The sequence below is a fragment of the Neisseria sicca genome (assembly GCF_003044565.1).
Taxonomy (GTDB): domain Bacteria; phylum Pseudomonadota; class Gammaproteobacteria; order Burkholderiales; family Neisseriaceae; genus Neisseria; species Neisseria sicca_A.
Window position 1 is genome coordinate 285,422 of the sequence record NZ_POXG01000002.1, and the last position, 213,159, is coordinate 498,580.

Annotated in this window: 196 protein-coding genes, 3 tRNA genes, 5 pseudogenes and 1 riboswitch (1 of these 205 running past the window's edge); of the genes and pseudogenes, 102 read left to right on the forward strand and 102 right to left on the reverse strand. The window is 50.5% G+C overall.

Annotation, left to right across the window (positions count from 1 at the left end; all coding sequences use genetic code 11):
- The 4 genes from DBZ16_RS05970 to nadA all read right to left on the reverse strand — a co-directional run.
- A protein-coding gene (locus DBZ16_RS05970; protein ID WP_107813308.1) for a DUF4209 domain-containing protein crosses the window boundary here: on the reverse strand, positions 1–1,514 show its 5' portion. Its footprint begins 277 nt before the window's first position; 1,514 of the gene's 1,791 nt are visible here — the first part of the coding sequence; the start codon lies at positions 1,512–1,514; its stop codon lies beyond the left edge, outside the window.
- 140 nt (positions 1,515–1,654) lie between these two features.
- On the reverse strand, positions 1,655–3,199 hold the full coding sequence (gene nadB, locus DBZ16_RS05975) for an L-aspartate oxidase (RefSeq protein ID WP_107813309.1): 1,545 nt from the start codon (positions 3,197–3,199) through the stop codon (positions 1,655–1,657).
- Positions 3,200–3,247: 48 nt separating this feature from the next.
- Entirely contained in the window at positions 3,248–3,577 is a 330-nt protein-coding gene (locus tag DBZ16_RS05980; protein ID WP_065424033.1) for a DMT family transporter, read from the reverse strand.
- A gap of 156 nt (positions 3,578–3,733) precedes the next feature.
- Entirely contained in the window at positions 3,734–4,846 is a 1,113-nt protein-coding gene (gene nadA / locus DBZ16_RS05985) for a quinolinate synthase NadA (protein ID WP_107813310.1), read from the reverse strand.
- A 202-nt stretch (positions 4,847–5,048) separates the two neighbouring features.
- Between nadA and DBZ16_RS05995 the strand changes: the two genes are divergently transcribed.
- Together DBZ16_RS05995 and nadC are read left to right on the forward strand one after the other, a co-directional pair.
- Positions 5,049–5,987, forward strand: coding sequence for an NUDIX hydrolase (locus DBZ16_RS05995; protein WP_107813311.1), 939 nt, complete (start codon positions 5,049–5,051; stop codon positions 5,985–5,987).
- A gap of 228 nt (positions 5,988–6,215) precedes the next feature.
- A complete protein-coding gene (gene nadC, locus DBZ16_RS06000) occupies positions 6,216–7,097 on the forward strand; it encodes a carboxylating nicotinate-nucleotide diphosphorylase (protein ID WP_107813312.1) in 882 nt (293 codons plus the stop codon).
- Positions 7,098–7,419: 322 nt separating this feature from the next.
- Here the strand turns inward: nadC and mtgA are convergent, their stop codons facing one another.
- Together mtgA and aroE are read right to left on the reverse strand one after the other, a co-directional pair.
- Positions 7,420–8,121 (reverse strand): monofunctional biosynthetic peptidoglycan transglycosylase, encoded by a 702-nt coding sequence (gene mtgA, locus DBZ16_RS06005; protein ID WP_003756572.1) that lies wholly within the window; start codon positions 8,119–8,121, stop codon positions 7,420–7,422.
- A 1-nt stretch (position 8,122) separates the two neighbouring features.
- Positions 8,123–8,932 carry a shikimate dehydrogenase gene (aroE, locus tag DBZ16_RS06010; protein ID WP_107813313.1) on the reverse strand — a complete coding sequence of 270 codons (810 nt, stop codon included), beginning with the start codon at positions 8,930–8,932 and terminating at the stop codon, positions 8,123–8,125.
- A gap of 244 nt (positions 8,933–9,176) precedes the next feature.
- On the opposite strand from aroE, the gene glnA reads away from it, so the two are divergent.
- A complete protein-coding gene (glnA, locus tag DBZ16_RS06015) occupies positions 9,177–10,595 on the forward strand; it encodes a type I glutamate--ammonia ligase (protein ID WP_107813314.1) in 1,419 nt (472 codons plus the stop codon).
- A gap of 91 nt (positions 10,596–10,686) precedes the next feature.
- On the opposite strand, the gene DBZ16_RS06020 is transcribed toward glnA, so the two are convergent.
- Together DBZ16_RS06020 and DBZ16_RS06025 are read right to left on the reverse strand one after the other, a co-directional pair.
- The gene (locus tag DBZ16_RS06020; RefSeq protein ID WP_205836779.1) at positions 10,687–12,111 is read right to left on the reverse strand and encodes a surface lipoprotein assembly modifier; all 1,425 of its coding nucleotides are present in this window, start codon (positions 12,109–12,111) and stop codon (positions 10,687–10,689) included.
- Between the two features lie 518 nt (positions 12,112–12,629).
- A complete protein-coding gene (locus tag DBZ16_RS06025; protein WP_107813315.1) occupies positions 12,630–13,001 on the reverse strand; it encodes a hypothetical protein in 372 nt (123 codons plus the stop codon).
- A 253-nt stretch (positions 13,002–13,254) separates the two neighbouring features.
- On the opposite strand from DBZ16_RS06025, the gene lspA reads away from it, so the two are divergent.
- Both lspA and ispH read left to right on the forward strand, forming a co-directional pair.
- Complete coding sequence (lspA, locus tag DBZ16_RS06030; RefSeq protein ID WP_107813316.1) at positions 13,255–13,773, forward strand: signal peptidase II; 519 nt, start codon at positions 13,255–13,257, stop codon at positions 13,771–13,773.
- A gap of 26 nt (positions 13,774–13,799) precedes the next feature.
- Positions 13,800–14,768: a 4-hydroxy-3-methylbut-2-enyl diphosphate reductase gene (gene ispH / locus DBZ16_RS06035; protein WP_003741106.1), complete on the forward strand. Its 969-nt coding sequence runs from the start codon at positions 13,800–13,802 to the stop codon at positions 14,766–14,768.
- A gap of 92 nt (positions 14,769–14,860) precedes the next feature.
- On the opposite strand, the gene fabG is transcribed toward ispH, so the two are convergent.
- The 8 genes from fabG to DBZ16_RS06080 all read right to left on the reverse strand — a co-directional run bounded on the left by fabG (position 14,861) and on the right by DBZ16_RS06080 (position 27,747).
- Positions 14,861–15,607 carry a 3-oxoacyl-ACP reductase FabG gene (fabG, locus tag DBZ16_RS06040; protein ID WP_003684588.1) on the reverse strand — a complete coding sequence of 249 codons (747 nt, stop codon included), beginning with the start codon at positions 15,605–15,607 and terminating at the stop codon, positions 14,861–14,863.
- 128 nt (positions 15,608–15,735) lie between these two features.
- Complete coding sequence (locus DBZ16_RS06045; protein ID WP_107813317.1) at positions 15,736–16,803, reverse strand: hypothetical protein; 1,068 nt, start codon at positions 16,801–16,803, stop codon at positions 15,736–15,738.
- Between the two features lie 318 nt (positions 16,804–17,121).
- Positions 17,122–18,186 (reverse strand): hypothetical protein, encoded by a 1,065-nt coding sequence (locus DBZ16_RS06050; RefSeq protein ID WP_107813318.1) that lies wholly within the window; start codon positions 18,184–18,186, stop codon positions 17,122–17,124.
- Between the two features lie 93 nt (positions 18,187–18,279).
- The gene (locus DBZ16_RS06055) at positions 18,280–19,284 is read right to left on the reverse strand and encodes a hypothetical protein (protein ID WP_107813319.1); all 1,005 of its coding nucleotides are present in this window, start codon (positions 19,282–19,284) and stop codon (positions 18,280–18,282) included.
- 83 nt (positions 19,285–19,367) lie between these two features.
- Positions 19,368–23,087, reverse strand: a complete 3,720-nt coding sequence (locus DBZ16_RS06060) for a glycosyltransferase (protein WP_107813320.1) — start codon at positions 23,085–23,087, stop codon at positions 19,368–19,370.
- A gap of 112 nt (positions 23,088–23,199) precedes the next feature.
- On the reverse strand, positions 23,200–25,053 hold the full coding sequence (gene msbA / locus DBZ16_RS06065) for a lipid A export permease/ATP-binding protein MsbA (RefSeq protein ID WP_107813321.1): 1,854 nt from the start codon (positions 25,051–25,053) through the stop codon (positions 23,200–23,202).
- A gap of 458 nt (positions 25,054–25,511) precedes the next feature.
- Positions 25,512–26,438, reverse strand: a complete 927-nt coding sequence (gene fabD, locus DBZ16_RS06075) for an ACP S-malonyltransferase (RefSeq protein WP_107813322.1) — start codon at positions 26,436–26,438, stop codon at positions 25,512–25,514.
- Between the two features lie 19 nt (positions 26,439–26,457).
- On the reverse strand, positions 26,458–27,747 hold the full coding sequence (locus DBZ16_RS06080; RefSeq protein ID WP_107813323.1) for a DUF1294 domain-containing protein: 1,290 nt from the start codon (positions 27,745–27,747) through the stop codon (positions 26,458–26,460).
- 530 nt (positions 27,748–28,277) lie between these two features.
- Between DBZ16_RS06080 and DBZ16_RS14895 the strand changes: the two genes are divergently transcribed.
- The gene (locus tag DBZ16_RS14895; RefSeq protein ID WP_159070306.1) at positions 28,278–29,009 is read left to right on the forward strand and encodes a factor H binding protein domain-containing protein; all 732 of its coding nucleotides are present in this window, start codon (positions 28,278–28,280) and stop codon (positions 29,007–29,009) included.
- Between the two features lie 436 nt (positions 29,010–29,445).
- On the opposite strand, the gene DBZ16_RS06095 is transcribed toward DBZ16_RS14895, so the two are convergent.
- The gene (locus tag DBZ16_RS06095) at positions 29,446–30,408 is read right to left on the reverse strand and encodes a beta-ketoacyl-ACP synthase III (protein WP_107813325.1); all 963 of its coding nucleotides are present in this window, start codon (positions 30,406–30,408) and stop codon (positions 29,446–29,448) included.
- Between the two features lie 200 nt (positions 30,409–30,608).
- Positions 30,609–31,334, reverse strand: a complete 726-nt coding sequence (locus DBZ16_RS06100; RefSeq protein ID WP_070654810.1) for a 16S rRNA (uracil(1498)-N(3))-methyltransferase — start codon at positions 31,332–31,334, stop codon at positions 30,609–30,611.
- Positions 31,335–31,410: 76 nt separating this feature from the next.
- Here DBZ16_RS06100 and DBZ16_RS06105 point away from each other — a divergent pair, with 76 nt between their 5' ends.
- Positions 31,411–32,205 (forward strand): inositol monophosphatase family protein, encoded by a 795-nt coding sequence (locus tag DBZ16_RS06105; RefSeq protein WP_029609862.1) that lies wholly within the window; start codon positions 31,411–31,413, stop codon positions 32,203–32,205.
- Between the two features lie 96 nt (positions 32,206–32,301).
- Positions 32,302–32,640 (forward strand): annotated as a pseudogene (locus DBZ16_RS06110) (DUF705 domain-containing protein); the annotation flags it as partial.
- Between the two features lie 591 nt (positions 32,641–33,231).
- Here DBZ16_RS06110 and DBZ16_RS06115 read toward each other — a convergent pair.
- Positions 33,232–34,113, reverse strand: coding sequence for a chorismate mutase (locus DBZ16_RS06115; RefSeq protein WP_107813327.1), 882 nt, complete (start codon positions 34,111–34,113; stop codon positions 33,232–33,234).
- 241 nt (positions 34,114–34,354) lie between these two features.
- Here DBZ16_RS06115 and DBZ16_RS06120 point away from each other — a divergent pair, with 241 nt between their 5' ends.
- The 3 genes from DBZ16_RS06120 to DBZ16_RS06130 all read left to right on the forward strand — a co-directional run bounded on the left by DBZ16_RS06120 (position 34,355) and on the right by DBZ16_RS06130 (position 40,017).
- Positions 34,355–36,481, forward strand: a complete 2,127-nt coding sequence (locus tag DBZ16_RS06120) for an AsmA family protein (protein WP_107813328.1) — start codon at positions 34,355–34,357, stop codon at positions 36,479–36,481.
- A 568-nt stretch (positions 36,482–37,049) separates the two neighbouring features.
- The gene (locus tag DBZ16_RS06125) at positions 37,050–39,263 is read left to right on the forward strand and encodes a TonB-dependent siderophore receptor (protein WP_107813329.1); all 2,214 of its coding nucleotides are present in this window, start codon (positions 37,050–37,052) and stop codon (positions 39,261–39,263) included.
- Positions 39,264–39,456: 193 nt separating this feature from the next.
- Positions 39,457–40,017, forward strand: a complete 561-nt coding sequence (locus DBZ16_RS06130; RefSeq protein ID WP_240600251.1) for a TonB-dependent receptor plug domain-containing protein — start codon at positions 39,457–39,459, stop codon at positions 40,015–40,017.
- On the opposite strand, the gene DBZ16_RS14905 is transcribed toward DBZ16_RS06130, so the two are convergent.
- Entirely contained in the window at positions 39,972–40,481 is a 510-nt protein-coding gene (locus DBZ16_RS14905; RefSeq protein WP_159070307.1) for a hypothetical protein, read from the reverse strand. The genes DBZ16_RS06130 and DBZ16_RS14905 overlap by 46 nt on opposite strands.
- 102 nt (positions 40,482–40,583) lie before the next feature.
- On the opposite strand from DBZ16_RS14905, the gene DBZ16_RS06135 reads away from it, so the two are divergent.
- Positions 40,584–41,618, forward strand: coding sequence for a TonB-dependent siderophore receptor (locus DBZ16_RS06135; RefSeq protein WP_240600254.1), 1,035 nt, complete (start codon positions 40,584–40,586; stop codon positions 41,616–41,618).
- Here DBZ16_RS06135 and DBZ16_RS16505 read toward each other — a convergent pair.
- A complete protein-coding gene (locus DBZ16_RS16505) occupies positions 41,602–41,724 on the reverse strand; it encodes a hypothetical protein (protein WP_276308301.1) in 123 nt (40 codons plus the stop codon). The genes DBZ16_RS06135 and DBZ16_RS16505 overlap by 17 nt on opposite strands.
- A complete protein-coding gene (locus DBZ16_RS16510) occupies positions 41,721–41,855 on the reverse strand; it encodes a hypothetical protein (protein ID WP_276308302.1) in 135 nt (44 codons plus the stop codon). Before DBZ16_RS16510 ends, DBZ16_RS16505 begins: the two co-directional genes overlap by 4 nt.
- On the opposite strand from DBZ16_RS16510, the gene DBZ16_RS06140 reads away from it, so the two are divergent.
- Positions 41,854–43,587 (forward strand): ABC transporter ATP-binding protein/permease, encoded by a 1,734-nt coding sequence (locus DBZ16_RS06140; RefSeq protein WP_107813330.1) that lies wholly within the window; start codon positions 41,854–41,856, stop codon positions 43,585–43,587. The two genes, DBZ16_RS16510 and DBZ16_RS06140, sit on opposite strands and share 2 nt — an antisense overlap.
- A gap of 329 nt (positions 43,588–43,916) precedes the next feature.
- Here the strand turns inward: DBZ16_RS06140 and DBZ16_RS06145 are convergent, their stop codons facing one another.
- Positions 43,917–44,867, reverse strand: coding sequence for a CysB family HTH-type transcriptional regulator (locus DBZ16_RS06145; protein ID WP_107813331.1), 951 nt, complete (start codon positions 44,865–44,867; stop codon positions 43,917–43,919).
- A gap of 441 nt (positions 44,868–45,308) precedes the next feature.
- On the opposite strand from DBZ16_RS06145, the gene DBZ16_RS06155 reads away from it, so the two are divergent.
- Positions 45,309–46,070 carry an OmpA family protein gene (locus DBZ16_RS06155; RefSeq protein ID WP_070512409.1) on the forward strand — a complete coding sequence of 254 codons (762 nt, stop codon included), beginning with the start codon at positions 45,309–45,311 and terminating at the stop codon, positions 46,068–46,070.
- Positions 46,071–46,426: 356 nt separating this feature from the next.
- Here the strand turns inward: DBZ16_RS06155 and DBZ16_RS16350 are convergent, their stop codons facing one another.
- Positions 46,427–47,284, reverse strand: a complete 858-nt coding sequence (locus tag DBZ16_RS16350; protein ID WP_240600256.1) for a transferrin-binding protein-like solute binding protein — start codon at positions 47,282–47,284, stop codon at positions 46,427–46,429.
- A 304-nt stretch (positions 47,285–47,588) separates the two neighbouring features.
- Between DBZ16_RS16350 and pyrE the strand changes: the two genes are divergently transcribed.
- The 3 genes from pyrE to argA all read left to right on the forward strand — a co-directional run bounded on the left by pyrE (position 47,589) and on the right by argA (position 50,128).
- On the forward strand, positions 47,589–48,230 hold the full coding sequence (pyrE, locus tag DBZ16_RS06165) for an orotate phosphoribosyltransferase (protein ID WP_003741470.1): 642 nt from the start codon (positions 47,589–47,591) through the stop codon (positions 48,228–48,230).
- A 111-nt stretch (positions 48,231–48,341) separates the two neighbouring features.
- Complete coding sequence (locus tag DBZ16_RS06170; protein WP_107813332.1) at positions 48,342–48,824, forward strand: MJ0042-type zinc finger domain-containing protein; 483 nt, start codon at positions 48,342–48,344, stop codon at positions 48,822–48,824.
- Positions 48,821–50,128, forward strand: coding sequence for an amino-acid N-acetyltransferase (gene argA / locus DBZ16_RS06175; protein ID WP_107813333.1), 1,308 nt, complete (start codon positions 48,821–48,823; stop codon positions 50,126–50,128). The genes DBZ16_RS06170 and argA overlap by 4 nt, the downstream gene beginning before the upstream one ends.
- Positions 50,129–50,336: 208 nt before the next feature.
- Here argA and DBZ16_RS06180 read toward each other — a convergent pair whose 3' ends face one another.
- From DBZ16_RS06180 to DBZ16_RS06190, 3 genes are all read right to left on the reverse strand, one after another.
- Positions 50,337–50,960, reverse strand: a complete 624-nt coding sequence (locus DBZ16_RS06180; RefSeq protein WP_107813334.1) for a TIGR01621 family pseudouridine synthase — start codon at positions 50,958–50,960, stop codon at positions 50,337–50,339.
- Positions 50,961–50,970: 10 nt separating this feature from the next.
- Positions 50,971–51,543, reverse strand: coding sequence for a TMEM165/GDT1 family protein (locus tag DBZ16_RS06185; RefSeq protein WP_107813335.1), 573 nt, complete (start codon positions 51,541–51,543; stop codon positions 50,971–50,973).
- Between the two features lie 490 nt (positions 51,544–52,033).
- The gene (locus DBZ16_RS06190) at positions 52,034–52,687 is read right to left on the reverse strand and encodes a hypothetical protein (protein ID WP_167390267.1); all 654 of its coding nucleotides are present in this window, start codon (positions 52,685–52,687) and stop codon (positions 52,034–52,036) included.
- A 402-nt stretch (positions 52,688–53,089) separates the two neighbouring features.
- Between DBZ16_RS06190 and DBZ16_RS06195 the strand changes: the two genes are divergently transcribed.
- The 7 genes from DBZ16_RS06195 (at position 53,090) to DBZ16_RS06230 (ending at position 61,549) form a co-directional block, all read left to right on the forward strand.
- Positions 53,090–54,517 (forward strand): alanine/glycine:cation symporter family protein, encoded by a 1,428-nt coding sequence (locus DBZ16_RS06195; RefSeq protein ID WP_107813337.1) that lies wholly within the window; start codon positions 53,090–53,092, stop codon positions 54,515–54,517.
- A 234-nt stretch (positions 54,518–54,751) separates the two neighbouring features.
- Positions 54,752–55,894 (forward strand): FUSC family protein, encoded by a 1,143-nt coding sequence (locus DBZ16_RS06200; protein WP_107813338.1) that lies wholly within the window; start codon positions 54,752–54,754, stop codon positions 55,892–55,894.
- Between the two features lie 225 nt (positions 55,895–56,119).
- Positions 56,120–56,788 (forward strand): DNA alkylation repair protein, encoded by a 669-nt coding sequence (locus DBZ16_RS06205; protein ID WP_107813339.1) that lies wholly within the window; start codon positions 56,120–56,122, stop codon positions 56,786–56,788.
- Between the two features lie 268 nt (positions 56,789–57,056).
- On the forward strand, positions 57,057–57,473 hold the full coding sequence (locus DBZ16_RS06215; RefSeq protein ID WP_240600258.1) for a hypothetical protein: 417 nt from the start codon (positions 57,057–57,059) through the stop codon (positions 57,471–57,473).
- Positions 57,474–57,619: 146 nt separating this feature from the next.
- Positions 57,620–60,187 carry a DUF4132 domain-containing protein gene (locus tag DBZ16_RS06220; RefSeq protein WP_107813342.1) on the forward strand — a complete coding sequence of 856 codons (2,568 nt, stop codon included), beginning with the start codon at positions 57,620–57,622 and terminating at the stop codon, positions 60,185–60,187.
- Between the two features lie 280 nt (positions 60,188–60,467).
- Positions 60,468–61,031: a hypothetical protein gene (locus DBZ16_RS06225; protein ID WP_107813343.1), complete on the forward strand. Its 564-nt coding sequence runs from the start codon at positions 60,468–60,470 to the stop codon at positions 61,029–61,031.
- A gap of 77 nt (positions 61,032–61,108) precedes the next feature.
- Positions 61,109–61,549 (forward strand): hypothetical protein, encoded by a 441-nt coding sequence (locus DBZ16_RS06230; protein ID WP_240600261.1) that lies wholly within the window; start codon positions 61,109–61,111, stop codon positions 61,547–61,549.
- Positions 61,550–61,641: 92 nt separating this feature from the next.
- On the opposite strand, the gene DBZ16_RS06235 is transcribed toward DBZ16_RS06230, so the two are convergent.
- Positions 61,642–62,385, reverse strand: a complete 744-nt coding sequence (locus DBZ16_RS06235) for a PP2C family protein-serine/threonine phosphatase (protein WP_107813345.1) — start codon at positions 62,383–62,385, stop codon at positions 61,642–61,644.
- Positions 62,386–62,732: 347 nt separating this feature from the next.
- Positions 62,733–62,842, forward strand: a riboswitch (TPP riboswitch).
- Positions 62,843–62,948: 106 nt separating this feature from the next.
- On the opposite strand from DBZ16_RS06235, the gene DBZ16_RS06245 reads away from it, so the two are divergent.
- The 4 genes from DBZ16_RS06245 to thiE all read left to right on the forward strand — a co-directional run bounded on the left by DBZ16_RS06245 (position 62,949) and on the right by thiE (position 66,611).
- Positions 62,949–64,043 carry an FAD-dependent oxidoreductase gene (locus tag DBZ16_RS06245; RefSeq protein ID WP_107813346.1) on the forward strand — a complete coding sequence of 365 codons (1,095 nt, stop codon included), beginning with the start codon at positions 62,949–62,951 and terminating at the stop codon, positions 64,041–64,043.
- A gap of 141 nt (positions 64,044–64,184) precedes the next feature.
- Positions 64,185–65,255, forward strand: a complete 1,071-nt coding sequence (locus DBZ16_RS06250; protein ID WP_107813347.1) for a WG repeat-containing protein — start codon at positions 64,185–64,187, stop codon at positions 65,253–65,255.
- 73 nt (positions 65,256–65,328) lie between these two features.
- Positions 65,329–65,976: a nuclease-related domain-containing protein gene (locus DBZ16_RS06255; protein WP_107813348.1), complete on the forward strand. Its 648-nt coding sequence runs from the start codon at positions 65,329–65,331 to the stop codon at positions 65,974–65,976.
- 17 nt (positions 65,977–65,993) lie between these two features.
- The gene (gene thiE / locus DBZ16_RS06260; protein WP_107813349.1) at positions 65,994–66,611 is read left to right on the forward strand and encodes a thiamine phosphate synthase; all 618 of its coding nucleotides are present in this window, start codon (positions 65,994–65,996) and stop codon (positions 66,609–66,611) included.
- A gap of 116 nt (positions 66,612–66,727) precedes the next feature.
- Here the strand turns inward: thiE and DBZ16_RS06265 are convergent, their stop codons facing one another.
- Positions 66,728–67,747 (reverse strand): zinc-binding alcohol dehydrogenase family protein, encoded by a 1,020-nt coding sequence (locus DBZ16_RS06265; RefSeq protein WP_107813350.1) that lies wholly within the window; start codon positions 67,745–67,747, stop codon positions 66,728–66,730.
- A 104-nt stretch (positions 67,748–67,851) separates the two neighbouring features.
- Between DBZ16_RS06265 and DBZ16_RS06270 the strand changes: the two genes are divergently transcribed.
- From DBZ16_RS06270 to DBZ16_RS06280, 3 genes are all read left to right on the forward strand, one after another.
- The gene (locus DBZ16_RS06270) at positions 67,852–68,205 is read left to right on the forward strand and encodes a winged helix-turn-helix transcriptional regulator (protein ID WP_003684634.1); all 354 of its coding nucleotides are present in this window, start codon (positions 67,852–67,854) and stop codon (positions 68,203–68,205) included.
- A 30-nt stretch (positions 68,206–68,235) separates the two neighbouring features.
- On the forward strand, positions 68,236–68,430 hold the full coding sequence (gene thiS, locus DBZ16_RS06275) for a sulfur carrier protein ThiS (RefSeq protein ID WP_070454847.1): 195 nt from the start codon (positions 68,236–68,238) through the stop codon (positions 68,428–68,430).
- A gap of 163 nt (positions 68,431–68,593) precedes the next feature.
- Positions 68,594–69,382, forward strand: coding sequence for a thiazole synthase (locus DBZ16_RS06280; protein WP_107813351.1), 789 nt, complete (start codon positions 68,594–68,596; stop codon positions 69,380–69,382).
- A gap of 76 nt (positions 69,383–69,458) precedes the next feature.
- On the opposite strand, the gene DBZ16_RS06285 is transcribed toward DBZ16_RS06280, so the two are convergent.
- Positions 69,459–70,418 carry a bile acid:sodium symporter family protein gene (locus DBZ16_RS06285; RefSeq protein ID WP_107813352.1) on the reverse strand — a complete coding sequence of 320 codons (960 nt, stop codon included), beginning with the start codon at positions 70,416–70,418 and terminating at the stop codon, positions 69,459–69,461.
- Between the two features lie 201 nt (positions 70,419–70,619).
- Positions 70,620–71,213, reverse strand: a complete 594-nt coding sequence (gene rnhB / locus DBZ16_RS06290; RefSeq protein ID WP_107813353.1) for a ribonuclease HII — start codon at positions 71,211–71,213, stop codon at positions 70,620–70,622.
- Positions 71,214–71,464: 251 nt separating this feature from the next.
- Here rnhB and DBZ16_RS06295 point away from each other — a divergent pair, with 251 nt between their 5' ends.
- On the forward strand, positions 71,465–72,109 hold the full coding sequence (locus tag DBZ16_RS06295; RefSeq protein ID WP_107813354.1) for a hypothetical protein: 645 nt from the start codon (positions 71,465–71,467) through the stop codon (positions 72,107–72,109).
- A gap of 64 nt (positions 72,110–72,173) precedes the next feature.
- Positions 72,174–72,617 carry a pyridoxamine 5'-phosphate oxidase family protein gene (locus DBZ16_RS06300; protein WP_107813476.1) on the forward strand — a complete coding sequence of 148 codons (444 nt, stop codon included), beginning with the start codon at positions 72,174–72,176 and terminating at the stop codon, positions 72,615–72,617.
- A gap of 320 nt (positions 72,618–72,937) precedes the next feature.
- On the opposite strand, the gene DBZ16_RS06305 is transcribed toward DBZ16_RS06300, so the two are convergent.
- The 3 genes from DBZ16_RS06305 to DBZ16_RS06315 form a co-directional block, all read right to left on the reverse strand.
- The gene (locus DBZ16_RS06305) at positions 72,938–73,264 is read right to left on the reverse strand and encodes a rhodanese-like domain-containing protein (protein ID WP_107813355.1); all 327 of its coding nucleotides are present in this window, start codon (positions 73,262–73,264) and stop codon (positions 72,938–72,940) included.
- A 99-nt stretch (positions 73,265–73,363) separates the two neighbouring features.
- Entirely contained in the window at positions 73,364–74,020 is a 657-nt protein-coding gene (locus tag DBZ16_RS06310) for a protein-L-isoaspartate O-methyltransferase family protein (protein ID WP_107813356.1), read from the reverse strand.
- Between the two features lie 102 nt (positions 74,021–74,122).
- A complete protein-coding gene (locus DBZ16_RS06315; protein WP_107813357.1) occupies positions 74,123–74,626 on the reverse strand; it encodes a GAF domain-containing protein in 504 nt (167 codons plus the stop codon).
- A gap of 206 nt (positions 74,627–74,832) precedes the next feature.
- On the opposite strand from DBZ16_RS06315, the gene tpiA reads away from it, so the two are divergent.
- From tpiA to DBZ16_RS06335, 4 genes are all read left to right on the forward strand, one after another.
- Complete coding sequence (gene tpiA, locus DBZ16_RS06320) at positions 74,833–75,606, forward strand: triose-phosphate isomerase (protein ID WP_003742925.1); 774 nt, start codon at positions 74,833–74,835, stop codon at positions 75,604–75,606.
- A gap of 7 nt (positions 75,607–75,613) precedes the next feature.
- Entirely contained in the window at positions 75,614–75,976 is a 363-nt protein-coding gene (gene secG / locus DBZ16_RS06325) for a preprotein translocase subunit SecG (RefSeq protein ID WP_019270391.1), read from the forward strand.
- 14 nt (positions 75,977–75,990) lie between these two features.
- Positions 75,991–76,076, forward strand: a tRNA-Leu gene (locus DBZ16_RS06330).
- A gap of 739 nt (positions 76,077–76,815) precedes the next feature.
- The gene (locus DBZ16_RS06335) at positions 76,816–77,379 is read left to right on the forward strand and encodes a hypothetical protein (RefSeq protein WP_107813358.1); all 564 of its coding nucleotides are present in this window, start codon (positions 76,816–76,818) and stop codon (positions 77,377–77,379) included.
- A gap of 349 nt (positions 77,380–77,728) precedes the next feature.
- Here DBZ16_RS06335 and DBZ16_RS06340 read toward each other — a convergent pair whose 3' ends face one another.
- Complete coding sequence (locus tag DBZ16_RS06340; protein WP_107813359.1) at positions 77,729–78,118, reverse strand: hypothetical protein; 390 nt, start codon at positions 78,116–78,118, stop codon at positions 77,729–77,731.
- Positions 78,119–78,663: 545 nt separating this feature from the next.
- On the opposite strand from DBZ16_RS06340, the gene DBZ16_RS06350 reads away from it, so the two are divergent.
- The 9 genes from DBZ16_RS06350 (at position 78,664) to DBZ16_RS06410 (ending at position 89,754) form a co-directional block, all read left to right on the forward strand.
- Positions 78,664–79,563: a YoaK family protein gene (locus DBZ16_RS06350; RefSeq protein ID WP_107813360.1), complete on the forward strand. Its 900-nt coding sequence runs from the start codon at positions 78,664–78,666 to the stop codon at positions 79,561–79,563.
- 306 nt (positions 79,564–79,869) lie between these two features.
- Entirely contained in the window at positions 79,870–80,550 is a 681-nt protein-coding gene (locus DBZ16_RS06355; protein ID WP_107813361.1) for an OmpA family protein, read from the forward strand.
- Between the two features lie 516 nt (positions 80,551–81,066).
- Positions 81,067–83,271, forward strand: coding sequence for a TonB-dependent hemoglobin/transferrin/lactoferrin family receptor (locus DBZ16_RS06370; RefSeq protein ID WP_107813363.1), 2,205 nt, complete (start codon positions 81,067–81,069; stop codon positions 83,269–83,271).
- A gap of 331 nt (positions 83,272–83,602) precedes the next feature.
- A complete protein-coding gene (hutW, locus tag DBZ16_RS06380) occupies positions 83,603–85,423 on the forward strand; it encodes a heme anaerobic degradation radical SAM methyltransferase ChuW/HutW (protein ID WP_107813364.1) in 1,821 nt (606 codons plus the stop codon).
- A gap of 1,083 nt (positions 85,424–86,506) precedes the next feature.
- Positions 86,507–87,127, forward strand: a complete 621-nt coding sequence (locus DBZ16_RS06390; protein ID WP_107813366.1) for an NAD(P)H-binding protein — start codon at positions 86,507–86,509, stop codon at positions 87,125–87,127.
- Positions 87,128–87,300: 173 nt separating this feature from the next.
- The gene (gene rnhA, locus DBZ16_RS06395; protein WP_107813367.1) at positions 87,301–87,738 is read left to right on the forward strand and encodes a ribonuclease HI; all 438 of its coding nucleotides are present in this window, start codon (positions 87,301–87,303) and stop codon (positions 87,736–87,738) included.
- Positions 87,739–87,748: 10 nt separating this feature from the next.
- The gene (locus DBZ16_RS06400; RefSeq protein WP_107813368.1) at positions 87,749–88,063 is read left to right on the forward strand and encodes a hypothetical protein; all 315 of its coding nucleotides are present in this window, start codon (positions 87,749–87,751) and stop codon (positions 88,061–88,063) included.
- A complete protein-coding gene (locus DBZ16_RS06405; RefSeq protein ID WP_107813369.1) occupies positions 88,060–88,458 on the forward strand; it encodes an HIT family protein in 399 nt (132 codons plus the stop codon). The genes DBZ16_RS06400 and DBZ16_RS06405 overlap by 4 nt, the downstream gene beginning before the upstream one ends.
- A 102-nt stretch (positions 88,459–88,560) precedes the next feature.
- Positions 88,561–89,754, forward strand: coding sequence for an LD-carboxypeptidase (locus DBZ16_RS06410; RefSeq protein WP_107813370.1), 1,194 nt, complete (start codon positions 88,561–88,563; stop codon positions 89,752–89,754).
- Between the two features lie 453 nt (positions 89,755–90,207).
- Here the strand turns inward: DBZ16_RS06410 and porB are convergent, their stop codons facing one another.
- From porB to DBZ16_RS06435, 3 genes are all read right to left on the reverse strand, one after another.
- Positions 90,208–91,281, reverse strand: a complete 1,074-nt coding sequence (gene porB / locus DBZ16_RS06420; protein WP_107813371.1) for a trimeric porin PorB — start codon at positions 91,279–91,281, stop codon at positions 90,208–90,210.
- An 809-nt stretch (positions 91,282–92,090) separates the two neighbouring features.
- The gene (gene truA, locus DBZ16_RS06430) at positions 92,091–92,909 is read right to left on the reverse strand and encodes a tRNA pseudouridine(38-40) synthase TruA (RefSeq protein ID WP_107813477.1); all 819 of its coding nucleotides are present in this window, start codon (positions 92,907–92,909) and stop codon (positions 92,091–92,093) included.
- A gap of 83 nt (positions 92,910–92,992) precedes the next feature.
- On the reverse strand, positions 92,993–95,557 hold the full coding sequence (locus tag DBZ16_RS06435) for a FimV/HubP family polar landmark protein (protein ID WP_107813372.1): 2,565 nt from the start codon (positions 95,555–95,557) through the stop codon (positions 92,993–92,995).
- A 348-nt stretch (positions 95,558–95,905) separates the two neighbouring features.
- On the opposite strand from DBZ16_RS06435, the gene DBZ16_RS06440 reads away from it, so the two are divergent.
- Genes DBZ16_RS06440 through DBZ16_RS06460 form a run of 5 tightly spaced genes read left to right on the forward strand, consistent with a single transcriptional unit; the run spans position 95,906 to position 98,671 of the window.
- On the forward strand, positions 95,906–96,439 hold the full coding sequence (locus DBZ16_RS06440; RefSeq protein ID WP_003776270.1) for a septation protein A: 534 nt from the start codon (positions 95,906–95,908) through the stop codon (positions 96,437–96,439).
- Complete coding sequence (locus DBZ16_RS06445) at positions 96,439–96,729, forward strand: YciI family protein (protein WP_049230581.1); 291 nt, start codon at positions 96,439–96,441, stop codon at positions 96,727–96,729. Before DBZ16_RS06440 ends, DBZ16_RS06445 begins: the two co-directional genes overlap by 1 nt.
- The gene (locus tag DBZ16_RS06450; protein ID WP_107813373.1) at positions 96,729–96,998 is read left to right on the forward strand and encodes a BolA family protein; all 270 of its coding nucleotides are present in this window, start codon (positions 96,729–96,731) and stop codon (positions 96,996–96,998) included. The genes DBZ16_RS06445 and DBZ16_RS06450 overlap by 1 nt, the downstream gene beginning before the upstream one ends.
- A gap of 33 nt (positions 96,999–97,031) precedes the next feature.
- Positions 97,032–97,895 (forward strand): peptidylprolyl isomerase, encoded by an 864-nt coding sequence (locus DBZ16_RS06455; RefSeq protein ID WP_107813374.1) that lies wholly within the window; start codon positions 97,032–97,034, stop codon positions 97,893–97,895.
- 20 nt (positions 97,896–97,915) lie between these two features.
- Entirely contained in the window at positions 97,916–98,671 is a 756-nt protein-coding gene (locus DBZ16_RS06460) for a peptidyl-prolyl cis-trans isomerase (protein WP_107813375.1), read from the forward strand.
- A gap of 180 nt (positions 98,672–98,851) precedes the next feature.
- Here DBZ16_RS06460 and DBZ16_RS06465 read toward each other — a convergent pair whose 3' ends face one another.
- Entirely contained in the window at positions 98,852–100,009 is a 1,158-nt protein-coding gene (locus tag DBZ16_RS06465) for an NnrS family protein (RefSeq protein ID WP_107813376.1), read from the reverse strand.
- Between the two features lie 112 nt (positions 100,010–100,121).
- Positions 100,122–100,502 (reverse strand): hemerythrin domain-containing protein, encoded by a 381-nt coding sequence (locus tag DBZ16_RS06470; RefSeq protein ID WP_003759365.1) that lies wholly within the window; start codon positions 100,500–100,502, stop codon positions 100,122–100,124.
- Positions 100,503–100,673: 171 nt separating this feature from the next.
- Here DBZ16_RS06470 and DBZ16_RS06475 point away from each other — a divergent pair, with 171 nt between their 5' ends.
- The 4 genes from DBZ16_RS06475 to DBZ16_RS06490 all read left to right on the forward strand — a co-directional run bounded on the left by DBZ16_RS06475 (position 100,674) and on the right by DBZ16_RS06490 (position 103,785).
- Positions 100,674–101,138 carry an Rrf2 family transcriptional regulator gene (locus DBZ16_RS06475; RefSeq protein ID WP_070497376.1) on the forward strand — a complete coding sequence of 155 codons (465 nt, stop codon included), beginning with the start codon at positions 100,674–100,676 and terminating at the stop codon, positions 101,136–101,138.
- 512 nt (positions 101,139–101,650) lie between these two features.
- The gene (locus tag DBZ16_RS06480; RefSeq protein ID WP_107813377.1) at positions 101,651–102,625 is read left to right on the forward strand and encodes an energy transducer TonB; all 975 of its coding nucleotides are present in this window, start codon (positions 101,651–101,653) and stop codon (positions 102,623–102,625) included.
- Positions 102,626–102,684: 59 nt separating this feature from the next.
- On the forward strand, positions 102,685–103,344 hold the full coding sequence (locus DBZ16_RS06485; RefSeq protein ID WP_107813378.1) for a MotA/TolQ/ExbB proton channel family protein: 660 nt from the start codon (positions 102,685–102,687) through the stop codon (positions 103,342–103,344).
- A gap of 3 nt (positions 103,345–103,347) precedes the next feature.
- Positions 103,348–103,785, forward strand: coding sequence for an ExbD/TolR family protein (locus DBZ16_RS06490; RefSeq protein WP_107813379.1), 438 nt, complete (start codon positions 103,348–103,350; stop codon positions 103,783–103,785).
- A gap of 152 nt (positions 103,786–103,937) precedes the next feature.
- Here the strand turns inward: DBZ16_RS06490 and DBZ16_RS15780 are convergent.
- The 5 genes and pseudogenes from DBZ16_RS15780 to DBZ16_RS06510 all read right to left on the reverse strand — a co-directional run.
- Positions 103,938–104,048, reverse strand: a pseudogene (locus tag DBZ16_RS15780) (IS5/IS1182 family transposase); the annotation flags it as partial.
- Between the two features lie 404 nt (positions 104,049–104,452).
- Positions 104,453–105,238: a cytochrome c1 gene (locus tag DBZ16_RS06495; RefSeq protein ID WP_205836780.1), complete on the reverse strand. Its 786-nt coding sequence runs from the start codon at positions 105,236–105,238 to the stop codon at positions 104,453–104,455.
- A gap of 14 nt (positions 105,239–105,252) precedes the next feature.
- Positions 105,253–106,602 carry a cytochrome b gene (locus DBZ16_RS06500; RefSeq protein WP_107813381.1) on the reverse strand — a complete coding sequence of 450 codons (1,350 nt, stop codon included), beginning with the start codon at positions 106,600–106,602 and terminating at the stop codon, positions 105,253–105,255.
- A gap of 18 nt (positions 106,603–106,620) precedes the next feature.
- The gene (gene petA, locus DBZ16_RS06505; RefSeq protein WP_009310942.1) at positions 106,621–107,202 is read right to left on the reverse strand and encodes a ubiquinol-cytochrome c reductase iron-sulfur subunit; all 582 of its coding nucleotides are present in this window, start codon (positions 107,200–107,202) and stop codon (positions 106,621–106,623) included.
- Between the two features lie 122 nt (positions 107,203–107,324).
- On the reverse strand, positions 107,325–108,074 hold the full coding sequence (locus DBZ16_RS06510) for a Nif3-like dinuclear metal center hexameric protein (RefSeq protein WP_107813382.1): 750 nt from the start codon (positions 108,072–108,074) through the stop codon (positions 107,325–107,327).
- A gap of 231 nt (positions 108,075–108,305) precedes the next feature.
- Here DBZ16_RS06510 and DBZ16_RS06515 point away from each other — a divergent pair, with 231 nt between their 5' ends.
- Positions 108,306–109,244: a LysR family transcriptional regulator gene (locus DBZ16_RS06515; protein WP_107813383.1), complete on the forward strand. Its 939-nt coding sequence runs from the start codon at positions 108,306–108,308 to the stop codon at positions 109,242–109,244.
- 115 nt (positions 109,245–109,359) lie between these two features.
- Here the strand turns inward: DBZ16_RS06515 and DBZ16_RS06520 are convergent, their stop codons facing one another.
- Positions 109,360–110,919 carry a TerC family protein gene (locus DBZ16_RS06520; RefSeq protein ID WP_107813384.1) on the reverse strand — a complete coding sequence of 520 codons (1,560 nt, stop codon included), beginning with the start codon at positions 110,917–110,919 and terminating at the stop codon, positions 109,360–109,362.
- Positions 110,920–111,156: 237 nt separating this feature from the next.
- A complete protein-coding gene (locus DBZ16_RS06530; protein WP_107813386.1) occupies positions 111,157–111,978 on the reverse strand; it encodes a fimb protein in 822 nt (273 codons plus the stop codon).
- Between the two features lie 150 nt (positions 111,979–112,128).
- Between DBZ16_RS06530 and DBZ16_RS06535 the strand changes: the two genes are divergently transcribed.
- From DBZ16_RS06535 to mscL, 3 genes are all read left to right on the forward strand, one after another.
- Positions 112,129–113,568 carry an MFS transporter gene (locus DBZ16_RS06535; protein WP_107813387.1) on the forward strand — a complete coding sequence of 480 codons (1,440 nt, stop codon included), beginning with the start codon at positions 112,129–112,131 and terminating at the stop codon, positions 113,566–113,568.
- 284 nt (positions 113,569–113,852) lie between these two features.
- A complete protein-coding gene (gene fabI / locus DBZ16_RS06540; RefSeq protein WP_049225362.1) occupies positions 113,853–114,641 on the forward strand; it encodes an enoyl-ACP reductase FabI in 789 nt (262 codons plus the stop codon).
- Positions 114,642–114,925: 284 nt separating this feature from the next.
- Positions 114,926–115,366 carry a large conductance mechanosensitive channel protein MscL gene (gene mscL / locus DBZ16_RS06545; protein WP_003766815.1) on the forward strand — a complete coding sequence of 147 codons (441 nt, stop codon included), beginning with the start codon at positions 114,926–114,928 and terminating at the stop codon, positions 115,364–115,366.
- Positions 115,367–115,523: 157 nt separating this feature from the next.
- Here mscL and DBZ16_RS16710 read toward each other — a convergent pair.
- Positions 115,524–115,752 (reverse strand): annotated as a pseudogene (locus DBZ16_RS16710) (integrase core domain-containing protein); the annotation flags it as partial.
- A 142-nt stretch (positions 115,753–115,894) separates the two neighbouring features.
- Between DBZ16_RS16710 and DBZ16_RS06555 the strand changes: the two are divergent.
- Genes DBZ16_RS06555 through DBZ16_RS06570 form a run of 4 tightly spaced genes read left to right on the forward strand, consistent with a single transcriptional unit; the run spans position 115,895 to position 119,735 of the window.
- Positions 115,895–116,827 (forward strand): nucleotidyltransferase domain-containing protein, encoded by a 933-nt coding sequence (locus tag DBZ16_RS06555; RefSeq protein ID WP_107813388.1) that lies wholly within the window; start codon positions 115,895–115,897, stop codon positions 116,825–116,827.
- 1 nt (position 116,828) lies between these two features.
- Complete coding sequence (locus tag DBZ16_RS06560; protein ID WP_107813389.1) at positions 116,829–118,451, forward strand: ThiF family adenylyltransferase; 1,623 nt, start codon at positions 116,829–116,831, stop codon at positions 118,449–118,451.
- Positions 118,451–118,912 (forward strand): Mov34/MPN/PAD-1 family protein, encoded by a 462-nt coding sequence (locus tag DBZ16_RS06565; protein WP_107813390.1) that lies wholly within the window; start codon positions 118,451–118,453, stop codon positions 118,910–118,912. The genes DBZ16_RS06560 and DBZ16_RS06565 overlap by 1 nt, the downstream gene beginning before the upstream one ends.
- Complete coding sequence (locus DBZ16_RS06570) at positions 118,905–119,735, forward strand: DUF6602 domain-containing protein (RefSeq protein ID WP_107813391.1); 831 nt, start codon at positions 118,905–118,907, stop codon at positions 119,733–119,735. The genes DBZ16_RS06565 and DBZ16_RS06570 overlap by 8 nt, the downstream gene beginning before the upstream one ends.
- A gap of 114 nt (positions 119,736–119,849) precedes the next feature.
- Here DBZ16_RS06570 and DBZ16_RS06575 read toward each other — a convergent pair whose 3' ends face one another.
- The 12 genes from DBZ16_RS06575 to mraZ form a co-directional block, all read right to left on the reverse strand.
- The gene (locus DBZ16_RS06575) at positions 119,850–121,142 is read right to left on the reverse strand and encodes a valine--pyruvate transaminase (RefSeq protein WP_107813392.1); all 1,293 of its coding nucleotides are present in this window, start codon (positions 121,140–121,142) and stop codon (positions 119,850–119,852) included.
- A 215-nt stretch (positions 121,143–121,357) separates the two neighbouring features.
- Positions 121,358–122,440: a phospho-N-acetylmuramoyl-pentapeptide-transferase gene (gene mraY / locus DBZ16_RS06580; RefSeq protein WP_070492456.1), complete on the reverse strand. Its 1,083-nt coding sequence runs from the start codon at positions 122,438–122,440 to the stop codon at positions 121,358–121,360.
- A 194-nt stretch (positions 122,441–122,634) separates the two neighbouring features.
- Positions 122,635–122,823: a hypothetical protein gene (locus DBZ16_RS06590; protein ID WP_107813393.1), complete on the reverse strand. Its 189-nt coding sequence runs from the start codon at positions 122,821–122,823 to the stop codon at positions 122,635–122,637.
- 2 nt (positions 122,824–122,825) lie between these two features.
- Positions 122,826–124,193 (reverse strand): UDP-N-acetylmuramoyl-tripeptide--D-alanyl-D-alanine ligase, encoded by a 1,368-nt coding sequence (locus tag DBZ16_RS06595; RefSeq protein ID WP_107813394.1) that lies wholly within the window; start codon positions 124,191–124,193, stop codon positions 122,826–122,828.
- A 31-nt stretch (positions 124,194–124,224) separates the two neighbouring features.
- On the reverse strand, positions 124,225–125,238 hold the full coding sequence (locus DBZ16_RS06600) for a hypothetical protein (RefSeq protein ID WP_107813395.1): 1,014 nt from the start codon (positions 125,236–125,238) through the stop codon (positions 124,225–124,227).
- Between the two features lie 53 nt (positions 125,239–125,291).
- Positions 125,292–125,813, reverse strand: coding sequence for a M23 family metallopeptidase (locus DBZ16_RS06605; RefSeq protein WP_107813396.1), 522 nt, complete (start codon positions 125,811–125,813; stop codon positions 125,292–125,294).
- Between the two features lie 280 nt (positions 125,814–126,093).
- A complete protein-coding gene (locus DBZ16_RS06610) occupies positions 126,094–126,669 on the reverse strand; it encodes a hypothetical protein (protein WP_107813397.1) in 576 nt (191 codons plus the stop codon).
- An 83-nt stretch (positions 126,670–126,752) separates the two neighbouring features.
- Positions 126,753–128,231 carry a UDP-N-acetylmuramoyl-L-alanyl-D-glutamate--2,6-diaminopimelate ligase gene (locus DBZ16_RS06615; RefSeq protein ID WP_107813398.1) on the reverse strand — a complete coding sequence of 493 codons (1,479 nt, stop codon included), beginning with the start codon at positions 128,229–128,231 and terminating at the stop codon, positions 126,753–126,755.
- Between the two features lie 24 nt (positions 128,232–128,255).
- Complete coding sequence (locus tag DBZ16_RS06620; protein ID WP_107813399.1) at positions 128,256–130,004, reverse strand: peptidoglycan D,D-transpeptidase FtsI family protein; 1,749 nt, start codon at positions 130,002–130,004, stop codon at positions 128,256–128,258.
- A gap of 81 nt (positions 130,005–130,085) precedes the next feature.
- Entirely contained in the window at positions 130,086–130,349 is a 264-nt protein-coding gene (gene ftsL / locus DBZ16_RS06625) for a cell division protein FtsL (RefSeq protein WP_003761340.1), read from the reverse strand.
- A 55-nt stretch (positions 130,350–130,404) separates the two neighbouring features.
- Positions 130,405–131,358, reverse strand: coding sequence for a 16S rRNA (cytosine(1402)-N(4))-methyltransferase RsmH (gene rsmH, locus DBZ16_RS06630; RefSeq protein WP_107813400.1), 954 nt, complete (start codon positions 131,356–131,358; stop codon positions 130,405–130,407).
- On the reverse strand, positions 131,355–131,810 hold the full coding sequence (gene mraZ, locus DBZ16_RS06635; RefSeq protein ID WP_107813401.1) for a division/cell wall cluster transcriptional repressor MraZ: 456 nt from the start codon (positions 131,808–131,810) through the stop codon (positions 131,355–131,357). The genes rsmH and mraZ overlap by 4 nt, the downstream gene beginning before the upstream one ends.
- 351 nt (positions 131,811–132,161) lie before the next feature.
- On the opposite strand from mraZ, the gene DBZ16_RS06645 reads away from it, so the two are divergent.
- From DBZ16_RS06645 to DBZ16_RS06655, 3 genes are all read left to right on the forward strand, one after another.
- Positions 132,162–133,319 (forward strand): class I SAM-dependent methyltransferase, encoded by a 1,158-nt coding sequence (locus tag DBZ16_RS06645; RefSeq protein ID WP_107813403.1) that lies wholly within the window; start codon positions 132,162–132,164, stop codon positions 133,317–133,319.
- Between the two features lie 169 nt (positions 133,320–133,488).
- A tRNA-Met gene (locus DBZ16_RS06650) sits at positions 133,489–133,565 on the forward strand.
- Between the two features lie 6 nt (positions 133,566–133,571).
- A tRNA-Ala gene (locus DBZ16_RS06655) sits at positions 133,572–133,647 on the forward strand.
- Between the two features lie 281 nt (positions 133,648–133,928).
- Here the strand turns inward: DBZ16_RS06655 and aroB are convergent.
- The 7 genes from aroB to pilM all read right to left on the reverse strand — a co-directional run bounded on the left by aroB (position 133,929) and on the right by pilM (position 140,997).
- Entirely contained in the window at positions 133,929–135,008 is a 1,080-nt protein-coding gene (gene aroB, locus DBZ16_RS06660; RefSeq protein ID WP_107813404.1) for a 3-dehydroquinate synthase, read from the reverse strand.
- Between the two features lie 87 nt (positions 135,009–135,095).
- Positions 135,096–135,608 (reverse strand): shikimate kinase, encoded by a 513-nt coding sequence (locus DBZ16_RS06665; protein WP_346426864.1) that lies wholly within the window; start codon positions 135,606–135,608, stop codon positions 135,096–135,098.
- Positions 135,609–135,836: 228 nt separating this feature from the next.
- Positions 135,837–137,972, reverse strand: a complete 2,136-nt coding sequence (gene pilQ, locus DBZ16_RS06670; RefSeq protein WP_107813406.1) for a type IV pilus secretin PilQ — start codon at positions 137,970–137,972, stop codon at positions 135,837–135,839.
- A gap of 19 nt (positions 137,973–137,991) precedes the next feature.
- The gene (locus DBZ16_RS06675; protein ID WP_107813407.1) at positions 137,992–138,558 is read right to left on the reverse strand and encodes a pilus assembly protein PilP; all 567 of its coding nucleotides are present in this window, start codon (positions 138,556–138,558) and stop codon (positions 137,992–137,994) included.
- A gap of 17 nt (positions 138,559–138,575) precedes the next feature.
- Positions 138,576–139,268 carry a type 4a pilus biogenesis protein PilO gene (locus DBZ16_RS06680; protein ID WP_107813408.1) on the reverse strand — a complete coding sequence of 231 codons (693 nt, stop codon included), beginning with the start codon at positions 139,266–139,268 and terminating at the stop codon, positions 138,576–138,578.
- Entirely contained in the window at positions 139,269–139,886 is a 618-nt protein-coding gene (locus DBZ16_RS06685) for a PilN domain-containing protein (RefSeq protein ID WP_107813409.1), read from the reverse strand.
- Between the two features lies 1 nt (position 139,887).
- Positions 139,888–140,997, reverse strand: coding sequence for a type IV pilus assembly protein PilM (gene pilM, locus DBZ16_RS06690; RefSeq protein WP_107813410.1), 1,110 nt, complete (start codon positions 140,995–140,997; stop codon positions 139,888–139,890).
- A 150-nt stretch (positions 140,998–141,147) separates the two neighbouring features.
- Between pilM and DBZ16_RS06695 the strand changes: the two genes are divergently transcribed.
- Positions 141,148–143,556 (forward strand): penicillin-binding protein 1A, encoded by a 2,409-nt coding sequence (locus DBZ16_RS06695; protein WP_107813411.1) that lies wholly within the window; start codon positions 141,148–141,150, stop codon positions 143,554–143,556.
- Between the two features lie 567 nt (positions 143,557–144,123).
- On the opposite strand, the gene yihA is transcribed toward DBZ16_RS06695, so the two are convergent.
- A complete protein-coding gene (yihA, locus tag DBZ16_RS06705; protein ID WP_107813413.1) occupies positions 144,124–144,777 on the reverse strand; it encodes a ribosome biogenesis GTP-binding protein YihA/YsxC in 654 nt (217 codons plus the stop codon).
- 200 nt (positions 144,778–144,977) lie between these two features.
- On the opposite strand from yihA, the gene DBZ16_RS06710 reads away from it, so the two are divergent.
- The 7 genes from DBZ16_RS06710 to ribD all read left to right on the forward strand — a co-directional run bounded on the left by DBZ16_RS06710 (position 144,978) and on the right by ribD (position 152,619).
- Positions 144,978–145,604 (forward strand): c-type cytochrome, encoded by a 627-nt coding sequence (locus DBZ16_RS06710; protein WP_016687613.1) that lies wholly within the window; start codon positions 144,978–144,980, stop codon positions 145,602–145,604.
- A gap of 322 nt (positions 145,605–145,926) precedes the next feature.
- Complete coding sequence (locus DBZ16_RS06715) at positions 145,927–147,882, forward strand: cytochrome c biogenesis protein ResB (RefSeq protein WP_167390270.1); 1,956 nt, start codon at positions 145,927–145,929, stop codon at positions 147,880–147,882.
- Positions 147,872–149,059 carry a c-type cytochrome biogenesis protein CcsB gene (ccsB, locus tag DBZ16_RS06720; RefSeq protein WP_107813415.1) on the forward strand — a complete coding sequence of 396 codons (1,188 nt, stop codon included), beginning with the start codon at positions 147,872–147,874 and terminating at the stop codon, positions 149,057–149,059. Before DBZ16_RS06715 ends, ccsB begins: the two co-directional genes overlap by 11 nt.
- Before the next feature lie 383 nt (positions 149,060–149,442).
- Entirely contained in the window at positions 149,443–150,285 is an 843-nt protein-coding gene (locus DBZ16_RS06725; RefSeq protein WP_049229470.1) for a class II glutamine amidotransferase, read from the forward strand.
- A gap of 133 nt (positions 150,286–150,418) precedes the next feature.
- Positions 150,419–150,880 (forward strand): transcriptional regulator NrdR, encoded by a 462-nt coding sequence (gene nrdR, locus DBZ16_RS06730; RefSeq protein ID WP_016687167.1) that lies wholly within the window; start codon positions 150,419–150,421, stop codon positions 150,878–150,880.
- 40 nt (positions 150,881–150,920) lie between these two features.
- Entirely contained in the window at positions 150,921–151,451 is a 531-nt protein-coding gene (locus DBZ16_RS06735) for a hypothetical protein (protein WP_240600263.1), read from the forward strand.
- A gap of 70 nt (positions 151,452–151,521) precedes the next feature.
- Positions 151,522–152,619 carry a bifunctional diaminohydroxyphosphoribosylaminopyrimidine deaminase/5-amino-6-(5-phosphoribosylamino)uracil reductase RibD gene (ribD, locus tag DBZ16_RS06740; protein ID WP_107813417.1) on the forward strand — a complete coding sequence of 366 codons (1,098 nt, stop codon included), beginning with the start codon at positions 151,522–151,524 and terminating at the stop codon, positions 152,617–152,619.
- Positions 152,620–152,838: 219 nt separating this feature from the next.
- Here ribD and DBZ16_RS06745 read toward each other — a convergent pair whose 3' ends face one another.
- Complete coding sequence (locus tag DBZ16_RS06745; RefSeq protein WP_240600265.1) at positions 152,839–153,099, reverse strand: hypothetical protein; 261 nt, start codon at positions 153,097–153,099, stop codon at positions 152,839–152,841.
- Between the two features lie 27 nt (positions 153,100–153,126).
- Here DBZ16_RS06745 and DBZ16_RS06750 point away from each other — a divergent pair, with 27 nt between their 5' ends.
- The 17 genes from DBZ16_RS06750 to dtd all read left to right on the forward strand — a co-directional run bounded on the left by DBZ16_RS06750 (position 153,127) and on the right by dtd (position 174,129).
- Positions 153,127–154,434 carry a nucleotide sugar dehydrogenase gene (locus DBZ16_RS06750; protein ID WP_107813419.1) on the forward strand — a complete coding sequence of 436 codons (1,308 nt, stop codon included), beginning with the start codon at positions 153,127–153,129 and terminating at the stop codon, positions 154,432–154,434.
- A gap of 164 nt (positions 154,435–154,598) precedes the next feature.
- Positions 154,599–156,032, forward strand: a complete 1,434-nt coding sequence (locus DBZ16_RS06755; protein WP_107813420.1) for a lipopolysaccharide biosynthesis protein — start codon at positions 154,599–154,601, stop codon at positions 156,030–156,032.
- A 126-nt stretch (positions 156,033–156,158) separates the two neighbouring features.
- Positions 156,159–157,331, forward strand: coding sequence for a glycosyltransferase (locus DBZ16_RS06760; protein ID WP_107813421.1), 1,173 nt, complete (start codon positions 156,159–156,161; stop codon positions 157,329–157,331).
- A 15-nt stretch (positions 157,332–157,346) separates the two neighbouring features.
- Complete coding sequence (locus DBZ16_RS06765; RefSeq protein WP_107813422.1) at positions 157,347–158,624, forward strand: O-antigen ligase family protein; 1,278 nt, start codon at positions 157,347–157,349, stop codon at positions 158,622–158,624.
- A 13-nt stretch (positions 158,625–158,637) separates the two neighbouring features.
- On the forward strand, positions 158,638–159,711 hold the full coding sequence (locus tag DBZ16_RS06770) for a glycosyltransferase family 4 protein (RefSeq protein WP_107813423.1): 1,074 nt from the start codon (positions 158,638–158,640) through the stop codon (positions 159,709–159,711).
- 14 nt (positions 159,712–159,725) lie between these two features.
- Complete coding sequence (locus DBZ16_RS06775; protein ID WP_107813424.1) at positions 159,726–160,898, forward strand: glycosyltransferase; 1,173 nt, start codon at positions 159,726–159,728, stop codon at positions 160,896–160,898.
- The gene (locus tag DBZ16_RS06780; protein WP_107813425.1) at positions 160,891–161,508 is read left to right on the forward strand and encodes a sugar transferase; all 618 of its coding nucleotides are present in this window, start codon (positions 160,891–160,893) and stop codon (positions 161,506–161,508) included. Before DBZ16_RS06775 ends, DBZ16_RS06780 begins: the two co-directional genes overlap by 8 nt.
- Positions 161,495–162,469 carry an ATP-grasp domain-containing protein gene (locus DBZ16_RS06785; RefSeq protein WP_107813426.1) on the forward strand — a complete coding sequence of 325 codons (975 nt, stop codon included), beginning with the start codon at positions 161,495–161,497 and terminating at the stop codon, positions 162,467–162,469. Before DBZ16_RS06780 ends, DBZ16_RS06785 begins: the two co-directional genes overlap by 14 nt.
- The gene (locus tag DBZ16_RS06790) at positions 162,456–163,142 is read left to right on the forward strand and encodes an HAD family hydrolase (protein ID WP_107813427.1); all 687 of its coding nucleotides are present in this window, start codon (positions 162,456–162,458) and stop codon (positions 163,140–163,142) included. Before DBZ16_RS06785 ends, DBZ16_RS06790 begins: the two co-directional genes overlap by 14 nt.
- A gap of 48 nt (positions 163,143–163,190) precedes the next feature.
- Positions 163,191–163,973 carry a formyltransferase family protein gene (locus tag DBZ16_RS06795; RefSeq protein WP_016687195.1) on the forward strand — a complete coding sequence of 261 codons (783 nt, stop codon included), beginning with the start codon at positions 163,191–163,193 and terminating at the stop codon, positions 163,971–163,973.
- The gene (locus DBZ16_RS06800) at positions 163,966–165,141 is read left to right on the forward strand and encodes a DegT/DnrJ/EryC1/StrS family aminotransferase (RefSeq protein WP_107813428.1); all 1,176 of its coding nucleotides are present in this window, start codon (positions 163,966–163,968) and stop codon (positions 165,139–165,141) included. The genes DBZ16_RS06795 and DBZ16_RS06800 overlap by 8 nt, the downstream gene beginning before the upstream one ends.
- Positions 165,142–165,437: 296 nt before the next feature.
- Positions 165,438–167,330, forward strand: coding sequence for a polysaccharide biosynthesis protein (locus DBZ16_RS06805; RefSeq protein WP_107813429.1), 1,893 nt, complete (start codon positions 165,438–165,440; stop codon positions 167,328–167,330).
- Positions 167,331–167,417: 87 nt separating this feature from the next.
- Positions 167,418–168,551, forward strand: a complete 1,134-nt coding sequence (locus DBZ16_RS06810; RefSeq protein WP_107813430.1) for a polysaccharide export protein — start codon at positions 167,418–167,420, stop codon at positions 168,549–168,551.
- A 159-nt stretch (positions 168,552–168,710) separates the two neighbouring features.
- The gene (locus tag DBZ16_RS06815; RefSeq protein WP_070497275.1) at positions 168,711–169,157 is read left to right on the forward strand and encodes a protein tyrosine phosphatase; all 447 of its coding nucleotides are present in this window, start codon (positions 168,711–168,713) and stop codon (positions 169,155–169,157) included.
- Positions 169,158–169,207: 50 nt separating this feature from the next.
- The gene (locus tag DBZ16_RS06820) at positions 169,208–171,394 is read left to right on the forward strand and encodes a polysaccharide biosynthesis tyrosine autokinase (RefSeq protein ID WP_107813431.1); all 2,187 of its coding nucleotides are present in this window, start codon (positions 169,208–169,210) and stop codon (positions 171,392–171,394) included.
- A gap of 548 nt (positions 171,395–171,942) precedes the next feature.
- A complete protein-coding gene (locus tag DBZ16_RS06825) occupies positions 171,943–173,340 on the forward strand; it encodes a tetratricopeptide repeat protein (RefSeq protein ID WP_430914358.1) in 1,398 nt (465 codons plus the stop codon).
- Positions 173,341–173,667: 327 nt separating this feature from the next.
- Positions 173,668–174,129 carry a D-aminoacyl-tRNA deacylase gene (gene dtd, locus DBZ16_RS06835; RefSeq protein ID WP_107813433.1) on the forward strand — a complete coding sequence of 154 codons (462 nt, stop codon included), beginning with the start codon at positions 173,668–173,670 and terminating at the stop codon, positions 174,127–174,129.
- A gap of 90 nt (positions 174,130–174,219) precedes the next feature.
- Here dtd and DBZ16_RS06840 read toward each other — a convergent pair whose 3' ends face one another.
- From DBZ16_RS06840 to DBZ16_RS06955, 22 genes are all read right to left on the reverse strand, one after another.
- Positions 174,220–174,519 (reverse strand): DUF2818 family protein, encoded by a 300-nt coding sequence (locus tag DBZ16_RS06840; RefSeq protein WP_107813434.1) that lies wholly within the window; start codon positions 174,517–174,519, stop codon positions 174,220–174,222.
- A 128-nt stretch (positions 174,520–174,647) separates the two neighbouring features.
- Positions 174,648–176,090 (reverse strand): NADH-quinone oxidoreductase subunit NuoN, encoded by a 1,443-nt coding sequence (nuoN, locus tag DBZ16_RS06845; RefSeq protein WP_107813435.1) that lies wholly within the window; start codon positions 176,088–176,090, stop codon positions 174,648–174,650.
- A gap of 9 nt (positions 176,091–176,099) precedes the next feature.
- Entirely contained in the window at positions 176,100–177,596 is a 1,497-nt protein-coding gene (locus DBZ16_RS06850; protein ID WP_107813436.1) for an NADH-quinone oxidoreductase subunit M, read from the reverse strand.
- Positions 177,597–177,835: 239 nt separating this feature from the next.
- Entirely contained in the window at positions 177,836–178,156 is a 321-nt protein-coding gene (locus DBZ16_RS06855; protein WP_060974468.1) for a cupin, read from the reverse strand.
- Between the two features lie 53 nt (positions 178,157–178,209).
- Positions 178,210–178,515 (reverse strand): chorismate mutase, encoded by a 306-nt coding sequence (locus DBZ16_RS06860; protein WP_060974467.1) that lies wholly within the window; start codon positions 178,513–178,515, stop codon positions 178,210–178,212.
- Between the two features lie 217 nt (positions 178,516–178,732).
- Positions 178,733–180,757 (reverse strand): NADH-quinone oxidoreductase subunit L, encoded by a 2,025-nt coding sequence (gene nuoL / locus DBZ16_RS06870; RefSeq protein ID WP_107813437.1) that lies wholly within the window; start codon positions 180,755–180,757, stop codon positions 178,733–178,735.
- Positions 180,758–181,068: 311 nt separating this feature from the next.
- Positions 181,069–181,515, reverse strand: a complete 447-nt coding sequence (locus DBZ16_RS16355) for a hypothetical protein (RefSeq protein ID WP_240600268.1) — start codon at positions 181,513–181,515, stop codon at positions 181,069–181,071.
- A gap of 79 nt (positions 181,516–181,594) precedes the next feature.
- Complete coding sequence (gene nuoK, locus DBZ16_RS06880; protein WP_002215628.1) at positions 181,595–181,900, reverse strand: NADH-quinone oxidoreductase subunit NuoK; 306 nt, start codon at positions 181,898–181,900, stop codon at positions 181,595–181,597.
- Positions 181,897–182,568, reverse strand: a complete 672-nt coding sequence (locus DBZ16_RS06885) for an NADH-quinone oxidoreductase subunit J (RefSeq protein ID WP_107813438.1) — start codon at positions 182,566–182,568, stop codon at positions 181,897–181,899. Before DBZ16_RS06885 ends, nuoK begins: the two co-directional genes overlap by 4 nt.
- A gap of 11 nt (positions 182,569–182,579) precedes the next feature.
- Complete coding sequence (gene nuoI / locus DBZ16_RS06890; RefSeq protein ID WP_002216341.1) at positions 182,580–183,059, reverse strand: NADH-quinone oxidoreductase subunit NuoI; 480 nt, start codon at positions 183,057–183,059, stop codon at positions 182,580–182,582.
- A 58-nt stretch (positions 183,060–183,117) separates the two neighbouring features.
- Positions 183,118–183,456, reverse strand: coding sequence for a hypothetical protein (locus DBZ16_RS06895; protein WP_107813439.1), 339 nt, complete (start codon positions 183,454–183,456; stop codon positions 183,118–183,120).
- Between the two features lie 49 nt (positions 183,457–183,505).
- Positions 183,506–184,582: an NADH-quinone oxidoreductase subunit NuoH gene (gene nuoH, locus DBZ16_RS06900; protein ID WP_107813440.1), complete on the reverse strand. Its 1,077-nt coding sequence runs from the start codon at positions 184,580–184,582 to the stop codon at positions 183,506–183,508.
- Between the two features lie 2 nt (positions 184,583–184,584).
- A complete protein-coding gene (nuoG, locus tag DBZ16_RS06905) occupies positions 184,585–186,846 on the reverse strand; it encodes an NADH-quinone oxidoreductase subunit NuoG (RefSeq protein WP_107813441.1) in 2,262 nt (753 codons plus the stop codon).
- A 317-nt stretch (positions 186,847–187,163) separates the two neighbouring features.
- A complete protein-coding gene (locus tag DBZ16_RS06915; RefSeq protein ID WP_167390269.1) occupies positions 187,164–187,475 on the reverse strand; it encodes a GIY-YIG nuclease family protein in 312 nt (103 codons plus the stop codon).
- A gap of 211 nt (positions 187,476–187,686) precedes the next feature.
- On the reverse strand, positions 187,687–188,061 hold the full coding sequence (locus DBZ16_RS06920; RefSeq protein ID WP_107813443.1) for a hypothetical protein: 375 nt from the start codon (positions 188,059–188,061) through the stop codon (positions 187,687–187,689).
- Positions 188,061–189,362 carry an NADH-quinone oxidoreductase subunit NuoF gene (gene nuoF, locus DBZ16_RS06925; RefSeq protein ID WP_107813444.1) on the reverse strand — a complete coding sequence of 434 codons (1,302 nt, stop codon included), beginning with the start codon at positions 189,360–189,362 and terminating at the stop codon, positions 188,061–188,063. The genes DBZ16_RS06920 and nuoF overlap by 1 nt, the downstream gene beginning before the upstream one ends.
- A gap of 89 nt (positions 189,363–189,451) precedes the next feature.
- Positions 189,452–189,976, reverse strand: coding sequence for a DUF1643 domain-containing protein (locus tag DBZ16_RS06930; RefSeq protein ID WP_107813445.1), 525 nt, complete (start codon positions 189,974–189,976; stop codon positions 189,452–189,454).
- Between the two features lie 26 nt (positions 189,977–190,002).
- A complete protein-coding gene (gene nuoE / locus DBZ16_RS06935) occupies positions 190,003–190,476 on the reverse strand; it encodes an NADH-quinone oxidoreductase subunit NuoE (RefSeq protein ID WP_049328747.1) in 474 nt (157 codons plus the stop codon).
- Positions 190,476–191,732, reverse strand: a complete 1,257-nt coding sequence (gene nuoD / locus DBZ16_RS06940) for an NADH dehydrogenase (quinone) subunit D (RefSeq protein ID WP_107813446.1) — start codon at positions 191,730–191,732, stop codon at positions 190,476–190,478. Before nuoD ends, nuoE begins: the two co-directional genes overlap by 1 nt.
- Complete coding sequence (locus tag DBZ16_RS06945; RefSeq protein ID WP_107813447.1) at positions 191,722–192,315, reverse strand: NADH-quinone oxidoreductase subunit C; 594 nt, start codon at positions 192,313–192,315, stop codon at positions 191,722–191,724. The genes nuoD and DBZ16_RS06945 overlap by 11 nt, the downstream gene beginning before the upstream one ends.
- Before the next feature lie 13 nt (positions 192,316–192,328).
- On the reverse strand, positions 192,329–192,811 hold the full coding sequence (locus DBZ16_RS06950; RefSeq protein ID WP_003677002.1) for a NuoB/complex I 20 kDa subunit family protein: 483 nt from the start codon (positions 192,809–192,811) through the stop codon (positions 192,329–192,331).
- Positions 192,802–193,158, reverse strand: coding sequence for an NADH-quinone oxidoreductase subunit A (locus tag DBZ16_RS06955; RefSeq protein ID WP_003741940.1), 357 nt, complete (start codon positions 193,156–193,158; stop codon positions 192,802–192,804). Before DBZ16_RS06955 ends, DBZ16_RS06950 begins: the two co-directional genes overlap by 10 nt.
- Before the next feature lie 350 nt (positions 193,159–193,508).
- Here DBZ16_RS06955 and DBZ16_RS06960 point away from each other — a divergent pair, with 350 nt between their 5' ends.
- Complete coding sequence (locus DBZ16_RS06960) at positions 193,509–195,371, forward strand: ribonuclease catalytic domain-containing protein (RefSeq protein ID WP_107813448.1); 1,863 nt, start codon at positions 193,509–193,511, stop codon at positions 195,369–195,371.
- 79 nt (positions 195,372–195,450) lie between these two features.
- Here DBZ16_RS06960 and murJ read toward each other — a convergent pair whose 3' ends face one another.
- The 6 genes and pseudogenes from murJ to DBZ16_RS07000 form a co-directional block, all read right to left on the reverse strand.
- Entirely contained in the window at positions 195,451–196,992 is a 1,542-nt protein-coding gene (murJ, locus tag DBZ16_RS06965) for a murein biosynthesis integral membrane protein MurJ (protein ID WP_107813449.1), read from the reverse strand.
- Between the two features lie 99 nt (positions 196,993–197,091).
- Positions 197,092–197,203 (reverse strand): annotated as a pseudogene (locus DBZ16_RS16715) (IS5/IS1182 family transposase); the annotation flags it as partial.
- A gap of 135 nt (positions 197,204–197,338) precedes the next feature.
- Positions 197,339–198,058 carry a UMP kinase gene (gene pyrH / locus DBZ16_RS06980; protein ID WP_003712995.1) on the reverse strand — a complete coding sequence of 240 codons (720 nt, stop codon included), beginning with the start codon at positions 198,056–198,058 and terminating at the stop codon, positions 197,339–197,341.
- 310 nt (positions 198,059–198,368) lie between these two features.
- Positions 198,369–199,223, reverse strand: coding sequence for a translation elongation factor Ts (tsf, locus tag DBZ16_RS06985; protein WP_003741379.1), 855 nt, complete (start codon positions 199,221–199,223; stop codon positions 198,369–198,371).
- Between the two features lie 121 nt (positions 199,224–199,344).
- Positions 199,345–200,073 carry a 30S ribosomal protein S2 gene (gene rpsB / locus DBZ16_RS06995; RefSeq protein ID WP_002243114.1) on the reverse strand — a complete coding sequence of 243 codons (729 nt, stop codon included), beginning with the start codon at positions 200,071–200,073 and terminating at the stop codon, positions 199,345–199,347.
- A gap of 173 nt (positions 200,074–200,246) precedes the next feature.
- Positions 200,247–200,489, reverse strand: a complete 243-nt coding sequence (locus DBZ16_RS07000; RefSeq protein WP_107813451.1) for a hypothetical protein — start codon at positions 200,487–200,489, stop codon at positions 200,247–200,249.
- 77 nt (positions 200,490–200,566) lie between these two features.
- On the opposite strand from DBZ16_RS07000, the gene DBZ16_RS07005 reads away from it, so the two are divergent.
- The 4 genes from DBZ16_RS07005 to DBZ16_RS07025 all read left to right on the forward strand — a co-directional run bounded on the left by DBZ16_RS07005 (position 200,567) and on the right by DBZ16_RS07025 (position 204,192).
- On the forward strand, positions 200,567–201,157 hold the full coding sequence (locus DBZ16_RS07005) for a 5-formyltetrahydrofolate cyclo-ligase (protein ID WP_107813452.1): 591 nt from the start codon (positions 200,567–200,569) through the stop codon (positions 201,155–201,157).
- 89 nt (positions 201,158–201,246) lie between these two features.
- Complete coding sequence (locus tag DBZ16_RS07010) at positions 201,247–201,834, forward strand: GNAT family N-acetyltransferase (protein ID WP_107813480.1); 588 nt, start codon at positions 201,247–201,249, stop codon at positions 201,832–201,834.
- Between the two features lie 375 nt (positions 201,835–202,209).
- Positions 202,210–203,685, forward strand: coding sequence for a malate:quinone oxidoreductase (locus DBZ16_RS07020; protein ID WP_107813453.1), 1,476 nt, complete (start codon positions 202,210–202,212; stop codon positions 203,683–203,685).
- Positions 203,686–203,826: 141 nt separating this feature from the next.
- A complete protein-coding gene (locus DBZ16_RS07025; protein ID WP_159070310.1) occupies positions 203,827–204,192 on the forward strand; it encodes a hypothetical protein in 366 nt (121 codons plus the stop codon).
- A 152-nt stretch (positions 204,193–204,344) separates the two neighbouring features.
- Here the strand turns inward: DBZ16_RS07025 and argG are convergent, their stop codons facing one another.
- Entirely contained in the window at positions 204,345–205,688 is a 1,344-nt protein-coding gene (gene argG, locus DBZ16_RS07030) for an argininosuccinate synthase (RefSeq protein WP_003759392.1), read from the reverse strand.
- Positions 205,689–205,837: 149 nt separating this feature from the next.
- Positions 205,838–206,356, reverse strand: a complete 519-nt coding sequence (locus tag DBZ16_RS07035) for a hypothetical protein (RefSeq protein ID WP_107813455.1) — start codon at positions 206,354–206,356, stop codon at positions 205,838–205,840.
- Positions 206,357–206,424: 68 nt separating this feature from the next.
- Between DBZ16_RS07035 and DBZ16_RS07040 the strand changes: the two genes are divergently transcribed.
- Positions 206,425–207,237 carry a competence/damage-inducible protein A gene (locus tag DBZ16_RS07040; RefSeq protein WP_107813456.1) on the forward strand — a complete coding sequence of 271 codons (813 nt, stop codon included), beginning with the start codon at positions 206,425–206,427 and terminating at the stop codon, positions 207,235–207,237.
- Positions 207,238–207,310: 73 nt separating this feature from the next.
- Here DBZ16_RS07040 and DBZ16_RS15795 read toward each other — a convergent pair.
- Positions 207,311–207,421: pseudogene (locus DBZ16_RS15795) on the reverse strand (IS5/IS1182 family transposase); the annotation flags it as partial.
- A gap of 261 nt (positions 207,422–207,682) precedes the next feature.
- On the opposite strand from DBZ16_RS15795, the gene thiL reads away from it, so the two are divergent.
- The 3 genes from thiL to apaG all read left to right on the forward strand — a co-directional run bounded on the left by thiL (position 207,683) and on the right by apaG (position 209,585).
- On the forward strand, positions 207,683–208,639 hold the full coding sequence (gene thiL, locus DBZ16_RS07050) for a thiamine-phosphate kinase (protein WP_107813457.1): 957 nt from the start codon (positions 207,683–207,685) through the stop codon (positions 208,637–208,639).
- Complete coding sequence (locus tag DBZ16_RS07055; protein ID WP_003759387.1) at positions 208,632–209,120, forward strand: phosphatidylglycerophosphatase A family protein; 489 nt, start codon at positions 208,632–208,634, stop codon at positions 209,118–209,120. The genes thiL and DBZ16_RS07055 overlap by 8 nt, the downstream gene beginning before the upstream one ends.
- Before the next feature lie 96 nt (positions 209,121–209,216).
- A complete protein-coding gene (apaG, locus tag DBZ16_RS07060) occupies positions 209,217–209,585 on the forward strand; it encodes a Co2+/Mg2+ efflux protein ApaG (RefSeq protein WP_107813458.1) in 369 nt (122 codons plus the stop codon).
- 257 nt (positions 209,586–209,842) lie between these two features.
- Here apaG and ruvC read toward each other — a convergent pair whose 3' ends face one another.
- Entirely contained in the window at positions 209,843–210,385 is a 543-nt protein-coding gene (ruvC, locus tag DBZ16_RS07065; protein WP_107813459.1) for a crossover junction endodeoxyribonuclease RuvC, read from the reverse strand.
- 267 nt (positions 210,386–210,652) lie between these two features.
- Entirely contained in the window at positions 210,653–212,185 is a 1,533-nt protein-coding gene (locus DBZ16_RS07070; RefSeq protein WP_107813460.1) for a helicase HerA-like domain-containing protein, read from the reverse strand.
- A 130-nt stretch (positions 212,186–212,315) separates the two neighbouring features.
- Between DBZ16_RS07070 and DBZ16_RS14960 the strand changes: the two genes are divergently transcribed.
- A complete protein-coding gene (locus tag DBZ16_RS14960) occupies positions 212,316–212,489 on the forward strand; it encodes a hypothetical protein (RefSeq protein WP_159070311.1) in 174 nt (57 codons plus the stop codon).
- On the forward strand, positions 212,486–213,007 hold the full coding sequence (locus DBZ16_RS07075; RefSeq protein ID WP_107813461.1) for a thioredoxin family protein: 522 nt from the start codon (positions 212,486–212,488) through the stop codon (positions 213,005–213,007). Before DBZ16_RS14960 ends, DBZ16_RS07075 begins: the two co-directional genes overlap by 4 nt.
- The last annotated feature ends 152 nt before the right edge of the window (positions 213,008–213,159 follow it).

The following is a 213,159-nucleotide window of genomic DNA, read 5'->3' on the forward strand; positions in this document are numbered from 1 at the left end:
TTTAAACGCTGTCTAATCATATTCTCGACTTGTGGAGCTAATAAATGGATAGCACTTCTAAAATCCCATTCAAATCCTTGATACAAAGCATTAGCAACAAGAATTTCTCTTTTTTCAGGAACGATGGCTGACAGTTTACATAATTGAATCAGAAATTCTTTGGGAAATAAATGCTCTTTTTGAATTTGGTTTAAAGCTGGCAGAATACAACCTTCTACGGCCAAATGCATATGAATACCAAAATTCTTAATAGCTTTTTTTGGAATTACTTCATCCCTATTATTACCATCTAAAGCTAAAGGAGGAATAGAAGAAATTTTTCTTCCATCAGTTGAAACTGAAGTTGCACCAAAAAGTGAAGAAATAGGAAAATTATTAATATTATTTTCAGTACTTTTCCATATACTTTCAAAATTACAAGATGAAACACCAGAAAAATATAGAAGAGATTCAAAAGCGGTTTGTTTATCTTTCACATGAGTGATACTTTGCTCTTGTAACTCAGAAATATTTATTTGCTCAGTAGAAATCAATTGCAATTCATCTGTAATCAGAAGTCCAGATTGCGTAATTTTTTCTTGAACAGTATCTAGTTTTTGATCTATTTGCAGAGTACTTCTATATGAGTTTGGAATTTCTCTATATCTTTGAAAAGCTAGTTTATAAAAACTATTCGCAACCATAGCGCTTTCATTTTTTCGATAGTCTCCATGATTTTCTATAGCTTGCGACAACAATGCAAGACTTTTATAGCTATCCTCCGCATTACCCGATTTTTTGAACAGCTTAGCAGCTAACTCCAGATATTTTTCAACAATATGAAATTGTTGCTTGTGATTAAATTCTTTTTGTTTTTCTAACAACTTTTCTGCTAATTTATGGTTTCGTTCTTCATCTAAATCTGTATTATCAAAGATTTCAATTATTGTTAGCAGATGGAAATCCCAATTTGTTGAAGGATTTTCTATTTCTTCTAAAAGTTTTGATTTTATTTTTTCGATAAGAGAGTTATTTTTTGCTTGCTTAGCAAGCATTGCTGCCCTCTCCAAAAAAACATAAATATCAGGTTGCAAGAAATCTTTGAATACATCCATTGAAATATAATTTTCAATGGCAATCTCTGAGTGTTTTTTATTTTTCGGTTTTGAATAGGTCCATAAAATATCAGCGATTCTTGCTTTCAAGATAGGTGGTAAATCTTCATCAACAATACTCGATAGATATAAAATTTCTTCATCATTCAAATCTATCGGTAAAAAAGAGCGTTCATTTCCCCAAGTGATAACAGGTTGAAATGGATCATTTCTGCTTTCTAAATTAAGAATTGGTGAACAGATATTTGACAACAGGAATAGAGATTTTCTTAACTTAGTATTTGTTTCATTAGTGGCAATATTCTTCAAAATGCTATGTATTCTAAACAAAGAATTTTTTTCTTCGTTAGATAGCTCAGAAAATATCTCATCTATTTTTATACTAGTTTCCTTTTTTGATAAAAAATTTAATTCATCCATACTTTAATTCCTATAAACTATAAAACCAAATTACACCATACAACAGTATATTTAGCATCTAATTCTATTCTCCAAAATCAGCCTGATACCTTTCTTCATTTTTCACAGGAATATCCCAAATCCCCGCGCAGCCCTACCCTTCAGCCTGCCGCCTGCTTTTTCCAATCGACACGCTCTGCCAAATCGGTATTGAAATGCGCGCCGATGTTTTGCCGCCTTGCGTATGCGGCTTGGGCGACGGCGAGGCTGCATTCGAGCAGGTTGCGGTTTTCGTATTCGGACGCGGTGTGCGGCTCGGTTTGATTTTGTTTCCAAAGCCGCAGTTGGGCGATGGCGCGGCGCAGGCCGGTATCGTTGCGGAGGATGCCCAGATGGCGTTGGTTGAAGGCTTGCAGGGCGGGGCGACTGAATGTGTTTTGGAGGTCGCCTGAAAAGATGTCTGCTTCGGCGGAGGGGTTTTCAGACGACCTTTGGGACGGTGCGGTTTGGAATGCTTGTCCGTCCGCGATGGTTTGGGCGGCAAGTCTGGCGGTCACGACGCATTCGAGCAGGGAGTTGCTGGCGAGGCGGTTGGCTCCGTGCAACCCTGTGCAGGCGGTTTCGCCTAAGGCGTAGAGCTGCGGCAGGGAGGTTCTGCCGCTGGGGTCGGTTTGGATGCCGCCGCAGGTGTAGTGTTGCACAGGGCGGACGGGGATGGCTTGGCGCGTGATGTCCAAGCCGCATTGGGACAGGCAGTGCCGATGGATGGACGGAAAATGCTGACGGACGAACGCTGCGGGTTGATGGCTGATGTCGAGCGAGACGAAGTCTTGCGTTTGTTTGGCGATTTCGGCGGCGATGGCGCGGGCAACGATGTCGCGCGGCGCGAGTTCGGCACGGCGGTCGTAATGCGGCATAAACCGTTCGCCCGCTTGGTTGGTCAGGATGCCGCCTTCGCCGCGCACGGCTTCGGAAATCAGGAAGGTGCGGCCGTTTTCAGACGGCCTTGCCAAGCCTGTGGGGTGGAATTGGATAAATTCGAGGTTTTCGACTGCGCAGCCTGCGCGTATCGCCATGGCGATAGCGTCGCCCGTGCATTCGGGCGGCGTGGTGGTGGCGGCGTAGATCTGCCCCAAGCCGCCGCCTGCAAGTATGGTATGGCGGGCGCGGATGCGGTAGGTTTCTTGCGTTCGGCAGTCGAGGACGGTCAGTCCGCACGCTGCGCCTGATTCGGTTTGGATATCCAACGCCATCTGCCGCTCGCAAACGCGGATGTTCGGGCGGCGGCGTATTTGGACAATCAGGCTCTGCATGACGGCTTCGCCCGTGTAGTCGGCGACGTGGGCGATTCGGCGGCAGGTGTGTCCGCCTTCGCGCGTCAGGTGCAGGCCGTCATGACTCCGGTCGAACGCCACGCCCTGCGCCAGCAACCATTCGATTGCCGGTTTGCCCTGCGACAGGATAGTGCGGACGGCGGCCTCGTCGCACAAACCTGCGCCCGCTTCCAAGGTATCGGCAACGTGTCTTTCGATGTCGTCCTCTCCCGACCACGCCGCCGCAATCCCGCCTTGTGCATGACGGCTGGCGGTGTCGTCCAGCCGGTTTTTGCACAAAATGACGATGCGGAACGATTCAGGCAGCGACAGGGCGAGCGTCAGTGCCGCCAGCCCGTTTCCGGCAATCAATACGTCGCAATCGGTTTGCATGGTGTTGTCCTTGTTTGAGAGGTCGTCTGAAACGGTATAGTGGATTAATCAATGCCCCGACATATGCGACATGGTATTGAGCAGCACCACGCCCAGCAAAATCAAACCGATGCTGACAATCCCAATGAAATCAGCTTTCTCACCGAAAAACACCACGCTGACTAAAGCCGTTAAAACCAGTCCCACGCCTGCCCAAATGGCGTATGCTGTAGCCAGCGGCATGGTTTTCAGTGTCATAGACAAGGCCCAAAAACACACCGAAAAGCTGACTATCACGCCAATAGAAGGCCACAGTTTGCTAAACCCGCCACTCAGTTTGAGCATGGAAGAACCGCAGACTTCGCTTAAAATTGCTACAGTCAGAAAGAGCCAGTGCATTTGCATGTTTTTACCTGATAAATGAAAGAAAGTATAATTATATCAATGCAATAACATAAAAAACAGTCTTGTTTTTAAAGATTTTTTGTGCGCAAACCCCGTCTTGGGAAAGCAGGCGGGCGGTATTTTCAGGCTGCACCCATTACGAACGGCAAATCAGGCGGGCCCCATGCCGTTGAACACATCCCCGCGTTTGAGTCCTGCCGCGAAGTCGAGCATACGCTGCAAAGGCAGTTTGGCGGCTTCGCCCAGCTTCCTGTCCAACAGGATTTCGTTGTGTCCGCTTGTCAGGGCGTATTTGATGCCGCCCAGCGAATTCATCGCCATCCACGGGCAGAACGCGCAGCTTTTGCAGCTTCCGCCGTTGCCCGCCGTCGGCGCGGCGATAAATTCTTTGTCGGGCGCCTGCTTTTGCATTTCGTGCAGGATGCCCAAATCGGTCGCCACGATGAATTTTTTTTCGGGACGCGATACGGCGGCCTTCAGCAGTTTGCTGGTCGAGCCGACCACGTCGCCTAATTCGATGACGCTTTGCGGCGATTCGGGGTGAACCAGCACCGCCGCGTCGGGGTGCTTCGCCTTCAAGGCCGCCAGCTCCTGCCCTTTGAATTCGTTGTGGACGATGCACGAACCCTGCCACAGCAGCATATCCGCGCCCGTTTCGCGGCGGATGTAGTCGCCGAGGTGGCGGTCGGGCCCCCAAATCAGCTTCTCGCCGCGCGATTTCAAATACGACACGATTTCCAACGCCACCGAAGACGTTACCACCCAATCGGCACGCGCTTTCACGGCGGCGGAAGTGTTGGCGTACACCACCACCGTACGGTCGGGGTGTTGGTCGCAAAACGCTGAAAAAGCTTCTTCGGGACAACCCAAATCCAAAGAACATTCCGCTTCCAAATCAGGCATCAGCACCGTTTTTTCAGGGCAGAGGATTTTCGCGCTCTCGCCCATGAAGCGCACGCCAGCCACCACCAGCGTACCGGCTTCGTGTTCCGCACCGAAGCGCGCCATCTCCAGCGAATCGCCCACGCATCCGCCAGTCCCCAAAGCCAAATCCTGAATCAGCGGATCAACGTAATAATGCGCCACCAAGACCGCATTTTTCTCCTTCAGCAAAGCCTTGATTTCGTCTTTCAGACGGCCTGCCGTCTCGCGGTCGGGCGTATCGGCAACCTTCGCCCACGCCTGACGGATTTGGCAGGCGGAAGTCGGTGTCTGGATGAGGGGCATATCGTAATCGAACGAGCGGCGGGCGGCGGTTTGCATGATGTTTCCTTGTAGCTGGTTTTTGAGGCGGCATGAAGGTTTGCCGTCTGTTTTTCAAACTGTTTCTATATTATGCTCAACTTGAGTATAATATGCAAGGTCGTCTGAAAACAGGTTTGAGATACCGCAAAACCGACCCGCTTCGTTCCGACAAACCGCTTTGGTTTACAATAAAGCCTTTCCCACCCGCAGAAAGCCAAGCATGGACGCCTACCCCGAAGCCGAAGCCCCGCCGCAAAGCATCGTCGAGCTGGTTCCCGTATTGATTGCCGTTACCGACGGCGACCTGCGGGTGTTGACCGTCGCCCAAGGCACGCTCCTGCCCAACGGCCCGCTCTCCCCCCTGCGCAATTCCCTGCAGGCGGGCGTAAAGCTGTGGGTCGCCAAGCAGACTTCGCAGCCTATGGGCTATGTGGAACAGCTTTACACCTTTGTCGATACCCACCGCCGCAACGAACACGGCATGCCCGTCTTGTACGTCAGCTATTTGGGGCTGGTGCGCGAGGCAGCCGACAGCATCCTGCATCCTGACGCGAAATGGCAGGACTGCTACGGTTATTTCCCGTGGGAAGATTTGCGTACCGACGGCGGGCAGCGCGACGCCATTGTCAGCCGCCTGCGCATTTGGGCAAACTCGGCGGACACGGAGGAAGTGCGCCAAAAGCGGCTCAAGCGCATTCATTTGTGCTGGGGGGTCGAACCGGAAAACTGGTCGGAAGAATACGTTTTGCAACGCTATGAAATGCTGTATGAAAGCGGCCTGATAGCGGAAGCCGCCGAGCCGCAGGCAAACTTCGACTTCGCGCTCACGGGACAGCCCATGCGCCACGACCACCGCCGCGTACTGGCGACCGCCCTGTCCCGCCTGCGCGCCAAAATCAAATACCGCCCCGTGATTTTCGAACTGATGCCGCCTGAATTCACGCTGCTGCAACTGCAAAACAGCGTCGAAGCCATCAGCGGCAGATTGCTGCACAAGCAAAACTTCCGCCGCCAGATTCAGCAGCAAAACCTCATCGAGCCGTCGGATACCGGCGTATCGGGCAGCAAGGGCCGTCCCGCGCAGCTTTACCGCTTCCGCGACGACGTCCTGCCCGACAGGCTGATTTCGGACATCGGACTGCCGTTGGGCAGCCGTTAGCCCGTTTTCAGACGACCTATAGTGGATTAACAAAAATCAGGACAAGGCGACGAAGCCGCAGACAGTACAGATAGTACGGAACCGATTCACTTGGTGCTTCAGCACCTTAGAGAATCGTTCTCTTTGAGCTAAGGCGAGGCAACGCCGTACTGGTTTTTGTTAATCCACTAGAAAATGAAGTTTTGCCCCATCGGTGCAACATCAATCTTTTTCAACAAAGGAAACCCCATGTCGTCTGAAAACACCCTCTTCCCCCTGCCCGACACCCTGTTGCGCCCCATGGTGGAACAAGCCTTGAGCGAAGATTTGGGCAGGCGCGGCGACATTACGTCCGCCGCCGTCATCGCGCCCGACAAAACCGCCAAACTCTTCCTCGTCAGCCGCGAAAACGGCGTCATCGCCGGCATGGACTTGGCGCGCCTCGCCTTTCAGACGATGGATCCGTCCGTCCGCTTCCAAGCCGAAATCCACGACGGGCAAGCCGTCCGCGCAGGTCAGACGCTTGCCGCCGTCGAAGGCAACGCCCGCGCGCTGCTCGCCGCCGAACGCACCGCGCTCAACTACCTCACGCACTTGAGCGGCATCGCCACCGCCACCGCGCGTGCCGTTGCCGAAGTCGCCGAATACGGCACAGACATCGTGTGCAGCCGCAAAACCATCCCCCTGCTGCGCGTCCTGCAAAAATACGCCGTCAGGGCAGGCGGCGGCGTGAACCACCGCATGGGTTTGGACGACGCCGTGCTCATCAAAGATAACCACCTCGCCTATTGCGGCAGCATCGCCCAAGCCGTGCAGCAGGCAAAACAGGCGGTCGGACCGTTGACTTGTGTAGAAATCGAAGTGGACACGTTGACACAACTGGACGAAGCCATCGCAGCGGGCGCAGAACGGATTTTGCTGGACAACATGGACGACGAAACCCTGAAAGAAGCGGCAAACCGCTGCCACACTCAAACCGCCCACCCCCACACCGTCTATTGCGAAGCATCGGGCGGCATCGGCTTCGACCGACTAAAGCGCGTAGCTCAAACCGGCGTGGACGGCATCGCCCTCGGCTATCTGACCCACAGCAGCCGCTCGTTGGACATAGGTTTGGATTTCGTGGCGTAAATTTTGCCGAAGACAGCGGCGCAAAAAGAAAATCCATTCAAAAACGCCCGTTTCGTCATTCCCTCACAGGCGGGGTAAAGATGACGAAACGGGCGTTTTCTGGAGTGGATCAAACTTGCAATGATACAGCGTTGCCAACATCCTTATGGACTATATTATTTTTGACACACAACTTACCGATTGTCATCATTCCCGTCCTCGCGTAGGCGGGGGCGGGAATGACGGAAAAAGTATTCGGATAAGTGGTATATGTGATACGGCAAACAAGGTTACAGTTGCGCAAAGGTCGTCTGAAACCCCATCACCTGATTTTCAGACGACCTCAATCCATATCGCTTTCGGGCAGCTCCGCCGAACCCATGCGGCGCAGGATGATGTTGGTTTTGTTGCGCAGGCGTTTGCTTTTGGGGTTGTCGGCGTAAAATAGCGGTGCGGGGACGCGGGCGGCGAGTTTGGCGGCTTGCTGTTTAGTCAGGTTGGCAGCGGGTCTTTTGTAGAAATACTGGGACGCGGCTTCTGCGCCGAATACGCCGTAGTGCCATTCGATGGCGTTCAGATACAGCTCGAAAATACGATCTTTGTCGGTAACGGCTTCCATCATCGCGGTAATCGCGGCTTCTTCGCCTTTGCGGATATAGCTGCGGCTTTCGTTCAAAAACAGGTTTTTGGCAAGCTGTTGGCTGATGGTCGAGCCGCCTGCTTTGACTTCGCCGCTTTGTTTGTTGCGCTTGATGGCGTATTGGATGCCGCCCCAGTCGAAACCGCCGTGTTCGGCGAATTTGGCGTCTTCGGAGGCAATCAGGGCTTTTTTCAGATTGACCGAAATGCGGTCGTAAGGCACCCAGCGGTAATCGAGCGCGACATCTTTGCCTTCGCTTTGAAACTGCCGCATCCGCATCGCCATGAAGGCGGTTTTGTTCGGCGCGACGGCGCGGTAAGTGATGATGTTGCCGTACACATAAGCGTTGAAAAAGATAAATGCGCCCAAAGGCAGGGCAATCAGCCATTTGATGATGCGGAACATTTTATAACTCTCTCATATATTGGACGACGGGCAGGACATCGGGCGCGAAGCCGCACCAAAGCCGGTAGGAAGCTGCCGCCTGTCCGACCAGCATGCCCAATCCGTCGGCGGTTTGTTTTGCACCTGATTGGCGGGCGAACGCTAAAAACGGCTCTGCCGCTTCGCCGTAAACCATATCGTAAGCCAAGGTGCAATGTTCAAAGATTTTGGGCGATACGGCGGGAAGCTGTCCGCTTAAGCCGCCGGATGTGCCGTTGATGATGATGTCGAAGCCGCCTTCCAGTTCATCCAAAGGTATGGCTTCAATACCGAAATGCGCCGCCATTTCCGCCGCTTTGGCGTGGGTTCGGTTAGCGATAACGATGCGCGCGGGGCGGTATTCTTTCAAGACGGGAATCACGCCGCGCACCGCGCCGCCCGCGCCGAGCAGCAAGACGGTTTTGCCCGACATTTCCACACCCAGCCTCTTTGAAATATCGTCCGTCAGTCCGAGCCCGTCGGTATTGTCGCCGCGTATTTTACCGTTTTCCAGCAAAATCAGCGTATTGACCGCACCCGCTGCCAAAGCGCGTTCGGAATGTTCGTCCGACAAGGCAAACGCTTCCTGCTTGAACGGCACGGTAACATTCGCCCCGCGTCCGCCGTCGGCAAAAAACGCTTCAACCGCCTGCGCGAAACCGCCGATGTCAGCACAAATGCGTTCATATTCGATTTCAACGCCTTCCTGCAAGGCAAACTGCCGATGGATTTGCGGCGATTTGCTGTGTGCGACGGGGTTGCCGAAAACGGCATAACGGGGAACAGTGTTCATAAAAATCCTATCCGGCAGGACAAATGCAAAGACCGCCCATTATAACCGCCTTTGCCGCCTCACACCGCTGTTTTCCAATAAATCCAAATACGCATCGGATTGTTGACAATCAGGTCGTCTGAAACTATATTCCGCAAGTCAGAAATTTAACGGATTTGCGGTTTCAGACGACCTTCGGCGTGATAAAATGCAGCAGATTTTCCGCGAGATTCCGTATCCGTTACTTCCCATTTAGGAGCCGAAAATGTCTATCAAAGACGCAGTAAAACTGATTGAAGAAAGCGAAGCCCGCTTCGTAGATTTGCGCTTTACCGATACCAAAGGCAAGCAGCACCACTTCACCGTCCCCGCCCGCATCGTCCTCGACGACCCTGAAGAGTGGTTTGAAAACGGTCAGGCGTTTGACGGCTCGTCCATCGGCGGCTGGAAAGGCATTCAGGCATCCGACATGCAGTTGCGCCCCGACCCTGCGACTGCCTTCATCGACCCCTTCTACGACGACACCACCGTCGTCCTCACCTGCGACGTCATCGACCCTGCCGACGGTCAAGGCTACGACCGCGACCCGCGCTCCATCGCCCGCCGCGCCGAAGCCTACCTCAAATCCTCCGGCATCGGCGACACTGCCTACTTCGGCCCCGAACCTGAATTCTTCATCTTCGACGGCGTAGAGTTTGAAACCGATATGCACAAAACCCGTTACGAAATCACGTCCGAAAGCGGCGCATGGGCAAGCGGGCTGCACATGGACGGTCAAAACACCGGCCACCGCCCCGCCGTCAAAGGCGGCTACGCCCCCGTCGCCCCGATTGATGCCGGACAAGACCTGCGCTCCGCCATGGTGAACATTTTAGAAGAACTCGGCATCGAAGTCGAAGTCCACCACGCCGAAGTCGGCACCGGCAGCCAAATGGAAATCGGCACGCGTTTCGCCACCTTGGTCAAACGTGCCGACCAAACCCAAGACATGAAATACGTTATCCAAAACGTCGCCCACAATTTCGGCAAAACCGCCACCTTCATGCCCAAACCCATCATGGGCGACAACGGCAGCGGCATGCACGTCCACCAATCCATCTGGAAAGACGGTCAAAACCTGTTCGCAGGCGACGGCTACGCCGGCTTGAGCGACACCGCGCTCTACTACATCGGCGGCATCATCAAACACGCCAAAGCCCTGAACTCGATTACCAATCCGTCCACCAACTCCTACAAACGCCTCGTGCCGCACTTTGAAGCGCCGACCAAGCTCGCCTACTCTGCCAAAAACCGTTCCGCGTCCATCCGCATCCCGTCCGTGAACAGCAGCAAGGCACGCCGCATCGAAGCGCGTTTCCCCGACCCGACCGCCAACCCATACTTGGCGTTCGCCGCCCTGCTGATGGCGGGTTTGGACGGCATTCAAAACAAAATCCACCCGGGCGACCCAGCCGATAAAAACCTCTACGACCTGCCGCCGGAAGAAGACGCACTCGTCCCAACCGTCTGCGCCTCTTTGGAAGAAGCCCTCGCCGCCCTCAAAGCCGACCACGAATTCCTGCTGCGCGGCGGCGTGTTCAGCAAAGACTGGATTGACAGCTACATCGCCTTCAAAGAAGAAGACGTACGCCGCATCCGCATGGCGCCGCACCCGTTGGAATTTGAAATGTATTACAGCCTGTAATCCGCATTTCCTGTCGGACTAAATGAAAGGTCGTCTGAAAACCTTGAAACAAGGTTTTCAGACGACCTTTTTGATCGCTCAAAGCAAACCGTCAGAACGTTTTGCTGAATTCGACAAACATTCTGGTTTTGCCGTATTCGTAGTATTTGTCGTTGCTCCATGTTTTGTGGTGGGCGACGGTCAGGCGCGGGGTGATGCCTTTGAAGTGGAAAGCGCGGTGCCACACGGCGAGCGAAATATCCGCTTCTTTATCGCGGCGGTTTTCCTGACCGCTCAAAAGGCTGGGCGTTTGATAACGGCGTTGTGCCGCACTCAGCCGCAACATGGTGGACAGCCCTTTGCCCCATTCCTGCCCCCATGCGGTACGGAGGCTGTAACGGTCGAAGTTGTCCGATTTGTCTTCTTTATTGCGTTCCTGATAGATGTCGAAACCGCCGACCCAGTATTGGCGGGCGTTTCGGTAATAGACGACGGAATTGCTCAACAGGCGGTTGTTGTTGTCGGATTTGGCGCGGCGGGTGTTTTTCAGACGACCCATTTCAACGGCACTCAAGGTTTGCAGCTTAGGCTGCCACCAGCGGTTGATGTGCAGGCGCGCACCGCTGGAGTAGGTGTACGGGTCGTTGCCGTAGAAGCGGCGTTCGTGGAACGGGGTCAAGCCGATGTCGTTGCGCTGGTCGGCGTAGCCTGCGCCCACTGAGAAGCGGGTGGTCACGTCGTTATACTTAGTTCGTTCGGGGTAAATTTTGCCGTAGGTATCCGCTCCTGCCGTGGCGTACCAGCCTTTGGGCAGCGACCATTTTTTCTCTGCGCCGAGTTGGTAGTTGATGGCTGTGGCGTCGATAGGCTCGGGGAAAGTCCAGTTGCCGTATGTGCGGCGGCTGGGCGCTTGGTTGATGTTTTGTTCGCGGGTCACGCTCAATCCGGCGTTGAATTTCCACGAATCGCGCTCGCGCAATGCTTTGCGGTAGGATTCGATGCCTTTGACGAACGGCTCGGGCAGGTTGGCTTCTGTTTTTAGTTTGTCGAACTGGTCAGCGGCGGCTTCGTTTTGCTTGTCTTCAAACAAAGCGGTGGCAAGCTGCCAGCGGACGACGGGGGCATCGGGGGTTTCGGCGATAAATTGACGGTAATACCCGATGGCTTCTTTCATTTTGCCGTCGTTTTGGGCAACCAGTCCGCGTGCGTAGAGCGCCATGTTTTTATCGTGTCCCTGCCATTGTTCGTAAATCGGCAGGACGACTTTGATACCCGCGATGTTGCGCGAAACAACGGCGGAATACATGGCACGAGAAAGTAATTGGGGATTGTCGAGCAGGGTTTTGGCATCGACGTTGACGACTTTTTCAGACGACGTTTCGGCAGCAGGTTTGGCCGCTTCTGCTTCGACGGGGTCAGGTTCTGCCGTTTTGACCTGCAACTCGGGGGCAGGCTGGTTTTGAGGCTCGGACGGCACGTCGGCGGCTTCTGCTGCGGACACGGCGAGCAGGGAGAGGAGCAAGAGTGTTTTTTTCATGATCTTTGCAATGTGTGAACGTTGGTATTGTAGTGATTGCGTCAATATTTTTTATTTGAGATCGGACAACACCATTTATTCTCTTCGGTACTGTTTTGTCTCAATATTATGTTGAGCGCGGATTTTACCGTGTTTTACAGTAAAACAAAATATTGCGGGGGCAAATAAAACGATACGGTATGATTCGGTCTTGTCCTGATTCGGATTGAATTCGCCCTGCCCTGCTGCTTGAATGCCGTTTGTCCAATCCTATGTAAAGGTCGTCTGAAAAAGGTTTCAGACGACCTGTGTTTTCTTCTGAACGGTTTTCACGAATCAAACAGATGTTGTATCGTGGATTAACTTTAAATCAGGACAAGGCGACGAAGCCGCAGACAGTACAGATAGTACGGCAAGGCGAGGCAACGCCGTACTGGTTTAAAGTTAATCCACTATAAAAACCATAAAGATTATTAAAGCCCCATGCAAAAAGGTCGTCTGAAACCTCTTTTCAGACGACCTTTACGGTATGTGTCGATTTAGCGTTTGTCCAAGTCTAAATCTGCTTTGTATTCGATGCGGCCGTGTCCTTTGTTTTCGATGGAGACGTCCAATTCTTGTCTGCCGCGTTTGAATTTCAAATCGGCATCATCATTTCTGATTTCCGATTCAACCACTTGAAAACCTTTACTGCGTGCGTGGGCGATGACTTTTTTTGCCAAAGAAGGAATCGGGTTGCCACGTGCAGGCAGCTCGGCTTCGTATTCAAATTCGCCGTTGCTCTGACGGTCGGCTTTAAGCGTATGCGCGCCTGCGGGAAGATAAATTTCGGCAGGAAGCGGAGCGGCGAAAGCGGTGGCGGAGAAAAGCGCCAAAATGCCGGTTGCCAATAAAGATTTTGTTTTAGCCATACTGTATCCTTTCGGGGAAGGCATATAAAAACGCCGCCATGTTATCGGCAAGGCAACACCCTATCAAGCAAATAAACTTTGTTTTACGTATGACGCTGTTTTTGCACACAGCGTTTACGCGGTTTTGCGATAACCCTGCAAAACCCTGCGCCTTGCCCTGTAATAAAAGGTTTTCAGACGACCTTTTGAAACACGGCTTTTGCGCTTTCGGGTAAAATAGCCGCTTTGTTTTTATTCAGGCAGCTTCAACCAAATGTCTTCCTCCCTTTCCAAAAAAACCGCCTACCTGCTGATTGCGCTGGTCGGCATCGCGCTTGACCAACTGACCAAATGGGAAATCCTCGCCCACTTCCAAGAAGGCGAGCGCCTCAATATCATCCCTTCCTTATTCGACCTGACCCTTGCCTACAACCCGGGCGCGGCGTTCAGTTTCCTTGCCGACCAAGGCGGCTGGCAGAAATTCTTTTTCTTAGGGCTGGCACTCGTTATCAGCGCGTATCTCGCCCGTGCCATTCTGCACGACGAGTTCCGCCTTTCGGGCAAAATCGGCGCCGCCATGATTATCGGCGGCGCGCTCGGTAACGTCATCGACCGACTGATTCACGGCCATGTGGTTGATTTCTTACTGTTTTACTGGAAGGATTGGTATTATCCCGCGTTTAACGTTGCCGACAGTTTTATCTGCGTCGGTGCCGTTTTATTGGTTTTGGACGGACTGTTCCACAAAAAAGAGCCCAAACCGACCGATGAACCAGCAACCGACAACCCATAAGGTCGTCTGAAATCCGGACCATACACATGACCCAAAAAACCATCATCCTTGCCAACCCGCGCGGCTTCTGCGCCGGCGTTGACCGCGCCATCAGCATCGTCGAGCGCGCGCTGGAAGAATTCGGCGCACCGGTTTACGTCCGCCACGAAGTCGTCCACAACAAATTCGTCGTGGACAACCTGCGCGAAAAAGGCGCGGTATTCATCGAAGACCTCGCCGACGTACCCAAAGACGCCATCCTGATTTACTCGGCACACGGCGTCTCCAAAGCCGTACAACAGGAAGCCGCCGAACGCGGTTTCCGCGTATTCGATGCCACCTGCCCGCTCGTGACCAAAGTCCACAAAGAAGTCGCCCGCCTCGACGCGCAAGACTGCGAAATCATCATGATCGGACACAAAGGCCACGTCGAAGTCGAAGGCACCATGGGACAGCTTCCGCCCGGTAGAATGCTGCTGGTCGAGACCGTTGAAGACGTCGCCGGACTGCAAGTCAAAAACCCCGACAAACTCGCCTACGTCAGCCAAACCACCCTCTCCGTCGATGAAACCAAAGACATCATCGCCGCGCTGAACGCCCGTTTCCCCAATATCCGCAACCCGCATAAAGAAGACATCTGCTACGCCACGACCAACCGCCAAACCGCCGTCAAAGAATTGGCGGAAGAATGCGACATCGTCATCGTCGTCGGCTCGCCCAACTCTTCCAACAGCAACCGCCTGCGCGAAGTTGCCGCCCAACGCGGCGTCGATGCCTACATGGTCGACAACGCCGGCTACCTGCAACGCGAATGGTTCGAAGGCAAACACAAAGTCGGCGTAACCGCAGGCGCGTCCGCCCCCGAAGTTTTGGTCAGAGAAGTCCTGCAAACCATACAGCAATGGGGACACGAAACCATACGCGAAGGCGAAGGCGCGGAAGAAAGCATCGTCTTCGTCCTCCCCAAAGAGCTGCGGCGCGAAGGCGAGAACAAACAGATACTCAACAAAGGTTAAACTGTTTATCCCTGCCTTTTCATCCAAGCGACAAAACAAAAAGGTCGTCTGAAATCCGTTTTCAGACGACCTTCTTTATTTTCCAAGCCGAATCAAGGCATCAACATGCCGCCGTTGACGTGCAGCGTTTGACCGGTGATGTATTTCGCTTGGTCGGAAGCGAGAAACAAGACCGCATCGGCGATGTCCTGCGCTTCGCCGAATTTGCCCAGTGAAGTTTGCGCTTCGAAGGTTTTACGGGTTTCTTCAGGCAGGGCGCGGGTCATGTCGGTGTCGATAAAGCCCGGGGCGACGCAGTTGACGGTAATGCCGCGGCTGCCGACTTCGCGCGCCATGGATTTGGAGAAACCGATCAAGCCTGCTTTTGCCGCGGCATAGTTGGTTTGACCGGCATTGCCCATCACGCCGACGACGGATGTGATGTTGATGATGCGGCCGGCGCGCTGCTTCATCATGCCGCGCAAGACGGCTTTGGAGGCGCGGAACACGGATTTGAGGTTGACCTGCATGATGTCGTCCCACTCTTCTTCTTTCATACGCATCAGGAGGTTGTCGCGGGTGATGCCGGCGTTGTTGACCAGAATGTCCAGTTTGCCGAATTCTTTTTCGATGTCGGCAATCAGGTTTTCGATGGTTTCGGGTTCGGCGGAATTCAATGCACGGCCTTCGCCGCCCCATTGCGCCAGACGTTCGCTAATCGCCGCTGCGCCGCTTTCGCTGGTCGCCGTACCGATGACTTTGGCACCTGCCGCCGCCAGCGTGTCGGCAATCGCCGCGCCGATACCGCGCGATGCGCCTGTTACCAATGCGATTTTGCCGCTTAAATCTTGTGTGCTCATGTTTACTTCCTTGTTTTGGGAATGGAGTCTGTTAATTTCAGACGACCTTATAGCATAAATAGTGTGATGAATCTAATTTTTGAGGTCGTCTGAAAATACCAAAGACTTTCAGACGACCTCAAAGAGGCTTACTCAGGTAACGTGATTTCTTGATACGGAGGCAGATCCAATATGTATCTCAACCAATTGTCGAAGCTGTATTTTTGGTAGATTTCGGGCGGCAGCTCGCGATAGGGTTTGTCGAGAAACGCTTCCATACCGTCAAAGGTTTTGCCGTCCCAAATATAGATATTGTCGGGATGATAAAAATCGTATTTGGCAACTTCGGCATTGGTGGTAATGAGCTTTTTACGATAACCGACCGCTTCGATTGTCCGAAACGATAAGCCCGTATGTACCGCCGCTTTAAAATCCAACAAGACGCGGCTTTGCAGTTCGCGTTTGATGTTGTCCTCGAACGTAAGCGGCTCTGCCGTCGCTTTGATATTGTCAGGATAAACGTCGGAATGCTCGTTCAAACTGCCGTCGTTGACATGGAATATCGTGAAATCGACTTTCCAGCCTTTCTTTTCGGCGTATTCGGAAAAAGTCGAAATAGCTTTGTCCCTGTCGAGATCGGGAACATGAGACCCTAGGAAATAAAAATCGTAGCGGTTGTCGGTATCGGCGTCCTTGTCTACTTCAAAATAAAAATTGGCGGCGGGAATGACTTTATCGCCGTATTTCCGATTGTCCTCGGGGTCAAAAGCATATACTTTGTCAAAAATATCAATACTTTCCCAAATTTTGGGAAATCTGTCCAGCCCGTCCCATTGGTAGGCGGCCATCAATTTTTTGGTTTTGCGTTTGACCTGTTTCAGCAGATATTTCGGGTAGATTTGTCCGTTTAAAAACAATGCGTAATCGAAATACTCGAATGTTTTTATTTTCTCCGTCATTTCTTGATAAATGTTCGCGAAATGCCGAAGTCGGGCTTTTTTTCTCAAAATTTCTTTTTTCTTTTTCTGCTTCAGGACTTTTTTGCACCAAAATGCCCCCAGCCTCATTTTTAAAGACGAATATTTGAAGGGGGGCGCGATATGGTTGTAGCTGATATCGACAACTTCAAATCCTTGTTTTTCTAAATTTTGGATCAGCAATTTGTAAATGTCGTTAACTTGGTACATGCCTAATAGGATAATAGGTTTCCGAGACATGGTGTGTGTCCTCCTATTGATTTTAAAATCATCAACTTATTATTGTTATACAGATGAATAAATATCTTATTGCCCTGTTCAAACTGACCTTTGAAAACAGGATAGGTTTCAGATTCAGGAAACGGCAAGCGGGAGAAGGTACGGCAAACCGTACATTCTCGACGTGAAAGATGTCTTCTAACGGACATACCGCCTGCGTTTGAACAGTCGGCGTCCGCGCGGCATCGTTTATGGTGAATAGACGTTGAAAGTGCCAAAACACTCAGTGAATAGTTTCCCTTTTATTTGTACCGCCGGTCCCGCAAATTTACTTCTCCGCTATATCTGTTTAATGGCATCTTTGTCGATATGCGGCAGCCCGATCGGTATGTTCGGCTCGATATCGAATGCGCAGTTTATCCAGTTGCTGAAGCTGTATTTGCGCTTCAATTCCGGCGCGATGGGGGCGAACGGACGGGTCAGGAAGTCTTTGAGTTCGTCAAGATTGCTGCCGTTCCAGTAGAACATATTGTCGGGATGGTAAAAATCGTAATGCACGATGGTCGGATTGGTGGTAATCAGTTTTTTGTCCAAACCGATGGCCTCAAAAATCCGCAAAGACAAGCCGTAATGCTTGCGGTTGAGGAAGTCGACCAATACGGAAGATTTGGCGGCTTCTTCTAAATTCTGGCGGTAAGACAACGCGTTGGCAAACGAGAAGAACTGTACTTCGGGTATACCCAGTGCGGCTTGCTCTTCGGCAATTTTCTTGCTCGCCAGACGGAAGTCGATATCCAAACCGATGGCGCGTGCGGCATCGCAGAAGGCGCGGATGTCGCTGTTGCGGTCTTCCGCGTACGATCCGATAAAGAGGATTTTGTTTTCAGTTTTTTCAGACGACGTGAAGCTGTCGAAATAGAAACTTGTGGTCGGATGCAATACATGGTCGTATTCGGGCAGCTTGTTTTGATCAAACGGGTCGAAGAAATAAAATTTATCGAAAAATTCGATATTTTCAAAATCTTCTTTCAAAAAGGTCAGCGCTTCCCAGTTGTAATAAACCATCAGTTTGGCGTGGTTGCGCAGCTTGGAAATAAACTCTTTCGGATACGCGCCCAGCCAAATCATGAAACAATAATCTGCCTGCTCGGGATATTGCTCCAACAATGCTTCCAGCCGCTCTTCCACCAAACGGAACATTACCCGTTTCTTGAAATCCCTCTGTCCGAGGACGTTGCGGTACCAGATTTTCTGCATGCGCTGGAAGATGCTTTTGTATTTGAATTCTTTTTCTTCGTAAGTCAGGGACAGCACGTCGAAGCCGCATTTTTCCAGATTTTCAATGATGAGCTCGTGGATTTTAAACAGCTCCGGCATGGCAAGGATAACGGTTTTTTTCTTCATAATCGTGATGCGGTCAAGAAAATGGGTCGTCTGAAAATACACTCAGACAATGGGTGAAACTTCTAAAACGGCTACTACGCTGAATCGTCTTGATTAATTGACGACACCTAGCATTCGGTTAAGCCATCGGGTAAACGAATATTTTTCTTTAATATCCGGACTGACCGGCTGATACGGACGCGCCAAGAAATCAGGCAATTCGTCCAAACTGCCGCCATCCCATAAAAACACATTGTCGGGATGATAAAGATCGGTATTCCGTATGCTTTGGTTGGTCGTAATCAGTTTTTTATCGAACCGCAGGGCATCGAAAATGCGGAACGACAAACCGTAATGGTCAAACTGGGCAAAATCAACCACCGCCCCGCAGCTTTGCACCTTGCTTAAATTGTTTTCGAAACTCAGAATGCTGCTGCGATCGAGATAAGTGATACCTTTGGTTCCAAAGGCTTTTTCGGCGCGGTCGTCTTTGCAATAAATATGGAAATCCAAAGGCAGCCCGAGGCGCTCCGCTTCGCTGATGAAATGCTTGGTCTGCTCTTCCCTCCTCAATTCGTATCCACCAAGGAAGTAGAGGCCGTCGTTTGACGGCAATTCGGGAACAGGCAAATCGAAGTAGAAGTTGGTCGTGGCTTTGAAACCGTACTCCGGATATTGCTCAATATCTTGCGGATCAAAAACCCAGCATTGATCAAAATAGTCCAGATATTCCAAGATATCGGGGAACCTTCCGATGCCGTCCCATTGGTAATTGACACATATTTCGCTGTGCGCACGAATGGCGGCAATGATTTCTTTAGGATAAATGTTGGCACGGATACACAAGGCGTAATCCGCTTTTTTTCCGTTTAACGAACCCAGCTTACGCGCAATGTCATCCCGATAGCGGCTGTATTTCAAAACTTTTTTGTAGTCGCCGTCTTTGGCAATATATTTGTAATACAGGTTTTTCACCCTACTCACCATATTGGGATAAAAAGAATCCCTGTCGTCGTAACACAGGTTGACGACGTCGAACCCCAAAAAACGCAGGTTTTTTTCGATGCACTTGTCGAGTTCGTACATATAGGGAACGGCAAGGATGATGGTTTTATTCATGATTCGGGTGTAATGCGGTTAATCAATGGGGTTTGTGTTTTCAGACGACCCTTTGTCGCCATCGAAAGGGTCGTCTGAAAACATCAATCTGCTTGGTTCGACAGTATTTCTTGATATAGGCCTGCCAATTCGTCTTTTTGTTCCGCAAAAGTCCGAATATGGCTTTTCGGCAGTTCAATGACTGCACCGTCGTCCATTGCTTGATAGCGTTCGCAAACTTCGGCAATAGCGCGGCTCAATTCTTCCACGCCGCTGTCAAACGGAATGACTGTGCCGTTTTCGCCGTCGATAATGTCTTCGGACACGCCGCCAGCATCCGTGGCGATTACCCAAACATCACGCAACACTGCTTCCCTGACCGTCAGACCGAAACTTTCTTTCCATTGGGTTGGGAACAGCAAAACATCGATTTCCGAGAAGAAATGGTCGATGGTATCTTGGCTGTAAGCGGGTTCGATGCGGAAGCGTTCCACGCCGTCGAAATCGCTGTCAAAGAACGAACGTGCGCCGACGTTGAGCATATTGTCCACGACAACCAGTTCGGTATTGGGGAAACGGTGTTTCCTGAAGGCTTCCAAAATCAGATGAACGCCTTTGATTTTGGTTTTTCCGCCGACATAGCCGAAGCGGATAACGTCTTTTTTCCGTTTGGATACTTGACTCAAGGGGCGGGTAACGCCGTTTTTGTTGACGAGGACGTTCCTGCCCAAAGTTCTTTCATGCAGTTCGGCAAAATATTTGCTGGGCGCAAGCAACATATCGATTTTCGACAAGGCGCGGGCTATGGTTTTGCTCCGTTCGTCTTCGGTATTCCATTGCTCGCGGAAGACTTCATTTTCGTCAAGCATGAACTGGTTCGGACAAATCCACCATGCGTCATGCAGGGTAACGAGGGTTTTGACACCAGCTTCCCGACAAATATCGACCATACCGACGCCCATGCTTTGAATGCAGTGGATATGGGCGATGTCGGGCTGTACGAGTTCGATGATATCTTTGACGGCTGCATCAAAACGCGGATTTTCGTGGGCGGCTGCATCTTCTGAAGGAACGGCAACGCCGAAAACGGTTACTTTGCCGTATTCGTAACGGATGACGCTGTACGGCGGCAGCCAGCTCTTCATCGGCAAAGTCGTTACCGCATATATTTCGTAGGCTTCTTCATCGGCAAGCAGTTTGTTCAGTTGCTCGGCAACGATAGTCGCTCCGCCAAACGATTGCGGATGATAGTAAACATTAAACGATAAGACTTTGGTTTTCCCTTTTGCGGCAGATTCAAAACGGACGGCGGGTGCAAGCTGCGTGCTGCCGATGGCTTGCGGGCTGTATGTTTCCGTGACCGTACGGTATGCCGCCTGCGCCATACTGTCGCGCAACTCGGGATTTTGAATCAGGGTGTCGAACGCTTCATGCCATTGCTGTTCGCTGTCTGCCAGAAAGCCGTTTTCGCCGTTGACAATCACATCGGCAAAAGCCGCCCTTGGCGAACATACGGATGCCACTTTGGTAATTGATGCTTCAAGGTATTTGATGTTGCTCTTGGCATCGTTGAAAACGAAGTTTTCCAAAGGCGCAATGCTGATGTCGCATTCGGACAAATAAGTCAGGTATTCCGTATAGTTGCAAAATGGGATGCGCTCGATTTGGCTTTGTACTTCGTCGAAATATTCGGGCAGCTCCAAATAGCCGATGATTCTGAACCTGACATTCGGATTTTCTTTCAATATGTTGGCAAGCACGGGAGCGGCTTCCAAAAAGTCGATATTGTGCGTTTTGGTGCCCGAACCGTAAATAATCCGAATCAAACCGTCTTCTTGTTTTTTCAGACGACCCTCGATGCTGTGTGCCGCTGCCAGCGTTTCATCATCCAACGCGTTTTCAATCACATAAACGGTTTCCAAACCTGCTTCCTTCATGGCTTTTGCCAGCCCAGAAGTCGAAGCGATGCCTTCGTCGCACGCCAACATGGCTTGACGGTAAAGTTTCGCGCCGTTGATTACGCCTTCTTTTTCAGCCGGTTCAAGCGAGTTGATGGTGCTGCTGGTTTTCAGGACATCTTCGTCAAAAATCAGATCATCAACATCCCATAATGTTTTGATGTTCAGACGACGGCATTCCGCAATTAAATCCATTACGCTGTCAAAACCGGGAACGCGGTAGAAAATCACCAAACTTGCCAAAGAAATCTGTTTCTTGGCTTCGTTGCTGTCCGTCCATGAAGTCACGGAACAAGGAATACCCAGCTCTTCAAGCATTTCCTGCTTTTGGATAACGCGGTATTTTTTGCATTGCGGAATACTGAGTTCGGCAATGATGGCAACTTTAGGTGCAAGCGTATCGGCAGCGTGTTTGGTCAACCGCTGGATAAATGTTTGCGGAATCGGGTCGGCCTGAACGCCAAGCACTTCCTGTGCAACAACGGGCGAAGAACCAACTGTTTTTAAAAGCTGTTTCACGCTTTTAATCGAATGGGTTTGCTTGTAATGGCGGCGTAAAAACTGATATGCCTTGCCGATACTGCCCTTCTCGCGCACCAAAAGACGGAAGCCTTTGCGGTAGCGGTTGGCAGAGCTGATGGCCTGTTCGGTTTTAACGAACGGCTTGAATACCTTAACCGTCCACAAGCCTTTGTATTTCGCCAACCGTTGGCTTTCCTGACGGATGTGCTGTTCCAATAAAGCACGGTTTTCATTGAGTCCGTGTATGGCTTGATCAAACGATTGTCTGTTTTCGTTCAAGGTATGGATGGTGTGTTCGAGCGACTGTTTTTCCTGCTGCAAGGTATCGATTTGTTTTTTCAGCAGTTCGATTTGTTTTTCTTGTTCTTTCGATTGCTCTTCTGCTGCCTGGCTGCGCACCATCAACTGCATCAACATGTCGATTTGCTGTTGCAGAGACTCGGTCTGCTTGGCAGACAGTTCGGTTTGTTGCAGCAGTTTTGCCATTACATGCTGCAATTCTTGGTTTTGATTTTGCATATTGGTATTGTCTTCTCGCAATTGAAGGTTTAGCTCGGATAAAGATTGGATTTGTTGTTCTAGTAAGAATATTTTTTGAATACAGTCGGAATATCCCAAATGATGTTGCATAAACAGCGCGCGGTTTTTTTCGTAGACTTTTTGCCAGTCTTCGCGGTTTAAATCAGGATTTTGTTCCAAGCGGTTAATCAGCGATGACCCGTCACGGCGTTTGCGGTAGCGGAACAACACTTCCGGAATACGGATAACGGTTCCGCCGTTGCTTAAGAGGCGTATCCAAAAGTCCCAGTCTTCATGTGTCGTCAGGTTTTCATCAAATCCACCCAAGGCGGCAAAATCTTCGGCGCGGTGCATGGAGACGGATGAAGGGAAACGGTTGCCCGTCAACAGGCTTTCCAAACCGTCATAATCCGGCAGATTCCACAAACCTTCTTGCGCATCAAAATATTCTGCCAACGGATACACCAGCTTGCAGTCGGGATTGTTTTCCAAAACCGCGACGCATTTTTCGATGTAATCCGGCAGGATGAGGTCGTCTGAATCAAGAAACAGGAAGTATTTACCCCCCGCCAGTCGCGCTGCATGGTTTCGGGCGGCGGCAACGCCTTGATTGTTTTGTACGGCGTAACGTATGGCGGGCTTGTCCGCCAGAAACTCCCTCAAATAATCGGCGTGTTCCGGGTCGGAGCCGTCATCAACAATGATGATTTCAAAATTCTGATGGCTTTGGCTAAGGATGGACTGGACGGTTTCTACGATGTATTCCTTACAGTTGTAGTAAGGAATCATCACGGAGACGGTGGGGGACTGGGCTTGATGATTCATGCGGATAGTTCCTTTCTGTCTGTTCGGCAGCCTTCCTTGTCTTGCAGCTCGGTGTTTTCAGACGACCTCTTAAGCAAATCGTCCTTAAACTGACCGACAGGTCGTCTGAAAATCAACCTGCTGCCTGTTTCGGCATATTGCGCAACATGGAGTAATAGCCGTTTTGAGCCATCAGCTCGCTGTGCGTGCCTTGTTCGACAATATGGCCTTCATCCATAACGATGATGCGGTCGGCTTGTTCGACGGTGGTCAGGCGGTGGGCAACGATGATGCTGGTGCGGTTTTCCATCAGGCGTTCGAGGGCTTGTTGGACGAGGCGTTCGGATTCGTTATCCAGTGCGCTGGTGGCTTCGTCTAAAAGCAGGATGGGAGCGTCTTTCAAAATGGCGCGGGCAATGGCGACACGTTGACGCTGACCGCCGGAGAGCTGATTGCCGTTTGCGCCTATCGGTTGGTTCAAGCCGTATGGCGAGCTGTCAACCAAGTCTTGCAAATTCGCGGCTTTAAGGGCTGCCAATACTTCTTCTTCAGTGGCATCGGGACGGCTGTAACGGACGTTTTCCAAAAGGGTGTCGTCAAACAGGAAAACATCTTGGGAAACAAGGGCGAATTGGGAGCGCAGGTTGTCGAGTTTAATGTCTTCGATGTTGGCATCATCCAAATAAACCGCGCCGGAGCTTGGTTCGACAAAACGCGGAAGCAGGTTGACGACGGTGGATTTGCCGCTGCCTGAACGTCCGACCAAAGCAACGCGTTCCCCTTGGCGGATGTTGAGATTGAATCCATCCAAGGCTTTTTTACCGTCTTCGTGGTAGCGGACATCGACGTTTTCGAATTTCAGACGACCTGAAACGTTTTTCAGATGTTTGGTGCCCTTGTCTTGCTCAGGCTCGGTATCAAGGAACTGACAAACCGCATCCGAAGCGATAAACATGGTCTGCATGGGAATGCTGATGTTCGCCAAGTTTTTGATCGGACCGAGCATTTGCAGCATGGCAACGATAAATGCCATAAATTCACCGATGGTGGTATAGCCTTGCTGACTCTGCCAAAGGGCAATAAAGATCACGACAGCCAAAGCAAACGACGCAATCAGTTCACTGAACGGAGAACGTGCGGCGCTGGCTTGCGTGATTTTTTTACCGAGACGGACGATGGTGTCATTGACTTCGGCAAAGCGTTCAGACGCTTTCTTCTGACCGCCAAAGAGTTTGACCACGCGGTGTCCTTGGTGGACTTCGTTAACGACGTTGTTCAGCGTACCGATACTTTGCTGCGCGCTGGCAATGATGTCTTTCAGACGGTTGCGGTAATAACGGGACAACAAAGACAACAGCGGGAACATCAGGGCGACAATCAGACTGAGCTGCCAGTTCAAATACAGTAGAACGCAGACCAAACCGATGACAATCATGGTATCGCGGGTCAAAACGATAAAGACATTACTGGCGTTGCTGATGGATGATTCCGCCATTTGCACCATGTTCATCAACACCGTGCCGGACGGGGTTTCCTGATGAAATTTGGAAGAGAGTTGCAGCATCTTGGCAAACATATCTCGGCGCAGATGACTGATTGCCATGACGGAAACCCAAGTCAAGAGATAGGTACTGACGAAACGGCTGATGCCGCGAATGATGACCAAAAAGATAAAAAATACCGGCACAACCCAGACTTTATTGGGCGTACCCCAAATCAGGTAGGTAAATTGATCTTTCCAGTTTTGCAGCGTAGCGATGATGCCGCCTGCGGTGTTGAGTTCGGGCGGCGCAGAAGGCGGGGCGAAGCCTTGGTTGACCAGCGGGGCAATAAAGGCGGCGAGATAGCTTTCGGTAGCGGCAACGCCGAAGATAGCAATTAAAGCAAAGATGATGCGTGTTTTATAAGGGCGGATATAAGCCATCAAGCGCATGAAACTGCGCGAATCTTCTTGGGTAAACAGGCCGAAGGTCAGTTTTTCTATCATTGGCTCGGTGTTCCGGATTAATGCAGATTGAATATTTTGTCAATCTGTCGGATTGGTAAAGCCTATGATTATATCGCAATGAAGTTACCGATGCGACGAAATTGCTGTTTTTAAATGAATAACGATTTTTATTTCTGTAAAGTTTTTTCAGACGACCTTAAATGTTCAAAATAAATTAATAGTAAACCGGAATGTATAGTGGATTAACTTTAAATCAGGACAAGGCGACGAAGCCGCAGACAGTACAGATAGTACGGAACCGATTCACTTGGTGCTTCAGCACCTTAGAGAATCGTTCTCTTTGAGCTAAGGCGAGGCAACGCCGTACTGGTTTAAAGTTAATCCACTATAAAACATCCCCCTGTTGCTATCCCCTTCCCTATCCGAACACAACCAACAGACATTAAAAAACGACCTTTCATTAAGAAAGGTCGTCTGAAACATACAAGGCGGCAAGTTTAATGCGCTTCGATAAAGGCAGCGACTTGTTCGGAATTAGTCAAAGCGCTGCACGCGGCTTCTTTGTTGATGCGTTTTGCCAAACCTGCCAACACTTTGCCCGGTCCGCATTCGGAGGATTCGGTAATGCCTTCGGCAACGAGTGCGTTAACGGTTTCCGTCCAACGTACAGGGTTGTAAAGCTGGCGGACAAGTGCGTCTTTGATTTTCTCGGCATCATCGTAAGCGGCAACATCGGCATTATGGATGACGCGGATTTGCGGTTGTTTGATTTCAACGGTTTTGAGTGCTTCGGCAAGTTTCTCTGCGGCAGGTTTCATCAGGCTGCAATGCGAAGGAACGGATACAGGCAGCGGCAGCGCGCGTTTGGCTCCCGCTTCTTTGGCGGCGTTCATGGCGCGCTCGACGGCGGCGGCATTGCCCGCGATCACGACTTGTCCGGGCGAATTGAAGTTGACGGCTTCGACCACTTCGCCTTGCGCGGCTTCTGCACAAATGGCTTTAACCTGTTCATCTTCCAAGCCGAGTATCGCCGCCATCGCGCCTACGCCCTGCGGCACGGCGGACTGCATCAATTCGGCACGCAGGCGGACGAGTTTGACTGCATCCGCAAAATCCAATGCACCGGCGGCGACAAGTGCGGTGTATTCACCGAGACTGTGGCCGGCAACGACGGCAGGCGTTTTGCCACCCGCTTCAAGATAAGCACGGTAAACGGCAACACCGGCGGCAAGCATGATGGGCTGGGTATTCACGGTTTGCCCGATGAGGTCGGCATCCGTACCGTTAATCATTGCCCACAAATCTTGACCCAAGACAGCGGAAGCTTCATCGAAGGTGTTTTTTACGACCGATTGTCCTGCGAAGCCGTCCATCATATTGAGGCTTTGCGAACCCTGACCGGGGAAGAAAAATGCAAAAGACATGATATTCCTTTGTTTCAGTTTAGTTTTTCAGAAAATTCGTCAGAGGATTGTCGGCGTAATGTATCAGCAGGGCATAGGTAATGGCAACATTTATTGCCACTGTCAGCCAGAAAATCTGAACAAAAGGAACTTTCTTGGTTTTGTGGCGGAATGCGGCGCGCGCAACCAATGCGCCGGGCCAGCCACCCAACAGACTGAATGCGTGCAATTTGTTTTCAGGGATACGGTTTTGGTATTCGTTTTTACGTCTGATTTTGCGCGCGGACTCAATCGCCGTCTGCTTGTCCTGTTGATAGAGAATGAAGGCGGCAATACTGATGAGGACGTAAATGAAAAACAGCTTATTGGACAACACGGCGACAACGGTCAGGAAAACGACGGCGATGACGCTGTTGATCAGGAGTGCCTGCATATCGATATTGAGCCTGTTATGGTCGGGGGGCAATTCGTCAAACAGGAATGCTTCGTCGCCCAGCCGAACCACCTTGATGGCTTGCTGGCGGTTGCCTTCTATCGGGCGGTTGCAGTAGAAGCTGACGCGCTGACCTGTTTGCGGACGACAGGTATTGTAATGGTAGGCGCTGATGTGGAAGAAAATATTTTGAGACTCGTCGCCAAAACGGATAAAGCCGTAGCCTTTGGCATCGTCCCATGTAGTAATCGTACCGCTCATGACCTGATTGGGCGGCAGCAGATTCTTTTGGGCGGATTTCGGAGCGGGATAACGGGTTTCGGCAACCAACGGCTGCTCGATTTTGGCTTGAACTTTAGGACCGTGCTCCGGACGGAAAAAGTGTACGGTTTGACCTTGCGCTTTTTGGGCGGGCGCAGCGTGTATCGATTCAGGCTCGGGTTCGGACTCAGGCGTACTGCGGATAACGGCATTGACCAGCAGCCATTGTCCGTTGGGATGGCGGCGGAGCGTGCCTTCAAGGCGGTCGCCCGCCCTAGGCGTACGGGTTTGGTCGGCAAGAAACTGTCCCAGCACAAACACCGGCTGCCCTTCGTTTGAAACATCCATTCCATAACCACCATTCTTCGACCAATCCCAGTCGGTCAGCGTAATGACCGCGCTGTCATTGTTTTTATAACCCGGATTGACGTGCTCGACATCCCTTGCGACGGCGCGGTTGTTTTCCGTTTCTATTTGAAAGCTGACACGGTGTCCGGTTTCAGGTTCTTGATAATCGGGGTGGAGGGATTGGCGGTTGGCAAAGATGCGTTGCGAAGATTCGTCGCAAATAATGGAGCCGCGGCTCATTTCCCCGAACCAATGGGCGATTGTCCCGTAATGTTTATTATGGTTCATTTTATTTTTATATTAGGAAAAAATGTATTGGATAATCAGTTTTGAAATTATACCAATTTATCATAATCCATGTGCATTTTAACCATAATAAATAAAAGGTCGTCTGAAATGGTGTCGGTTTGAAGCAACTGCACGTTTTCAGACGACCTTTTTATAGTGGATTAACTTTAAACCAGTACGGCGTTGCCTCGCCTTGCCGTACTATCTGTACTGTCTGCGGCTTCGTCGCCTTGTCCTGATTTAAAGGTAATCCACTATAGCATGAGACAGAGCCAGAATCTGCCTGCAACATTGGCTAAACCATTTGGAAAAGACATGACTGGATACAAAGATTTTTCAGAGAGTCACCAACCGCCTCAGTGTAATCAAATGAAAAAACATCCTTAACCATCATCCATAAACTGCCCGCCTTTAAATAAAATAAGCTATTGAAAAATTTTAAAAAACATAAGAAAATAAGTATCTTCATACCAGAAGAATATCTTTACATTATCCTTTACATTGTCGATAACTAACTTAGGGAAAATATCATGACAAACCTATCACGCGCCCTCTCTTTGACCATCCTCGCAGTCGCACTGGCAGCCTGTGGCAGCGGTGGCGGCGATTCACCCACCACCCAAACAGCAAATAACACCAAGCCGCAAACGCCTGCTACCAAACCGTCGACCGACCCATCGGCTTCACAAAAACTAACCCTGACGCTCATAAATATGCCGGATGACAGCGTGAAGCGGCTTTACGAACTTCCCTATTCCACTGTTACAGGGCTTACGAAAACAATACAGGCGAATGATGGTTCTTCTGATGAGAGAACCCATATCGAAATCGGCGGCACGCCTACGCCTGAAGCAGCTCTGCCTAAGATGGGCAAGGTGATTTATAACGGCTTGGCTTTTAACAAATTTACTAATCCCACAGATGCCGATCTTGTTGCCGGCGCACGCCCAGGCTATTTGAGCTACACCATCGATTTTGACGAGCGTACAGGCGAGGGAGAAATTGCAGGGCTTCAGCTAGATGCCGGAGAGATTAGGCTGAACAAAGGCAATCTTGAAAAAATCCATCTTGATGGACAGGAAGTCATTGGCGTACGAAGCAATGCCGATATGGCCCAAGCCAGCAATGGTCCGGCGCAACAATATACCGATATCGGCGACTACGAACTGGGCCTTTTCGGACCCAACGCCGACGCGATCGCAGGGAAAATTGCCAATCCAACCTTTTCTATCGGTTTCGGCGGTACACGCAGTAACAAATAAAAACACTTGATACAGGCTTTCCACATAATGCCGGAGGAGCAGCCTACCCGAATTCCGTATTATGTGGATTTCCATAAGGCTTAAATGACGAAAGGTCGTCTGAAAACTGAAGTTGCACGTTTTCAGACGACCTTTTGAATGTTCAGCAGAGATAACATCATCTTCCCTGTTGCCTAGCATACGTTTCGGATACCACCCTGAATCTTTTATAGACGTTAAACAGCTAACCCAGCCTTCAAAATACGAATCCCGGCGCTCCTATCAAAAAGGTCGTCTGAAACCGCACCGACGCAGTTTCAGACGACCTTCTATAGTGGATTAAATTTAAATCAGGACAAGGCGACGAAGCCGTAGACAGTACAGATAGTACGGCAAGGCGAGGCAACGCCGTACTGGTTTAAATTTAACCCACTATAAGTTTGAAACAAACAAAATATCAGTATTTCACCAGCACCGCGCCCCATGCGAAGCCGCCACCTATGCCTTCGAGCAGCAGGTTTTGTCCGCGTTTGATTTGACCGTTTTGAATGCCGACGTCCAGCGCGAGCGGGATGGAAGCGGCGGATGTGTTGCCGTGTTCCTGTACGGTCAGGATGACTTTTTCCATGTCCAGACCCAAGTGTTTGGCGGTGGAGTCTATGATGCGTTTGTTGGCTTGATGCGGCACGAGCCAGTCGATTTGATCGGGGGTATAACCTGCTTCGCTGATGACTTCGTCGGCGATTTTTGCGAGCATTTTGACCGCGAATTTAAACACGCCCGGCCCGTCCATTTTGACGTAAGGCGAACCGCAAACTTGCCCGTTGGCGATTTGACCGGGTACATTGAGCAGGTCGAGGTAGTTGCCGTCGGCTTTGAGTTTGCTGTGGATGATGCCCGCTTCGTCGGACGCGCCCAACACTACTGCGCCTGCACCGTCGCCGAACAAAACGCAGGTCGTGCGGTCGTTCCAATCCACGATGCGGCTGAACGTTTCCGCGCCGATGACCAAAGCCTTTTTCGCCATGCCACTTTTGATGTAGGCGTTGGCAGTGGACAGGGCGTACATAAAGCCTGCGCAGACTGCCTGTACGTCAAACGCAGGGCAGCCGTTTGCTATGCCGAGCTTTTGCTGGACGATGGTTGCGGTGGACGGGAACTGCATATCGGGGGTAGCGGTCGCCACGATAATTAAATCGATTTCATCGGCAGCGACACCCGCTGCAACCAGCGCGCGGCGTGATGCTTCGGCGGCGAGGTCGCTGGTTTTTTCGCTTTCATCTGCAATATGGCGGAACTTGATGCCGGTACGGGTGGTAATCCACTCGTCGGACGTATCGACTTTTTTCGCCAAATCGTCGTTGCTGACGCGGTTGGCGGGAAGATAGCTGCCGGTACCTAAAATTTTGGCGTATTGCATGTGAAGGCCTTTGAGCGTTGATTCGGATAATCGGCTATTGTAAGCGAAAACGGATGAATTGCCCAACGCCGCGAAGGAGTAAAACAGGTAAAGCGCGCAATGGTTTGAAAAACAAATATAAACATATGATTTCAATGAAACTTACTTTTCAAACCATCTAAAAATTTACGTTTCCATATCCCGTTTTCAGACGACCTCGATTACACAAAATCCCCCCAAAGCGTCTGCATCGCCGCAATCGCCGCCAGCGAAGCGGTTTCCGTCCGCAGAATCCTCTTGCCCAGCGTTACCGACTGAAATCCCGACTCAAACGCCATCCTCTCCTCCTCGTCCGTCCAGCCGCCTTCCGGCCCCACCATAAAAATCAGGTCGTCTGAAAACGGCTTGACGGCACGCAAACTTTGGGCGCGGTTCAAACTCATCAACAGCTTGGTCGTTTCAGACGACATCTGTTTCAAAGCCTCGCGGTAAGGCAGCAACGGGCGCACTTCCGGCACCATATTCCTGCCGCTTTGTTCGCAGGCAGACACCACAATTTCCTGCCAACGCGCCACCCGTTTATCCGCCCGTTCGCCGCTCAGGCGCACGACGCAGCGTTCGCTGATTACCGGCTGAATCGCCATCACGCCCAACTCCACGCTTTTCTGCAAAGTAAAATCCATGCGTTCGCCGCTCGATACCGACTGCACCAGCGTGATTTTCAGCGGCGATTCGTTGTCCGCCTCCTCCTCGCGCAACACTTCCGCACAGGCGCGGCGTTTCTCCAAAACATCCAAACGCGCGGGATACGCCTTGCCATTGCCGTTAAACAAAACGACCTCTTCCCCGCAGCGCACGCGCAAAACATTCAAATGACGCACAACATTATCAGGCAGTTCAACGACTTGCCCCGCATATAAAGCATCAGGCAGATAAAATCTGGACATGGTTCTTCAAGTGAAAACAGATATAATAACGCGATTATACGATTTCGCACCCCAACCGCAAAAACAAGGACAAAAAGTGTTACACCGATTGCAAAAAGTCGTCCGGCACATCGCGCAAACCGAAGTCATGCCGCGCTTCCTGAATACCCCGTCGCACCGCAAAGAAGACGGCTCCATGCTCAGCGAAGCCGACCTCGCCGCCCAAACCGCCTTCGCCGCCGCCCTGCCCTTGTTGATCGACAGCCCCATGCTCGGCGAAGAAATGAGCGTTCAAGAACAAACCACCCTTTGGAAAATGCACGCGCATACCGACGGGCTGTGGGTCGTCGACCCCATAGACGGAACCAACAACTTCGTCAACGGACTGCCCCATTTCGCCGTTTCCGTCGCCTTCGTCAAAAACGGTCGCGCCGAACTCGGCATCATCTACAACCCCGTCAGCGGCGAATGTTTCTACGCCGAACGCGGCAAAGGCGCATACCTCAACGGCACACAACTCCCCCTGCGCACCGTCGACAAAAAACTCAGCGAAGCCATCGCAGGCGTCGAAATCAAATACCTGCGCTCCGGCAAACTCACCAGCCGCATGAGCACGCTCGCCCCCTTCGGCACCATCCGAAGCATGGGCAGCAGCACACTCGACTGGTGCTACCTCGCCAGCGGACGCTACGACGTTTACGTCCACGGCGGGCAAAAACTGTGGGACTACGCCGCCGGCGCGCTGATTTTCGAAGAAGCAGGCGGCAACCTGTCCACTTTGGAAGGCGACGACTTCTGGAGCGGCGAACACGTCTTCAAACGCTCCGTCATCGCCGCCCTACAACCCGCCCTGTTTGAGCGTTGGGAAAAATGGATACGGGAGAACCAGTAAGCCCGTTTTAACAAATAAAGCGGCAGATTGAATAAAACAATCATAAAGAAATAGGAAAAGTTTCAGACGACCTTTTTTCAGACGACCCTATTTGAATTATCTACCCATTTCGAAACAATCAAACCGATGAGCAGACCTTCCGTTATTTTCATTGATGTGGACGACACCCTCGTCCGAAGCGTAGGCAGTACACGCATTCCCATGCCCGAAGTCATCCGCCAAGTTCACCACCTGCATGAAAACGGACATATGCTTTACCTTTGGAGCAGCGGAGGAGCCGACTACGCCCGTCGCAGCGCAGAAGAATTGGGCATATCGGAATGTTTCCAAGCATTTCTACCCAAACCAAACGCCTATATTGATGATCAAGCGGTACACGAATGGCGGTTCTGCACCCACTTCCTCCCCATCAATAGCTGGCAAATCGACGGGTAGACTCAACAACAGCATTTCGCCCGACGGAATGAAAAAGCAATTGCCGTGTATCCTTGCACATCTCCTATACAAAAAGGTCGTCTGAAAATAGCTTTTCAGACGACCTTCTAAAATGGCTGTTGTAAAAATATGACATATGAAATTTAAAATTCAACGAATTTAATACCGTTTATCTCGATAAATTAACGTCTATCGGGGTTTTCGCGCAATTTATTCAAAAGATTTCACTTCTTAACAGCATTTAATACTAATGCTGGTAGAATTCAAATTGCTGACACACACCGCTCTTTTATCCCTTTTGGGCGGTGCAGCAAGTAAGACGTTTTCCCGCAATGTATTGGCCATTCATACTTCTCCCTTGGTATGAATGGTTTTTTTTATCTACGGTTTTGATAACTCAGCCCTGACGCCCGATTAAGCACAATAAATATCGCAAACGCCATACAGATCCCGCTGAAAGATAGGGTATATCTACAATCCTATTATCCGGCTTCAAAAACTGCCTTGAAGAATTGATAACAACATAAGGCAGATATACGCCCACTTCTTGCAACGGCATTTTATACCAAAATTCAGCAAAAAACTGAAATATCAATCCACCCCGGAACCGACAATCCCATTTACACCGGCAGCCTGCGCCAACCGATACAAGATATGTTGCGGCATATCGTTGTGCCACAACCGCGTGATGTTCGCAATCACCGGCAGATGGCAGGTTTGCCGCACCCTGACAATCGCATCCACATCCAAACGATAAGCATGTTCCGGCTCGAAACTCAAAGTCCCCGCCTCGCCCAAGATAATATGGTGATTGCCGCGCAAAGCGATGTGTTCGGCAGCCGCCAGCCAATCATCGACACGATGATGCTTATCTTTACACAACACTACCGGCGTATTCAGACGACCCACTTCATCCAACAAGACCCGATTCCCCATCAGCTCTCCGCCCAAATACAAAACGTCTGCCTGCGCGTTCAAAGCCTCATCAATCTGACGCACATCGCGGATACGCACCAAAATCGGTTTTCCCTGCTCATGAAGCCGCCGAATATCCTGCTGCATCAGTTGGATTCTTGCCTTTTCGCTCCCGTTGTCCATTTCCGCATAAGGTCGTGCCGACAGATAAAACGGATCGACAAAACCCGCATCCGCATCTCCAATCCGATTGATATCCGCCGTAATATCCAAAACCTTCTCGCCGCCAAACAGCACACCCCGTATCGAAATCTTGCTGTCTTCAGGCTGCTCCTCCCGACTGATGATTTTCCAATCGTTCAGAACCCGGAACACGCGCTCCACATCGGGCAGCCGCGCCAATTCATTGGAATGGAAGACCCGCTCGTCGCCCAGCGCGCCGATAATCGTCCTTTCTTCACCACGCGAAATATGTTCCCGCAAACCGCGGCTGCGAATCGTATCCACCACCCGTTGGACAGACTCCTCGTTCGACCATTTGCGCATTACGATAATCATCGACACCCTCCTCAAACCAATAGAACCTGCATTATATAGCCATGTTTTATCAAAACGATACCTCAACACAAAGGTGCGCGCACCAACCGTCTGCCTTCATATCCAAACAACATGGTCAGATATCGGGTCGTCTGAAATCCGTATCCCACCACTCAGCCCCATTCGCAACCCTCTGTCCCACCGCGCCAACCATCCCAAGGGCATGTGTTATACTTTTACTCTTTAATCTTTATTTGTACCCATGAACCTTCTGCCAAACTCCGGAAAATTCTGGCTGAAATTCTTCGTCTTCAGCCTCACAGCGGTCATCATTGCCGCAGCCGGACTGTACGCATCGGTTTACAACTTCTTCACACCCAAACGCATCGAAACCCTTACCCAATCCGCCCTGCAATCAACCCAACGCACCATCCGCTTCAGCCCCGAAATCCAGCGCAGTTGGTTCCCCCGCCCTACCCTTACCCTCAAAAACGTCGTCATCTCCTACCCCAACAGCACGCAAGCCGCCATCCATATTAAAGAGACCAACATCGGAATCGGCTGGAGCAGCCTGTGGAACGACTCACCCATTATCGAAAAATGGGTGCTTAAAGGCGCAGATGTTTCAATCGAACGCGCCGAAAACGGCAAATGGAGCCTGCAAGACCTTTGGCAGCAGCCCCGCAACGCAGCCACCCTCAACCGCCTCGTCGTAGAAAACAGCACCCTGCGCCTAAGACTCGACAACACACCGTACACCATCGAAGGCTTCGGTCTCAACCTCCGTTCGGAAGATTCCAACGGCCGCCGCTTCAAAATCAACGGCAACATCCGCAACCCTCAGTTCCCACTCGAATGGAACGGCAACGGCCTGCTTAAAACCAACGCAGCAAACTGGAGCATTCCCGAGCTGAGCTTTGAAGCGCAAAGCCGCCGTGACCAAGACACAGTAAAAATCAACATGACCAGCGCCTTAGATTGGCAAACTCAAAACCACACCCTGCAAGTCAGCAATATCAACCTACGTGCAGAAAGCGTTCAACGCAACCTCCACCTGACCGCCCAAGCGCCCCTGCTCATCTTCAAAGACAACCATCTCAACCTCAATACCGTCAGCGGAGCCTTTACCGCAGGCTCGCCCGACAGCCAATGGGACGGCTCCTTCAAACTCGACAAAACCAATCTGCGTCCGAGTGTCATTACTCTTGACAGCTTCGAGCTCAACGGCAGATACAAAAACCAACTGCACCAAACCAGCTTTACCGTCAGCGGCCCCATGTTGTGGCAGAAAAAAACCGGTTTACAATCCGACAACGTGCGCATTACCACCCTGCAAGACACCGTCAACCGACTGCCCCAACCGCGCTTTATCAGCATGCTCGACGGCAATTTCAACCTGACCGATTCCGGCAACTGGCAAGGCAGCTTCAAAGGCACGTTCGACCGCCAACCTTTTGCCTTGAGCTTAAAATACCAAACCCAAGCCGAGCAAAAACCCAAACTCGAAGCAGGCGTCGCCCTGCAAAAACTCAACCTCACCCCCTACCTGGAAGACTTTCAAGCCGGTTCAGACGCCCCCTACCCGAAATTCCTCAACCATGACAACACTCCCGATATCGAAGCCAGCATCAAGGTCAACAATATCCAAACGCCCGGCTTCCAATTGGACAATGTCGAAACCCGGCTGACCGCCAATAACGAACATATCACTCTGAGCAACTTCAAAGCCGGACTCTACGGAGGCCGTACCGAGGGCGGCATCAGCATAGCCAACACCAATCCCCTCTCCTACCACCTCCAACAAAACGCAGAAAGCGTACAAATCCAACCCTTGCTGCAAGACCTGTTCGGCTTCCACAGCTTCAGCGGCAACGGCAACGCTGTCATCGACCTGACTGCCAAAGGCAACAACCGCGAACAACTGCTCAAAAACCTCAACGGTATGTTGACCCTCAACATCTCCGAAGGCGCATGGCACGGCATCGACATGGACAACATCCTCAAAAACGGCATCATCAGCAAAGACAACACCAACCAAACCCCGCCGCCCAAAACCCCTTTCCACCATTTCGTCCTCAACAGCGAAATCGACAAAGGCATCAGCCGACACGTCAACACCGAACTCTTTTCCGACAGCCTGAACGTTGTCAGCAGCGGCTACACCAACCTCAGCACCCAAGAGCTATCGGAAGACCTGCTCATCCGCAATGCTCTGAACCCGCAAAACAAACCCATTCCGCTCAAAATCAGAGGCACGGTGCAAAACCCGTCCATCACCATCGACTACAACCGCCTGACCGACGGCCTCAACAGCCCGCAGGAAAAACAAAAAGCGCTCGAAAACACCCTGCGCGAACAATGGCAATGGATCAATCCCAACCGCAAATAACCCAAAGGTCGTCTGAAAACCGTTTTCAGACGACCTTTAGCTTTATGAATCCATTGGATAGAGGATACACAAAAGATAATGATGCAGAACAGACGTTGACCGATTTTCAGACGACCTGCCTAGCCACACGGCAATCCGCCTTGTCACGGTTCGCAAGAAAATGAAGCTAAAACTGACTGATACGCAGATACCCCTTCTTCCGCTAAACAGAAGAAGGGGTATTTTATTGCCGACCAGAATTTTGACTTATGGCAAGATGTGTGAAAAAACGTGAGGCCGTCTGAAAAAAACGATTGCCAATTTTTACCGTTAGAGTATAGTTCTTAATAACTATTTTTCAGCTAGTTCCTTATATCTATCTTTGCAACCTTGGATAAGTAGTTGCCATTGGGTACCCCGCCCGGCGGCAACATTTTTTTATCCGCAAGGGTTTGATAAATTTTATTCGTTTTATCTGAAGAAGGTCGTCTGAAAAACATAATACTTTGAATATTTATAGTTTTTATGGTTATAAATATCAAATAAAAATAAACATTTTACGACAACAGCTTTATCTGGAATCAATCAAATGAACAATACAAACAAAGAGAAACTTTTCAAACTCAGCACCTTGGCGTTCTGCCTTGCCGCGCTGCCGCAAGCCGTTCACGCCTCTGAAGAAGTGCAGCAGGTCGAATTAAAGCAGGTCAATGTGGTCGGCAAAAACCGCAGCCTGCGTACCGAAAATCAAAACAGCTACACCGTATCCGCGATGCGCTCGACTACGGGATTGGTGCTTTCTCCGAGGGAAATTCCCCAATCCGTCAGCGTCATCACCAAAAAACAACTTGAAGATCAAGGCGTGACCAGCCTCGAAGGCGCGTTGCAAAACGCTACGGGCGTCAACGTCTTCAAAAGCGGCGGGCGCACGCATTTCATGTCGCGCGGCTATTTTATCGAGCAACTTGAAGAAGACGGCATTGCCACTCAAATCGGTTCGCCCGGCGGATTTGGCTTGGGCGGTCCGTCCGGCGACCCGACCAGCGTAACCGATATAGCGATGTACGACCGCATCGAAGTGGTACGGGGCGCAGCCGGGCTGACGCAGGCAAACAACGAACCGGGCGGCACGATTAACGCCGTCCGTAAGAAACCGACCTCCAAACGCCAGCTTTCCGCCGATTTGACGGTCAACACATGGGGCAGAGTGGGCGGCACGTTTGACGCGTCGGGCGCTTTAAGCCCTGAACACGGCCTGCGCGGACGCTTTGTCGGCTCGGTTGGCGGCAACAAAACCTTCCAAGACCAGTCCGGCGGACGTGACATCCTGCTTTACGGCGTGATGGACAAAGACATCGGCGACAACAGCAAGCTCACTTGGGGCGCGAGCTATCTCAACCAAACCAAAACGCCCGACCCCGACGGCCTGCCCATGCGCGCAGACGGCAAAGAATGGAAACGCAGCCGCTATCTCGGCGCAGATTGGAACGAAGCTCGTCTGAAAAAACACAACCTCTTTGCCGAGTTTGAACATTATTTCAACGACAACTGGAAACTGAGCAGCAAGCTGGACTGGCGCAAAAGCGACAATTCAAAAGAATATTACACGCTGGGCGGTACGGGCAACGGCATAGGCGTGGACGGTTTGGGCAAAACTTACAGCTTCGACCGTTACGACACGGACAGCCGCCAGTTTACTTTTCAAAACAACCTGACCGGTCGCATCTTCGCCTTCGGTCAAAGCCACGACCTCTTCTTCATGCACAGCTATTCCAGAGAGAAGATGAGTACGGGCAACCGTTGGTTCGACGATGGCAGCACCTATAACGCAGATGCATTCAACGGCAGCGAAAAAGCCAAACCCGATTGGGACGACGCTACCGCCAAGTCACGCGGCGGCAACGGCAGCTACCGCACCCATGCCTTCGGTTTGGGCGCGCGCATCAATCCTACCGACAAACTGCACGTCATCGTCGGCGGACGCTACACCAACTGGCACCGCAACCTCTACTGGGACAGAAACCTCAAAGACAGCTCGGAAGGCACGTATTACGCGCTCAAACGCAACCGCTTCATCCCCTATGCCGGCATCACTTACGACATCACGCCTAAGCAAAGCGTTTACGCCGCCTATACATCTATCTTTAAACAAACGATGAACCGCGACTACAACGACAACCTGCTGCCGCCGATTATGGGGCGTAACTACGAAATCGGCTGGAAAGGCGAATGGAACGAAGGCCGTCTGAATACTTCCGTCGCGCTCTACCGCACCGACAAGGACAACAACAACCAGCGCGTCAATGCCCGTCCGCACCCTTATTGGGAACCGTTGGATCAAAGCAGCCGCGGTTTGGACGCTGAAATTTCCGGCAGCCTGACCGACGGTTGGCAGGTTTACGCAGGCTACACCTTCAACCACAGCACCAACCGCAACAGCGTCGGGGACAATGTTGAATCGCGCCGAAAAGGCTACAACTTCAGCAGCCATACGCCGAAACATATGTTCCGCCTCTACACCAGCTATATCCTGCCGGTGGATGACAGCAAATGGACGGTCGGTCTGGGGGTAAAGAGCAGCAGCAAAACCGCCAATTCCTACGGCTCCATCAAGCAAGGCGGCTACACGGTTTGGAATACCAACGTCCAATACCGCCCAAGCAAAAACCTGCAACTGGGACTGGCGGTCAACAACCTGACCGACAAACGCTACTACGAAAACCAATACAGCCGTGCCGCCAACAGCGGCAACTTCTACGGCGAACCGCGCAACGCCGTGTTCAGCCTGAAATGGAAGATGTAGTCCGTCTGCGGTAGCAAAATTAAAAAAAACAATAACCAAATCATATTCGGCAATCTATCCGACCTGCTCCTGACAGACAGGAAACGGTTGCCGTTGTTGTAAAAGTAAGAGGTCATCTGAAAACTGCCGTTTGAGTTTTCAGACGACCCTCTTTCCCATAAAAACCTCTTAACTCCCACCTGAAGGAGCTGCGATGAACCATCCGATTCGTTATGCCTATCTGCTTGCCGTCGTCCCGCTGCAACTTTCCGCCCAAACCGCCGAACAGACGGAACATGTTGACCTGCCCACCGTTAACGTAACCGGACAAAGCCGTACTGCTTCGCGCGACAGTTATACCGTGCCGGTCATGTCCACCGCCACCGGCCTGCCGATCTCCCCCAAAGACACGCCGCAATCCGTCAGCGTCATTACGCGCAAACAGATGGATGATTCGGGTGCGACCACGCTGGAAGAGGCGTTGAAAACCACAACGGGGCTGAATATTTACAAACAGGGTTTCCAAACCCGCTTTCAATCCAGAGGCTTCGACATCGCGCAGATCAGCGAAGACGGTGTCAATTCGACTGTCTGCACCATGTGCGGCAACAATCCGCACGATACCAAACAGCTGACCGATACCGCACTTTACGACCGCATCGAAGTCGTGCGCGGTGCGACAGGTATGCATAAAGCACAAAGTTTTGGGCATTTTTACACTCAACGCACTTACGGCACGATTTTTAACTCATTAGTGGCACTATTGATAACATAAATATCTTTACTCTGAGCGGCATGCGTGCAGGTATAGCTTGAACCAGATGAACCAGTTGTATACCATGTATCACCTTGAAAGTAATATTCATAAGTTTGCCAGCCTGTGTAACCGCCATATGTATTTTTAGCATTGACATTCACGCAAGCAAAATACACTGGAAAACCTGACCAGCCTTTACCCTTGTGTGAGCTTTTAAATGCGGAATGAAAACCATCAAACGATAACGCAGTTGTATAAAATACTTTGACAGGTTTCATGTAAAATTCAATTTTTGCGCTGTCATAATCTAACAAATTTCTTTGCAAATGTTGTCTAACGCTAGATTGGTAATTGCTTGGATAAGCACCATAATTTGCGCTGTGAATTTGCTTCATAGATAAGGTATCTAACACAGGTTTGATGGTGGTACAGCCTGACAATAATGCCAAAGTGGTCAATGAATAAATAATAAATTTTTTCACAAAAAAGCCTCTGATAAAATCAAAGGCTTATTCTAGCATTTTTTGCTAGCATTTTTTGCTAGCATTTTTTGTAAATTTATCAATATGTGCCGAGGCACACCCTTGAAAGATGGCAACTATCCTGTTTTTTCTTGGACGGGTGATGAAATCGCCAAACCCGATTGGAACAATTCACGCATGCTCGAAACGCGTCAAACCGTCCCGAATACTCACACGGCGACCATCGCCACCCGCCTGAACCTCACCGACAAATGGCACATCCTGCTTGGTACAAGTTACAGCCGCTGGCGGATGTCCCAACACTTGTCATGGATGAACAACCCCGACAGAAACTATAAAAAAGACCGCTTCATCCCCTACGCAGGCATTACCTACGACCTCACCCCGCAACAAAACCTATATGCTAGCTACACCAGCATTTTTCTTTATCCGGGTGAGTATTACGACATCAACGGCAAGTCTATGTCGCCTGTGATGGGCAACAGCTACGAAATCGGCTGGAAAGGCGCGTGGAACAACAACAGGCTGAACACCAGCATCGCCCTGTTCCAAACCGAAAAACACAACCAGCCCACAAACACATGGTTGGGTAGAGACCCCGCAACGGGCAATGTCCGCCCCTTCGTACGCGGCGACCGCGCCATCTACACGCCTGTCCGCATGGAAAGCCGCGGCATTGATGCCGAAATTGCCGGCAACATCACCGACGACTGGCAGATTTTTGCGGGCTATACCTTCAACAAAAGGCGTTATACCTCCACCGCTGCCGAGCGTACCGCAGAGCGCAACGGTCGCGGGGTCGATTTCAGCCAGCACACGCCCCGACATATCTTCCGCCTCAATACCATGTACCGCCTGCCCGGTGTGGCGCGCAAATGGACGGTGGGCGGCGGTGTGAACGTCCAAAGCAAATCCAGCCCGATTATGGTGAACGGAGAGAAACAATATTTGGGCGGTTACGCCGTTTGGCATGCAGCCGTACAATACGAGCCCTCCAAACACACCAAGCTCAGCCTGAAAGTCGACAACCTGACCGACAAACGCTATTACGAAAGTTACGCCCACCGCGCTACCTACCAAGGACATTTCTACGGACAACCGCGCAATGTAACCTTGAACTTCAAGTGGAAGATGTAGCCATTTTATAAAGCGAGGTCGTCTGAAAACACCATCCGGCTTTCAGACGACCTCCCGTCCTGCCGCCATGCTGCCCATCCCGACATGACGGCATCGGTATTTTCATTTGAACATCTGCAAACGGTCGTCTGAAACCCAGCAGGAAACAAAAGCGTCGGATAGCGTGTCTGATACCGTTGCCCCGCCAATGTAGATTTTCAGACGACCTCCCGCTATTTGTACCAACACACCATCCATGAACATCCTCAAAAAATTCTCCCGACTTGCCCGCCCTTTCTGGACAGGGGCGCACGGGCGCATCCAATGGCTGATGCTTGCCGTCCTCATCGGCTTCACCCTTTGCTCCATCACCATCAGCGTTTGGATAGCCGCGTGGGACAAACGTTTCTACGACGCGCTTGCCGCGTTTGACGGCGGGTCCATGCCCGCGCTCATTGTCGAATACCTCGGCTACATGGCGATGATTATCGGCTGCATCGTCTGCGGCGACTGGCTGCAAAAACGCCTTATCTTCCGCTGGCGCACCCATCTGACCGAACAATTCCAGCAAAACTGGCTCGAAGACCACAAACACTACCGCCTGCGCCTGACTGGCGAACCCGACAACCCCGACCAACGCATCGCCGAAGACATCTACCTCCTTGCTGACAAAAGCATCGGCCTCTTTCGCTCCTTCATCAATAATATTGCCAAATTCAGCGCGTTCGTCGCCGTATTGTGGACGCTCTCCGGCGTGCAGACCTTCAATATCGGCGGGCGCGACATCACCATACACGGCTATCTTGTTTGGGTTGCCCTGATTTATTCCGTCATCAGCACTCTGATTGCCCACCTCGTCGGCCGCAAACTCAAAAAACTCAACATCGACCGCCAGCACCGCGAAGCCGACTACCGCGCCGCCCTCCTGCGCGTGCGCGACCACGCCGAACAAATCGCCTTCTACAACGGCGGCGAAGCCGAAACAGGCCGTCTGAAACAGCGCTACCTCCGCATCCGCGACAACTGGCGGCGGCTCACCAACTGCGAATTCCGCCAAGAAACCTTCTGGGCAACCTATGTGCGCATCAGCATCTTCATCCCCATCCTCGCCACCCTGCCCATGTACCTCGCCAAAACCATGACCTTCGGCGACATGATGCAGACCCGCACATCGTTTGCCCGCGTCCAAGACAGCTTCGGCTGGTTTACCGACTCCTACCGCCGCCTCATCGAATGGGCGGCAGTCGTCGAACGCCTCTCCGGTTTTCAGACGGCATTGGAACAAGTGGAACATGAAGATAGAAGCGCCGCCCGTCCAGCACCCGCCCTGACTTTAAACAACCACCGCCAAAGCGGCATCCTCGTCTTACAAAACCTCACCGTCCACACCCAAACCGGCAGCCCCCTGCTCACCGACATCAACCTCGAAGCCCACGCCCCCGAATGGGTATTGCTTGAAGGCAGAAGCGGCATCGGCAAATCCACCCTGCTGCGCGCCCTCGCAGGCTTATGGCCGTATTACCAAGGCAGCTTCGCCCTCGACGGCAGCCTCCTCTTTCTGCCCCAACGTCCCTACCTCCCCGCCGACACCCTGCGCCACACCGTCAGCTATCCCCACCCCGCCTGCCAAGACGACCGACTTATTCAGACGACCTTGGAGCAAGTCGGACTAGGCAGTCCCACGGGGAGGCTGCGCACTCTGAAAGATAATTTAGACGAACCATACGAATGGCACGGCATCCTCTCCGGCGGCGAACAGCAACGCCTCAGCCTCGCCCGCGCGCTGCTGCACAAACCGCAAATCCTGTTCCTCGACGAAGCCACCAACCAGCTCGACGGCGAATCTGCATTGACGCTGATGCAAGTTCTCAAGCAAAACCTTCCCGATACCCTCGTCATCGGCATCAGCCACCAACCCGAAATCCAAGCCTTGTTCGGACGTAAAGTTAATTTAAGACCGTTCAACGAGCTTGCAAACCGTTCAGATTAGTAATATAGTTCTTTCTGACTAGTTTCATAGTTCTTTAGGGTTACTTTTTTAAAACTCCTTGGATAGCCTCCGCCAGCTCCCGGCAGGAGGCGTTTTTTTGTCCAGCGTTTTTGTCTGTGCTTAACACATTATAGTGGATTAAATTTAAATCAGGACAAGGCGACGAAGCCGCAGACAGTACAGATAGTACGGCAAGGCGAGGCAACGCCGTACTGGTTTAAAGTTAATCCACTATAAATTTCAAAGCACCCGGCTAATATCAATGACACTAAAAAAGGTCGTCTGAAAAACATTTCTGCTTTTCAGACGACCTCTTACCATACCCAAAATCAAATAGAGAAATCTTCGACCACCGGCGTATAAAGAATACGATCGACCACATCCCGCGTCAGCTTCGGCGAGAACATTTCGATAAAGTCATAGGTATACCCGCGAAGATACGTATCCGAGCGCACCGCCATCCAAATGGGCGAAGGCTCAAACAGATGCGCCGCATCGACCAATTCCAAATCCGAATCTTTCTCCGGATCAAATGCCATCTTTGCCATCAACCCGACCCCAAGTCCCAATCGGACATAAGTCTTCAATACATCCGTATCCGCTGCCGACAACACCACATCAGGATTATCCAAATGCGCCTTATTAAACGCACGCGCAATACTACCACCCTGATTAAATGCAAATTCGTAAGTAATCAAAGGAAACGAAGCCAAATCCTCGATACTTAAAGGATTCATACATTCCAACAAAGGATGTTCTTTCGGCACGATAACCGCATGATTCCATTCATCACACGTCAACTTGCTCAATTCGGGATGATCGTCAATCCGCTCCGTCACAATCGCAATATCCGCCTCGCCATTACTGACCATTTGCGCAATCGCCGCAGGACTCCCTTGCTTGATCGTCAAATTGACCCTCGGATAACGCTTCACAAAATCCGCCACAATCAAAGGCAGCGCATAGCGTGCCTGCGTATGCGTCGTCGCAATCGTCAGAGCACCGCTGTCGTGATCGGTAAACTCGCTGCCGATATTCTTAATATTTTGGACATCTCGCAAAATCCGTTCCGAAATTTCCAACACCGCCTTACCCGGTTGGGAAACAGACACCACACGCTTGCCGCTGCGTATAAAAATCTGCACCCCCAGTTCTTCTTCCAAAAGGCGGATTTGCTTGGAAATACCCGGCTGCGAAGTAAAGAGCGCATCCGCAGCCTCAGACACATTCAAATTATGGCGGTACACCTCCAATGCATACCGCAATTGCTGTAATTTCATAGGTAGTCCGGTTGTATTGTGTTTGTATGTTTTATACGACAAGCGGCACATAATTTAACATATTTTGCCGGATTTGTCGGACATCCAAAAAACGCGCAAGGAAGTTTTTGTTTTCAATAAAACTATACATATAAACTATGAAAACCGTCTTTACAGCACGCAAACTCTTGTTGCGTTTCCGCAACTGCAAATAGAAACAGACCCGAATTTCCTGATAAATAAATGACACAAGCTTGATTTTTAGGCATGATTCACCATTAGGAGGCAAGCAGTTTCATGTTTTTATCAAGGCATCGAGTATTGACAGTCTGTGCCATGCTTCTTTATAGTGCAAACTGATATATCCGATTTGCCGCTGTTTTATGCTGCGGCCTGTATATTGGTAATTTGCTGCGGCTGCTTCCTGTATCCGCCGCATAACAATTTTGATGAGGGAATAAAATGACCAAACAGCTGAAATTAAGCGCATTGTTCGTTGCATTGGTTGCTTCAGGCACTGCAATGGCAAGTGAAGCGCACACCAAACACGGCTACACCGTAAGCAGCCAATCTCAAGAAGTCGTCCGTAACAACTACGGCGAGTGCTGGAAAAACAGCTACTTCGACAAAGAAACCCAAGGTCGTGTCGAATGTGGTGACCGCGAAGCGGTAGCCGCAGTTCAACAAGCTCCCGAATACGTTGACGAAACTGTTTCCCTGTCTGCGAAAACCCTGTTCGGCTTCGACAAAGACATCCTGCGTCCTGAAGCTCAAGAAAACCTGAACAGCTTGGCTCAACGCCTGAGCAACGAAAACGTACAAACCGTACGTGTTGAAGGTCACACCGACTTCATGGGTTCTGAAGAGTACAACCAAAACCTGTCTGAGCGTCGTGCTAACGTAGTTGCCAACTACCTGGTTAACCGCGGTGTTCCTTCCAACAAGATCTCTGCAGCCGGCTTGGGCGAATCTCAAGCTCAAATGACTGCTACTTGTGAAGCCGAAGTTTCAAGACTGGGCAAAAAAGTATCTAAAGCCAAAAAACGTTCTGCTCTGATCGCATGTATCGAGCCTGATCGTCGCGTTGACGTGAAAATCCGTAGCGTTGTTACCAAACAAGTTGCTCCGGGTCAAACAATTGAAGGTCAAGGCGAGCGTCCTGCAGTGGATGAAGGCTGGATTCCTTCTCCATACAACGGCGTACACGGCTACGCTAAGCCTTAATCGAAACATCCCAGAAACCCCGCTTCCCGGCGGGGTTTTTATTTTGTCGGATTAACATTGATACAAAGGTCGTCTGAAAAATCGAGATTTATTTTCTTTGCACTTTGCCACAATCTGCCCTTTCAGACGACCTAGGTTTTCCTCAAGAATCCTTTTATACCTCTTCTTTTCTCAATCAACCTATCCGATAGAAGCTGAGAATCTCGGTACCAACCCGCCATATATCGCCGTCACCATTTGACACAGATAATAGCTGAATACAAAAAATTAAAAAGCGTACCAAAGCAAAAGGTCGTCTGAAAACCAGAAAACCTGTTTTCAGACGACCTTTATTTACAATACCGTTTACCGGAAGATTATTTCTTCGAGCCGACGAATGCGCCTACCGTATTGCCGCTAGAGAATCCACCTGCAACTTCCGCTGCATTTTTGCCAAAGAAACCGCCTTTGACTTCGGTCGCACCGGATTGGTCAAATTTGTTGCCGCTAATTTGGGCATTAACAGCAATGTTGCCGCCAAATTGAGCATCACGGGAGATAGTGCCTGTTAATTTTTTGCTGTCAAAATTAGCAGTCAACTCTGTGCGTGTAATATCGTAATTTGCGCCGCTATGCATAGAGGCAACGCTGGTGTTGTAATGAACTTGCCCTTTAGGCAGCTCGGCTGCAGGCGTAAAGTGTCCGCTGAAGAAAGCTTGTTTTTTGCCGTTAACTTCCAACACGCCGGCAGTAGCGTTTGCTGAAGCAGTATTGACTAAGAATTTCTGTACGGATTTCGGCTCGCCGGATGCAATTCCTGAAATAAAACCAGGGACTTTGCCTTTCCAATTATTCAAAGAAACACCGCCGCTTTGGGTCAAATCGAAATCCACACCGTCAACGCGGATGTGTTTGATATTGCTATTATCAATGGCAATGCTGTTACCACCAACTGTTTGCTGTGCGGCGGTAGGAACCGCCGGAGTAGCAGGAGTTTTAGGAGCAGTAGGCGTTTTAGGGGGTGTAGAAGTTTTAGGAGTAGTCGGCGTTTTACTCGTCTCAGGTTTTGCAGGAGTTGTCGTTGATGGGGGAGTTGCAGGCTTCTGCGACGTTGGCGGGTTGCTTGGACCTGCGTTAGGCGTAGATTGTGAAGAAGGAGTGGAATTTCCACCGCCGCCCCCGCCTCCGCAGGCAGCCAAAGTTGCTGTACAAATCAATGCAAGTACTTTTTTCATGTCGTATCATCCTTTTTTAAATTGAATCTCGAAGTTTCTGTATTCGGGAACAAGTCTTGATTGTGCTTGCGATGCACCTGAATCAATGACTTAGACATTTTATACTAAAAAGATAAGCCAACCCATATGTAATAGTTAATTCAAGTAAATTTACAAACAAAATATAACTAAATTATGACTAAGTTAACAATTCATTAGCAGGAAACGCATCAAATCAACCCACTTTTTCAGACGACCTGCATTTTCCTCATGAATCCTTTATAATCTCTTCCTTTATAAATCAATATCTTTCGAAAGAAGCAAAATGTCCGATTTCCGTCAAGATTTCCTCAAGTTTGCGCTGGCGCAGAATGTATTGAAATTTGGTGAATTTACGACCAAGGCAGGCCGTCAGTCGCCTTATTTCTTCAACGCCGGACTGTTTAACGACGGCGCATCGACGCTGCAACTGGCGAAGTTTTACGCGCAGGCGATTATTGAGAGCGGCGTGAAATTCGATATGCTGTTCGGTCCGGCTTACAAAGGCATTATTTTGGCGGCGGCGACGGCGATGATGCTGGCGGAAAAAGGCGTGAACGTGCCGTTTGCCTACAACCGCAAAGAAGCGAAAGACCACGGCGAAGGCGGTGTGTTGGTCGGTGCGCCGCTCAAAGGTCGCGTATTGATTATCGACGACGTGATTTCTGCCGGAACATCTGTACGCGAATCGGTCAAACTGATTGAAGCGGAAGGCGCAACGCCTGCCGCCGTCGCCATCGCGCTCGACCGCATGGAAAAAGGTACGGGCGAATTGTCTGCGGTTCAGGAAGTGGAAAAACAATACGGCCTGCCCGTCGTTGCCATTGCCAACCTGAACGACTTGTTCACGCTCCTGCAAAACAACGCGGAATTCGGCGGCTTCCTCGAGCCGGTCAGAGCCTACCGCGAACGCTACGGCGTTGCCTAAAATCCGATAAACAAAAGGTCGTCTGAAAACGGACAATCCCTTTTCAGACGACCCACCCCAATCAAACACACATTAAAACAACACATTCCACACTTTACACGGAAAACCCCTATGCCCGCCTGTATCTGCCCACACTGCAAAACCTCACTTTGGGTCAAAGACACCCAGCTCAACGTCGCACAAGGCTTTGTTGTTTGCAATAAATGCGAAGGACTGTTCAAAGCCAAAGACAGCCTGGCGCCGTCCTCCGCCCCTGCCAACCCCGATACACTGCCCAACGCCGTGACCGACGTCCGCCTCGTACATGACATGGGCGGCAACATCCGCAACCGCAAACAACTCTCCCGCCACGAAATCGCCAACCTACTCGACAGCGCCGAACGCGCCCGAAAAGCCAAAGAAGAGGAGGCACGGCGTGCCGAAGAGGAAAAACGTCGGGCAGAAGAAGAAAAGCGGCGGACTGAAGAGTTCCAAGCATTGATGGCTGCCGCTGCCAAACCCGCCAAATCCGAAGAAGGCTTCAACTGGACGCTGGCGGTACTGGTTGCGCTGACCGTCCTCATCATGCAGCTTTTCTATCTGGTTTTGTTATGAACACATCTCCGGGCTTTGTTGCCGATTTTCGCGAAGCCGCGCCCTATATCCACTACCTGCGCGGCAAAACACTGGTTATCGGCATCACCGACAGCCTGCTCGAAGGCGACACCCTGAACCGGCTCGCTGCCGATTTCCACCTGCTTGCAGGCTTGGGCGTGCGCCTCGTGTTGGTACACGGCACGCGCCATTTTCTCAACTGCCTCGCCGCCGACAGACAATTCGTTCCGCAATACCACCGCAACCGCCGCATTACCGACGATGCCACCCTGCGCGACGCCAAGCAGGCAGTCGGCATGATACGCAGCGACATCGAAGCCGCCCTGTGCAGCAGCGCATCCGCACCCTTGCGCAACAAACCGATTCCCACCGCTTCGGGCAATTTCCTCACCGCCCGTCCGCTCGGCGTCATTGACGGCATAGACATGGGCTACACCGGCATCGTCCGCAAAACCGACACCGACTCCATCAACCGCCGCCTCGACGACGGCGCCATCGTCCTCATCAGCCCGCTCGGACACTCCTACGGCGGCAAAACCTTCAACCTCAGCATGAGCGAAGCCGCCGAAGCCGTCGCCGTCGCCCTTCAAGCCGAAAAACTCGTGTACCTGACCGAAGAAGCCGGCATTTGCAACGCCGACGGCGTCCTCATGTCCACCCTGTCCTCAGGCGAAGTCCGCAACCTGATAGAAACCGCACACAACGTTCCCGTGCGCCTGCTCCAAGCCGCCGTCAACGCCGTCGAAAACGGCGTCAGCCGCGTTCAAATCCTCAGCGGGCGCGAAGACGGCGGACTGTTGCGCGAACTCTTCACCCGAGAAGGCTGCGGCACCGCCATCGCCCGCGATTCCTTCGTCTCCATCCGCCAAGCCCACAGCCGCGACATCCCCCGCATCATCGCCCTGATCCGCCCGCTGGAAGAACAAGGCATCCTGTTGCACCGCAGCCGCGAATATCTCGAAAACCACATCTCCGGCTTCTCCGTCCTCGAACACGACCGCAACATCTACGGCTGCGTCGCCCTCAAAACTTTCGATGACCCCGAAATCGGCGAACTCGCCTGCCTCGTCGTCTCCCCCGAAGCCCGCGACGGAGGCTACGGCGAAATGCTGCTCGACCACCTCTTCCAAAAAGCCCTCACCATGGGCATCCGCCGTCTGTTCGCCCTCTCCACTCGCACAGGCGAATGGTTTGTCGAACGCGGTTTTCAGACGACCTCTCCCGATGCATTACCCAAAGAACGCCGCCGCGACTACCTTGCCAACGGCCGTAACTCGCAAGTGTTCGTCCGAGAGCTGGCTTAAGCGGTTTTGAAACCCAAGGTCGTCTGAAAACTGCCGACTGCCTTGTTTAGCGTTTCTAAAAATCAAGCATGACCTAAAAAAGCCTGACGGTTTGCCGCCCTCTTCTGTGAAAGAGAAAACGGCAAACCGTCAGACTTACTTTATGAACGCGACTAGAGGTTTTGCAAAGAACAAAGCATTGAAACTGCGTTTGCAGGCGACTCAATTTTCACAAAAAATCCATGCCCCTCAACGGCCATTCCTCACTCAAGGGCGCGGCGATTTCAAACGCCTGATCTTGATAATCAAATTTGATTTTCCACGCATGAAGGAACATCCTCGATGCAGGCTTCCCGCCGTAGAGCGTATCGCCCAAAATCGGGCTGCCCAAGCTTTTCATGGCGACACGGAGTTGGTGGGTTTTGCCCGTATGCGGATGCAGGACGAACAGGCGCAGGCCGGGTTCTAAGCTGTGGCTGCCAAATTCGGTCACGGCGGGATTTTCCATGCCGCGCGTCAGTTTCCATGCGCCGCGCCGCGATTTTTCCATATCGCCTTTCACCCAACCTTGCTTCTTAGACGGCTTGTCCGTTGCCAACGCCAAATAAGTTTTACGCATGGTTTTGGCGGCAAATTGCTGCGCCAGCACCGACGCGCTTTGCGGGTTCAGTGCAAACAGCAGCACGCCGCTGGTCAGCTTGTCCAGTCGGTGCAACAGCCAAACCTGCTCAAGACCGAGCTGTGCCGCCAGTGTCTGCGTCAGGCTGACTTTGCCCTCTTCCTGATGCACGGATACGCCTTGCGGCTTGTTAATGGCAACAAAATCCGGATGTCGAAATAAGATTTCCCACATTTCAGACGACCTATTTCAACATAATGCCGCCACCTGCCAAAGTGATGGCGCCCAATACGCAAAACAGGATGCAGGCGGAAATCCGCACGGCTTTGGCAGGTATTTTTTTCATCAGCATATCGCCCAAATAAACCACGGGAACGGTTGCCAACATCAATCCGGCAACGCTGCCGAGTACGACCATGGATAAGGATTGGTATTTTGCCGCCAGTAAGACTGTGGCGATTTGGGTTTTGTCGCCGATTTCCGCCATGAAAAACAGAAAAACTGTCGCTCCGAACGCGCCGTATTTGAGCCAGCGGCTGTCGGGGTTTTCATCTTTATCAGGCAGAAGCAGCCACAAACCGACCGCGATAAAACTGATACCGACGCCCCATTTGACAGTCTCAGGAGAAATGGCTTCCGCCAGCCATACGCCGACAAATGCGGAGACCAAATGATTCAGTAAAGTGGCAATGAAGATGCCGGAGACTACCGCGTTTTTTTGGGCGAAACGTGCGGCAAGGAAAAGAGCGAGCAGTTGCGTTTTATCGCCGATTTCGGCAATGGCAACGCCCAACATTGAAGAGAAAAATGCTTCCATAAGATACTCAACCGAAGCGGGCAAAAACAAAAAGCGTTGCACATACCGCCCGCAAGGGTATGGACAACGCTTACGTCTTGCCTGTCTTCCAGTTGTCAGGAAGATGCCGCCACCATGACCGATTTTTGTCGAACTCAGTCAATTATGTTGATAACGGCTCTGATTTTCAGTGAAATCAGATGGCTACTCCCGTAAGAGTGTGCGCATTATAAAGAGGTTGGCGCGCAAAGACAATCATATAGTGGATTAAATTTAAACCAGTACGGCGTTGCCTCGCCTTAGCTCAAAGAGAACGATTCTCTAAGGTGCTGAAGCACCAAGTGAATCGGTTCCGTACTATTTGTACTGTCTGCGGCTTCGTCGCCTTGTTCTGATTTAAATTTAATCCACTATAAAGGTCGTCTGAAACGGCTTTCATTTTCCAGAAGCTTTTTTACCTGCTCCACCAAAATGCGTTTTAGACGACCTTTGAAGTCAGGTTCAGTCCGCATCAATACAATAATTTGCTGGGTTTGTGTTCGGCTTCGGACAGCTCCACCGCGTTAAGCAGACTTAAATCCAAAGATGTTTCGGACGTACAGGTTTCGCCGAACACATTGCAATACGTCATGACGAGCTTCATGATGCCGCCGAATTTTTTCTCCGGCAAACTTGCCGACAGCTCGCGGATATCGCCAAACACGCTGCCGTACACCTCTCCCGAAGCCAGCATATCTAAGCCGTCGCCAACGATAACCAATTTGCCCACTGCATCAACGACAGCGCGCTCCGCCGCTTTATCAGAAACAGACGACACTTGCAGGCGGATGTTTTTCGCCATGCCTTTGCCGTGGTTGCGGATAATCAATGCCAGCATCTCCGGCTGCTCTTCCACACTTTGAAGGGAAGCATGCAAAACAGGATGGACTTTTTCCTGCTGTATCAATTTTTCCCTGCGCAGCCATTCGTTCTTTTTCCGCGCGATGACCGACACCGCCGTCCATGCCAACCACACCAGCGCAACGGCGGAAACTGCGGTAACAACGGGCGCCAAATCAGCAAGGTAGTCTTGGGGGTTAAACCAAAGACAGGCGGTCAGAAAGCCTGCAAAAAATATTACGACGTATAAAATCGGCGCGAAACGGCTTTGAATCGTAGCATGCATAGATTTTCCTGTTTGTGGCACAAAGGTCGTCTGAAACCAGTCTGCGGCGTTTATCGCCATACAGCCGGAATTTCGGATGGCATTCTAACGTAAACCGTATTTTTCGGCGCAATTGAATAACAAGCGGTCACAGTTGGGAAATATACGGCACTTTGCACCTGGTTCCTAGGCAGGCTCAACCCGTTTTCAGACGACCTCTTTTAGGCATTTGCCCGCTTCGCACAGGAAAGCAGATCCGGCCTCATCCGCCCCTGATCAAGGGTTTTAATTGTTGAATATCAATCAATTAGATACATTATTTCACGCCGATATAAAACTTTTTCAATTTGTTGACAGTCTGTTACAATGCACTACTTCCGAACGGCGGCAAACCGTCCGTCATTCAAATTCAGAAAGGCTTTTATGGATAACAACTTTACCGAATCGCTGCACCAATTAGTTCAGAAAATCAATGATCCGATGTGGACAGGGCTGGTGTATGTCCTGTTGGGTGCAGGGCTGTTTTTCACGGTTGCCACCGGTTTCGTACAATTCCGCCTGCTCGGACGCAGTATCAAAGAAATGCTCGGCGGCCGAAAACAAGGCGATGATCCGCACGGTATTACGCCGTTTCAGGCTTTCGTTACCGGACTTGCCAGCCGCGTAGGCGTGGGCAACATCGCGGGTGTGGCGATTGCCATCAGCAGTGGCGGGCCGGGCGCGGTATTCTGGATGTGGATCACCGCATTAATCGGTATGAGCTCGGCGTTTGTCGAATCTTCACTGGCGCAGTTGTTCAAAATCCGCGATTACGACAACCATCATTTCCGCGGCGGTCCTGCTTACTATATTACCCAAGGATTGGGTCAAAAATGGTTGGGTATCGTATTTGCATTGAGCCTGATTTTCTGCTTCGGATTCGTTTATGAAGCTGTTCAAACCAACACCATCGCCGTAACCGCCAAAGCCGCATGGGGCTGGGACGAACATGCGGTCGGCGTCGCATTGGTCATCATGACTGCGCCGATTATTTTCGGCGGTATCCGCCGTGTTTCCCGCTTTGCCGAAATGCTTGTTCCGCTGATGGCGACTTTATATCTGCTGATGGCGCTCTACATCATCATCACCAACATCAGCCTGATTCCGCATGTCTTCGGTCAGATTTTTGACAGCGCCTTCAACTTTAAAGCTGCCGGCGGCGGTCTGCTCGGCGGCTTGATTTCGCAAACCATGATGATCGGTATCAAACGCGGTCTGTATTCCAATGAAGCAGGTCAAGGTTCCGCACCTAACGCCGCCGCAGCCGCCGAAGTCAAACACCCTGTTTCCCAAGGTATGATTCAAATGCTGGGCGTATTCGTCGATACGATTATTGTATGTTCCTGCACGGCGTTTATCGTTTTGGTGTACCAACAACCTTACGGCGATTTGAGCGGCGCAGAGCTGACCCAAGCAGCGATTATCAGCCAAGTCGGCGCATGGGGCGCGGATTTCTTGGCAATCATCCTGTTTATGTTTGCCTTCTCTACCGTCATCGGAAACTATGCCTATGCCGAGTCCAATGTGCAGTTCATCAAAAACCATTGGCTGTTGACCGCCTTGTTCCGCATGATGGTGTTGGGCTGGGTATATTTCGGCGCAGTCGCCAACGTGCCGCTGGTTTGGGATATGGCGGATATGGCAATGGGTACGATGGCATGGATCAACCTTGTCGCCATCCTGCTCCTCTCTCCGCTTGCCTTCCTGCTGTTGAGGGACTACACGGCGAAACTGAAAATGGGCAAAGATCCCGTCTTCAAACTTTCCGAACATCCGGGCTTGAAACGCAAAATCAAATCCGATATTTGGTAAACCCATAGCCAGTTAAAAAGGTCGTCTGAAATACCATATAGTATTTCAGACGACCTTTTGCTTTTTACCGAAAATATTTAATGCAATGACGGCTCGACCTTAGCTTTATCTTCCCAAGCCAATCTGTTCCACCCTATCCGCAAAACCTTTATTTCAGAAACCTGTATCTCCCTATCGATTCCCGTTACAATACCGCCCGATAAACCCAAAAATCTCAACAAGATAGCCCCAATCATGAACGCCTTACAACGCGAACGCTTCGTCAAACGCTGGCTCGACTCCTACGAACGCTACCGCTACCGCCGTCTCATACACGCCGTCCGGCTCGGACTTGCCGTACTGTTCGCCACCCTGCTCGCCAAACTCCTCCACCTCCAACACGGCGAATGGATAGGCATGACCGTATTCGTCGTACTCGGCATGCTCCAATTTCAAGGCGCGATTTACTCCAAAGCCGTCGAACGCATGCTTGGTACCGTCATCGGTTTGGGCGCAGGCCTGACCCTGTTGTGGCTCAACCAGCACTACTTCCACGGCGGCATTCTCTTCTACCTGACCGTCGGCACCGCCAGCGCAGCAGCAGGCTGGGCGGCAGTCGGCAAAAACGGTTACGTCCCCATGCTTGCCGGACTGACCATGTGTATGCTCATCGGCGACAACAGCAACAACTGGCTCGACAGCGGCCTTATGCGCGCCATGAACGTTCTCATCGGCGCCGCCATCGCCATCGTCGCCGCCAAACTCCTCCCCTTGCGTTCCACCCTCATGTGGCGGTTCATGCTTGCCGACAACCTGACCGAATGCGGCAAAATGATTGCCGAAATCAGCAACGGCAAACGCATGACCCGCGAACGGCTGGAGCAAAACATGGTCAAAATGCGCCAAATCAACGCCCGCATGGTCAAAAGCCGCAGCCACCTCGCCGCCACATCAGGCGAAAGCCACATCAGCCCCGCCATGATGGAAGCCATGCAGCACGCCCACCGCAAAATCGTCAACACCACCGAGCTGCTCCTCACCACCGCCGCCAAGCTGCAAGCCCCCACCCTCAACGAACACGAAATCCGTCTGCTCGACCGCCATTTCAACCTCCTCCAACGCGACCTGCGCCTGACCGTCCGCCTCATCAAAGGTCACTACGCCCGCCGCATCCGCATCGACACCTCCATCAATCCCGAACTGGGCAAACTCGCCGCCCGCCTCCATTACGAATGGCAAGGCTTCCTTTGGCTCAGCACCAATATGCGCAACGAAATTTCCGCACTCGTCATCCTCCTGCAACGCAGCCGCCGCAAGTGGCTGGACAAACACGAACTCCAACGCCTGCGTGAACACCTGCGCGAAACCCGCGAAGGCGATTTGGAAGAGGTCGTCTGAAAACAAATCCTTTCGAAAAACCCGCCTATCAAAGAAAAACGAAAAACAGATTCAGCCAGACAACCTGCCAAGATTTTTCGAGAAACTCGGCACCTGCACTCAAGAGGGAAACACAGCTAAAAAAGCCAAAGCGGCTAAAAAAGAAGAGTTAAAAAGAAAGCAGAACAAAGACCAAGATTTCAGACGACCCCGAACCCTGCCATCTCCTTCAAAAAGGAAAATCGTATGGACTACCCCGCCCTGATCGCCGTCCTGCAACAACACGCCAACCCCGAACGCGCCGTGCCGATGCAGGCATACATGAAACACCGTTTTGCCTATTTCGGCATCGGCAAACCCGAACTTGCCCGCCTGTGCCGCCCGTTTTTCAAAAACGCCGCCAAACAGCCGGTCGATTGGGATTTCGTGCGCCGCTGTTGGGACGACCCGCACCGCGAATTGCAATACGCCGCGCTCGAATACCTGAAAAAAATGCAGCAACACCTGACCCCGCAGGACATCCCGCGTTTGCAAACGCTGATTACCGAAAAATCATGGTGGGACAGCTCCGACGTACTCGACCGCATTGTCGGCGACATTGCCCTGCGCCACCCCGAAGTCAACACCGTCCTATTGGCATGGAGTACGCACGACAACATCTGGCTGCGCCGCGTCGCCATCGACCACCAACTGCTCCGCAAACAGCACACCGACACCGCGCTGCTGGAAACAATCATCTGCAACAATCTGGGGCAAACAGAATTTTTCATCAACAAAGCCATCGGCTGGGCATTGCGCGATTACAGCAAAACCAACCCCGAATGGGTACAAGGCTTTATCGACCGATACCGACACAAAATGGTCAAACTGAGCTTACGCGAAGCAGGTAAATACCTGCCGTCAAAGGTCGTCTGAAAACGTGAACTTCAACGAAGTTAAACAAAGTTTCTACATAACTAAAATATATAGTGGATTAAATTTAAATCAGGACAAGGCGACGAAGCCGCAGACAGTACAGATAGTACGGCAAGGCGAGGCAACGCCGTACTGGTTTAAAGTTAATCCACTATAAATAGCATCCTGCACTTACCGCCATCAAAGTGCAGGATGCTTTATTTTCAGGCTGCCTGAAACGCTCAAAAAACAGTATGATTCATCTGTTTTCTGTTTCGAGGAGTTATCCATGATTGCAGCTACCATCACCATCCAAGATCAAAACCTCGCAGGCAAAGTGCTGCACGAGCTGTTTTTGAAGTTCCGAACCAACCACATCAGCGCGGCGGAGCTGATTGCCGAACGCGTGCGACAGGAAGTCGCCGCCTACAACGACCGCGCCGCCGATGCCCTGCTGCGCCACAGCCTCGTTATCCCCACCAATCGCGGCGACATCGTAATTCAGGAATCGCGCGGCAAAAAAGGGGCAAATCCGCAGCCCGTGGACGCGGAAAAGCAAATCGCCGTTGCCCTGAAAGCTTTTGAGCAGAACGCGTTTTTCATCCTTGCCGACAACCGCCAACTGGAAACGTTGGACGACATGGTGTACCTGCATGACGGACTGGTCGTCAATTTCATCAAACTCACGCCGCTGGTGGGCGGATAAGCAGCCTGAAAACTGCCGCGCAACGCCACCGCGCCTTTGCCGAAACCACCCGATACAGCCTGAATAGTGCGGACAAGAAAACCCTTACCGACGTTGTTCGTCTTTACCGCAAAATAACCAACACATTAATACGCAAGGAAAGTCCCATGACCCAAAACCAAACCGTGCAGATTTCCGACAGCCGCCGTGCCGAGTTCAATCAGATTCTCGACGTACTGCAAAAGGAATGGCGCCAAAAATGTTTGAACGAATACGACACGATAAACCTGAAGCTCTGCCCCAGCTTTGCCGAAGTGGAGAAAGCCGCTCCCGAATACCGTGTCGATTTCCTGATCCACTGCATTGATTTGATACGCGGCTGGGGGCGAAATAAAGTTTTTAACAACAAAGGCAGTGACAGGATACACAATTACGGCACCACCCGTGCGGCGGTGGCGATGGCTCTGGCGCGCAAAACGCTGCCGATGACAGAGCAGGATGTGCAGCGCATTTTTGCCGCCATGCTGGACGACAACGGGCTGTCCGAACGACAGGCAGATGACTATCCGCTCAAATATCTGATCAACCAAATCAAAAAACAGTTTCCCAATCCGAGCGAAACGCTTTCGGAATGCCTGAAAAACGCCTGCGACCGTTACCGCATCTTTGCGGAACACCTGTGGGACAAGAAAGCCGCTACCGCCAACCTTGCCGCTCTGGCGGAACTGTCAGGCAGTTTCGCCGAAGCCTGCTTCCCCGCCCAAGACGACGAGTTTGCCCGATACGCCAATCCGCAGCTTGCCGCGCTGCCGCCCGAACAGCAGGACGTATGGAGCAAAATCATTGCGCTTGCCCTATCCGCCAATGCGGGCAAGCCGAGCGAAAAATACCTGAAAGAAGCCAAAACGCTGATTGACACTCTGGGGGCGGACAGGTTCAAAAAGATGCTGCACGGCTGGATAGAATTTGTCTACGGTAATGAAGAAGTACGTATTGAAACCTTTACCCACGAATACAGAGGCGGCTCATACAACTACGACACCCATGTCCTGCCCGTTTGCAGCATCAACCAGACCGTGCTCAAAGGGCTGGTGTGGATGTGCAGCCATTTCCACGACAGCGCCACCCTGTCCGCCCTTACCCAACTTGCGCTGCATTCATACGACAAAATCCCCAATCTCGGTGCGCGCTATGCTGCTATGGGCAACGCCTGCTTCTATGCGCTGTTCCGCTCCAAAGGGCTGGACGGCATTGCCTGCCTCTCACGCCTGCGCCTGCGGATTAAGTTCAGCAACGTGCAAAGCGCGATTGCCAAATATTTGGACGAAGCCGCCGCACAGCGGGGCGTATCCCGCAACGAAATCGAAGACATGGCGGTGGACAGTTTCGGCTTGCAGGAAGGCTGCCGCGACTATGACTTCGGCGGCTACACCTGCCGTCTGGCGGTAACGGGCGTAGGCAAGTCCGAACTGCGCTGGTTCAAACCCGACGGCTCGCCACAAAAAACCGTGCCCGCCTTCGTAAAAACCGACCATGCCGACAAACTGAAAAAGCTCAAAGCCACACAAAAAAACCTCAACACCACGCTCACAGCCCAACGCGACCGCTTGGATCAGATGATGCGCTCCGAACACCGCGTGCCACGGGAACACGCCGAACAGTATTACTGGCAGCACGGGCTGATGTCCTGCCTCACGCGCCCGCTAATATGGCAGTTTTTCCGCGACGAAAACGATACGCAGGGTCGCGCTGCACTGTGGTTAGACGGAACATGGGTGGACGAAACAGGGGAGCAAACCGATGTTTCAGACTGCCTGCAAGTCAGCTTGTGGCATCCCGCGCTTGCCACGCAGCAAAGCATCGCCCAGTGGCGCCAACTGCTGCTGAACAAAGAAATCCGCCAGCCGCTGAAACAGGCATACCGTGAAATCTATCTGCTCACTGAAGCCGAAATCAACACCAAAACATACAGCAACCGCTTTGCCGCCCACATCCTGAAACAACACCAATACATGACACTTGCCAAAGGACGCGGCTGGAGAGGCTCGCTGGCAGGCGCGTGGGACGGCGGCGACGACGCAACCGTTTCGTTGGAATTGCCCGAATACAACCTACTCGCCCAATTTTGGACCAACGCGGTGGACAGCGAAGACGCATGGACGGAAAGCTATATCTGGCAGTATGTCAGTACCGACCAAGTGCGCTTTCACCGGTTGGACGACGATTACCATGCCACCGCTCTGGACTTAATTGATATCCCGCCGCGCGTGTTTTCCGAAGTATTGCGCGACGTCGATTTGTTTGTCGGCGTGGCAAGCGTAGGCAACGATCCGACTTGGGAAGACAACGGCGGAGAGGCACGTTTTTACAGCTACTGGCAGAGCTATTCCTTCGGCGATTTGGGCGAAGTGGCAAAAACCCGCAAAGCCGTATTGGAAACCCTGCTGCCGCGCCTGAAAATCGCCAAGGTTGCCCACATAGACGGCAACTTCCTCGTCGTACAGGGCAAGCTGCGTACCTATAAAATCCACATCGGCAGCAGCAACATCCTGATGCTGCCGGACGACCAATACCTCTGCATCGTACCCGACAGCCGCAAAAAAGACGCATCCGACAAGCTGTTTATCCCGTTTGAGGGCGACAATACGCTCTCGGTCGTCCTCTCCAAAGCCATGCTGCTGGCGGAAGACGACAAGATTACCGACAGCACGATTACCTCGCAGATTCAGCGGTAAATTGGGACAGCCTGAAAAACGCAAATGCCTCCATCCTTGCGGTTTCAGGCTGTTTTTGAACACAGGACGCGTAGGCAGCACATGACCGCCCTACGGCGAGAACACAAGGCATAGGTTGGGTTCAAACCCAATATTTCAGGAATGTTTGACCGTTTTGTTGCGGTTTGAGCCGACCTGCGCTTGTTAAATATCTAATGCCGAAGGTCGTCTGAAAGCGCAGCCTGTCCTTCGGGTTATCAAATTTCAGACGACCCGAAACCTTCAACAACAAGGAAAAACCATGCTCTCCACCCAAGCAAAGCAACTGATGCAACAATATAAAACACAATTTATGCAGGACTGCGCCGAACTCACTCCAAAACTGACCGCCTTTATCCAAGAAATATTGCAGGGCAGGCATTGGTTTTTTTCGGATGAAAACAAAGCATTTGATCAGGCCGTGGCACTGATTATGGAATACGATTATCAGGATTTCTCTGTTTGCGGCTGGTTGCGCAACCAAAATGGCAGCTATTTAGGCGACCGCATCATAGACTTCCCCGAAGAATGCCTGCCTAAATTTGATGCAGATGTGGAAGATGAGATATACGGATTGGGACAGGGTATAAACGGCAAATACCAAGTATGGGATGCTGTAGACGATTTTTACAGTGGACTATACGAACATTTCGACCGCTGGTTTACGGACTGCTTCCGAACCGCCGCCCAAAACACCGCCTCCACCCTGCCCGCCTATTTTTCTATGTGCGTCACCAACAGCTACACCAATCTTGCCACCATGCAGAAGGAGCTTTGCGACGATATTGCCCAAAAATTCGGCTGGGCATCGTTTTGGCAGGATTAGGCAACGTGAAATAGTCCGAAGGTCGTCTGAAAACTCAGCTTCAATACAATAAAACAGATTTCCCGAAGAAAACATAGATGACTTTCCCATCCAACCCAACGACAAACCTCATGAAGTTTCTCAAAAAACTATGCGAACGAATTCTTGACTGGCTCGTCACCAGCAACATGGCGGGCTATGTGATATTGCTGACTATCGCCACTGTTCTCGGACTGATGTACGGCGGAGATATGATTCTGGACAAAGTCCTTGGTCACATTGATACACCTTGGCTCCCTATTATCGGCTTCTGTCTGGCATTGGCTACACTCTTCGCAATTTGTTTTATCGAAGAAGATTTAGCCGAGCAGACAACGGAATTCAAACGGCGCGACAAATATCTGTGCGGCGCAATCGGTGGTTTGGTCAGCGCGCTATTGATCAAATGGACGTGGCAGGCAGCCTTGGTGGGATTGTCGATAGGCATACTGCTGGCGGCGTTGATGAGATGGTTGAAATATGTGATGCGGTATATATAAATTGATCTAAGCATCCCTTTTCAGACGACCCTTTACCCCAATCCTTTGAAATATTCTCAAGAAACTGCGTAACCGATTTTAGGATTGGTTCACTATCTTTGCCGCAGGCATACCGCCACCGAACAATCGTCATGATAGGGAACCCTTTTTACTGCCCGACGTAAGGCTTCCAACTTATCTAGCAAAGATGGGGAAGCGTTCCATAATGCTTCCAAGCGTTCATGAGATAGCGCGTCGTGCAGACCGTCAGAACAAACCAAAACTGCCTCGCCTCTTTGCAGAGTAAATGAATCGGTAAAAATTTTGAAATGGGTTTCTTCGTCATCCGCTATCAGGCAATGCGCCAAAGCATAGTACATATCGGCGTATTCCGTATCTGCCCGCGCTTCCCCCTGCTCGATTAAATCAGCCAACACCGTGTGGTCATGGCTTACCTGCCGCCAACGCCCCTCTGCCGATATATGGTAAACACGGCTGTCGCCGACATTGCAGATGCGGCACAAACCGTCCGACTCGACGACTGCCGAAGCGAAAGTCGAGGACGAGCCGAAATATTCCTCGGCAAGCGTGTCGCAAAAGTTGCCGTGCAGCCTTCGCAGGAAACGCCCTTCCGCATCGCCCTCGCGAACGAAAGCGTCCAACCAAAACCGGCTGGCAAGATGCGCGGCAGGGCTGCTGGATACACCATCTGCCACTGCCAGCCGCACGGCATCGTCCGCCTCGGACACGCGGGTTTTGTGCAGCCTGACCTGACGCACCGCCGTGCCGTCAAACAAGGCGTCCTGATTTCGTGCTTTACCGGCACCAACCATTTGAAAATAGGCAAGCTGAAACATGGTAATCCTGACAATCCAATCCTGATTTATAGTGGATTAACTTAAACCAGTACGGCGTTGCCTCGCCTTGCCGTACTATCTGTACTGTCTGCGGCTTCGTCGCCTTGTCCTGATTTAATTTAATCCACTATAAATAAACCTACTTCGGCGCTTTTCGCAAAAACGAATTTCAACGCAAAGCCCCTTGTTCATTGGCGACAGTATATATCAATAATGCCGATGCGCTTCTCCCTAACGCCATTTCCTCAACCAACCCAAAACACCTTACAACAGGTCGTCTGAAAATACGAAACCCATTTTTCAGACGACCTGACTTTGCCAAAGCAATCGATTTTATGTAAACTGGAAACCTCTTGTCGGAGTGCTGCTTGTTCCCGCAAACAGCTGAGACCGCATCAGCGGAATCCGTAGAACCTGTCGGGGTAATGCCTGCGTAGGAAACAAGCTGTCAAACGCCTGAAAAGGCTTCCGTTCCCTTTCCCGCATTTCCCGCTATTCGGTGGATTCCGCTTCCGTCTTATCTTTCGTCTTCCCGACTGCACAATACTACAAAGGAATCCACCATGCCCCGTATCGCCATTCTCGGCGGCGGCCTCTGCGGCCGTCTGACTGCCTTACAACTTGCAGAACAAGGTTTATCGGTTGCCCTCTTTGACAAAGGCGGGCGCAAAAGCGAACACGCCGCCGCTTATGTTGCCGCCGCCATGCTCGCGCCTGCTGCGGAAGCGGTCGAAGCTACGCCTGAAGTCATCAAACTGGGCAGACAGAGCATTCCGCTTTGGCGCAACATCAAAGGTCGTCTGAAAACGCCAACCATGATGCAGGAAAACGGCAGCCTGATTGTGTGGCACGGGCAGGACAAGCCATTATCCAGCGAGTTCGTCCGCCATCTCAAACGCGGCGGCGTAGCGGATGACGAAATCGTCCGTTGGCGCGCCGACGACATCGCCGAACGCGAACCGCAACTCGCAGGACGTTTTTCAGACGGCATCTACCTGCCGACCGAAGGCCAGCTCGACGGACGACAGATGTTGTCTGCACTTGCCGACGCTTTGGACGGGCTGAACGTCCCTTGCCATTGGGAACACGAATGCGTCCCCGAAGACCTGCAAGCCCAATACGACTGGCTGATCGACTGCCGCGGCTACGGCGCAAAAACCGCGTGGAACCAAGCCCCCGGACACACCAGCACCCTGCGCGGCATACGCGGCGAAGTGGCGCGGGTTTATACGCCCGAAATCACGCTCAACCGCCCTGTACGCCTGCTCCACCCGCGTTATCCGCTCTACATCGCCCCGAAAGAAAACCACGTCTTCGTCATCGGTGCGACCCAAATCGAAAGCGAAAGCCAAGCTCCTGCCAGCGTGCGTTCAGGGTTGGAACTTTTATCCGCACTCTATGCCGTCCACCCCGCTTTCGGCGAAGCCGACATCCTCGAAATCGCCACTGGCCTGCGCCCAACGCTCAACCACCACAACCCCGAAATCCGTTACAGCCGCGCCCGACGCCTGATTGAAATCAACGGCCTTTTCCGTCACGGCTTCATGATTTCCCCCGCCGTAACCGCCGCCGCCGTCAGATTGGCAGTGGCACTGTTTGACGGAAAAGACGTGCCCGAACGTGATGAAGAAAGCGGTTTGGCGTATATTGAAAAATAAGTTTGAGGTCGTCTGAAAACGTCGCGGCATAGGTTTTACAGCAAATCGGCACACCCCGATACCAGCCTGTATGAATATAAGATGACAAGGCGCGCCAACGCCTCATCGTCATCAATCTACTTAATATCAGCAAGGTTTCCAATGAATCTGAAATCCCTGTATTTACTGCCTGCACTCTTGCTCGCCCACTCCGCCGCCCTTGCTGCGCCCAAGATTTCAGACGACCCCAAACCGCGTTCTGCCGAGAAAATCATTTATTTCAAACAAAACGGCAAATTCGGTGCAAAAACCACAAGCGGCAAAATCATCGTCCCTGCGCAATACCACTGCGAATTTATGTGCGAACACGTCAAACACGGCGAAACCGCCGACGGCGAGTTGCTGTTTACCGACAACAGCCGAGAAGTCCGAGGCAAAGTTGCCTATTCGCCCTTCTTCCTGCATTCGCGGCAGGGCAAGTTTTTATATCAACCGATGATGTATGACTTGGCATCAGACTATTTTTCGGAAGGCAAACGCCGCTATGTTTCCAAAGACGGCAAGGTCGGTTTTGCCGACCGCGCGGACAACTTGGTCACGCCCGCCCAACACGATTGGGCAGGACAGTTTGAATATGGCTATGCCGCATTTTGCGACGGCTGTCGAGAAGTGCGCGTGGACGAAGAACACACCGCCGTACAGGGTGGCACTTGGGGCATGATGGACGCACGCGGCAATACCGTTGCGCCCAGCGACACTCGCCGCGCCGCTTCCGACATCGAACGAAACGGCAAATTTTATCCGCACCCGTTTGCCTACACCGCCGCCGAACGCGATATTCTGCAACGCATCAACCGCTACAAAAACCTGATTGTCGGACTGGCAGCAGTTTCCTATTCGCCATACAAAACCGCCGAAGAACGCGCTGCCTACCGCTTTGAAATCGTGTCGCCACCTGTTCAAGGCTATCCGTATTACGAAATCGTCCTGTTTGACGGCAAAGGCAACACCGTTGAAGGCGAACGCTTTCTCGCCGGCGCGGACGGCAAACGGCTCTACGCCCTGCCTGTCGGAGAAGAAACACCGCAGCTACTGGAAACCCACCTGCGCCACGCAATCCGCAGCACACTTGCCGAACAACCCAAAAGACAGAAAAGCGGCTCTTGGAACGACAACCCGTTTCGCTTGAAAGATTATCCCGAAGCAAAAGCCTTGTTGAAACGCAGGAAATGAGTTTCAGACGACCTCATCAGATGGCTATACCGGGCTCACTTTCATTAAACAATAAAACAAAAAGGAAAACGTCATGATTGAACAAGCAATAGGAAACCTGTCAGGTATATTTTGGATTTTCCTGCTCATCATTCCCCTGCTTCTTTTGAAAGCGCTGCTCCAAAACCCCAAAGTGAAAGGACGCATAGGCGAACGGGCAGTCCGTTCAGTAATCGGAAAAAATTTGGATGAAGAAACCTATATCGAATTTCACGATTTGATTATTCCGTCCCGCAGCGGCACGACGCAAATCGACCATATTTATGTTTCGGCTTTTGGGATATTTGTCATAGAAACCAAGAATTACACAGGTTGGATTTTCGGCAGCGAGAAGCAATCGAAATGGACGCAAGTCGTCTATAAGCAGAAACACTACTTTCAAAATCCGTTGCGCCAAAATTACGCACACATCAAGGCATTATCCGAACTGCTGCAACTGCCGGAAGAAAAATTTCATTCGATGGTGGTTTTTCTCGGCGATTGTGAACTGAAAACGCAAATGCCGCCGAATGTCTGCCGTATCAGACAGGCAGCATCCTATATCAGACGTTTTCAGACGACCTTATTGCTGCCACAGGAAATAGAAGCGGCAATTGCCGTGCTGTCTTCAAACGAATACCAAGCCGATGGAGAAAAACTGCGGGCGCATACCGAACGCCTGCAAGAACGCCATCAGCGATAACTTAAAAGGACACCCCCATGACCTTCCCACCCCTAAAATCCCCGCTTAAATTCTACGCCGTCGTTCCCACAGCCGATTGGGTGGAACGCATGGTCAAAGCAGGTTCCGACACGGTGCAACTGCGCTGCAAAACCCTGCACGGCGATGAATTGAAACGCGAAATCGCCCGCTGCGTCGCCACCTGTCAAGGCAGCCGTACCCAGCTTTTCATCAACGACCACTGGCGCGAGGCGATAGAAGCGGGCGCATACGGCGTGCATCTCGGGCAGGAAGACATGGACACCGCTGACCTTGCCGCCATTGCCGCTGCCGGTTTGCGTTTGGGTTTGAGTACCCATTCCGTTGCCGAACTCGACCGCGCCCTGTCTGTACATCCCAGCTACGTCGCCAGCGGCGCGATTTTCCCGACCACGACCAAGCAAATGCCCACCGCCCCGCAAGGCTTGGACAAACTGCGTGAATATGTGAAACAGGCACGCGGCACACCTGTCGTCGCCATCGGCGGCATCGATTTGAACAACGCCCGAGCCGTACTTGCCACCGGCGTTTCCTCCCTCGCCGTCGTCCGCGCCGTTACCGAAGCGGAAAATCCCGAGGCCGTGGTTAACGCGTTTCAGGCTTTGTGGAATGAATAAGGTCGTCTGAAAACCAAATTTCAGACGACCTGCTCAATTAGGATATTCGATTGCCGTTATTTCGGATGCCATACAGGCACCAGCGGGCATAACGGCGTAAAGAATAATCGGCGGATTTAATTGTCCCAGCCTTCGATCACCAGCTTCCCTACCATATCCCCGCGTTCCAGCATCTCATGGGCGCGGCGCAGGTTGGCAGCATTGATGCCATGCAGGATTTGGGTGGCGGTCGGACGGATGATGCCTTCGTCCACCAGCCGAGCGGTTTCGGCAAGGATTTCGCCCTGCCGTTCGATGTCCGCCGTTTCGCTCAGCGGGCGGGTAAACATAAATTCCCAATGCAGCGACAAGCTTTTGCCTTTGAGTGGGTTCACGTCCAACGTTTCGGGGTCGTCAATCAGCGCGATTCTGCCTTGCGGGGCGATAAGCTCGACGATTTGCGGCAGATGGCGGTCGGTATGGTTGGTGGAAAAAACGAACGATGGTGCGCCGATATTTAACGCGGCAATCTGTTCCGCCATGTTTTCATGATGGTTGATGACGAAATCCGCACCCAATTTCTCCACCCACGCACGGCTTTCAGGGCGGGAGGCGGTGGCGATGACTTGGATGTCGGTCAGCTTTTTCAGAAACTGGATGGCAAGCGAGCCGACCCCGCCTGCGCCGCCGATTAAGAGCAGCGCATTTGCGCCGCCTGCCACGGGTTTGTTTACATCCAAGCGGTCGAACAGCGTTTCCCATGCGGTAATCGCCGTCAGCGGCAGCGCGGCGGCTTGGGCAAAATCCAGCGAATGCGGTTTTTTTGCGGCAATGCGTGCGTCCACCGCTTGTAATTGTGCGTTTGAACCTTGACGGTTGAGGGCGCCCGCGTAATACACTTCGTCGCCGACTTTGAAATTCCGCACTTCGCTGCCGACTGCCTGAACGATGCCTGCCGCGTCGTAACCCAATACGCGGTACGCTCCTGCCTCAGACGTATGCGCCGCCCGAACTTTCACATCAACAGGATTGACAGAAACCGCCTGCACGGCAACCAAAATATCGTGCGGCTGCAGTTCGGGTTCGGGCAGATTGATGTCGAGCAGGGCTTCAGGGTTGGAAACGGGCAAAGGGCGGTTGAAACCGATGGCTTTCATGATGTTCTCCTGTTAGGTCGTCTGAAAGCGTGTATCATGCGCCTGAAGCATATCATTAACAAGAACGCACTTGTTTTTCAGATAGTTACATAAAGGATACCACCATGCCCCGCACACCGCACCCAAGCTACGACTGCGCCGAAGGCTGCTCGGTGGAAGCCGCGCTTTCCGTTATCGGCGGCAAATGGAAAGGCACGATACTCTACCGCCTGCACACGGACGGTACGCTGCGCTTCAACCAAATCCGCCGCATCCTGCCCGATGTGTCGCAACGCACGCTGACCGCGCAACTGCGCGCATTGGAGGCCGACGGCATCATTTTGCGTACTGTGTATCCCGAAGTCCCACCGCGTGTGGAATACCGCCTGACCGACTACGGCAAAACGCTTGCGCCCGTGCTGACGGCATTGAAGGAATGGGGCGACGGATTCAAGCAAGAGCAGGCGCATCGCGAATAAAGAAACTCACCTACGAAATATCGAGAAACCATGAACATCATCTTAAACGGCGAACCCGCCGAACTTCACGGCAAAACCGTTGCCGACCTCATCGCCCAAACCGCGCCGCAAAAGCCCTTTGCCGTCGCCGTGAATACCGGATTTGTCGCCAAAGGCGCGTATGCGGAAACGGTTTTGAACGAAAACGATAAAGTCGATATCGTGCGGCCGGTGGTCGGCGGCTAAGCGGTTTTGCCTTTTCAGACGACCCCTGTCCCAAAAACAACGTTATAGTGGATTAACAAAAATCAGGACAAGGCGACAAAGCCGCAGACAGTACAGATAGTACGGCAAGGCAAAGCAACGCCGTACTGGTTTAAAGTTAATCCACTATACAAAGGAACCCATCATGCTCACCCTATACGGAGAAACTTTCCCTTCACGGCTGCTGCTCGGCACGGCTGCCTACCCGACGCCCGAAATCCTCAAACAATCCATCCGTATCGCCCGGCCCGCGATGATTACCGTCTCGCTGCGGCGCGCGGGAAGCGGCGGCGAGGCACACGGGCAGGGGTTTTGGTCGCTATTGGAAGAAAGCGGCGTCCCCGTGTTGCCGAATACCGCAGGCTGCCAAAGCGTGCAGGAAGCGGTAACGACGGCGCAGATGGCGCGGGAAGTGTTTGAAACCGATTGGATCAAACTCGAACTTATCGGCGACGACGACACGTTGCAGCCCGACGTCTTCCAGCTTGTCGAAGCGGCGGAAATCCTGATTAAAGACGGCTTCAAAGTGCTGCCTTATTGCACCGAAGACCTGATTGCCTGCCGCCGCCTGCTCGACGCGGGCTGTCAGGCGCTAATGCCGTGGGCGGCGCCGATCGGCACGGGTTTGGGCGCGGTTCACGCCTACGCGCTGAAAGTCCTGCGCGAACGCCTGCTCGACACGCCGCTGATTATCGACGCGGGCTTGGGTTTGCCCTCGCAGGCTGCGCAAGTGATGGAATGGGGGTTTGACGGCGTATTGCTGAACACCGCCGTTTCCCGCAGCGGCGACCCCGTCAACATGGCGCGCGCCTTCGCACTCGCCGTCGAATCCGGACGGCTGGCATTTGAAGCTGAACCGGTCGAAGCACGAACCAAAGCCCAAGCCAGTACGCCAACCGTGGGGCAGCCGTTTTGGCATTCGGCGGAATATTGATGGATACTGTATTGACGGTATGCAAAAAGGTCGTCTGAAAATGTTCAGACGACCTTTTGTCCTTTGCCGAACTCTTTTAATCGGACAATTCCGCTTTCGATTCTTTATCTGCTTTCGCCGACCAATAAGATGCGAGCAGCGAGCCGGAAATGTTGTGCCACACGCTGAACAGCGCGCTGGGTACGGCAACGACAGGGGTTGCGGCAAAATGCGTGGCCGCCAATGCCGCACCCAAACCGGAATTCTGCATACCGACTTCGATGGCGAGCGTTTTTTGCGCATCGTACGGCAGCTTGCAGATTTTGGCTGCAAAGAAGCCGAGCAGGTAGCCGATGGCGTTGTGCAACATCACGACACCGAAAATCAACAGCCCGCTTTCAATGATTTTGCCTTTGCTCGCGCCGACGACCGCACCGATAATCAGCACAATGGCAACCACAGAAACCAAAGGCAAGGCAGCGGCAGCGCGTTCGGTCTGTTTGCGGAACACAGTATGTGCAATCACGCCGAGCGCGATGGGCAACAACACCATTTGAACAATGGAAACAAACATCGCCTGCGCATTGATGTCAAGCATTTTACCTGCAAAAAGCAGGAAAATAGCAGGCGTCAGCAGCGGAGCCAGTAAGGTGGAGGCCGACGTAACTGCAACGGACAAGGCAACGTTGCCGCGTGCCAAAAAAGTCATCACATTGGAAGCCGTCCCGCCCGGACAGCAGCCGACCAAAATCACACCCACAGCAACTTCAGCAGGCAAATTTAACAACTTGACCAAAAAATAGGCAGTCAGCGGCATGATAATGAATTGAGCCGCCACGCCGATAAGAACGGCTTTGGGATGACTGGCGACAATTTTAAAATCTGACGGCGTCAGCGTCAGCCCCATGCCGAACATGATGATGCCCAAAAGCCAAGTGATGTAAGGCAGTACCCATTTGAACAATTCGGGTTCGAAGAAAGCAACGGCGGCGCACAATGCCGCCCAAAATGAGAAGGTTTTGCCGACAAAGTGGCTGATTCGTGCAATAGTGTCCATAAATAGTATGTGCGGTATCGGTTGATAAAATTATTGATTAGGAGGACAGTGAAATAAAGTAACACACAAACATCAAAATCTGTTTGGCCGTTGATATTTGTTTCACATCCGTCTAAACGCGAAGCATACACGGCTTTGTAACGGGGTGTAAAGAAAAGGTCGTCTGAAAGCGTTTCAGACGACCTTTAAGCCATTCTGCCCTCACTCAAACAACCTGCCCTGCGCCAGCAACGCCTTCACGGGCGAAAAATCGCGTCGGTGTTCGGGCAATACGCCGTATTGCTGCAATGCTTCGAGATGTTGCGCCGTTCCGTAGCCTTTGTGTTTGTCAAAACCGTATTGCGGATAACGTTCCGCCAACGCATACATCTCGGCATCGCGCGCGGTCTTCGCCAAAACGGAAGCCGCCGAAATTTCCATGATTTTGCTGTCGCCTTTGACCACCGCTTCGGCATCCACGCCAAGATCCTTCGGCACTCTGTTGCCATCGATAAACACCTTATAGGGTTTGATCGCCAACTCTTGTACGGCGCGGCTCATCGCCAACATCGTGGCGTGAAGGATATTCAGCTCGAAAATTTCTTGCGGATCGGCTTGAGCGACACACCATGCCAATGCCTGTTCTTTAATCATGACCGCCAACGCATCGCGTTTTTTCTCGCTGAGTTTTTTAGAGTCGGTCAAACCAGGCAAATGGTAAGACGGCGGCAGGATAACGGCGGCGGCAAACACGCTGCCGACCAAAGGTCCCCGCCCTGCCTCGTCAACGCCAGCAATCAGAAAAGTTTTTGTCATCGTGGTTTGAAAATAGAAAAATGGACATTATTTAAACCAATAAGGCAGCCGAAACGGAATACCTATCCCGCCAGCCGACCTATTGAACACAATAATCACCGCAGCCTGTTTAGGTTCGCGCCCACGATATCCCATGCAGCGTTTCCCAATGATAGACGACAGCGGAAAATTTTACCTTGTTTGAAATAAGTTGATTCGTTATAACTGGCTGCATAGTATAATCAAAACCTTTGCTATATACCGAAATAAAGATGAAACCGATTTTTTACCGACTGATTTTGGCTTTCGGGCTGGGAAGCGCCGCCTTCTCCGCACAAGCCAGCTATATCTGCAAAGTGGACGGCAACACGGTCTTTACCGAGAAAAAAATCGGTAACGATTGTACCGAATCCCATACGGACGGCACTGCAAACATCAGCCCTGAAGAGGCAGACAGGGTCGTACCTGAGCGTGTCAACCTGAAAGAAGCCCTCGGCGAAGCCGCGCCCGAGCCGGGCGACATCAAAGTCTTGCCGCGCACGAAGGGCGGCAGTGTAACCAATACGGCAGAAGCCGCCAATCCCCGTTTGGACATCAAATTGCGCAACGGCAAACTTGGCGAAGCGACTTCCGTCGGCGACCTGAAAGCAGCCAAAGCCCGCGCCGCCGAGTTGAACCGCAAAGCCAAAATCCTGCCCGCGCCCATCTTACCGGCATCCAAACCCAAGCCGCAGCTGACCCGCAAGCAAATCTTGGAAAACGAAGTCCGCAACGAGCAAGTGGCTTTGGTCAGAGCGCAGGCGCAATTGAATGTTGCCAAGAAAAAAGGCGATCAGGCAAAAATCAGCCGTCTGACCCAAGCCGTCAACGACCGTCAAGCCAATATCCGCGCCATTGAAGGCGAAATGAAACGCTAAACGGACAATGGTTCGGAAAGTTTTTAATCCAAGCTTTCCGAACCATTTTCAATTTAAATCCACCATGCAGTCCATCCCCGAAAACATCATCAAATTCCTACGCGCCAACCATGTGATCAGCATTGCGGCAGCCGCAGACGGCGAAATTTGGAGCGCCTGCTGCTTTTATGTACCCGATGAAGCGCAAGCAAGGCTGATTGTCCTGACTTCAGCACGTTCTAAACACGGCAGCCTGATGCTGAAAAATCCGAACATCGCTGGAACCATCGCAGGCCAGCCGGAAAATATCGCCAAAATCAGCGGCATACAGCTCACGGCGACCGCGCAACTGCTGACGGACGAAACCGATAAAAAAGCAGCGCTCGCCCTCTATTACAAAGCCCATCCGATTGCCCGCGCGATGAAAAGCGATGTTTGGTCGTTGCGTTTGGAGAATGTGAAATTTACAGACAACAAACTGGTTTTCGCCCAAAAAACCCTTTGGCAGCGCGAAGCTCAAAACGCCTGAATCATTGAAGTCTTGGCGATGGGTTTCATAAACCCAATGTCAAAAATAAAGGTTTTCAGACGACCCCTTTGTGCAAAAGGTCGTCTGAAAACAATGGAAACAAAAATCCTGAAATCGACAAACGGCTTTCAGGATTTTTTATAGTGGATTAACTTTAAACCAGTACGGCGTTGCCTCGCCTTGCCGTACTATCTGTACTGTCTGCGGCTTCGTTGCCTTGTCCTGATTTAAATTTAATCCACTATATATTCAGATAATCCGCACACAAAAAAAGCGGCAGCCATGCTCTACCGCCCTTCTCTATTTTGAAATTGGAAATCTCAATATCTCGCCATCACCCCATCCACCTGCAAAGCCCAAGCATCAATCCCGCCTTGCAGGTTAAACAGATTTTCAAAACCCGCATCCGCCAGATACATCGCCGTATGCAGGCTGCGGATGCCGTGGTGGCAGTAAACGACAATCGGTAAATCGTCGTCGGGCAGCTCGTTTTGGCGCAGTGGAATCAGGTTCATCGGGATATGGATGGCATCGGGCAGAGCGCAGACGGCGGTTTCCTCGTCAGTGCGCACGTCCAGCAGATGGAACGCGCGGCCTTCTTCCTGCCATTGTTGCAGTTGCAACGGAGTGAGTTGTGGAATTGTCATGATGCTGTGTGTGTGAAATGATGGAAACGATGAAAGGTCGTCTGAAAACGTTTCGCCATGTCCGGCTGGTTTTCAGACGACCTTTGAGTTCAAAAAAGATTAAAAATCGAAATCGCCGAAAGGACGGTTTTCTTTGTCGTCCAAATGCGCGACCAGCGTGTCGAACAGGACTGTTTCTTCAAATTGATCGCCCTTGCGCGTAATCAGCAGCGCACGTTGTACCGGCTGACGGCCGACGATGACTGCCATGCGGCCGCCGTCTTTCAACTGTTCTTTCAATACATCAGGCACGCGGTCCACCGCGCCGCCGACATAAACCGCATCAAAAGGCGCGCCCGCAGAAGGTTCAGTTAATCCGTTGTTTTGCACATAATCGATATTGTTCAGAGCCAAGCCGTCCAACACTGCTTTGGCGTGGTTTTGCTGCTCGGCATCAAGGTCGTCTGAAACCACTTTGCCCGCCAGTTTCGCCAAGAGCGCGGTCGCATAGCCCGAACCCGTGCCGATTTCCAAAACCGTATCGGTTTTGGTCAGCTTCAAACCCTGTGCCAACCGCGCCACGACTTTAGGCTCGAGCATCTTATGACCGTTGGCAAGCGGCAGCTCCATATCAGCATACGCCAAGCCCTGCAAAGACTCGTTCACGAAACGCTCGCGCGGAATCTCCTCCAAAGCGTCCAAAACGTCAAAATCCAATACATCCCACGGACGGATTTGCTGCTCGACCATGTTGAACCGCGCTTTTTCAAAATCCATTTTGTGCTCCGTTAAATAATTGTTTTATCCATGGCAGACATTATAAAACCACACTCCCGCCGCGCCAACTTCAGCGCGCGCCGCCTGCCTGTTTTTTCAGTCTCAAGCCGCCTGGCGCGAAGCCTTAAACTGCTTTTCCAAAATCTTCGCCAGTTCGCCCAAATACAAAGCATCCGTTTCATCAAACTGCGCCAAATGCTCGCTATCCACATCCAACACGCCAATACAGAGGTCGTCTGAAAACAGCGGAACCACGATTTCCGAACGCGACAACGACGAACAGGCAATATGGTCGGGATGCGCGTTGACATCCTTAACGACCATCGTCTCGCCCTTCGCCCAAGCCTGACCGCATACCCCGCGCCCGAACGGAATCCGCGTACACGCCAAAGGCCCCTGAAACGGCGCCAAAACCAATTCGTCCGCGCGCGTATCGACCAAATAAAAACCCACCCAAAACCAGCCGAACGCTTCCTTCAAAACCGCCGCCGTGTTCGCCAAATTCGCCACCCAATCCGTCTCATCCGCCACCACAGACTCAATCTGCGGCAACACCTCTCGATAAAGCGCAGCCTTGTCCGAAGCTGAAAAATGAAGCGCGTGCATAGCCATGTCCTATATATGTGTATATCAAGCGGTTATTATAAAACAGGTCGTCTGAAACAGCATTTCAGACGACCCCAAGCAGCCATCCCGTATCCAAACATTCCGCCCGTTTCAAGTTGCGAACCCGTCGCATATCCACTAAACTTCACGTTACATCACGCTACACGCAGCGTACAGCCAAAGAAACACAACACGGAGCAAAAAAGATGCATCACCAAATCGGAATGTGGGATCAAAAATGGGTCATCGGCAACTGGAAAATGAACGGCCGACTCCAAAACAACAACGCACTCATGCACCGCTTCCGCATCATGCCCACCGCCGAACGCGTCCTCATCGGCCTCGCCGCCCCGACCGTTTACCTGTTGCAACTGCACAACGCCATGCAGATTGTCCTCAACAACCGCATCCTCACCTGCGCCCAAGACGTCAGCCGCTTCCCCAACAACGGTGCTTACACAGGCGAAGTGTCCGCAGAAATGCTCGCCGACATCGGCACCGACATCGTCCTTATCGGACACTCCGAACGAAGCCTCTATTTCGGCGAAAAAAACGAAATCCAACGCCGCAAAATGGAAAACGTCCTCAACGTAGGTCTGATTCCCCTATTGTGTGTCGGCGAAAGCCTCGAAGAGCGCGAAGCCGGTAAAGAACACGAAGTCATCGCCCACCAACTCTCCGTATTGCAAGGGCTGGACACCAAAAACATCGCCGTCGCCTACGAGCCGGTATGGGCAATCGGCACCGGCAAAGTCGCCACCGTAGAACAAATTGCCGACATGCACGCATTCATCTACAAAGAAATCTTGTCTTTGTGCGGAAGCGATGTTAAAATCCGCGTTCTTTACGGCGGAAGTGTGAAAGCAGACAATGCAGCCGACATCTTCGCAGTACCTCATGTAGACGGCGCATTGGTTGGCGGCGCGTCATTATCATATGACTCATTTACCGCCATCATCAACGCAGCACAAGCCTCGTAGAAAACATATGGAAGCCTTTAAAACCCTTATCTGGATTATTAATATTATTTCCGCTTTGTCAGTGGTTGTGTTAGTATTGCTGCAACACGGCAAAGGCGCAGACGCAGGCGCGACCTTCGGGTCAGGCAGCGGCAGCGCGCAGGGCGTATTCGGTTCCGCAGGCAACGCAAACTTCCTGAGCCGCGCAACCGCCATCGCAGCGACTTTTTTCTTCGCGACCTGCATGGCAATGGTTTATATCCATACCCATACAAACAAACACGGCTTGGACTTCAGCAACGTACAACAAACCAAGCAGGCACCTAAGCCCGCCGCTCCTGCTGAAAACCAACCCGCACCTGCTGCACCCGCTCCTCAGCAGCAGAAATAACAGTTTTTTCAAATGCCGACATGGTGAAATTGGTAGACACGCTATCTTGAGGGGGTAGTGGCCGTAGGCTGTGCGAGTTCAAATCTCGCTGTCGGCACCAAAATAAGAAACCGCTTAGAATTAAAAATCTAAGCGGTTTCTCTTTTGTATCATCCGATGCATAGGATAGAAATTAAAAACCGCTTATTATTCCCTAGCCGATGTATCCCAAGTATTCCATCCAATACACCCCACATCGTAAACCAAGCTCAATAAAGGCAAGGCTTTCGGATTAACCCTTGCTATCCCAAAATTTCCTTTTTAACCATACAGCATCGCCTTATTGAATTTCGTTAAACCAATCCCTATCAGACAGGAAACTCAGGTGATTTATTGATATCTTTGAAGCAAAAAAGATTGGCTTTACACCAGCGCACAGCCTTACCCCATCCACTCAAATTTTAAAAGCACCATTTTCCAAGATACTGAAAAAAGCGAGAATTTCTTTCGTCCTAAACCGATTAATTCTTCCCTTTTCACTATCTTCAACTTTCATTACCCTCCCCAGATTCAAAGTTCGTCCATCATCATTTTCCTTACATCATTCCCTACCTTGCAGCACCAAACATGAATCCCCGCCCTTCAAAATCGGCATTTTGTTGATTCGTGATATATCTTTACTTAATTTCAATTAGCTTTGCGTAAATCAAATCCACTGTTTTCAAAAGAACAAATAGCGCTTTATTGATAATGAGTATCGTATTTTCATATATGGACGAGACAAGCCTTCTTTTCTCTGTTAAGGTAGGGCTTTCTGTCAGCCTATGCTGACCCCGATAGACTAAATCCGGAGTAAATTGATGAAATCCAATCTGAAATTAATCGTTCCCGCCGTTCTTATCGCTACCGCGCTGTCTGCATGCGGCAGCTCCGGCTCTAAATCTAAACCGGAAACTGCTCCGACTCCTACTGCGCAACAATCCGCTCCCGCGCCTGAAACGCCTAAAACCATGGAAGTCAATAATATTGAACGCACCAAGGAAGTGGCTTACAAATGCGGACCAAACGGTACTGATCCTTTGAATGTCATGTACGGCTTCCAAGGTGATGAGCCTGTGATTGCCCAAGTGAAATACCAAGGCCAGCTGACTCCGGGTCTTTCCCGTATTGTCGGTACCGGCAATGATGTCAATGGCTTCTGGGGTGAAGGCGTGGCATGGATTGCCAACCGCGCCAACTATGCCAACATCGACAAAGTGGACGGCAATATGCTGACTATCCGTCAACAAACTGTCGTTAACGGCAAAAACCAAGTCGTGGACAACATCATCACCAAGTCTTGCGTATTGGACCAAGCCGCTACTGCTCAATTGAACAAAGCACCTGCCAAACCTGTTAAAGGCAAAGGCAAAGCGAAGAAATAAAGACGTTGTATAAAACGAAAGGTCGTCTGAAAACTTGAAAACGGGTTTTCAGACGACCTTTTTATATTGCGGCGGATGGACTTTAAATCAGAACGAAGCAGCAAGGCGCAGACAAGACAGCTTTTCACGCCATTGGCTTTGAGCATTGAAAGTATCCTACGGCTTAATTTTCCTTATGAAATATAGTGGATTAACAAAAATCAGGACAAGGCGACGAAGCCGTAGACAGTACAAATAGTACGGAACCGATTCACTTGGTGCTTCAGTACCTTAGAGAATCGTTCTCTTTGAGCTAAGGCGAGGCAACGCCGTACTGGTTTAAAGTTAATCCACTATATCAAGCCGTTTTTTACCACCAGTAATAAGGACGGTAAAACGGGAATCCCCATTCGTCGTAATAGCGGTAATAGCGTGCTTCGCGCAATTGCTGTTGGGAAATATAATTTTGCCATGCCATCTTATAGCAGGCTTGGAACATGGGGTCGGACACTTTGTCGATGTATTTTAAACGGAAGGCTTTTTGTTCTGCACTGGGCGCGCCGACTTGTTCCGCCTGCTCGAACTGTTTGCGCATGAGTTTGGCGGTCTCCGGATCGCATTCGGCTGCCAGACTGACTTGAAGATCCTGTTCATAACGTCTTTGCGCTTGTTCGCGTGCGGCTTTTTGCTCGGGCGTGGTGGCACAGGCGGTCAGGGCTGCCACGATGCACAACATCAGAGATGCTCGAATGGGAGACATGATTTTTCCTTTTTATATCAAGGGATAGGGATAATGTACGCCTTTTGCGGCAAATTGTGAAGCCTGTCGTGCCGTCCATATCCAACCGACAAAGTCTAGCCAAAACAAACCGTACCACCTGGCAAGAGGTCGTCTGAAAAGTGAAGAGCCATTTTCAGACGACCTCGTATCTCGCCCTGCCTTTTTTAATGATTCTGAAACAATCGTGCTGCACTCATACTCTGGGTTTATGTGCGCCACACTCGGCGGATTTAAGGATCGGCCCGGAGAAGTGATTGTTGCAGCGGTTTCATAGTGAATTAAATTTAAATCAGGACAAGGCGACGAAGCCGCAGACAGTACAGATAGTACGGAACCGATTCACTTGGTGCTTCAGCACCTTAGAGAATCGTTCTCTTTGAGCTAAGGCGAGGCAACGCCGTACTGGTTTAAAGTTAATCCACTATAGTAATTTCGCCATATTCATTGAAGAAGCCCTTAGCGATACAATATCGCCCCATATCCAATCGAATCAAGGTCGTCTGAAAAATTGAAAAGGGATTGATATGACGGCAAATCATCACGAAGACACACCAAGCGGGCAACAGCACCCAACCAGCCGCCACAAGCGTCGGCACGAACGTCTGCATGCGCCGCCGTTTTGGCAGGCGGACAGGCCGTATCTGCACGAACACCATATTTCCGATGCGCGCTTCCGCAGGCTGGGCTATATCATGGCGATGTTGGCGGGTGCGATTAATGCGGGCGGTTTCTTTGCGTTTGCACGCTATACGTCACACGTTACCGGCTCGATGTCGCTGCTGGCGGACGCTGTTTATCTGCGTGAATGGATAACGGCGGCAGTGGCTTTAATCAGCGTGTTGTGTTTTGTGGTCGGTGCGGCGCATTCGGGCTGGGTCGTTTTGTGGACACAGCAGAAGCGGTTTCGCGGCAGCTTCGGTTTTTCCATGTGGCTGGAAGCGGTTTATCTGCTGATATTCGGTTTGTTCGGGCTGACGACTTCACAATGGAACATCGGGATGGGCAATATGGTTTTCCCGTCTTTAGCTCTGTTTTTATTGTGTTTCATCATGGGAATGCACAATACGGTGATGACGCTTTTATCAGGTGGCGCTATCCGTTCGACGCATATGACCGGCACGGCTACCGACTTGGGCATCGAGCTTTCGCGTGCGCTGTATTATTCGAAAAAATATCATCCGCGCCTGCCGCATGTGCATGTGAACAAGCCGAAGATGTGGCTGTTGAACGGTTTGATGTGGGCATTTCTACTGGGCGGCGTCGTGGGTGCTTGGGGCTACCACAAAATCGGACACCATTTCGCGCTGCCGGTATCGGCAATCTTGTTCATCTTGGGCGCGGGTTCTGTGGGCTATGATGTGAAAGTGCGCGTGAAATTTGCGCTGGCGGGATGGTATCGGCGGCATCGTGCGAAACAGCGTTAAGGAAAGTGTTGCCGCAGTAAATCCGTATGCCGCCATAGTCAAATTATCGGCTTTCAGTGAACCAAACCGCTTTTCTTTTACCCAATCAAATAGACAGTCCTGCATGATGACCCTATCCAACCCAATCCAATCTATTGTTTGGAATAAAAATACCTTATTCAAATTATCCATTGCGTTATCCCTGAAACGCGCGGGCAATTTTGGATGAACAGAGATTGGATTAAGGACAATATAAATCATGGCAGGAGCCATCTCTTCTTCCAACTGATTTTCAGACGACCCCTGCATCGTCGAAAGGACATCTTAATGAAACTCTTTAAATCCCTTACCGTTGCCGCATTGGCAATTCCTTTGGCTCTGACCGGCTGCGTGACCGACCCTGTAAGCGGACAACGCAACACCAGCAAAACCGCCATGTACGGCTTGGGCGGTGCGGCAGTGTGCGGCATCGTCGGCGCACTGACCCACGGCGGCAAAGGCGCGCGCAATTCCGCGTTGGCGTGTGGCGCGATTGGTGCGGGCGTAGGCGGCTACATGGACTATCAAGAGAAAAAACTGCGCGAAAACCTGAAAAACACCAACATCGAAGTGGAACGCCAAGGCAACCAAATCAAGCTGGTCATGCCTGAAAACGTTACCTTCGCCACAGGCAGCGCGGCATTGAGCGATCACGCGCGCAACGCTCTGGCGACCGCCTCCGAAACGCTGGTGCAATACCCCGACACGACTTTGACGATTAACGGTCATACCGACAACACCGGCAACGATGCCATCAACGAGCCGCTGTCCCGCAACCGTGCACTTGCCGTTGCCGACTACCTGCAATCGCGCGGCGTGAACGGCTCGCGCCTGACCACCGCAGGTTACGGTTCGCGTCATCCTATCGCGTCTAACGCGACAGTCGAAGGCCGCGCCCAAAACCGCCGCGTCGAGATTTTGATCAATCCTGACCAAAACGCCATCAAAGCGGCGCAACAGCAAATGTAAGCTATCCATCTGAAGATAAAGACAAAAGGTCGTCTGAAACCTGAAATACGGGTTTCAGACGACCTTTTTGTTCTTTAGCGGCGTCACATGGGCAAGGCATTCATCCTACTGCCCTTTTTGTATAGTGGATTAACTTTAAACCAGTACAGCGTTGCCTCGCCTTAGCTCAAAGAGAACGATTCTCTAAGGTGCTGAAGCACCAAGTGAATCGGTTCCGTACTATCTGTACTGTCTGCGGCTTCGTCGCCTTGTCCTGATTTAAATTTAATCCACTATATAAACAGAAATCCAGAAGCGATTCGGCTTGTTAATTTTTATCGAAAATTCAGCGTTATTGAGAAACGTTTTTCCCACTTTCTTCGGCATGACAGAAACCGAATATTTTTCATTTCCATCCCCTATTACCACACCGCCCGCCACGTTCCCCCATTCCCGATATTCGCCATAAAACTTGCGCATTCCTCAAAATTACAATATAAATAGAAACGATTATTATTTGATTTACAGGTACGCTTCATGAAACAAAAGGCAGTCGTTTGCGCTTTAAGCGCATTGTTTTCCCAACATTATTTGTATGCGGCGGACGTTCAGCCTGCCCAGCAAGTAGAGCTGGCGCCCGTGCTTGTTACCGCCGACCGCAACGCGCAAACGTTGGACAAAGCCGCGCCGAATGTGTCGGTTATCGGGCGTAAGACCTTAAACCAAGCGTCGGCGCAGAATTTGGACGACATGGTTTTGTACGAACCCGGCGTCAGTGTGCCGTCTGATAACAACCGCCGCGGCCATGCGGGCATCAATATCCGCGGCATAGACGGCAACCGCATCCTGATGATGGTGGACGGCGTGCGCATTCCCGAGTCCTACGCGGGCGGCGGTTCCAACGGCGCGATTTCGGGACGCGATATGGTCGAAAGCGACACGCTCAAGCAGGTCGATATTGTCAAAGGCCCTTATTCCGCGCTCTACGGCAGCGATGCACTCGGCGGCGTGGTGAACATGGTCACGCTCTCGCCGCGTGATTTTGTCGATGCGGACAACCGCGGGCATTTCGGTTTGAAACACGGCTACCGCAGCCGCGACCGCAGCCACAGCGTAACGGCGACAGCCGCCGGTTTCCATGAAAACGCCGAAGGCCTGCTGATGCTGACGCGCCGCCAAGGACACGAAACGAAAAACATGGGCGGCGACAAAAGCTACTCGACTTCGCGTACCGCCACCAATCCGCAGAAAAACAATGCCTACAATATTTTGGCGAAAGGCAGTATCGGCAACGAACGCCACCGTTTTGAAACCTTGTACGAACAGTATTACCACGCCAACGACACCGTGTTGGCAAACGGCTTGGGTTCGCAATCGCGCGGGCCGGTAACGGTGGCGACTTCGGAAAGCAACGCCCGCGACCGCATCCGCCGCCAACGCATTGAAGCGGGCTACCGCTACACCGACGAGGGTCGTCTGAAAGAAGCGAACCTGACCGCCTATCAGCAAAAACTGCGCACGGAAGACGATGCCGTCGATGTCAGCATTACCCGCATGGGCGCGCGCCAACTGGGCAACTCGACCCGCTATTCCGATTACGGTTTCGAACAAGTCATACGCGGTCTGACCGGACGCGGCGTATGGGAATTTGACGGCGCGGTCAAACAAACCGTCGTTGCCGGAGCCGAATACAAACATACGGAAACCGCCCGTCCGCGCGACAGCCTGACCGTGGACAACCTGACCGGCGCCGTCAGCAAAACCTATGCGGGCAGCACCTATCCGAACAAAACCTTCCCCGACAGCAAACGCAAAACCCTCAGCCTGTACGCACAAGACAGCCTGACCTTCGGCAACGGCATCGTCCTGACCCCTGCCCTGCGTTACGAGAAAGACAAACTGAATACCGAAACCGACCAAGCCTATCTCAACGCCAACCCCGACGGCACGGCAACCCGCTTCAACGATTCCGCGCTCACGCCCAGCCTGCGCCTGAGTGTTCCGATGGGCGAGCAGTTCACCGGTTTTGCCACTTATTCACAAGGCTTCCGCACGCCGCCGTTTGACAGCGCGACCATGGCGTTTGCCAACACGACCTACGGCTATGCCGTCATCCCGAATGCGAATCTCAAATCCGAACGCTCCAACAGCTTCGAATTGGGCATGAAGTTCAAAAACGAACGCGCCCGCGCGCAAGTTACCGCGTTCTACAACCGTTACCGAAACTTCATCGACCGCACCGAAGTCGGCACTGCCTCCATAGGCGGCCGCCCGATTATCCAGTACCAATATCAAAATCTGGATAGGGTCAAAACCTACGGTGCCGAAGCCTCCGCCGCCTACAAATTCCTGCCGGGCTGGCAAGTCTCCGGCAGCATCGCGTGGATGCGCGGCAAGCAGCAAGACGGCACGCCGCTGGATTCCGCCTACCCGCTCAACGGCGTTTTGGGCGTGGACTACGCGCAAGAAAAATGGGGCGTCGATACCAAACTGCGCTGGTCGAAAAAACACAGCCGCGTCAGCAGCGACAGCGTTTTCCAAACGCCGGGATACGGCGTATGGGATGTCGGCGCGTGGTACAAGCCGTCTAAAAACGTCGAAATCGGCGCGAACATTTACAACATCGGCAACAAAAAATACTGGCAACACGCAGACGTCGCCGGCATGAGCCGCTCAAGCGTGATGGATTTGTACACCGAAACCGGACGCAATTTCGCCGCCCGCGTGCAGCTTAAGTTTTAACATGAACCCAAGAGGTCGTCTGAAAACAAGCCATGAGTTGAATGCTTCATTACTAAGGCTAAAGATTTTTCAGACGACCTCAAGCCATCCCGCACAATACCGAACTCAAAATTTATAGTGGATTAACTTTAAACCAGTACGGCGTTGCCTCGCCTTGCCGTACTATCTGTACTGTCTGCGGCTTCGTCGCCTTGTCCTGATTTAAATTTAATCCACTATAGTCAGTTACCGATATTTTTCATGTTCTGTTTCCCCACGTCATCGCCCTTGACACTATCGATTGCTAGTGATTTAATTTTCAAATCTGATTAATAATCATTTTTAATCAACTATGGAACAGCAGATTGTTTGGACACCGCGCCAATCCGCGCCCAAAGCCTTTCCCGAACGGCAGGCGTTGATGCCGATATGGGGCGGCATACCGATTCCTCGTCCGCAATGGCAAAATATTTGGCGGCAGAAGCTCCCCCATGCCGCCGATTCCGACGCGCTCGCCTATCTGCACATTCCCTTCTGCGCCAACCACTGCGTGTTCTGCGGCTTCTACCGCAACGCGTGGAAAGAGAGTTACAGCAGCGTTTACACCGACAAAATCATCGAAGAAATGGCGGCGGAATCCGAAATCCGCCAAGGCAACGGTAAAATCCGCGCCGTCTATTTCGGCGGCGGCACGCCCACTGCGCTGCAAACCCCGGACCTCGCCAGACTCATCCGCGCCTGTTACCAATACCTGCCGATTGCTGACGACTGCGAGTTCACCATCGAAGGCCGCATGAGCCATTTCGACATCGAAAAAGCCCAAGCCTGCATCGAAGCGGGCGCCAACCGCATTTCCATCGGCGTGCAAACCTTCGACACCGCCATCCGCCGCCGCCTCGGTCGCAAACACGGCGGCGACGAAGCCTTTGCCTATCTGGAAAAACTATGTGAAATCAATGCCGTCATCGTTGTCGATTTGATGTTCGGCCTGCCCAACCAAACCGACGCCGTTTGGCAAAACGACCTCGAACGCGCCACCGCCCTGCCTTTGTCCGGACTCGACACCTACGCCTTCAACCTCTATCCCATGCTGCCTATCAACCGCATGGTGGAGAAAGGCGCATTTCCCGCCCCGCCCGGTTTCGACGTTCAGGCAGACCAATACGCCTACGCCGTCGAAACGCTGGCGCAAAAAGGCTGGAACCAAGTCAGCAACAGCCATTTCGCCTATCCCGGCCGCGGCGAACGCAATCGCTACAACACCTTGGTCAAATCCAATATCCCCTGCTGGGCGTTCGGCTCCGGCGCAGGCGGCAACCTCGGCGGCTTCAGCTATCAGGTGCAGGGCGATTTGGACAGCTACCTCGCCACCCCGAAAGGCGAAAAAAACATCGCCTTCATGAGCGGTCACAGCCCGAACAAAACCCTGCTCGGACAAGTGCAGCACGACATGGAAACAGGTCGTCTGAATCCCTCGCTGTTTGATGGCAACGCCGCCGCGCAGAAACTGATTGCCCAATGGCAGGCAATGCAACTCTTTGAAGAAAAAGGTTCAGACGGCCTCATCCGCCTGAACACCAGCGGCCGCTACTGGTCGCCCACCCTTATCCGTAAACTCATGCTCACCCTTCCGACCCAAGAAAAGGATCAAACCATGCAAAAACTTTCATCCGAACAACAAATCATGTTGCGCCAATCATTGGAAAAAAATCCCGGCCAAGTGCTCGAAATGCTCGCCGCGCAAAACCAATGCAGCTTTGAAGACGTCATCCGCTGCCTGCCCGAAAACTGCATCCGCCAAACCGAAGGCAGCCGCATCGTCGAAATCCTCCAAGCCGTCGCCGCTTGGGACGAAGCCGTCACCTTCATCGCCCACACCCCCGACGCCATCGTTGAAGTTACCGGCAAACTGCCCGGCGGCAAAGTCGGCCGCGGCTTCTACAATTTCGACCATCCCGAAACCGACGGCGGCGTACACGGTCATATCTATTACGAAAACTGCGCCGCCATCTACCTTTTAGAACGCCCGTTTATGGGCAAAGATACCTGCTCACTCAACTTCATCAACCGCAACGGTGGCGCCATGTTCAAAATCTTCGTCGGCCGCGACGAAGCAGGCGAACTCAAACAACACCAAATCGAAGCCATGAGAAAACTGTTCGAGGCAGCTTAAACAGGTTTCAGACGACCTTTGCCCGAAACCGATAGAAATTGCCGCATTCCTGCACAAACGAAACCATCTTTCGGCATCGTAAATAGCCGATGAAATTCGACAGGCTGCCTGCAAGATTGGCGTTTGCTCCAAAGTAAGCTTGCGCTTACCGCCCTCTCCCTAACCCTCTCCCACGGGGAGAGGGGATAGATTTGCTGACAAATTCCAAGTGGCAGAGAATCCAAAAATGGTTGAATTTCAGTATCCTCAATTCCCTCTCCCCGTGGGAGAGGGTTAGGGAGAGGGCAAAGCACGAACAGGCAAGTCAATTCCGCGGGCAAAACCCACGCTACGACTGCCCCCATTTTTGGCTTCTCTGCCACTTGGAGTTTCCCTGTCAACCCATCCCCTCTCCCCGTGGGAGAGGGCTAGGGAGAGGGCAAAGCACGAACAGGCAAGTCAATTCCGCGGGCCAAGCCCATGCTACGGCAGTTGTCATAAAACCCGCTTTGCCTGTTTTTCAGACGACCTCCCCCGCCGCAAAAGAAAACTGAAAAGAAGTAGCGTGGGCTATGCCCACGACAGCACAACATCAAACACAAAAAGGTCGTCTAAAAGAGCAGTATCAATGAAGTTAAAACGAATACAGCGAGTTTCGTTAAAAACAAATACAGATTTCAGACGACCGTTGGAGCAAAATCGCGGGCATAGCCTACGCTACAACTGAACCATTTTTGGCTTCTCTGCCACTTTTAGCTTCCCTGTCAACCCATCCCCTCTCCCAGTGGGAGAGGGCAAAGAACGAACCGTGCAGAGTACGCTTTGGGATTTCAGTTTCACAATAGTCGGAACGTATAGTGGATTAAATTTAAATCAGGACAAGGCGACGAAGCCGCAGACAGTACAGATAGTATGGAACCGATTCACTTGGTGCTTCAGCACCTTAGAGAATCGTTCTCTTTGAGCTAAGGCGAGGCAACGCCGTACTGGTTTAAAGTTAATCCACTATAGTGTGGGCTATGCCCACGACCGCACAACATCAAACACAACAAGTCGTCTGAAAATCAACCAGCCTACCCCAAACCATCCAACAAAGGAGACCCCATGCAACTCATCTTCGGTGCCAACGGCTCGTCCGGCCGCGCGTTCATCAGCACACTCACCCATCCCGCCGACACCGTTGCCGTATTAAGAAAGCCGCCTGAAGATTCGTTCTTCAGCGAACACCGCATTCAGACGACCGTAGCCGACGCGCTCGATGCCGACGCGCTCGACAAAGTGTTCGCACAATACCGCCCCGACAGCGTCATCAGCTTCGTCGGCGGCAAAAACGAACAAGGCATACGCAGCGACGCATTGGGCAACATCAACATCATCGCCGCCGTCCAAGCCGCCAACCCGCAAGCCCGTTTCATCCTGATTACCAGCATGGGCTGCGGCGAACAATGGGACATGATGAGCGAACCCTTCAAACAAGCCCTCGGCGAAGCCGTCCGCGCCAAAACCGAAGCCGAAATCTACCTCAAACAAAGCAGTTTGAACTGGACCATCCTCCGCCCCTGCGGATTGGACAACAGCGAAGACAACCGCCACATCCTAACCGACCACCCCGACGGCATCCCTAAAAATTACATGAGCCGAAACGGACTTGCTACCGCCGTCGCCACCGTCCTGCAAGACCCCGACAGCATCGGTAAGGTTTACACCGTCGGCGCAGGCAGTTAACACCGCGCCCATAGTCAAGCAGGTCGTCTGAAACGGTTTCAGACGACCTGCTTCCTATTATCGACAATCAGCGCGGCATCCATTCATCCACTTAAAAAACCATTCCCAAACCCCGCTTTCAGACGACCTCCCGCCTTGTGTTATGATAATGGCTCTTCACACAAAGGTATTTTATGGACAAACCCGTCTATCTCTACACCGACGGCGCATGCAAAGGCAATCCCGGTGCCGGCGGCTGGGGCGTGTTCATGCGTTACGGCGCACATGAAAAAGAACTGTTCGGCGGCGAAGCGGAAACCACCAACAACCGCATGGAGCTGACCGCCGTCATCGAAGGCCTGAAATCCCTAAAACGCCGCTGCCAAGTCATCATCTGCACCGACTCGCAATACGTCAAAAACGGCATGGAAAGCTGGATACACGGTTGGAAAAAAAACGGCTGGAAAACCGCCGCCAAAAAACCGGTTAAAAACGACGATTTATGGAAAGAGCTGGATAGTTTGGTTCAACAACACGAAGTCCACTGGACTTGGGTAAAAGGCCATGCCGGACACCCTGAAAACGAAAAAGCCGACGAGCTCGCCAACCGAGGCGCGGCAAAATTTTTATAACATTTCATCCATGACTGCACTCAAACATCTCAAACCATTCTTTTGGATTGCCATCATTGCATTGATTTGTGTGACGCCCATAGCATTTATGTTTGCCTATTCGCCCTTTCATGATGTCAATGATTTTTTTCGCTTTGGCTTGTGTGATCACGTTAAGAGTGCCGAAGAATGTGCCGACTTAATCACACCCTCCTATTTATTTTGGTGGTTTATACCTGAACCGTGGCTTTTCGCATTCATATCTCTGAGTGCCATTTACCTCGTTCTAAAAATCCTGATTGAAATCATCCGATTCCTATTCAGACTCAGAAAGAAAAACCCATGACCTGCCCCATCTGCACCGCAGACAACGAAGACATTTTACTGCAAACCCCAAACCTGCGCGTTATCGCCGTCCACAACGAAGCCGCAGCCCCGGCATTCTGCCGCGTCATCTGGAACAACCACATCGCCGAGATGACCGACCTTTCAGCCGCCGAACGTGCCGAAATCATGGAAATGGTGTATAAAGTCGAAGCCGCCATGCGCCAAGTGTTCCGCCCCGCCAAAATCAACCTTGCCAGCCTGGGCAACGTTGTCCCCCATCTGCATTGGCACGTCATCGCCCGCTTTGAAAACGATGCCAACTTTCCCGCCCCGATTTGGGCAGCCCCCGTCCGCGAACACGGCATGACCCTGCCGGACAACTGGACGGAACAAGTCAAAGCCCTACTGGCGTAACGTTCAGACGACCTCAATAGGCGTATCGGATACCGCATATCAACAGATTTTCAGACGACCCCTGCCGAAAAGGTCGTCTGAAACCCAACCAAAGGAAACCATATGACCTGGCAAACCTCCCGCCGCCATTTCCTCCGCGCCTGCTCCGCCGCAGCCGGAGCCGGACTGCTGCAAGCCTGCGGCACCGGCACTACCGTCACCCCATCCACTCAAACCGGCAACACAGCGAAAGCCCAACCCGTGCAGCCCAAAACCAACCATCCCCCACGTTCCGGCGACAACCTCCTCCGCGTCGTCGCTCCTTCCGGCTTTGCCGAAGACCCCAACCGCGTCAACGCAGGCTTGACCCGCCTCTATAACGCAGGTTTTACCGTGACCAACCAACAAGCAGGCAGCCGACGCTATCAACGCTTCGCCGGCTCCGACGCCCAACGTGCCGCCGACTTCCAAGAGGTCGCCACCGGCCGCGTTGAAACACCCAAAGTCCTCATGGGTTTGCGCGGCGGCTATGGCGCGGCACGCATCCTGCCGCAAATCGACTTCGCCTCACTCGGCGCCAGAATGCGCGAACGCGGCACTTTGTTCTTCGGCTTCAGCGACGTTTGCGCCGTCCAACTCGCCCTGCTCGCCAAAGGCAATATGACAAGTTTCGCCGGCCCTATGGTTTACAGCGAATTCGGCAAACCCGAACCCAGTGTCTTCACCATGGATTCGTTCATCCGCGGCACCACCAACAACGTCAACATTATCGACGTTCCCGCCATCCAACGCGCCAACGTCAACGTCGAAGGCACTTTGTGGGGCGGCAACCTCAGCGTCCTAGCCTCCCTCGCAGGCTCGCCCTATATGCCCGACATCCAAGGCGGCATCCTGTTCGTCGAAGACGTCAGCGAACAACCCTACCGCATCGAACGCATGTTGAACACGCTTTATCTTGCAGGCATCCTGCAAAAACAACGCGCCATCATCTTCGGCGACTTCCGCATGGGCACCATCCGCGATGTGTACGACTCAAGCTACGACTTCTCCGCCGTCGTCAACCACGTCTCACGCACCGCCAAAGTCCCCGTTCTGACAGGCTTCCCCTTCGGACACATTACCAATAAAAGCACCTTCCCCTTGGGTGCACATGCCAAAATCCGCAGCACCGCCAACGGCGGCTACTCCGTAACCTTCAGCGGCTACCCCACCCTGAACCCCGCCGCCCTAACCCTCAACAACCTGCTGCCCCCACCCATGCCGACGTTCAACGGCTCTACCTACCGCAGCACGACAACCGAAGAAGTCATCGAATAAACAAGATGTCCATTCAAACAAAGGTCGTCTGAAAATCCGAATCCGGTTTTCAGACGACCTTTTTCTATCCGACAAACTTCAAGCCAGAATTGAATGAGCGACACACCACAATCTGCCGCAATCTTGCGCTATCAGGTTGTTTATAGTGGATTAACTTTAAACCAGGACAAGGCGACGAAGCCGCAGACAGTACAGATAGTACGGAACCGATTCACTTGGTGCTTCAGAACCTTAGAGAATCGTTCTCTTTGAGCTAAGGCGAGGCAACGCCGTACTGGTTTAAAGTTAATCCACTATATTTAGCCCCCACTAACACAACAGGAAAGTCTGATTTAAGCACCCACCTACCGAATTCAAATTTCCAGCCTCTACACATCCAATTAAACACACATCATTCAAACGACAAAAGAGCCTGCATAAAGCAGGCTCTTTATTTAGACTAATCGTATCAGATTAGAATTTGTGACGCAGACCAACCATACCGGCAGTAGATTCAGTTTTATCACCACCTTTACCTTCTTTCAACCAACCGGCAGAAATCAAGGCAGAAGTGCGTTTAGAGAAGTCGTAGTCAGCACCAACGATTACTTGGTTGTATTGGCTGTTAGCTTGTTTTACACCGTCTTCTTTAGCCTTGAAGCCGTGAGCATAAGACAGACGAGGCATTACGTTACCCATACGGTAACCGGCAGTTGCAGCAACTTCAGTACGTTCGTTTTTCTTAGCATCAGCTGTATCAGCTTTGAAGCCTTCGTATTGACCAGCAACAGCAACCAATACGTTGTTAGCATCGTAACCACCTACCAGACGGTGTACTTGGTAGTCTTTGTAAACGCCAGAACTCAAACCATTGTTGCTATTGAACAGTTCCAGATGTTCTGTATCCAAAGATTTACGTTTTGCGAAAGTACCAGCGTAGCGACCGAAGAAACCAGAGTTCTCATAGTTCAGACCCAAGCCGAAAGAGTGGCGAGTTTTGTCGTTGTGAACGTGTTTGTCGCTAGGATTAGCATTGTCGCGTGGTTGGTATTGAACGTTGCCGCTGAAGCCAGCAAATACTGGAGAGTCGTAACGTACAGATACTTTACGCTCGTCAACACGTTTCAGTTTACCCAATTGCAGAACTGTTGAGTTTGCTTTGCTAGATTCCCATGGGTCGATGCTGTCGCTAGTATCGTCCAAAGCGTTGTTCAGACCACCAGCACGAACTTTACCGAAACCGCCTTCCAAACCGATGAAAGACTCACGGTTGCCCCAACCAGAGTCGCCACCAGCGACAGAAGTATTTTGTTCTACTTGCCAAATAGCGTTCAGGTTGTTGCTCAGGTGTTCATGACCTTTGAAACCGATACGGGAACCGAAGTCAGCGATTTCAGTTGCAGTTTTGTTTGCGCTGCTTACGTGGTTAACAGTTTCTTTATGACGAGAAATTTCGACACCGGCTTTAACTTGACCGTACAGAGTCACGTCAGCCATAGCTGCAACAGGCAAAGCTGCCAAAGTCAGAGCAATCAGAGATTTTTTCATTGCTGTATTCCTTTTCTATCGTGAAGAAATAACTTAAGCAGACCCGGATAGAATCCGCTTAGGCTTTACATTATCGCTGGAATCAGCGATTCCATGACTCTTACTATAATTGTTCCTCTCTAAAAAAACAAACTTTATTCACTACCCCTACTGACCACCTGACCTCACAGCACCCGCATCACAACAAGGCATTCGCAATATTTTCCTTATAAATCATAATGTAATATCAACTTACCCGTTTTTTGCATTTTTACAACACAATTTCCTAAACGGTCGTTTTGGGCGATTGGCTGTTGTTTTTTAGCTAAATCAGCCGGATGAATGAATAAGCGGGTACAGGTGTGTATAGTGGATTAAATTTAAATCAGGACAAGGCGGCGAAGCCGCAGACAGTACAGATAGTATGGCAAGGCGAGGCAACGCCGTACTGGTTTAAAGTTAATCCACTATACTTTCTTATAGCATGCAATTTATGGGATTAGCCGGTCATGAACATTAGGTATATTCCCTCCCTCAATGTAGAAACATAAATCCTGCCCTTTGAATTTGCGGTTTCGTCGGTGTAACACCGACATGACATGTCCCGTAGTTTCCTCAAAAGAAAAGGTCGTCTGAAAATCTTTGTATTGATTTCAGACGACCTTTTGCCATTTGCACATACAATTCCCGCAAATCAAATTTCTGGAAAGGCTGATAGACATATCTATTCGGGCGGACTGTGACCTTATTGATGAAGCGCGGGCGTTACCCGCAACAGACTTTGGCAAAGAAAGATTGACGCCAAATACACACTTGGATTTCAGACGACCTCATAGCCATATCGGCATTTCGGGGCGAATGATACCGAACTCTGGCGGATAATCCACTCCGGTCAGGTACAGCCCATCAGGCATAAAAGTCGGCGGGGCTTTTAATCGGCTGCGCTCTTCGATTAAGTCCTGAAATCCGGAAACGCTAAGCCTGCCGCTACCAACATAAACCAATGCCCCCATGATATTACGCACCATATGATGCAAAAAGGCATTGCCGTGTAAGTCTAGTTTTAAGAATTGCGGTGTACCGCTGATTTTTGCACTATACAGGGTTTTAACGGGGGATTTTGCTTGGCATTCGGCAGCACGAAAGCTGGAGAAATCATGTTCGCCTTCTAATAATAATGCCGCCTGCTGCATTTTTTCAGGATCGAGTTTGAGGTGCGTCCACCCTATCTTTCCTTGCAATATCGGGGAGCGGACGGGAGATGATTCCAAAAGGTAACGATACCTTCTACCGTATGCATCAAAGCGGGCGTGAAAATGTGGGGCAACCTGCTGCGCGAACAATACAGCCACACCTTCAGGAAGATAAGCATTGACGCCCCGCACCCACGCCTGCTCGGGACGGACCACTACGGTATCAAAATGGACGACTTGCGCAGTCGCGTGTACGCCTGTATCGGTTCGTCCGGCAACGATCGTCCGAATGGTTTCGCCTGCAATTTGGCTGAGTGCGCTTTCCAATACCGTCTGGACAGTCGGCAAACCGTCAGCTTGTTTTTGCCAACCGTAAAATCGGCTGCCGTCATAAGACAGGGTTAATGCCCATCTTTGTATGGTTTTTATGGATAATGATTCGGTGTATGAAGTCATATGTCGTCTGAAAATAATAAAAGATGCCATTTTCACGGCATCTTTTATTTTAGCATTGTTCAATTTCGATTTACTTGCCAATATTAGGCATTCAATTCGTTCATCAATGCTTCGGCTTTATGACGGATCTCACCGCTTGCCTCATCCAGCAATTCGGTCAACGTCTCGCGGGCGGCATCGGGGTCGCCGATTTCGACATACATTTTGGCCAAATCGTATTTAGCTTCCAGCGGAGCTGTCATACCGACAGACTCGGAGATGAAACCTGAGTCAAAACCGGAATGTTCGTTACTGCTGTCGGCGGTATCTTCTACACCCAGATTTTCCCATTCGATGGTCTCATCAGCACTGGCTTCTTGAGTATTTTCAATACTGAAATCTTCACCATCTTGGAATGATAAAGGTTCGTCTTGTTTAATCTCAAACGGCTGAGTATCGGCTTCAGTTTGCGGCTGCTCAATTTCTTCAATGACGAAATCCAGCGCTTCTTCAGAGCTATCTGCCTGTTTGTCTGCTGTTTCAACTTCAGCCAACACTTCTTCTTGTATGTCTGCAACTTCAACTTCAGACGACGTTTCTTCTTGTGCGCCTAATTCAGGGAAAGGCTCAATAGCTTTAGCCGCTTTTGGCTCTTCCGCGAAGAAATCCCAACCCTCTTCCGATTCTTCAGATTTGGCTTCTACTTCTTCTGCTTCTACTACTGCGTCAATTGTTTCTAATTTAGGCTCTTCCACCTCTACGTCAAAAGGAATGGGCTCTTCTTCCGGTGCTTGTGGCTGAGCTTCTGACAGGTCGTCTGAAACAGATGGTGCTACAAAAGAGGAAACGTATGGGGTCTCTTCCTCATGAGCAGCCTCTGCTTCTACTGTTTCCACTTCAGCAGCTCTGTCTTCCATTACAACAGCAACGTGTTGATATGGATTTTCCGGCTCAGGCTCATATACGCTTTCGGTAGATTCGACAGTATCCCAATCGATATCACGGCGTTTTTCGGTTTCTTCGTCGATGGTTACGGCGCTAGACACGATGCTGGCTTGAGTATTGTCCAGTTCGTTCAGGTCCAGATCGACGTTTTCTTGTGCAGGTTCGGCAACAGGAGTTGGCTCATTAAAGAATACTTCATCATCGAAATCATCTTCAATTTCCAAACCATCTTCTTCAGGTTTGGGAGCTTCTACTACAGTTTGCGGAACTACTGCTTGTGGTTGTGGCTGCAGTTGTGGTGCAGCAGCGGCAGGGAACACATCATCTTCGATACTGATATCGAGATCGTCTTCATCCTGCTCATCTTCATTTATCGCACCAACAACAGACGTAGGCGCGACAGCGGATTTCTTACGTTTGCCCAACAAGAACAACAGCAGGAACAAACCTGCAAAGGTTGCGCCACCAATCAACAACCAGCGCCATAAACCGCTGTCTTCTGAAACTGCTTCCTCTTGTTGTTGTTTTTCTGTGGCAACTGCCGAGGCAATACGTGCTTCTACGTCAGCTTGTGCCTGAGAAATTTCTTGGGGTTCCGCGTTTACTGCTGCAGACGATGCATCTGGCTCGGGCAAGACTTTCACTTGTTCTGCAGATGCTGCGCCTGCTTCGGCTTTATTTTGCTCTGGAGCGCTCGCCGCCGTTACCGCCGGTTTATTTTCGGGCTTGGTTTCTTGTACCGGCTCAGCTTTTTTATCCTCTTTTTTATTCTCTACTTTGGTGTTTTCTACCGGAGTCTCTTTAGGCGCTACAGCAGGAGCTGTTGTGTTACCCGCTTTTTCAGACGACCCTTGAGTTTGAGGCTTATTGCTTTCCTGAACCGGAGGTTTGACTTGGGCTGATTTGGACGCCGTCGATTTCATATCGCCGTGCATCGGGATATACAAAACCTTGCCTGCAAGCATACGGTCGGCATCTTTACCGATGAAAACGCCAGGGTTGGCATTAACCAATGCTTGTATGGTCTGCTCGACAGTCATGCCTTGCGGACGGATTTTGGTGGCAATTTCAGTCAGAGTCTCACCCTGACGAACCAGATGCTGCTTGCCATAACGAATCTCGGTTCCATTGGCACGGGCAGCAGGTTGTTGCTGTTGTTTTGATGGCTGAGCCTGGGCTGCTTTATTGGTATTGTTTTTATCTTTTTTTGCAGCTTCCTTGCGACCAGCTTCACTTTGATTTCCATTTTGTATCGCACGATTAATGCGGTCGCGTGCGGCTTGGCGATCAAATTGAGAATGGTATGAATTGTTGTCAGAGGAAGAATTGGAATTAGATGCAGATTCACTGCGTGCGCGGCTTGAACCATCCGTTTTGCCGGAATAGCCCGCAGGATCAATGATGGCTGTGTATTCGCGTGATTGCGAACCTGCGCCGACTTGGAAAATCAACACAGGATCTTTAATCGCTTTGTTTGAGCGGATGGTCACGACTGCTTTGTCGCCCGACTTATGAACACTGGTACGCAAATTGCTATTGGAAACAGTTGCTTTTCCGCCTTTCAACAGCGCTTGGGCCTCGTCACCGGTTACGGTGATACTGCCTGAAAACGGCTCGCCCAGGTGTGATTGGACGTTCAACCCGCCAAGCCCGGCACTCGCACCAAACGACACTGCCAAGGCTACAGATGCCGCGATTAATTTGATTTTGTGATGTTTTTTCAAAACTTGTCCCCTGTGTAAAATGACAATCCTGCTAGAACTGCTACATACTTAACCGTATATTACGATATATTACGTTATGATATCTTCTAAAGTCGCAGTCTGCCAAGTAATCCGATGAATTAAGTGATGAAACAAACGAGAAATTAACAGGTTTGTAATTTCTGTGTTTCTTTTTTACAAATCTTACTGATAACATAGTTTATCATCCCAAAGGCATTTTTCAAACCCCTTTTTTAGATTATCGCCCGCCTGCATCGGCAATTTCAGTTCAAGGTGGTGCAAAAAGGTAAGGCTGCCTGTATGATTAGCGTTTGACTGAATGGTTTCATCTTTTTTGTTTGTTTGATTATGAAAGTTTTAAGCGATTTATTAGCAGTCATTTTGTTTTTCCTGACTTACACGATAACGAAAAACATGATTACTGCCACTGCAGTTGCCGTCGTATTCGGCATTTTGCAGGCTGGTTTTACGTACTGGAAATACAAAAAACTCGATACGATGCAGTGGGTCGGCCTGATCCTGATTGTCGTATTCGGCGGCGCAACCATTCTACTTCATGATGACCGTTTTATCATGTGGAAACCGACCGTTTTGTTCTGGATTGGCGCATTGGTTTTGCTAATCAGCCACTTAAGTGGAAAGAACGGACTAAAAGCGACTATGGGCAAAGAGTTGGAGCTGCCCGAACATGTTTGGAGCAAACTGACTTATGCCTGGGTCGCATTCATGATATTTTTAGGTATTGCCAACTGGTTTGTGTTCACCCACTTCAAAGAACAATGGGTAAATTACAAAATGTTCGGCTCTACCGGCTTTTTGTTTGTTTTCTTTATCGCTCAATTTTCCTATTTGAGCCGGTATTTACCCAAGAAGGATAGTTGATGGAATATTACATGCTACTGGCTACTGATGCCGACGATGTCCACGAAGCGCGCATGGCGGCACGCCCTGCTCATCTGCAACGTTTGGAAGCTTTGAAGGCAGAAGGACGCCTTCTGACCGCCGGCCCCAACCCTCTTCCCGACAATCCGGAGCGCGTGTCCGGCAGCTTGATTGTGGCTCAATTTGAATCTTTGGATGCTGCTCAAGAATGGGCGGAAAAAGACCCCTACGTCGATGCGGGCGTCTATGAAGAAGTCTTAATTAAACCGTTCAAAGCCGTATTCAAATAATGGATATGCGCGAGGCCATTGAAGGTCGTCTGAAAACGCTGAATCCTGTCTTCTTTGACTTTCAGGACGACAGCCACCTGCATGCGGGTCACGCAGGAAACAAAGGAGGCGGGCATTATACCGTCGTGGTCGTCAGTGAAGCTTTCGGCGGCGTCAGCCGCCTCAACCGCCAACGCACCATTAAAACTTTACTGCACGATCTGTTTTCAGAAGGACTGATTCACGCATTGAGCATCAAAGCGGCTACGCCTGACGAATACTTCCACTAATTACAGACATACTGGACATAAAAAGAGAAAATTATGAAGAAAAAACATCTTATCTCTATGCTGATGACTGCCTTGGTTTCCGGCAGCCTTTCCGCCCAAACTTTGGTTACTGTTAACGGTCAAGCCATCGACAGCAGCGTCATTGATGCCCAAGTTGCCGCGCTGCGTGCAGCAAACAACAAAATTCCCGACTCTCCCGAACTGCGCAGAGAGCTGACCGAGCGCCAAGTCATCAACACCGTAGTATCACAAGAAGCCAAACGCCTGAAACTCGACCAAAGCGCCGAATTCAAACAAGCTTTGGAACACGCCCGTACCGATGCCAAAAAACAAGGTGCCGATAAAAAAGCACATTTCAAAACCGAATGGGCGGCATTTGAGAGCGATTTACTTGGACAAGCTTATGCAATTCACGTCCTCCGTCAAAATCCTGTTCAAGAAAAAGACGTTAAAACCGCTTACGATAATTTCAGCAACTTCTACAAAGGCACTCAAGAAGTACAATTGGGCGAAATTATTACCCGTACCCAAGCCGATGCCCAAAAAGCCATTTCCGATTTAAATGCCAAGAAAAACTTTGCTTCCGTTTTGAAGCAATACTCAATAGATGAACGCGCCAAACAAGCGGGCGGCATTCAGCAAGGTTATGTTCCTTTAAAAGATTTGCAAGAAGCCGTTCCCCCGCTCTATGCCGCAGTTAAAGACTTGAAAAAAGGCGCGCACACTACAACGCCTCTGCAAGACAGTGACGTATATGCCGTTTTCTATGTCAACGACCGTCGTGACGTGAAACTACCGACTTATGACGAATCCAAAAACGACATAGCCAGAGACCTGCAAACATCCCGCGTCGATGAAGCGCTCCAATCTCTGCTGCAAAAAGCCGCAATTAAATAACTGCCCACGGAGTTTTCACGATGAAATACCAAACTGCCGCCGCAGTCATCATGGCGACGGCTGTTGCCGGATTCGCTGTTGCAAAAGCGCCTGATATTGATCAGGCACGCATAGACAGCGAAGTTGCCCGCATTCTCAAGCAAGCCGAACAGCGTCCTGAATCCAAGCAGCCTGACGGCAAAGCAATCCGCCAAGAAGTCGTCAAACACTTGCAAAGCATTGAAATTCTCAAAAATGCTGCACTCAAAGCCGGATTGGATAAAGACCCCGAGGTCCGTAACCAATTCCTCACTATGGAAGCGGAATTTTACGCGGCGCAATATGCCGACTATCTGAAGCGCACTGCCGAAATCAGCAATGCTGAATTATTGAAGTTTTACGATCAGCAAACCCGTATGATCAAGATTCAGCAGGTTAGCTTCGACACGCCCGAAGAAGCACGAGCAGCACAAGAATTGCTCTTGAAAGGCTTATCATTTGAAGAATTGACGAAACGATATCCGAATCAGCAACCTGCATTTGAAGATTTCGTCATGGCAAGGCAGCTGCGCCAACCGCTTGCAGGCATCTTGGGTTCAATGAATCGGGGAGAGGTAACTCGCAATCCTGTTGAAATTGAAAACAAGTTCTTCCTGTTTAAAATCAGCGAAGTACAAAAAGACCCTCAAGCACCGCCATTTGATCTGATTCGCGATCAACTCACCCAGCTGCTGAAAGAAGATAAAGCCCAACAGCAAATTCACCAGCTATTGCGTGAAAACGGTATCGAGCAATAACACGCTTCTACCCTGTCAACGTGAATTAAAATTAAACTAGGCAACGCGACAAAGCTGACACGATGCGAACTTCGATAAAACCACGCCGTACAGGTTTAAAGTGAATGCCAATATAAAAAGGTCGTCTGAAAACTTGGAAACAGGTTTCAGACGACCTTTCGTTTGATATGCTTGATTCGATTAACCCGGTTTACCATCCGCACGCGGACGGATGAGCCAAGGGATGTATTTCCATGCGTAAAGCAGCAGCGCCAGTGCAAACAGGACTGAGGAAGTACGGATACTGTGGACATAACCGGTACCGCCGACAAAAATCGCGACCATACGGATAACGGTGGAAGCAATCATCAGCCAAAAGGCAATGGGTACGGACTTAGGCGGCGGGTAGATAGAGTTGCCGGTATGCCCGAGCGCGGTGCGCGCCATCATGCCTAAGGTCAGAACGCCGATGCCGCCGACGCCGATAAGATGTACGCCGAGGTTGAGAAATGGAGCGTGGAAGTAAGAAGCTCCGACGGCAATCAGTCCCAAGCCAGTGAACAAATAGCCTGCGAATAAAATCCACAGCATTGGCTCTTTCAAAACAGCTTTATACCACCAGCGGTAAACCTGCACGGTAAAAATCACGCCCGCTGCAAAGGCAAAAGCAGATGAGAGCCAAGGCAGGGCTTGGTGCGCCATCAGCATGGCGGTCAGCATGGGCAACCAGAGGGACGCGTGAGCGACCCACATCGGGCTGGGGATTTGCGGAACATTCAGGCGTTTGGAGGTAAAGAAGGAAATGATCCGCATGCCGATCAGACCGATAAAGCCTGCAACCATAATCAGACCAGATTGCAACCCGCTGAGAAGTGCGGCTGCGTTTCCGGCATGCAGTTGGAAGTGGAATGCGGCATGCGTGCAGCCTAGGACGACGATGGCGAACACGGCGACGTAGTTGCGTTTGTTCTTAGACCGGATAACAGGCAATGCCATGCAAACCGCGCCGTACCAGAAAAACAAAGTGCCGAGTATGCCGCTCGCGGTTGCGCCCCAACCCGGAATGAAAACAGCAATCCTTGCTGCCAACCAAAATGCGGTTAATCCGACCAAAACGCCGCCGCGCGTAGGCGGCTGCCCCGTCCAAGTGGCAACGGCGGTCAACAGAAAGGCGATGACAACAAGTCCGGCATAGCCCCAAATCATTTCATGGGCGTGCCAGTAAAAGCCGCGCAACTCTCCCGTACCCGTATAGCCGAAGCCCCAAAGCAGGATGGACAGCGCGCCGTATAGTGCCGCCAGTGAGTAGAACGGGCGGAATGCCATTGCCCAAACAGGGTGTTTGAAAAAGGCGGTCATGGTAGTTCCTTGGTTTGTTTTTTGGAATGGTTTGTTTTAGGTTTGAATAGACAGGAGGGTCGTCTGAAAACACTAAAATCGTGCTTTTGGACTTTTCAGACGACCTTTTTTATCAGATTCCTTCGGGTTCCGGCAAAAACGGCTCGACTGCGGGAAACAGTTCGCGTTCTTCAAAACGGGCATGGTCGCGTAGGGTAACGGCAAAGTCCTTATTCCATGCTTCGTTAAGATATTCAGGATTTGCCATCATACTGCGCAGTTTGGCGTGTTCGGCTTCGAAACGTTCGCGCATCGCAACGGGAATATTCTGCCAATGCGGGGCGAACATGGTTTCTTCTTCGACAAAATGCGGTTCCAATTCAAGGAAATGGGCTTCAAGCTCTGTTTGATGGCTTTCAGCGGGCGCGCGCAGGAGGCGGACACAGAGCGAAAGGGCGTGATGGTGTTCGCGGGAAAGTTCGATAAGTGCTGGATGGCGTTTTAACGGCTTCATAATATTTGATTATAATGATAACAAATTATCAAACTGCACTGGATTAATTTAAATGTTTCGGATATTATGAAACTTAATCATATATAAAGTCAAACACATAACGGCGACAGTTCTCCACTATGGACACTGCCGCCGTTCCAAAAAATAATTACATTCTGAACAGAGAAAACCATGTATCTGACGCAACACACGGATTATGGTCTGCGGGTATTGATTTATGCGGCCGTAAACGACGATTCGTTAGTCAATATCGGAACCATTGCCGAAGCCTATAACATTTCCAAAAGTCATCTGATGAAAGTCGTCACCGCGCTTGTCAAAGGCGGTTTTCTAACCAGTATAAGGGGGAAAGGAGGCGGACTGCGTCTGGCAGACACTCCCGATAAAATCAACGTCGGCGCGGTCGTGCGTCACCTTGAGCCCATGCAAGTTGTTGAATGCATGGGAGAAAACAACGAATGCCTGATTACCCCATCCTGCCGCCTGACCGGCATTTTGGGCGGAGCAATTAAGGCTTTCTTTGCGCATTTGGACGGGTTTACTTTGCAGGATCTGCTCAATAAACCAACCTACGATTTACTTTACGAACCCAAAATCGACATCATTGTAGAAAAAATAGACGACAAATCGGCATAACCCGCCCTGCTGATGTTTTGGGTGTTCTGATTAAAAATCTGCACAATCAAAAATAGAAATGCCTGGTAACTCTTGTAATCATGGCATTTCGCAAATATCAGGTTTTCAGTTTTCTGACGACCTTCGGGAAGTATGCAAATAGATCTATTGTTCTATTCAAACGCCCGCCAATCGCTCCTCAATAACGACGAAAATCAATCTAAAAACACAAACCCATCAATAAAATAATCTTTTTTCAGCTTTTTCTTCTCTAAAATACTCTATCAACATCACTTGATTTGCACACAAAATTGTAAATTTATGAACTTTTCCGGCTGAACAATTTCTAATTCAGTTAACTGAGGCATCGCTTCCTCTTTTTCTTTTGTTTCATTGTGATAATGAATAGCAATATCAAAACATTGCATTGTACATATTAATCCTTGGGAATATTTCGAAAAAAATATTCACTTAAAAAACAAATGAAAAAATAGGTTGCAAACAAAAATTGTTGCTATTATCATGCGTCGATTATGAATAAAGACCGAATTTTAATCCCAGTAGCCGTCATTACCGTATCATTGCTTCACGCGGGTTTGATTGCGCTTTTGTGGGAAACATACAAACCGCTTATACCGGAAATGGCAAATATTGAGTTTGTCGATTTGGCGGATTTGGGTGGTGGCGACGGAGGTGGAGACGGCACCCCCGAAGGCGAAGGTGCGCCTGCCGCTCCGGAAAAAACGCCCGAGCCGCAAAAACCCAAGCCTCAACCGAAACCCAAACCGGTCGAACAGCCCAAGCCACAGATCAAGCCGGTAATAACAAAAAAAGCGGATGCCGATATTCAGCAGCCGAAAGAGAAGCCCAAGCCGGTTGAGAAACCAAAACCTGAGCCTAAACCCGAACCCAAACCGGAACCTAAGCCAGAACCCAAACCAGAGCCACGCCCGGAACCTAAACCCCAACCCAAAGCAGAACCTAAACCCGCACCTAAAGCCTCGGACTATACCAGCAGCAGCAAAACCGGTCCGAATACTGCAGAAAACGGTAAAGGCAACGGACAAGGTAAAGCTCCACATGGCGACAGCAAAGGAAACGGAGGAGGCAATAAAGGTCCTGGCAACGGACAAGGTGAAGGCAGCGGTCCCGGTACTGGCGGCAATAAAGGCGAACATGGCTCCGGTAGCGGCAGTGGCGGCGGTTCCGGTGGTGGAAATGGTCCCGGAACAGGACCGGGTAGTAGTAGAGCCAATCCGGTTAAAGGTGGCACTTGCCATATTCCTAAACCGCCATATCCTCCCATAGCGGCAGAAAACGGAGATACAGGTACAGTTATGCTGAGTGTCTTGGTTGGCCCAGGAGGAAAAGTTGCTGAAGTTAAAATTTTAAAACGCAGTGGCTCCAATGCTCTTGACCAAGCTGCCCGTAAAGCAGTTAAAAATGGTGCTTGCAATGCCTCTGTCTGGACTGAATTCCGAGTCCCGGTCTCTTTTACTCTTGAGTAATCGGGCGTAACACCTTTATCGACAAAAGTTTTAATTTACTTGGAAAATTTGGAAAAATTATGGATTTAAAAACAATATTCGAATCAGGCGATTTTGTTCTGATCAGTGTATTCGTGTTGATGTTAGTAATGAGCATCGTGACCTGGTGTCTGATTATCCTGCGCTCCATCAAACTGAAAAAAGCCAAAACCGCAAACGCACTCGTTAAAACGCAAATGCTTAACGCCTTTACGCTTACCGAAGCTGTGCAAAAAGTGAAAGATATTGATGCGCCAATGAGCCGCGTAGCGGACGAATCCCTGCGTGCTTATCAGAACTATCGTCAAAGCAACGCAAAAACACTGACTACCGAGCTGCCTTTGAACGAATACCTCGTCATTCAAATCCGAAACAGCATGGAACAAAACATGCGTCAGTTTGATTACGGCATGACTGCTTTGGCATCCATCGGTTCAACTGCCCCGTTTATCGGCTTGTTCGGTACGGTTTGGGGGATTTACCACGCCTTAATCAATATCGGTCAAAGCGGTCAAATGAGTATCGCTGCGGTAGCCGGTCCGATTGGTGAAGCCTTGGTATCAACCGCTATCGGTTTGTTTGTCGCCATCCCTGCTGTCTTGGCGTACAACTTCCTCAACCGCGGCAAGAAAACCCTCTCTCAAGATATGGACGCTTTTGCACACGATCTGCACGTCCGTCTGCTGAATCAAAAGGACTAAATTATGGCATTCGGTTCAATGAATTCCGGCGATGATGCACCGATGTCGGACATCAACGTCACGCCTTTGGTCGATGTGATGCTGGTACTGTTGATCGTTTTCATGATCACCATGCCCGTACTGACCCACTCGATTCCTTTGGAACTGCCGTCTGCTTCCGAAAATGCAGCAAAGCAGAAGGAAAAGCAGCCTAAAGACCCGCTGCGTCTGACTATTGATGCCAACGGTAGCTACTACATTGATGGCGATTCTGCGACTAAAGCGGATATTAATGCGGTTATTTCCCGACTGAAAACAGAAAAGCAGAAAAACGCTAATACCATCATTGCCATTTCAGCAGATAAGACCGTTGAATACGAATACGTTAACAAAGCCCTCGAAGCCGCGCGTGAGGCAGGTATTACCAAAGTCGGTTTTGTAACCGAGACCAAAGCGCAATAATTACCAATAGCAAGCTAAAAGGTCGTCTGAAAAGCATTCCTACTTTTCAGACGACCTTTTTCATATTCTAGACATTGCCAAGATAGTACCTAAGTCATGACCAACTTTGGCATTCTCCCTTTTTCTTCAGTGAGTAAACGAACTGCGATTTTCATATATAGTGGATTAACTTTAAACCAGTACGATGTTGCCTCGCCTTGCCGTACTATCTGTACTGTCTGCGGCTTCGTCGCCTTGTCCTGATTTAAATTTAATCCACTATAAATTCGCCTGTCTGAACAACTCTCAAGCCTGCCCTACCCAACCTTTTCTATTGAGCAAATTTAAACATAAAGCTGGCATTGTTCCATTCAAGGACAAAAGGTCTTCTGAAATTTGTACGGCTTGCAGTCTGAACACTCTTAATAGTTAATAATAGTATTCAAGCAAGCGATTATAAATCTACCTCCCCCTCGCTTCCTTTATAACATAATCGCCAAACTGGATTAACACCCATCCCAAATAAAGCGATCAAATCAACTTGATAGAGGAACAAGCAATATACGCAGCATACACCCTCGATCAAACCATCTTTATTTCACTTCTCCATGAAAAAGGTCGTCTGAAACTGGATAAATGGTTAAGAAAGGGCAAACCCGATGAGGTTTGCCCTTTTTCATTACAAGACTTAGTGAACGTCTTTCCAATATTCTTTTTTCAGGAAGTATGCCAAAGGCAGCATCACTGCAAACAAGAACATCAACACGATATAACCGGTACGTTTGCGCTGAAGTTGCGCCGGTTCGCCCATGTAAACCAAATAGTTCACCAAATCGCGTACATAAGCATCGTACTCTGTTTGGATGACTTTACCGTTTGGTAAGCGACGGCTGTGTGCGCCGGTAGATTCCCAATAAAGCTTGGGTTTCAATTCGCCATGCTCATCTTTAACCATAACCGGTTGACCTTTAGCATCCAACTCAACCGCTTGAACGCCTTGTTGCTCCCACAATGGGTGCGGCATACCGACTTTATCGAATACGACGTTATTCCAGCCATTAGGACGGGTCGGATCTTTATAGAAGCCGCGCATATAGGCATACAGATAATCCGCGCCTTTAGAACGGGCAATCAGTGTCAGATCCGGCGGAGCCGCACCAAACCATTTGGCAGCATCTTTAGGATTCATCGCCGCCAGCATAACATCACCGACGTTGTCTGTCGTAAACATCAGGTTTTTCTTGATTTCTTCGTCAGTCAAACCGATGTCTTTCAGACGGTTGAAACGCATACCGCTTGCCGAGTGGCAGGATAAGCAGTAGTTGGTGAAAATTTGAGCACCGCGCTGCAAGCTGACTTGGTCGCGCAGGTCAATCTCGACTTTTTCGTAGTGTCCGCCACCGCTGGCGACGGCGGCACTCATAGGCACTGCCAGTAACAAGGCAGCAAACCAGTTTTTCAGGGTATGTTTCATTTTCGCTGCCCTCATCAGATATTAGTTGCAAACAGGTAAGCACCGATGACGGTAATACCGACATAAACAAAGAACATGATTTTTTGTTTAGTGGTGCTCATGGTTACACGTTCTGGAACCGGTTTGTTTGTATCCAGTTTGGTGTAGAACGGCATACCTAAGAAGAATGCAAAATAGACGACGGACAGAATGCGCGCAACCAAGGTACGGGTATCATTTGCTACTAACGCACCCAAGATACCCAGGCCGATGAAGGAAATGATGAACAAAACCAATGCAATTTTGAAAATCGGACCACGGTAGCGGACGGATTTCACCTCACCTTTATCCAACCAAGGCAACAGGGCAATCAGGACAACTGCCGCACCCATACCGATTACACCCCAAACCTGAGTACCGAGGAATGAAGGAATCGCACGCAAAATAGCGTAGAACGGGGTAAAGTACCATACTGGCGCAATGTGTGGCGGTGTTTTCAGCGCGTTTGCCGCGTCAAAGTTCGGGGCTTCAAGGAAGTAGCCACCGCCCTCAGGAGCGAAGAACAATACGGAGCAGAAAACAATCAGGAATACGACAACGCCCAAGATGTCTTTGACGGTGTAGTACGGATGGAAAGGAATGCCGTCGAGCGGAACGCCGTTTTCATCTTTGAGTTTCTTGATTTCCACGCCGTCAGGGTTGTTCGAGCCGACTTCGTGCAAGGCGATGATGTGCGCCACGACCAAACCGAGCAACACTATCGGCACGGCGATAACGTGCAGGGCGAAGAAGCGGTTCAGGGTAACGTCGGAAACGTTGAAGTCGCCGCGGATCCAAGTAGACAAGTCAGGACCGATGACAGGGATGGCGGAGAACAGGTTAATAATCACCTGCGCGCCCCAGAAGGACATTTGTCCCCAAGGCAGCAGGTAGCCCATAAAGGCTTCAGCCATCAATGCCAAGAAAATCAGGGAACCGAAAATCCACACCAATTCGCGCGGTTTTTTGTACGAACCGTAAATCAAGCCGCGGAACATGTGCAGATACACGACGATGAAGAAGAAAGATGCGCCGGTGGAGTGCATGTAGCGGATAATCCAGCCGCCGGACACGTCGCGCATGATGTACTCTACTGCAGTAAAGGCAGCAGGCAGGTGATAGGCATTCAGGTTGCCGTCCGGTTTGTAGTTCATGGTCAGGAAGATACCGCTGACGATTTGAATTACGAGGACGAGCAGAGCCAAAGAGCCGAAGTAGTACCAGAAGTTAAAGTTCTTCGGCGCGTAGTATTGAGCCAAATGCTCATTCCACATTTTAGACAGAGGGAAACGAGCGTCCGTCCAGTCTAACAATGCTTTTGCTTTGTTATTGGTTTGGTTTGCCATAATTATCGTTCCTTATTTTTAGTCTTCGCCTACCAAGACTGTCGTATCGCTCAGATATTTGTAGGGCGGAACAACCAGGTTGGTCGGTGCAGGAACACCTTTATACACGCGGCCTGCCATGTCGAATTTCGAGCCGTGGCAAGGGCAGAAGAAGCCACCTTTCCAGTCTGCACCCAAATCTGCAGGGGCAACGTCGGGACGGTAGGTCGGCGAACAGCCCAAGTGGGTGCAGATACCGATGGCTACAAGGATGTTCGGTTTAATCGAACGGGTCTCGTTTTTACAGTTTTCGGGCTGATGATCCACATCCGAATTAGGGTCGGCAACCGCGCCGTTCAAACTTTTCAGGTCTTTGAGCTGCTGATCTGTGCGGTTAACCACCCAAATCGGCTTACCTTGCCATTCGGCAGTCAACATTTGTCCGGATTCGATTTTACTGACATCGATTTCGACGGCAGCACCTGCGGCCTTGGCTTTTTCCGATGGGAAAAAGCTTGCCACGAAAGGCGTAGCTACGCCCAAAGCCGCCACACCGCCCGCGCCGCATGTAGCCAGCGTCAGAAAGCGGCGGCGACCGCTATTGATTTCTTGATTATCCATTATTCAGTCGTCCTAAAATTTTGGGAATACCGAGCCATTAAACGATGTAATTCTACCTAGTTTGCCGTGATACTCAAAGCATTATTTAAATTAAGGTAAATTTTCATGACGATTATCAAGACTTAGGCGGGATTATCTTCGTCGAAATGACAGATTTCCAACTCGAAATGCCGGGCTACCGCTTCGCCCAAAGCACGGACGCCGTAACGTTCCGTCGCATGGTGTCCCGCGCTGACAAACGCAACGCCTGTTTCATTGGCAAGGTGAAACTGCGCTTCCGAGATTTCACCAGTCAGATAAGCATCGACACCTTCGTCTATGGTCGTCTGAAAAAATCCCTGCGCACCGCCCGTACACCATGCAATGCGTTTGATTTCGCGCGACATATCGCCGACGGCTACGGGCTGCCGCCCCAGCGTTGCAGCAATGTGTTGCAACCATTCAGCCAAAGTCTGCGGCGTTTTCAGACGACCTATATTCAAAAGGTTCTGTTCGCCGAACTGCCTTTCGACCTCCCAGCCCAACTTCTCGGCAAGCTGCGCGTTGTTGCCCAAGACAGGGTGCGCATCCAGCGGCAAGTGGTAGCCCACCATATTGATTTGGTGTTGCAATAATGTTTCGATGCGCGCTTTTTTCCAGCCCGTAATCGTTACCGGCTCGCTTTTCCAAAACATTCCGTGATGCACCAAAAGCATATCCACACCCTGCTCCGCAGCAAAATCGACCGCCGCCTTACTTGCCGTTACCGATGTCGCTATTTTGCCAACCTCCGCCCTGCCCTCGACCTGCAAACCGTTGGGCGCATAGTCTTTGAACATTCCGACCTGCAACACCTCGTCGCACCACGCCAAAATATCGTTGCGTTTCGCCATATCATTCCTTTCAACACATAGCGGATTGAATTTCATAAAACAAGACGAAGCAACGCCATCCCTGTTTCAAATCAATTCACCGCATTCATACAAAATCAGACACACATTCTAACCGCAAACCATGATGCGCCCCAATCCCCATACCGTTCGACACGCGCCCTCATTTACACCCCAGCATGAAATATTTTAATATTGCCCGTCTCAAAAGGTCGTCTGAAAGCGTAAAAACCAATGGATTCCATCATCGAACTGCGTCATCTCAAAACCCTGCTGGCACTCGAAGAAACCGGCAGCGTATCCCTTGCCGCCAAGCGCGTCTTCCTGACCCAATCCGCCCTTTCGCACCAAATCCGCGCGCTTGAAAACTATTACGACACCCCCCTGTTCGAGCGCAAATCCACACCCTTGCGCTTCACGCCCGCCGGCGAACGCCTGTTGCGGCTCGCACGCGAACTCCTCCCGCAAGTTTCCGCCGCCGAGCGCGACCTCGCCCGCATCATCGAAGGCGAAGCAGGCGAATTGCGCCTGGCAGTCGAATGCCACACCTGTTTCGACTGGCTCATGCCCGCGATGGGCGAATTCCGCCCCATGTGGCCGCAAGTCGAATTGGACATCGTTTCCGGCTTTCAGGCAGACCCCGTCGGACTCCTGCTGCAACACCGCGCCGATCTCGCCATCGTATCCGAAGCCGAAAAACAAAACGGCATCAGCTTCCGCCCCCTGTTTGCCTACGAAATGGTCGGCATCTGCGCCCAAGACCACCCGCTTGCCGCCAAAACCGTTTGGGAGGCAGAAGACTTCATCGGCGAAACCCTTATCACCTATCCCGTTCCCGACGAAATGCTCGACCTGCCCAAAAAAATATTGTTGCCCAAAGGCATCAACCCACCGCGCCGCCGCAGCGAGCTGACCATCGCCATCATCCAACTCGTCGCCAGCAAACGCGGCATTGCCGCCCTGCCCTACTGGACCGTCATGCCCTATCTCGAAAAAGGCTACGTCGTCCACCGCCAAATCACCGCCAACGGCCTGCAAAGCGAACTCTACGCCGCCACGCGCACCGAAGACTCAGACAAAAGCTATCTCGACAACTTCTGCCAAATCGTCCGCGAACGCAGCTTCGCCGACCTCCCCGGCTTAAGCGAACTGACAATACCCGGACAGGATTGATGTTTTCTTGAAACAGGGGGTCGCGACACTCACGCACTTCGATTTCAATATCAAAAGGTCGTCTGAAAACCCAAATCTCAGGTTTTCAGACGACCTTTTTACTTCCTATCCCGATTTAACCTTCTTCAGGCAGTTTGGTAATTTTCACCCGCTCAATGCGCTGACCGTCTTTTTCAACGACTTGGAAACGCCAGCCGTGGAAGTCGGCAAAATCGCCGACATCTGGAATGCTTTGCAGCTCTTCCATAATCAGTCCGGCGACGGTGTGGAAGTCGGCATCTTCTTCTTGCGGCGGGAGGTTCAGTTGTGGGGCGAGGTCGACGTATTCAAACGAACCGTCCACGGTCAGGCTTTCATCGGCATTTTCTTGAACGGCGGGTTCTTCTTGGCGTTCAAACTCTTCGGGGAATTCGCCGGCGATGGTTTCCAGCAGGTCTTTCATGGTAACCATGCCCAAAACCGCGCCGAATTCATCGACCACCAAAGCATAATCCGCGCTGCTTTGGCGGAACAATTCAATCGCGCCCAACGCGGTCGTACTGTCCGGCAGGACTAGCGGCTGACGCAGGACGGCTTGGATATTGAGTTCGCCGGTTTCGAGCAGTTGGGCGAGCAGGTCTTTTTTGTTGATGTAGCCCAACGGTTCATCCACACCGGCTTTACCGACGACGAGCAGGCGGCTGTACGGAGTATTTTGCAGTTGGGCGTGTTGCTCTTCGCGGCTTTGGGAGATGTCCAAACGCTCAATGTCGCGACGGGGAATCATGACGCCGAGGATGGGGCGTTCGGCAAGCGTCAGGACGCTGCGTATCATGGATTTTTCGTTTTCCTCAAAATGCCCGTCGTCCTCCGCTTCGTCGCCTGCTTTGGCAAGCACGCTTTCGCGTATGCCCATCATGCCCAAGACGTTCTCAGCGGTGCGCTTGCGCCACGAGCTGCTGATATAGTCGTTTTTGCGGCTGTTGCGTTGCGAAACTTGATTGAACACTTCAATCAGGATGGAGAAGCCGATAGCGGCGTAGAGGTAACCTTTCGGGATGTGGAAATGGAAGGCTTCGGCGATGAGGCTGAAACCGATCATCAACAGGAAACCCAAACAGAGCATGACGACGGTAGGATGTCTGTCCACAAACTCCGTCAGCGGTTTACTGGCGGAAATCATGACGGTCATGGCAACAGCAACCGCGCCCATGGCGACGACGATGTGATCGACCATGGCAACGGCCGTGATAACCGAATCGATGGAAAATACTGCGTCAAGAATCAGGATTTGGGCAACCACGCTCCAAAACCGCGCGTGTTTCTTCTGGCTGTCGGCAACGGCAAACTGGTTATGCCCTTCGAGGCGTTCGTGCAGCTCGGTGGTGGCTTTGTAGAGTAGGAAGATACCGCCCGCGAGCATAATCATGTCTTTGCCGGAAACGTCCAACCCGCTGATGTGGAACAGCGGGCGCGTCAGGGTCATGATGTGTGCCATGAAGCCGAGCATGATGATGCGGATAACGACCGCAAGCCCCAAACCGGTAATACGCGCGCGGTCGCGTTGGGCGGGTTTGACTTTGTTCGCCAAAATAGCAACGAAGACGAGGTTGTCTATCCCCAAGACAACTTCGAGTACCAGAAGCGTGGCAAAGCCTATCCAAGTATGCGGCTCTGCCAACCAACTGAAATCCATGATTTTTTTATTCCTTTGTGTTCAAACGCGAAAAGGCAGCCTGAAACGCTCAAGCTGCCTGATTCATATCGATACGCACAAAAAACGGCGGGCGGTCATGCTGCTCTGCTCTGGGTCTTTCATGTGTGCGTATGTCTCAAGTAAAAGTAATGTAAATAGTTTAACAGTTTGGAAGACGGATGGCAAAAGGTCGTCTGAAAACTGGAATTTGCGTTTTCAGACGACCTGCCAAACCGCTTAAATAACCTGCTCTTTAGTTTTGGTCTCTGCGGCTTTATTCGTCATAAAACCGTCTATCGGCGCATAACCTACGAAATCGGCGTTTTCATCCATGATGACTACCCAGTCTTTTGTACGGCTACTGGTCAGAGGCAGGAAGAACAAAGGTTTGCCGGACGAAGATACTTTGGCCGATTTGATGATGTCCGCTTCAGACATATTGCGCGCGGCAGCCAGTTCTGCCAACGGCTTCATCACGCGGCGGATTTTTTCGCGTTCAGCAGGACCGTCGGGCAGCCACCAATTCGGGCGCATACTCGGCTCGATACCCGTCAGCGACAAGCTCAGGCTTTCATTGCCTTCATCGACATTGGCAGCCTCGCGTACGCCTACCCGCTCTATACCGAACCAAGGCAGGGTTTTGAAGCCATCTTTGGCTTTTGCCAAATCCGCCTTATCGATTTCGGCAGCAGTCACAATATTGATACGGTCACGCTCAAAAGCGGCGGCGACAGGACGGGCAAGGGATACGCTGTACAAGCCGTAAATCAAAGCGGCAAGCTGAATGGCGCCGATTAAGGAAAAATCGACCACGCGCTCACGCATTTTTTTCTTGGGGCTGGCAAGAATCAGGGTCAACAGCGGACCGCACACGATATCCACCGATACGACCAACTTATACAAATCCAAACCGCCGGTCAGTTCGGCATAGGGAAAGGGATACCAGACTTCAAAAACAAGCAGCGCCGCCAAGCCCGCCAAAACCAGACTGACAAGCAGATGCAGCGAGGCGCTTTTCACGGCGAAACGCCATCGCGAAACATGTTGAGTATTTTCCATAATGTTTGTCCGTAACGTAATTATTTGAAATATGATTTTTTGAAGACGTCATTATATCGGAATATAAAAGTTTTGCGGAAAACCAAATAAACATTTTTTTACATATCCCATGTTAAAATCCGCATTCCTCAAATATTTCAATATGATGTTATGCACGCTTCCGATATTGACACAGACGATGCGGCTCACGAATACCACGCCGACAATCCCGATTTCCCTGCCAAAACCGTTGTGGCGACGCTGTTTATCGGCGCGTTTTTCGGCTATCTCAACGACACGCTTTTAAATGTCGCGCTCACGCCGATTATGAAGGACTTCGGGGTCGATAAGACCACCGTCCAATGGCTGACGACGGGCTTTTTGCTGGTGATGGGTGCGTTCACGCCGATTACGGCGGGCGTGATTCAATGGTTTGAAACGCGCAAGATGGTGTTGTTTACGCAGGCGACGTTTCTGGCGGGTTCGCTGATTTGCGCGTTTGCACCGACTTTCGGGATTCTGGTCGCGGGGCGGATGGTGCAGGCGGTGTCCGCCGCGTTTTTCGTGCCGCTCCTGTTTAACGGCGTTTTGTCGATTTACCCGCCGAACAAACGCGGAACAGCAATGGGCGTGATTACCATGATGTTCACCGCCGCGCCCGCGATAGGACCGACGCTGTCGGGCATCATCATCGACCACACGCATTGGCGCGTGCTGTTCGGATTTACCGCGCCGTTTATGTTGGCGGCGATGGCATTGGTGGGCAAGTATCTGACGGTTAATTTGAGCACCATCAGCCGTCCGAAGATTGATATTTTGTCTGCCGTACTGTCGATTGCGGGCTTGGGCGGGCTGGTGTATGCGAGCAGTAATTTCGCTAGTCTGCCGCTGGCGGAATTTATCCTGCTGTTTGCCGCCTCCGTCGCGCTGGTGGGCTGGTTTGCATACCGCCAGTCCCGCTTGGCGACGCCGCTGCTGAACCTTCGGGCGTTTGAGTATAAACAGTTCCGCCACTGCGTCGTGATTCTGGCGGGCGCGGTGTTCCTGTTTTTGGGTTTGGAACTGATGATGCCGATGTACACACAGCAGGTGCTGATGCTGACAGGCACGGCGACGGGGCTGATTCTGATGCCCGCGAGCATCGCCCAAGCGGTTGCCGCGCCTTTGTTCGGCAAACTGCTGGACAAAAAGGGCGGACGGTTTGTCGTGTTGCCCGCCACGGTGATGCTGACGGTGTCGCTGGCGGTGTTATGGCTGTTTTTGCGGATTGACACGCAAGTCATGATGCTGACCGCCATGTTCACGCTGATGGCGGTGTCCGTGTCCGCCTGCGTAACAGGCGAAACCCACGGCTTGAACGCGCTGCCGAAAAAACTCAACCCCCACGGTGCGGCGATTCTGACCACCATCAACCCGATTGCCGGCGCGGTCGGTGCGGCATTTTTCGTCGGCGCGACCAATATCGGTGAGAAACTGTCCTCCGCCGCCTCGCCGCAACAAGCCATGCTCGACGGCATCCATCTGGCGATGGGCAGCGCGCTGGTATTGGGCGCGGTGATGGTGTTTTTCGCCATGCGCCTGAAACATCACGAACCGGACAAACAAGTTTGAACATAAGGTACTAAACGGGCATTTGAAAGAAGCCGCAAACAGCGCAAAGAGGTCGTCTGAAAAAATGCAAAAAACGTCAGGACGACAGGTTATAGTGGATTAACTTTAAACCAGTACAGCGTTGCCTCGCCTTGCCGTACTATTTGTACTGTCTGCGGCTTCGTCGCCTTGTCCTGATTTAAATTTAATCCACTATATCTCTTGTTTTCTATACCGAAACCGCCCCAGTTTGCTATAATGCCCAGTTTCATCAAACCGCAATACCACACTTTAAAGGACAAAAAATGGGTTTTCTGCAAGGTAAAAAAATCCTGATCACCGGCATGATTTCCGAGCGTTCCATCGCTTACGGCATTGCCAAAGCCTGCCGCGAACAAGGCGCGGATTTGGCGTTTACCTACGTTGTTGACAAACTGGAAGAGCGCGTCCGCAAAATGGCCGCCGAATTGGGTTCCGAACTCGTGTTCCGCTGCGACGTTGCCAGCGACGACGAAATCAACCAAGTTTTCGTTGACTTGGGTAAACATTGGGACGGCCTCGACGGTTTGGTGCACGCCATCGCGTTTGCCCCGAAAGAAGCCTTGAGCGGCGACTTCCTCGACAGTATCAGCCGCGAAGCGTTTAACACCGCACACGAAATTTCCGCATACAGCCTGCCCGCATTGGCAAAAGCCGCCCGTCCGATGATGCGCGGCAGAAACTCCGCCATCGTCGCCCTGAGCTACTTGGGTGCGGTTCGTGCGATTCCCAACTACAACGTCATGGGCATGGCAAAAGCCAGCCTCGAAGCAGGCATCCGCTTTACCGCCGCCTGCTTGGGCAAAGAAGGCATCCGTTGCAACGGCATTTCCGCCGGTCCGATCAAAACCCTCGCTGCCTCCGGCATTGCCGATCTCAGCAAACTCTTGGGGCACGTCGCTTCCCACAACCCGCTCGGCCGCAACGTAACCATCGACGAAGTCGGCAACACTGCCGCCTTCCTGCTCTCCGAACTCTCTTCAGGCATTACCGGCGAAATCACTTACGTTGACGGCGGTTACAGCATCAACGCCCTGAACGACGAAGAGGCGTAATGATTTGTAATATTTTGTAGAAAAGACAACTTATTACACAAAAAACCGTCTGAATAAGTGGTGTAAAAAAGGTACACCGGCTATTTCAGGCGGTTCTTTTTTCGTATAAAAGGCGGCATATTTCGGGAATTTTGTCATAAAAACAAATTTTAACTTTTATGAATTTTATTTAACGAATAAAACGATACTATGCCTGCCGGTTTGGAAAAGCCCGTCCGTCACTTCGGACGCACTTTTTTTATAAATTTCACTTTCATTATCCACAAACATACAGGAGGACATTTATGTCTATTGCTTCAGAATTTAAACAGTTTATTATGCGCGGCAACGTTATCGACTTGGCAGTCGGTATGGTCGTCGGTACTGCGTTCAGCGGCATCGTTAAATCTTTGGTTGACGACGTAATCATGCCCCCTATCGGTCTGTTGATCGGCGGCGTTGACTTCTCCAACCTGTTCATCACCCTGAAAAACGGTGCGCAAGCACCCGCAGAAGGCTATGCCAACTTGGCAGCCGCTCAAGCAGCCGGTGCTGTTACCCTGAACCTCGGTCTGTTCATCAACTCCGTTATCAGCTTCCTGATCATTGCTGCTGCGATTTTTGCTGTTATCAAAGCATTGAACTCCATGAAAAAAGCCGAAGCGCCTGTTGAAGAAGCACCTGCAGAGCCTAGCGAAGAAGTATTGCTGTTGCGCGAAATCCGCGACTCTCTGAACAAAAAATAATCTTTTGAAGATTTGAAATAAAAGGTCGTCTGAAACCGAATATGCCGTTTCAGACGACCTTTTTTGTATCCATTTGCTTTCTGAGACCTTTGCAAAATTCCCTAGAATCCCATAAATTCCCATCAAGATATTTATGTGTAAGAAATCACCTCGTTGTTTACACAATAGTTTGAGAAAAATAAGCCTGTAAAACCTCAAAAGGTGTATCACCTTTCAAGTCTTATGCGGCTTCACCTTATTATAAAAATTCACAAAGTGGCACAACTCCTTTTGCCGGTGTTCAAAATCCCTAAACAGAAAATATTATGTCATATTTCTATCAAGGTGCGATTCACACATTCCGTCTTGCCGTTGGTCTGTGACCGGGCAATGCGAGTAAACTTTGACCGATGTTGCCCCTTCCTACAGGGTAGAAATCTCCTAAGGCTTGAAATCCCATAGGCACGATCCAATATAGCAAAAACAAAACTATTCTGAGTGCATCATAACCCCATCCGTTATGTACTAAAAAATTTATGGAGATTGACTATGGCTGACTACAAAAGCGATTACTTAAATTCTGTTCTGGAAAGTTACAGGATGAAACATATTAAAGAGCTAATCAATACATATCGCACCAAACGAAATGAAATTAAGCTATTTCTAAATAAACAATACGGCAGTCACATTTATGAGCCATTTAATTCAGGTTCATATAAAAAGCACACAGCTATCAATACCAAATTTGATTTGGATTTGGTCGTACCATTTAAACGCAATGCTTTTTCAACATTAGAAGACATGTTTGAAGATGTTTTTGAAAAATTAACTGAAAAATATCAGCATGAAACGACCATTAAAAAACAAGGTGTTTCGATTGGTTTGACTTTTAATGAAGAAGATGAAATTAATATTGATGTTGTCCCTGCAAGAGAGACAAGTCAAGATTCATTTCCATTAGAAAAAAACTTAAATTTACATAAAACACAAAGTGATGGATATCTTAAAACCAATATTCATGCTCAAATTGAACACATTAAAGCCAAAGAAAATGAAAGAAAAGTTATTCGCTTGCTAAAAATATGGAAAGCTTGCCATCAATACAAGTACAAGTCTTTTTTTATTGAACTGCTGGTGATTAAAGCTTATGCAGAATCATCTCCGCAGGATAATCTATGGGAGCACTTTAAAACTGTTTTAAATTATATCATTGATAATCTTCAGAGCGAAACTTTTACGCTCAAAGACCCTGGGAACAGCAATAATGATTTGGCATTATCATTAGATAATACAAAAAAAGCCATTCTAGTTTCTCAACTAAAATCCATGTTGCAACAAATTGAATCAAATGAGAAGCAAATAGAGTTTTATCTACCATTAAATAAAAAATTTGCTGAAGATAATAACGATGGGAATAAGGCTTATGGCCTTAAAAGTTCGGTATTAGTTTCAACACCTCCAATTTCACAAAGATTTGGTTGATATGAAATTTTCTCAAATTGAATTAGAGCAAACCATTCAATCTATTCAATATATTCAAAATTTATCTGCTCTTTCATTTTCGCAAGAGCAGGTAAGTTTTGATATTACTTTTGATTTTGAAGAATTAGACAACTCAATTGATTTTCATGTCATTATCTACCAAGCCTACCCATTAAAAATTAGCGATAGTGAATCCATTCGCTTTTATCTAAAAAATGATGAATATAAAAAATTCAGCCATGTGATGGCTGATAATGCTATTTGCTTTCATAATCAGCATTGCGTTATTTTTGAGAAGAAATTACAGCAAGATTTCCAGGCAATCAAAAAATGGATTGTTCAATATATTATTCATCAAGAAAAAGATGAGCATTATGAGCATCTAATTACTCCAAATCATAGCTATAATGGAGCATATTTTTCCTTTCAGTTTACTGATGTTGATAAATCATTTTCTCAAAATGAGATTGGCATTGTTACTAATACTTACTTAACAAAATCAAAATATCAAGATAAGGATATGCACAATTATTTAGTGCAGTCCTTTACACATAATATTACTAATAAAAATTGCCAATGGTCATCGTTTTACTCAGGCAAGGAAAACGACTTATTAGGAATTTATATCTTTATTGAAGATAAACCCTCAATTTATGACAGATTTTCATTTTCAAGCTGGCAAGAATTCAAATCCTTATTTAACCAAGAGATGTTAAGTGAGATTTGGAGAATTACTCTTACCATTCAACAAGAGCATATACCTATTTTTATTGGATATAATACAAAAAATCAGAACATTCACTGGCAAGTTGCAATGATTGATTTGAAAGACCAATTTTTCAAAAATACGCAAGGAATATATGAACTTTGCGATAAGCAAATAAACTGGGTTATTTCAAAAAATTCATCCTATCATTATTTTTTTGGAAGAGGTGCGTTTCATCCAAATCTAACCTATAAAAAAGTGCTTATTATTGGATTGGGCGCAATTGGAAGTCAAGTTGCAAGGACGCTCGTGCGCGGAGGTTGCACAAATATTACGATTGCTGATTATGATATTAAAGAACCAGAGAATATTTGTCGGTCGGAATATAATTTTATACCGCCTTATGAAAATAAAGCAGATGAATTGGCAAGTATTTTGTGGAGTATTTCTCCTTTTGTTGAGTTGAATCCCATTCGTAATTTGGTGACGGAATATATTAAATTTGATCTTGCATCAGAATGTCTTAATTTTTTATCAGAGCAATTTTCAGAATTTGATTATATTTTTGATTGTTCTACCGATGATGATTTAATGTATCTTACAGATAAGTTAGATTTAACCAGTACTATATTTAATTTATCCATAACCAATCACGCAAAAGTATTAGTGTGTGGTATTTCACCCAATCATTACCGATTTATTAGGCATCAATTTGATACAATTTTAGAGAATGATGCTTTAGATTTATATAATCCTATTGGTTGTTGGAATCCAACTTTTAAAGCATCTTATAATGATATTGCCATTATGGTTCAGTTATCATTAAGAACAATTAACCTAATGATTCAAGAGAATAATTATCAAAATTTTACTATTCAATATGATGATAATCTCAATTTAAAGGTTGAGAGGTTTTAATGATTGTTAAAAAATATAAAAACCTTCAATTATGTTTTAAACGTCAACTCATTGAAAAAATGACAAAAATAGCAATTCATCATTATCCAAATGAATATGGTGGGTTTCTTTTAGGTTGTTACGCTGATGATTTTACTAGATTGTATATTAAAGATTTTTTATTAGTTGATAAATATACCAGCTCATCTGTGGAATTTAGGCGTGAATTAAATTCAAAAATTCATAATTTTGAAAATATATTCCAAGAAACTGGATTATATTATATAGGTGAATGGCATAGTCATCCCAATGCATCAGCGTGGTATAGTTTGACAGATTTACAAGCAATGAATGATATTGTTTCTTGCGATACAGTTCAACTCTATAATCCAGTGCTGCTTATTTTGAGTATTTCTAGCAATAAATTATTAGATTTTAATTTCTTTATTTTTGATCAAGGTAGGTTGGTTGTTTATGAGTAATGTTGATTTATCAGCCTTGTTTCGTGGCATGCAAGGGCAAATGCAAAGCCAATTAAATACTAATCGTGAATTTATTCATCATCCGGGGTCAAAAGGCGATGCCTTAGAAAATGCTTGGATTGAATGGTTGCAAAATTATTTGCCAAATCGTTATAGTGTAGATAAGGCAATTGTTATTGATTATCAGGGAAATACCAGTGATCAAATCGATGTTGTTATTTACGATAATTGGTTTACGCCATTTATTTTTAATCAAAATGGCTTTAAATACATTCCAGCCGAAGGGGTTTACGCTGTGTTTGAAGTCAAACCTGATATTCGGGGAAATGTAGGTGATATTAATTACATTAAGTATGCAGGTCAAAAAATTGCCAGTGTCAGAAGATTAGACCGCACATCAACATCTATGATTAATTCTGGGCAAAAACTACCTGCCCGCCCACTAACAAAAATCATTGGTGGGATTTTAACCACCACTAATTCTTTCACGCACAGTAATAATGCTACCATTAAGAATCATATCAGATCTTTAACTGATTTAGAGGGAATTGATTTGGGCTGTATTGTGGACTATGGTAGTTTCTTTGTGCAATATCAAGGGGAAGAAGATACCAATGAGACAGCGGATTTTAGCAAACGAATCTGTGATTATTATCACAATCGAACTTTTCAATCATTGGTATTTAGTCAGCCTGAAAATTCATTAATCACTTTCTTTATGCAGTTAACCCGTTATTTGCAACAAGCAATCGGAACAGTGCCTGCGATTGATTTACAGGCATATATGAATACGATTGGGGAAGAAATTGATAGTGAAATTTAGGCTAAATTTCTTTGATTATTATCAGTCTTTTTATTCATAACAAATTGTTTTAAACAAAATCTCTTCAATCCAAATCCACTAACTTTTTAACTTAATGACTATCAACTTTACTGTTTACGCCGCATCATACAACCCGCGCACCACCCTGCCGATGGCGGCGATGCCTTTTTCCAGCATTTGAGCGTCCTGCGCGATGCTCATGCGGATGCACTCGCGGGCGTGTGGGTAATCCTGCGTTTCGATGCCGACGAAGAAATGTTCGCCCGGGATAATCAGCGTGCCTTCGGCTTTGAGCATTTCGTACAGGGTTTGCGACGAAACGGGCAGGTTTTCAAACCAGAGCCACAGGAAAATCGCGCCTTCGGGTTTGTGGATTCTCAGCGGATACGCGCCCAATTCGCGTTTGAGCAGCAAGACGGCAGTTTGCGCCTGATTGCGGTAAAACGGCCGGATGACGTCGTCTGAAAGCTGTTTCAGACGACCATCCTGTAGCAGCGGCGTTGCGATGGCTGCGCCGAAGCGGGTGGGCGACAGGTTCACAATTGCGTTCAGGCTGCTGACGGCTTTGACCACTTCCGGCGCGGCGACGATGATGCCGGTGCGCACGCCCGGTAAGCCGACTTTGGAAAGGCTGAAGCAGAGGATGATGTTTTCGTGCCAATTCAGCGTCACGTCGCTGTAAATGATGTTGGGGAACGGCATTCCGTAGGCGTTGTCGATAATCAGCGGAATGCCGTGTTCTTGCGCCAAAGCGTCCAGCCGCGCCATTTCGCCGTCGGTCAGCACGTTGCCGGTCGGGTTGGTCGGACGCGAACAGCAAATCGCGCCGATTTTGCCTGCTTTGAGTTCGGGCAGGCTTTCCAGTGCATCAAAGTCCACGCGGTATTTGAAGAAACCTGCTTCGCCTTCGTGTTCGACCGCTTCGATTTTAGGTTTCACGGAAACGAAGTGCTGCCCTTCGACATGCACGTCGGCATAGCCGATGTATTCGGGCGCGAGCGGCAGCAGGATGGCTTTCTCTACGGAAAGGTCGTCTGAAACCTTGAATTTTCCGCCGAAGAGGTTGAAAAGATAGAAAAACGCGTTCTGCGAACCGTTGGTCAGCGCGATATTGTCGGCGGTCAGGTTCCAGCCGTATTCGCGGTTGAGGAAGGCGGTCAGCGCGTCAATTAGCGCGGCATCGCCCTGGGGATTGGAGTAGTTGCCGATGTTCTCGACAGCGTGTTCCGCCGCCAGCTTGGAAAATACGTCGGCGAACACGGCGTTGACTTCGGCGATCCGCGCCGGATTGCCGCCGCCGAGCATGTTGACGGGCTTGTCGCTTTTGAGCGCGTCGCCGAGGTCGTCCATAAGTTGCAGGATGCCGCTGTGTTGCGTGAATTTTTCGCCGAATGCCGAGAACTGCATGATGACTCCGTGTAAATATGATTGGCGGGGATTATATCAGCTTGATATGTCGAGGGGTCGTCTGAAAATGAATGTGGCGGATTTTAGCCACAACCGCTCCGACACGGGGGATGTGTGACCGCCATTCATCCGCCCTGCCCTCTCAAAAATTCAGACGACCCGATGAATCTCATCGGGTCGTCTGAAAATGTGAAAGTCGGAAAAAGGGAAGAAGCTTAGCGGATTTTCAGCGTACTCAATCCGATTAATACCAAGACGATGGTGATAATCCAGAAGCGGACGACGACTTGGGTTTCTTTCCAGCCTTTTTGTTCGTAGTGGTGGTGGATAGGCGCCATCAGGAAGATGCGTTTTTTGGTTTTCTTATACCAGCCGACCTGAAGCATAACGGACACAGCTTCTACGACGAACAGACCGCCCATAATCACTAAAACAAATTCTTGACGGACGATGACGGCAACGGTACCGAGTGCCGCACCCAATGCCAGCGCGCCGACGTCGCCCATGAAAACTTGCGCGGGATAAGCGTTGAACCACAAAAATCCGAGACACGCGCCGCACATGGCGGTACAGAAAATCACGACTTCGTTCGCGCCTGCGACATAAGGCAGTTGCAGGTATTGGGCGAATTGCGAGTGTCCGCTAGCGTAGGCGAAGATGGCAAGGCCGGCGGCGACGAGGACGACGGGGAAGGCGGCAAGTCCGTCAAGGCCGTCGGTCAGGTTGACGGCGTTGGAAGTGCCGACGATGGTCAGATAGGTCAGCACGACAAAGCCGACTACGCCCAGCGGCAAGGCGACTTGTTTGAAGAAGGGAACGATCAGGATGTTGTTGGAGCTATTGGAAGCGAGGTAAAACAGGGCAAGCGCGGCGATAATGGCGACGCTCGACTGCCACACCATTTTGAATTTGGGAGAAACGCCGTTGGGGTCTTTATAGACGACTTTGCGCCAGTCGTCGTAAAAACCGAGCGCGCCCGTGGCGAGCAATACGCCCAAAAGAATCCAAATATACGGGTTTGCCCAGTTGCCCCACAAGATTGTGGACACGGTGATGGCGGTCAGAATCAGCGAACCGCCCATAGTCGGCGTGCCGTTTTTGATAAGGTGGGTTTGCGGTCCGTCGGTGCGTACCGCCTGCCCGACTTTCAACTGCGTCAGTTTGCGGATGGTCCACGGACCGAGCAGCAGGGAAAACGCCAAGGCGGTCAAGGCTGCCATGACGGCGCGGAATGTGGTGTATTGAAAGACATTCAGACCGGACAACCAGTTACTGAAATGTGCAAGCCATAAAAACATGGGGCTTCCTTTTGTTTTTGTTGTTACATTGGGCTTATCGCCCATTTTAAAGTTTGGTTTTGGGGTCGTCTGAAAAAGTTTCAGACGACCTTTGGAGATTATCAAGCAGGTTATGACAGTCAGGGCTTAATGAAGTTCACTTTATATTCAGGTTTTTAGGGAACTTTTATCCGTTATCCAGACCGCTGGCGGCGTTATGAAGCGGAGACGGCGTTCGCGTCTTTCTCAATCACGCAAATCGGATCATTTCCTGGATTTTTGCCGCCGCCCAAGTCCAGACAAAGGTCATCATAAAGATACGCCTGCGTCCGCATTCCGGCATAAAACGCACCAATCAGCGCGGTAATCAGCAATAGGGCTTTCACAAAACCGCGGCTGTTCATTTTCAGACGACCTCTTTATCGAGCAATGCCTCGACCACTTCTTCCATCTTCATAAAGCGCGAACCTTTCACCAATACGGTGGCGCGTTCGGGCAAATCGTGGCTCAACACTTGAATCAACGGGTCTTTGGCAGCAAACCACAAACCGTCCGCGCCAAACGTTTCCGCCGCTTCGACGCTGTTGTCGCCGACAAAATAAGCCGCTTCGATGCCTTGGTCGCGGGCGTACGCGCCGACTTCGGCGTGCATGGCGGCGGCTTCATCCTCACCCAGTTCGCCCATATCGCCCATCACAAAAATACGCGGCGCAGGCATACGCGCCAACACGTCAATCGCGGCTTTCATGCTGTCGGGGTTCGCGTTGTAAGTATCGTCAATCAAGGTCGCGCCTTTGATGCCGGACTTGACGTTCAGACGACCTTTGATGTTGCTGAAACCTTTCAAACCTTCCGCCACATCGTTCAAACTCAAACCCGCAGCCAAAGCCAACGCGGCGGCAGCGGCGGCGTTGTGGACATTGTGGCGGCCGGGAACAGGCAGCACCACGTCGGCGCGCTCGTTGCCGCACACCAAATCAAATTCGCACGACAAAGGTTTCAGCACGATATTTTCCGCGTGGACATCGCCGCTATCGACGCCGAAAGTCTGTTGCTGATGATCTTGGGAGGTCGTCTGAAACACCGCGGCATGTTCGTCTTCGCACGGAATCAAAGCCAATCCGTCTTCGCCCAAACCTTGATAAATCTCGCTTTTCGCCTTGGCAATATCGTTCGTGCCGTCAAAACCGCAGCCGACATGGGCGCGCAGGGCGTTGTTGACCAAAGCGGCATCGGGTTTGGCAATTTGCGTCAAAACTGCCAGTTCGCCGAAATGGTTCATGCCCATTTCGATGACTGCATAGCGGTGTTTTTCGTTTAATTTCAACAAAGTCAGCGGCAGCCCGATGTGGTTGTTGAAGTTGCCCGCCGTCGCCAAAACGGCATCATCGCCGAAACGGCGGCGCAATACCGCAGCCAGCATCTCCTTCACCGTCGTCTTGCCGCCCGAGCCGGTAATGCCGAATACAAACGGGTTCACATTCCCGCGCCACGCCTTCGCCAGCGTTTGCAACGCGGCAAGCGTATCATCGACTTTCAACGCACCATCCATTGCAGCGCAATCTTCGCGCGAAACCACAACCGCCGCCGCACCCGCAGCCAATACGTCTTCAACGAAATCATGCGCGTCAAACCGCTCGCCCGCCAATGCGAAAAACACATCGCCCGCGCGGATGTCGCGGCTGTCGGTAACAATGCGCGAAACAGGTTTGTTTTCAGACGACGTCGGAAGGTTGAGGGTTTGGCAGATGAAATTTAGGTCTAGTGGTTTCATGGTTTCTTTCGTTTGTTTTTTTCAGACGGCCTTACATAACCATCCGTAAATGTTTCATCATAGATTTAGGTGTAACAAAAGTTAAACCGTACATACTGCCTAATGCTACTGCCTGGTTTTCCTCTAAATCGGCAGCCAATATCACAAAACGGTCATCCGGCAAATTCAATCGTTTTTTCAAGCGTACATATTTTTCAATGTCTCGTCTGAATTCCCCTGATTTACATTCCACCACAATCGGCTCTTTACCTATCGGCAAAAATACGACATCCAACTCCTGTTTATCTTCATTGCCGAATTTGACTTTTACATTTCGCGCGCAAGAAAAAGCATAACCCTTGCCTTTTTGTTTTGCTTCTTCAAGCATTTTGCCCAACGCAAACCATTCAAGCCAACCACCACAAAAAAAGTGTTTGATGGCAGTGGCACGTTGCAGATTCAAGCGGACAATTTTTTCCTGTTTCTGATAAAAATACTTAGAAAACAGAGTATGGCTATAAAATTGTCGGCATAGATTATTCATTGTTTGCCCATCTTTTTGCGACATTTTGCCGACATCCAAACTAATGCTTGTATGGTTGTGGCTATATGCCCAACTGATCTGACCCAACATATTTTTAGTAATCTGATAATTGCTGCCCAATTTAGCGGCAGCCTCATCAAAAAAACCGCTCATATTTACCGCCTGTAAGTTAAACATCGGCACAATATTGGCTCGGGCAAACCATTGCCGTATCGGCTCATGCTGTTTTTCAGTAGCTAAAATGTCAGTTTCTGATAAATTGACGCCTGCCAGCGGATTATAATTTTGGTTTTCCGAACCGGTATCTTGCTGTGCATTTTCCTCCCCACCGTCTTCCTGTTGCTTCAAAGCCTGCAATTCCCGGTTCACCGAAAAATAACGCTCCAACAATTTACTGACAAAAAATAAAGTGTCGTAAACCCTAACCGGAGCCGTGCATTTTGGACAAGCAATTTCACTCATTCCGGATTCATAGTCATGCTCATTCATGCAGCCGCATTTATTGCAGCGAAAAATACCCATAATGTTCCCTTTTTATTTGTTTCAAAATTTATTTCAGACGACGTTTGAAAATTTTATCTTTCCTGATTAATCAACGGATAAGGATTAATCGCACCGCTTGGCAGATACACGCCGTAATGCAGGTGCGCCGGCGTGGTTTTTGCGTTGCCGGTTTTGCCGACATAGCCGATGACCTGTCCTTCTTTCACACGTTCGTACAGGCGGACGTTGGCGAATTTGTTGAGGTGGGCATAATAGTGCCATGCGCCCGGTCCTTGTATGCCAATGACTTTGCCACCCAATCGGTTGCGCCCGATTTTGGTTACGATACCGGGTGTTGTGCTGCGTATCGGCGTGTTTTTCTTAGCGAAAATATCCACGCCTTCATGTCTGCGTCCTTGACTGCGCGCTGCGCCCCAAGTGTCGTCAAAACGCTTGCCTTTAACGGGATTGGGCAGGCTTTGTGCCGCCGGCGGTTCTTTCGCCCTCAGTTCGGCAATTTCGGCGTTCGGGCGCGGCAGTTGTTTGGTGGTACAGCCCGCAAATAAAATTATGGCTGCACTGATTAAAAGGGTTTTTGTCGGCATTTTCAGCATCAAATCGGTCTCCTCGTTTTTCAGACGACCTTTGAAATTCGAAATCAGGGTCGTCTGAAATAACTGTGATGGGTTTAATGGCTGACGTGCCGTAATGCGTGTGTTGTGTTGCTTTTATTGTGGGGGATAAACGTTTTCAGACGACCTTAAGGCTGCCGGGCCGTCTGAAAATTGATTACATTGTTGTTAAATTTATAGTGGAATCGATAAGTTGAATATGAAGTACAACAAAACCTCTCTGCCTTATGGTGACTTCACTCTGTCTGCATATACTCAAAAATTAGTCTTCAATATCGATATATCCCAAATCGATCAGTGCCTGTTCCACATTTCCGACTGCCTCATCATCATCTTTTACCATCAGTAGGAAAGCATTTTCGGTATAACCAATGTCTATTAGTCGAAGTCCATGGGGCTTAAGTAATGCATCGTAAGCATCTGAAACAAAGATATGGGCATTGAACATCGCAAACATATTCATCTCATCACTCTCACAAAGCTCGTCCAATTCATCTTCTTCATCCGGCACGGCAATGCCTTCTTGAGTGCAAAATGCTGCTACCGTACGATCGCACACTTCGTCATCAATTTCTGTCGTATCTATTTCAATACCCAGTTTTTGTATAGGATAAAACCGCTCTAATTCCAAATATGGATTTTTCCATTCCATATAATCCATAAATTGATGATCAGCATAATGCCATTCACCTGATTCGCTATACCAACCTAAATGCTTAAATAACCAATCACACACCAAATCCTCATTTTCAGCCGGAGGAGCTTTGGGTAAATCTTCACGGGTTAAGTAAGGGACGGCTGCAAGTAAGGCATTAAATAAAGGAGTATAACGTTGCATATTTTTACCTATTAAAAGTGAGATGGAGTAATGTGTAATTTCCTATTTGCCAATGACCTTAAGGAATCATCTGGAAAATATTTTTACCTGAGTTCTGCCAACGCTTTCTCTGCAACTTCAAAATCAGAAAAATGATGTTTTACGCCCTGCATATCCTGATAATTTTCGTGTCCTTTGCCGGCAATCAGGATAATGTCGTTTGCGGCAGCGCGTTCGACTGCGTAACGGATAGCGGCGGCGCGGTCGGCTTCGACGCATTCGGGCGCGGGAACGGCGGGCAGGATGTCGTTGATGATGTCTTGCGGATTTTCCAAACGCGGGTTGTCGCTGGTTACGACAACTTTATCCGCGCCCTGTACGGCTGCTGCACCCATCAGCGGGCGTTTGCCGCGGTCGCGGTTGCCACCGCAGCCGAATACACACCACAAAGCCGCGCCCTGCGGTTTGATTTCCTGCAAGGTGGAGAGTGCTTTTTCCAATGCGTCAGGTGTGTGGGCGTAATCGACAACGACCAAGGGCTTGCCGCTGTTCATAATGCAGTCCATGCGGCCTGAGGCGGGACGGATTTTTGCCAGCACATCCAATACTTTATCAAGCGGATAGCCGTTGGCACAAAGCAAGGCGATGCAGGCAGCGAGGTTTTGCGCGTTGAACCGCCCAAGCAGGCGGGTACGGCAACGGCCTTCGCCCCACGGGGTTTGAAATACGGCTTCCATGCCGTCTGAAGAGGCGGTGAAATGAACAATGCGGATGTCGGCGTGTTCGCTGAAGCCGTAGCTGTAAACGGCCAAATCGGGGCAGTCTTTTTTCAGACGACCTGCGAGTTCTGCGCCGTATTCGTCATCTACGTTGATAACGGCGTGTTTCAAGCCGTGCCAGTAAAACAGGCGCGACTTGATGGCGCCATAGGCTTCCATCGTGCCGTGGTAGTCGAGGTGGTCTCGTGTGAGATTGGTGAAGATTGCGCTGCAGAATGGCACGCCGTTGACACGCGATTGGTCAAGGCCGTGGCTGGAGACTTCCATCGCGGCGGCTGTTGCGCCTTGTTGACGGAAACGGTAGAGCAGGGTTTGGACATCGACGGGAGCAGGGGTGGTGTGCGTGGTTTCTTCCAATGCGCCCCAAAAGCCGTTACCAACCGTGCCGATAATGGTGGTTTTTTCGCCCAACAAATCGGCGGCTTGTGCCAGCCATTGTGTGATGGAGGTTTTGCCGTTAGTACCGGTTACGCCCCAAACTTTGAGGTCGTCTGAAACGTTGCCATACACTTGCGCCGCCAACATACCGGCACGGTGTTTCAAATCTTTGATGCCTTGATTGGGGACTTTCCATTCGGGATTCCACGCAAATTTGCCATCGTCGTCCCAAAAAACAAAAGCCGCGCCGTTGGCAATGGCAGCGGGAATATAACTGCGTCCGTCGGTATATTCACCCTGACAGGCAACGAAAATATCACCTTGTTTAATTTGACGGCTGTCTGAATGCAACAAACGCCCTGCTGCGTTTGCACACAGCAGAGGCGGAATGTTGGTTTCAGCTAAAGGGGTTAACTTGCTGAACATAAAATAATCTCGTTGATACTCGGATTAAGACGGTGTTTTGACGGCTGCAACATTAGTCAGAGGTTTGGTCGGAGAAACGCCCAAAATGTTCAGGCTACCGCCCATGACTTGTTTGAAGACCGGACCTGCCACTACACCGCCGTAGTAACCGTTTGCAGTCGGTTCGTCGATGGTTACCGCTACAATTACACGGGGATTTTTAGCAGGGGCAAAACCGATGAAAGTGGCGACGTGTTTGTTATCAACGTAACGTCCGTTGACCAACTTACGTGCCGTACCGGTTTTCGCACCGACGTCGAAACCATCTACCGCACCGGCAGTACCTGTACCACCTGGCTCGGTTACAGAAACCATCAAATCACGAACTTCACGCGCAGTCAAAGCTTTAATGACACGTTTGCCTTTTGGCGCAACCGCCTGTTTCTCAAAGCTGACCGGCAACAATTCGCCGTCATGTGTCAACATGGTATAAGCACGCGCCAACTGCAGCAGGCTCAATTGCAAACCGTAACCGAAAGACATGGTTGCCTGTTCAATCGGCTGCCATCTGCGCCAGCTTCTCAAAAGACCGGCTGTCTCACCTGGGAAACCGGAGTGCATCCGCACGCCAACACCCAAATCATGATAAAAATCATACATTTCTTTAGGAGTGAATTTTGCAGACAGTTTGCTGGTACCGACGTTGGAAGATTTTTGCATGATGCCGCGCACATCCAAAGTAGGATACACATGGGTATCGCGAACAGTAGCAGGTCCGATTTTGTAAGGCATGGTGTTAAAACGATCAGCCAAACCGACTTTGCCGGAATCCAATGCTTTTGCAATCGTAAACGGCTTCATGGCGGAACCCGGCTCGATCATATCGGTAACGGCACGGTTGCGGCGCTGTTCGCTATCTGCGCTGCCCGGTTGGTTCGGATCATAAGCAGGGCTATTGACCAGAGCCAAGATTTCGCCGGTTTGTGCATCCAATACCACAACGGTACCTGCTTTGGCTTTGTGATAAGCCACTGCTTTATTCAGCTCATCATAGGCAAGTGTTTGAATACGTTGATCCAAAGACAAAACCATGTCCTGCCCGTTTTTCGGATCGCTGTTGCGCGGAGAATCCAAACTATCGACGATATTACCTTTATTGTCGCGCAAAACCACTTTCGCACCGTCCGCACCATGCAGACTGTCTTCACGCGACAATTCCAAGCCTTCCTGTCCTTTGCCGTCGATATTGGTGAAACCGATAACGTGCGCGAACAGGTTGCCCATCGGATAATGGCGTTTCAGCTCTTTTTGGAATGCCAAGCCTTTAATACCCAAGGCTTTGATTTCTTCCGCCTTCTCTTGACTGAGTTGACGCTTCAGATAGATAAAATCTTTATCTTTTTTCGCCAATTTGTCCTGCAATGTTTCAACAGGCATATCAACAATTGCTGCCAGCTTGGTCAATTGTTCGGCAGTCGGCATTTCTTCCATACCGGAAGGCATGGCATACAAGGATTCAGTCGGTGCACTCAACGCCAAAGTCGCGCCGTTACGGTCCGTAATCATGCCGCGCGACGCAGGTAAAGTCAGGGTACGGACAAAACGCTGATCGCCCTGATTTTTCAAAAACTCATGCTGCGTGGTTTGCAAATAGATGCCGCGAGCCAGCAGTCCGACAAACGCAGCCGCAATCAGCCACAACACCAAAGAAATCCGCCCATCACTGGTGATGGGTTTTTTAGCTTTGGCTGTCTTGGGCAGCATGCTCGGTTTATATTCGTTTTTAATCAACATCTTAACATCTCAATTCATAATCACCCGAACCGTGTCTTTATCGAACGGCACCAGTTTGCAGTGCCGGATAAGCCGGCTATATTATTTTTTTCGTTCCACCATCACGGTATTATCCGCGCCGGGCGGTTTGAGGCGCTGCTTCTCAGCCGCCACCTTAATCAGCTTGTGATTCGCCAGCCGCGCCTGATCCAATTTCAAGCGTGCATAGTCCTGATCAAGCTTGATTTCCTGCTTTTGCGCTTTATCCAAAGCGATGAAGTGCAAACGCGATTGGTCTTGCACAGTGACCACCGCAAAAGCAGATACCGATACCAAGACCAACAAAAGGATATTTAATTTATTCATTATTTTCAGACGATCTCAATCTGTTTGTTCCGAGGACACCTGCCCCACATAATGCTTATTCTGTAATCTCACCGCCCGTCCGCTCCGCCACGCGTAAAACTGCGCTGCGCGCCCGCGGGTTGGAAACGGTTTCCTCAACACCCGGCTTTATCGCCTTTCCCACCGTCTTTAACGGCGGCAGAGGCAAATCCGCTTCTTTTACTGCCGCCCAGCGCGGCAAAGGAGGATGTTGCGAATACTTTTTGACAAACTGTTTCACGATGCGGTCTTCAAGCGAATGAAACGCGATAACCGCCAAACGCCCGCCCTGTTTCAGACGACCCATCACTTGCGGCAGAACCGCCTCTACCTCTTCGAGCTCGCGGTTAATAAAGATGCGAACTGCCTGGAAGGTGCGCGTCGCAGGGTCTTGCCCCCGCTCACGAGTACGGACGTTTTGTGCCACGAGCTGCGCCAGCTTGCGGGTTGTATCGATCGGACTTTCTGTCCGTTGCGCAACAATGGCGCGCGCAATCTGGCGACTAAACCGCTCTTCACCATAATTCTTGATAACCTCGTGCAAATCCTGTTCCGATGCTGTTGCAATCCACTCTGCGGCAGACATTCCGCGTGTCGGATCCATGCGCATATCCAAAGGTGCATCAAAACGGAAACTGAAACCCCGTGCGCCGTCATCTATCTGCGGGGACGAAATCCCCAAATCAAACAACGCACCATCTATTTCTTCAATACCCAGCTTATCCAGGGTCGTCTGAAAACTGGAAAAACCGTCATGGACTACTGTAACGCGCCCATCCTGCTCAGCCAGCTGTTGCGCCGCCTCAATCGCTTGCGGGTCTTTATCGAACACAATCAGACGACCTTGACTGCCCAGACGGGACAAAATCAATCGGGAGTGCCCTCCCCTGCCGAACGTCCCATCCACATAAATACCGTCCTCACGAACCGCCAGAGCATCAACCGCCTCATTTAACAAAACGGTGATATGTTGATATTCAGCATTACTCACAATTGCAAATCCGTCTGACTTAATTGGAACGCCAACTCTTCAGGATCGTCATCCAAAGCCTGAGTCATTTCAGCTTCCCATTGCTCACGACCCCACAATTCCAAGCGGTTGGCACGACCGACCAAGGTAACGTCTTTTTCAAAATCCACCCGTTTGCGCAGATTGGCAGGAATCAGTATGCGACCGGCACTATCCCATTCCAGCGTATCCGCATTGTGCAGCAGCAGATTTTGGTAGCGCTGCAACATCTGGTTCCCCGCTGTTTTCAGGCGCAAAAGCTGCTCGACAACCTTTGCCCATTCAGCTTCCGGATACATCAACAATTTTTCACGGGAATCCAAAGTAACCACAATCGACGGCGTATAATGGCGCAGCAAAATATCGCGGAACTTGGCAGGAATTGCCAACCGCCCTTTGCTGTCAATACTCAATTCGTGAGCGCCACCAAACACAATTTCGTCCTATCGGTTTAAATCGGAATTTTTTGGGCAATGCAGACACTTTTACCCACATCGCCCCACTAGCCCACACTATAAAAAATTTTAACGCCTCGGTCAAATCGCCTTACTCTAAAATCCCAGTACATATGCAACAACAAAATCATTAAAAAACAGTATTTTAACCAAACAAGCACACAAGCCGAACTACCCATTTTACCCGATTTGGCTTTTAAAAACACAATATGTAGTATTAAAAATCTCATTTATACACAATATATGGTATGAAAAAATGAAAAAACGCCCCTTTTCCGTTCACGTTATAATAGACAAATAAATTCACAAATTTTACATTATCTAACAGTTATGAAGGCAAACCTCCCCCTCCCCTCCCCTGTCGCGCAAGCCTCAAGTTCCAAACTATTTGAAATCATCACACAGGAAATAAAAGCCCAAAATAACTGGATTCCTTTCTCACGATTCATGGAGCTTGCACTCTACACACCCGAATACGGTTACTACACCGGAGGCAGCCATAAAATCGGCACAGACGGCGATTTCATTACCGCCCCCACCCTCACCCCATTGTTCGGACAAACCCTCGCCCGACAACTTGCCGAACTACTCCCACAAACTGCCGGCAACATCTACGAATTCGGTGCAGGTACAGGACATCTTGCCGCCACCTTATTGAAAAGCCTTTCAGACGACCTCAAGCATTACTACATCATCGAACTTTCCCCCGAACTTGCCGAACGCCAACGCCAATTCATCGCAGAACACACCACCCCGCAACTGACACAAAAAGTCATCCACCTGACCGAACTGCCCGAATCCTTCGACGGCATCATCATCGGCAACGAAGTCCTCGATGCCATGCCTGTCGAAATCATCCGCCGCAATCAAAACACCTTTCAACACATCGGTGTCTCCATCAACCCCGACGGACAACTCGAACAAAGTCCGCAACCCTTAAACCAACCCGACCTCCTCCGTTTAGCCGCCACCTACTTTCCCGAAACCGAACGCCCCTACACCAGCGAGTTACACCCCGCCCAATACGCCTTTATTCTCACCCTCGCGCAGAAAATCACACGCGGTGGCATGATATTTATCGACTACGGTTTTGATGCCGCCCAGTATTACCACCCGCAACGCGATGAAGGCACACTCATCGCCCACTACCGCCACCACACCATTCACGATCCGTTTTTCCATATCGGCCTGACCGACCTGACCGCCCATGTCAACTTTACCGACATTGCCCAAGCAGGCACTGACGGCGGACTGGATCTCATCGGCTACCTGCCTCAGTCCCATTTTCTATTCAACCTAGGCATTACCGACCTGCTGGCACAAACCGCACCTCCAGGCACTGCAGACTACCTCCGTGTCAGCACTGCCGTACAAAAACTGACCGACCAGCACGAAATGGGTGAACTCTTCAAAGTCATCGCTTTTGGCAAAAACATCGACATAGACTGGACAGGCTTCCGCTTTGGCGACATCTGCCACAAACTCTGACCACCTCCCCTCACACATACCCCGTTAACAAACACAGAGGTCGTCTGAAACGCAATTTCAGACGACCTCATCTATGCTTTATTCCATTAAAAAACAAAAACAAAACACAAAGTACAAAATAAAACTTGCCAAAAATTCAAAACAACATATAATAGCGACTTCACGAAACGGCGAATTAGCTCAGTCGGTTAGAGCAGAGGAATCATAATCCTTGTGTCCGGGGTTCGAGTCCCTGATTCGCCACCAAATTTCGGGGGTATAGCTCAGTTGGTAGAGCGCTTGCATGGCATGCAAGAGGTCAGCGGTTCGATCCCGCTTACCTCCACCAGATAAAAAAGACCTTGTTAAAACAAGGTCTTTTTTTGTATTTATTAACGTCAGCGTAGATTAACAACTCTGCATACGTTCCAAATAATCAATTTTCCAAGTGCCCAATACAAAAAACAAATCTGTCTCACTCCATCCTCTCTATTCACAACTTCATCACATCCCCTTTATTTTTAAGAGGCTGCCAAAGCGAAATTATCTTGGCAGCCTCTCATATCGTAGTTTTCACTTGTTCTGTTTTATATGAAGTTATGGACTTATTCTAAAGACATTACTTGACCTTTATAGATACGGAATCAGAGTTTGGCGCAAAATTTCCATATCTGTAACCTTCGTAATGTTTGCCTTACCCAGACGATCCAAACCAATAAAGCGCATGACGCCGCCACTCACTTTTTTATCATGACTCATGTGCTCTATCCATTTTTCAAATTCAAACCTCGGCGGTGCTGATGGTAATTTTGCAGCCTCAAGCAATGCCGCAATACGATGCGTATCCGTCTCATGGATTTTACCCAGTTTCTCGGATAACCGTCCTGCCAATACGCATCCTGCTGCCACTGCCTCTCCATGCAGCCACACGCCATAACCCATTTCTGCCTCGATAGCGTGCCCAAAAGTATGCCCCAGATTCAACCATGCACGGATACCTTGCTCTGTCTCATCTTGAGCCACAATCTCCGCTTTCATTTTACAGCAATGGTACACAGCCTGCGCAAGTTTTTCCTGATCCTGCATCATCAAATCGGTCATATTCTGTTCTAACCACTCAAAAAACTCAATGTCACCAAGCGCACCGTATTTAATGACTTCCGCCATACCGGCAGATAATTCGCGCTGCGGAAGCGTTTTGAGTGTAGATAAGTCCGCTAGTACAGCCTTAGGTTGATAAAACGCACCTATCATGTTTTTCCCAAGCGGATGATTAATTGCCGTCTTTCCACCAACTGAGGAATCAACTTGGCTTAACAATGTTGTCGGCACTTGGATAAATGGCGCGCCTCGTTGATAAGTCGCCGCAGCAAAGCCGACCATATCGCCGATAACCCCCCCCCCTAATGCAATCAAGGTCGTTTTGCGCTCTGCCCTATTTTGCATTAAGCCATCAAAAATAAGATTGAGCGTTTGCCAGTTTTTATATTCTTCCCCATCCGGCAGAATAATACTGAAACTGGGAATACCCAATCTATCCAAGGTCGTCTGAAAAGCTTCTAAGTATAAGGGCGCAATCGTCTCATTCGTAACGATGACCACTTTATTACTTAAATATGGCTTTAATAAAACATCAGCCTGTTCAATAAGATTATTCCCAATAAAAATGGGATATTGATGTGAAGGAGTTTGGACAGTCAGGGTTCGCATCTTGATTCCTTGTTGTTCTCTAGGCACCAACGATCATTTAAGGTCGTCTGAAAAGACTTTATCGTTGAGTTATTGATAACAAATCCATTATTGATTTAATACCTCAAATAAGCGCTTCACAGTTTTGGCACAACTATCGGACTCAATCACAATGTGCGCAGTATTTCGATATAAAGGATCACGGGTATTATAGAGTTCCTGCAACTTAGCAAGCGGGTCCTTCACTTGCAACAAAGGACGGCTATTATCATAACGGGTTCGCTCTAACAAAACTTCAGGCGAAGCATGAAGATACACGACCGTACCATTCCGACGCATATTTTGCCTATTTTCCTCACGCAAAACCGCCCCTCCTCCTGTTGATAAAATAATATCCTTCATCGCAGTCAGTTTCTTGAGCATAGCAGTCTCTCGATTGCGAAACCCTTGCTCACCCTCCATCTCAAAGATGAGCGGGATAGACACACCTGATGCTGTACAAATTTCATGATCGCTATCATAAAACGGACGATCCAACATTTGGGCAATATACCGCCCCAAAGTGGTTTTACCGGCACCCATCAAGCCAATCAATATTAAATTACCGTTGATTTTTTCCATAAAAAGCATTTTATACGATACTCAGCATTATTTGTGCTACCCATCAAAACTCATGCCTACCAGCACCACGCATCAATTTGTAACCCATTGACCTTAATCGTTTTTTATTTCAAATTCCTAAAATTCTTTGACTGTTATATTAGACGTACAAATCCCGATTCCCAAATCGAATAAATAAAAAAACGGACAGATATCAAAAAGATATCTGCCCGTTTTTAACTCATTTACTTAATAACGCAAATTACTACCCACGCCATCCATGATGCGAGGCGTTATGAAAATCAACAATTCGCGTCGTTCTTCTTTCTTAGCTCGTGATTTAAACAAGTTTCCTACTACAGGAATATCGCCAAGCAATGGAACTTTATTGATAGTATCGCTATTGTCTTCTTCATAGATACCACCAACAATCAAAGTACCACCATCTTCAACCATAGCCTGAGTATTCAAGTTCTTAGTCTGAATACACTTGGTTATCAAAGAATCTACAGTACAGTCGACCGGAGTATCTTTAGTTATCTTAACGGTCATAATGATTTGACCATCCGGAGTTACATTAGGGGTAACTGTCAGACCCAAAACCGCTTTTTTGAATGAAACCGAAGTCGCACCACTTGAAGAAGCTTCTTGGTAAGGAATTTCGGTACCGGATTCAATCGTAGCTTCTCGACGATCCTGAGTCAGAACGCGCGGATTAGAAATGGTTTTGCTCTTACCAGTTGCTTCAGAAGCAGAGATTTCCAAACCTAATGCACCAGATGACAAGGCTCGTACCAAGGCAATGCTATTTGTTGCTGCCGTAGCTGGCAGGCTCACGTTAGGCTGCAAAGACCAAGTTGGGTAAGCAGACTCTCCGCGGAATACTGAGGCGTTAGTATTGTGGTTACCCTGAGCAGCTGACCAATCATTACCCCAAGAGTTTCGTCCTCTTGCACCGGCAGCACCAAACTTAACACCCAAATCGCGTGAGAATCCGTCTTTTGCTTCTACAATACGTGCTTCAACCATAACTTGACGCGTAGGAACATCCAACTCATCAATCAATTTACGGAATTTCTCGATGACATTTCGATTATCTGTAACAATCAAAGTATTTGTTGCAGGATCAATCAAAGCACTACCTCGGCCGCTCAACAAGGTATTGCGACCATTGGAATTGCTACTTCCATTGTCTTCCAAACGAAGAATTTTACGGAACTCCTCCACATTTTTATACTTCAATTGGAAAGTTTGTGAATACAAAGGACCAAGTTCTGCAATTTCTTTTTCCGCTTGCAAGAATGCCTTATCTTTTGCCAACAACTCATCACGCGGCGCAATATTGATGATGTTACCTTGGCGACGCATATCCAAATTGCGGGCTTGCATCACCAAGTCCAATGCCTGGTCCCAAGGTACATCTTTGAGCGATAAAGTCATTTTACCGTTTACTGTATCGCTAGCCACAATATTGACACCTGACTCTTTTGCAAGAATCTGCAGAATAGTGCGGACTTCAACATCTTGGAAATCTAAAGAAATTTTACGACCATTGAACGATTTATTTGAATTACTGCCCTTCAAACCACGTGACTCTGTGTCAGCAGCTTTAGGTAAAATTTCAAAAGTGAAATGTCCTGCCGCTGGCTTAGTGCGAACTTCCCAGTTTGTACTATTTCGAATGATCAGCTGAGTATCATTACCGATACGTTTTAAAGTGATATTTTTTACCGGCGTGTTGAAATCACCTACATCCAAACTACGTTGTGCTTGTGTTGGTAACAGGTAGTTTTTCAATGTAATGATGACACGATCACGCTGTTGCTTGATATCAGGCTGCCCAGTAAAAGTCGGAACGCTTAATTCAACAACACCTGAATTGCGTGAGCCTTTACGGAAGTCGATATTCGCGGAATTAGCGACTTGCTTTGCTTTTTCTGACGGAACAGAATCCTGCATAGAAGGCTTATTATTTGATACAGACATTGCTGAATTTCGGTCAGCTGACTCGCTGACAAAAACCCAAACTTCATTACCATGAATTTCAGTATTGTATTGGGCAGTTTTATTCAAACCCAACACAATACGGGAACGGTCATTATTTTGCGCGGCCGTAATCTGATTTAACAACGGATCAGCATACTCTAATACTGATTGAGGCAATCGAATTGTAGTATTCGCAAAATCAAGTGCGATTCTTGCCGGAGCTGAAGTAACAAAACCGCTCGGACTGGTTACGTCACGATCAAAACGGATTTTGATAATTTTTTGGCTATCAGGAAGAGTAGATACATTAATATCAGTAATATTACCTGCAAAAGCAGTTTGCACAGCCATGGCTACGCCAATACTGGCAAAAAATTTTGTCATGTGCTTAGTTTTCATAAAGTGAGACCCCTTAAATTTAATTTGGAATTGCGGCAGATTCGCTTCGAGCTTCAGCTGTCGAAGCACCACTTGAACCTTCATCTGACTGTGTACTTAACGGCAATTCTGCCTTTCGATATATCCAGTTACCAGAACTGTCCTCTATTAATTCAGTCAAAGTAATTTTATCCTCGGTAATCGTTTGGATTTTACCGTAATTTTGACCGATATAGTTGCCCGGCATAACGGTATAAACATGTCCATTTACATCGATAAAGCCAGATGTCTTGTTATTACCACGCAGAATACCGACATAACGCATATTTTCCAAACTGAATGCTTCCAATGTTTCTTTTTGACGATTCAAATTAGGAGCATTATTCCCCTTGGGTGCATTTTCCAAACGTCGATAGTCAAATGCATTTAACCCATTATATGCTGGAGGCGTATATGCAGCCGGCGGAGTAATCGTCGGTGCTTGAAATGGAGTAACCTTAGTTTTAGCTTTATCTTGCGTTTGTTTTATCCACATATTTAAATCATCATGAGTGGGGGAACATGCTGCTAAAGATAAAACACCTACGAGTAAGATAGTATTTTTCATGATTTCCCTAATAACTTTTATTTATTGTCAACTTCAGCACCGTTCTGAGTATCGCTACCATTAGCCTGCGCTTCTTTCTGTTTGGCAGCAAGCTCAGCAGCAACTTCTTCCGCAGGACGAGCCTTGTAAGTTGTTGCCGTAGCGCTAAGCGTTAAGATATCACTTTTACCCTCTTTACCACCTTTTCCGTCTGCCGCTTGGGAAAGCTTCAAAGATTCCAAAGTAATGATTCGCGATAAACCTCCGACATCGCGAGCGAACTGGCTAATCTGATTATGCTTACCCGTAATGGAAATTTCATAGGGTAATTTTTGAATTGGACCATCATTAACCGGAGCTTGAGGCACAACACTGTCCAACCGCAAACCATTAGCGGATCCAGCCTGATGCAATTCTTGGATCAAATTAGGAATCTCAGCATCTGTCGGTAGTTGCTTCAACAAAACATCAAAAGCTGAACGGATAGATGCCAACTCCTCCTGAAGATTATGCAAATTAACAGCCTCAATACTTTTTTTCGTATATGTTTCCTTTAGTTCGGCTTCTTTAGCTTCCTGCGTAGAAAGTGTCTCGAGTTGCTCTTTGAAAACACCTACATACCCTATCGCCAAAACCCCCGCTATTGCCAACCCTGCAATAAACAACTTAGCAGGCATATTTAATAAATAGAGGTTTTGGATATCAATATTTTTTGTTTTACTTACAGACATTTATTTTACCTCTTGCTTCTGTTCGCCAGCCTCAGTCGCGTTAATGACTGGATTTTGTGCGGACACTGATGGGTGACTTGAACTATTCAACAAAACCTTCAGAGTAAATTCTTGATAATTATCAATTTTCTTAATACTCAAAAGCTCTGGCTGAGCAAACACTCCTGTACTTGGCAAAGAACGCATAAGCATAGCGATCTTATTATCACTACTTGCCCGACCTGTCATTTTATAAGATGTCGAACTTTCCGCCTCTAATGCTGTCAAATAAGAGTTATCGGGAGTAACTACATTTAAGCTGTCGATAATGTAAGCAGCTTGCGAACGTTTGTCCTGCAACTCTTCTACTTTTTGTTTTTTTGATAGGAAATTTTCTTTTTCTTGCTGCAGTTTTAGGATCTCCCCTAAAGATTCATCCAGCTTTTTAATTTCCCTCTCTAGAAGAGCATTACGGTCTTCCTGCCTGCTGATCGCATTATTAATCGTCAAATATGTCAATGCCGATATGCCTGCACCAACCAACAATGCCGAAAGCATCAATACTTTGAATTGTTGCTTTTTGCGCTGTTTGATTTCTTCCCTATAAGGAAGAAGGTTAATCTTAACAAATTCAATCATATTACAGTCCCCTTAATGCCAATCCGAATGCTAATGTTAAAGACGGTGCATCAATTTGCAGCTGTGGCAAATCAATTTTATTGTTTCGTTCAGCATATAAAACTGGGTGAACGCACTGTGTCGCAGTATTGGTTTGGGAAAAAATACTCTCTGCCAATCCAGGTTGTTGTGATGCAAACCCCGTCAATAAAATGTGTTTAATGTTTGAGAAAGTCTCTGTTGTCTGCGTAGTGTAGTAAAACTGCAATACACGTTGGACTTCTTGTGCAACCTGAACGTTAAAGCGATCTGCGACTTGGGTTTGATAATCAGATGGCTTGCTGGATGAAGCTATCATCTGCGCCGCTTTTTCTTCTGTAACTTGATAAGTACGCTGAATCAGTTGATTCAGTTGCTCTGTACTGACAGGGGTTTCTTGCTTATACAAAATCTGCCCGTTCTGCATCACCAATGCGTACATTTGGGTAGCGTGAATACCAAATACAGCAACTTTTTCATTAGTTAATTCTGGCGCATGATTATTGATCCAAAAAGCATACGCATTTCTCTGAGCCAAAAGATCCAAGTCCAATGCAGACAGATCAAGCCCCGCACTTTCAAACATTTCAATAACAGGCTCAATATCGTCTTTTCTAGCTGCCACTGTCGTAATCTGCTGACCGACCGGAGAAACGGACACACCAGTCACCTGATAATCATAACTCATTTCATCAATAGGACCGATTGCTGAAATTTCAGATTCGGCAAACGCATCCAAATCAAGTTCAGTATCGCGAGGGTTGTAAGTGATGTTCTCTATCGTAGCCAAGCTTTGTGGCACAGCTGCAACAAAGTTCTTGCAAGAGCTACGCAATTGCGTATAAGTATGTTGCAAATAGGTGACAAGTTGGTCGTAATCTTGGATTTTGTTACCTTTTACAATATTTTTAGGTAATTTGGTAATAACGTATTTTTCTAGCTGAATTTGGTTTAAACTACGGCCTGTCAGCTGAACCATCTTAATGGCATGCTGACTGATGTCGATGCCGATAGCGGCACGGTTGCTTAACCCTCCGGAAGCTTTACTTGCTTTGCTAGTTTTGCTTTTAGGGCTTTTTGATAAGCTAATCATATAATTTCCCTGTATTGTTAGGAGTGAGTAACTGTTTCGATATCCGTAAAGGATTTCTTTTTCTTTGCACAGTAAATACTGTGTTTCACAGAAATCGGTTTCTATTTTACTTTATTTAATGCCAGTGATGGCAAAAATTATTACTTAGTCATGATTAAAAAGATTATAACGACCTGTCTTGGTTTGATATTAGGATTGGCACTCTTTGGTGTCGGCTTGCTCGCTATTGCGATTTTGGTCACATACCCCAAGTTGCCTGCTCTTGATTCTTTACAACACTACCAACCTAAAATGCCCCTCACAGTATATTCTGCCGATGGTCAGATTATTGGGGTTTACGGTGAACAGCGCCGGGAGTTCACGAAAATCGGAGATTTTCCAAAGGTTTTGAAAGATGCTGTTATCGCCGCAGAAGATAAACGTTTCTACGACCACTGGGGCGTAGACGTAGTAGGTGTTGCCCGTGCCGCCATCGGTAACGTAGTCGCCGGCGGCTTGCAATCAGGTGCCAGTACCATTACTCAACAGGTAGCAAAGAACTTCTACTTGAGTAACGAACGTACGTTCACCCGCAAATTCAATGAAGCCTTATTGGCTTATAAAATTGAACAGACGCTCAGTAAAGATCAGATTTTAGAACTCTATTTCAACCAAATTTATTTGGGGCAACGGGCTTACGGCTTTGCCTCTGCCGCTCAAATCTATTTCAACAAAAACGTGAAAGATTTGACTTTGGCTGAAGCATCCATGCTGGCAGGCTTACCCAAAGCGCCTTCGGCATACAACCCCATCGTTAATCCTGAGCGTGCAAAACAACGCCAAGCCTACATCCTGCGAAATATGCAGGAAGAAAATATGATTACTGAGCAACAACGCGAGCAGGCTTTGAAAGAAGAGCTGCATTATGAACGTTTTGTGCAAAATATCGATCAAAACGCGTTGTATGTTGCTGAAATGGCTCGCCAAGAGTTGTATGAAAAATATGGCGAGGACGCCTACACCCAAGGCTTTAAAGTCTACACAACCGTCAATACCGCCAACCAACGTGTTGCCACTGAAGCGCTTAGAAAAACGTTGCGTAATTTCGACAGAGGCAGCAGTTATCGCGGTGCAGAGAACTACATCGACCTCAGTAAAACAGATGACGTAGAAGAAACTGTCAGCCAGTATCTTTCTACTTTATATACTGTCGACAAAATGGTTCCGGCAGTTGTTTTAGAAGCCTCTAAGAAAGGTGTTCTGATTCAACTACCTAGCGGAAAAAGATTCAATCTGAACAGCTACGCACTCGGTTTTGCAGCGCGTGCAGTCAATAACGAAAAAATGGGGGACGACCGCATTCGTCGCGGTTCCGTGATCCGTGTTAAAGGCGGCGGCAACAATTGGTCTGTCGTTCAGGAGCCTCTACTGCAAGGCGCTCTGGTCTCATTAGACGCGAAAACAGGTGCCGTGCGCGCATTGGTCGGCGGTTATGACTTCCACAGCAAGACATTCAACCGCGCCACCCAAGCCATGCGCCAACCGGGTTCTACCTTCAAGCCTTTCGTATACTCTGCGGCACTCGCCAAAGGTATGACTGCATCAACCATGATCAACGACGCACCACTCTCCCTGCCGGGAAAAGGTGCCAATGGTTCTGCTTGGAATCCTAAAAACTCAGACGGTCGTTATGCAGGCTATATTACCCTGCGTCAAGCATTAACAGCCTCTAAAAACATGGTTTCCATCCGAATCTTGATGTCTATCGGCATTGGATACGCGCAACAATACATCCAACGTTTCGGCTTCAAACCATCCGAAATTCCAGCCAGCCTGTCTATGGCACTTGGCACCGGTGAAACAACACCATTGCGTGTCGCTGAAGCATATAGCGTCTTTGCCAATGGCGGTTACAAAATTTCCGCATACGTCATCGACAAGATTTATGACAGCGAAGGTCGTCTGAGAGCGCAAATGCAACCTCTTGTTGCAGGTGAAAACGCCCCTCAAGCCATTGACCCGCGCAACGCATACATCATGTATAAAATCATGCAGGACGTAGTCCGCGTCGGTACAGCACGAGGCGCCTCCGCACTTGGCCGTTCCGATATCGCCGGTAAAACCGGTACGACGAACGACAATAAAGATGCATGGTTTGTCGGTTTCAACCCGAATGTTGTTACCGCCGTATATATCGGCTTCGACAAACCGCGCAGCATGGGTCGCGCAGGTTACGGTGGTACGATTGCCGTGCCGGTATGGGTGGAGTACATGCGCTTCGCACTCAAAGGCGTAGAAATCAAAGGCATGAAAGCACCTTCAGGCATCGTAAGCAGCGGCGGCGAATACTATATGAAGGAACGTATGACCACCAGCTCCGATATCACGTTGGACAATAGCGGCACCGTTCCACGCCCTGCACAACAAACTCCGCGCCCGCAACGTCCGGCCAATGCCAACACTGCTCCAACGCCTGACAACGATCGGGACAGCGGCAGCCGCGGTCGCAATGATTTGCAGGAAACACCGGTACAGCCAAGCAATGTTAATAACAACCGACAATTAGACTCGCTGTTCTAATTGAACCCGCCAAAAGGTCGTCTGAAACCCGAATTAGGAATTTCAGACGACCTTTTTATATGTGGAAGCGCAATCTCGATTCACTGCTATGTAAAACAAAATAGAAAAATTCACTTTAAACCGGTATGGCATCTCCTCGTTCGAGTTCAAAGCGGAGAGTGTTTTCAAATGCTGAAAATCAGTTTCATACCATCTACACTACTCATCAAACTCACCCCCTACCCCTTGATTTCAAACTATCTCACCACGCTAAAATTTACCTCTTCCACCCACTCCATCAATCAAACCATAGATTGTATAGTGGATTAAATTTAAATCAGGACAAGGCGACGAAGCCGCAGACAGTACAAATAGTACGGCAAGGCGAGGCAACGCCGTACTGGTTTAAATTTAATCCACTATAAAAACAACAAGGTCGTCTGAAACATGATCCAACATTTTCAGACGACCTTTCGGGCTTATCTATTTCAAAGCGACATACACGACAATAAAACGATTTTTGCTTGCCCGCCCCACCGTACAACGAACGGATTTGCGTCCCGTCAATACGGAGCATACTACGATTGATTACAATGACTCGGAATTTTCCGGATTTTCAATATTTAAGTTGTCGATTTCTTCTTGATGCGTAGCAAACCATTCTCCGACGACTTGGTTGACTTCTTCTATGCCTTGCTTTTTAAGGCTGGAGAACAGCTGCACGCTGATGCGCTGACGGGTCATATAGGGTTTGAGCGATTTTTTGACTGCGCCCAAAGTTTTGATTTGATCGTTTTTCGACAGCTTGTCGGCTTTCGACAACAAAATATGAACAGGACGGCCGGTGATGTGGAAAAAGTCCAGCATCCGCAAATCCAGCTCTTTTAATGGGTGGCGTGCATCCATAATCAACACCAAGCCGATGAGCTGACGTCGTTGTTGGAGGTAGTCGCCCAAGAGTTTGACCCAATGCGTACGGATGGCTTCGGGAACTTGTGCATAACCGTAGCCCGGCAAATCGACCATGAAGCTGCCGTTGCTCAATTCGAAGAAATTGATGTGTTGGGTTCGCCCCGGCGTTTTGGAAACATAGGCGAGTCGGACATGGTTGGTCAGGGTATTAATCGCGCTGGATTTGCCTGCATTGCTTCGTCCGACAAATGCGATTTCTGCGGGCGTGTCGGGCAGGTCTTTGAGATGGTTGACGGTTGTGAAGAATTTGGCGTTCTGAAAGAGGTTCATCCGTATTTCCTTGTTTCCTAGGATGGAGTGGCAGAATTTGCCGTGTCCATGTTGCGAAACATGGTAGTAATTTAATGTAAATCTAGTATAGAATAGCACGTTTATAGAATTATCGGTTTTTATCGGGTAAAATTTATCCGGCGTTTTGAGTATAAAAAAGGCATTGTCGCGGTATGCAATGCTGTAATCAGGAGCACTCCATGAAACGATTGACTTTAGCGGCCTTGGTTTTGGCTGCCGGTGCGGCTGTCGCTGCCCCGAAAGCGGATATTGCAAAAGGCAAAGAAGTGGCTACTACCATTTGTGCGGCATGTCATGCGGCAGACGGTAACAGCGGTATTGCCGCATATCCTAAGCTTGCCGCGCAACATACTGGCTACATCTACCGTCAAACCTTGGACATTAAAGAAGGCAAACGTACACACGGTTCTGCCGCTGTGATGAAACCTATGGTGATGAACCTGTCCGAACAAGACATCCTGAATGTATCCGCATTCTATGCCAAACAGCAGCCTAAACCCGGTGAAGCCAACCCTAAACAAAATGATCCTGTTTTGGGCGGCAAAATCTACCGCGGCGGTTTGGTGGATAAAAAAATCCCTGCATGTATGTCCTGCCATGGTCCTAGCGGCGCAGGTATTCCGGGCGGCGGTACTGAAATCGTCGCTTATCCGCGCTTAGGCGGCCAACATATGGCTTATGTGGTCGATCAAATGAAGGCGTATAAAACCGGACAACGCAAAAATGCGATTATGGAAGACATCGCCAAACGCATGACCGAAGAAGAGTTGAATTCAGTTGCCAACTTTATCCAAGGCCTGCATTGATTTCTGCCGGATTTGTATTGTTTGCCCGCTTTTGCGGCAAACGTGAATATGAGGTCGTCTGAAAACTCCTGCTCTTTTGGGCTTGGTTGTTTTCAGACGACCTTGTGCGATGGTAGCTGCCGCTCTTAAGGCAATAAGTTTTTTCAAATGGCGGCTCCGGGCTTTTTACTCCATCATATCCACCTGTCCGCGCCGTTTCCAATGTTTGGGTTCTTCCGAATCCTGACAGTCTTTGTATTCCTTATAGAATCAAACCGCTATGAGCAAATCCTCTTCATCCGTCCCCCTTATCCACAAACCTTGGTTCGCTTTTTTAAGCTCCATGCGTTTTGCCGTTGCTCTGCTCAGCCTTTTGGGCGTCGCTTCGGTTATCGGGACGGTGTTGCAGCAAAACCAGCCGCAGGTCAATTATGTCGTGAAATTTGGTCCGTTTTGGGCGCAGATTTTCAACTTTTTAGGCTTGTACGATGTCTATGCATCCGCTTGGTTTGTGGTCATCATGATGTTTTTGGTGATATCGACCAGCTTGTGCCTGATTCGCAATGTTCCGCCTTTCCTTCGTGAAATCAAATCATTCCGTGAAAACGCCAAAGAAAAATCATTGGCTGCGATGCGTCATTCGACCGTTTTGGAAGGCAAGATGTCGTCTGAAATCGCCCAACGTTATCTCGAAGTACAAGGTTTCAGCTGCAAAACCGTAATACGCGAAGACGGATCGGTTTTGGTTGCCGCCAAAAAAGGGGCGATGAACAAGTGGGGCTATATTTTTGCCCATGCCGCGCTGATTGTGATTTGTTTGGGCGGCTTGATAGACAGCAACCTGCTGCTGAAAATCGGCATGCTGACCGGACGAATCGTGCCGGACAACCATTCCGTCTATGCCAAAGACTTCAGGCCGGAAAGCGTCTTGGGTACGTCAAACCTGTCGTTCCGCGGTAATGTAAACATTACCGAAGGGCAAAGTGCGGACGTGGTATTCCTCAATGCCGACAACGGGATGCTGGTTCAGGATTTGCCGTTTGATGTGAAGCTGAAGAAGTTCCACATCGACTTTTACAATACCGGTATGCCGCGTGATTTTGCTAGCGATTTGGAAATTACCGACAAGGAAAGCGGCAAAAAATCCGAACACACCATCCGCGTCAACCATCCGCTGACGCTGCACGGCATCACCATCTATCAAGCGAGCTTTGCCGACGGCGGCTCCGATTTGAAGTTCAAAGCCTGGAATTTGGGCAACCCAAGCCGCGAGCCGGTTACGCTCAGGGCGACGTCTATGCGCGATTTCCCGCTCGACATCGACAATACGTCCTACAAGCTGGAGTTTGACCAATTCACGTCTATGAACGTGGAAGACATGAGCAAGTCGTCTGAAAAAGAGCAAACCCTGCAATCAGCGATTAACGACGTGCGCGCCGTCTCTCAAGAAAACAAAAAATACACCAACATCGGTCCGTCCGTTGTTTACCGAATCCGCGACAAAGCGGGGCAGGCTGTGGAATATAAAAACTACATGCTGCCCGTTAAGCAGGAACAGGATTATTTCTTCATTACCGGCACGCGCACAGGTCTGGAACAGCAATACCGTTGGCTGCGCATTCCTGCCGATAAGACTTTCAAACCCGATACCTTCATGGCGATGCGCGAACTCTTGAAAGACGAAGCCGCACGCAAAACCGTCATCCAAAACGCCACCTTGAACGCCCCCGAAAACATCCGCGAGCAATTTACCCTTGCCGCCGAAAATACCTTGGGCATTTTTGCGAAAGGCGGCTATTTGGCGTTGGACGAATTTATTACTAAAAACATCCCCAAAGAGCAGCAGGAAAAAATGCAGGGATATTTTTACGAAATGCTGTTCGGCGTTATGAACGCCGTATTGGAAGAAACCATCCAAAAATACAAGCTGACCGAGTGGCCTCAAGATGAAGCGCGCAACCGCTTCCTGCTGCACAGTATGGACGCCTACACCGGCCTGACTGAATACCCCGCACCCATGCTCCTGCAACTGGACAGCTTTGAAGAAGTCCGCTCTTCCGGCTTGCAAATGACCCGTTCGCCCGGTGCATTTTTAGTCTATTTAGGCTCTGTTTTGCTGGTTCTCGGCACGATATTTATGTTCTACATCCGCGAGAAACGCGCGTGGGTCCTGTTTTCAGACGACCGCATCCGCTTTGCCATGTCTTCCAGCCGCAACGAGCGCGACCTGCAAAAAGAGTTTCCGCAACATACACAAAGCCTGCAACGACTGGCGAAAGATTTGAACCATGACGCATAACCATAACCCCCTACCCGAACACGAGCTGCTGACGCACAAATCGTTCCTCAAGTCCTTGAATACGGTCGACTGCATATTCGCCCTCTTGACCGCAGCCGGCGCATTCTTTGCCCAAACCCGCATTCAGCACGCCATGGACATCTACGAAATGGTGATTTTGTGGGCAAGCGCGGGCATTACCGTCTTTTTAGGCTGGTTTTTCAAACCCATGCGCTGGTTTGTACCTTTGTGTGCCGTCCTCGCATACGGCGCAGTCATGCTCTACGATGGCGAAATCAAACACGCTGACGGCTTCCTGCTCAAATACTTCCTCAGCAGCCAGTCCGCGATTATGTGGCAATGCGCCTTCATCTTCTTTGCACTCTTCGCCTACATCGCCGGCGCCGTGCTGGCACAACGCAAAAACGTCGCCACCAACACCCTGCTCGGCATGGGTTCTGTATTCGCCTGGGTATCCGCCGTTGCAGGCTTTACCGGACTTTTAGTGCGCTGGCACGAAAGCTACCTCCTGCGCCCTGACGCAGGACACATCCCCGTTTCCAACCTTTACGAAGTCTTCATCCTCTTCCTCGTCATCACCGCCCTGATGTACCTCTACTACGAAGCCCGTTTCGCCGTACAAAAACTCGGCGGCTTCGTCTTCAGCTTTATGGCGATCGTTGTCGGCTTCGTCCTTTGGTACAGCTTTTCCCGCGAAGCACACACCATCCAACCCCTGATTCCCGCCCTGCAATCATGGTGGATGAAAATCCACGTCCCCGCCAACTTTATCGGCTACGGCGCATTCTGTATCGCCGCCATGCTCGGCATCGCCGAACTCTGGGCATTGAGAAACGAAAACGCCGGCAAAAAATCATGGCTGCCGCATTCGCAAGTCATCGAAGAAGTCATGTATAAGGCCATCGCCGTCGGCTTTCTATTCTTCACCATCGCCACCATCCTCGGCGCACTGTGGGCTGCCAAAGCATGGGGACGTTACTGGAGCTGGGACCCGAAAGAAACTTGGGCATTCATCGTCTGGCTCAACTACGCCGTCTGGCTGCACCTGCGCCTTGTCGCAGGCTGGCGCGGCAAAATCCTCGCATGGTGGGCAGTCATCGGACTCTTCGTTACCGCCTTCGCCTTCATCGGCGTCAACATGTTCCTGAGCGGCCTGCACTCTTACGGCACCTTGTAAGCATCAAGGCACAATATTGAAAGGTCGTCTGAAAGCCCATACGGTTTTCAGACGACCTTTTTTAAATACCGATCATGTTTGTATCCCTTTTATCTTGATGGCTTCCGTTTAAAACAAAGGCAGCTCACGCAATAAAGAACGAAGCATCTTCCTTAAACAAAGGTCGTCTGAAAACAGTTTCCCATTTTCAGACGACCTTTCCGCACCATCAGACGCAGCAAAAGACAATCACACCGAATTTACCCCCAATATCCCTCCCTTTCCTATTGAAACACCCCTTCCGATAGACCATAATCCCATCTATCACGCAAAACACTTATACATTGCGCCGATTTCCCCCTGTTTTGCCCAATCCCCATATCAAAATAACAAAGGTCAACACCATGTGCCAACTGCTCGGCATGAACTGCAACACCCCCACAGACATCGTCTTTTCCTTTGAAGGCTTCCGCCGTCGCGGCGGCATCACCGACCACCACGCAGACGGTTTCGGCATCGGCTTCTTCGAAGGCAAAGGTGTCCGCCTGTTTCACGACGACAAACCCAGTGCCGCCTCGCCCGTCGCCGACCTCGTTCGTGCCTACCAAATCAAATCCGAAAACGTCATCGCCCACATCCGTAAAGCCTCTCAAGGACAAACCTCACTGGCAAACACCCACCCCTTCATGCGTGAAATGTGGGGCGAATACTGGCTGTTTGCACACAACGGCCATTTGATGGATTTCTACCCCGAGCAAGGCGAGTATTACCATGCCGTCGGCACCACCGATTCCGAACGCGCCTTCTGCTACATCCTCAACCGCCTGCGCAGCCGCTTCGCTACCAAACCCGATCCGGACACCCTATTCGACGCCCTCGCCGCACTGACCCACGAAATCCGCCGCTTCGGCCTGTTCAACTTCGTTATGTCCAACGGCGACAACCTGTTTGCCCACGCCAGCACACTATTGCACTACATCGTGCGCAAAGCCCCGTTCGGCAAAGCACGGCTTTTAGACGACGACGTAATGGTCGATTTTTCCGAAGTCACCACCCCGAACGACAAAGTCGCCGTCATCGCCACATTACCGCTGACCCGAGACGAAACCTGGTCGCAATTGGCAGTGGACGAACTGGCGATGTTCCGACAGGGCGACATCGTCCGCAGCGACCGCCCCGAAAACCCCGTCTACATGAGCGCAGAAGAAGGCCTGGCAATCGCCCGCGCCGTCGGCGTATCCGTATAAAACGAAGAGGTCGTCTGAAAAACAGAAAACAGTTTTCAGACGACCTCTTCAACCCATAATAAACCCACCGACTATACGGGAATAGCTCAATCGGCTACAATTCCGTTTCACAAACAAATAAATTCAAAAACTTATGAAATGTCCGTTTTGTCAGCATCCCAATACTCAAGTCACCGATTCGCGGCTCTTGGAAGAGACGAACAGTATCCGCCGCCGCCGCCGTTGCGTGGAGTGCGGGCAGCGGTTCAGTACGTTTGAAACGGTTGAAATGCGGATGCCGCAGGTGATTAAATCCAACGGTACGCGCGTGGCGTTTAATCCGCACAAGCTGAAAACCAGTTTGGAACGGGCTTTGCACAAACGTCCGATTGCTCAGGAAAAAATCGACGAAACGGTCGCGCTGATTGAGCAGCGTCTGTATCAGTCGGGCAAAAAGGAAGTGCCGTCGCGCATGGTGGGGGAAATGGCGATGGAAGAATTGGCAAAAATCGATCAGGTTGCCTATGTCCGTTTTGCTTCCGTGTATAAAAGTTTCAACGACGTGTCCGAGTTTACTCAGGCAATCGCCACGCTGGTGCAGACCGACGGGAAATAGGTCGTCTGAAAGCGGTGTGTTGATGATGAAGAGGATGTTTATGAAAAGAATTTTATCCGTAGCCGCCGCACTATTCTGCCTTGCCGCCTGCCGCCCCGAACAGGGTGATACGGTGTCGAAAGCCGCCTCCGATACGGTTCAAACGCTGACGAGCATGGACGGCAAAATTTCCATCTCCGTTCACAACAGCCACTTCACCGACATCATCGCCGATTCCGCCCGCCATCCGAAAAACGTTCCCGCCTCCAGCCTGATTTTGCTCCAACACGATCCTGAAGCGCGTATTACCATTTATGCGGCAAACAACGGTCCTGTCCAAACGGATGCCAAAGCCTATTTCACCGAACTCCAAAACGCCCTGCAATCGGACGAGACTCAAAATGTCCGCGTCGGCATCGCCACCGACAACCGCATGAATTACCAAACCGACCGCGAAGACCGGCAAGGAAAGTTCAACCAATACTGCATCGCCATTCACGAAGCCAATATCTATACCGTTTGCGCGTACAGCCATCACGCGGGTCAGAAGGAATTGTCGGAAGTATTGAAAGAATTGAGCTTGTCGCGTTAATGCTTTAACGAACGGAATACGGCGAAAGAAAAGGTCGTCTGAAAACGGAAAACTTTAAGAAATCCAAATTATGTTTGATTGTATTGATACCCAAATGATGCAAAACGCCCTTGCCCTTGCGCGGCTCGGGCGTTTTTCCACTTCACCCAACCCGCGCGTCGGCTGCGTGATTGCACACGGCAGCCAAATCGTCGGGCAGGGGTTTCATGTCAAAGCGGGCGAACCGCATGCCGAAGTGCATGCGCTGCGGCAGGCGGGCGAAATGGCGCGTGGAGCGACGGCTTATGTGACGCTTGAACCGTGCAGCCATTACGGCCGTACGCCGCCCTGCGCCGAAGCCCTAATTGGCTCGGGTGTATCGCGCGTGGTCGCCGCCATGACCGACCCCAATCCGCTGGTGGCAGGCAAAGGTTTGGCAATGCTGGAAGCCGCAGGCATCCGCACCGAAAGCGGTTTGCTGGAAACCGAAGCGCGCGAACTCAACCGCGGCTTCCTTTCCCGTATCGAACGCGGCCGTCCGTTTGTCCGCGTCAAATGTGCCGCCAGCTTGGACGGCAAAACTGCGCTTGCCGACGGCCGCAGCTACTGGATTACCGGCGAAGCCGCAAGGGCGGACGTACAAATCTTGCGCGCGGAAAGCTGCGCCGTCTTAACCGGCATCGGTACAGTGCTTGCCGACAACCCGCGCCTCAACGTCCGCGCCTTCCCGACCCTGCGCCAGCCTGCGCGTATCGTGTTGGACAGCAAATTGCAAACGCCTTTGGGCAGCCACATGGTTTCAGACGACCTCAGCCCCACCGTCATCGTAACCGCCGTCGATGACGAAGAACGTCTCAAACCATACCGCGCGTTCAATCATATCCGCATCTTGAGGTCGTCTGAAAACGCAGACGGACGCATAGACCTGGTCGCCCTGCTGCCTCAGTTGGCAGAACTGGGCTACGGCGAGATTATTGTAGAAGCGGGCGCGACGTTGACCTCCGCCTTTATCGAATCAAGCTTGGCAGACGAAATCGTGTTGTACCAAGCGCCGAAAATCTTAGGCGAAGGCAGAAGCCTGCTCTCCCTCCCCGCCAACCCTGCCGTTTTGACTTCGGAAGGCGAGTGGGAAAGCCGTTCGGTAGAGCTGATCGGGCAGGACGTAAAATGGGTTTTGCGTAAAAAATAAGCTGATTCATAAACAAGAAAGGTCGTCTGAAAACTGATTTTCGGTTTTCAGACGACCTTTCTTGTCAGAAGCAACGATATTTGACCGTATCGCCCAATCTGCTTGCCAGTTTTACAAATACCGCTTCAACATATACTTTAGTAATATTAATTTTAGGTTAAATTACGCAAATATATTAATACTAATTTTTATTAATTATTTGTATTTCCGATATTATATTTAGTCACTAACGGTATAGTAATCACTAAAAATAATACAATTCAAAATCTTACCGCCTAGCTTGATTATAATATTTGCATAAACATTTCCCAACACTCCATTATAGTCGGGCAATGCTGCATTTGCGCATACTAAACTTTTACGTCCCAAACCAATCTTAGGGAAAGATTTATTTTTGACACCGACAAAACGGATTCCGACCACGCTGTTTTTATGACTGCCGGTCGGGGTTCTGCTGCGGCATTTCGCATTGTGCGGCACGCCCTTTTCCATCACATGAGACTTGTCATGAAAAATATTACCATTCAGAAATTTGCAGATAAAACCGCCAAAATCGGCATCGTCGGCCTGGGCTATGTCGGCCTGCCGCTGATGCTCCGTTATGTGGACATCGGTTATCAGGTTTTGGGCTTCGACATCGACAAAACCAAAGTCGACAAACTCAACAAAGGCGAAACCTACATCGAGCATATTCCTGCCGAAAAAATCGCCGCCGCTTCAAACAGCCTGTTTGAAGCCACCACCGACTTTTCCCGCATCGGCGAAGTGGAAGCCGTGATTTTGTGCGTACCGACTCCGTTGAACAAATACCGCGAGCCGGACATGAGCTTCGTTATCGACACCACCGACGCAGTGAAACCTTACCTGCGCGCCGGTCAAGTGTTGTCTTTGGAATCTACTACCTACCCCGGCACAACCGAAGAAGAATTGCTGCCGCGCGTTGAAGAAGGCGGCTTGAAAGTCGGTAAGGACGTATTCTTGGTGTACTCTCCGGAGCGCGAAGACCCGGGTAACCCGAATTTTGAAACCCGTACCATTCCGAAAGTCATCGGCGGTCATACCCCTGCTTGTTTGGAAGTCGGTATCGCGCTGTACCAGCCCGCCATCGACAAAGTCGTACCGGTAAGCTCCACCAAAGCCGCCGAGCTGACCAAGCTTCTGGAAAACATCCACCGCGCCGTGAACATCGGCTTGGTGAACGAGATGAAAATCGTCGCCGACAAAATGGATGTCGATATTCACGAAGTCATCGCCGCTGCGGCAACCAAACCGTTCGGCTTCGTTGCCTACTATCCCGGCCCGGGCTTGGGCGGACACTGTATCCCCATCGACCCGTTCTACCTGACTTGGAAAGCGCGCGAATACGGCGTGAACACCCGCTTCATCGAGTTGGCAGGCGAAGTGAACTCCCACATGCCCGACTACGTTATCGGCAAAGTGGGACTGGCTTTGAACGAACACAACCGTTCCATCAAAGACAGCAAAATCTTGGTTTTGGGTATTGCCTACAAGAAAAATGTGGACGACATGCGCGAAAGCCCGTCTGTGGAAGTGATGGACCGCCTGCACAAATTAGGCGCAAACATCTCCTACTCTGACCCGCACGTGCTTGAGTTCCCATACATCCCCGGCCACCACTACTTCGACCTGAAGAGCGAGCCGCTGACACCGGAAACCGTAGCGAAATACGACTGCGTGGTTCTGACGACCGACCACGACAAGTTTGACTACGACATGATTGCCGAACACGCCAAACTGATTGTCGATACGCGCGGTAAATTCCCTGCGAAAAACCCGAAAGTCGTGAAGGCGTAAGCTCTTTGACGATTCAGGCAGACTGCTTGCCGACAAGCTTCGGCAGGCAGTCGGCTTTCTTAGGTCGTTTGTTTTCAGACGACCTAAGAAAGCTCTTATTTGCATGATGCGGCTGCGTTTTCAGGTCGTCTGAAAATCTTGGCTGCAACAAACCCCACCTATTTATGAATATAAAAAAAATACTCGGCTATGCCTTAGGCCCGATAGGCAGCGCGGCTTTCGGCATCCTCTCGCTTCCGCTGATTTCATGGTACTACCCTGCGGAAGACATCGGCCGTATCGTCTTACTGCAAACCATATCCGCTCTGACCATCCTGATTTTGGGGCTGGGTTTGGATCAGGCGTATATCCGCGAATACTACGCTGCAGAAGACAAAGCTGCGCTGTTCAAATCCTTCAGCCTGTCTCCGTTTGTTTTGAGTATTGTCGGGGTATTGCTGATACTTTTGTGGAATCCCTCTTGGTCGTCTGAAATCATTTTTGACTTGAACAATGCCAAACTGGGTATTCTGTTTTTGGTCTTCTTACTGACCACCCTGTTTACCCGCTTTTTCTCGCTTATCCTACGGATGCAGGAAAAGGCAATTGCTTTCTCGCTCAGCCAGCTGACACCGAAATTCCTGATTTTGGTTTTGGTTTTGCTCTTCATCCTAATCGGCATCCCCACCCACACCACCAGCTTGGTCTTTGCCTATACCGTTGCCCAAATACTGACCGTCGCCGTATTAATCTACCAAACCCGAACCGATTTGACCGCCGCCATCCGTTCGCCTTGGTCGGCAAAGCTGCACAAAATGGGGTTGCAATACGGACTACCTTTAGCCTTCGGCAATCTCGCCTACTGGGGACTGACTTCTATCGACCGTTTTGTTTTGAAAGAAATGGCAAGTTTGGAGCAACTGGGTATTTACTCGATGGCGGTCAGCTTCGGCGCTGTCGCCCTGATTTTCCAAAGCGTATTCTCAACCATATGGGCGCCATTGGTGTTCAAATGGGTTGAGGACAACACCAACCTCGACAAAATCGGCGGCATTACCCTGTCGATGACTGCGCTCATCAGCGCGATGGTTTGCTTTATCGGTATTTTTTCGCCGGTGGTCACTTGGATTCTTCCCGGGGAATATGCAGCGGTACAGTTTATTTTACTGTCGTGCATGATGTTTCCTTTGTTTTATACGCTGACGGAAGTGACCGGCATCGGCTTGAACGTCGTCAAAAAAACCTGGCTGATTACTGCAGTCAATATTGCGGCATTCCTGCTGAACTTCGGCCTGCTGTATTGGCTGGTTCCGCTCTTGGGCGCACGGGGCGCCGCAATGGCGAGTGCGACTTCTTTTTGGGTGTTTATGCTCATTAAGACCGAATTGTCTTCAAGGATGTGGCAGAAGCTGCCCTGCCGGAAAATTTATACCCACACCGCACTCTGCCTGATTTTGTGCCTGAGCTATACCTACTTCGGCAACACCGGAAACTATTACATTTTTGCTTTAATCTGGCTGGCAGGTTTGATTGCCCTGACTTTGAAATACAAAACGCAACTTTCTTCAGCTTTATCGGCAGTGAAAGGTCGTCTGAATAAAAAACATTCAACACAATAACAACCATATCGCGCGCAGTTTTGATTCTGTCGCCACAAAACGCTTACTCACCGAGAATCTTTGATTTTGTGCTCTGTCCGCAACCTATGCGGCTTGTACGCTGACACATCTGACACAGGTATTATCATGCATACATTAATCATTCCTTCTTGGTATCCATCCACTCCGGACGACGTCAACGGAATCTTCTTCCGCCTGCAGGCACAAGCCTTGCAAAGGTCCGGAGTCAAAGTGGGCGTTATCGCACCGATATTCCGTTCGTTCAGAACCCAGGCGAAAACTGCGTTCAACCCGAAAAATTACGGAATAAGGACCTACATCGACAAAGACGTACCGACTTATGTGTACGACAGCATGTTTTTCTTCCCGCGCATTCCGTATATCGACCGAAAACGGGAAATCGCCGCCAGTATGAAACTGTTCCGCCAATACGTTACAGACCACGGCATGCCCGACGTCCTGCACGCACACTGCGTCAACAGCGGCGGCATTATTGCTTACGAGATCCACAAAGCAACCGGCATCCCGTATGTCATCACCGAACACAGTACCACCTACGCCCGCAAACTCATCCGCGACTGGCAGCGCCCGCTGATGTATGAAGCTGCCCAAAACGCCGCCGGCCGCTTGGCCGTCAGCCGCGACTTTGCCGAACTACTGAAGGAAGAATATCAAGGATTGGAGTGGCAATATGTTCCCAATATCCTGTCCGCCAGCTTTGAAGCGCCGATAGACCTTGCCGACAAACCTGCCAACGAAGACTTCACCTTCTGCTCGGTCGCACACCTGCAACATAAAAAAGGCTACGACATCCTGCTGCCCGCCTTTGCCGAAGCAGTCAAAGCCTACCCGAACCTGAAGCTGAAAATCGGTGGGGGCGGCTACGAAGAATTCAAGTTGCACCGTTTGGCAAAAGATTTGGGTTTGGAAGACAACGTTATCTTTGAAGGTCGTCTGAAAAACGAAGAAGTCTTGGATTTGATGCATCACAGCGATGCTTTCGTATTGGCAAGCCGCCACGAAACTTTCGGCGTCGTGTTCATCGAGGCTTTGGCGCAAGGATTGCCTGTTATCGCGACGCGCTGTGGCGGTCCCGAGACTATCGTCAATCCATCCAATGGGCTTTTGGTTGACGTCGAAGACCAAAAATCGCTGACAGAGGCGCTTATCTCACTCTATCGAAACCGAAAAAAATACCTCCCGCGCCTGTTGCGCGAAAACTGTCTGAAAGAATTTGGAGAGCGTCCTGTTACCGAACAAATCATTTCTGCATATAATAAAGCTCTTGGAACGACCTAAATTTCAGGAAGCAACGTGAAAATTAAAAAACAAAACTTATACATTACTATGTTTTATACGATGGTTACCGCCTACATGTTGGGACCGATGCTGTCGTATAAACTGGGGATTCCGCGTATCGACAATCCGCTAACCCTCCTGCTGACGCCTGTCACCCTGCTGATTTTCTTCATTGAAAACAAAACGTTCAACAGCAAGGTAGGACTCATGCTGGTGGCTGTCGGACTGATGACCGGTTGGAGTGCCATCCACTTGCTCATCACGCCGATGGATTCGGTGAGGGTCATGGATAGCTTTTTCTTCCTGTCGGTTGCCGGTTTGTTTTACTTGCTGTATCTGATTTTGAGCCGACACGAAAACCCTTTGCGCTTCATACGCAGGCTGTTGATTTTCTTTTGCGCCTTTATCATTATTCCGCCCGTGATCGAAGTATTGACCGGCACACAGTTTGTCAACTCAAACGAAATTTTGGCGATTGAAGCAGGTATTATTAAAGGCTTTTTCTTCAACCCCAACAACTTGGGTACGACCGCCCTCTGCTTCGCCCCTGCCGTTTTGATATTTTTCAATATTGGCGTCAGCAAAAGAGAACATCTGTTCGGCTGGATTTTGTTTTTGAGTTTGGGTGCGATTATTTTTGCCAGTGCGTCACGCACGGCGACGATGTGTTACATCATTTTGTTCTTATTGAACCTGATTTACCGCAATAACGGACTGTTCTCCCTGCTGACCGTCGGCGTTGCAGGCGCGATTTTGTCGATGATTCCGAAGCAATACATTGCCGACTTTCTGCTTTCAATGAACAGCAACGTCTTTTTGGAAAACATTTCTTCCCGCCTGTATTTGTTCCTGTTCAATTTGGAGAGTGACAACTCGGTCGGCTACCGCCAAGAAATTTACAACTACTTCTGGAGCAATCCGCCGCTTTTGCTTTACGGCTACGGTCCTAAAAACTTTCAGGAATACTTCGGTGGGCATTTGAGCGACAGTCTTGGTTTTGAAAATCCGCACAGCTTCATCATCGAACTGTATTTGGGCTTCGGCATCATTTCCTTAATCGGCTTCATCTGCTACATCATTTGGTATGCAATGAACGTCTTTTTAAGCCAAAACCTGCGAAACAAACAAAAAGCCATCGGCTTGGCGGCAATCGGTCTGTTTATTTTGGCGGGTTTTATCCCGTCCACCATTTTGCGTATGCCCTTCATCTGGCTGCCCTGCTTTTTGATTTTCCTGTACAGCGTCCTGCCGCAGCGCAATACAGCGTATAACGCGTACCGATACACCCCTTGATAGAAAACACGTTATGAAAAAAATTGTTTTGACTACTTCCATGTCCGGCCTCGGCGGCACTGAAAACGCGACCTTCCGCTTAGGACGGTTGCTCAGGCAGCGTGGCCACGAGGTCGTCCTTGCCTCTTCCGATGGCCCGCTCATCAAAGAAGCCCAAGCCTTGGGTATCCAATGGCGTCCTATTGATTTTTATCAGGGCGGCATCTTGGGCTACATCAAGGGCATGTTCGCCTACATGAAGATGTTGAAACAGGAAAAACCCGACATCGTCCACTGCCAAATGGCACGTATCGTTCCCGCTTGTGCCATCACGGCGAAAATCTCTTCGCCGAAAACCAAAGTGTTCTACCACGCGCGCGGTTTGGAAGCGGAAACCTATCCGAAAATCGCCAAACTTTTCGACAAGCTGGGCGTATATATCATCGGCAACTGCAGACACGAACAGGAAAAACTCATCCGCCACGGCTTCCCTGCCAACCGCATCACCTACACCTACAATGCTTTGCACAAAACCGATTACGTTCCTGAAAAAACCGCCAAAGACTACGTCATGCTCGGTACGCTGTCGCGTTTGGATACCGTCCGCGCCGTGCATGTGATGCTGGACATCTTTAAGAAAATGGTTGACCGCAATATGCCCGTGCGCCTCAACGTGGCGGGCATAGGCGAAGAGATGGACAATCTGAAAGCGCAAGCGAAGCGTCTGGGCATAGACGACAAAGTCACCTTTCTCGGCGGCGTGCGCGATTTGACCGGCTATTTCAAAGACGTGGATATTTTGGTGAACACGCCGCACTGTATCGGCGACCACGGCGCAGGCGTCGGCAACAACATCCTTGAAGCCGGCCTCTACGACACGCCCGTCGTCACCTACAACATGGGCGGCATTTCCGAAATGGTCATTACCGGCGAAACCGGATACTGTTTCCCCTTCGGCGAAGACGAAGCCTTTATCGAAGCCGTCGATCAACTCATCAAGCAGCCCGAATTGCGCGAAAAAATGGGCAAAGCCCTGCATAAACACGTTGAGACCTTGTGTTCCGATGATGAAATCTATCGCACCACAATGGCCGCTTACGATATGTGAGGTCGTCTGAAAATATGAACATTACCATCGTCGCACCTTATTGTTCGCTGCCGTCCGAGCCGCATTTCAACCGCTTCTGGTATCTTGCCGAGCTGTTGTCGCAGTCTCATGACGTACTGCTGATTACCAGCAATTTCAAACACTACGACAAATCTTTCAGACGACCTGAAGATGCCGAATCTGCCTCGCAAGGTCGTCTGAAAGTCATGCTGCTGGAAGAGAGCGGCTACGGCAAAAACGTCTCGCTGGACCGAGTCAAAAGCCATCATGTGTTCGTCAAACATTTTGAGCAATGGCTGAACAACTGCCGTCCGGGCGAGCAAGACGTCGTCTTTTCCGCCTATCCGCTGATCGCCACCAACCTGCTTTTGGGCGAACACAAAGCGCGTTTGGGCTACAAGCTGATTATCGACGTGCAGGACGTATGGCCGGAGTCTTTCTCCTCGGTCGTGCCGTTTTTGAAAAAAATCCCGCACAATCTGCTCCCCTTCTCCTCCCGCGCCAACCGTGCCTACCGTTACGCCGACGCGCTGGTCGCCGTATCGCAGACCTACCTCGACCGCGCCAAAGAAGCCAATCCGAACGTGCCCGGCGAAGTCGTCTATATCGGCGCGGATTTTCCGAAACTCGATGCCGCGCCGGCAAAAGACTTCGGCGACGACAAAACCCGTTTCTTCTACTTGGGTACGCTCAGTTACAGCTATGACGTGGAAACCGTGTGCAAAGGCGTTCGGAAACTGTTGGACGACGGCGAAAATGTAGAGCTGCACATCATGGGCGGCGGCCCTGATTTGGACAGGCTCAAACAATACGCCTGCGAGGGCATCCGGTTTTACGGCTACATCCCCTACGCCGAAATGATGTCGGTCGCCAAAGGTTGTGACATCTCCGTCAACGCCATCCATTCCTACGCCATGCAGTCGATTACCAACAAACTTTCCGACTACATGGCATTGCAAAAACCGATTTTAAACAGCCAGGTCAACGACGAAGTTGCCGAAGTCCTCACCCTGCTGCCGCACGCGGACTACCGCTCCGGCGACGTGGACAGCTTCGTCCAAGCCGCCAAAGACATTCTGGCACGCAAAAACGACCCCGTTCAATCCGACGAAATCGTCCGCTGCTTCAAGCGCGACGTGGCGTATCAAAAAATCGTCAACCTGATTGAAAGATTAGCCCATGAGTAAATTCTTCAAACGCCTGTTTGACATTGTCGCCTCCGCCTCGGGACTGATTTTCCTCTCGCCCGTATTTTTGATTTTAATCTACCTCATCCGCAAAAACTTGGGCGAACCGGTATTCTTCACCCAAGAGCGGCCGGGCAAAGACGGCAAACCGTTCAAAATGATTAAATTCCGTTCCATGCGCGATGCAGTCGATAAAGACGGCAACCCACTGCCCGACAGCGAGCGGTTGACCCCTTTCGGCAAGAAACTGCGCGCGACGAGCTTGGACGAACTTCCTGAACTTTGGAACGTTCTAAAAGGAGATATGAGCTTGGTCGGTCCGCGACCGCTTTTGATGAGCTACCTGCCGCTTTACAACGAATTTCAAAACCGCCGCCACGAAATGAGACCGGGCGTAACGGGTTGGGCGCAGGTCAACGGGCGCAACGCGCTTTCGTGGGACGAAAAGTTCGCACACGATATTTGGTATATCGACCATTACAGTTTTTGGCTGGATATGAAAATCCTGTTTTTGACAGTCAAAAAAGTCTTTATCAAAGAAGGTATTTCGGCAGAGGGAGAAGCCACCATGCCCTATTTCACAGGAAATGACACTGATGCGAAAAAATAACGTACTTATCCTTTCCGCGGGAAGGCGCGTCGAATTGGTACAGGATTTTCAAACCGAAGCCGCCAAGTTTTCAGACGACGTCAAGATTTTGACGACGGATTTGGTGCCGCGTATGTCTTCCGCCTGCCACGTTTCAGACGGTTCGTTTGAAGTGCCGTTGATTAATGACGATTCGTATATCGACAGTATTTTCAAGCTGGCGGTACGCGAAAACATCGGTTTAATCATCCCCACCATAGACACCGAACTGCAAAAGCTGGCAGACGAACGCGAACGCTTCGAAGCGGCAGGTATCCACATCGTCGTTTCCGATTCGGACTTCATCGCGCAATGCCGCGACAAACGGAAAACCGCCGACCTGTTTGCCCGCTACGGCATACGCTCGCCCAAAATTTACGACCGCGAAAAATTGGTTTTCCCTTGCTTCGCCAAGCCTTACGACGGCAGCCGCGCCATCGGTGCCAAAAGAATCGACACACCTGCCTGCCTGACGCCTGAAATCGTGGACGACCCCAAACTGATGTTCTGCGAACTTATCGACATCGAAAACGAATTTGCCGAGTTTACCGTCGATATGTATTACGACCATGAAGGTCGTCTGAAATGCGCCATCCCGCGAAAACGCTTGGAAGTGCGCTCCGGCGAAGTCAGCAAAGGCGTTACCCGCAAAAACAGCCTCTACCAAACGCTGCTGGAAAAAATGGCGGTATTGGAAGGCGCGCGCGGCTGCATCACGGCGCAATTCTTCTGCAACGAAGAAACCGGCGAATTCTACGGCGTGGAAATCAACCCGCGCTTCGGCGGCGGCTTCCCACTGACGTATGCCGCAGGCGGCAATTATCCGGGCTGGCTGATGCGCGAATATCTCGGCGACGGAGAAATCCCGTTTTCAGACGACTGGGAAAACAACCTCATCATGCTGCGCTACGATGCCAAGGTCTTGGTTCATGAAAACGATTAATCCCGAAACCGCCGTCATTGTCTTCGACTTGGACGATACCCTGTATTCGGAATACGAATACAAGCTGTCCGGTATTCGTGCGGTCGTCGATACCGTTGTCGCCCTGTATCCCGATTGGAATTCAGACGACCTATGGCGCAGCATCGACCCCGACGGCAAAAACTGGCTGGACAAGTTGTGCCGCCACTGCGGTTTCAACGAATCGGAGAAACAGGTTCTTCTATGGCAATACAGGCTGCACCGCCCGACGCTGACGCCGTATGTCTCGCCGGATTTCCTGTACGAACTGACCGCGCCTTTCGCCGCACGCGCACTGATTACCGATGGCAGAAGCCTGACCCAACGTCTGAAACTGGAAGCCTTGGGGCTGTCTTCCCTGTTTGACGACATCCTCGTCTCCGAAGCCTGCGCTTCGGAAAAGCCAGACGGCAAACGCTTCCGCCATCTACAAGACAAATATGCCGAAAAGGCAGACTGCTTCATCTATATCGGCGACAACATTTCCAAAGACTTCATCACGCCGAACGCTTTAGGCTGGATAACCATAGGATTGCGTCCCTCCGGACAAAACATCCACCGCCATCAGCCTGAAAGTTTTAACACAGAATATCATCCCAACTTTTGGATTGACTCCCTTCAAGATTTAGCATCTTTGGGCAATTCAAGCATTTAAACATTACATAATCAAACGTACACTCACGATACTAAAAAGGACTATTTCATGACGAAAATATTATTCATGGGACGTAAACGGCTTTCCGCCAACCTACTCCGACTCTTATCCTCACAAGACGGCATCGAAATCGTCGGCGTTCTGACCGACAGCCACCTGCAAGGCTCGCCGACGACCGCCGCCGCCAAGGAATTGGGCTTGCCGCTCTACACTTTCGATACCGCCTTGGAAGCGATGAAGGAAGGTCGTCTGAAATACGATTTGGGCTTGTCCGTACTCTACTGGCGCAAACTACGCGACGAATTCCTGACTATCCCGCGCTTGGGTACGATCAACTTCCATCCTGCCCTGTTGCCCGAATACAAAGGCACGGGCGGCTACAACCTCGCCATCATGGACGAATTGTCCGAGTGGGGCAGCACCGCCCACTACGTCGATGCATCCATCGACACCGGCGAAATCATCGAAGTGGACCGTTTCCCCATTGACCCTGCCGCCGAAACCGCCCAATCGCTCGAACGCAAAACCATGCAGGCATTGGAGCCGTTCGCACAACGCATCATCGCCCGCGCCATCGAAGCGCAAGCCAAACTGCCGACCACGCCCAACATCGGCGGCCGCTACGTCAGCCGCGACGAGATGGAAGCCATGAAGCAAATCCGCGACGGCGACGATGTGGAGAAAAAAATCCGCGCGTTCTGGTTCCCGCCTTACGACGGTGCATACGTCGAAATCGACGGTCAAAAATACACCTTGATCAACCGCCAACTGCTGGAAGAAGTCGCCCCCAAAGACTCCACCAGCCTTTTCGCAGGAAAAGCCAATGCTTAACACATCCCTCTCCCCGTGGCCGAGCTTCACCCAAGAAGAAGCCGATGCCATTTCCAAAGTCCTGCTGTCCAACAAAGTCAACTACTGGACGGGTACCGAATGCCGCGAATTTGAAAAGGAATTCGCCGCCTTCGCCGGCACGCAATACGCCGTCGCCCTTTCCAACGGCACACTGGCGCTTGATGTCGCGCTTAAGGCAATGGGCATCGGCGCAGGCGACGACGTCATCGTTACCTCGCGCACCTTCCTCGCCTCCGCTTCCTGCATCGTTACCGCGGGCGCAAACCCCGTGTTTGCCGACGTGGATTTGAACAGCCAAAACATCAGTGCAGAAACCATCAAAGCGGCGCTGACGCCGAATACCAAAGCCATCATCGTCGTCCACCTTGCCGGTATGCCCGCCGAAATGGACGGCATCATGGATTTGGCAAAAGAACATGATTTGTGGGTTATCGAAGACTGCGCCCAAGCGCACGGCGCGAAATACAAAGGCAAATCCGTCGGTTCCATCGGACACGTCGGTGCATGGTCGTTCTGCCAAGACAAAATCATGACCACCGGCGGCGAAGGCGGCATGGTGACCACCAACGACAAAGAGCTGTGGAGCAAAATGTGGTCGTACAAAGACCACGGCAAAAGCTATGACGCCGTGTACCACCGCGAACACGCCCCCGGCTTCCGCTGGCTGCACGAAAGTTTCGGCACTAACTGGCGCATGATGGAAATGCAGGCAGTCATCGGCCGCATCCAGCTCAAACGTATGCCCGAATGGACGGCACGCCGCCAAGCGCACGCCGCCAAGCTGGCAGAAAGTTTGGGCAAGTTCGCCAGCATCCGTCTGATTAAAGTCGCCGACTACATCGAACACGCGCAATACAAGTTCTACGCCTTCGTCAAACCCGAACACCTCAAAGACGGCTGGACACGCGACCGCATCGTCAACGAACTGAACGCGCGCAAAGTCCCCTGTTATCAAGGCAGCTGCTCCGAAGTCTATTTGGAAAAAGCCTTCGACAACACACCATGGCGGCCCAAAGATCGGCTGAAAAACGCCGTCGAACTGGGCGACACCAGCCTGATGTTCTTGGTGCATCCGACACTGACCGACGGCGAAATCGCGTTCTGCAAAGAACACATCGAAGCTGTGTTGGCAGAAGCCACGGCATAAAGTAAAACCGCCGCGCCCGTATCATCGGGACGGCGGCGGTTTACCGCTTCAGCCGAATATAGTGGATTAACAAAAATCAGGACAAGGCAACGAAGCCGCAGACAGTATAGATAGTACGGCAAGGCGAGGCAACGCCGTACTGGTTTAAAGTTAATCCACTATAAAAAAGGGAATCGGCAAACAGCCGACACATACGGAAAACCAATGCTCCGTAGCAACAAACGTCTTTTCAGACGACCTTTGCATGACCGAGGTCGTCTGAAACCCACCCACAACATTATTCAGAACATACCAAAATGAATTTGGAAACCCTGTTATCCCTGCCCCGCAACGTCAAAAAAACCTTCTTCGTCATCCACGACGTTTTGATGATTTTTATCGCCTTTTGGTTTGCGCAAAGCCTCCGAGCCCAATACTCCGACGAATGGGCAAGTCTGGCAAACTGGCTGGCGTTCGGCTCGACCGCCATACTGACCATCGCCCTGTTCGTCAGACTGGGGCTGTACCGCGCCGTTACCCGCTTCGTCAGCACCCGTGTCCTGACCGCCGCCGCATTCGGCAGCCTGATTTCAGCCGTCTTGTTCTGCCTGACCACCTTGGTTTTCGAACGTAAGCTACACCTTGCCCTGCCTGTCGTTTATTTCTTGTTGCTGGTCGTCTGTATCACCAGTTCTCGCATGATTCTGCGCGCCATCCTGACCGACCGGCACAAAAAACAAATGGCGCCCGTCATCATTTACGGCGCAGGACAATCCGGCCGCCAACTGTTGGAAGCCATCAAACAGGTCAACGAATATTCCGCCGTCGCCTTTGTTGACGACAACCCCAAAATCCGCCGCACCGTCATCTACGACCTTACCGTCTATGGTCCTGACGACATCCAATCGCTCATCGACCGCTACGGCGTCGAAAAAATCCTGCTCGCCATCCCCAGCTCCACTCAGGAAGAACGCCGCCGCATCATCCAAAATCTGGAACAATACAAATGCGAAGTGCTGACCATTCCGGGCATGAAAGACTTGGTGGACGGTAAAATCAAAGTCAGCGCGCTGAAAAAAATCTCCGTCGTCGATTTGCTCGGCCGCGACCCGGTAGCCCCACGCCCCGAACTCATGGGCGCGGACATTACCGACAAAACCGTCATGGTGACGGGGGCGGGCGGTTCCATCGGCTCCGAACTCTGCCGCCAAATCTTGAAATGCCGCCCGTCCAAATTACTGCTGTTCGAATTGTCCGAGTTCTCCCTGTACAGCATAGACAAAGAATTGCGCGAAACTCAGGCAGCCGCCGGCAGTCAAATCGAAGTTGTGCCCCTGCTTGGTTCCGTACAAAACAAAGAACGCCTGATCAACATCATGACCGCGTACGGCGTTGAAACCGTCTATCACGCCGCCGCCTACAAACATGTCCCCATGGTCGAGTTCAACACTGTCGAAGGCATACGCAACAACGTCTTCGGTACGCTCTTGTGCGCCCAAGCCGCCGTCGAATCCGGCGTCAGCACCTTCGTGCTTATCTCAACCGACAAAGCCGTGCGCCCGACCAACACCATGGGCGCCAGCAAACGTATGGCGGAACTCTGCCTGCAGGCACTCGCCGCCGAACCCAACCAATATACCCGCTTCTGTATGGTACGCTTTGGCAACGTTTTAGGCTCCTCAGGCTCCGTCGTGCCGGTATTTGAAAAACAAATCGCCGAAGGCGGCCCCATCACTCTGACCCACCAAGACATCACCCGCTACTTCATGACCATCCCAGAAGCCGCCCAACTCGTCATTCAAGCGGGCGCAATGGGCAAAGGAGGCGACGTATTCGTGTTGGATATGGGCGAATCTGTTAAAATCATTGACTTAGCCAAACAAATGATTACGCTTAGCGGCCTGAAATTGAAAGATGCCCAACATCCCGACGGCGATATCGAAATTAAAATTACAGGACTGCGTCCGGGCGAAAAACTTTACGAAGAGTTGCTTATTGGAGACGAAGTACAAAAAACCACTCATCCCCGAATTATGACCGCCAGCGAAGTAATGCTGCCATGGGCGCAATTAAATGACATAATTATGCGTATGGACTTAGCGTGCTCAAATTCAGACCAACAAACCCTGCGCGCCCTGCTGCTCGAAGCCCCTGCCGGCTTTAATCCCAAAGACGATATTTGCGATTTGGTTTGGCAGCAGACACATTAAACACCCTACCGAAAAAGCAAAACATTCCACAAAAAGGTCGTCTGAAAGTTTTCAGACGACCCCGATAAGACTGACAAGGATACCGACATGAAAAAACAGCTTGCCCTCATCAGCCTGTCTCTGATGGCACTGACCGCCTGTAACAGCAACACCGTCATCCCCGGCTCCACCATCAACACACGCAACAAAACCATCGTTTACGAAAACGGCGAAACCGTCGCAGACACCAAATTCGACAAACGCGTCGCGATTTATCCGATTACCTTCGGTCTCGTTGAAAAAATGCGCAAACCGCCAGTGTTGTCACAAAACAACGGTGCGCTTGAGCGCAGCAAAGCCGCCTACCGCTACCACATCGGCAAAGGCGACGTATTGAACATCATGGTCTGGGCGCATAACGACCTCAATTCACCCGTACAACAAAGCAACCCGCAAACCAACCAAGTCAGCCGCGGCGCCTGGGTGGACGAAGGCGGCTACATCACCTATCCGCTGGTCGGCAAAATCCAAGCGCAAGGCAAAACCATAGACGAGCTGCAAAACATCCTGACAGGTCGTCTGAAACGTTATCTTAAAAATCCCCAAGTTACCATCAACGTAACCGAATTCCGCTCGCAACGCGTATCTGTTGCCGGGGCGGTCGGACAAGCCGGACAACTGCCGATTACCAACGTCCCCATGACCATCCTTGATGCCGTCAACCAAGCGGGCGGCGTGGCGCAAAATGCCGACACCCACCACATCAAATGGACGCACAACGGCGTTGACCGCACCATTTCCCTGCAAAGCATCATGCAGTACGGCGACATGTCGCAAAACCACCTCTTAAGCAACGGCGACATCGTTTACGTGCCGAACAACAGCAACAGCAAAGTGTACGTTATGGGCGAAGTCGGCCGCCAAGCCACCCTGCCTATCGGCAACCACGGTCTGAACCTCACTCAAGCCTTGGGTGAAACCGGCGGCATGAATCAAGCCTTGGCAGACGCAACCGGCGTATTCGTCATCCGCCGTGCGCCTGAAGATGCGGTCAAACCTATCCACATTTACCAACTCAACCTGAAAGACGCGACCGCTTACGCCTTGGGCAGCGACTTCGACCTGCGGCCGAACGACGTTGTTTATGTGACTGCCGCCCCGGTTACCCGTTGGAACCGCGTAGTGTCGCAATTAACCAGCTTCGTCAGCAACGTCAACGCTATCGACAGCACTTTCAAATAACCTGACGACGCCTGACAGCACCTGCTGTCAGGCAAAACGGCGGGTCAGTTATTTATCGTCTGATGACGTATAAAAAATCCTTTCAGTCCGACAAAATACCGACCGCAAACCGTTTTATAATGATTTGACCATACACAAGAAAAAAATATCGCTTCTCTTATGTTTCAAAATATTTTAGTAGTATGCATGGGCAATATCTGCCGCTCCCCGATAGCGGAGCGCATTTTGCAGAAGAAACTGCCCGGACTCCGCGTCAGCTCCGCCGGCATCAATGCATTGGCGGGGAAAGATGCCGACTTTCAAGCCATCAAAACAGCCCTTAAGCACGGCGTAGTCGTTGCCGGTCACACCGCCCGCCAGCTGACCCCTGAAATGTGCGATACAGCAGACCTGATTTTGGTGATGGAGCCGGCGCATATCGACATGGTTGCCGATATCCTGCCTTCCGCGCGCGGGAAAACCATCCTGCTCGCCCAATGGCTACCCAAGAAAAACATACCCGACCCGTTCAAACAAAGCAGCGAAATGTTTGAAGCCGTATTCCAACAAATACAAAGCGCAGCCGAAACTTGGGCTGAAAAATTGAACGGACCAACCCCGGCATAACATTCACTTTGCCGGATTCAATCAATTAAATCCAAACAGAAAGCCTACTGATGTATAAACAATATCCGTCATCAGCATACTCCAACAACGACGAAATCGATTTCGGTCAACAACTGCACAATCTGTGGCTGCACAAATCCAAAATCGCCACCGCATTGATTGCGGGCGGCTTGCTCGGTGCCGTTTTCAGCTTTGCATCCACACCCGTTTACCGTGCCGACGCGATGTTGGAAATCGAAACCAAACAAAACCAGATTCTGACCGAAATCAACAACATGCTTTCCAACGAGCCGGCGCCTTCCGAAGCCGAAATCGAATTGGTCCAATCCCGCATGGTCATAGGCAAAACCGTTGACGAGCTTCAGCTTGACCAAGAAGTCAAAGCCACCTACTTCCCGGTTTTCGGCAACATGGTTCACAACCTCAGCGGCAACGACGATCCGATTTTAAAAATCGGTACATTTACCGTGTCCGAAGAATGGATCAACAAACCTTTCAAACTGACCGTCAAAGACAGCAAAAGCTATATCCTGACGCTCCCGAACGGCACAGCCAAAGAAGGCCGCGTCGGCACTCCGTTGAAAATCAATAACGAAACCGTTCTGAAAGTCGACCAAATACTTGCCGAAACAGAGCAGAATTTCGAGTTGACCAAGTTTTCCAAACTCAGCGCCATCGAAAACATCAAAAACCAACTCTCGGTAATCAGCAAAGGCAAAACCAGCCCCATCATCAATCTTGCCTACACCGATGTTGATCCGAAAAAAACCAGCGCCGTCCTCAACAGCATCGCCGACAACTACGTCGCGCAAAACCGCGAACGCGACATTCAAGTCGCCTCCAGCGGTTTGGCGTTTATCAGCGAAGAATTGCCTCATCTGAAAGAGACTCTGCAAGAAGCAGAAAACAAACTCAATGCTTACCGCGAACGCGCCGGCTCGCTCGACATCCCGCTTGAATCCAAAGGTGCGCTTGAAAGCCTGACCAGCATCGAAACCCAAATCACCCTGCTCAAAACTGAAGAAGCAGGCTTGGCGGAACTATACACTCCGGAACACCCTTCCTATAAAGCCGTTTTGGACAAACTGGCTGTCCTCGAACGTGCCAAGAGCAAAATCAACCAGCAAATCGCCGGTCTACCCAACACCCAACAGGAAGTCATCCGCCTGACCCGCGACGTAGAAACCAACCAAGCGACCTACGTCCAACTCTTGGCGAAACAGCAAGAGCTCAACATCATGAAAGCCAGTGCGCAAGGCAACGTCCGTGTCGTCGACCATGCCTTCACACCGGAAAAACCGATCGCCCCGCGCAAAGCCGTTATTACCGCATTAAGCGCGCTTGCCGCAGGCGCGCTCGCCTCCATGTGGTTCATGCTGCAAGGTCGTATGCGCCGAGGCATCACGTCATCTGAAGAGATTGAAAGCCTCAATCTCGAAGTTGCTGCCCTTGTTCCCTACTCCAAAACCCAGCAAAAACGCGACCTGCTGAAACGCAAATTCAAGTCTCTGACCGGCCGCTCCAATTATCTGCTGGCAAACGAAGACGCCTCCGATGTCGCCGTCGAAGCCATCCGCGCCCTACGCACCAACATCTACTTCTCCATGCTGGATGCGCGCAACAATGTACTCATGATTACCGGCGCGGCTCCTGAAGCGGGTAAATCCTTTATTTCCGCCAACCTCGCCACTGTAATGGCACAATCAGGCAAACGCGTGTTGCTGATCGATACCGACATGCGTAAAGGCTATTTGGACCAACTGTTCAAACTGACACCCGAATACGGTCTGGCAGACATCCTTTCCGGCCATGCCTCCCCTGCCAAAGCCGTCTGCGAGACGCACATTGAAAACCTGCATCTCATCAGCAACGGCGGTTATCCTAAGAATCCGTCCGAGCTGCTGATGGACAGCCGTTTCACAGAACTGCTGACACACGCCCAAAAACGTTACGACTATGTAATCATCGACACCCCGCCTGTTCTCGCGGTTACCGATTCAACCATCGTTGGACAACATGCAGGTACGGTTCTGCTGGTCAGCCGCTACGGCAACACCACCACCAGAGAGCTTGAGATCAGCGCTGATCGTCTGCGTCAGAACAAGATCAATATCAAAGGCGTCATCCTAAACGGCATGAAGCGTGAAGCCAACAGTATGTATGACTACTACGCTTACCATTCCCCGCAGGATGGCAAGAAACCGGTTAAAAAAGAAACGCCGGAAAACAAAGCTTAAAGTCGAATAAGCCTTTCTTCTGCTAAAAAGGTCGTCTGAAACTTGAAAATCAAGTTTCAGACGACCTTTTGTCATCGCTTGCGACAGACGCGATAAAAATCACCCTCTTTGGTGCTTAAGCAAGAGAATGGCGTATTACTTTAAAGTCCACTCCCCTATTCGCCGTACAATATCCCCATCTCCTCAGCCTTCAGATTGTTGTAAACAAAAGACAACCCCTTTCCATCTTTACAATTGATTGAAGCCGATACCTCCAACAACTTCACACTGCTCCGACCACACCCCCTACCCATTGCCAACTACACCTAGTTCACTTCCAAATCAACAACAATTTATCTTATTGTTTATATTTGAATTTTACAACACACCCAAATATTCGCCCTACGACCTGACGTCCCTATCACAAATATCAAAAGAAAATATAACTCACTGTATTTATTCCATTTCCCACGATTGCAAATAACTAACGATATTCTCGTCATATTATTAACAATAAATTACAGAAAACAGTATAATAACCATCCCAGTCCGTTTTCCGATCTCACCTTATGACCGCAGTACCCGACTCTTCCCGTACGCTCTCTGTCAAGCCGGCAAACAGAATGACCGCCGACACAGTCAGCCCTGCACTGCTGCCCCAACAGACAGCAGGCAATCGGTACGCCGGTACTGCCTATCAAGTCAACAAAATCACCTACGCCTCCGGTCTGACGCGCTTAACCGCCGCGCCCCCCAAGTCTCAACCCAAACCTGTCGAGTTGACGCCCGAGGAAGAATTCTCGCTATTGCAAAACAACGAGCAACAAGGCATCCCGACCGCACACCATTTATCCGCATATGCCCGCTTGGGCGAAGCAGGAATGCTGGAAGCGCAGCACATTCTGATGCGCTTTTACCAAGAGCGAAACGAATCCCAAATGCGCTACTGGGCGCAGCTTGCTTTGGCGCAAAACTCCGCCGAAGCACAATACTGCCTTGCCTACCGCCACAGCCTGAAGCCTGATTTTGAAAGCGCGCTCAAGTTATACCGACAAGCGGCAGAACAAGGATTTGCCCCCGCACATTGGCAATTGGGGAAAATGTACTACCGCGGCATGGGCGTGAAAGCCGATACTGCTCAAGCCGAAAACCATTTACGGCAGGCAGCGGATGCAGGATTTATCGCTGCACAAGTCATGTTGGGCGACTTACTTGCTGCGCAAAATCAGACGGAATCCATGATTTGGTATCGGAAAGCTGCCACGAAAGGCAGTGGAGACGCCGCGGCCGCCTTGGCGCAACACAGTCTGACAGGCAAACTGATCGGACGAGACCCGCTCCAAGCCATGCGCCACACCCGTTTTGCTGCAGACCGCCGCCATCCGGAAGCTTTGCGCATTATGGGCGACCTCTACCGCTACGGACTCGGCGTCAAAGCCGACCCGCACGCAGCGCACGACTATTACCACCGTGCCGCGACACTCGGCAGCGCCACCGCCATCCAAAAGCTGCTCAGTGATGCCGCGCTGCATAATCCCCAGCAGTATGAACAAATCAGGGAAGCTGCCCTACTCTTCCAAAAAACGGAACAAACCTTCCGCGATGCCGAAGCATGTCATTACGGCATAGGAACAGCGGTGGATTACGACCGCGCCAGAAAACTGTATTTAGAAGCCGCCGAATTCCATCACAAAAATGCCGCCGCCACATTGGGCAAATTGTATTATTACGGACAAGGCGTTGAGGTCGATTTCCAATCTGCCGCCCATTGGTTTGAAATCGCGGCGGAACAAGGCCATACCGAAGCTCAATACTATTTGGCACGACTCTATTACCACGGGCAAGGCGTCTCCAGCCACATCCCTACCGCCTGTCGTTGGTTGCAGGCTGCCATTAGCGGCTGCTATGGAAATCCCGATGCCTTGCGTCCCCTACTGGCAAAATGGCAGAAGGAAGTAAGCCTTTAAACCCGACGGCATCCCGCTATAAAATCCAAACTTATATAGTGGATTAAATTTAAATCAGGACAAGGCGACGAAGCCGCAGACAGTACAGATAGTACGGAACCGATTCACTTGGTGCTTCAGCACCTTAGAGAATCGTTCTCTTTGAGCTAAGGCGAGGTAACGCCGTACTGGTTTAAAGTTAATCCACTATAAAACAAATGGCTCTAGACCAACAGAAATACTCTGTTAGACTAGAGCCAATCGTTTTCAGACGACCTTTCCCAGACAAATCAACATCAGGCAGCGAAACCATCCACCTTGCTGCATTATCTTATTCAAGGAAACCACATGCGCGCCGTTATTCAAAAAGTAAGCCATGCCCAAGTTGACGTCCTGAGCGAAGGACACCGCGAAACCAGCGGCAAAATCAGTCACGGCTTCTTGATTCTTTTAGGCATTACACACGATGACAACGAAACCGATGCCTCTTATATCGCCGACAAGATAGCCAATCTGCGCATTTTTGAAGATGAAGCCGGAAAATTAAATCTGTCGCTTAAAGACACGGGCGGATCCGTCTTGCTCGTTTCACAGTTCACCCTCTACGCTGATGCGCGCAGCGGCCGCCGTCCCTCTTTTTCCGCTGCCGCCCCTGCCCAACAGGCAGAATCCCTTTATCAACGCACTGCAGAATTATTACGCACCCACGGTCTGACGGTAGAAACCGGCCGCTTCCAAACCCATATGCAGGTTTCACTCTGCAACGACGGCCCCGTTACCCTGCTGCTGGATTCCAAAAAGCTGTTTTAAAACAAATACAATTAACCGCATGTTGACCAAAATTCAGATAAGCCAGCGAAGGCTCATGGCAAGAAATAACGCTGAGGTCGTCTGAAAAGCTTATTCACGGTTGCGCGCATGCCAGAAATAACGCCATACGAAACAAGGGAAGGCGAATATCAGGTAGAGGCAGATTACGGTAGCGTAAAACTCCCAGTCTTGATGCTGAACCGCGCCAGCGCGGGATTCGAGGATGTAGGCGAGGATAGCGGTCAGGATGAAGCCTGCCGCCAATTCGACGAGGTGATGCCCGAAATGTTTGCGCTTGAGCGGGAGTACGCCGAAAAATTTGGCGGTCACGAAGGGGGCATTGGCGAAGATGAGCGCCAATACCAAAAGAATGTACATGGATGCGGTCATGATGTATGTGTCTTTCTGTTTTCAGACGACCTCTTTGATTCAAAGGGTCGTCTGAAAAATAATGTTGGGACGGTGTATCTTAACAAAAACGGCAGCCTCTGACACGGCTGCCGTTTCGGTTCATCGCCTTACAAAGTGTTTTCCAAAGCTCTTGCGCACCAGTCAATCATCGTTTGCGGCATCACACCCCACAAAACCAGCAAAAACGCGTTGACGCTTAGGAAGAATTTGGCGGCGTAATTGCTGCCGACGGGCTGGTCATGGGCGGGTTCGTCGAAATACATGACTTTAACCACACGCAGGTAGTAGAACGCGCCGATTAAGGACATAACGACGGCGAAAACCGACAACCAAACGTGATGGAATTTCAGCAACACCATAATCACACCGAATTTGGCATAGAAACCCATCAGCGGCGGGATACCTGCCATAGAGAACATAACCAGCAGCATCAGGAAGGCAAACCAAGCATGACGTTGGTTCAAACCTGCCAAATCTTTGATTTCTTCACACTCGATATTGTCGTTGGACAATACCATCAATATGCCGAAGCCCGCAGCCGCCATCAACGCATAAGTAATGGCGTAATACAGACCTGCGGTAGCACCGATTGAGCCTGCCATAAACGCCAGCAGGATAAAGCCCATGTGCGACACAGTCGAATAGGCAAGCATACGTTTGATATTGGTCTGCATAATCGCGGCAAGATTACCGACCACAAGCGATGCGACGGCAAGAACGGCAAACATAGGCGCCCAGTATTGATGCACTTCGCCAAAGCCGGTCAGCAAAATACGGAAAGCAAACATCACAGCGGCAATTTTAGGCGCCGTACCGATAAACGCGGCGACGGATGTCGGCGCACCGTGGTACACGTCGGGCACCCACATATGAAACGGCACTGCGCCCAGTTTGAACGCCACCGCCACAACGATAAACACCAGCCCCAGTTTCAACAGCCACTCGTTGGCAATTTCGCTATAAGACGATGCCAAAACAGTGGCGAAGTCGAGCGAATGCGTCGCGCCGTACACCATCGAAATACCGTAGAGCAGCAGACCGGAAGCCAGCGCACCCAAGACGAAATATTTGAGCGCGGCTTCGGCGGAGCGTCCGGAATCCCGGCGCAGGGCAATCATGGCGTAAAGCGACAGCGACAAAAGTTCCAGACCGATATAGGCGGTCAGGAAATGCGCCGCGCTCACCATCACGCTCATGCCTAAGAGCGCAAACAGCGACAAAGTGTAAAACTCGCCTTTAAAAATACCGCGCGCCTGATTGTAGGGCTTGCTGTAAATAAACAGCCCGAAGGTCAGCCCGTACAGCACCAGCTTGGACAGGCGCGACATACCGTCGGCGACATACATTCCGTTAAATGCCAACACACTGCCCTGCTCCCACACTGCAAGCTGCGCACCTGTCACGACAATAATGGTGCCCAAGCTCATCAGATGGGTCAGATAGCGGTTTTCATCGCTAATCCACAAGTCCGCCAGCAACACCACCAACAGCAGCGCAAACAGCACGATTTCGGGCATGGCAGGCATTAAGTTCAAATCAATCAAGTTCATTCGCACACCTCAAATCTTGCTTTGCGCCACATGGGCAATCAAATCGTTTGCCGCCTGATGCACCACTTCGATAAACGCCTGCGGATACAGGCCCATACCCAATACCGCAACCGCCAAAATCGCCAGAATCGCAAATTCGCGGCAGTTGATGTCTTTCATATCGGCAACGTGCGGATTGCCGACCACGCCGAAAATCACGCGCTTATACATCCACAGCGTGTAAGACGCGCCGTAAATCAGCGTCAGCGCCGCCAGCGCGCCCACCCAGAAATTCACTTTGACCGCGCCCATAATCACCATAAACTCGCCCACGAAGCCCGAAGTCGCCGGCAGACCCGCATTCGCCATCGCAAACAGCATCATAAAAGCCGCAAACTTGGGCATCACGTTCACCACGCCGCCGTAATCGGCGATATTGCGCGTGTGCAGGCGGTCGTACATCACACCGATACACATAAACATCGCCGCCGACACGAAACCGTGCGAAATCATCTGGATGACCGCGCCTTTCAACGCCCAGTCGTTCAACTGGCCGTTAATGAATAAGAACATCCCCAAGGTAACGAAACCCATATGGCTGATGGACGAATACGCCACCAGTTTTTTCATATCGGTCTGCACCAGCGCAACCATGCCGATATACACCACCGCAATCAGGCTCAACACAATGATGACCGGCGCGAAATAGCGCGACGCATCGGGCAGAATCGGCAGAATGAAGCGCAAAAAGCCGTATGCGCCCAATTTCAGCGTAATCGCCGCCAATACCATCGAACCGCCCGTCGGCGCCTCAACGTGGGCATCCGGCAGCCAAGTGTGCACGGGGAACATCGGCACTTTCACCGCAAACGACAGGAAAAACGCCACAAACAAAAGCTGTTGCACGCCCAGCGGAATCTGTTTGATGTTTTGGAAATCCTCAATCGCAAAGCCGCCGACTTGGTAAGACAGGTACACAATCGCCACCAGCATCAGCAACGAACCCATCAGCGTATAGAGAAACAGCTTCACCGACGCATACACGCGGCGCGGACCACCCCACACACCGATAATCAGGTACAGCGGAATCAGCATACCCTCGAAGAACACATAAAACAGCAGGGCATCCCGCGCTGAAAACGCGCCGTTAATCAGGCCCGACATGATTAAAAACGCCGCCATATACTGCGCCGGACGCTTCTGAATCACTTCCCAACCCGCCAGCACCACCATCAGCGTGATAAACGCGTTCAGAATGACAAACAGCACCGAAATACCGTCCACCCCCAGCGAGTAATTGATTCGCAAAAGCGGAATCCACTCGTGGAACTCGGTAAACTGATAGCCGCCGCTCAAACGGTCGAAACCCGTAAACAAGGGCAGCGTTACCAAGAAACCGGCAAGCGCACCGATTAAAGCGAGCACGCGGGCAAGCGGCGCACGGCTGTCCGGCCCCGTCGCCAAAACCAGCACGCCTGCAGCGATGGGTATCCATATTGCCAAGCTGAGTAGGTAGTTGGAAAACATAGTGGTTAACCTGTGGTTAAAATAAAAATATAGTTGTGTGGGTTGGTTTTTCAGACGACGTTTTAAGAGGTCGTCTGAAAAAGATTGTTCAGGCTTCTGCTATTTGTTTCAAGCTAATTCTGCCGAATCTTCCAGCCGTAGGTCGGATTCTCGAATCCGACACGCTGTACTATTTTCTTTTTCATGTCGGATACAAGTATCCGACCTACAACTTGAATGGTTTTCTTTTTCAGACGACCTCAAACACTGCCGTCTTTCTCAATCACCAAAATCCGAGCTTCGCCGCACGGATGGGCAACGTGTTCCGTACCGATTCCTGCGTAGAAGATGTCGCCGCTTTTCAACCGAACGATGCGTTCTTCGCCGTTTTCTCGGTAGTGCATATCAACTTCGCCGTCCATCACGGCAAACACTTCCTCGCCGTCGTTGACGTGCCATTTGTAGGACTGGTCCGTCCAGTGCAGGCGCACGGTGGTGCCGTTCATATTGGCGATGTCGAGTGCGCCCCATGCGCGGGAAGCGGTAAATTCGGCGGAGCGGATGGTATGTGCGTCGGGCATTTTCGCGTCTCTTTGATTCTGTATCTAGATAAACCTGTCGATACAACTGTTTATTAAATCCCGTCGGCACGGTTGGTTTCCATCTCCAATTTAATGAACGCATCAATCATGCTGCGCCAAACTGCTTCGGCCACTTCGGGCGACAAACCGGCCTTTTCGGCATAGGCACGGCGCGAGGCAATCACTTGCGCCACCCGTTCGGGCGCGGAAACCGCCTGCACATCGTTTTTAGGTTTCAGACGGCCTGCCTGCCGTACCAGCTTCTGCCGGCGGGCGAGCAATTCTATTAATTCCTTGTCCAAACCGTCGATGGCTTCGCGGACTTTGTCTAGGGTTTGCGGTAATTTGTATTCAACCATTGTTTCTCGTGTTTTCTTTTTCAGACGGCCTAAACGTCGTCTGAAAATCTCATTTTTACCTGCACAATCCCGATATGCCGTAAGTCGGATTCTCGAATCCGACACGCTGTACTATTTTCTTTTTCATGTCGGATACAAGTATCCGACCTACAACTTGAATGGTTCTTTTCAGACGACCTCTAAACCGACTACGGACAGGTCGTCTGAAACTCTGCCTTTATCTGAACAATCCCCAGAAAGTCATGCCGAGCAATACCAATACACCGAATACCATAGCAGCGGCATAGGTATAGATGAAGCCGGTTTGGACTTTGCGTACCTGCGCGGCAATCGCGCCGACCAGTTTGGCGGAGCCGTTGACGATACCGTTGTCGATAATGGCGGTATCGCCGACTTTCCAGAAGAAAGTACCCAATGCGCGCGTGCCTTTGGCGAAAACATTGAAATACAGGGCGTCGAGGTAGTATTTGTTTTCAAACAAAACGTAAACCGGACGGAACGCCTGTGCAATTTTCGCAGGCAGGTGCGGCAGTTTGACGTACAAGAGCCATGCGCTCAATACGCCTGCGATAGCAAGGTAGAGTACAGGCGAATGCAGGCTGTGCGACACCATTGCCAATGCGCCGTGGAACTCTTCCTTCATGATGTGCATGGTCGGATGCGCGTCGGCGTTGACGAAAATCACGTCTTTGAAGAAATCGCCGTAAAGCATAGGCTCGATGGCAACATAGCCGATGATGACGGACGGAATGGCAAGCAGAATTAGCGGCAGGGTAACGACCAACGGGCTTTCATGCGGATTGTCGTTTTTGCCCAAGCCGTGATGCTCTTCACCATGATGATCGTCATGATGTTCAGGCAGGCTGCGCCATTTCTCTTCGCCGTGGAACACCATAAAGTATTGGCGGAATGCGTAGAACGCAGTAACGAACACGCTGGCGAGGACGGCGAAATAGGCAAATCCGCTGCCCGGCAGGGTGCTGTATTTCGCTGCTTCGATAATCGAATCTTTGGAGTAGAAGCCGGAGAAGAACGGCGTACCGATCAGCGACAAGTTACCGATCAGCATAGTTAACCAAGTAATCGGCATGTATTTTTTCAGATTGCCCATGTGGCGCATGTCTTGGTCGTGGTGCATACCAATAATTGCGCTACCCGCCGCCAAGAACAGCAAGGCTTTAAAAAAGGCGTGGGTCATGACGTGGAACATCGCCACGGAATAGGCGGACGCGCCCAGAGCCACGGTCATGTAGCCCAGTTGCGACAGGGTGGAATACGCAACCACGCGCTTGATGTCGTTTTGAATCACGCCCAAGAAGCCCATAAACAGGGCGGTAATCGCGCCAATCACCATAATGACCGACAGCGCGGTGCTGCTCATTTCGTAAATCGGCGACATGCGCGATACCATGAACAGACCCGCCGTAACCATCGTCGCGGCGTGAATCAATGCAGAAATCGGGGTCGGGCCTTCCATCGAATCGGGCAGCCAGACATGCAGCGGGAACTGCGCCGATTTACCCATCGCGCCCACAAACAACAGCAGGCAGGTTACGGTAATCAAAGACCATTCCACACCGGGGAAAAGCTGGATGGTGGCATTTTGTACGTTGGGCAGATAGGCGAATACGTCCTGGTAGCGCAGGCTGCCACCGAAATAGGCAAGTACCAAACCGATACCGAGCAAAAAGCCGAAGTCGCCGACACGGTTGATCAAAAAGGCTTTCAGATTGGCAAAAATCGCGCTCGGACGTTTGAAATAGAAACCGATCAAGAGATACGACACCAAACCCACCGCTTCCCAACCGAAGAAGAGCTGAATGAAGTTGTTGCTCATAATCAGCATCAACATGCTGAATGTAAACAAAGAAATATAGCTGAAGAAGCGTTGGTAGCCGACTTTTTCATCGTGCATATAGCCGATGGTGTAGATATGCACCATCAACGACACGCCCGTTACCACGACCATCATCATCGCCGTCATCGTATCGACCAAGAAGCCGACGGAAAAATCCAAACCGCCCATCGTCAGCCAGGTATAGACATTCTCGTCAAACTTGGCGCGGCTGCCGTCGATAAAGCCCCACAGCACATAAGCCGACAGCACGGCGGACACCGCCACGCCGAGTATCGTAACCGTATGCGCGCCGGCACGTCCGATTTTATTGCCGAACAAACCCGCAATCAGCGAGCCTGCCAAAGGCACGAGGGCAATGATGAGATATAAAGTCATGTCGTTCATTTTGGATGAACCTTTTTGATTTTAGGAGTTTTCTAAACTTCAGACTGCCCGAAAGGTTTTTTAGATTGGCTTGCCAATTCGACACTTTCAAGCTGTCTTCGTATCTTTATTAATGGGTTTTCAACTTCAACCCATACTGCACGCTACATACTCAAATCTGATAAAGCTGTCCTTCAAGACAATGGGCTTTAATCGGTCATGTTATTTTTTTCGTCGGGGTTAGCCCAACCTACCGCATCAGGTCGCCTGAAACAGTCTGAAATCGCTTTTCAGACGCCCCCTACTCTTCCAAATTTCCCATCAGTTTTTGTCTAACGGTAATCGTTACATACTTCTATTTTCAGAGAACGCCAAATTTTTTTTGGGCTCCAACCCTCTCTTTTAATGAAAAACTGGTCATCAGCATAACCCAACATATCTATCTCTTTGCCATTTTGTGAAAAGCTATAAAACTCATGACTCGGGTCGCCAAAATCATCTTTATATTTAGCCAACTTCATGCCGTTATCCAAATATATTTTTTGTTTGACCAGTCGGTAAGTACCACGTCGTACCTTTCCAGGCTTATCATCGCTCTGCATGCAATATTGACGATTTGGAAATAAGGCAACAGTCACAATTTTTGCATTTCCCTGTCCAAAATATGGGGTCATATATAACCCTGCCGGACGGCTACTTTTAGCCAGCGCAACACTAGAAGAGCAAGCAATCAAGAAAGCTAATAAACCTAGCTTGGCATAATTCGATATATTTCTCATTTTTTATATTTATTGGCGACCATACACTTATAAACATATTGGGAAGGGGATCTGCATTTTTCAGACGACCCCTGTCTCCCTAACCTTTCAACTCGTCCAAATCGGCAACATTAATCGTTTGTCGGTTGCGGTACACCAGCACCATAATCGCCAAACCGATGGCGGATTCGGCAGCAGCGACAGTCAATACGAAGAATACGAAAATCTGTCCGGCGGTATCGCCCAGATGCTGCGAGAAGGCGATAAAGTTGAAGTTCACCGCCAAGAGCATCAGCTCGATCGACATCAGTAAGACCAGCACGTTTTTGCGGTTCATAAAAATGCCCATCGCGCTGATACCGAACAGGAGCGCGCCCAATACCAAATAATGCGTCAAGGTAATCATGCTTTGCCCTCCTCTTTCGGCTTGAGGTCGTCTGAAACTTCGTTTTCTTCGAGAGATTCGGTTTGCGGTTTCACGGCTTCCATTTTCACCAAGCGCATACGACCTTGGTCGGCGCGTACTTTAACTTGGTCGGCAGGATCCATGCGTTTTGGATTGATGGTTTTGCGGTGAACCAGCGCAATCGCCGCCACCATACCCAACAGCAGCAATACCGCCGCCAATTCAAACGGCAACAGGTATTCGGTATAAATACGACTGCCCAAATCGCGGATGTTGTTGTAATCCGCAGGAATGTCTTTCATCAAACCAAACGCGGCAAGGTCGGTTTTCGGGTTGACCAAAATCAGAATCAGGACAACTGCTAACAACGTACCGACCACACCGGCAACAGGCGCATGACGCCAGAAACCGGCGCGCATTTCCTCGATGTCGATGTTCAGCATCATCACGACGAACAGGAACAACACCATCACGGCGCCGACATACACAACCACCAGCGTAACGCCCAAAAACTCTGCCTGCATCAGCATCCAAATCATCGCGCTCACGCAGAAGGTCAGCACCAGATGCAAAGCAGCATGGACAGGGTTTTTCGCAGTAACGGTACGCAGCGCGCCGTATAGGACGATGGCGGCAAGGATATAGAACAGAATCGCGGAAAAAGTCATTCGTCTGCTCCTTAGCGGTATGGCGCGTCAGCGGCTTTGCGTTTGGCGATTTCGGCTTCGTATTTGTCGCCGATTGCCAAGAGGATCGGCTTGGTCATGTGCAAGTCGCCTTTTTTCTCACCGTGGTATTCAAAAATATGCGTTTCCACAATCGCATCGGTCGGACAGGCCTCTTCGCAGAAGCCGCAGAAGATGCACTTGGTCAGGTCAATGTCGTAACGCTTGGTTCGGCGCGTGCCGTCTTCGCGTTCTTCCGATTCGATGTTGATCGCCATTGCGGGGCAAACGGCTTCACACAATTTACATGCGATGCAGCGTTCCTCGCCGTTTGGGTAACGGCGTTGCGCGTGCAGACCGCGGAAACGCACCGACTGCGGCGTTTTCTCTTCGGGGAAATAAATCGTGTCTTTGCGGGCGAAAAAGTTTTTGAGCGTTACGCCCATGCCTTTTACCAACTCGCCCAGAAGAAAGGTTTTTACTAAGTTAGCCATATTATTCAACCCCTTATCTCAGGGAATATTTTGAGGGCTTTAAGCCGTCTGAAACTGGTTATTTTAAAAACGAAACGTTGAAATTTGTTTCGCCGCGCTCATCTTCACGCATACGCACATTGTAATGATGCACCTGACCGCAGGCCTGTACCGTCCACACTTCCTCGGACTGCATACGTCCTTTCACACGTTTGACATCGCTGATTTTTGCATCGATGGCTTTGATGTTTTGGCATAAGAAAGCGGCACTTTCCCATTGCTTGATCACCTTCGCGACATCATTGCGCAAAACATTGTCACCGCCGAACGTGGCACTTTGACCGCCGTATTGGATACCGCCGACAAGCGCACATGATGCCAAGATGGCGGAACACAACATTGCTGCATATCTCTTCATTTGCTTCATCCTTTCAAAAGCCGCATCTGAATCAACGTTTTCAGACGACCTATTTCCACAAATTCAGCGGCGAAATCATCCACAGACCCAAAATCACGATGTAGGCGAAGCCGATGGGAATCAGCACTTTCCAGCCCAAGCGCATGATTTGGTCGTAGCGGTAACGCGGGAAGGTTGCACGTATCCACAAATACCAGTACAGCACAGCCGCCATTTTCATGAACATCCAAAATGCGGAAGGCGTGCCGATAAAGCCCCAACTTTGCGGAAATGGAGACAGCCAGCCGCCGAGGAACATCAGCGAGGTCAGCGCGGCAATCAGAATCATGAAAATGTATTCGGCAAGGAAGAACAGCGCGAACGCAAAGCCGGAATATTCGACGTGGTGTCCGGCAACGATTTCGGACTCGCCCTCTGCCACGTCAAACGGTGCGCGGTTGGTTTCGGCAACGGCGGAAATCAGATAGACGATGAAGATTGGGAACAGCGGCAGCCAGTTCCAAGAGAACACCGAACCGCCCGCAATACCCTTGGCTTGTGCGGCAACGATGTCGGAGAAGTTCATGCTGCCCGACACCATCACGACGCACACCAGCGCGGCGCTCATGGCGATTTCGTAGGAGATGCTTTGCGCGGAAGCACGCATTGCGCCCAAGAACGAATATTTGGAGTTGGAAGCCCAGCCCGCGATGATCACGCCGTAAACCGACAGCGAGGTAATCATCAGGATGTACAAAAGGCCGATATTGATATTGGTCAGCACCCATTCTTCGTTGAACGGAATCACTGCCCACGCCGCGAAAGACGGGGCGAGCGACATAATTGGGCCGATGTAGAACAGGGCTTTGTTTGACAGCTTCGGACGGGTAACTTCTTTAAACAAGAGTTTGAACACGTCGGCAAACGGCTGAATCAGACCCCACGGACCGGTTACGTTCGGGCCGACGCGAAGCTGCATGAAGCCGATGACTTTACGTTCGAAATACGTCAGGTAGGCGACGGTCAGAATCAGCGGAATCAGGATAATCACGATTTTGACGATGACGGATACCACCAAGCCCACGGTGATGCCCAAATCGCCCAGACCGAGCGTTGCGGCAAAGAGGTTTTGGAACCATTCCTGCATAATCAAGCTCCTGCCAGTTCAATAGTATCCATCAACGCACCCAGCGCGGCATTTTCGGTATGCAGCGGCAGATGCACCACGTTTTCAGGCAGTCCGGCATCGGCTTTGACCATCACGGACACGCCTGCGCCGTTTTGTTTGGCAACAGCGTTTTGTCCGTCTTGCAAACCTAAGCGCGCCAAAGTGTTCGGATTCACACGCGCGGCAGGCACGGCGGCATGGCTGGTCGCCTGCAACGGCGCGGAACGGCGCACGATGGCATCGGTGTGATAGATGCCGACCCCGCCCACACGCACAAGGCGGTTTGAGGTCGTCTGAAAATCTTTTTGAATCGAAGCGACGCGGTTGTTCAGTTTGGACGGCAGGCTTTCCACGTCCAACGCGTCTTTCAGAATCGCGGCGGTATCGTGGTATTCAAAGCCTTGCAGGTCAAACAGGTTGCCCAATACGCGCAACACTTTCCACAGCGGACGCGAATCGCCGAAGCCCTGAACGACACCGTGGAAGGATTGCAGACGGCCTTCCATATTGATGAAGCTGCCCGATGTTTCGGTAAACGGCGCAATCGGCAGCAATACGTCGCACACGTCCAGCAGCGTTTCGCTGACAAACGGTGTAAACGCCATCACGCTTTTTGCCTGTTTCAACGCGGCTACGGCTTTTGCACCGTCCGCCGTATCGATTTCCGGCTCGACGTTGAGCAGCAAAACCGCCTGTTTCGGCGCATTTGCCATTTCGGCAACGCTCTCGCCGGAGTTCACGCCCAAAACGTCCGCACCGACGCTGTTGGCAGCTTGCGGCAGAATGCCCAGTACCGCGCCGGTCGCGTCCGCCAGCTCTTGCGCGGCGGCGTAAATTGCGGCGTAATCGGGATGGTTTTGCACTTCCGCACCCAAAATCACCGCTGCTTTTTCAGCGTTTTTCAGGCTCGCGGTAATCGCGTGTTCCGCATCGGCAGACAGGTTTTTCAGACGACCTGCCCACTCGTCGGGATGTGCGGCTTCCTGAGACAGAAGCGGCATAAACAATTCTTCTTTACTGCTGGCCAATACGCTCAAAGCCATGCGGTCTTTAGCGGCGCGGCGCAGGCGGGCGGTCAGAAGCGGCTGTTCTTTGCGCAGGTTTGCGCCGACCACCAGTACAGCTTCGTTGTCCGCCAGCGATTCGATACTTTGTCCCAACCATTGCGCTCCATTGAGGTCGTCTGAAAGACGTTTGTCCTGTTGGCGCAGGCGGGTGGCGAAGTTTTTAACACCCAAGCCGTCGGCGAGTTTCTTCGCCAGATACAGTTCTTCAACCGTATTCATCGGGTTCGCCCAAATGCCGACTTGGTTTTGGTTGCCGTCTTTGGCGATACATTCAATCGCGCTGCGGACATATTCCAACGCGGTTTTCCAATCCACGTCCATCCACTCGCCGCCCTGTTTGATTTTCGGATTTTTCAGACGACTTTCGTGATACAGACCTTCATAGGCGAAACGGTCGCGGTCGGACAGCCAGCATTCGTTAATCGCTTCGTTTTCCAGCGGCAGCACGCGGCGGACAGTATGGTCTTTGGTCTGCACAATCAGGTTGCTGCCCAAAGCGTCATGGGCGGAAACGGATTTGCGGCGGTTCAATTCCCAAGTACGCGCATTGAAGCGGAACGGTTTGCTGGTCAGCGCGCCGACGGGGCACAAATCGATGACGTTGCCCGACAGCTCGGTTTCCACCGCTTTGCCAATGAAAGGCATAATTTCGGAGTGTTCGCCGCGATTCGCCATCGCAATTTCCTGCAAGCCGGCGATTTCTTCGGTGAAACGCACGCAGCGGGTACAGTGGATGCAGCGGCTCATTTCCTCGGCGGAAACCAAAGGCCCCATGTCTTTGCCGACGACGGAACGTTTTTCTTCGGTGTAGCGGCTGGTGGTTTTACCGTAGCCCACCGCCAAATCCTGCAACTGGCACTCGCCGCCTTGGTCGCAGGTCGGACAGTCGAGCGGATGGTTGATGAGCAAAAACTCCATCACACCTTCCTGCGCCTCGCGGGCTTTTGCCGAATGCGTACGCACAATCATGCCGTCCGTTACCGGCGTGGCGCAGGCGGGCAGCGGTTTGGGGGCTTTTTCCACGTCCACCAGACACATACGGCAGTTGGCGGCGATGGAGAGCTTTTTGTGGTAACAGAAATGCGGAATATAAGTACCGAGCTTGTGCGCGGCCTCAATCACCGTCGCGCCCTGCTCCACAGATACCTGTTTGCCGTCGATTTCGATTTGTAACATGGTTCGTTCCTAGTTACGGGTATTTGATAAATAATCTTTTATGGAGGTCGTCTGAAAAATGGGTTTCAGACGGCCTTTTGAATTTGCGTTCCGCTCTATGACCGTCATTTTCAGACGACCATCTAAGTGTAGTTGGCAGTTACGTTTATCCCACTTTGCCGTCATTCCCGCGCAGGCGGGAATCCATCTTTTGAATTTCAGCAACTGCTTTTCAAACATCGGTTTCTTAACTTTATACGCTGATTCCCGCCGTAGCCTATTCTCGCGTAGGCGGGGGCTGGAATGACGAATGTTGTTAAAGTTTTAGAAATAAAAAACTAAACAAACAACACACCCGATAAATCCAACCATTCGGGATTTTGTTCTTCAATCAGTTTAATCTTCCATTCACGTCGCCATTTTTTCATTGTTTTTTCTTTGGCAACTGCTTCAGGCATATTCTCAAAAAACTCATACCAAACCAAATCATGCACATCATATCGGGCAGTAAAGCCATCAACATTGACATGGTTTTTGTGCTGCCAAACCCTTTCCGGCAAATTCATGGTAACACCGATATAGAGTGTTCCGTTTTTACCGTTTGCCAAAATATATACGGCAGGTTGCCTAGCAAGCGGATGGTTTCGCATTTATTGTTTCCTGCAATATAAACAACTTTTTTCAATATCATTTACAGATGTTTTCATCTGAAAACATCTGCCCACTCCCGCCGTCATTCCCGCGTAGGCGGGAATCCATTTTTTGAATTTCGGCAACTGCTTTTCAAATATCGGGTTCTGTAAATTCCACTATGGATTCCCGCCTACGCGGGAATGACGGCGATGTGTTTTTCAGACGACCTTAGGATTGTTTATATTTTTCCCAAATTTTCTTTTTCTCATTGCGGTACCAATACCCCCAGCTTTTCTGTTCTCCATTTAATTCTTTTGCCAATATCCAAAACCCTTTACCAGGTTCCCCAGTTTTCTGTGAGACCACCAAAGCACTTAACATAAAACCGTGTGCATCATATGTTGACCGACTCATCTCATCAAGGAAATTGCTCATGGCATCACCGTATGCAGGAATATCAATTGTTTTAATAGCCAATGCCAAATTTCCATAAGTGATGTCATTGCCTAGTTTCGCAACTTTCTCAATCAAATATTTCTTTGCTTCTAGTTTAGCTGCTTCCCAATCATCACAAGGGTAGCCAAAATAATTCCTTTCTGCCATTACCACCCTCCCCACTTATGTTCTTTAATCGGTCCGCCGTGTTCAATGTAATGCACAAACTCCTCACGGAAATGCTTGGTAAAACTGCGAACGGGGAAGACGGCGGCGTCGGCGAGGGCGCAGATGGTGCGGCCTGCCATTTGGTTGCCGACGGAATCCAGCAAATCCAAGTCTTCCATGCGGCCCTTGCCTTCTACGATGCGGTGGACGATGCGGTAGAGCCAGCCGGTGCCTTCGCGGCAGGGGGTGCATTGGCCGCAGGATTCGTCGTAGTAAAAATAGCTTAATCGCTCAAGGGCTTTGACCATGCACACGTCTTCGTCCATCACGATAATCGCGCCGGAACCGAGCATCGAGCCGGCTTTGGAAATCGAGTCGTAGTCCATATTGGTCTGCATCATGATGTCGGCAGGCAATACGGGCGAGGACGAACCGCCGGGGATAACGGCTTTGAGTTTTTTGCCGCCGCGCATACCACCCGCCATTTTCAGGATTTCGGCAAACGGCGTGCCTAACGGCACTTCATAATTACCCGGACGTTCGACGTGGCCGGAGATGCAGAACAGTTTGGTACCGCCGGCATTCGGAATGCCTTTGTCGGCAAACGTCTGACCGCCGTCGCGGACGATAAACGGTACGGAGGCAAAGGTTTCGGTATTGTTGATGGTGGTCGGTTTGCCGTACAGGCCAAACGAGGCAGGGAACGGCGGTTTGAAACGCGGCTGGCCTTTTTTGCCTTCCAGCGATTCGAGCAATGCGGTTTCTTCGCCGCAAATGTATGCGCCGTAGCCGTGGTGGGCGAAGAGTTCGAATTCAAAATCCGAACCCAAAATATTTTTACCCAAAAAGCCTGCGGCGCGCGCTTGGTCGAGTGCGGCTTCAAAACGTTGATAACCTTCGAAAATTTCGCCGTGAATGTAGTTGTAGCCCGCTTTCGCGCCCATCGCGTAACCGGCGATAATCATGCCTTCAATCAGGGCATGGGGGTTGAACATGATGATGTCGCGGTCTTTGAACGTACCCGGTTCGCCTTCGTCGGTGTTGCAGACGACGTATTTTTCGCCGGGGAAGGAACGGGGCATAAAGCTCCATTTCAAGCCGGTCGGAAAGCCCGCACCGCCGCGCCCGCGCAGACCGGAAGTTTTGACTTCGTCAATCACGTCGGTTTGCGAGATGTTTTCGGACAGGATTCTACGCAGCGCGCTGTAACCGCCGCGTTTGACGTATTCGTCCAATGTCCAGCAGTCGGGATTGGCGGTATCCACTTGGTCAAAAATCACGCCTGATTGGTAAATAGCCATTTTTGGTGTGCCTGTTCGTTTTCGTATCGGTTGCGGCCGCTGTTTCAGACGGCCTGAATGTATTTTGTATTGGTTCCCAACCTACTTCGCTAAATTTTCTCCAAAAAATTCAGCATGTCCATTTTCTTTAATTCGTTACTATACGCTGCATATAATGGGTGTCGAGGCTGTCCGCTCTTTAAAAACTCCCCAATTCTTAACCAATTTACAGGGTACTGTTTTAAGTTTTCGTAAAGCTGTTTTAAGCAGTCGGAGAAATACGCTCTAGAATAAAATAAACCACCCCAAGCCAACAAAATATCACTAGTTACTTGTTGTGAAATCAATTTAGAAATGATTTCAACATTTTTTTGTATAATTTCTTTACTAGCTTCTTGCGGTAAATCATTAGGATTCGTTGCTCTTTGTGGATACAAATTAAACATTACAAAACTTGTATATCCATTTTCCTCAGCAAAACCCATGATTTTTCTAATTGTAGGATCAGGTTCTTTGTCATCTGCAGTACTAGGATTAATACCAAAAACAAAAAGCGTTTTTTCAGATATAGAGCCTAATGCAAAACGATATTTATTTAATTCATCTGTTTCATAAATATCTATTATGTATTCCATACCATATCCCTTTTTCAGACGGCCTTTTATTTCAGTTCGGCCAGTTTCTTCTCAATCGCCTCTTCAGTCATAAAGCTGCACATACTGTGGTTGTTTACCAGCATAACCGGAGCGTCGCCGCATGCACCCATGCATTCGCCTTCGACGAGGGTGAATTTTCCGTCGGGCGTGGTTTCGCCGTAGCCGATACCGAGTTTTTTCTTCAGGTATTCGCCGGTATCCATGCCGCCACGCAGGGCGCAGGGAAGGTTGGTGCAGACAGTCAGTTTGTATTTGCCGACCGGCTCGAGGTCGTACATATTGTAGAAAGTGGCGACTTCGTATGCCTGCGCCGGCGTGATGCCGATGTAGTCGGCAACAAAGGCGATGGTTTCGGGGGCGAGCCAGCCTTTTTCGGTTTGGGCGATACGCAACGCGCCCATGATGGCTGAACGGCGTTGGTCGGCGGGATATTTCGCCAACTCAATGTCGATTTGTTTTAAGGATTCTGCGGATAACATTATCGGTCAACCTCCCCGAATACGATGTCCTGCGTACCGATAATGGCAACAACGTCGGCGAGCATGTGGCCTTTTGCCATTTCGTCCATGCCTTGCAGGTGGGCGAAGCCGGGTGCGCGGATTTTCAGGCGGTAGGGTTTGTTTGCGCCGTCTGAAATGATGTAAACGCCGAACTCGCCTTTCGGATGTTCGACAGCGGTGTAGGTCTCGCCCTCGGGAACGTGCATACCCTCGGTGAAGAGTTTGAAATGGTGAATCAGGTCTTCCATGCCTGTTTTCATTTCGGTACGTTTGGGCGGAGCGAATTTGTGGTTTGTGGTGATGACCGGGCCGGGATTGACACGCAGCCAGTCGGCACATTGTTTGATGATGCGTACGGATTGACGCATTTCTTCCATACGGCAGAGGTAGCGGTCGTAGCAGTCGCCGTTAACGCCGACGGGAATATCGAAATCCATTTGGTCGTACACTTCATACGGCTGTTTCTTACGCACGTCCCATTCCACGCCCGAACCGCGCAACATCACGCCGGTAAAGCCTTTCTGCATGGCGCGCTCGGGGGAAACAACGCCGATGCCGACGGTACGTTGTTTCCAGATGCGGTTGTCGGTCAAGAGGGTTTCGAGTGTGTCGATGTTTTTCGGGAAGCGTTCGCAGAAGGCGTCGATGAAGTCGAGCATGGTGCCTTCGCGGGATTCGTTGAGCTGCTTCAATACCTTGGCGTTGCGGAATTTGCTGCTCTCATATTTGGGCATGAAGTCGGGCAGGTCGCGGTAAACGCCGCCGGGACGGAAGTAGGCTGCGTGCATACGCGCGCCGGAAACGGCTTCGTACAAGTCCATCAGTTCTTCGCGATCACGAAAGGCGTAGAGGATGGCGGTCATCGCGCCGATGTCGAAAGCGTGCGAACCGATGCCCATCAGGTGATTGAGGATGCGCGTTACTTCGGCGAACATAACGCGGATGTATTGGGCGCGGATAGGCACATCAATTCCAGCAAGTTTTTCTACCGCCAAGCAGTATGCCTGCTCGTTGACCATCATGGAAACGTAGTCCAGCCTGTCCATATAAGGCAGGGCTTGCAGGTAGGTTTTGGTTTCCGCCAGTTTTTCGGTGCCTCGATGCAAGAGGCCGATATGCGGGTCGGCACGGACGATGGTTTCGCCCTCCAACTCCAAAATCATGCGCAATACGCCGTGCGCCGCAGGATGTTGCGGACCGAAGTTGATGGTGTAGTTTCTTAATTTATTGGTCACCGTAGTTCTCCTCACGGACGATACGCGGCGTGATTTCGCGCGGCTCGATGGTAACGGGTTGGTAAATCACGCGTTTTTGTTCTTCGTCGTAACGCATTTCCACATAGCCGGAAATCGGGAAGTCTTTGCGGAACGGATGTCCGACGAAGCCGTAATCGGTCAGAATGCGGCGCAGGTCGGGATGGTTGTTGAACATGATGCCGTACAAATCAAAGGCTTCGCGCTCGTACCAATCCGCGCTGTTATAAACGGGAACCACGGATTCGACCACAGGGAAATCGTCGTCTGAAACCCAGACGCGCACGCGGATGCGCTGATTGTTTTTAACGGAAAGAAGCTGGCTGACAACGGCGAAGCGTTTGCCCTGCCATGCTTCGTTTTTGTAAGTGCTGTAATCGACACCGCACAAATCGACCAAAAGCTCGAAATGCAGTTCTTCATGGTCGCGCAACGTGGTCATCACTGAAACATAATGTTCAGGCAGACACTCGACGGTAATCTCGCCCAAAGCGGGAATGACTTTGCTTGCCTGATTGCCCAAAACGCGGCTGACGGTTTCGTATAAGTTTTGAATGCTTGCCATATCGTTCCCTCCCCTACTCGTCTCGCGCGATGGTGGAAGTGCGCTTGATTTTTTGTTGGAGCTGCATCAGGCCGTAAATCAGGGCTTCCGCAGTCGGCGGGCAACCCGGCACATAAACGTCTACCGGCACGACACGGTCGGCACCGCGCACGACGGAATAGGAATAATGATAGTAGCCACCGCCGTTAGCACACGAACCCATAGATAATACCCAACGCGGCTCGGCAAGTTGGTCGTACACGCGGCGCAGGGCGGGTGCCATTTTATTGGTGAGCGTACCCGCCACAATCATCAGGTCGGCCTGACGTGGCGACGGACGGAAAATAATGCCGAAACGGTCAAGGTCGTAACGCGCCATACCCGCGTGCATCATTTCCACGGCGCAGCAGGCCAAGCCGAAAGTAACCGGCCACAACGAACCTGTACGCATATAGTTCAGCACCGTATCCGCGCTGGTGGTGATGAAACCTTTTTTCAAAACGCCTTCTATTCCCATTCCAGCGCACCTTTTTTCCATTCGTAAACAAAGCCTACCGTCAGAACGACGATAAACACCAGCATAGACCAGAAGCCGTATGCGCCCAAATCTTTGAACACCACCGCCCACGGCAGCATAAACGCGACCTCCAAATCGAAGAGGATGAACAGGATGGCGACGAGATAATAACGCACGTCAAACTTCATCCTGGCGTTTTCAAAGGCTTCGAAACCACATTCGTAAGCCGCGTCTTTTTCGGCGTAGTGGTGTTTCGGACCTAAAATCGTGCCGAGCAGGATAAACAGCACGCCGGCCGCAAGGCCGACGAGGATGAATACGAGGACGGGAAAGTAACTGGCCAACATGGTTTATGCCTAACTGGTTGACAGACAAATCTTAATATCCTGCTATTTTATCGAATTTCAAAATCCATTTAAAGGTAAATGTCGGTCAACTGTTAAAAAAATCCTAATAAATTCAATAAGTTTATGATAACGATTCTTATTTGTGTTTTATAATATACCAACCTCATTTCCTCTACTTGCACAATACATCATAAAAAACTGACACAAAACGTATCAGTCATCGCCTTCCTCAATACAACAATGCCTTCAAATAGACCAGATTCGCTTTTCAGACGACCTTTTGTCCGTCTTTATCAACAAGAATCTGCTAAAATCGCCCGTTTCCCACTTCAACCTGACAGCACCAATACATGAATATCTTTTACGAAGAGTCCGGCCAGTTCAAAGTCGCCGCCATTGTCCAAAAAAACGACGCCACCTACCAAGTCGATACCCAACACGGCAAACGCACCAAAGTGAAGGCGAACAACGTCTTTACCGAGTTTGACGGCGATATGGCGGCGTTTTTGGAAAACGCGCAGGCACAGGCAGCGGACATCGACACCGATTTATTGTGGGAAGTATGCGGCGAAGAAGAATTTTCCGCCGAGGCGATTGCCGAAGAATATTTCGGTCATGCGCCGACCAAAACCGAGCTGGCGGCAACCTTGATTGCGCTTTACGCCGCGCCGATGTATTTCTACAAAAAAGCCAAAGGCGTGTTCAAAGCCGCGCCTGAAGAAACTTTGAAACAGGCACTTGCCGCCATCGAACGCAAAAAACAGCAAGACGCGCAAATCGACGCTTGGGCGGAAGCCTTGAAACGCGGCGAGATGCCGTCTGAAATCGCGGCGGATTTGAAAACCATCCTGCACGCGCCCGACAAACAGTCGCTGACCTACAAAGCCTTTACCAAAGCCGCCGACGCGCTGAAAACCTCCGCCTACGAATTGGCGAAAAAAACGGGCGGCATTACGTCCATTCCCCAATACCTGCAAGACGGGTTTGAAATCAAATACTTCCCCAAAGGAACGGGCTTCCCCGACCTTGCCCTGCCCGAAATGCCCAACCTGCCCAAGGCCGACGTTACCGCCTTTTCCATTGACGACGAATCGACCACCGAAGTGGACGACGCTTTAAGCCTGACCAACTTGGGCAACGGCACAAAGCGCGTCGGCATACACATTGCCGCGCCGTCGCTTGCCATTAAACCAGGCGACAAAATGGAAAAAAACATCATGGAACGCTTGAGCACGGTCTATTTTCCCGGCGGCAAAATCACCATGCTGCCCGAAAACTGGATTGCCGCGTTCAGCCTTGATGCGGGCGCGTACCGTCCTGCCGTCAGCATTTATTTTGATGTGGACAGCGAGTTCAACGTCGGCGAGCCGACCTGCAAAATCGAAGCCGTCAACATCGCCGAAAACCTGCGCATCCAAACCATCGAGCCGCATTTCAACGCCGAAGCGGGCTTGGACGAAGCCGGCGAAATGATGTTCGCCCACCATCAAGACCTGATTTGGTTCCATCAATTCGCCATCGCCCTGCAAAAAGCGCGCGGCAAATACGAACCCGACCGCGCGCCGCAATACGATTACAGCATCGAATTGGATGAAGAAGGCAAAGTATCCGTCGTCCGCCGCGAACGCGGTTCGCCCATCGATATGTTGGTCAGCGAAATGATGATTTTGGCTAACAGCACTTGGGCGCAGATGCTCCATGATAACGACCTGCCCGGCCTTTTCCGCGTCCAACCAGCAGGCAAAGTGCGCATGAGCACCAAATCCGAGCCGCACATCGGCATGGGCGTGCAGCATTACGGCTGGTTCACTTCGCCGCTGCGCCGCGCCGCCGACTACATCAACCAAAAGCAGCTAATCAGCCTGATCAACGACACGGCCAAGCCGCTGTATCAAAACAGCGATGCCGAGCTTTTCGCCGCGCTGCGCGACTTCGATACCACCTACGCCGCCTACGCCGATTTCCAACGGCAGATGGAAGCCTACTGGAGCCTCGTTTACCTGCAACAGCAAGGCACAAGCGAGCTGACCGCGACCATTCTCAAAGAAGACCTCGTCCGCATCGAAGGCCTGCCGCTGGTAACCCGCGCCACCGGCATCCCGTTCGACGCGCTGCCTAAAACGCAAGTCCTGCTCAAAATCACCGAGCTTGACCCCGAAAAGCAGTTTATCGCGCTGAACTATGTAAAAGCTGTCGCTCCTGCGGTTGCGTAAGTTTGCCGTTATGAAAAGAGGTCGTCTGAAAACCTTAAATATGGTTTTCAGACGACCTCTTTTTACATCTTAACAGCCTCTAGCGCGCTTCCACCCGTTTGAAATCTCTCGGTCGGAAACCCTGCGCAGCCAGCGAAACGAAATACAAACCGCCGCCTATCGCAATCAGGATGCACAACTGACCGGCTTTACGCAAACCGCCGACATGCACCCACTCAAACGGCAGATAAGCCTGCGCCATCCACAATCCGCCACCCATCACGACAAGCGACAGCAGCATTTTACCCAGAAAACTCCCCCACCCTTTACCGGGTCGGTAAATACCGTGTTTACGCAAAAGGAAGAACAACAATCCCGCATTGATACACGCGCCCAAACCGATGGCAAGCGAAAGCCCGACATGTTTCAGAGGGCCGATAAAGGCAAGGTTCATCAACTGCGTGCAGATAAGCGTAAAGATGGCAATTTTGACAGGCGTTTTGATGTTTTGCCGCGCATAGAAACCGGGTGCCAACACTTTAATCATGATTAAGCCGATTAAACCAAAAGAATAGGCAATCAGCGCATGTTGCGTCATCTGCGCGTCAAACAGCGTAAATTCTCGGTACATAAACAGCGTCGCCACCAACGGGAATGACAACACCGCCAGACCGACCGCCGACGGCAGGGTCAGCAGCATACACAAGCGCAAACCCCAGTCGAGCAGTCCGGAAAACTGCTCGGTATTCTGATTGGCGGCATGTTTGGACAAAGTCGGCAGCAAAATCGTACCGAGCGCAGCACCCAAAACACCGCTGGGCAGCTCCATCAGTCGGTCGGCGTAATACATCCACGAAACACTGCCCGATTGCAGGTAAGAAGCGAAAATCGTGTTGATAACCAAAGAAATCTGCGCCACGCTCACACCCAAAATTGCAGGCGCCATCTGTTTCATCACACGGTTGACCGCCGCATCTTTAAAATTCAGTTTGGGCAGTTTCAAAAAGCCCAGTTTCGCCAACCAAGGGAGCTGAAAGCCAAGCTGCAAAATACCACCGACAAAGACCGCCCAAGCCAGCGCAGTAACAGGCGGATCAAAATACGGGACGAAAAACAGTGCGAATACGATAAAAGAAATATTCAAAAACGTCGGCGTAAACGCAGGAATGCTGAACTTATGATAAGAATTCAGTATCGAACCAACAAAGGAAGACAACGAAATCAATAAAATATATGGGAACGTAATCTTCAGCAAATCAATGGAAAGCTGAAACTTGTCCGCCTCCTTGGCAAAACCGGGCGCGGAAATCCAAATTACCCAAGGCGCGGCAAGAATGCCCAGCGCGGTAACGATCACCAGGACAAACGACAGCATCCCCGCCACATGGCGGATAAACGCCTCCGTCGCTTCTTTCGAACGCGTTTCCTTATATTCCGCCAAAATCGGCACAAAAGCCTGTGCAAACGCCCCTTCCGCAAATACGCGGCGCAGCAGGTTCGGCAGTTTGAACGCCACAAAAAAGGCGTCGGTCGCCATACCTGCACCAAACGCTCGGGCAATTACCGTATCGCGCACAAATCCAAGTATGCGCGACACCATCGTCAAGCTACCGACCTTGGCCAAAGCCCCTAACAAATTCATCCGTTTTATTCCTTCAAAAGTCCAGACGTCGTCTGAAAGACGCGTATTGTACGACAGAATATGCAAATCTAGGCAAATCAGTCTCCAGACGGGCAAATGTAGAGTATAGTGGATTGAATTTAAACCAGTACGGCGTTGCCTCGCCTTGCCGTACTATCTGTACTGTCTTCGGCTTCGTCGCCTTGTCCTGATTTAAATTTAATCCACTATAGATGCAAAAACTTTGCTTCATTGCCTGATTCTTATGTTGCCCAACCATCCAAAAGGTCGTCTGAAAACCTAGTTTCAGGTTTTTCAGACGACCTTTTGCTTGATCAAATCACTTCAATACATTGCCCAATGGGAATCAGCAGTGAACCAGCGTGCCTTCGTCTTCGCCGGTAATAACGCGTTTGAGCGAGCCTTGTTTGGCGATACCGAAGACGACGATGTTGAGTTTGCGTTCGCGGCAGAGGGCGAAGGCGGTCGCGTCCATGACTTTGAGGTTTTTGTTCAAGGCTTCGTCAAAGGTGATGGTTTCGTAGCGCGTGGCGGACGGGTCTTTTTTCGGGTCTGCGGTATAAACGCCGTCCACGTTGGTGGCTTTGAGCATGACGTCGCAGTTCATTTCGGCTCCGCGCAGGGCGGCGGCGGTGTCGGTGGTGAAGAAGGGGTTACCCGTACCGGCGGCGAAGATAACGACTTTGCCTTCTTCAAGGTATTGGATGGCTTTGGGGCGGGCGTAGGTTTCGGCGATTTGCTGCATGGAAAGCGCGGATTGTACGCGCGCTTTAATACCGAGGGTTTCGAAGGCATCTTTGAGGGCGAGTGCGTTCATCACGGTCGCCATCATGCCCATGTAGTCTGCGGTGGCGCGGTCCATGCTGCCTGCTTGGGCGGATACGCCGCGGAAGATGTTGCCGCCGCCGACGACGATGCCGACTTGTACGCCCATTTTGACGACTTCGGCAATTTCACCGACGGTTTGGACGATGGTGTCGTGGTTGATGCCGAAAGGATCGGAACCCATCAGGGATTCGCCGGAGAGTTTCAGTAATACGCGTTTGTATTTGATTTGCTGTGTCATGGGATACCTTGCTTTCTTGGGTTGGTTAGCGCCGATTATTCAGAGCGAACTGACCATTCATTCCAAATGATCAGTTCACCCTGTGGCGCTGCTTCAATGCAGGGAAAGGGCGTTTGATTTTCAGACGACCTTTCCGGATGTTTGGCTGACAGGGTAACGCGTTTTCCGTGGGTGTATGGGTTTGGATAAATTATTATGTGTTGATTATGATGAAATATTCGATTTCCAACAGTATTCTAAACAGTGTAGCTCTCAAAAAAAAGCACCCTGATTCGTTTGGAATCCAGGTGCTTTCTTTTTCATCTCTGCCTTACACTTTAGCAGCAGCGGCAACTTCGGCTGCGTAGTCGACAACGGCTTTTTCGATACCGTCGCCTACTTTATAACGTACGAAGCTAACCACTTCGGTGCCGTTTTCTTTAGCGAATTGGGCAACGGTTTGGTCAGGGTTCATTACGAATGCTTGGCCGTTCAGAGTGATTTCAGCCAAGAATTTGCGGATACGGCCTTCAACCATTTTAGCGGCGATGTCGGCAGGTTTGCCGGAAGCGATAGCTTGTTCGGTGTAGATGTGGCGTTCTTTTTCGATGGTTTCGGCATCTACTTCGGCTTCGGTTACGCATTGCGGTTTGGCGGCAACGATGTGCATACCGATTTTACGCGCTACGTCTTCAGAGCCTTTGAACTCAACCAATACGCCTTCGGTAGCCAATGCACCGTGGATGTAGGCAACCAGTTGGTTGGCGGTATCGATAACTTGGAAGCGGCGGACAGACATGTTTTCGCCCAATTTGGCGATGATGGCTTTGCGTTCGGTCTCAACCAATTCGCTCAGTTCTTCAACGGTAGCCGGTTTTTTCTCGGCAGCGGTTTTCGCAACGAAGTTGGCGAATTCTACGAAGCCTGCGTCTTTGGCAACGAAGTCGGTTTCGCAGTTTACTTCAACCAATGCGCCGACATTGCCGTTGATGGCGTAAGCCAATACGCCTTCGGCAGCTGTACGGCCAGCCAGTTTGCCGGCTTTCGCGCCGGATTTGATGCGCAGGATTTCTTCGGCTTTTTCGAAGTTGCCTTCGGCTTCAACCAAGGCTTTTTTGCATTCCATCATGCCCAGGCCGGTAGCGGCGCGCAGGTCGGCAACCATTTTTGCAGTAATTTCTGCCATTTTGAATCTCCTAGATTTTGGGGAAACACGGGGTATCCGTGTTTGGGAATGGGGTCGTCTGAAAAGGTTTCAGAACGGGATTTGAGAAAAGGGGCATAACGCCCCTCTTCGGTTTGCCGGATTACTCGGCAGCAGCTTCTTGGGCAGCGGCTACGGTTTCTTGCAGCGCTTGGTTTTTGCCTTCCAAAACTGCGTCGGCGATGCCGCGGCAGTACAGGCGGATGGCTTTGGCGGAGTCATCGTTACCGGGGATAACGTATTTCACGCCGTCAGGGCTATTGTTGGTATCGACTACGGCGATAACAGGGATGCCCAGTTTTTCAGCCTCGACCAGAGTACCTTTTTGGTAGCCGGTGTCGATAACGAAAATCGCGTCAGGCAGGCCTTTCATGTTTTTGATACCGCCCAAAGAACGTTCCAGTTTTTCAACGTCGCGTTGCATTTCCAGAATTTCTTTTTTGTTGAAACCGCCTTCGGCAGCGTTTTCCAAAGCAGCGGTTTTTTCTTCCAGGCGTTTGATGGATTGCTTAACGGTTTTGTAGTTGGTCAGCATGCCGCCCAACCAACGGTAATCGACGAAAGGCATACCGGCGCGGGTAGCTTCTTCGCGGATGATTTCACGCGCTTGACGCTTGGTGCCGACAAACAGCACGGTGCCTTTATTGGCAACCAGACGGCGTACGGCTTCTTGCGCTTCTTGGAACATCGGCAGGGTTTTTTCCAGATTTACGATGTGGATTTTGTTGCGCGCACCGAAAATGTATTGTGCCATTTTCGGGTTCCAGAAACGGGTTTGGTGGCCGAAGTGAACGCCGGCTTCAATCATCTGACGCATAGTAATTTGAGACATTTTATTTCCTTGAAAGGGTTAAGAGCACACATTCAATCGCATAGAACTTGATAGGCTGCGCCTATTGTCAAGCACCCTTCGGCGAAAGTGGGCATAAGTTTTAAAAAATAGTGTGTTTCCGAAATGGAAAACTGACGGATTATAGCGGATAAGGGGTCGTCTGAAAAGGGATTTTATGCACTGCCGTCGTGTTTGCCGCCTTCTTGTCCGGCTGCGCGGCGGCTTTGTTCGAATGCTTCCTTTTCCTGCTGCTTCATCAGACGGTTGCGGCGGCGGATGGTGACGGTGAAAACGGTAAACGCAACGGGCAGGACTGCCCAAAAAACCAAATAAATCAAAGCGCGCGCAATGCTGGGCTGGGCGGCGGAATACATGACGGCGACGAAGAGGTAACCGATAAGAACGATATGCCACATGGCGGAATCCTGTTTTGATGTTAACGGAGTGTTTATAATCGCCGTATTCTACAACAACACTCAAAAGGTCGTCTGAAATGAGGAATGAGGAAAAACACGCCCTGCGCCGCGAATTGCGCCGCGCCCGCGCGCAGATGGGGCATCAAGGGCGGCTGACGGCGGGACAAACGGTTAACCGTCTGCTCAAACGTTATATCAAGAAGGGGCGGAAGATCGGCGTGTATTGGCCGATGGGCAACGAACTTCGCTTGGACGGTTTCGTCCGTGTGGCGCAAAAACGCGGGGCTAAACTTTATCTGCCTTACATCGAACCGCGTTCGCGGCGGATGTGGTTCACGCCCTATCCTGCCGACGGAGTGAAACAAGAACGTAAACGCGGCAGGGCGAAGCTGCATGTGCCGCAATTTTCGGGACGTAAAATCCGCGTACACGGTTTATCGATATTGCTTGTCCCGATTGTCGGCATGGACCGCGAAGGCTACCGCTTGGGGCAGGCTGGCGGCTATTACGATGCGACGCTCGCAGCGATGAAATACCGTTTACAGGCAAAAACCATAGGCGTAGGCTTCGCTTGCCAACTGGTTGACACGCTGCCGCGCGAACCGCACGACCTGCCGCTAGACGGGTTTGTATCGGAGTCGGGCGTGCTGGTGTTCAAACATCATTAATCAATAGCTTTCAGACGACCTCAAAGATGCCGCCACTCAAACAAAAAGGTCGTCTGATAACTCAAACCATCAAATACAAAGGAAACCTCATGGCTGATTTTTCATCCGTTCCCGTTTTGTCCTTTAACCGCGTCCGTCTCGAGCCTTTGACGGCGGCACACGAAGCCGGTTTGCGCGAAGCAGTTTGCGACGGCGAAGTCTGGAAGCTGAACGTAACCACCGCACCCGAACCCGACCAAGTGGCGGACTATATCCGCACCGCCACGCAAACCCGTCTCGCCTTTGCCGTCATCGACGAAGACACGGGCAAAATCGTCGGCTCGACTTCGCTTTACCACATCGACCCCGCCATCCCCCGCCTCTACATCGGTTTCACATGGTACGCCCTGTCGGCACGGCGCACACGCATCAATACCGCCTGCAAAATCATGTTGCTCGACTACGTTTTCGACACTTTAAACTGCCGCTGCGTCTGCTGGCAGACCGACAACCTCAACACCGCCTCCCAGCGCGCCATCGAACGCTTGGGCGCACACCAAGACGGCATCTTGCGCTGCCACAAATTGCGGAAAGACGGCAGCGTGCGCGATACGGTGGAATACAGCCTGCTGCGCGAGGAATGGCCGCAGGCAAGGGCAAAACTGCTCGAAAAAGCGGCAGCTTATGACGCATCCTGAAAAAACGTTTTCTTCTTCATTTTTTCATCAAAACACGTCCATCTTGCTGACAATCTGAAGTCTTTAAAAAATTAATGAAACAAGGTGTGACACCGTCAATCCCCTGATAAATAAAGGTCGTCTGAATGTTTCAGACGACCTTTTCAAACCGCGTTTATGTAAATCCAAACAGAAAATCTTTGCAATTCTCAGAAAAATCCACTAAATTCTCAATAACATATTATGAACGGTTTAACATCGGTTCAAAATGTAAAACCCGCGCGCAATCTTCCACGCCAAAAACACCGCGCCAGCAGGTTTTACCGCCGAAACAGGCGTTCGTAATACAACGGATAATCATAAAGGCAGGATATGCCTGTTTCTAGGAGTACAACCATGGCTGAAGCAACAGATGTTGTCTTGGTGGGTGGAGGCATTATGAGCGCGACTTTGGGCGTTTTGCTCAAAGAACTCGAACCGTCTTGGGAAATCACCCTTATCGAACGCTTGGAAGACGTAGCGTTGGAATCGTCAAACGCTTGGAACAACGCCGGCACAGGGCATTCCGCGTTATGCGAACTCAATTACGCCCCGCTCGGCGCAGACGGCACCATCGACCCGACCCGCGCCCTCAATATTGCCGAACAATTCCACATCAGCCGCCAGTTCTGGTCATCGCTTGTCGAAGAAGGCAAAATCACCGACAACTCCTTCATCAATACCGTTCCGCACATGTCTTTGGTCATGAACACCGACCATTGCGACTACCTGCAAAAACGTTTCGACGCATTCAAATCCCAAAAACTCTTTGAACGGATGGAATTCTCCACCGACCGCGCCAAAATTGCCGAATGGGCGCCGCTGGTCATCAACGGCCGTAAAGAAGGACAACCCGTCGCCGCCAACTACTCCGCCGAAGGCACGGACGTCGATTTCGGCAGCCTGACCCGCCAAATGGTGCAATACCTGCGCGAAAAAGGCGTCAAAACCGAGTTCAACCGCCACGTCGACGACATCAAACGCGAATCCGACGGCGCATGGGTACTCAAAACCAGCGATACCCGCAACCCCGACGGACAGCTCACCCTCCGCACCCGCTTCCTCTTCCTCGGCGCAGGCGGCGGCGCACTGACCCTGCTGCAAAAATCAGGCATCCCCGAAGGCAAAGGCTACGGCGGCTTCCCCGTTTCCGGTCTGTTCTTCCGCAACAGCAACCCCGAAACCGCCGCGCAACACAACGCCAAAGTGTACGGACAAGCCTCCGTCGGCGCGCCGCCCATGTCCGTCCCGCATCTCGACACCCGCAACGTGGACGGCAAACGCCACCTGATGTTCGGTCCTTACGCAGGCTTCCGCTCCAACTTCCTCAAACAAGGCTCGCTCATGGATTTACCCATGTCCATCCACTTGGACAACCTCTACCCCATGCTGCGCGCCGGTTGGGCAAACATGCCCCTGACCAAATACCTGCTGGGCGAATTGCGCAAAACCAAAGAAGAACGCTTCGCCTCCCTGCTGGAATACTACCCCGAAGCAAACCCTGACGACTGGGAACTCATCACCGCCGGTCAACGTGTGCAAATCATCAAAAAAGACTCCGAAAAAGGCGGCGTCCTCCAATTCGGTACCGAAATCGTCGCCCACGCCGACGGCTCGCTCGCCGCGCTCTTGGGCGCATCCCCCGGTGCATCAACCGCCGTACCCTTGATGATCAAGCTCATCCACCAATGCTTCCCAAGCCGCATCCCGTCATGGGAAGGTCGTCTGAAAGAGCTTGTCCCCGGCTTCGGCATCAAGCTCAACGACAATCCGCAGCTTGCAGAAGAAATCATCAGCCACAACGCCAAAGTATTGGGCATCCATCATCAATGATGGGAAAGTAATGATGAAACAGCGTATCCTTGAGATACGCTGTTTTGATTTGATTTTCTGTATAACCAAAACTCCTATACCGTCATTCCTAAGCTATAATTCCGCATGCGCATTTTGCATAACCCAAACAAAGAAACCATCATGAAAAAACTGCTCCCCATGCTCCTACTCTCCCTGCCGCTGGCTGCCGTTGCCGATCCGGTACGCGAAATCCATAGCCAAGAAGACCTGTGCCAAAGCCTGATACAGGGCGGCGCGTTCAATTTTTATTTGGAACGCACCTGCGGCTTTAAGGGCAAAGTATCAGATAAAACCATCGAAGTCATTTCGCAGCAATGTTCCGATACTTTCGATAAAGACCAAATCGAGGCGATGTCTGAGGAAGCCATCGAAGATGGCGTCATGCGCTTTAACCGCTATGGCAAAAAAGAATTCTGCGCCGCCAACCGCAAAGGTTATATCGATGCCGGCAAACTGATGGACGAACTCCTCCAAAACGGTATATAAGCCCCAGTACGACAAACCATAAACCTACGAAAGCAGCCTGTCTTTCGGATACGCTGCTTTCGTTTCAGCCTGAAACCTACCCACCAACATAAAAGGTCGTCTGAAAACCCGAAATTGAGTTCTCAGACGACCTTTGCTCATCGGAACAAACCTTATTTCTTATTGCCCAACTGCGGCAATACCGAACCTTCGCCCAGCGACAACAAACCGCTTTGCGAGTAGATGCCGAGTTTGGCGCGTGTGTCGGTGATGTCGAGGTTGCGCATGGTGAGCTGGCCGATGCGGTCGAGCGGGGTGAACGCGGCGTCTTCGACTTTTTCCATACTCAGGCGTTCGGGTTGGTAGGTCAGGTTGGGCGATTCGGTGTTCAGAATCGAATAGTCGTTGCCGCGACGCAGTTCGAGGGTTACTTCGCCGGTGATGGCTTTGGCGACCCAGCGTTGTGCGGTTTCGCGCAACATGAGGGCTTGGCTGTCAAACCAGCGGCCTTGGTAGAGCAGGCGGCCGAGGCGCAGGCCGTTGATGCGGTATTGTTCGATGGTGTCTTCGTTGTGGATGCCGGTCACCAAGCGTTCGTAGGCGATGTGGAACAACGCCATGCCCGGGGCTTCGTAGATGCCGCGCGATTTGGCTTCGATGATGCGGTTTTCGATTTGGTCGCTCATGCCCAAGCCGTGACGACCGCCGATACGGTTGGCTTCGAGGAAGAGTTCGACGGGGTCAGCGTATTCTTTGCCGTTCAATGCAACGGGCACGCCCTCTTCAAAGCGCACGCTGACTTCTTCGGGTTTGACTTCGACGCTTTCGTCCCAGAAGGCAACGCCCATGATGGGTTTGACGATTTTGATGCCGCTGTTGAGGAATTCCAAATCTTTGGCTTCATGCGTTGCGCCGAGCATATTGGAATCGGTGGAGTAGGCTTTTTCAACCGACATTTTGTAGTTGAAGCCGTTGGCAATCAGAAATTCGCTCATTTCGTGGCGGCCGCCGAGTTCGTCGATAAATTGCTGGTCGAGCCAGGGTTTGTAGATTTTCAGCGCGGGATTGGTCAAGAGGCCGTAGCGGTAGAAACGCTCGATGTCGTTGCCTTTGTAGGTGCTGCCGTCGCCCCAGATGTTGACGTCGTCTTCTTTCATGGCGGAAACGAGCATGGTGCCGGTAACGGCGCGGCCCAGAGGCGTGGTGTTGAAGTAGGCGATGCCGCCGGTGGAAACGTGGAACGCACCGCATTGGATGGCGGCGATGCCTTCGTGTGCCAACTGCGCGCGGCAGTCAATCAGGCGGGCGTTTTCTGCGCCGTATTCCATCGCTTTTTTGGGAATGGCGTTGTAATCGTCTTCGTCGGGCTGACCGAGGTTGGCTGTGTAGGCATAAGGCAGCGCGCCTTTGAGTTTCATCCACAACAGCGCGGCAGAGGTATCAAGACCGCCGGAGAAGGCGATGCCGACTTTTTGACCGATGGGGAGGTGTTGCAGGATAGTATTGTTTTGGCTCATGGGGGAATCCTTTGGACTAAAAATAAATGGGCGCAACCGCCCCTTTTCGTAAAATTAGGTTTATTATCTAATAAATATTGCCGACAATCCAGCCGAGTAAACCAACATAGGTCGCCTGAAAACGGATTTCGGTTTTCAGACGACCTATGTCAATCTTGATTTAAAAAACAGCATTTTGCATACAGCTCCGACAAAGTCGCCGAGCCGATATCGCCAAAATCCTGCAAGCCTGTGCATTCGACAATCCGATGGCGGATGTAATTTACAGACTCCGGGGGTAAAGCCGGCAGACGGGTAAACGACTGTACTGCGGTATATACCGTCAGCGGCGTATCGTACGGCTGCTTGGGAACGAGCGCAATCCGGTAGATATTAATGATTCTGCTTCGTTTCGTATCAGTAAATACCGCCACGCCGCAAAAATCCTCTAAAGGCAGTGTTTGCGTGCCTTCGCGGCTGATTTTGCAAATCCCTTCTTCTGAAAATACGATTTCGCGGCTGCATTTATAAAAGTCACGCCACAGCGACCATGCGGCAAAGGCAAAGAGAGTTAAGCCTAGTGCAATGCGCCGTTCCATCAGTATCAAACCCAAGCCGAAGACGGCAAAGAAGACACTTTCCAAACGGTCAAGCCGGTTTTTCGGTTGTTTCAAACGATATTCGTGCATGGTTTTCCTTTTGTTTAACCCTTTGGGCGCGTCCGGACATTTTCAGACGACCTCCGAGAAGAAAGATTATGAAAGACCGACAGCATTTGTTCAACCTCATCATCATCGGCGACGAAATCCTGCACGGCAGCCGCCAAGACAAGCATTTCGCCTTTTTCAAATCCCTGCTGGAATCGCGCGGGCTGAAGCTCAATCAGGTGCAATACCTGCCCGATGAACCCGATTTGCTGGTCAAACAACTGCGCCGCAGCTTTTCAGATGGCCTGCCGACCTTCGTTACCGGCGGCATCGGCTCCACGCCCGACGACCACACCCGCCAAGCTGCCGCCGCCGCTTTGGATTTGCCCGTCGTCCGCCATCCCGAAGCCGCCAAGTTCATCGAAGCCGTTACCCTTAAACGCGGCGAGCCGCTTGACGCCCCCGAACACGCCCAGCGCCTGAAAATGGCGGAGTTTCCCGCAGGCGCAGAGCTTGTGCCCAACCCGTTCAACAACATCGCCGGATTTTCCATCCGCGAACATTATTTCTTCCCCGGCTTCCCCGTGATGGCGCACCCGATGGCGGAATGGGTTTTGGATACTTATTACGCCGACCGCTTCAACCAAACCGAGCACGGCAGCCGCAGCGTGTATGTATTCGGACAACCCGAATCGCGCGTCGCCTCGATTATGGAATACGTCGAACACACCTACCCGGGCGTGCGCTCTTACAGCCTGCCCAGCGTCGGCTGGCAGAATGCGGACGGAACGGCGGTCAAACCGCATATCGAGTTCGGCATCAAGGCGGAAGGCGAAGCATGCCGCGATTTGGACAAAGCATGGGCGGAAGTATTGCAGCGCCTGAAGGATTTGGGCGCGGAGTTGAAAGATATGCCTGTTTAACTCCCTACCCTACTTTGACAAAAAGGTCGTCTGAAAAACCTAAAACGGCTTTTTCAGACGACCTCGATATCCTGATATATAGTGGATTAACTTTAAACCAGTACGATGTTGCCTCGCCTTGCCGTACTATCTGTATTGTCTGCGGCTTCGTCGCCTTGTCCTGATTTAAATTTAATCCACTATATCAGTTTCCTCTTTCGCGGCTTGATGCTTTTTTTGAGGCGCTTTTTCCCTTTTTAGGGAATCATTTTGATAGAAGCACGTTTTTTGACCTTTATCATTTAGACTAAAAAATCTTATTTATTTTTACAATCTACTCAATTACATTACCGTTTAATGTAATTTATTACATTAACTAACATATATATTGTATAAATATACATTATTCGTCTATCGAAAATTCCATTTCGATTAATAATACTCTTTATCACTTTGTGTGCAATATATGACGGAATTTGACTTTATCAGACAATATTTGCAAAAACAGAAAAGCAGCGGTTTAATTTTGGGAATTGGCGACGATGCCGCGATTATCCGCCCAAGTCACGGATTTGATTTATGTTTTAGCGCGGACATGCTGTTAAAAGACAGACATTTTTTTTCTGACACCGCTCCGGAAGATTTGGCATGGAAAATGCTTGCTGTCAATATATCCGATATGGCCGCGATGGGCGCAACCCCGAAATGGGTGTTATTGAGTGCCGGATTACCCGAATTGGACGAAAATTGGCTGAAACGTTTTTGTGACAGCTTTTTCAGTTTGGCACAGCGTTTCGGCATTACCCTAATCGGTGGAGACACGACCAAAGGCGATTTGGTATTCAACGTCACCATTATCGGCGAGCTTCCGCAAGGACAAGCCCTACGGCGCGATGCCGCGAAAGACGGCGACGATATTTGGGTATCGGGTCAAATCGGATCAGCAGCAGCCGCTTTAAACTGCCGCCTGAACACACACACACTACCGCCCGATTTGTTCGACCTCTGCCATGACAGGCTGCTCCGTCCGGAGCCTAGAGTGGGATTGGGACAGGCGCTTCTGCCCATTGCCCATGCCACTCAAGATATTTCGGACGGTCTGGCACAAGACCTCGGTCACATTTTGACCGCGTCATCGGTCGGAGCGGAAATTTCGGCAAATGCGCTGCCGGTTTTAGAAGAATTGAAAAACGTCTTACCGCACGAAAGCTGGCTCTCCTGCGCACTGGCAGGCGGCGATGATTACGAACTGGTTTTCACCGCCCCCGAATGCCGGCGCAGCGAGATTCAGACAATAGCCGAACAATGCGGCGTAGCAGTAACGCCCATCGGGAAAATAAATAATACAGGTCGTCTGAAAATAATAGATTCCAATGGCGACGAATTAAAACTGACTTCATTAGGATTTGATCACTTTGGCTGAATTTAAACCTACTTTTGACTGGTTGAAGCAGCGCCCGTTATGCCTTCTGGCATTCGGATTCGGCAGCGGTCTCGCGCCTGTCGCGCCCGGCACATTCGGAACGATGGCGGCGCTGCCGATAGCATTTCTATTGGTTTTAATCGGTATCGACGGCTGGATTCTGGCTTTTTTGTGTGTCGCTCTGTTTATGTGGGGCATCCGCATCTGCAACCACACCGAAAAAGCACTCGGCATCCAAGACTACGGCGGTATCGTTTGGGACGAAATGGTAGCGATGCTTCTGATTCTGGCTTTTGCGCCGTTTAAATGGAATTGGTGGCTGGCAGCATTTATTCTGTTCCGCTTGTTTGATTCGATCAAACCTTGGCCGATCAAATGGTTTGACCGGCATGTACACGGCGGATTCGGCATTATGTTGGACGATATCATCGCCGCCATCATGACCTTGATCGTTTTAGGCATTGCCGCTTGGATTATCTGATTTTTTTAACACACTTATCCGAAACCATAAAACTTTCGGACACACATCGAAAACATCGGTGCAAACAAAACAAACACTATTACGGGATAACAAAAAATGAACGAAATCGAAATTAATGTTCAACCACGCTACGTTGCGGGTCAAAGCGATGTCTATCGTGACCGCTATGCCTTCAACTATGTGATTACCATCTGCAACCGCAGCAACGATGTCATCACGCTGCGCCAGCGTTTTTGGGAAATCACCGACGGACACGGAGCGACCGAGCCGGTAGGTCATTCCGGTCTGATTGAAGAACAGCCAATCCTCTATCCGGGCGAGGCTTATGAGTACAACAGCGGCTCTCAACTCTGCACCCCTTGGGGCAGCATCGAAGGCGCATACGAGTTTGAAGACAGCATCGGCGAACGCTTTATCGTCGGCGTACCGAAGCTGGAATTCAAAGCAGGCTTTACCCTGCAATAAACACCGAGCAAAAACAATACAGATCGGGAAAACCAAAGGTCGTCTGAAAGATTAAGGGGCTTTCAGACGACCTTTTTTATAGTGGATTAACTTTAAACCGGTACGGCGTTGCCTCGCCTTAGCTCAAAGAGAACGATTCTCTAAGGTGCTGAAGCACCAAGTGAATCGGTTCCGTACTAGCTGTACTGTCTGCGGCTTCGTCGCCTTGTCCTGATTTAAATTTAATCCGCTATACCAAAGCAATGCCGTGTCGAGTCTTATTGGAAACGCCCCCTCTTCACCTGCATCTGCCCCGTGCCCAACTGCGCCGCCAAGCCGTGATTGCGCAAAGCATGGGTCAGCGCGATGGCAAGTCCGTCGGCGGCATCCGCTTGCGGCGTACCCGACAGCGACAGCATCTGCACCACCATATGCTGCACCTGCTCTTTCGCCGCCTTGCCCTTCCCGACCACCGCCTGCTTGACCTGCAAAGCCGTATATTCAAACACAGGCAAATCTTCCATCACCAACACCGCCAGTGCCGCCCCGCGCGCCTGCCCCAGCATCAGCGTAGCCGCCGGATTCACATTGACAAACACCTGCTCCACCGCCGCCTGATGCGGGCGATATTGCTGCACAATCTCCTTGATATGCCGCGCAATCACGGCGATACGCTCCGCCAACGGCGCATTCGGCGGCGTTTTGATACAGCCTGACGCCACATAAAAATGTTCCCTGCCGCATACGTCGATCACGCCGAAACCGGTCACCCGACTGCCGGGGTCTATGCCCAAAATACGGACGCTTTTTTGTACAGTCATCTCAGTTTCTTATTCCCATATCGTCAATCAACACATCCTGTCCCTTCAACATATAGTGGATTAACAAAAATCAGGACAAGGCGGCGAAGCCGCAGACAGTACAGATAGTACGGAACCGATTCACTTGGTGCTTCAGCACCTTAGAGAATCGTTCTCTTTGAGCTAAGGCGAGACAACGCCGTACTGGTTTAAAGTTAATCCACTATAAAAGGTCGTCTGAAAACCGATTGTCAGGCTTTCAGACGACCTTTGCCTTCTTTTTACGCCTTATTTTTTAAACATATTTTTAATGATGCCCATCACGCTGCGGGAGATGGCATTGGTCACTTGGCGGTTGATTTGGCTGCCGATGGCGTCGGCGACGTTGTAACCCAAGCCCTGCCCTGACTTTTTACGTCCGCCGCTCAAGCCGCCGAGTAGTCCGCCGAGTATGCCGGGATCGGCATTGGCGGCTTCTTTTTCAGCGGCTTTTTGCGCTTTTTCCTGCTCTTTTGCCGCCGCTGCCGCCTCTTTCTCCGCCGCGACCTGACTGTCGGCTTCGGCTAAGGCTTCAAAAGCGGAATAGTTGTCCACCATGTCTTTATAGGTCGGATACAAATCATCGTTTTGGAACAAGCGGTTGCGCTCTTCGGCGGCAAGCGGGGTCAAGGCGGATTGCGGCGGCAGGACGAGCGCGCGCTCTACCGGCTCGGGCATACCTTTTTCGTCGAGGAAGGAAACGAGTGCTTCGCCGACGCCCAGTTCGGCAATCGCTTCGGCAACTTTGATATTCGGGTTGCTGCGGAAAGTTTCGGCAGCGGCCTTGACCGCTTTTTGGTCGCGCGGCGTGAAAGCGCGCAGGGCGTGTTGCACGCGGTTGCCGAGCTGTCCAAGGATAGTATCGGGCAAATCGAGCGGGTTTTGGGTCACGAAATACACGCCCACGCCTTTGGAACGGATCAGGCGCACGACTTGTTCGACCTGCTCCACCAGCGCATTGGCGGCGTTGTCGAACATCAAATGCGCTTCGTCGAAGAACATCACGAATTTCGGTTTGTCCAAATCGCCGACTTCGGGCAGGGTTTCAAACAATTCCGCCAACATCCACAGCAAAAACGCGCTGTACATACGCGGCGAGCGCATCAGTTTTTCCGAATTGAGGACGTTGATGACGCCTTTGCCGTTTTCGCTCTGCATCCAATCTTGCAGGTTGAGCGACGGCTCGCCGAAGAATTTTTCCGCACCTTCGTTCTCCAGCGTCAAAAGCTGCCGCTGAATCGCGCCGATACTGGCGGCGGAAACGTTGCCGTATTGCGTGCGGTATTCCGAAGCGTGGTCGGAAACGTGTTTCAGCATGCTGCGCAAGTCTTTCAAATCCAGAATGTGCCAGCCTTTGTCGTCGGCGACTTTGAACACAAGGTTCAGCAAGCCTTCCTGCGTATCGTTCAAATTCATCAAACGCGCCAGCAGCAGCGGCCCCATTTCTGAAACAGTTACGCGCACCGGAATGCCGGTTTCGCCGTAAACATCCCAAAAACGCACAGGGAAACTTTGCAGCCATTGCTCGCCCAAGCCAAACTCGGCAATGCGTTCGCCCACCTTGCCGCTGGCGGCACCCGCTTGCGCGATGCCCGACAAATCGCCTTTGACGTCAACCAAAAATACGGGAACGCCCTCGCTGCTGAAGGCTTCCGCCATACGGCGCAGGGTCACGGTTTTACCCGTACCGGTCGCACCGGCAATCAAGCCGTGGCGGTTCGCCATTTTGCCTTGGATTTCAAGTGTCTTATCGCCCGCGCGCGCGATGGGGAATGTCGTCATGAAGGTTTCCTTTGATTGGATGGTTTATATCAATATAGGAACGGCGCGCCCAAATATCAGCGCAAACCGTCTATCAAACTGCCGTCATTCTACCGTTTTGCAGGGGATGGCTTCAACCCGCAGTAAACCGATGCCCTCCCCCAACCCATCGCGGGCAAAGCCCAAGCTACACAACGCAACTTCGCCCGCCCATTGCCATACATCAAAAGGTCGTCTGAAAAAAGCCGTTTCCCACGTTTCAGACGACCCCGCCGCCGCGAAAAGCGTATACTTTCCCTATCGCAACCAAGGAGCCGAATCATGAAAATCCTGCCTGTCCTGACCGCTGCGCTGCTCTTGTGTTCCTGCGCCTCTGACCGAGAAACCGAAGCCCTGAAAAACAGCCTGTCCGAAGCGCAAACCGCCGTGCGCCTTTCAGCCGAAAACACCAAGCGGCTGGAAGACACCTATTCCGACATCTACTTCCACCTCGACAGCCTGACCGTCGAAAGCTTCAAAAAACGCGTCGCCAACGGAGAGACCGTTTACGCCTACATCGGCCGCCCGAGCTGCAGCGACTGCAACGCCTTCGAGCCCATGTTCAAACGCTACATCGTCAGCCGTAACCTGAACGGCAAAATCTACTTCATCAACGTCCACCGCCTGCACCAAGACAAAGACGCATGGACCGCGTTCCGCCAACAATACAAACTCGGCGGCACGCCCGTCCTAGCGAAATACAGCAAAGGCAAACAAGTCAACAAACTCGATTTGGAAGAAAACGGCGGCAAAATCAGCGCCAAAGACTTGGAGAAATGGCTGGACGCAAACGGCTTGCGGTAAATTGTCCTTTTGAGATTGCGCCGTTTGAGAGTTAAAGACTTTACGGAAGAATGAAGAGAGGTCGTCTGAAAACAGGATTTTGGTTTCAGACGACCTTTTTCCATAGCAGCAATCTTGTTCCTTCCCCCGTCCGGCGGGGGAAGGTTAGGATG

Coding starts and splice junctions, on each gene's coding strand:
- nadB (WP_107813309.1), bottom strand. CDS start 3,199: ATGCAAACCGATTGCGACGTATTGATTGCCGGAAACGGGCTGGCGGCA.
- DBZ16_RS05980 (WP_065424033.1), bottom strand. CDS start 3,577: ATGCACTGGCTCTTTCTGACTGTAGCAATTTTAAGCGAAGTCTGCGGT.
- nadA (WP_107813310.1), bottom strand. CDS start 4,846: ATGCAAACCGCCGCCCGCCGCTCGTTCGATTACGATATGCCCCTCATC.
- DBZ16_RS05995 (WP_107813311.1), top strand. CDS start 5,049: ATGGACGCCTACCCCGAAGCCGAAGCCCCGCCGCAAAGCATCGTCGAG.
- nadC (WP_107813312.1), top strand. CDS start 6,216: ATGTCGTCTGAAAACACCCTCTTCCCCCTGCCCGACACCCTGTTGCGC.
- mtgA (WP_003756572.1), bottom strand. CDS start 8,121: ATGTTCCGCATCATCAAATGGCTGATTGCCCTGCCTTTGGGCGCATTT.
- aroE (WP_107813313.1), bottom strand. CDS start 8,932: ATGAACACTGTTCCCCGTTATGCCGTTTTCGGCAACCCCGTCGCACAC.
- glnA (WP_107813314.1), top strand. CDS start 9,177: ATGTCTATCAAAGACGCAGTAAAACTGATTGAAGAAAGCGAAGCCCGC.
- DBZ16_RS06020 (WP_205836779.1), bottom strand. CDS start 12,111: ATGAAAAAAACACTCTTGCTCCTCTCCCTGCTCGCCGTGTCCGCAGCA.
- DBZ16_RS06025 (WP_107813315.1), bottom strand. CDS start 13,001: ATGGCTAAAACAAAATCTTTATTGGCAACCGGCATTTTGGCGCTTTTC.
- lspA (WP_107813316.1), top strand. CDS start 13,255: ATGTCTTCCTCCCTTTCCAAAAAAACCGCCTACCTGCTGATTGCGCTG.
- ispH (WP_003741106.1), top strand. CDS start 13,800: ATGACCCAAAAAACCATCATCCTTGCCAACCCGCGCGGCTTCTGCGCC.
- fabG (WP_003684588.1), bottom strand. CDS start 15,607: ATGAGCACACAAGATTTAAGCGGCAAAATCGCATTGGTAACAGGCGCA.
- DBZ16_RS06045 (WP_107813317.1), bottom strand. CDS start 16,803: ATGTCTCGGAAACCTATTATCCTATTAGGCATGTACCAAGTTAACGAC.
- DBZ16_RS06050 (WP_107813318.1), bottom strand. CDS start 18,186: ATGAAGAAAAAAACCGTTATCCTTGCCATGCCGGAGCTGTTTAAAATC.
- DBZ16_RS06055 (WP_107813319.1), bottom strand. CDS start 19,284: ATGAATAAAACCATCATCCTTGCCGTTCCCTATATGTACGAACTCGAC.
- DBZ16_RS06060 (WP_107813320.1), bottom strand. CDS start 23,087: ATGAATCATCAAGCCCAGTCCCCCACCGTCTCCGTGATGATTCCTTAC.
- msbA (WP_107813321.1), bottom strand. CDS start 25,053: ATGATAGAAAAACTGACCTTCGGCCTGTTTACCCAAGAAGATTCGCGC.
- fabD (WP_107813322.1), bottom strand. CDS start 26,438: ATGTCTTTTGCATTTTTCTTCCCCGGTCAGGGTTCGCAAAGCCTCAAT.
- DBZ16_RS06080 (WP_107813323.1), bottom strand. CDS start 27,747: ATGAACCATAATAAACATTACGGGACAATCGCCCATTGGTTCGGGGAA.
- DBZ16_RS14895 (WP_159070306.1), top strand. CDS start 28,278: ATGACAAACCTATCACGCGCCCTCTCTTTGACCATCCTCGCAGTCGCA.
- DBZ16_RS06095 (WP_107813325.1), bottom strand. CDS start 30,408: ATGCAATACGCCAAAATTTTAGGTACCGGCAGCTATCTTCCCGCCAAC.
- DBZ16_RS06100 (WP_070654810.1), bottom strand. CDS start 31,334: ATGTCCAGATTTTATCTGCCTGATGCTTTATATGCGGGGCAAGTCGTT.
- DBZ16_RS06115 (WP_107813327.1), bottom strand. CDS start 34,113: ATGATTATCGTAATGCGCAAATGGTCGAACGAGGAGTCTGTCCAACGG.
- DBZ16_RS06120 (WP_107813328.1), top strand. CDS start 34,355: ATGAACCTTCTGCCAAACTCCGGAAAATTCTGGCTGAAATTCTTCGTC.
- DBZ16_RS06125 (WP_107813329.1), top strand. CDS start 37,050: ATGAACAATACAAACAAAGAGAAACTTTTCAAACTCAGCACCTTGGCG.
- DBZ16_RS06130 (WP_240600251.1), top strand. CDS start 39,457: ATGAACCATCCGATTCGTTATGCCTATCTGCTTGCCGTCGTCCCGCTG.
- DBZ16_RS16505 (WP_276308301.1), bottom strand. CDS start 41,724: ATGAAAATACCGATGCCGTCATGTCGGGATGGGCAGCATGGCGGCAGG.
- DBZ16_RS06140 (WP_107813330.1), top strand. CDS start 41,854: ATGAACATCCTCAAAAAATTCTCCCGACTTGCCCGCCCTTTCTGGACA.
- DBZ16_RS16510 (WP_276308302.1), bottom strand. CDS start 41,855: ATGGATGGTGTGTTGGTACAAATAGCGGGAGGTCGTCTGAAAATCTAC.
- DBZ16_RS06145 (WP_107813331.1), bottom strand. CDS start 44,867: ATGAAATTACAGCAATTGCGGTATGCATTGGAGGTGTACCGCCATAAT.
- DBZ16_RS06155 (WP_070512409.1), top strand. CDS start 45,309: ATGACCAAACAGCTGAAATTAAGCGCATTGTTCGTTGCATTGGTTGCT.
- DBZ16_RS16350 (WP_240600256.1), bottom strand. CDS start 47,284: ATGAAAAAAGTACTTGCATTGATTTGTACAGCAACTTTGGCTGCCTGC.
- pyrE (WP_003741470.1), top strand. CDS start 47,589: ATGTCCGATTTCCGTCAAGATTTCCTCAAGTTTGCGCTGGCGCAGAAT.
- DBZ16_RS06170 (WP_107813332.1), top strand. CDS start 48,342: ATGCCCGCCTGTATCTGCCCACACTGCAAAACCTCACTTTGGGTCAAA.
- argA (WP_107813333.1), top strand. CDS start 48,821: ATGAACACATCTCCGGGCTTTGTTGCCGATTTTCGCGAAGCCGCGCCC.
- DBZ16_RS06180 (WP_107813334.1), bottom strand. CDS start 50,960: ATGTGGGAAATCTTATTTCGACATCCGGATTTTGTTGCCATTAACAAG.
- DBZ16_RS06185 (WP_107813335.1), bottom strand. CDS start 51,543: ATGGAAGCATTTTTCTCTTCAATGTTGGGCGTTGCCATTGCCGAAATC.
- DBZ16_RS06190 (WP_167390267.1), bottom strand. CDS start 52,687: ATGCATGCTACGATTCAAAGCCGTTTCGCGCCGATTTTATACGTCGTA.
- DBZ16_RS06195 (WP_107813337.1), top strand. CDS start 53,090: ATGGATAACAACTTTACCGAATCGCTGCACCAATTAGTTCAGAAAATC.
- DBZ16_RS06200 (WP_107813338.1), top strand. CDS start 54,752: ATGAACGCCTTACAACGCGAACGCTTCGTCAAACGCTGGCTCGACTCC.
- DBZ16_RS06205 (WP_107813339.1), top strand. CDS start 56,120: ATGGACTACCCCGCCCTGATCGCCGTCCTGCAACAACACGCCAACCCC.
- DBZ16_RS06215 (WP_240600258.1), top strand. CDS start 57,057: ATGATTGCAGCTACCATCACCATCCAAGATCAAAACCTCGCAGGCAAA.
- DBZ16_RS06220 (WP_107813342.1), top strand. CDS start 57,620: ATGACCCAAAACCAAACCGTGCAGATTTCCGACAGCCGCCGTGCCGAG.
- DBZ16_RS06225 (WP_107813343.1), top strand. CDS start 60,468: ATGCTCTCCACCCAAGCAAAGCAACTGATGCAACAATATAAAACACAA.
- DBZ16_RS06230 (WP_240600261.1), top strand. CDS start 61,109: ATGACTTTCCCATCCAACCCAACGACAAACCTCATGAAGTTTCTCAAA.
- DBZ16_RS06235 (WP_107813345.1), bottom strand. CDS start 62,385: ATGTTTCAGCTTGCCTATTTTCAAATGGTTGGTGCCGGTAAAGCACGA.
- DBZ16_RS06245 (WP_107813346.1), top strand. CDS start 62,949: ATGCCCCGTATCGCCATTCTCGGCGGCGGCCTCTGCGGCCGTCTGACT.
- DBZ16_RS06250 (WP_107813347.1), top strand. CDS start 64,185: ATGAATCTGAAATCCCTGTATTTACTGCCTGCACTCTTGCTCGCCCAC.
- DBZ16_RS06255 (WP_107813348.1), top strand. CDS start 65,329: ATGATTGAACAAGCAATAGGAAACCTGTCAGGTATATTTTGGATTTTC.
- thiE (WP_107813349.1), top strand. CDS start 65,994: ATGACCTTCCCACCCCTAAAATCCCCGCTTAAATTCTACGCCGTCGTT.
- DBZ16_RS06265 (WP_107813350.1), bottom strand. CDS start 67,747: ATGAAAGCCATCGGTTTCAACCGCCCTTTGCCCGTTTCCAACCCTGAA.
- DBZ16_RS06270 (WP_003684634.1), top strand. CDS start 67,852: ATGCCCCGCACACCGCACCCAAGCTACGACTGCGCCGAAGGCTGCTCG.
- thiS (WP_070454847.1), top strand. CDS start 68,236: ATGAACATCATCTTAAACGGCGAACCCGCCGAACTTCACGGCAAAACC.
- DBZ16_RS06280 (WP_107813351.1), top strand. CDS start 68,594: ATGCTCACCCTATACGGAGAAACTTTCCCTTCACGGCTGCTGCTCGGC.
- DBZ16_RS06285 (WP_107813352.1), bottom strand. CDS start 70,418: ATGGACACTATTGCACGAATCAGCCACTTTGTCGGCAAAACCTTCTCA.
- rnhB (WP_107813353.1), bottom strand. CDS start 71,213: ATGACAAAAACTTTTCTGATTGCTGGCGTTGACGAGGCAGGGCGGGGA.
- DBZ16_RS06295 (WP_107813354.1), top strand. CDS start 71,465: ATGAAACCGATTTTTTACCGACTGATTTTGGCTTTCGGGCTGGGAAGC.
- DBZ16_RS06300 (WP_107813476.1), top strand. CDS start 72,174: ATGCAGTCCATCCCCGAAAACATCATCAAATTCCTACGCGCCAACCAT.
- DBZ16_RS06305 (WP_107813355.1), bottom strand. CDS start 73,264: ATGACAATTCCACAACTCACTCCGTTGCAACTGCAACAATGGCAGGAA.
- DBZ16_RS06310 (WP_107813356.1), bottom strand. CDS start 74,020: ATGGATTTTGAAAAAGCGCGGTTCAACATGGTCGAGCAGCAAATCCGT.
- DBZ16_RS06315 (WP_107813357.1), bottom strand. CDS start 74,626: ATGCACGCGCTTCATTTTTCAGCTTCGGACAAGGCTGCGCTTTATCGA.
- tpiA (WP_003742925.1), top strand. CDS start 74,833: ATGCATCACCAAATCGGAATGTGGGATCAAAAATGGGTCATCGGCAAC.
- secG (WP_019270391.1), top strand. CDS start 75,614: ATGGAAGCCTTTAAAACCCTTATCTGGATTATTAATATTATTTCCGCT.
- DBZ16_RS06335 (WP_107813358.1), top strand. CDS start 76,816: ATGAAATCCAATCTGAAATTAATCGTTCCCGCCGTTCTTATCGCTACC.
- DBZ16_RS06340 (WP_107813359.1), bottom strand. CDS start 78,118: ATGTCTCCCATTCGAGCATCTCTGATGTTGTGCATCGTGGCAGCCCTG.
- DBZ16_RS06350 (WP_107813360.1), top strand. CDS start 78,664: ATGACGGCAAATCATCACGAAGACACACCAAGCGGGCAACAGCACCCA.
- DBZ16_RS06355 (WP_107813361.1), top strand. CDS start 79,870: ATGAAACTCTTTAAATCCCTTACCGTTGCCGCATTGGCAATTCCTTTG.
- DBZ16_RS06370 (WP_107813363.1), top strand. CDS start 81,067: ATGAAACAAAAGGCAGTCGTTTGCGCTTTAAGCGCATTGTTTTCCCAA.
- hutW (WP_107813364.1), top strand. CDS start 83,603: ATGGAACAGCAGATTGTTTGGACACCGCGCCAATCCGCGCCCAAAGCC.
- DBZ16_RS06390 (WP_107813366.1), top strand. CDS start 86,507: ATGCAACTCATCTTCGGTGCCAACGGCTCGTCCGGCCGCGCGTTCATC.
- rnhA (WP_107813367.1), top strand. CDS start 87,301: ATGGACAAACCCGTCTATCTCTACACCGACGGCGCATGCAAAGGCAAT.
- DBZ16_RS06400 (WP_107813368.1), top strand. CDS start 87,749: ATGACTGCACTCAAACATCTCAAACCATTCTTTTGGATTGCCATCATT.
- DBZ16_RS06405 (WP_107813369.1), top strand. CDS start 88,060: ATGACCTGCCCCATCTGCACCGCAGACAACGAAGACATTTTACTGCAA.
- DBZ16_RS06410 (WP_107813370.1), top strand. CDS start 88,561: ATGACCTGGCAAACCTCCCGCCGCCATTTCCTCCGCGCCTGCTCCGCC.
- porB (WP_107813371.1), bottom strand. CDS start 91,281: ATGAAAAAATCTCTGATTGCTCTGACTTTGGCAGCTTTGCCTGTTGCA.
- truA (WP_107813477.1), bottom strand. CDS start 92,909: ATGACTTCATACACCGAATCATTATCCATAAAAACCATACAAAGATGG.
- DBZ16_RS06440 (WP_003776270.1), top strand. CDS start 95,906: ATGAAAGTTTTAAGCGATTTATTAGCAGTCATTTTGTTTTTCCTGACT.
- DBZ16_RS06445 (WP_049230581.1), top strand. CDS start 96,439: ATGGAATATTACATGCTACTGGCTACTGATGCCGACGATGTCCACGAA.
- DBZ16_RS06450 (WP_107813373.1), top strand. CDS start 96,729: ATGGATATGCGCGAGGCCATTGAAGGTCGTCTGAAAACGCTGAATCCT.
- DBZ16_RS06455 (WP_107813374.1), top strand. CDS start 97,032: ATGAAGAAAAAACATCTTATCTCTATGCTGATGACTGCCTTGGTTTCC.
- DBZ16_RS06460 (WP_107813375.1), top strand. CDS start 97,916: ATGAAATACCAAACTGCCGCCGCAGTCATCATGGCGACGGCTGTTGCC.
- DBZ16_RS06465 (WP_107813376.1), bottom strand. CDS start 100,009: ATGACCGCCTTTTTCAAACACCCTGTTTGGGCAATGGCATTCCGCCCG.
- DBZ16_RS06470 (WP_003759365.1), bottom strand. CDS start 100,502: ATGAAGCCGTTAAAACGCCATCCAGCACTTATCGAACTTTCCCGCGAA.
- DBZ16_RS06475 (WP_070497376.1), top strand. CDS start 100,674: ATGTATCTGACGCAACACACGGATTATGGTCTGCGGGTATTGATTTAT.
- DBZ16_RS06480 (WP_107813377.1), top strand. CDS start 101,651: ATGAATAAAGACCGAATTTTAATCCCAGTAGCCGTCATTACCGTATCA.
- DBZ16_RS06485 (WP_107813378.1), top strand. CDS start 102,685: ATGGATTTAAAAACAATATTCGAATCAGGCGATTTTGTTCTGATCAGT.
- DBZ16_RS06490 (WP_107813379.1), top strand. CDS start 103,348: ATGGCATTCGGTTCAATGAATTCCGGCGATGATGCACCGATGTCGGAC.
- DBZ16_RS06495 (WP_205836780.1), bottom strand. CDS start 105,238: ATGAAACATACCCTGAAAAACTGGTTTGCTGCCTTGTTACTGGCAGTG.
- DBZ16_RS06500 (WP_107813381.1), bottom strand. CDS start 106,602: ATGGCAAACCAAACCAATAACAAAGCAAAAGCATTGTTAGACTGGACG.
- petA (WP_009310942.1), bottom strand. CDS start 107,202: ATGGATAATCAAGAAATCAATAGCGGTCGCCGCCGCTTTCTGACGCTG.
- DBZ16_RS06510 (WP_107813382.1), bottom strand. CDS start 108,074: ATGGCGAAACGCAACGATATTTTGGCGTGGTGCGACGAGGTGTTGCAG.
- DBZ16_RS06515 (WP_107813383.1), top strand. CDS start 108,306: ATGGATTCCATCATCGAACTGCGTCATCTCAAAACCCTGCTGGCACTC.
- DBZ16_RS06520 (WP_107813384.1), bottom strand. CDS start 110,919: ATGGATTTCAGTTGGTTGGCAGAGCCGCATACTTGGATAGGCTTTGCC.
- DBZ16_RS06530 (WP_107813386.1), bottom strand. CDS start 111,978: ATGGAAAATACTCAACATGTTTCGCGATGGCGTTTCGCCGTGAAAAGC.
- DBZ16_RS06535 (WP_107813387.1), top strand. CDS start 112,129: ATGCACGCTTCCGATATTGACACAGACGATGCGGCTCACGAATACCAC.
- fabI (WP_049225362.1), top strand. CDS start 113,853: ATGGGTTTTCTGCAAGGTAAAAAAATCCTGATCACCGGCATGATTTCC.
- mscL (WP_003766815.1), top strand. CDS start 114,926: ATGTCTATTGCTTCAGAATTTAAACAGTTTATTATGCGCGGCAACGTT.
- DBZ16_RS06555 (WP_107813388.1), top strand. CDS start 115,895: ATGGCTGACTACAAAAGCGATTACTTAAATTCTGTTCTGGAAAGTTAC.
- DBZ16_RS06560 (WP_107813389.1), top strand. CDS start 116,829: ATGAAATTTTCTCAAATTGAATTAGAGCAAACCATTCAATCTATTCAA.
- DBZ16_RS06565 (WP_107813390.1), top strand. CDS start 118,451: ATGATTGTTAAAAAATATAAAAACCTTCAATTATGTTTTAAACGTCAA.
- DBZ16_RS06570 (WP_107813391.1), top strand. CDS start 118,905: ATGAGTAATGTTGATTTATCAGCCTTGTTTCGTGGCATGCAAGGGCAA.
- DBZ16_RS06575 (WP_107813392.1), bottom strand. CDS start 121,142: ATGCAGTTCTCGGCATTCGGCGAAAAATTCACGCAACACAGCGGCATC.
- mraY (WP_070492456.1), bottom strand. CDS start 122,440: ATGTTTTTATGGCTTGCACATTTCAGTAACTGGTTGTCCGGTCTGAAT.
- DBZ16_RS06590 (WP_107813393.1), bottom strand. CDS start 122,823: ATGAACAGCCGCGGTTTTGTGAAAGCCCTATTGCTGATTACCGCGCTG.
- DBZ16_RS06595 (WP_107813394.1), bottom strand. CDS start 124,193: ATGAAACCACTAGACCTAAATTTCATCTGCCAAACCCTCAACCTTCCG.
- DBZ16_RS06600 (WP_107813395.1), bottom strand. CDS start 125,238: ATGGGTATTTTTCGCTGCAATAAATGCGGCTGCATGAATGAGCATGAC.
- DBZ16_RS06605 (WP_107813396.1), bottom strand. CDS start 125,813: ATGCTGAAAATGCCGACAAAAACCCTTTTAATCAGTGCAGCCATAATT.
- DBZ16_RS06610 (WP_107813397.1), bottom strand. CDS start 126,669: ATGCAACGTTATACTCCTTTATTTAATGCCTTACTTGCAGCCGTCCCT.
- DBZ16_RS06615 (WP_107813398.1), bottom strand. CDS start 128,231: ATGTTCAGCAAGTTAACCCCTTTAGCTGAAACCAACATTCCGCCTCTG.
- DBZ16_RS06620 (WP_107813399.1), bottom strand. CDS start 130,004: ATGTTGATTAAAAACGAATATAAACCGAGCATGCTGCCCAAGACAGCC.
- ftsL (WP_003761340.1), bottom strand. CDS start 130,349: ATGAATAAATTAAATATCCTTTTGTTGGTCTTGGTATCGGTATCTGCT.
- DBZ16_RS06645 (WP_107813403.1), top strand. CDS start 132,162: ATGAAGGCAAACCTCCCCCTCCCCTCCCCTGTCGCGCAAGCCTCAAGT.
- aroB (WP_107813404.1), bottom strand. CDS start 135,008: ATGCGAACCCTGACTGTCCAAACTCCTTCACATCAATATCCCATTTTT.
- DBZ16_RS06665 (WP_346426864.1), bottom strand. CDS start 135,608: ATGGAAAAAATCAACGGTAATTTAATATTGATTGGCTTGATGGGTGCC.
- pilQ (WP_107813406.1), bottom strand. CDS start 137,972: ATGAAAACTAAGCACATGACAAAATTTTTTGCCAGTATTGGCGTAGCC.
- DBZ16_RS06675 (WP_107813407.1), bottom strand. CDS start 138,558: ATGAAAAATACTATCTTACTCGTAGGTGTTTTATCTTTAGCAGCATGT.
- DBZ16_RS06680 (WP_107813408.1), bottom strand. CDS start 139,268: ATGTCTGTAAGTAAAACAAAAAATATTGATATCCAAAACCTCTATTTA.
- DBZ16_RS06685 (WP_107813409.1), bottom strand. CDS start 139,886: ATGATTGAATTTGTTAAGATTAACCTTCTTCCTTATAGGGAAGAAATC.
- pilM (WP_107813410.1), bottom strand. CDS start 140,997: ATGATTAGCTTATCAAAAAGCCCTAAAAGCAAAACTAGCAAAGCAAGT.
- DBZ16_RS06695 (WP_107813411.1), top strand. CDS start 141,148: ATGATTAAAAAGATTATAACGACCTGTCTTGGTTTGATATTAGGATTG.
- yihA (WP_107813413.1), bottom strand. CDS start 144,777: ATGAACCTCTTTCAGAACGCCAAATTCTTCACAACCGTCAACCATCTC.
- DBZ16_RS06710 (WP_016687613.1), top strand. CDS start 144,978: ATGAAACGATTGACTTTAGCGGCCTTGGTTTTGGCTGCCGGTGCGGCT.
- DBZ16_RS06715 (WP_167390270.1), top strand. CDS start 145,927: ATGCGTTTTGCCGTTGCTCTGCTCAGCCTTTTGGGCGTCGCTTCGGTT.
- ccsB (WP_107813415.1), top strand. CDS start 147,872: ATGACGCATAACCATAACCCCCTACCCGAACACGAGCTGCTGACGCAC.
- DBZ16_RS06725 (WP_049229470.1), top strand. CDS start 149,443: ATGTGCCAACTGCTCGGCATGAACTGCAACACCCCCACAGACATCGTC.
- nrdR (WP_016687167.1), top strand. CDS start 150,419: ATGAAATGTCCGTTTTGTCAGCATCCCAATACTCAAGTCACCGATTCG.
- DBZ16_RS06735 (WP_240600263.1), top strand. CDS start 150,921: ATGAAAAGAATTTTATCCGTAGCCGCCGCACTATTCTGCCTTGCCGCC.
- ribD (WP_107813417.1), top strand. CDS start 151,522: ATGTTTGATTGTATTGATACCCAAATGATGCAAAACGCCCTTGCCCTT.
- DBZ16_RS06750 (WP_107813419.1), top strand. CDS start 153,127: ATGAAAAATATTACCATTCAGAAATTTGCAGATAAAACCGCCAAAATC.
- DBZ16_RS06755 (WP_107813420.1), top strand. CDS start 154,599: ATGAATATAAAAAAAATACTCGGCTATGCCTTAGGCCCGATAGGCAGC.
- DBZ16_RS06760 (WP_107813421.1), top strand. CDS start 156,159: ATGCATACATTAATCATTCCTTCTTGGTATCCATCCACTCCGGACGAC.
- DBZ16_RS06770 (WP_107813423.1), top strand. CDS start 158,638: ATGAAAAAAATTGTTTTGACTACTTCCATGTCCGGCCTCGGCGGCACT.
- DBZ16_RS06775 (WP_107813424.1), top strand. CDS start 159,726: ATGAACATTACCATCGTCGCACCTTATTGTTCGCTGCCGTCCGAGCCG.
- DBZ16_RS06780 (WP_107813425.1), top strand. CDS start 160,891: ATGAGTAAATTCTTCAAACGCCTGTTTGACATTGTCGCCTCCGCCTCG.
- DBZ16_RS06785 (WP_107813426.1), top strand. CDS start 161,495: ATGCGAAAAAATAACGTACTTATCCTTTCCGCGGGAAGGCGCGTCGAA.
- DBZ16_RS06790 (WP_107813427.1), top strand. CDS start 162,456: ATGAAAACGATTAATCCCGAAACCGCCGTCATTGTCTTCGACTTGGAC.
- DBZ16_RS06795 (WP_016687195.1), top strand. CDS start 163,191: ATGACGAAAATATTATTCATGGGACGTAAACGGCTTTCCGCCAACCTA.
- DBZ16_RS06800 (WP_107813428.1), top strand. CDS start 163,966: ATGCTTAACACATCCCTCTCCCCGTGGCCGAGCTTCACCCAAGAAGAA.
- DBZ16_RS06805 (WP_107813429.1), top strand. CDS start 165,438: ATGAATTTGGAAACCCTGTTATCCCTGCCCCGCAACGTCAAAAAAACC.
- DBZ16_RS06810 (WP_107813430.1), top strand. CDS start 167,418: ATGAAAAAACAGCTTGCCCTCATCAGCCTGTCTCTGATGGCACTGACC.
- DBZ16_RS06815 (WP_070497275.1), top strand. CDS start 168,711: ATGTTTCAAAATATTTTAGTAGTATGCATGGGCAATATCTGCCGCTCC.
- DBZ16_RS06820 (WP_107813431.1), top strand. CDS start 169,208: ATGTATAAACAATATCCGTCATCAGCATACTCCAACAACGACGAAATC.
- DBZ16_RS06825 (WP_430914358.1), top strand. CDS start 171,943: ATGACCGCAGTACCCGACTCTTCCCGTACGCTCTCTGTCAAGCCGGCA.
- dtd (WP_107813433.1), top strand. CDS start 173,668: ATGCGCGCCGTTATTCAAAAAGTAAGCCATGCCCAAGTTGACGTCCTG.
- DBZ16_RS06840 (WP_107813434.1), bottom strand. CDS start 174,519: ATGACCGCATCCATGTACATTCTTTTGGTATTGGCGCTCATCTTCGCC.
- nuoN (WP_107813435.1), bottom strand. CDS start 176,090: ATGAACTTGATTGATTTGAACTTAATGCCTGCCATGCCCGAAATCGTG.
- DBZ16_RS06850 (WP_107813436.1), bottom strand. CDS start 177,596: ATGTTTTCCAACTACCTACTCAGCTTGGCAATATGGATACCCATCGCT.
- DBZ16_RS06855 (WP_060974468.1), bottom strand. CDS start 178,156: ATGCCCGACGCACATACCATCCGCTCCGCCGAATTTACCGCTTCCCGC.
- DBZ16_RS06860 (WP_060974467.1), bottom strand. CDS start 178,515: ATGGTTGAATACAAATTACCGCAAACCCTAGACAAAGTCCGCGAAGCC.
- nuoL (WP_107813437.1), bottom strand. CDS start 180,757: ATGAACGACATGACTTTATATCTCATCATTGCCCTCGTGCCTTTGGCA.
- DBZ16_RS16355 (WP_240600268.1), bottom strand. CDS start 181,515: ATGAGAAATATATCGAATTATGCCAAGCTAGGTTTATTAGCTTTCTTG.
- nuoK (WP_002215628.1), bottom strand. CDS start 181,900: ATGATTACCTTGACGCATTATTTGGTATTGGGCGCGCTCCTGTTCGGT.
- DBZ16_RS06885 (WP_107813438.1), bottom strand. CDS start 182,568: ATGACTTTTTCCGCGATTCTGTTCTATATCCTTGCCGCCATCGTCCTA.
- nuoI (WP_002216341.1), bottom strand. CDS start 183,059: ATGGCTAACTTAGTAAAAACCTTTCTTCTGGGCGAGTTGGTAAAAGGC.
- DBZ16_RS06895 (WP_107813439.1), bottom strand. CDS start 183,456: ATGAAGAGATATGCAGCAATGTTGTGTTCCGCCATCTTGGCATCATGT.
- nuoH (WP_107813440.1), bottom strand. CDS start 184,582: ATGCAGGAATGGTTCCAAAACCTCTTTGCCGCAACGCTCGGTCTGGGC.
- nuoG (WP_107813441.1), bottom strand. CDS start 186,846: ATGTTACAAATCGAAATCGACGGCAAACAGGTATCTGTGGAGCAGGGC.
- DBZ16_RS06915 (WP_167390269.1), bottom strand. CDS start 187,475: ATGCGAAACCATCCGCTTGCTAGGCAACCTGCCGTATATATTTTGGCA.
- DBZ16_RS06920 (WP_107813443.1), bottom strand. CDS start 188,061: ATGGCAGAAAGGAATTATTTTGGCTACCCTTGTGATGATTGGGAAGCA.
- nuoF (WP_107813444.1), bottom strand. CDS start 189,362: ATGGCTATTTACCAATCAGGCGTGATTTTTGACCAAGTGGATACCGCC.
- DBZ16_RS06930 (WP_107813445.1), bottom strand. CDS start 189,976: ATGGAATACATAATAGATATTTATGAAACAGATGAATTAAATAAATAT.
- nuoE (WP_049328747.1), bottom strand. CDS start 190,476: ATGTTATCCGCAGAATCCTTAAAACAAATCGACATTGAGTTGGCGAAA.
- DBZ16_RS06945 (WP_107813447.1), bottom strand. CDS start 192,315: ATGGCAAGCATTCAAAACTTATACGAAACCGTCAGCCGCGTTTTGGGC.
- DBZ16_RS06950 (WP_003677002.1), bottom strand. CDS start 192,811: ATGGGAATAGAAGGCGTTTTGAAAAAAGGTTTCATCACCACCAGCGCG.
- DBZ16_RS06955 (WP_003741940.1), bottom strand. CDS start 193,158: ATGTTGGCCAGTTACTTTCCCGTCCTCGTATTCATCCTCGTCGGCCTT.
- DBZ16_RS06960 (WP_107813448.1), top strand. CDS start 193,509: ATGAATATCTTTTACGAAGAGTCCGGCCAGTTCAAAGTCGCCGCCATT.
- murJ (WP_107813449.1), bottom strand. CDS start 196,992: ATGAATTTGTTAGGGGCTTTGGCCAAGGTCGGTAGCTTGACGATGGTG.
- pyrH (WP_003712995.1), bottom strand. CDS start 198,058: ATGACACAGCAAATCAAATACAAACGCGTATTACTGAAACTCTCCGGC.
- tsf (WP_003741379.1), bottom strand. CDS start 199,223: ATGGCAGAAATTACTGCAAAAATGGTTGCCGACCTGCGCGCCGCTACC.
- rpsB (WP_002243114.1), bottom strand. CDS start 200,073: ATGTCTCAAATTACTATGCGTCAGATGATTGAAGCCGGCGTTCACTTC.
- DBZ16_RS07000 (WP_107813451.1), bottom strand. CDS start 200,489: ATGTGGCATATCGTTCTTATCGGTTACCTCTTCGTCGCCGTCATGTAT.
- DBZ16_RS07005 (WP_107813452.1), top strand. CDS start 200,567: ATGAGGAATGAGGAAAAACACGCCCTGCGCCGCGAATTGCGCCGCGCC.
- DBZ16_RS07010 (WP_107813480.1), top strand. CDS start 201,247: ATGGCTGATTTTTCATCCGTTCCCGTTTTGTCCTTTAACCGCGTCCGT.
- DBZ16_RS07020 (WP_107813453.1), top strand. CDS start 202,210: ATGGCTGAAGCAACAGATGTTGTCTTGGTGGGTGGAGGCATTATGAGC.
- DBZ16_RS07025 (WP_159070310.1), top strand. CDS start 203,827: ATGAAAAAACTGCTCCCCATGCTCCTACTCTCCCTGCCGCTGGCTGCC.
- argG (WP_003759392.1), bottom strand. CDS start 205,688: ATGAGCCAAAACAATACTATCCTGCAACACCTCCCCATCGGTCAAAAA.
- DBZ16_RS07035 (WP_107813455.1), bottom strand. CDS start 206,356: ATGCACGAATATCGTTTGAAACAACCGAAAAACCGGCTTGACCGTTTG.
- DBZ16_RS07040 (WP_107813456.1), top strand. CDS start 206,425: ATGAAAGACCGACAGCATTTGTTCAACCTCATCATCATCGGCGACGAA.
- thiL (WP_107813457.1), top strand. CDS start 207,683: ATGACGGAATTTGACTTTATCAGACAATATTTGCAAAAACAGAAAAGC.
- apaG (WP_107813458.1), top strand. CDS start 209,217: ATGAACGAAATCGAAATTAATGTTCAACCACGCTACGTTGCGGGTCAA.
- ruvC (WP_107813459.1), bottom strand. CDS start 210,385: ATGACTGTACAAAAAAGCGTCCGTATTTTGGGCATAGACCCCGGCAGT.
- DBZ16_RS07070 (WP_107813460.1), bottom strand. CDS start 212,185: ATGACGACATTCCCCATCGCGCGCGCGGGCGATAAGACACTTGAAATC.
- DBZ16_RS14960 (WP_159070311.1), top strand. CDS start 212,316: ATGCCCTCCCCCAACCCATCGCGGGCAAAGCCCAAGCTACACAACGCA.
- DBZ16_RS07075 (WP_107813461.1), top strand. CDS start 212,486: ATGAAAATCCTGCCTGTCCTGACCGCTGCGCTGCTCTTGTGTTCCTGC.